The sequence below is a fragment of the Dickeya sp. CFBP 2040 genome (assembly GCF_012273755.1).
GTDB classification, from domain to species: Bacteria; Pseudomonadota; Gammaproteobacteria; order Enterobacterales; family Enterobacteriaceae; genus Dickeya; species Dickeya poaceiphila.
Genome location: NZ_JAAVXH010000113.1, coordinates 1 through 174,458 on the forward strand (window position 1 = coordinate 1; position 174,458 = coordinate 174,458).

155 protein-coding genes, 1 tRNA gene, 1 other RNA gene, 3 pseudogenes and 1 CRISPR repeat array are annotated in these 174,458 nt (G+C 54.5%); of the genes and pseudogenes, 79 read left to right on the plus strand and 81 right to left on the minus strand.

Features of this window, described 5'->3' with window-relative positions; genetic code table 11:
- Nucleotides 1–204: 204 nt before the first annotated feature.
- The 9 genes and pseudogenes from Dpoa2040_RS16840 to lptF form a co-directional block, all read right to left on the minus strand.
- Nucleotides 205–1,137 (minus strand): COG2958 family protein, encoded by a 933-nt coding sequence (locus tag Dpoa2040_RS16840; RefSeq protein WP_042868178.1) that lies wholly within the window; start codon nucleotides 1,135–1,137, stop codon nucleotides 205–207.
- Nucleotides 1,138–1,368: 231 nt separating this feature from the next.
- A pseudogene (locus Dpoa2040_RS16845) lies at nucleotides 1,369–2,636 on the minus strand (tyrosine-type recombinase/integrase).
- A gap of 52 nt (nucleotides 2,637–2,688) precedes the next feature.
- On the minus strand, nucleotides 2,689–4,023 hold the full coding sequence (locus Dpoa2040_RS16850; RefSeq protein WP_038915462.1) for a type II toxin-antitoxin system HipA family toxin: 1,335 nt from the start codon (nucleotides 4,021–4,023) through the stop codon (nucleotides 2,689–2,691).
- A gap of 4 nt (nucleotides 4,024–4,027) precedes the next feature.
- Nucleotides 4,028–4,333 (minus strand): helix-turn-helix transcriptional regulator, encoded by a 306-nt coding sequence (locus Dpoa2040_RS16855; RefSeq protein ID WP_015848020.1) that lies wholly within the window; start codon nucleotides 4,331–4,333, stop codon nucleotides 4,028–4,030.
- Between the two features lie 305 nt (nucleotides 4,334–4,638).
- Nucleotides 4,639–4,770 (minus strand): annotated as a pseudogene (locus tag Dpoa2040_RS18550) (CopG family transcriptional regulator); the annotation flags it as partial.
- Nucleotides 4,771–4,881: 111 nt separating this feature from the next.
- Nucleotides 4,882–6,072 (minus strand): annotated as a pseudogene (locus Dpoa2040_RS16860) (tyrosine-type recombinase/integrase); the annotation flags it as partial.
- A gap of 219 nt (nucleotides 6,073–6,291) precedes the next feature.
- Nucleotides 6,292–6,376: transfer RNA gene (locus Dpoa2040_RS16865), tRNA-Leu, on the minus strand.
- Nucleotides 6,377–6,595: 219 nt separating this feature from the next.
- Nucleotides 6,596–7,666, minus strand: coding sequence for an LPS export ABC transporter permease LptG (gene lptG / locus Dpoa2040_RS16870; protein WP_168641994.1), 1,071 nt, complete (start codon nucleotides 7,664–7,666; stop codon nucleotides 6,596–6,598).
- Nucleotide 7,667: 1 nt separating this feature from the next.
- On the minus strand, nucleotides 7,668–8,768 hold the full coding sequence (lptF, locus tag Dpoa2040_RS16875; protein WP_168641995.1) for an LPS export ABC transporter permease LptF: 1,101 nt from the start codon (nucleotides 8,766–8,768) through the stop codon (nucleotides 7,668–7,670).
- 282 nt (nucleotides 8,769–9,050) lie between these two features.
- Here lptF and pepA point away from each other — a divergent pair, with 282 nt between their 5' ends.
- The 3 genes from pepA to Dpoa2040_RS16890 all read left to right on the plus strand — a co-directional run bounded on the left by pepA (nucleotide 9,051) and on the right by Dpoa2040_RS16890 (nucleotide 13,989).
- Complete coding sequence (gene pepA, locus Dpoa2040_RS16880; RefSeq protein WP_042868149.1) at nucleotides 9,051–10,559, plus strand: leucyl aminopeptidase; 1,509 nt, start codon at nucleotides 9,051–9,053, stop codon at nucleotides 10,557–10,559.
- 111 nt (nucleotides 10,560–10,670) lie between these two features.
- A complete protein-coding gene (locus tag Dpoa2040_RS16885; protein ID WP_042868147.1) occupies nucleotides 10,671–11,120 on the plus strand; it encodes a DNA polymerase III subunit chi in 450 nt (149 codons plus the stop codon).
- A 13-nt stretch (nucleotides 11,121–11,133) separates the two neighbouring features.
- Nucleotides 11,134–13,989 carry a valine--tRNA ligase gene (locus tag Dpoa2040_RS16890; protein ID WP_042868144.1) on the plus strand — a complete coding sequence of 952 codons (2,856 nt, stop codon included), beginning with the start codon at nucleotides 11,134–11,136 and terminating at the stop codon, nucleotides 13,987–13,989.
- Nucleotides 13,990–14,124: 135 nt separating this feature from the next.
- Here Dpoa2040_RS16890 and Dpoa2040_RS16895 read toward each other — a convergent pair whose 3' ends face one another.
- The 3 genes from Dpoa2040_RS16895 to Dpoa2040_RS16905 form a co-directional block, all read right to left on the minus strand.
- On the minus strand, nucleotides 14,125–15,744 hold the full coding sequence (locus tag Dpoa2040_RS16895; protein ID WP_168641996.1) for a methyl-accepting chemotaxis protein: 1,620 nt from the start codon (nucleotides 15,742–15,744) through the stop codon (nucleotides 14,125–14,127).
- Between the two features lie 139 nt (nucleotides 15,745–15,883).
- Entirely contained in the window at nucleotides 15,884–16,951 is a 1,068-nt protein-coding gene (locus Dpoa2040_RS16900; RefSeq protein ID WP_042868141.1) for an alpha/beta fold hydrolase, read from the minus strand.
- Between the two features lie 277 nt (nucleotides 16,952–17,228).
- Nucleotides 17,229–17,711, minus strand: coding sequence for a GNAT family N-acetyltransferase (locus tag Dpoa2040_RS16905; protein WP_168641997.1), 483 nt, complete (start codon nucleotides 17,709–17,711; stop codon nucleotides 17,229–17,231).
- 329 nt (nucleotides 17,712–18,040) lie between these two features.
- Here Dpoa2040_RS16905 and Dpoa2040_RS16910 point away from each other — a divergent pair, with 329 nt between their 5' ends.
- Complete coding sequence (locus Dpoa2040_RS16910; RefSeq protein WP_042868137.1) at nucleotides 18,041–18,544, plus strand: GNAT family N-acetyltransferase; 504 nt, start codon at nucleotides 18,041–18,043, stop codon at nucleotides 18,542–18,544.
- A 74-nt stretch (nucleotides 18,545–18,618) separates the two neighbouring features.
- Here Dpoa2040_RS16910 and rraB read toward each other — a convergent pair whose 3' ends face one another.
- Nucleotides 18,619–19,047, minus strand: a complete 429-nt coding sequence (gene rraB, locus Dpoa2040_RS16915) for a ribonuclease E inhibitor RraB (RefSeq protein ID WP_042868135.1) — start codon at nucleotides 19,045–19,047, stop codon at nucleotides 18,619–18,621.
- Nucleotides 19,048–19,209: 162 nt separating this feature from the next.
- Between rraB and argF the strand changes: the two genes are divergently transcribed.
- Complete coding sequence (argF, locus tag Dpoa2040_RS16920) at nucleotides 19,210–20,226, plus strand: ornithine carbamoyltransferase (protein ID WP_168641998.1); 1,017 nt, start codon at nucleotides 19,210–19,212, stop codon at nucleotides 20,224–20,226.
- 121 nt (nucleotides 20,227–20,347) lie between these two features.
- Here the strand turns inward: argF and Dpoa2040_RS16925 are convergent, their stop codons facing one another.
- The 4 genes from Dpoa2040_RS16925 to Dpoa2040_RS16940 all read right to left on the minus strand — a co-directional run bounded on the left by Dpoa2040_RS16925 (nucleotide 20,348) and on the right by Dpoa2040_RS16940 (nucleotide 24,421).
- Nucleotides 20,348–21,784: a 6-phospho-beta-glucosidase gene (locus tag Dpoa2040_RS16925; RefSeq protein ID WP_168641999.1), complete on the minus strand. Its 1,437-nt coding sequence runs from the start codon at nucleotides 21,782–21,784 to the stop codon at nucleotides 20,348–20,350.
- A 65-nt stretch (nucleotides 21,785–21,849) separates the two neighbouring features.
- A complete protein-coding gene (locus Dpoa2040_RS16930) occupies nucleotides 21,850–23,280 on the minus strand; it encodes a PTS transporter subunit EIIC (protein ID WP_042868129.1) in 1,431 nt (476 codons plus the stop codon).
- A 387-nt stretch (nucleotides 23,281–23,667) separates the two neighbouring features.
- Entirely contained in the window at nucleotides 23,668–24,135 is a 468-nt protein-coding gene (locus Dpoa2040_RS16935; RefSeq protein ID WP_042868126.1) for a YhcH/YjgK/YiaL family protein, read from the minus strand.
- Entirely contained in the window at nucleotides 24,122–24,421 is a 300-nt protein-coding gene (locus Dpoa2040_RS16940; protein WP_146411618.1) for a hypothetical protein, read from the minus strand. The genes Dpoa2040_RS16935 and Dpoa2040_RS16940 overlap by 14 nt, the downstream gene beginning before the upstream one ends.
- 127 nt (nucleotides 24,422–24,548) lie before the next feature.
- Between Dpoa2040_RS16940 and pyrB the strand changes: the two genes are divergently transcribed.
- The 4 genes from pyrB (at nucleotide 24,549) to Dpoa2040_RS16960 (ending at nucleotide 27,396) form a co-directional block, all read left to right on the plus strand.
- Nucleotides 24,549–25,484 (plus strand): aspartate carbamoyltransferase, encoded by a 936-nt coding sequence (gene pyrB, locus Dpoa2040_RS16945; RefSeq protein WP_042868125.1) that lies wholly within the window; start codon nucleotides 24,549–24,551, stop codon nucleotides 25,482–25,484.
- A 16-nt stretch (nucleotides 25,485–25,500) separates the two neighbouring features.
- Nucleotides 25,501–25,965: an aspartate carbamoyltransferase regulatory subunit gene (gene pyrI, locus Dpoa2040_RS16950; RefSeq protein WP_042868124.1), complete on the plus strand. Its 465-nt coding sequence runs from the start codon at nucleotides 25,501–25,503 to the stop codon at nucleotides 25,963–25,965.
- 114 nt (nucleotides 25,966–26,079) lie between these two features.
- Nucleotides 26,080–26,466 (plus strand): 2-iminobutanoate/2-iminopropanoate deaminase, encoded by a 387-nt coding sequence (gene ridA, locus Dpoa2040_RS16955; RefSeq protein WP_042868122.1) that lies wholly within the window; start codon nucleotides 26,080–26,082, stop codon nucleotides 26,464–26,466.
- A gap of 429 nt (nucleotides 26,467–26,895) precedes the next feature.
- Nucleotides 26,896–27,396 carry a hypothetical protein gene (locus Dpoa2040_RS16960; RefSeq protein WP_042868120.1) on the plus strand — a complete coding sequence of 167 codons (501 nt, stop codon included), beginning with the start codon at nucleotides 26,896–26,898 and terminating at the stop codon, nucleotides 27,394–27,396.
- Here the strand turns inward: Dpoa2040_RS16960 and Dpoa2040_RS16965 are convergent.
- Nucleotides 27,393–27,578 carry a hypothetical protein gene (locus Dpoa2040_RS16965; protein ID WP_168642000.1) on the minus strand — a complete coding sequence of 62 codons (186 nt, stop codon included), beginning with the start codon at nucleotides 27,576–27,578 and terminating at the stop codon, nucleotides 27,393–27,395. The genes Dpoa2040_RS16960 and Dpoa2040_RS16965 overlap by 4 nt on opposite strands.
- Nucleotides 27,579–27,874: 296 nt before the next feature.
- Here Dpoa2040_RS16965 and Dpoa2040_RS16970 point away from each other — a divergent pair, with 296 nt between their 5' ends.
- The 5 genes from Dpoa2040_RS16970 (at nucleotide 27,875) to Dpoa2040_RS16990 (ending at nucleotide 32,759) form a co-directional block, all read left to right on the plus strand.
- On the plus strand, nucleotides 27,875–28,594 hold the full coding sequence (locus Dpoa2040_RS16970) for an isopentenyl transferase family protein (protein ID WP_042868118.1): 720 nt from the start codon (nucleotides 27,875–27,877) through the stop codon (nucleotides 28,592–28,594).
- A gap of 196 nt (nucleotides 28,595–28,790) precedes the next feature.
- On the plus strand, nucleotides 28,791–30,230 hold the full coding sequence (locus tag Dpoa2040_RS16975) for a circularly permuted type 2 ATP-grasp protein (protein ID WP_168642073.1): 1,440 nt from the start codon (nucleotides 28,791–28,793) through the stop codon (nucleotides 30,228–30,230).
- The gene (locus Dpoa2040_RS16980) at nucleotides 30,224–31,153 is read left to right on the plus strand and encodes an alpha-E domain-containing protein (RefSeq protein ID WP_042868114.1); all 930 of its coding nucleotides are present in this window, start codon (nucleotides 30,224–30,226) and stop codon (nucleotides 31,151–31,153) included. The genes Dpoa2040_RS16975 and Dpoa2040_RS16980 overlap by 7 nt, the downstream gene beginning before the upstream one ends.
- A complete protein-coding gene (locus Dpoa2040_RS16985; RefSeq protein WP_168642001.1) occupies nucleotides 31,150–31,968 on the plus strand; it encodes a transglutaminase family protein in 819 nt (272 codons plus the stop codon). Before Dpoa2040_RS16980 ends, Dpoa2040_RS16985 begins: the two co-directional genes overlap by 4 nt.
- A gap of 56 nt (nucleotides 31,969–32,024) precedes the next feature.
- On the plus strand, nucleotides 32,025–32,759 hold the full coding sequence (locus Dpoa2040_RS16990) for a proteasome-type protease (protein WP_168642002.1): 735 nt from the start codon (nucleotides 32,025–32,027) through the stop codon (nucleotides 32,757–32,759).
- 97 nt (nucleotides 32,760–32,856) lie between these two features.
- On the opposite strand, the gene Dpoa2040_RS16995 is transcribed toward Dpoa2040_RS16990, so the two are convergent.
- The 5 genes from Dpoa2040_RS16995 to Dpoa2040_RS17015 form a co-directional block, all read right to left on the minus strand.
- Nucleotides 32,857–34,464, minus strand: coding sequence for an ABC transporter ATP-binding protein (locus Dpoa2040_RS16995; protein ID WP_168642003.1), 1,608 nt, complete (start codon nucleotides 34,462–34,464; stop codon nucleotides 32,857–32,859).
- Nucleotides 34,457–35,278 carry an ABC transporter permease gene (locus Dpoa2040_RS17000; protein WP_168642004.1) on the minus strand — a complete coding sequence of 274 codons (822 nt, stop codon included), beginning with the start codon at nucleotides 35,276–35,278 and terminating at the stop codon, nucleotides 34,457–34,459. The genes Dpoa2040_RS16995 and Dpoa2040_RS17000 overlap by 8 nt, the downstream gene beginning before the upstream one ends.
- 27 nt (nucleotides 35,279–35,305) lie before the next feature.
- Nucleotides 35,306–36,304, minus strand: a complete 999-nt coding sequence (locus Dpoa2040_RS17005; RefSeq protein ID WP_168642005.1) for an ABC transporter permease — start codon at nucleotides 36,302–36,304, stop codon at nucleotides 35,306–35,308.
- A 16-nt stretch (nucleotides 36,305–36,320) separates the two neighbouring features.
- Complete coding sequence (locus tag Dpoa2040_RS17010) at nucleotides 36,321–37,862, minus strand: ABC transporter substrate-binding protein (RefSeq protein WP_042868098.1); 1,542 nt, start codon at nucleotides 37,860–37,862, stop codon at nucleotides 36,321–36,323.
- Between the two features lie 70 nt (nucleotides 37,863–37,932).
- On the minus strand, nucleotides 37,933–38,841 hold the full coding sequence (locus tag Dpoa2040_RS17015) for a homocysteine S-methyltransferase family protein (protein ID WP_168642006.1): 909 nt from the start codon (nucleotides 38,839–38,841) through the stop codon (nucleotides 37,933–37,935).
- Between the two features lie 387 nt (nucleotides 38,842–39,228).
- Between Dpoa2040_RS17015 and nrdD the strand changes: the two genes are divergently transcribed.
- Nucleotides 39,229–41,367, plus strand: a complete 2,139-nt coding sequence (gene nrdD, locus Dpoa2040_RS17020) for an anaerobic ribonucleoside-triphosphate reductase (protein ID WP_168642007.1) — start codon at nucleotides 39,229–39,231, stop codon at nucleotides 41,365–41,367.
- 95 nt (nucleotides 41,368–41,462) lie between these two features.
- Nucleotides 41,463–41,927, plus strand: coding sequence for an anaerobic ribonucleoside-triphosphate reductase-activating protein (nrdG, locus tag Dpoa2040_RS17025; RefSeq protein ID WP_168642008.1), 465 nt, complete (start codon nucleotides 41,463–41,465; stop codon nucleotides 41,925–41,927).
- 69 nt (nucleotides 41,928–41,996) lie between these two features.
- On the opposite strand, the gene Dpoa2040_RS17030 is transcribed toward nrdG, so the two are convergent.
- Complete coding sequence (locus Dpoa2040_RS17030) at nucleotides 41,997–42,449, minus strand: YhbP family protein (protein ID WP_168642009.1); 453 nt, start codon at nucleotides 42,447–42,449, stop codon at nucleotides 41,997–41,999.
- Nucleotides 42,450–43,342: 893 nt separating this feature from the next.
- Between Dpoa2040_RS17030 and Dpoa2040_RS17035 the strand changes: the two genes are divergently transcribed.
- Nucleotides 43,343–45,022, plus strand: coding sequence for a methyl-accepting chemotaxis protein (locus tag Dpoa2040_RS17035; protein WP_168642010.1), 1,680 nt, complete (start codon nucleotides 43,343–43,345; stop codon nucleotides 45,020–45,022).
- Nucleotides 45,023–45,118: 96 nt separating this feature from the next.
- Nucleotides 45,119–45,574: direct repeats of the CRISPR family, unit length 29 nt; unit sequence CGGTTTATCCCCGCTGGCGCGGGGAACAC.
- Between the two features lie 84 nt (nucleotides 45,575–45,658).
- Here Dpoa2040_RS17035 and cas2e read toward each other — a convergent pair.
- The 8 genes from cas2e to cas3 form a co-directional block, all read right to left on the minus strand.
- Nucleotides 45,659–45,952, minus strand: a complete 294-nt coding sequence (cas2e, locus tag Dpoa2040_RS17040; protein ID WP_042868086.1) for a type I-E CRISPR-associated endoribonuclease Cas2e — start codon at nucleotides 45,950–45,952, stop codon at nucleotides 45,659–45,661.
- On the minus strand, nucleotides 45,949–46,872 hold the full coding sequence (cas1e, locus tag Dpoa2040_RS17045; protein ID WP_042868084.1) for a type I-E CRISPR-associated endonuclease Cas1e: 924 nt from the start codon (nucleotides 46,870–46,872) through the stop codon (nucleotides 45,949–45,951). Before cas1e ends, cas2e begins: the two co-directional genes overlap by 4 nt.
- Nucleotides 46,873–46,885: 13 nt before the next feature.
- Nucleotides 46,886–47,533 carry a type I-E CRISPR-associated protein Cas6/Cse3/CasE gene (gene cas6e / locus Dpoa2040_RS17050; protein ID WP_168642011.1) on the minus strand — a complete coding sequence of 216 codons (648 nt, stop codon included), beginning with the start codon at nucleotides 47,531–47,533 and terminating at the stop codon, nucleotides 46,886–46,888.
- Nucleotides 47,533–48,270, minus strand: coding sequence for a type I-E CRISPR-associated protein Cas5/CasD (gene cas5e, locus Dpoa2040_RS17055; protein ID WP_168642012.1), 738 nt, complete (start codon nucleotides 48,268–48,270; stop codon nucleotides 47,533–47,535). The genes cas6e and cas5e overlap by 1 nt, the downstream gene beginning before the upstream one ends.
- Nucleotides 48,271–48,277: 7 nt before the next feature.
- Nucleotides 48,278–49,339: a type I-E CRISPR-associated protein Cas7/Cse4/CasC gene (gene cas7e / locus Dpoa2040_RS17060; protein ID WP_168642013.1), complete on the minus strand. Its 1,062-nt coding sequence runs from the start codon at nucleotides 49,337–49,339 to the stop codon at nucleotides 48,278–48,280.
- Nucleotides 49,336–50,019 (minus strand): type I-E CRISPR-associated protein Cse2/CasB, encoded by a 684-nt coding sequence (casB, locus tag Dpoa2040_RS17065; RefSeq protein WP_168642014.1) that lies wholly within the window; start codon nucleotides 50,017–50,019, stop codon nucleotides 49,336–49,338. The genes cas7e and casB overlap by 4 nt, the downstream gene beginning before the upstream one ends.
- Nucleotides 50,012–51,547, minus strand: coding sequence for a type I-E CRISPR-associated protein Cse1/CasA (casA, locus tag Dpoa2040_RS17070; RefSeq protein ID WP_168642015.1), 1,536 nt, complete (start codon nucleotides 51,545–51,547; stop codon nucleotides 50,012–50,014). The genes casB and casA overlap by 8 nt, the downstream gene beginning before the upstream one ends.
- A 210-nt stretch (nucleotides 51,548–51,757) precedes the next feature.
- Complete coding sequence (gene cas3, locus Dpoa2040_RS17075; RefSeq protein ID WP_168642016.1) at nucleotides 51,758–54,493, minus strand: CRISPR-associated helicase Cas3'; 2,736 nt, start codon at nucleotides 54,491–54,493, stop codon at nucleotides 51,758–51,760.
- 321 nt (nucleotides 54,494–54,814) lie between these two features.
- Between cas3 and Dpoa2040_RS17080 the strand changes: the two genes are divergently transcribed.
- The 5 genes from Dpoa2040_RS17080 (at nucleotide 54,815) to Dpoa2040_RS17100 (ending at nucleotide 61,500) form a co-directional block, all read left to right on the plus strand.
- Complete coding sequence (locus Dpoa2040_RS17080; RefSeq protein ID WP_042868068.1) at nucleotides 54,815–55,738, plus strand: aminoimidazole riboside kinase; 924 nt, start codon at nucleotides 54,815–54,817, stop codon at nucleotides 55,736–55,738.
- A gap of 194 nt (nucleotides 55,739–55,932) precedes the next feature.
- A complete protein-coding gene (locus tag Dpoa2040_RS17085) occupies nucleotides 55,933–57,549 on the plus strand; it encodes a carbohydrate porin (RefSeq protein ID WP_210423997.1) in 1,617 nt (538 codons plus the stop codon).
- 87 nt (nucleotides 57,550–57,636) lie between these two features.
- Entirely contained in the window at nucleotides 57,637–59,007 is a 1,371-nt protein-coding gene (locus Dpoa2040_RS17090) for a sucrose-specific PTS transporter subunit IIBC (RefSeq protein WP_168642017.1), read from the plus strand.
- A complete protein-coding gene (locus Dpoa2040_RS17095; RefSeq protein ID WP_168642018.1) occupies nucleotides 59,007–60,419 on the plus strand; it encodes a sucrose-6-phosphate hydrolase in 1,413 nt (470 codons plus the stop codon). The genes Dpoa2040_RS17090 and Dpoa2040_RS17095 overlap by 1 nt, the downstream gene beginning before the upstream one ends.
- 49 nt (nucleotides 60,420–60,468) lie before the next feature.
- Nucleotides 60,469–61,500 (plus strand): substrate-binding domain-containing protein, encoded by a 1,032-nt coding sequence (locus Dpoa2040_RS17100; protein ID WP_168642019.1) that lies wholly within the window; start codon nucleotides 60,469–60,471, stop codon nucleotides 61,498–61,500.
- A 48-nt stretch (nucleotides 61,501–61,548) separates the two neighbouring features.
- Here the strand turns inward: Dpoa2040_RS17100 and rhaD are convergent, their stop codons facing one another.
- The 3 genes from rhaD to Dpoa2040_RS17115 form a co-directional block, all read right to left on the minus strand.
- A complete protein-coding gene (gene rhaD / locus Dpoa2040_RS17105; protein WP_042868059.1) occupies nucleotides 61,549–62,376 on the minus strand; it encodes a rhamnulose-1-phosphate aldolase in 828 nt (275 codons plus the stop codon).
- Nucleotides 62,377–62,598: 222 nt separating this feature from the next.
- Nucleotides 62,599–63,750 (minus strand): iron-containing alcohol dehydrogenase, encoded by a 1,152-nt coding sequence (locus Dpoa2040_RS17110; protein ID WP_042868057.1) that lies wholly within the window; start codon nucleotides 63,748–63,750, stop codon nucleotides 62,599–62,601.
- A 201-nt stretch (nucleotides 63,751–63,951) separates the two neighbouring features.
- Entirely contained in the window at nucleotides 63,952–64,782 is an 831-nt protein-coding gene (locus Dpoa2040_RS17115) for a helix-turn-helix domain-containing protein (RefSeq protein ID WP_042868055.1), read from the minus strand.
- A 420-nt stretch (nucleotides 64,783–65,202) separates the two neighbouring features.
- Between Dpoa2040_RS17115 and rhaB the strand changes: the two genes are divergently transcribed.
- The 4 genes from rhaB to rhaM all read left to right on the plus strand — a co-directional run bounded on the left by rhaB (nucleotide 65,203) and on the right by rhaM (nucleotide 69,445).
- A complete protein-coding gene (gene rhaB, locus Dpoa2040_RS17120; protein WP_168642020.1) occupies nucleotides 65,203–66,675 on the plus strand; it encodes a rhamnulokinase in 1,473 nt (490 codons plus the stop codon).
- Nucleotides 66,676–66,684: 9 nt separating this feature from the next.
- On the plus strand, nucleotides 66,685–67,944 hold the full coding sequence (locus Dpoa2040_RS17125) for an L-rhamnose isomerase (protein ID WP_042868051.1): 1,260 nt from the start codon (nucleotides 66,685–66,687) through the stop codon (nucleotides 67,942–67,944).
- 132 nt (nucleotides 67,945–68,076) lie between these two features.
- Nucleotides 68,077–69,105: an L-rhamnose/proton symporter RhaT gene (gene rhaT, locus Dpoa2040_RS17130; protein WP_042868049.1), complete on the plus strand. Its 1,029-nt coding sequence runs from the start codon at nucleotides 68,077–68,079 to the stop codon at nucleotides 69,103–69,105.
- 25 nt (nucleotides 69,106–69,130) lie between these two features.
- Entirely contained in the window at nucleotides 69,131–69,445 is a 315-nt protein-coding gene (gene rhaM, locus Dpoa2040_RS17135; protein WP_042868048.1) for an L-rhamnose mutarotase, read from the plus strand.
- 178 nt (nucleotides 69,446–69,623) lie between these two features.
- Here rhaM and exbD read toward each other — a convergent pair whose 3' ends face one another.
- Nucleotides 69,624–70,043, minus strand: coding sequence for a TonB system transport protein ExbD (gene exbD, locus Dpoa2040_RS17140; RefSeq protein ID WP_042868046.1), 420 nt, complete (start codon nucleotides 70,041–70,043; stop codon nucleotides 69,624–69,626).
- A gap of 4 nt (nucleotides 70,044–70,047) precedes the next feature.
- A complete protein-coding gene (exbB, locus tag Dpoa2040_RS17145; protein WP_371810666.1) occupies nucleotides 70,048–70,992 on the minus strand; it encodes a tol-pal system-associated acyl-CoA thioesterase in 945 nt (314 codons plus the stop codon).
- Nucleotides 70,993–71,269: 277 nt separating this feature from the next.
- Here exbB and metC point away from each other — a divergent pair, with 277 nt between their 5' ends.
- Together metC and Dpoa2040_RS17155 are read left to right on the plus strand one after the other, a co-directional pair.
- On the plus strand, nucleotides 71,270–72,463 hold the full coding sequence (gene metC, locus Dpoa2040_RS17150; RefSeq protein WP_042868042.1) for a cystathionine beta-lyase: 1,194 nt from the start codon (nucleotides 71,270–71,272) through the stop codon (nucleotides 72,461–72,463).
- Between the two features lie 191 nt (nucleotides 72,464–72,654).
- Nucleotides 72,655–73,314, plus strand: coding sequence for a DedA family protein (locus tag Dpoa2040_RS17155; RefSeq protein WP_042868040.1), 660 nt, complete (start codon nucleotides 72,655–72,657; stop codon nucleotides 73,312–73,314).
- Between the two features lie 71 nt (nucleotides 73,315–73,385).
- Here Dpoa2040_RS17155 and Dpoa2040_RS17160 read toward each other — a convergent pair whose 3' ends face one another.
- Nucleotides 73,386–74,300, minus strand: a complete 915-nt coding sequence (locus Dpoa2040_RS17160) for an AraC family transcriptional regulator (protein WP_168642021.1) — start codon at nucleotides 74,298–74,300, stop codon at nucleotides 73,386–73,388.
- 205 nt (nucleotides 74,301–74,505) lie between these two features.
- Here Dpoa2040_RS17160 and Dpoa2040_RS17165 point away from each other — a divergent pair, with 205 nt between their 5' ends.
- The 3 genes from Dpoa2040_RS17165 to dkgA all read left to right on the plus strand — a co-directional run bounded on the left by Dpoa2040_RS17165 (nucleotide 74,506) and on the right by dkgA (nucleotide 77,500).
- Nucleotides 74,506–75,246, plus strand: a complete 741-nt coding sequence (locus Dpoa2040_RS17165) for an NADPH-dependent oxidoreductase (protein WP_042868037.1) — start codon at nucleotides 74,506–74,508, stop codon at nucleotides 75,244–75,246.
- Between the two features lie 36 nt (nucleotides 75,247–75,282).
- Nucleotides 75,283–76,446: an alcohol dehydrogenase gene (gene yqhD, locus Dpoa2040_RS17170; protein WP_168642022.1), complete on the plus strand. Its 1,164-nt coding sequence runs from the start codon at nucleotides 75,283–75,285 to the stop codon at nucleotides 76,444–76,446.
- 208 nt (nucleotides 76,447–76,654) lie between these two features.
- Nucleotides 76,655–77,500 (plus strand): 2,5-didehydrogluconate reductase DkgA, encoded by an 846-nt coding sequence (dkgA, locus tag Dpoa2040_RS17175; protein ID WP_168642023.1) that lies wholly within the window; start codon nucleotides 76,655–76,657, stop codon nucleotides 77,498–77,500.
- Nucleotides 77,501–77,561: 61 nt separating this feature from the next.
- Here the strand turns inward: dkgA and ftsP are convergent, their stop codons facing one another.
- From ftsP to nudF, 8 genes are all read right to left on the minus strand, one after another.
- On the minus strand, nucleotides 77,562–78,971 hold the full coding sequence (ftsP, locus tag Dpoa2040_RS17180; RefSeq protein ID WP_042868031.1) for a cell division protein FtsP: 1,410 nt from the start codon (nucleotides 78,969–78,971) through the stop codon (nucleotides 77,562–77,564).
- An 85-nt stretch (nucleotides 78,972–79,056) separates the two neighbouring features.
- The gene (locus tag Dpoa2040_RS17185) at nucleotides 79,057–79,794 is read right to left on the minus strand and encodes a 1-acylglycerol-3-phosphate O-acyltransferase (protein WP_042868029.1); all 738 of its coding nucleotides are present in this window, start codon (nucleotides 79,792–79,794) and stop codon (nucleotides 79,057–79,059) included.
- A gap of 240 nt (nucleotides 79,795–80,034) precedes the next feature.
- Nucleotides 80,035–82,311 carry a DNA topoisomerase IV subunit A gene (gene parC, locus Dpoa2040_RS17190; RefSeq protein ID WP_168642024.1) on the minus strand — a complete coding sequence of 759 codons (2,277 nt, stop codon included), beginning with the start codon at nucleotides 82,309–82,311 and terminating at the stop codon, nucleotides 80,035–80,037.
- A gap of 160 nt (nucleotides 82,312–82,471) precedes the next feature.
- Entirely contained in the window at nucleotides 82,472–84,367 is a 1,896-nt protein-coding gene (parE, locus tag Dpoa2040_RS17195) for a DNA topoisomerase IV subunit B (RefSeq protein ID WP_168642025.1), read from the minus strand.
- Between the two features lie 186 nt (nucleotides 84,368–84,553).
- Nucleotides 84,554–85,135: an esterase YqiA gene (yqiA, locus tag Dpoa2040_RS17200; protein WP_042868023.1), complete on the minus strand. Its 582-nt coding sequence runs from the start codon at nucleotides 85,133–85,135 to the stop codon at nucleotides 84,554–84,556.
- On the minus strand, nucleotides 85,135–85,962 hold the full coding sequence (cpdA, locus tag Dpoa2040_RS17205) for a 3',5'-cyclic-AMP phosphodiesterase (protein ID WP_168642026.1): 828 nt from the start codon (nucleotides 85,960–85,962) through the stop codon (nucleotides 85,135–85,137). Before cpdA ends, yqiA begins: the two co-directional genes overlap by 1 nt.
- A 190-nt stretch (nucleotides 85,963–86,152) precedes the next feature.
- Nucleotides 86,153–86,575: a DUF1249 family protein gene (locus Dpoa2040_RS17210; protein WP_210423999.1), complete on the minus strand. Its 423-nt coding sequence runs from the start codon at nucleotides 86,573–86,575 to the stop codon at nucleotides 86,153–86,155.
- The gene (nudF, locus tag Dpoa2040_RS17215; RefSeq protein WP_146411624.1) at nucleotides 86,575–87,210 is read right to left on the minus strand and encodes an ADP-ribose diphosphatase; all 636 of its coding nucleotides are present in this window, start codon (nucleotides 87,208–87,210) and stop codon (nucleotides 86,575–86,577) included. Before nudF ends, Dpoa2040_RS17210 begins: the two co-directional genes overlap by 1 nt.
- 403 nt (nucleotides 87,211–87,613) lie before the next feature.
- On the opposite strand from nudF, the gene tolC reads away from it, so the two are divergent.
- The 3 genes from tolC to Dpoa2040_RS17230 all read left to right on the plus strand — a co-directional run bounded on the left by tolC (nucleotide 87,614) and on the right by Dpoa2040_RS17230 (nucleotide 91,138).
- Nucleotides 87,614–89,026 carry an outer membrane channel protein TolC gene (gene tolC / locus Dpoa2040_RS17220; RefSeq protein ID WP_042868016.1) on the plus strand — a complete coding sequence of 471 codons (1,413 nt, stop codon included), beginning with the start codon at nucleotides 87,614–87,616 and terminating at the stop codon, nucleotides 89,024–89,026.
- A 202-nt stretch (nucleotides 89,027–89,228) separates the two neighbouring features.
- Nucleotides 89,229–89,966 carry a DUF1190 family protein gene (locus tag Dpoa2040_RS17225; protein ID WP_168642027.1) on the plus strand — a complete coding sequence of 246 codons (738 nt, stop codon included), beginning with the start codon at nucleotides 89,229–89,231 and terminating at the stop codon, nucleotides 89,964–89,966.
- A gap of 11 nt (nucleotides 89,967–89,977) precedes the next feature.
- A complete protein-coding gene (locus Dpoa2040_RS17230; protein ID WP_168642028.1) occupies nucleotides 89,978–91,138 on the plus strand; it encodes a glutathionylspermidine synthase family protein in 1,161 nt (386 codons plus the stop codon).
- 103 nt (nucleotides 91,139–91,241) lie between these two features.
- Here the strand turns inward: Dpoa2040_RS17230 and ygiD are convergent, their stop codons facing one another.
- The 3 genes from ygiD to rsmI all read right to left on the minus strand — a co-directional run bounded on the left by ygiD (nucleotide 91,242) and on the right by rsmI (nucleotide 93,496).
- The gene (ygiD, locus tag Dpoa2040_RS17235) at nucleotides 91,242–92,030 is read right to left on the minus strand and encodes a 4,5-DOPA dioxygenase extradiol (RefSeq protein ID WP_168642029.1); all 789 of its coding nucleotides are present in this window, start codon (nucleotides 92,028–92,030) and stop codon (nucleotides 91,242–91,244) included.
- Nucleotides 92,031–92,203: 173 nt separating this feature from the next.
- Nucleotides 92,204–92,584, minus strand: an RNA gene (gene rnpB / locus Dpoa2040_RS17240) — RNase P RNA component class A.
- A gap of 42 nt (nucleotides 92,585–92,626) precedes the next feature.
- On the minus strand, nucleotides 92,627–93,496 hold the full coding sequence (gene rsmI, locus Dpoa2040_RS17245; RefSeq protein ID WP_168642030.1) for a 16S rRNA (cytidine(1402)-2'-O)-methyltransferase: 870 nt from the start codon (nucleotides 93,494–93,496) through the stop codon (nucleotides 92,627–92,629).
- Between the two features lie 59 nt (nucleotides 93,497–93,555).
- Between rsmI and Dpoa2040_RS17250 the strand changes: the two genes are divergently transcribed.
- From Dpoa2040_RS17250 to dolP, 4 genes are read left to right on the plus strand one after another with little or no spacing between them, the layout of a single operon-like run.
- A complete protein-coding gene (locus Dpoa2040_RS17250) occupies nucleotides 93,556–95,610 on the plus strand; it encodes a penicillin-binding protein activator (protein ID WP_168642031.1) in 2,055 nt (684 codons plus the stop codon).
- Complete coding sequence (locus Dpoa2040_RS17255) at nucleotides 95,607–95,963, plus strand: YraN family protein (RefSeq protein WP_210424003.1); 357 nt, start codon at nucleotides 95,607–95,609, stop codon at nucleotides 95,961–95,963. The genes Dpoa2040_RS17250 and Dpoa2040_RS17255 overlap by 4 nt, the downstream gene beginning before the upstream one ends.
- Before the next feature lie 37 nt (nucleotides 95,964–96,000).
- On the plus strand, nucleotides 96,001–96,591 hold the full coding sequence (gene diaA / locus Dpoa2040_RS17260; RefSeq protein WP_042867999.1) for a DnaA initiator-associating protein DiaA: 591 nt from the start codon (nucleotides 96,001–96,003) through the stop codon (nucleotides 96,589–96,591).
- Between the two features lie 10 nt (nucleotides 96,592–96,601).
- Nucleotides 96,602–97,177, plus strand: a complete 576-nt coding sequence (gene dolP / locus Dpoa2040_RS17265; RefSeq protein WP_042867996.1) for a division/outer membrane stress-associated lipid-binding lipoprotein — start codon at nucleotides 96,602–96,604, stop codon at nucleotides 97,175–97,177.
- A gap of 98 nt (nucleotides 97,178–97,275) precedes the next feature.
- Here dolP and Dpoa2040_RS17270 read toward each other — a convergent pair whose 3' ends face one another.
- From Dpoa2040_RS17270 to Dpoa2040_RS17290, 5 genes are all read right to left on the minus strand, one after another.
- On the minus strand, nucleotides 97,276–98,586 hold the full coding sequence (locus tag Dpoa2040_RS17270; protein ID WP_168642032.1) for an alginate lyase family protein: 1,311 nt from the start codon (nucleotides 98,584–98,586) through the stop codon (nucleotides 97,276–97,278).
- Between the two features lie 91 nt (nucleotides 98,587–98,677).
- The gene (mtgA, locus tag Dpoa2040_RS17275) at nucleotides 98,678–99,427 is read right to left on the minus strand and encodes a monofunctional biosynthetic peptidoglycan transglycosylase (protein ID WP_168642033.1); all 750 of its coding nucleotides are present in this window, start codon (nucleotides 99,425–99,427) and stop codon (nucleotides 98,678–98,680) included.
- Nucleotides 99,424–100,077, minus strand: coding sequence for an isoprenoid biosynthesis glyoxalase ElbB (gene elbB / locus Dpoa2040_RS17280; RefSeq protein ID WP_168642078.1), 654 nt, complete (start codon nucleotides 100,075–100,077; stop codon nucleotides 99,424–99,426). The genes mtgA and elbB overlap by 4 nt, the downstream gene beginning before the upstream one ends.
- A gap of 237 nt (nucleotides 100,078–100,314) precedes the next feature.
- Nucleotides 100,315–102,654 carry an aerobic respiration two-component sensor histidine kinase ArcB gene (arcB, locus tag Dpoa2040_RS17285; protein ID WP_042867987.1) on the minus strand — a complete coding sequence of 780 codons (2,340 nt, stop codon included), beginning with the start codon at nucleotides 102,652–102,654 and terminating at the stop codon, nucleotides 100,315–100,317.
- 92 nt (nucleotides 102,655–102,746) lie between these two features.
- On the minus strand, nucleotides 102,747–103,676 hold the full coding sequence (locus Dpoa2040_RS17290) for a TIGR01212 family radical SAM protein (RefSeq protein ID WP_042873721.1): 930 nt from the start codon (nucleotides 103,674–103,676) through the stop codon (nucleotides 102,747–102,749).
- A 715-nt stretch (nucleotides 103,677–104,391) separates the two neighbouring features.
- Here Dpoa2040_RS17290 and gltB point away from each other — a divergent pair.
- Together gltB and Dpoa2040_RS17300 are read left to right on the plus strand one after the other, a co-directional pair.
- Nucleotides 104,392–108,852: a glutamate synthase large subunit gene (gene gltB, locus Dpoa2040_RS17295; RefSeq protein WP_168642034.1), complete on the plus strand. Its 4,461-nt coding sequence runs from the start codon at nucleotides 104,392–104,394 to the stop codon at nucleotides 108,850–108,852.
- Nucleotides 108,853–108,861: 9 nt separating this feature from the next.
- Nucleotides 108,862–110,280, plus strand: a complete 1,419-nt coding sequence (locus Dpoa2040_RS17300; RefSeq protein ID WP_168642035.1) for a glutamate synthase small subunit — start codon at nucleotides 108,862–108,864, stop codon at nucleotides 110,278–110,280.
- Between the two features lie 106 nt (nucleotides 110,281–110,386).
- Here Dpoa2040_RS17300 and sspB read toward each other — a convergent pair whose 3' ends face one another.
- Nucleotides 110,387–110,884, minus strand: a complete 498-nt coding sequence (gene sspB / locus Dpoa2040_RS17305) for a ClpXP protease specificity-enhancing factor (protein WP_168642036.1) — start codon at nucleotides 110,882–110,884, stop codon at nucleotides 110,387–110,389.
- Nucleotides 110,885–110,888: 4 nt separating this feature from the next.
- The gene (gene sspA, locus Dpoa2040_RS17310; RefSeq protein WP_168642037.1) at nucleotides 110,889–111,530 is read right to left on the minus strand and encodes a stringent starvation protein SspA; all 642 of its coding nucleotides are present in this window, start codon (nucleotides 111,528–111,530) and stop codon (nucleotides 110,889–110,891) included.
- On the opposite strand from sspA, the gene Dpoa2040_RS17315 reads away from it, so the two are divergent.
- The gene (locus Dpoa2040_RS17315) at nucleotides 111,529–111,753 is read left to right on the plus strand and encodes a hypothetical protein (RefSeq protein ID WP_146411632.1); all 225 of its coding nucleotides are present in this window, start codon (nucleotides 111,529–111,531) and stop codon (nucleotides 111,751–111,753) included. The genes sspA and Dpoa2040_RS17315 overlap by 2 nt on opposite strands.
- A 99-nt stretch (nucleotides 111,754–111,852) precedes the next feature.
- Here Dpoa2040_RS17315 and rpsI read toward each other — a convergent pair whose 3' ends face one another.
- The 3 genes from rpsI to zapE all read right to left on the minus strand — a co-directional run bounded on the left by rpsI (nucleotide 111,853) and on the right by zapE (nucleotide 114,071).
- Complete coding sequence (rpsI, locus tag Dpoa2040_RS17320; RefSeq protein ID WP_012883053.1) at nucleotides 111,853–112,245, minus strand: 30S ribosomal protein S9; 393 nt, start codon at nucleotides 112,243–112,245, stop codon at nucleotides 111,853–111,855.
- Nucleotides 112,246–112,260: 15 nt separating this feature from the next.
- Nucleotides 112,261–112,689, minus strand: a complete 429-nt coding sequence (gene rplM / locus Dpoa2040_RS17325; protein ID WP_012883052.1) for a 50S ribosomal protein L13 — start codon at nucleotides 112,687–112,689, stop codon at nucleotides 112,261–112,263.
- Nucleotides 112,690–112,940: 251 nt separating this feature from the next.
- Nucleotides 112,941–114,071, minus strand: coding sequence for a cell division protein ZapE (zapE, locus tag Dpoa2040_RS17330; protein WP_168642038.1), 1,131 nt, complete (start codon nucleotides 114,069–114,071; stop codon nucleotides 112,941–112,943).
- Nucleotides 114,072–114,283: 212 nt separating this feature from the next.
- On the opposite strand from zapE, the gene zapG reads away from it, so the two are divergent.
- The 3 genes from zapG to degS all read left to right on the plus strand — a co-directional run bounded on the left by zapG (nucleotide 114,284) and on the right by degS (nucleotide 117,444).
- Nucleotides 114,284–114,688: a Z-ring associated protein ZapG gene (gene zapG, locus Dpoa2040_RS17335; RefSeq protein ID WP_042867974.1), complete on the plus strand. Its 405-nt coding sequence runs from the start codon at nucleotides 114,284–114,286 to the stop codon at nucleotides 114,686–114,688.
- A 233-nt stretch (nucleotides 114,689–114,921) separates the two neighbouring features.
- A complete protein-coding gene (gene degQ, locus Dpoa2040_RS17340) occupies nucleotides 114,922–116,292 on the plus strand; it encodes a serine endoprotease DegQ (RefSeq protein ID WP_168642039.1) in 1,371 nt (456 codons plus the stop codon).
- Nucleotides 116,293–116,379: 87 nt separating this feature from the next.
- A complete protein-coding gene (gene degS, locus Dpoa2040_RS17345) occupies nucleotides 116,380–117,444 on the plus strand; it encodes an outer membrane-stress sensor serine endopeptidase DegS (RefSeq protein ID WP_168642040.1) in 1,065 nt (354 codons plus the stop codon).
- A gap of 52 nt (nucleotides 117,445–117,496) precedes the next feature.
- On the opposite strand, the gene murA is transcribed toward degS, so the two are convergent.
- The 7 genes from murA to mlaF form a co-directional block, all read right to left on the minus strand.
- Nucleotides 117,497–118,759, minus strand: coding sequence for a UDP-N-acetylglucosamine 1-carboxyvinyltransferase (gene murA / locus Dpoa2040_RS17350; protein ID WP_042867968.1), 1,263 nt, complete (start codon nucleotides 118,757–118,759; stop codon nucleotides 117,497–117,499).
- A 53-nt stretch (nucleotides 118,760–118,812) separates the two neighbouring features.
- Nucleotides 118,813–119,067 (minus strand): BolA family iron metabolism protein IbaG, encoded by a 255-nt coding sequence (gene ibaG / locus Dpoa2040_RS17355; RefSeq protein WP_042867966.1) that lies wholly within the window; start codon nucleotides 119,065–119,067, stop codon nucleotides 118,813–118,815.
- A gap of 132 nt (nucleotides 119,068–119,199) precedes the next feature.
- A complete protein-coding gene (gene mlaB, locus Dpoa2040_RS17360) occupies nucleotides 119,200–119,502 on the minus strand; it encodes a lipid asymmetry maintenance protein MlaB (protein WP_168642041.1) in 303 nt (100 codons plus the stop codon).
- Entirely contained in the window at nucleotides 119,495–120,127 is a 633-nt protein-coding gene (gene mlaC / locus Dpoa2040_RS17365) for a phospholipid-binding protein MlaC (RefSeq protein WP_042867961.1), read from the minus strand. The genes mlaB and mlaC overlap by 8 nt, the downstream gene beginning before the upstream one ends.
- A gap of 11 nt (nucleotides 120,128–120,138) precedes the next feature.
- Nucleotides 120,139–120,783, minus strand: coding sequence for an outer membrane lipid asymmetry maintenance protein MlaD (gene mlaD / locus Dpoa2040_RS17370; RefSeq protein ID WP_168642042.1), 645 nt, complete (start codon nucleotides 120,781–120,783; stop codon nucleotides 120,139–120,141).
- 4 nt (nucleotides 120,784–120,787) lie between these two features.
- Nucleotides 120,788–121,570, minus strand: coding sequence for a lipid asymmetry maintenance ABC transporter permease subunit MlaE (gene mlaE, locus Dpoa2040_RS17375; RefSeq protein ID WP_168642043.1), 783 nt, complete (start codon nucleotides 121,568–121,570; stop codon nucleotides 120,788–120,790).
- Between the two features lie 3 nt (nucleotides 121,571–121,573).
- On the minus strand, nucleotides 121,574–122,383 hold the full coding sequence (mlaF, locus tag Dpoa2040_RS17380; protein ID WP_168642044.1) for a phospholipid ABC transporter ATP-binding protein MlaF: 810 nt from the start codon (nucleotides 122,381–122,383) through the stop codon (nucleotides 121,574–121,576).
- A 280-nt stretch (nucleotides 122,384–122,663) separates the two neighbouring features.
- On the opposite strand from mlaF, the gene Dpoa2040_RS17385 reads away from it, so the two are divergent.
- From Dpoa2040_RS17385 to npr, 11 genes are all read left to right on the plus strand, one after another.
- Complete coding sequence (locus Dpoa2040_RS17385) at nucleotides 122,664–123,626, plus strand: calcium/sodium antiporter (RefSeq protein ID WP_042867954.1); 963 nt, start codon at nucleotides 122,664–122,666, stop codon at nucleotides 123,624–123,626.
- A gap of 29 nt (nucleotides 123,627–123,655) precedes the next feature.
- Nucleotides 123,656–124,642 carry an arabinose-5-phosphate isomerase KdsD gene (kdsD, locus tag Dpoa2040_RS17390; RefSeq protein ID WP_042867952.1) on the plus strand — a complete coding sequence of 329 codons (987 nt, stop codon included), beginning with the start codon at nucleotides 123,656–123,658 and terminating at the stop codon, nucleotides 124,640–124,642.
- 54 nt (nucleotides 124,643–124,696) lie between these two features.
- A complete protein-coding gene (gene kdsC / locus Dpoa2040_RS17395; protein ID WP_168642045.1) occupies nucleotides 124,697–125,263 on the plus strand; it encodes a 3-deoxy-manno-octulosonate-8-phosphatase KdsC in 567 nt (188 codons plus the stop codon).
- The gene (gene lptC / locus Dpoa2040_RS17400) at nucleotides 125,260–125,829 is read left to right on the plus strand and encodes an LPS export ABC transporter periplasmic protein LptC (protein ID WP_042867947.1); all 570 of its coding nucleotides are present in this window, start codon (nucleotides 125,260–125,262) and stop codon (nucleotides 125,827–125,829) included. Before kdsC ends, lptC begins: the two co-directional genes overlap by 4 nt.
- Entirely contained in the window at nucleotides 125,807–126,385 is a 579-nt protein-coding gene (lptA, locus tag Dpoa2040_RS17405) for a lipopolysaccharide ABC transporter substrate-binding protein LptA (protein WP_168642046.1), read from the plus strand. Before lptC ends, lptA begins: the two co-directional genes overlap by 23 nt.
- Nucleotides 126,386–126,400: 15 nt before the next feature.
- A complete protein-coding gene (gene lptB / locus Dpoa2040_RS17410; RefSeq protein WP_042867944.1) occupies nucleotides 126,401–127,126 on the plus strand; it encodes an LPS export ABC transporter ATP-binding protein in 726 nt (241 codons plus the stop codon).
- Nucleotides 127,127–127,171: 45 nt separating this feature from the next.
- Nucleotides 127,172–128,605: an RNA polymerase factor sigma-54 gene (rpoN, locus tag Dpoa2040_RS17415; protein ID WP_168642047.1), complete on the plus strand. Its 1,434-nt coding sequence runs from the start codon at nucleotides 127,172–127,174 to the stop codon at nucleotides 128,603–128,605.
- A 24-nt stretch (nucleotides 128,606–128,629) separates the two neighbouring features.
- The gene (gene hpf, locus Dpoa2040_RS17420; RefSeq protein WP_042867941.1) at nucleotides 128,630–128,917 is read left to right on the plus strand and encodes a ribosome hibernation promoting factor; all 288 of its coding nucleotides are present in this window, start codon (nucleotides 128,630–128,632) and stop codon (nucleotides 128,915–128,917) included.
- Between the two features lie 87 nt (nucleotides 128,918–129,004).
- Nucleotides 129,005–129,493, plus strand: a complete 489-nt coding sequence (gene ptsN, locus Dpoa2040_RS17425) for a PTS IIA-like nitrogen regulatory protein PtsN (RefSeq protein WP_042867939.1) — start codon at nucleotides 129,005–129,007, stop codon at nucleotides 129,491–129,493.
- A 189-nt stretch (nucleotides 129,494–129,682) separates the two neighbouring features.
- Nucleotides 129,683–130,537, plus strand: a complete 855-nt coding sequence (gene rapZ / locus Dpoa2040_RS17430) for an RNase adapter RapZ (RefSeq protein WP_042867937.1) — start codon at nucleotides 129,683–129,685, stop codon at nucleotides 130,535–130,537.
- Nucleotides 130,534–130,806, plus strand: coding sequence for a PTS phosphocarrier protein NPr (gene npr / locus Dpoa2040_RS17435; protein WP_015848125.1), 273 nt, complete (start codon nucleotides 130,534–130,536; stop codon nucleotides 130,804–130,806). The genes rapZ and npr overlap by 4 nt, the downstream gene beginning before the upstream one ends.
- Nucleotides 130,807–130,885: 79 nt before the next feature.
- Here npr and pmbA read toward each other — a convergent pair whose 3' ends face one another.
- Nucleotides 130,886–132,226 carry a metalloprotease PmbA gene (gene pmbA, locus Dpoa2040_RS17440; RefSeq protein ID WP_042867934.1) on the minus strand — a complete coding sequence of 447 codons (1,341 nt, stop codon included), beginning with the start codon at nucleotides 132,224–132,226 and terminating at the stop codon, nucleotides 130,886–130,888.
- 190 nt (nucleotides 132,227–132,416) lie between these two features.
- On the opposite strand from pmbA, the gene yjgA reads away from it, so the two are divergent.
- A complete protein-coding gene (yjgA, locus tag Dpoa2040_RS17445) occupies nucleotides 132,417–132,965 on the plus strand; it encodes a ribosome biogenesis factor YjgA (RefSeq protein WP_042867932.1) in 549 nt (182 codons plus the stop codon).
- A gap of 28 nt (nucleotides 132,966–132,993) precedes the next feature.
- Here yjgA and Dpoa2040_RS17450 read toward each other — a convergent pair whose 3' ends face one another.
- Nucleotides 132,994–133,620 (minus strand): LysE family translocator, encoded by a 627-nt coding sequence (locus Dpoa2040_RS17450; RefSeq protein ID WP_168642048.1) that lies wholly within the window; start codon nucleotides 133,618–133,620, stop codon nucleotides 132,994–132,996.
- Between the two features lie 115 nt (nucleotides 133,621–133,735).
- Between Dpoa2040_RS17450 and Dpoa2040_RS17455 the strand changes: the two genes are divergently transcribed.
- Nucleotides 133,736–134,236, plus strand: a complete 501-nt coding sequence (locus Dpoa2040_RS17455; RefSeq protein WP_168642049.1) for a DUF1543 domain-containing protein — start codon at nucleotides 133,736–133,738, stop codon at nucleotides 134,234–134,236.
- A 6-nt stretch (nucleotides 134,237–134,242) separates the two neighbouring features.
- On the opposite strand, the gene aaeB is transcribed toward Dpoa2040_RS17455, so the two are convergent.
- From aaeB to aaeX, 3 genes are read right to left on the minus strand one after another with little or no spacing between them, the layout of a single operon-like run.
- Nucleotides 134,243–136,192: a p-hydroxybenzoic acid efflux pump subunit AaeB gene (gene aaeB / locus Dpoa2040_RS17460; protein WP_168642050.1), complete on the minus strand. Its 1,950-nt coding sequence runs from the start codon at nucleotides 136,190–136,192 to the stop codon at nucleotides 134,243–134,245.
- Nucleotides 136,193–136,206: 14 nt separating this feature from the next.
- Nucleotides 136,207–137,130: a p-hydroxybenzoic acid efflux pump subunit AaeA gene (gene aaeA / locus Dpoa2040_RS17465; protein ID WP_210424005.1), complete on the minus strand. Its 924-nt coding sequence runs from the start codon at nucleotides 137,128–137,130 to the stop codon at nucleotides 136,207–136,209.
- 31 nt (nucleotides 137,131–137,161) lie between these two features.
- Nucleotides 137,162–137,365 carry a p-hydroxybenzoic acid efflux pump operon protein AaeX gene (aaeX, locus tag Dpoa2040_RS17470; protein WP_016943114.1) on the minus strand — a complete coding sequence of 68 codons (204 nt, stop codon included), beginning with the start codon at nucleotides 137,363–137,365 and terminating at the stop codon, nucleotides 137,162–137,164.
- A gap of 333 nt (nucleotides 137,366–137,698) precedes the next feature.
- On the opposite strand from aaeX, the gene aaeR reads away from it, so the two are divergent.
- Nucleotides 137,699–138,643 carry an HTH-type transcriptional activator AaeR gene (aaeR, locus tag Dpoa2040_RS17475; RefSeq protein WP_042867920.1) on the plus strand — a complete coding sequence of 315 codons (945 nt, stop codon included), beginning with the start codon at nucleotides 137,699–137,701 and terminating at the stop codon, nucleotides 138,641–138,643.
- A 45-nt stretch (nucleotides 138,644–138,688) separates the two neighbouring features.
- Here the strand turns inward: aaeR and tldD are convergent, their stop codons facing one another.
- From tldD to csrD, 8 genes are all read right to left on the minus strand, one after another.
- A complete protein-coding gene (tldD, locus tag Dpoa2040_RS17480) occupies nucleotides 138,689–140,134 on the minus strand; it encodes a metalloprotease TldD (protein ID WP_168642051.1) in 1,446 nt (481 codons plus the stop codon).
- A gap of 46 nt (nucleotides 140,135–140,180) precedes the next feature.
- A complete protein-coding gene (yhdP, locus tag Dpoa2040_RS17485; protein ID WP_168642080.1) occupies nucleotides 140,181–144,023 on the minus strand; it encodes an AsmA2 domain-containing protein YhdP in 3,843 nt (1,280 codons plus the stop codon).
- Nucleotides 144,024–144,130: 107 nt separating this feature from the next.
- Complete coding sequence (rng, locus tag Dpoa2040_RS17490) at nucleotides 144,131–145,600, minus strand: ribonuclease G (RefSeq protein WP_168642052.1); 1,470 nt, start codon at nucleotides 145,598–145,600, stop codon at nucleotides 144,131–144,133.
- The gene (locus tag Dpoa2040_RS17495; RefSeq protein WP_168642053.1) at nucleotides 145,590–146,183 is read right to left on the minus strand and encodes a nucleoside triphosphate pyrophosphatase; all 594 of its coding nucleotides are present in this window, start codon (nucleotides 146,181–146,183) and stop codon (nucleotides 145,590–145,592) included. The genes rng and Dpoa2040_RS17495 overlap by 11 nt, the downstream gene beginning before the upstream one ends.
- Before the next feature lie 24 nt (nucleotides 146,184–146,207).
- On the minus strand, nucleotides 146,208–146,696 hold the full coding sequence (gene mreD, locus Dpoa2040_RS17500; protein WP_168642054.1) for a rod shape-determining protein MreD: 489 nt from the start codon (nucleotides 146,694–146,696) through the stop codon (nucleotides 146,208–146,210).
- Nucleotides 146,693–147,829, minus strand: coding sequence for a rod shape-determining protein MreC (gene mreC, locus Dpoa2040_RS17505; protein ID WP_168642055.1), 1,137 nt, complete (start codon nucleotides 147,827–147,829; stop codon nucleotides 146,693–146,695). The genes mreD and mreC overlap by 4 nt, the downstream gene beginning before the upstream one ends.
- A 103-nt stretch (nucleotides 147,830–147,932) precedes the next feature.
- Nucleotides 147,933–148,976, minus strand: a complete 1,044-nt coding sequence (mreB, locus tag Dpoa2040_RS17510; RefSeq protein WP_012883014.1) for a rod shape-determining protein MreB — start codon at nucleotides 148,974–148,976, stop codon at nucleotides 147,933–147,935.
- A 314-nt stretch (nucleotides 148,977–149,290) separates the two neighbouring features.
- Complete coding sequence (gene csrD / locus Dpoa2040_RS17515) at nucleotides 149,291–151,237, minus strand: RNase E specificity factor CsrD (protein WP_168642056.1); 1,947 nt, start codon at nucleotides 151,235–151,237, stop codon at nucleotides 149,291–149,293.
- A 152-nt stretch (nucleotides 151,238–151,389) separates the two neighbouring features.
- Between csrD and Dpoa2040_RS17520 the strand changes: the two genes are divergently transcribed.
- The 11 genes from Dpoa2040_RS17520 to fis all read left to right on the plus strand — a co-directional run bounded on the left by Dpoa2040_RS17520 (nucleotide 151,390) and on the right by fis (nucleotide 161,174).
- The gene (locus tag Dpoa2040_RS17520; RefSeq protein ID WP_168642057.1) at nucleotides 151,390–152,376 is read left to right on the plus strand and encodes an MDR family oxidoreductase; all 987 of its coding nucleotides are present in this window, start codon (nucleotides 151,390–151,392) and stop codon (nucleotides 152,374–152,376) included.
- A 200-nt stretch (nucleotides 152,377–152,576) separates the two neighbouring features.
- Nucleotides 152,577–153,578 carry a protein-methionine-sulfoxide reductase catalytic subunit MsrP gene (gene msrP / locus Dpoa2040_RS17525; RefSeq protein WP_168642058.1) on the plus strand — a complete coding sequence of 334 codons (1,002 nt, stop codon included), beginning with the start codon at nucleotides 152,577–152,579 and terminating at the stop codon, nucleotides 153,576–153,578.
- A 63-nt stretch (nucleotides 153,579–153,641) separates the two neighbouring features.
- Entirely contained in the window at nucleotides 153,642–154,241 is a 600-nt protein-coding gene (gene msrQ, locus Dpoa2040_RS17530; protein ID WP_168642059.1) for a protein-methionine-sulfoxide reductase heme-binding subunit MsrQ, read from the plus strand.
- A 239-nt stretch (nucleotides 154,242–154,480) separates the two neighbouring features.
- A complete protein-coding gene (gene aroQ, locus Dpoa2040_RS17535) occupies nucleotides 154,481–154,933 on the plus strand; it encodes a type II 3-dehydroquinate dehydratase (protein WP_168642060.1) in 453 nt (150 codons plus the stop codon).
- Nucleotides 154,934–154,968: 35 nt separating this feature from the next.
- Nucleotides 154,969–155,433 carry an acetyl-CoA carboxylase biotin carboxyl carrier protein gene (gene accB, locus Dpoa2040_RS17540; protein WP_168642061.1) on the plus strand — a complete coding sequence of 155 codons (465 nt, stop codon included), beginning with the start codon at nucleotides 154,969–154,971 and terminating at the stop codon, nucleotides 155,431–155,433.
- A gap of 11 nt (nucleotides 155,434–155,444) precedes the next feature.
- Nucleotides 155,445–156,788, plus strand: a complete 1,344-nt coding sequence (accC, locus tag Dpoa2040_RS17545) for an acetyl-CoA carboxylase biotin carboxylase subunit (protein ID WP_042867883.1) — start codon at nucleotides 155,445–155,447, stop codon at nucleotides 156,786–156,788.
- Nucleotides 156,789–156,970: 182 nt separating this feature from the next.
- Complete coding sequence (locus Dpoa2040_RS17550; RefSeq protein ID WP_042867881.1) at nucleotides 156,971–157,213, plus strand: YhdT family protein; 243 nt, start codon at nucleotides 156,971–156,973, stop codon at nucleotides 157,211–157,213.
- Nucleotides 157,203–158,654, plus strand: a complete 1,452-nt coding sequence (panF, locus tag Dpoa2040_RS17555) for a sodium/pantothenate symporter (RefSeq protein ID WP_168642062.1) — start codon at nucleotides 157,203–157,205, stop codon at nucleotides 158,652–158,654. Before Dpoa2040_RS17550 ends, panF begins: the two co-directional genes overlap by 11 nt.
- 14 nt (nucleotides 158,655–158,668) lie before the next feature.
- Entirely contained in the window at nucleotides 158,669–159,556 is an 888-nt protein-coding gene (prmA, locus tag Dpoa2040_RS17560; protein WP_168642063.1) for a 50S ribosomal protein L11 methyltransferase, read from the plus strand.
- A 332-nt stretch (nucleotides 159,557–159,888) separates the two neighbouring features.
- Entirely contained in the window at nucleotides 159,889–160,854 is a 966-nt protein-coding gene (gene dusB, locus Dpoa2040_RS17565) for a tRNA dihydrouridine synthase DusB (RefSeq protein WP_168642064.1), read from the plus strand.
- 23 nt (nucleotides 160,855–160,877) lie between these two features.
- The gene (gene fis, locus Dpoa2040_RS17570) at nucleotides 160,878–161,174 is read left to right on the plus strand and encodes a DNA-binding transcriptional regulator Fis (protein ID WP_012883002.1); all 297 of its coding nucleotides are present in this window, start codon (nucleotides 160,878–160,880) and stop codon (nucleotides 161,172–161,174) included.
- A gap of 86 nt (nucleotides 161,175–161,260) precedes the next feature.
- On the opposite strand, the gene Dpoa2040_RS17575 is transcribed toward fis, so the two are convergent.
- Nucleotides 161,261–162,040 carry an SDR family NAD(P)-dependent oxidoreductase gene (locus tag Dpoa2040_RS17575; RefSeq protein WP_168642065.1) on the minus strand — a complete coding sequence of 260 codons (780 nt, stop codon included), beginning with the start codon at nucleotides 162,038–162,040 and terminating at the stop codon, nucleotides 161,261–161,263.
- A 247-nt stretch (nucleotides 162,041–162,287) separates the two neighbouring features.
- On the opposite strand from Dpoa2040_RS17575, the gene Dpoa2040_RS17580 reads away from it, so the two are divergent.
- Genes Dpoa2040_RS17580 through Dpoa2040_RS17595 form a run of 4 tightly spaced genes read left to right on the plus strand, consistent with a single transcriptional unit; the run spans nucleotide 162,288 to nucleotide 166,537 of the window.
- Nucleotides 162,288–162,920, plus strand: a complete 633-nt coding sequence (locus Dpoa2040_RS17580; RefSeq protein WP_246867326.1) for a molecular chaperone — start codon at nucleotides 162,288–162,290, stop codon at nucleotides 162,918–162,920.
- A complete protein-coding gene (locus Dpoa2040_RS17585; RefSeq protein ID WP_168642066.1) occupies nucleotides 162,913–165,210 on the plus strand; it encodes a molybdopterin-dependent oxidoreductase in 2,298 nt (765 codons plus the stop codon). The genes Dpoa2040_RS17580 and Dpoa2040_RS17585 overlap by 8 nt, the downstream gene beginning before the upstream one ends.
- On the plus strand, nucleotides 165,207–165,761 hold the full coding sequence (locus Dpoa2040_RS17590) for a 4Fe-4S dicluster domain-containing protein (protein WP_168642067.1): 555 nt from the start codon (nucleotides 165,207–165,209) through the stop codon (nucleotides 165,759–165,761). Before Dpoa2040_RS17585 ends, Dpoa2040_RS17590 begins: the two co-directional genes overlap by 4 nt.
- A 2-nt stretch (nucleotides 165,762–165,763) precedes the next feature.
- The gene (locus Dpoa2040_RS17595; protein WP_168642068.1) at nucleotides 165,764–166,537 is read left to right on the plus strand and encodes a DmsC/YnfH family molybdoenzyme membrane anchor subunit; all 774 of its coding nucleotides are present in this window, start codon (nucleotides 165,764–165,766) and stop codon (nucleotides 166,535–166,537) included.
- Nucleotides 166,538–166,632: 95 nt separating this feature from the next.
- Here Dpoa2040_RS17595 and Dpoa2040_RS17600 read toward each other — a convergent pair whose 3' ends face one another.
- Nucleotides 166,633–167,775, minus strand: coding sequence for an endonuclease/exonuclease/phosphatase family protein (locus Dpoa2040_RS17600; RefSeq protein WP_168642069.1), 1,143 nt, complete (start codon nucleotides 167,773–167,775; stop codon nucleotides 166,633–166,635).
- Nucleotides 167,776–168,020: 245 nt separating this feature from the next.
- On the opposite strand from Dpoa2040_RS17600, the gene Dpoa2040_RS17605 reads away from it, so the two are divergent.
- The 6 genes from Dpoa2040_RS17605 to Dpoa2040_RS17630 all read left to right on the plus strand — a co-directional run bounded on the left by Dpoa2040_RS17605 (nucleotide 168,021) and on the right by Dpoa2040_RS17630 (nucleotide 174,095).
- The gene (locus Dpoa2040_RS17605; RefSeq protein WP_168642070.1) at nucleotides 168,021–168,791 is read left to right on the plus strand and encodes an amino acid ABC transporter substrate-binding protein; all 771 of its coding nucleotides are present in this window, start codon (nucleotides 168,021–168,023) and stop codon (nucleotides 168,789–168,791) included.
- Nucleotides 168,792–168,818: 27 nt separating this feature from the next.
- Entirely contained in the window at nucleotides 168,819–169,484 is a 666-nt protein-coding gene (locus Dpoa2040_RS17610) for an amino acid ABC transporter permease (RefSeq protein ID WP_042867870.1), read from the plus strand.
- Nucleotides 169,485–169,944: 460 nt separating this feature from the next.
- A complete protein-coding gene (locus Dpoa2040_RS17615) occupies nucleotides 169,945–170,970 on the plus strand; it encodes an amino acid ABC transporter substrate-binding protein (protein ID WP_168642082.1) in 1,026 nt (341 codons plus the stop codon).
- 72 nt (nucleotides 170,971–171,042) lie between these two features.
- A complete protein-coding gene (locus Dpoa2040_RS17620) occupies nucleotides 171,043–172,221 on the plus strand; it encodes an amino acid ABC transporter permease (protein ID WP_168642071.1) in 1,179 nt (392 codons plus the stop codon).
- Between the two features lie 15 nt (nucleotides 172,222–172,236).
- Complete coding sequence (locus tag Dpoa2040_RS17625; protein WP_168642072.1) at nucleotides 172,237–173,325, plus strand: amino acid ABC transporter permease; 1,089 nt, start codon at nucleotides 172,237–172,239, stop codon at nucleotides 173,323–173,325.
- 8 nt (nucleotides 173,326–173,333) lie between these two features.
- The gene (locus tag Dpoa2040_RS17630) at nucleotides 173,334–174,095 is read left to right on the plus strand and encodes an amino acid ABC transporter ATP-binding protein (RefSeq protein WP_042867866.1); all 762 of its coding nucleotides are present in this window, start codon (nucleotides 173,334–173,336) and stop codon (nucleotides 174,093–174,095) included.
- Nucleotides 174,096–174,458 lie beyond the last annotated feature (363 nt).

Here is a 174,458-nt window from a genome sequence, read left to right on the forward strand (position 1 = left end):
TACAATTTAGATAAGTTAACCTATCTACATGGATTTATTTATTATAATAAGGTGAGCACCTCTTTGCCCAACTTTATTATATTCACTACTCCATCGATTCGCAGACAAAGTTTTTAAATATCACTAACTCTGAATACCCCGCCGTTCATTAATCCATATTTTTTTAATCCACTCTAATATATTATTAAAAAACATTAGAGCGAATTATCTATTCCAGAGCGCTTTGTGTACTTTTCCTGTCTGGTGATAATCAGAAACCAGATCGATAAACTCTTTAAAATCTTTGTTCTCTACTACCAAACGGTTGACGGATTGCCAATCAATACTTGTTCGCTCTCGTGCAGGAATCAGAGTTTGGCTATTACCGGGATCTTGCGGATTAAGAAGGATCACACCAATACCATGCAATGCACACAACATCTGCAGTTCTCTTTCTACGCCACGCTGCTTATCTTCATTTATTTCGGTCGCGACGAGATAACCAAAATTGGCCCAGCTTGAATTGCTCACAGCCTGGAAGAAACATTCTCGAACATTGCTACGGTTAAGCTGACGTTTTACTTCAAAAGACCACAGACGGGTTAAACGCCCTTCGCTATACCGTACACAGTTTTGCACGACGCTATCCCAACCTTTATCGAGAGGCTGCAATGCAACAATATCAGGATAAAGCCAATGGTTTGCCCCAAGGCCTTTGTTGTTGCTTGAACGCTTTTCATCGATACGGCGGCAAAGTAATTCTTCTTCTTCAGAAAGGTATTCGATCAAAAGCGGGTAAAGGGAATGCTCAGAAAAGCTTACCGTCTCAGCAGATGGAGTGGGAGCGATATCAAAAGATGACTCTTGCTGCATACCATTATCAATTTCCTTACCCCAGTAAAATAGTCTAGGCCGAGGCTTGTCACGCGTCATAACATGGGGACACATTGCTTTTGCCTGAACGGTTCTGCTCCCACCGACTTCAGCTGCTATTTGACTCAAGAAATCTTCATCGCTGGCAAAACGAGGGTTTTGACGCTTGTCGGCAAGTTCTGCACCATAGTGATCAATGATCTTTTGGGCAAGCTGGCGAGCTGTGAATTGTTCATCAGGATTAGCCTGAAGAACATTAATAATCATCTGCGGGCGACTAGTCATGGCTCCTGCCTTTGATGTAACAGTAAGAACGCTTCTATCTAAATGAATGGCTAAATCTCAGATGCTGCTTTTCTGATGAGACAGTGTAAAACTACCTATCACTTGAACCAAGCTTACAATATGAGTTTTTGGCATTAAACAACAGATTTCATTACCAAAACGGACACTCCATCAGAAGCCATGTTATAGAAAAAACAAGGTATGTCAGACACATACCTTAAATACACCTAATCATCCCGTGCTTAATTTAGCAAAATCAAACGGACTCACTGCCTTCTCACGATTCGCATCAAGAAAATCAGCCCACCACTGCAGCATCAGTCTGCGCTCATCCAGATGCTCGGCCTTATGAATATAAGCCGCACGCACAGAGTTACGCTCCATATGGCTCATCTGGCGTTCTACTGCGTCACGCGACCATAAGCCCGACTCGATCAGCGAGCTACAGGCCATCGTCCTGAAGCCATGCCCACAAACCTCTACCTTGGTGTCATACCCCATCACCCGCAGCGCTTTGTTCACCGTGTTCTCACTCATCGGTTTACGCGGGTCGTGGTCGCCAATAAAGATAAGCTCATGGTCGCCGCTAAATTGCTGGATTGCTGGATTTGCTTCAACGTCGCCAGTGCCTGTCGGGAAAGCGGCACCAGGTGCGGAGTACGCATTTTTGAGCCACGGTGAGAGTGTTTTACGCCGTCGATAGGTTCACGTTCCGGGGGAATCGTCCATATGGCGGTATCAAAATCTATCTCTGACCAGCGTGCAAAGCGCAGTTCGCTGGAGCGGATAAAAATCAATAACGTCAACTCGACCGCCAGACGGGTTAATGGCCTGCCGGTGTAGTTATCGATACGTCGGAGCAGTTCGGGCGTGCGCTTAAGATCCAGTGCCGGGCGATGCTGCCGATTACTGGACGCCACCGCCCCTGCCATTTCCTGCGCCGGGTTGTAGTCGATTAATCCGCTTTGTACGGCGTAGCGCATTATCGCGGTTGTGCGTTGCTGAAGTCGTGACGCCACTTCTAGACGACCTGACTGTTCCACTACCTTGATGGGCGCTAGCAGGTCACGGGTTTTAAGCTCGGCGATGTTGCGTTTGCCTATTGCCGGGAAAAGGTTATCTTCCAGGCTTTTCAGCACACGATGGCTGTGCTCTTGCGACCATTTTTTATTGGTGGCGTGCCATTCCCGGGCTACAAACTCAAAGGTGAATACTGCTTTCGCCTGTTCCTCTTGTACTGCACGTTTTTGCTCACGAGGATCAATACCGGCAGCAACCAGCTTTCTGGCCGCTTCACGCTTTTGCCTGGCATCAGCCAGCGAAACGTCAGGATAGACACCGAACGCCATCAGGTGCTGTTTACCGCCAAAGCGAAAACGAAAGCGCCAGTATTTTGAACCGTTAGGATGAACCAGCAAAAACATGCCGTCACCATCAACCAGCGAATACTCTTTTTTCTCAGGTTTAGCAGAACGTACTTTGGTATCTGTCAGGGCCATCATGGTTACCCCTGCCTGAAAGGTGAATTGCTTCAAGACGTTCTTCAATATCCTATTTACGGTGCAATTCTTGTAACCGACCACACTGTTGTCGCATACCGTCAAAAACACATTCCGCAAGCTCTGGTGAGAATGACTCAGGCAGCAACGAAGATACACGTTCAATAACCTCAGGTGTCCTGAAGATAATATCATCCATCATGGCTTCAACCTGTCGTCTACCCAGACCAGTTAATTCACCATGATTGACCCAATGCCGCCGTTGAATTCTGTACAGATGGTAATAATTACTACTACCCCGAACAGCCATTGCCAGCTTGCACTTCTGCCAGGAAATCTGGTTATTACGCGGACCAATGACCGGCCATGCCGATAAAACATCATAAAGAGGCGTAAGGTGATAGCGACCTTGTGGCTCAATAGCGATACTGAAATTTTTGGCATGCCCATCAGTAGCCGCTATCAGCCAGAAAATAATTTGCGCCCTGAAAAACTGCGCTTTGTCCTGCTCTGCCTGCTCTGAATGACTCAGTATGGTCATAATATCGGAAATCCCCGGCCCACCATCAGACTGGTATTTTCGTAGCGGGGAAACACCCAGAGCCTGACACATATCCTCTTGTGGCAAGCGAATGATCCATTGCTGATCGCTTGACCATCTTCTGTCAAAACGCTCAACAACCAATACTTTCTGATCTTCAAACTGCGCAATCTGTGTTTTTGCAACAGGAATTCCATATTCCTTAAGGATCAAAGAACACAGCCATTCATTTTCAACCGACGTACTCATATCCGCTTGCATATTACCCACTAGCCCGAGTGGTAACTTGAAAATATGCGTCGTAGGGGTACTCCCTTCTGGCAAACACCATTGCCTTTCATGCCAGAGTAAAGCCGTTTTTTCCTGCGCACCGGCAATCGATAAACGTAAATCGTCAGTATCATCCTGCCGACCTGGCAACAATGCCGCTGTTGTATTACGCAATATAGCGGCAATCTCTGCGTCACAAAGCGGGCGATACTTTACGGAAAAGAGATCTGTAGGCTCCTCATTACCATTCAGCAACTGTATCGCACCAACACAGTCTCTCCCCAGCTCAGCCAACAGATCAAAAGGCTCAAGGCTATCAGCGTGGTAACGCGTCGCTAAACGCCTGCGTATACCTTCGCTGTCAGGCAATAAATTATCAAAATAGTCGCGTACCACATTGCCCCGCCAAATCTGATTACCGGGGGTGAAAAGCAAAGAAAGCGATAAAGGTCTTCCTTGTTCATCAGCGATCCATTCGGGAAGATATTGCAACCTATCTTCGCCTCGGCTCTTTTCCCAGAATCCCACTTGAATTCCATTCATCCATATTGCTAAACGCTGTTGTGTTCGAGGCATAGTGTCACCATTTTTCCCGTCTGGCGGGTGAGTCTATTGGCTTTTCTGGCTCTTCCATTGTTGAGGACGACATCGAGAAATGTACTCTTGGTCCAGAAGACAGCACCACCTCAACCCCCAGAACGGTGAGCACTTTAAACAAGCGCTCAATACTGGCACTTCCGGGGTTTGCTTCCAAACGGGCATAGGTTTGTTGTGTTACACCTAACCTTTCAGACACGTCTTTTTGCGTCAGTCCTTTAGCTTTGCGAAAGCCAATCAGCAATGGGCGCAACTGATTCAAGGTTTTCAACGGATAGACTGTATTCATAAGGCACTTACCCTTATTTTAGATACTTATACATACTATAGGCTGTTTTTACATAATACACCCTATAAGCTGTAAAAACAAAATACATCAAATAGGCTGTAAAATAACAAAACAGCTTATATGCTGTAAAAAGGTAAACTTATAATGGTGGAAAACGATCTAGTGGAAATGATACTTGGGTATTATGAGTAGCGGGAAAATCAGCCACATAAGAACAATGAGCACCAGCCCCTCCCCAAAAAGGGGCTGGTGCGGCGTTTAATGCATAGGCTTTCGATACAGGATACGCCCTGTATTTCTATCGATTATGCTTGCTTCAGTCTGGCAATAAATGCCTGCATATCAGCGTGATTTACAGCACGGCCTGCATCAACATCGGCAAGTCCCTGTAAGACCCTCTGATGACGCTGTTCTGCCTCAATCAAAGAAGTAAGCGCCACCGTGGGTTTTTTCGTTTTTTTTATCGCTAACTCTCTAATGAATCAAATATTCTTAAACTCATACGGCACAACATGCTCTTCCCGGTTGGCATCCAGATAATCCGCTCACCATTGCAGCATCAGCTTGCGCTCTTCAAGATGTTCGGCTTTGTGGATATACGCAGCACGGACGCCATTGCGCTCCTGATGGCTCATTTGCCGCTCTACGGCATCCCGCGACCACTGACCAGACTCAACTAACGCGCTACAGGCCATAGTACGGAAGCCGTGTCCGCATACTTCGGTGGTGGTGTCATAGCCCATTGTTCGCAATGCACTGTTGATGGTGTTTTCACTCATCGGTTTGGTTGGTCGGTGGTCGCCGGGGAAGATCAGTTCGTGAGCGCCACTGATGGCCTTAATCTCTTCCAACAGTGCTAAAGCCTGTCGGGATAACGGCACCAGATGTTCGGAGCGCATCTTTGCGCCACGCTGTGAGTGTTTCACTCCGGGAATAGCTTCACGTTCGGGCGGTATCGTCCACATCGCGCGTTTAAAGTCGATTTCCGGCCAACGGGCAAAGCGTAGCTCACTGGAACGGATAAAAACGCACAGGGTAAGTTTTAAGGCCAGCCGGGTTAACGCTCTCCCTTTGTAGCGTTCAATCCGTGCCAGAAAGTCAGGCAGTTTATCGAGCTTCAAGGCTGGCCGATGCGTCGCCTTTGGCGCGGCTATCGCCCCGGTGAGATCCTGCGCCGGGTTGCGCTCGATCAGGTCATTTTGTACCGCGTAACGCATGATGTCGGTAACGCGCTGGCGTAGCCGCGACGCCAAGTCAAGATGGCCGTTTTGCTCCACGGCTTTAAGCGGTTCAAGCAGGTCTTTGGTTTTCAGGTCGGCGATGTGGCGCTGGCCGATGGCAGGCAGAATATTACGCTCCATGTCACGCCATACCCGTCCGGCGTGCGTTTGTGACCATCGGTTTTGGCTGATGTTTCGGTGCCAGTCCTTTGCCACCTTTTCAAAGGTGTTCAGCGCATCCTGTGCCTGTTCTTTCTCTTCTTCCCGCTTTTCCGTTGGGTGGATACCTTCTGACAGCAGTAATCGCACCTCGTCGCGTTTCTCTCTGGCCTTCGCCAGCGAGATCAGCGGGTAGGCACCGAAAGCAATCCGGCTTTCCTTACCGTCGAAACGGTACTTGAGATACCAGCGCTTAGAACCGTTAGGGCTCACCAGAAGGTACAGGCCATGTGCATCCGCAAGCTTGTAGGCTTTCTCGCGGGGCTTAGCGGTACGAGCAACAACGTCAGTCAGGGCCATAATTGGGGGTCAACTCATAATCGAAGCGAATTGACCCTTATCTTGACCCCCAAATAATCTGGATGTCAACGGATGCAAAAAGACCGTTGTGGAAAAAACGCACAATCAACACAGACAATAAAATTAGATTAAATCTTTATTTAACAATGATATATGGAAGTCAGCGGACGATAACGGACACAAAAAAAGCCACCCGAAGGTGGCTTGATTTTTGAATTTTGGTGCCGAAGGCCGGACTCGAACCGGCACGTATTTCTACGGTTGATTTTGAATCAACTGCGTCTACCGATTTCGCCACTTCGGCACGAAGTAGTACTTTGCGGAAAACGAGGTGGATTATACCTTGGTGTCGGCTCGGCGCAACCCTAATACGTCAACTGACGTTGCAAGCGCTGAAAAAATCGCCGTTACTGCAGTTTCAACGTGTTAATACGTTGCTGTGATGACATTTTTACCGGGCAGGCAAGCGTAACGCAGATAAAAAACAGGCGAGCCGCAGCCCGCCTGTTTTGGAAAAGATGAATCAGCGACGTTTCATCAGCAGCATGATGCTGATAAACAGGAACAACGCGCTTGGCAACAGAGCACCCAACACCGGCGGCATGTGATACACCAGACTGAGCGGCCCAAAAATCTGATCCAGTACGTAAAAAAGAAAACCAAAGCTGATGCCGATGACAATCCGCATCCCCGCAGGCACGCTACGCAGTGGGCCAAAAATGAACGACAACGCCATTAGCATCATTACGGCCACAGACAGCGGCGCAAATAGCTTACTCCACATGTGCAACTGATAACGGCTCGCTTCCTGACCGCTCTGGTGCAAATAGTTGATATAATCGAATAAACCACGGATCGATAACGTATCCGGATCCAGCGTCACTACGCCAAGCTTGTCTGGCGTCAGGTTAGTTTTCCACTCCCCGCTCACCGTCTGGCTGCCGCTAATTTGCTTGCTGTCGCGCAGGTCAGATTCTTCTACCTGAGACAGTTTCCAGGCACCATTCTCATACACTGCTGACGACGCATAGCGTATCGACAGCAGTTTGCTCTGTTTGTCGAAGTGGTAGATATTAATCCCAGCCAGTTCATTGTCCCCGACCACCCGCTGAATGTAGACAAAATCATTACCGTCTTTGGCCCATAATCCGCCCTGGGTTGATAACATCGAGCCGCCGTACATCATCTGTGAACGGTAATTGCGGGCCATCTGTTCCCCTGCGGGCGCGACCCATTCGCCGATCGCCATGGTCAACAATACTAGCGGAATAGCGGTTTTCATCACGGCGGACGCAATCTGCAAACGGGTAAAGCCGGAAGCCTGCATCACCACCAGTTCACTACGGGTAGCCAATGTGCCAAGCCCAAGCAACGCTCCCAGCAACGCCGCCATCGGGAAGAAAATCTCAATGTCTTTCGGCACGCTGAGCAAAGTGAACACCCCGGCACCCATCACCGAGTAACCGCCTTGTCCAACCTTGCGTAGCTGATCGACAAACTTAATGATGCCGGAGAGCGACACCAGCATGAACAACGTCATCATGATGGTGTTGAAAATGGTTTTACCGATATAGCGGTCCAGTACGCGAAACATATCAGGCCGCTCCTTTTACTTTCAGGTTGGCGCGCATTTTACGCGCCGGCACGCTATCCCACAGATTCAGGATGGCGGCAAGCGCAAGATAGGCAAAATTGGTTAACCACATCCATACCAGCGGGTCAAGCTTACCTTTGCCGGCGTTGGAGCGCAGCGAACTCTGCAACAGGAAGAACACCAGATACAACAGCATGGCAGGCAACATACTTAGCACACGCCCCTGACGCGGGTTAACCACACTCAGCGGCACTACCATCATCGCCATCACCAACACAGACAGAATCAGCGTCAACCGCCAGTGAAACTCAGCTCTGGCAGCAATATCCGACGAACGCCACAGTGTTTTCATATCCATCTGATCAACGTTGTTCGGATCGAGCGCAACCGGCTGGTAACCAATAATTGCCTGATAATCGATAAAATCAGTGATGCGGAAATCGCGCAGCATCGCCGTCCCTTCATAGCGCGTGCCTTTGTTCAGCGTCACCACCTGAGAGCCGTCGCTGCGTGCTGCAACCGTACCGCTCTCGGCCACCACCACCGATGGGCGTGAGTTCTCGCGCGGGTGCAATTGCGCCAGAAACACCCGTTCAAAATCACTGCCGTTCGCCTTGCCGACAAACAGCACCGAGTTACCGTCCTGCGTTTGCTGGAACTGGCCTTCCGCCAGCGACGCTATGCCGGGGTTGGCGCGTGCTTCCGCCAGCACTTCGTCCTGATGCCGCGACGACCAGGGGCTAAGCCACAACACATTGGCGGTGGCGAGTGAAGCAGTCAGCAGCGACAACAGCAATGCAGCCTTTAGCAATACCCCTCTACTCAAACCGCAGGCGTGCATCACGGTGATTTCACTTTCGGCGTAAAGGCGCCCAAAGGTCATCAGCAAGCCAAGAAACAGACTCAGCGGCAGAATCAACTGCGCCATCTGAGGCACTCCCAGCCCCAACAGGGACAACACCAGGTTCGTCGGGATATCGCCGTCCACGGCAGCCCCCAGTATCCTCACCAGTTTCTGAGAGAAAAAAATCAGCAACAGGATAAACAAGATGGCCACCTGGCTCTTGAAGGTTTCCCGTATCAGGTATCGAATGATAATCACGCTTAATTACGCCTGTGAAAACTTGTATTTTTGCAGGAAAGCCGATAGTTTTTTCGCTAACTCGCCATTTACACTCATTTATGGCAACCTTCGTAGCTAACGCGTTATTAAAGCATCCCTGTTTGTGGGATGTTTATCAGAACCTGCTGAGAATCCTCGCACAGATTCGCTACGTCGTTTAGATTAACACAGGTTATGTTAACGCAACGGCGGGTAAATATTACGGAATGTCTCATTCTAGCCGTAGATCCTACCGTTGTCTTTAAAGATTCAGGAGAGTACATGGAGTTCAGCGTAAAAAGCGGTAGCCCGGAAAAACAACGCAGTGCCTGCATTGTCGTCGGCGTATTTGAACCGCGTCGGCTGTCCCCTATCGCAGAACAACTCGATAAAATCAGCGACGGTTACATCAGCGCGCTACTTCGCCGTGGCGAACTGGAGGGCAAAGTCGGGCAATCCCTGCTTTTGCACCATGTACCCAATATCCTTTCCGAGCGCATTTTGCTGATTGGCTGCGGTAAAGAACGCGAGCTTGATGAGCGCCAGTACAAGCAGGTTGTCCAGAAAACCATCAACGCGCTCAATGAAACCGGCTCGATGGAAGCGGTCTGCTTTCTGACCGAATTGCATGTAAAAGGCCGCAACACCTACTGGAAAGTGCGTCAGGCGGTCGAAACCGCCAAAGAAACGCTGTATACCTTTGATCAGTTAAAGACTAACAAGGTCGAGCTGCGTCGCCCATTGCGTAAAATGGTGTTCAACGTGCCGACCCGCCGCGAACTGACGTCTGGCGAGCGCGCCATCCAGCACGGCCTGGCGATTGCATCCGGCATCAAAGCGGCCAAAGATCTGAGCAACATGCCGCCTAATATCTGCAACGCCGCCTATCTGGCCTCGCAGGCGCGCCAGCTGGCTGACGGCTACAGCCAGATAACTACCCGCGTCATCGGCGAACAGCAGATGAAAGAGCTGGGCATGAACGCCTATCTGGCGGTAGGGCAAGGCTCGCAGAATGAATCACTGATGTCGGTGATCGAATACAAAGGCAATACGGATAACAACAGCAAGCCGATTGTGCTGGTCGGCAAAGGGCTGACCTTTGACGCAGGCGGCATCTCCATCAAACCTGCCGACAGCATGGACGAAATGAAGTACGACATGTGCGGCGCCGCCGCGGTGTATGGCGTGATGCGCATGGCAGCCGAGCTGGCGTTGCCGCTCAACATCATCGGCGTGCTGGCGGGCTGCGAAAACATGGTGGATGGCCGTTCCTATCGCCCCGGAGACATTCTGACCACCATGTCCGGTCAAACGGTGGAAGTGCTGAATACCGACGCCGAAGGCCGTCTGGTGCTGTGCGACACCCTCACCTACGTTGAACGCTTCGAACCGGACGTGGTCATTGACGTCGCCACGCTGACCGGTGCCTGCGTTATCGCGCTAGGCCATCACCTGACCGGGTTGATGTCGAACCATAACCCGCTGGCGCACGAACTGCTGGGTGCCTCGGAACAAGCGGGAGACCGCGCCTGGCGTCTGCCGCTGGGCGATGAATATCAGGAACAACTGGACTCCAACTTCGCCGATATGGCCAACATCGGCGGTCGTCCGGGCGGGGCCATTACCGCGGCGTGCTTCCTGTCGCGCTTTACCCGCAAGTACAGTTGGGCGCATCTGGATATCGCCGGCACCGCCTGGCGTTCCGGCAAGGCGAAAGGCGCGACCGGTCGCCCGGTGGCGTTGCTGTCGCAGTTCCTGCTAAACCGCGCCGGGTTGAATGACGCCGAATAATCATCGGCAATCGCCGCCAGCCGGCGGCGTATTCATCCCCTTCCGGCCTGATCCCCGCGCTTGCGGGGATTTGTTATTCTGTCTGTGACCCTCATTGGTATGCGGAGCGCCATGAAAAACGCGACCTTTTATCTCATAGAGAGCGACCGCACCAGCGGCGAACTGAATGCCTGTGAAGCGCTGGCCTGCGACCTGGCAGCAGCGCGCTGGCGTGCTGGTCAGCGTGTGCTGATCGCCTGCGAGAACGAGCAACAGGCATTAAAGCTGGACGAAGCGCTGTGGCAACGCGAACCGCACGCATTCGTGCCGCACAATCTGGCGGGAGAAGGACCACGGCAAGGCGCGCCAGTGGAGCTGGCATGGCCGCAGAAACGCGGCAATGCACCGCGCGACCTGTTGATAAGCTTAATGCCGCAGTTCGCAGATTTTGCCACCGCTTTCCATGAAGTGATAGACTTCGTCCCTTACGACGAATCTCTGAAACAGTTGGCGCGCGACCGCTACAAAGCCTATCGCAGCGTCGGCTTCCAATTGACCACGGCGACGCCGCCAACTCACTGACTTTTTGAGCATAATGGAAAAGACATACAACCCACACGATATTGAGCAGCCGCTGTACGAGCACTGGGAAAAACAGGGCTACTTCAAGCCCAACGGCGACACCAGCAAAGAAAGCTTCAGCATCATGATCCCGCCGCCCAACGTGACCGGCAGCCTGCACATGGGCCATGCTTTCCAGCAAACCATTATGGACACTATGATCCGCTACCAGCGGATGCAGGGTAAAAACACCCTGTGGCAGGCGGGGACCGACCACGCCGGTATCGCCACCCAAATGGTTGTAGAGCGCAAGATCGCTGCCGAAGAGGGTAAAACCCGCCACGATTATGGTCGTGACGCGTTTATCGATAAAATCTGGCAGTGGAAGGCGGAATCCGGCGGTACCATTACCCGCCAAATGCGCCGACTGGGTAACTCGGTAGACTGGGAGCGCGAGCGTTTTACCATGGACGACGGCTTGTCCAACGCGGTGAAAGAAGTGTTCGTACGCTTGTATCAGGAAGACCTGATCTACCGTGGCAAACGCCTGGTGAACTGGGACCCGAAACTGCGTACCGCGATTTCCGATCTGGAAGTGGAAAACCGTGATGTCAAAGGCTCGATGTGGCATCTGCGCTACCCGCTGGCGGACGGCGCGAAAACCGCCGACGGCAAAGATTATCTGGTGGTGGCGACGACCCGTCCGGAAACCGTGCTGGGCGATACCGGCGTGGCGGTGAACCCGGAAGATCCGCGCTATAAAGATCTGATCGGTAAATACCTGATCCTGCCGCTGGTTGGCCGCCGCATTCCGATTGTCGGCGACGAACACGCCGATATGGAAAAAGGCACCGGCTGCGTGAAAATCACCCCGGCGCACGACTTCAACGACTACGAAGTCGGCAAACGTCACCAGTTGCCGATGATCAACATCCTGACGTTCGATGGCGATATCCGCCAGGAAGCGGAAGTCTTCAACACTAATGGTGAAGCCAGCACCGTCTACAGTAATGACATTCCCGACACGTTCCGCGGGCTGGAGCGTTTTGCTGCCCGTAAAGCGGTGGTCGCAGCGTTTGACGAGCTGGGCCTGCTGGAAGAAATTAAGGCGCACGACCTGACCGTACCGTACGGCGACCGCGGCGGCGTGGTTATTGAGCCGATGCTGACCGACCAGTGGTACGTACGTGCCGCAATACTGGCCAAACCGGCGGTAGAAGCGGTGGAAGACGGTCGCATTCAGTTCGTGCCGAAGCAATACGAAAACATGTACTTCAGTTGGATGCGCGACATTCAGGACTGGTGTATCTCCCGCCAGCTGTGGTGGGGCCATCGCATCCCGGCGTGGTATGACGATAACGGCAAGGTGTATGTTGGCCGCGATGAAGCCGAAGTGCGCCGCGACAACAATCTGGCCGCGGATGTAGCACTGCGCCAGGATGACGACGTGCTCGACACCTGGTTCTCATCCGCCTTGTGGACATTCTCCACACTCGGCTGGCCGGAACAAACCCCGGACCTGAAAGCGTTCCATCCCAGCAGTGTGATGGTCAGTGGCTTTGACATCATTTTCTTCTGGATCGCCCGCATGATCATGATGACCATGCACTTCATCAAAGATGAAGACGGCAAGCCGCAGGTGCCATTCCATACCGTGTACATGACTGGCCTGATCCGCGATGAAGAAGGCCAGAAGATGTCCAAATCCAAGGGCAACGTGATTGACCCGCTGGATATGGTGGACGGTATTTCACTGGAAGCGCTGCTGGAAAAACGCACCGGCAACATGATGCAGCCGCAACTGGCGGAGAAAATTCGCAAACGTACCGAAAAACAGTTCCCGAATGGTATCGAACCTCACGGCACCGACGCGTTGCGCTTTACGCTGGCGGCGCTGGCTTCCACGGGCCGCGACATCAACTGGGACATGAAACGTCTGGAAGGTTACCGCAACTTCTGCAACAAGCTGTGGAACGCCAGCCGCTTCGTGCTGATGAATACCGAAGGTCAAGACTGTGGCTTCAACGACAACGAAAAAGTGCTGTCACTGGCAGACCGCTGGATTCTGGCGGAATTCAACCGCACGGTGAAAGCCTACCGCGAGGCACTGGACAGCTATCGTTTCGATCTGGCCGCCAACGTGCTGTACGAGTTCACCTGGAACCAGTTCTGCGACTGGTATCTGGAGCTGACCAAGCCGGTAATGAACGGCGGCAGCGACGCTGAACTGCGCGGTACGCGTCATACGCTGGTCACCGTACTGGAAGCGCTGTTGCGTCTGGCGCACCCGATCATCCCGTTCATTACCGAAACCATCTGGCAACGGGTAAAAGTACTGAAAGGCGTGAACGCCGATACGATTATGCTGCAACCGTTCCCGGCCTTTGACGCCGCGCTGGAAGACGAGCAGGCGTTCAACGATCTGGAGTGGATCAAACAGGCGATCATCGCGGTACGTAACATTCGTGCTGAAATGAACATCGCGCCCAGCAAGCCGCTGGCGCTGTTGCTGCGCGAGGCTTCCGCCGATGCCGCTCGCCGCGTTCAGGACAACCTCGGCTTTATTCAGACGCTGGCGCGTCTGGAGAGCATCACGCTGTTGCCGGCTGGCGACAAAGGCCCGGTATCGGTCACCAAACTGGTGGACGGTGCCGAACTGCTGATCCCGATGGCAGGTCTTATCGACAAAGTGGCTGAGCTGGATCGTCTGGCAAAAGAAGTGGCGAAGCTTGAACTGGAAATTGGCCGTATTGACAGCAAGCTGTCCAACGAAGGCTTTGTCGCACGTGCGCCGGAAGCGGTGGTCGCCAAAGAACGCGAAAAACGCGACGGTTACGCCCTTGCCAAAGCCAAACTGCTGGAACAGCAAGCCACCATCGCCGCGCTGTAATCAGTCCACGGGCTGAAGCCGAGACACACGGCATTAGCCTGATTGATTACTGGCTGACCCAATAACAACACGCCCCGCTTATTATCGCGGGGCGTGTTTATTTGATGTGATTTTGACGGTCATCTCCGACGCGAGTTACCGAGCACCCACCAGTGCCACCTGCGGCTGCGCCCTGAATCCGTCAGTCAGCATCGGTTGTGCTTCGTTATCAAGGCGGAAGCTGGCAATCGACTGCTGCAAATGTGTTACCTGCGCCTGTAACGAACTGGCGGCGGTCGCCACCTCTGCCACCAGGCTGGCGTTCTGCTGGGTTACGCCGTCCATCTGAGTGATCGCGATATTGATCTGCGAAATCCCCCGACTTTGTTCGCCGGAAGACAGCATGATCTCGCCCATGATATCCACCACTTTGCGAACATCCGACAGGATCTCATCCATGGTCTTGCCAGCCACTTCCACCAGCCCAGCGCCTTTTTCAATACGGCTCAGCGAGTTATCGATCATGGTGCCGATCTCTTTAGCAGCCGTCGCACTACGCTGCGCCAGCGTACGCACTTCGGACGCGACTACCGCAAACCCTTTGCCCTGCTCGCCTGCCCGCGCCGCTTCCACCGCCGCGTTTAGCGCCAGCAGGTTGGTCTGAAAGGCAATGCCGTCGATTACACCGACGATGTCGGAAATACGGGCTGAACTCTGCTGGATAGAACGCATGGTATCCACCACTTCCGTCACCACATCACCACCGCGGGATGCAGAATCCGACGCTTTCTGCGCCAGATCGTTGGCTTTGCGGGTGTTGTCTTCATTGTTGCTTACCGTGGACAGAATCTGCTCCATACTGGAGGCGGTTTCATCCAGCGACGCCGCCTGCTGCTCAGTACGGCTGGATAAATCAATGTTGCCGGACGCAATTTCCTCAACGCCGACGCTGATAGCGTCGGTACCATTGCGCACCACCCGTACCATATTTTCCAGCCCGTCGCGCATATGCTGCACCGCACCAAACAACTGGGCGATTTCATTATTACCACGAATATCGATTTTGGCGCGCAGATCACCTTCAGCAATCTGACCAAACACGGCAATCGCCTGATTAAGCGGTTTCACTACCAGATTGGTCAGAATCGACCAGGCAAGCGTCGCCAATACCAGCGCACACACAATCACCACCGACAAAATGACCTGCATACGGCTAACGCGTGTATTCGAGTCACTGTAAGCCTCATCAATACTCTGACGTTTGTACTGCACCAGCTTTTTCGCCGCGTTGTCAAAATCGGCGTACAGCGTGGTGGATTTCCCGGCACGTTGGCGGTAGTCATCCAGATTACCGGCTTCCAGTGCAGTAAACGCCGGGGTGATGAACTCACGCATCAGGGTGTCGCGTTTGGCCGCCATGTCGGAAGAAATCGCTTTTTCCTGTTCGAATTGTGGATAAGTCAGGTATTCCTGCCACTTCTTGTCGGCATCATCAATCTTGCCTCTGGCGCGTTTAAGCGCCACGGTAGCGGCATCCTTATCCTCTTTTCCCATCAGGGATTCATACAGACGTAAATCCAGGCGCGCGCGCAATAATAATTCCGAGCTTTCATTCAGCGCCACCAACCCCGGCAGCACAGTGTTATCCACATACGCGAACGACTTATTACCCGACTGAACAGCCACCAGCCCCAGAACACCGACAATTAATGACAGCAAAGCCAAAGAAAACACCATAATACTGAGTGTCGTGCGGATCTTTATCTTACGAAACATAATGCTCCCTGTGGTTTAGTAATGAAAAGTCATGAGCTTCAACTCACACGTAAACCGCAACAAAAATGAAAAGGAAATATCATGAAAGGGAAAGGCCGACTTTATTATTTCATCGTCGGCCCGACACGGTTAATATCGATTATTTAGTATGGGCTGGAACCGCAGCCAAAAAATCACCCAATTTATTTTTGTAAAATTTCGCCGACATCATCGTGGCATGACCGCTGGTTTCTTTACTTGCCGGAATCAAAAACAGCTCAGCGTGCTTCACCTTTTTCAATTCACTTTCCAGTATTCCTGTTTCAATCGGATTACGCTCATCATCAGCGGAATTAATCACCAGTAACGGTGCCTTAATACGGCCTAATTCCGGCGAGGCGTTATAATCCGCAGAGGAATTCCAGATATAAATAAAGTCGTTGGCATCGGCAGTGACCGGAGCCGCCAGACGTTCATCCACCAGCTTGTCCGCCAGCGCGCGAGTCGGCGCTTTACTCTGATAGGCAAGAGTACCGCCGGTGGTGGCGATGCTGAACATGATGTTGGCCGTCTGCAACGACGGCGGCTGGGTGGTATAATCACCGTTTTTCCACGCCGGATCGCGCTTGATAGTCTCAATCAGCATTCGACGCAACATCCAGTTGCGACCCGACAGCTCGTTCGGCTGCGATGCCATCGGCACCAACGCATCCATCATGTCCGGGTATTTTTCACCCCACATCCAGGTCTGCATTCCCCCCATCGAATATCCCATTACCAGACGCAGATGCTTAATACCGAGACCTTCAGTCAACAAACGGTATTGCGCCAGCACCATGTCATCGTAATTATATTGCGGGAATGTCGTACGCAGGCCGTCAGACGGTTTGGCGGATTTTCCGGAACCAATGCTTTCAGGAATAATGATGAAATAGTTGCTGGCATCCAACGGCTGTCCGGGGCCAAATAACTCGCCGCCAAAACCCGCCGCCAATAAGGCGCTGATCGGTTGGTTAGTCCCGTGCAGTAATAACACGGCAGGCTTTTTACTGTCGCCCAACGTGTAATAATGAATACGAAGATTATTGACGGTTTCTCCGGTATGGAATCGAAATTCAGGTGCGACCCAATTCCCTTCTTGCGGTTGTAATGTTTGTGCAGTCGAAAACGGGGATACACCAAACAGAAAAACCAAGCCAGCCAGTCCAGACAACAAGCGATTAACCATAACACAACTCTTCCGTAATCATTGGCAGGAATCCTGATGTTAATGTTTTCTGTAAAATATCCCAATAACGTTCGCCGGCTAACCATTGAAAAAGTAATTATATGCCACTAATTTTAGTTAGTGCGGTATATAATTCACACCTAAACAATAACAATGAAATAATCCATGCCATAATTCTGCTCAGATATCCGACGTTAACTCAAAAAAGCACCCGTCGTTGCTCTTCGGTTGTCGATATTGTCGCCTGCATACAGCGATAACAACACACACCCCATCATCACAACGACAAGTGCAGGAACTGGTTGAATTCACTGGCCTTATACTCAGCAAACGCCTCGCCATTCACAAAACCGTGTTTACGGTACAACGCCAGTGCCGGTTTAAACGCCGAGCCGCAGCCCGTTTCCAGACTCAGGCGCGACAAACCACGTCGGCGAGCTTCATCTACAATATGTACCAGCAAATGAGCTGCAACCCCCTGACGTAAACACTGCGGATGAGTACGCATTGATTTCAGTTCACCACTGCCATCCGGCAACATTTTCAGCGCGCCGATACCGGCTATCTGCTCACCGCGCCAGACGCTCCAGCACGTCATTTCCGGTGCCTGCAAGCCGGATAAATCCAACGCGAATACCTGCTCAGGCGGTGAATTATCATGCATACCCGCCAGATGCAGGGCAACCAGCGCCCTGGTTGCCTCACCGGTCAGGTCATCAATGCGGATGGCCAATGGTTCCCGCAGGGATATGTTTGTCATTATCATCAGCTCCATTAGCAAAAAATTTCAGGGAGTACAGATAGCCATCAGATAGCGTACCGGACCCGGACCGGAATAATGACGTCGGCAGCTGGTGCCGATTTGACGTTTTTCGTTGCGGAATCAGCGGTATTGTCGTTCAATTACCGCCTCGCTAATCCATCCGTGAGCTTTTCGTTACACCCCGTTATCAATAACAGGGTGTTGAGCCAGTCTGCCGGTACGTATAATCGGCGGTACATATGATCAACCGTTCGTATCATCAGAACACGTCAGCCGGTTGCCGATGTGCTCGATCTGACTGAATTCTGCTGACAAAAGTGAGCAACATGACAACATCAGCGTCTACACCACTGCTGACCCGCCCGATTACGGCTGCCGATAATGCGGCGATTGCCAGCGTTATCCGCCGGGTTTCCGCTGAATTCGGCCTGACCGCCGACAAAGGGTATACCGTGTCCGACCCGGATCTGGACCAGTTGTTCGAACTCTACTGTCGCCCCGCCAGCGCCTACTGGGTGGTGGAGTGTAATGGTGAAGTGGTAGGCGGCGGCGGTCTGGCACCGCTGTCCGGCGGCGAACCGGATGTCTGCGAATTACAGAAAATGTATTTTCTGCCGCTGGCGCGTGGACAGGGCATCGCCCGGCAACTGGCGGAGCAGGCGCTGGCATTTGGCCGTGAACAAGGGTTCCGCCGCTGCTATCTGGAAACCACTGCGCACCTAACCAGTGCTATCCACCTGTATGAAAAGCTTGGCTTCCAACCTATCCCACATGCCATGGGCGATACCGGCCATGTAGATTGTGAAATCAGAATGCTAAAAACGCTGTAAGCGTGCGGGCACTTCACTGCGCCATGCAGAAAACACATCGCCCGGCGATTGCCGGGCGGTATGTCAACAAGGAATCAATGGCGCTTACCGTCATCATCCTCATCATAAAAGTCTTCATCTTCCCCGAACTCGTCTTCATCCTCACCGTTCGGGTCTTCAAAATAGGTGCCCCAGCCGTCATAGTTGACGCCATGACGTTCAGCCAGATCAAGCAGCTGTTCTACCTGCTGATCGATAAGCTCAGCGTTCAGCGCGACTTCACTGATAGCATCGCAGCACATCAGCACCGCGCCGTCTTCCATCTCCATCTCTTCAGCGTCCGTCACTTCGTAACCCAACTTGAACGCTTCTACCGCCACTTTCTCCAGTTCTTCAAACTTCTCGGCTGAGAAATGGTGTTCGATGGTATAGAGCGCATCGGGATCGCTGCCGTCCTCCAGCAGTTCTTCGATGATCAGGCGGGTCTCTTCACGTTGTTCTTCCAGCAGTTCGCGGTTTGCCATGTCTCAATCCTCATCAAAGCGGCAAAGATAGGGGCATTTTCCCACAGCATCGCCTCTCTCTCCACCATAAAGTTTGAACCCGGCACTTGAATTTGAATATTTACACATATAAAGTGAATTTTAATTCAACCTTCAGCGTTGAGTCACATGGAGAAGACAACGATGAACCCGTTTTACAAACGCCATTTTTTACGGCTGATGGATTTCACCCCAGCTGAAATCAGCAGCCTTCTGTCCCTCGCCGCCACCCTCAAAACCAATAAGAAAAACGGTACCGAGACCCGCCACCTGCAAGGTAAAAACATCGCACTCATCTTCGAAAAAGATTCGACCCGCACTCGTTGCTCTTTCGAAGTTGCTGCGTACGATCAGGGCGCTCAGGTCACCTATCTTGGTCCCAGCGGCAGCCAAATCGGCCATAAAGAATCGATGAAAGACACGGCCAGAGTGCTGGGCCGCCTATATGACGGCATCCAGTACCGCGGTTATGGTCAGGTGCTGGTGGAAACGCTGGCGGAATTTTCCGGCGTGCCGGTATGGAACGGTCTGACTAACGAATTCCACCCCACCCAGTTGCTGGCGGACCTGCTGACCATGCAGGAACACCTGCCGGGTAAACCGCTATCAGGCATGAAACTGGCCTACGTGGGCGACACCCGCAATAACATGGGCAACAGTATGCTGGAAGCCGCCGCCATCGTCGGGCTGGACCTGAGGTTGATCGCGCCCAAAGCCTGCTGGCCGGATGCTGGTCTGGTTGCGGAGTGTCAGGCGGCAGCAGTCAAAACCGGCGGTTCAATTACGCTGACAGAAGACGTGGCGACCGGGGTAAATGGCGTGGACTTTATCTATACCGATGTGTGGGTTTCAATGGGAGAACCGAAAGAGGTGTGGCAACAGCGCATCGATCTGCTGCGCCCCTATCAGGTCAACGCAGCGATGATCGCCGCTACCGGCAACCCACAGGTGAAATTCCTGCACTGCCTGCCGGCATTTCACGACGATCAAACCACCCTCGGCAAACAGATGGCCGAGCAGTACGGCCTGCACAACGGCATGGAAGTCACCAACGATGTGTTTGAATCCGCCCACAGCATTGTGTTTGATCAGGCGGAAAACCGTATGCACACTATCAAAGCGGTTATAGTGGCGACCTTGAGCCAGAGCGTCGAACTATAAACAGCCAGGATTATGAGCGACATCAGAAACGAGCTGCTCAGCAGTGGGCCGAATACGAATAGCCGAATAACCAGAGTTATCGGCCCACACGCTTATCCTCAAACAGTTTACAGTAACCGGTTTACAGCTCCTCGCCGTTTGAGGCAATCACCCGCTGATACCAGTGGAAGGATTTTTTCGGCGTGCGCACCAGCGTTCCGGTGCCATCGTCGTGTTTATCGACATGGATGAAACCGTAGCGCTTAGCCATCTCTCCGGTAGTGAACGACACCAGATCAATACAGCCCCACGGCGTATAACCGATTAAATCGACACCATCTTCCCATACCGCCGCCTTCATCGCTTCAATATGCGAGCGCAGGTAATCAATACGGTAGTCATCCTGACACACGCCGTTTGCATCCGGCTTATCGACGGCGCCCAATCCGTTTTCCACGATAAACAACGGCACTTCATAGCGTTCATACAACGTCACCAGCGCATAGCGCAGCCCGGTCGGGTCTATCTGCCAGCCCCAGTCGCTGGCTTTCAGATGCGGATTGGCAATCGAATGTTCGGAACTGCCGTCCATACTGGCGTCGATACGGTTCTGCACATCGTGCTTCACGACATTCGACATGTAGTAGCTAAAACCGATGTAGTCCGCCTTGCCTTCCCGAAGAATCTGCTCGTCTTCCGGCTCCATATGAATGTGGTAACCCTTGAGCGCCCACTCGCGCCGCGCATAGGCTGGATAGTGGCCGCGAACCTGCATATCAGTGAAGTAGAAACGGTCATGCATCGCTCGTGTTGCCAGCATCACGTCTTCCGGGTGGCAGGAATGCGGGTAGTACGGCACAAACGAGCACATGCAGCCCACGTTGATATCCGGATTGATCTCATGCGCTTTTTTCACGATCAACGCGCTGGCGACGAACTGATGATGCACCGCCTGATACATCGCTTCTTCCGGCTTCGCCTTCTGCGGGAACTTCACGCCGGAACACATCCAGCCGAAAATCTCCGCCGACACGTTCTTCTGGTTATTGATCTCGTTGAAAGTCATCCAGTATTTCACTTTGTGCTGATAGCGCTCAATCACCGTAGTGGCGAAATGCACGAAGCAGTCCAGCGTTTTGCGGCTCATCCAACCGTCGTAGTGCTGCACCAGATGCAACGGCATCTCGAAATGGCTGAGGGTCAGCACCGGTTCGATACCGTTCCTGAGCAATTCGTCGATCAGGTCATCATAAAATTTCAGCCCTGCCTCGCACGGCTGCGTTTCATCGCCATTGGGAAAAATGCGCGTCCAGGCGATGCTGGTGCGAAAACATTTGAAACCCATTTCCGCAAACAACGCGATATCGCTCTTATAACGGTGATAAAAGTCGATGGCTTCATGGTTCGGATACGACTCGCCGGGAACAACGCCATCGGTGATGCGCCGCAGTTTGCCGTGCGCACCGGCGGTCAGCACATCCACCACGCTCACACCTTTGCCGCCTTCATTCCAGCCGCCTTCCAACTGATGCGCCGCTACTGCGCCGCCCCATAAAAACCCTGCAGGTAACTGACTCATATTTTCCACCTCTCTTTCAGTACCGTCACACACTGACGGCAAAACATGCAATATTGACAGTTATATCAAACCGATGCGTTTGTTCGGGTCGCCGCCGGCGCATCCGCCGCGGACGCGGTGGCCGTTTCTTCCACTGGATCATCAAAGCCCACCACCATCACCAGCCCGACAGTCAACACGATAGCCACGCCGCAACCAGCCAGCTCACCAATAAACGACATTGGCGCAGACGGATTGATGGCGTTGATCACCGTCAGTACGCCCGGCAATGCAGCGTAGGCGTAATACAGCGAGCCGAACAGGCTGGCGACAACTGCGCCTACCGCGCCGCCGATGCAGCCGCAGATAAAAGGTTTCTTGTAGCGCAGCGTCACCCCGTAAATAGCCGGTTCAGTGATACCGAAAATCGCCGTGACCCCTGCGGACATCGAACGGGCTTTCAGTTCCCGATTGCGGGTTTTCAAAAAGCAGCCGAACGCCGCCGCCATTTGGGCAACCACGGCAACGGTCTGGAACGCCTGAAACGAGTCATGACCATTCAGATCAAAGTTAGCCATCACCACCGGCGTAATGCCCCAGTGCACGCCAAAGATCACGATGATCTGCCACACGCCGCCAATGATGGCTGCCGCCAGCGCCGGAAAGGCGTTAAACAACGCGTTGTAGCCAGCGGCGATCCCGGTGGCTACCCAGGTACTGGCCGGGCCTATCAACAGCAATGTCAGCGGCACCACAATCACAAAGCAGATCAACGGGGTAAACAGCGCGCTGACGATATCCGGCAAGCGCTTTTCCACCCAACGTTCCACCCATGCCAGCACCCATACCAGAAACAGCGGCGGCAACACCGACGCGGTATACACCGTTTTTGCCAGCGGCAGCCCCAGGAGGGTGATTGACTCGCCGGCGGCGATTTTCCCCGCCATTAAGGTCCATTCCGGGTTGATCAACGCGCAGCAACACAGCATCGCAATATAGGTGTTGCAGCGAAAATGGCGGGAAGCCGTCAGGGCGATAAACACCGGCAGAAAAGCAAACGGCGTCCAGGACATGAAATTGAGCACACGGTAGGTGCCGGTCAGCGCAAAACCGGTAGAGAGCTGCTGAATAACGATCAGTATGCCTTGCAGTATCCCTGCCGCGGCCAGAATATATACAATCGGCGCGAACACCGCCGACATGGTAGCGATTACCGTATCCAGCACACGTCGGCGGGGGGCTTCATCACGCTTTGCGCCCTCACCAAGTAACGCCGCCATCTGGTGGTACACATCCGATACATGTACGCCGATGACGACCTGAAACTGACCCGCGCTTTCCACTACCGCAATCACACCAGGCAGATGCTGAATTCGCGCTTTTGCGTTATCAGGCGTTTGCGCCAGTATCAAACGTAGTCGGGTCGCGCAACGGGAAAAATCGACAATATTCGCCTGACCGCCCACTTCCTGCAGAATGCTCTGCGCTAATTTCGCATAATCTCTGATCCCTGACATGACGCCACCTTATATGTTGGTATTCGGTAACCACGTTGTCGTTCGGCCACATTTGTCGTTCGACTAAAAATGAAACCGGTTTCAGACTGCATGAAAGCCGTGATTACTGCAACCGGTTTCATTACACCTCACGCTGGTTTTACGGGCGGGATCACATCCTATATAACGCGAATAGCAAGGGAGACAACAGGAAAAACGAAGGAGGTCAAAACTCCGCAGAAGGCTGTCGGCAAACCGGCATGGAATACGAGGCGATTATAGGCATATGCCGCATCCATGCGGCGCATCGGCAAAGTTGTTTGCCTCAGCTCGGCATTTTAAGCCGTAGTCCCTTTCAACTTGCACACAAGTGGTTTATCAGCAAGACAAAAAAATAAAAACAGTCACTTACAACACCAGTGACGCATCAATTTTCACCACGGCCTTGCGTACGTGAGCCGGCTCGCCGACAGCGCACAGCGGCTTGTGCACATCACCGGGGAAGAACACCACGAAATCGCCGGTATGTAACACAAACTGTTTTTCCTGCTCGCCAGCCGGCAGGAACGCGATGTCTTTATCGGCCAGCAAGTCCACGTCCGGTTTGCCTGCCGGCAGATTGCTGAAGGTCATGCCTTCGGTGCCGTTTAACACAATCTGGATATCCAGATATTTCGCGTGATACTCAGCGCGGCGTTTCTCGAACGGCTCCGTGCTGTCGTTCGATACCAGCACAAACATCTTATTGCCGTCGATATCATGTTTACCCAACGGGGTATCGGCGTTGATGTGCTGCTTCACGTACTCAATCGCCTCACGCAGTTTGGCAGGCAGATAGGGAACCAATTCCAGATGCTCGACATTACCGGTAATCATGATCGCTCCTTAAATAATTCAAATAAATTGAAACAATGTTTTGATTGTTTATACTCCTGTCAACATCGGCCCGCCAGTCAACGATAGTAAAAAAGTGATCCGAACGATGCGTTTTCTCTTTCGATGAAACACATCCCGCAACCGATTGCCCACCGCGAAAAGACAGCATTTTTCTGCTTGAATTCACCTCTTCGGCGCGTATAATTCCGAACAATTTGCCGGGAGGGAACATGTTTAACGCTGCCGTTTTTGTGGGTGCCGCACCGCAACTGCCTGTTGGCAGCATGACAGCGTTTTTCCTTCCGTTACCTGATCGATTTATAAAAAAAGCCCCTCGTTGAGGGGCTTTTTTTTGTCTGTCACCACAGCCATTCCGTTTGTTTACCGGCCATAACCGAGGGGAGCATAGCCACATGGTCAATCCGCTATATAAAAGACACATCATCTCAATCAACGATCTCAGCCGGGACGATTTGGAACTGACACTGAAGGTGGCGGCCAGCCTGAAGGCTCATCCGCAGCCGGAACTGCTGAAGCACAAAGTGATTGCCAGCTGTTTCTTTGAAGCATCCACCCGTACCCGTTTGTCGTTTGAAACCGCCATTCATCGGTTAGGGGCCTGCGTCGTTGGGTTTGCCGACAGCAGCAATACCTCGCTTGGCAAGAAAGGCGAGACGTTGTCAGATACCATTTCAGTCATCAGCAACTATGTGGACGCCATCGTAATGCGCCACCCGCAGGAAGGCGCTGCACGGCTGGCGACCGAGTTCTCCGGCGGTGTACCGGTGCTTAATGCCGGCGATGGCGCCAATCAACATCCATCCCAGACGCTGCTGGACCTGTTTACCATTCAGGAAACCCAGGGGCGCTTGAACAATATGAATATCGCCATGGTAGGCGACCTGAAGTATGGCCGCACCGTGCATTCGCTGACCCAGGCTCTGGCCAAGTTCGACGGCAACCGTTTCTACTTCATCTCCCCGGACGCGCTGGCGATGCCGGATTACATCCTCAATATGCTGCAAGAAAAAAACATCCCCTACAGTCTGCACACCAGCATCGAGGAAGTGGCGCCACAACTGGATATTCTGTATATGACCCGCGTACAGAAAGAACGGCTGGACCCGTCGGAGTACATCAACATCAAGTCGCAGTTTATTCTGCGCGCCGCTGACCTCGGTAACGCCCGCGACAATCTGAAAGTGCTGCACCCGCTGCCGCGCATTGATGAAATCACCACAGATGTGGACAGCACGCCCTACGCCTACTACTTCCAACAGGCAGGCAACGGCATTTACGCGCGTCAGGCTCTGCTGGCGTTGGTATTGAACAGCGAACTGGTTCTGTGAGAGAGGAACAGACAACATGACTCACGACAATAAATTACAGGTAGAAGCCATCAAACGCGGCACCGTGATCGACCATATTCCGGCACAGATTGGCTTCAAATTACTGACGCTATTCAAGCTGACCGCCACCGATCAGCGCATTACCATTGGACTCAACCTGCCCTCCAGGCATCTGGGCCGCAAAGATCTCATCAAGATTGAAAACATCTTTCTGACCGAAGAACAGGCCAACCAACTGGCGATGTACGCACCGCAAGCCACCGTCAATCAGATTGACAATTATGAAGTGGTGCGCAAGCTGCACCCGCAATTGCCGTCACACATCGAAGGCGTCCTGACTTGCCCCAACACCAACTGCATCAGCCGTAGCGAACCTGTCAGTTCATCCTTCGGCGTAAAACAGCGCGGCGATGATGTGCAACTGAAGTGTAAATACTGCGAGAAAGAGTTTGAGCGCCAGGCCGTGTTGAACAGCCATTGATACGCGGCGGCCATCAGTAAAACGCCGTCGATTGGCTTGCAGCATTGGCCTGACGGCGAGCTTTTTGGAATAATGCCGAAAGTCGCATCGTTTCAGACACAATCAGGAGAAAATATGTCACGCATTATCAGCACAGAACAGGCTCCAGCCGCCATCGGCCCTTATGTTCAGGGCGTTGACCTGGGCAGCATGATCATCACCTCCGGTCAGATCCCGGTAGACCCGAAAACCGGTCTGGTGCCGGACGACATCACCGCGCAGGCTCGCCAGTCGCTGGCAAACGTGAAAGCCATCGTGGAAGCGGCCGATCTGAAAGTAAGCAACATCGTCAAAACCACCGTGTTCGTAAAAGATCTGAACGACTTCGCCACAGTGAACGCCGCCTATGAAGCGTTCTTCACCGAGCATAACGCGCCGTTTCCGGCCCGCTCTTGTGTGGAAGTGGCGCGCCTGCCGAAAGACGTGAAGATCGAGATCGAAGCTATCGCGGTACGCAGCTAGTCCCCGTCAGCATTGCAGCAGCGACGACAGATTGCGAATATCCTCATTGCTTCATAGAAAACCCCGGTTTAATGCCGGGGTGATTTTTGATCTGACCCGCTGATTTTTTCTGCTGCCAAAAATCTTTTTCCTGAATTACTGCCAGACCAGATGCTGTTTTACCCCGTAAATAACAGCACAGTCAGTTATAATAAAAACAACGGTATTTATTTCGGCCCGCTGAATAGCTCAACTATTTATATCGTTACTCTATTAACTAACGAAGTTTTGCTCAGTAAACTCACATAAAAAAAATTTCTACGATACAAAACATCTGCTTTTAACGCTGCCATAAGATAAACCAATGTAGGAAAATTCCTATATATCAGCAGGGAAATATTAGCGTTAATCTCGTGCCAACATGAAATCAAACACGAGAGACGATATATCATGAGCGTGATAAAAACACAGGCAAAAAATATCAGAACCCTCCCAACCCATAAGTTCAAACCCAATTTAATTGAGCGTATCGCAATAGCCGAGGCGCTATCCTATGAATATTTATCTCTTTTACCTTTAGCCAACACACTCATTAGCAAAGAGATATCCATATCATGGAAGGAAGTTATTATTTTTATGGGTGATGATAATATTAATTTCACAATTAAAAATATTGGAAAATATAAAGTAGAAGGAGTGATAACCTCATCACATGGTTATTTTGATGAGATTTCATCATCTACAGAAAAAAGAAAAATAACTTTACATCGCCTGCCTCTAAACAAAAAAATTTCTTATAAAAAAAACAGTAACGTATGGTGTTTTTGTTTGCCAGGGAAAATGTACAACAGCAAGTTAGATATTTATGGAAAATGGCGAGATGGTTTATATGAACATTTAAACCGTATTATGACTGGTTTTTTGCACACAAGAAAAGCTACCGTATTCTAAATATTCGTGCTGCCGGGCAGATGGTCGGCATGTTGAACAACGCCACGCGTTGGTCCCTTTAGGGCAAGGCTGATTCGAGCCTTGTCACGCGGCAAGTGAGTGGCAAATTCGTTGGGCACGAATGTGACCAGCCAACGGCTGGCCTCCGGTGATAGTCCGGTAATAGACAGGATGTCTCTCATTTCATCCCGATGAGCTTATTACTCAGACCAGTGATTCTGGCGAGCGACAACGCTGCTGGCAGCAACCTCACAGAGGCAAGGCACAAGGATGTGCCGAGTAATACCTGCAATGTAAAGTATGGCGGGTATAACGCAGCGAATCTCCGCTGATTGACATAACAAGAACCTAATCGACTTACATCGTTTTAAACGTTACTGACAAAAAACAGCACCACAGGGCCGAGGAATCCAGCCAGCGCACTAGCGTGCCTGAAATATGGCGGATATATCAGATAGAATTGTCTAAAGGAGAGCATATGAATACGGTACTTTATCTTTTGTGGGGTGTGACATCCATGGGAAAAACATCCTATTCAGTCATGCTTGCAAAAAAATATGGTTTACCTGTGATTGCACTGGACAGGTTTCAAGGGTATCCAGAGATTATGACCGGGAGTGGCGCGCCTGACCATAGTGAATTACAGGGGACAGAAAGGATATATATTACCCCATCAAGAAATCTGATTGAAAAGGTTGTATCTCCGGAGGAGGCTCATCATATTCTTAAACAAAAAACATCCATATCATTAGCAAAACACCCAAGTATTATCATTGAAGGCGGCTCAGTATCATTACTGAAAAACATGATCTCTGATTATTACTGGACATCTTTCTCATGGCGAATAAAAAAATTCCTCATCCCATCCCAAAAAGATTTTATCGAAAGAGCAAAAAAAAGAGTATCCATGATGGTCTATCCTAAAAACGACAGACCCTCAATACTACAAGAAACCAGTATTTTCTTTAGGAAACATCATACCGTGGAACCATTAGCAGATATTGATGGCTATCGTATAATAATTCAGTACTGTAAGGAAAATAATATAAATTATGATTCTCTTGATAAACTCCCGGACCATGAAAAAGATAATATAACTAATCTGATTACACATGAGTATTATGAACATGCCTTATGGCAGGAAAAGAGCTTCCCTGGGTTCCCTCCTTCATGGTCATGGGTAATGTTACAGGATTAACCCTTCAAATATTCTGGTCATCATAATCTGGCAGCGCTTCGCTTCATCACCTCGCTATAGCGCAACCTTCAGGATAATTTGCACCACCATGGTGCGAATTATCCTTATTCTTAGCGATAAGTAGCTCATTTACCACGCTGGCACGCTTCCTGCATTTCCGTTGTATCCTCCCTCAAACGGAATGCAAAGGATGACAATGATAAAAATGACGCTTCCGACCGCGCCTTACTACGATGAAATGCTCAACGCAGAAGGCAGGCAACGCCAGCACTACGACGCTTACTGGCAATGGTTGCAGCAGACCGACCAGTACGCTATCCGCCAGAAGAAAGAGCAGGCGGAATTACTGTTTCACCGGGTGGGAATTACTTTTAATGTCTACGGCGAAGAAGGCGGCACCGAACGCCTGATCCCCTTTGACAGTGTGCCGCGCATTATTCCAGCTCATGAATGGAAAATGCTGGACCTCGGCATTCGCCAGCGGGTCAAGGCGCTCAACGCCTTCCTTTATGATATCTATCACCAGCAGCACATTCTCAACGCCGGCATCGTTCCCCGTGAACAGGTGCTGGCCAACGACCAATACCAGCCTTGTATGCAGGGTATTGATCTGCATAACAACATCTATGCGCACATCACCGGTATCGATATGGTGCGCAATAGCTACGGCCACTATTACGTGCTGGAAGACAACCTGCGCACACCATCCGGGGTTTCCTACATGCTGGAGAACCGCAAAATGATGATGCGCCTCTATCCGGACCTGTTCGCCAGCCAACACATTGCGCCGGTGGAGCGTTACCCCAGTTATTTGTTGCAGACGCTGCGGGAAAGCACCCACATTGACGACCCAACGGTGGTAGTGATGACGCCGGGCCGCTTCAACAGCGCCTACTTCGAGCACAGCTTCCTCGCCCAACAAATGGGGGTAGAACTGGTGGAAAGCGCGGATCTGTTTGTCAAAGAAGGCGCCGTGTATATGCGCACCACCGAAGGTCCGTGCCGGGTAGATGTCATCTATCGTCGCATTGACGATGCCTTTCTTGACCCGCTGGCGTTCCGTGCCGATTCGATGCTCGGCGTGCCAGGATTGCTGTCGGTATACCGCGCAGGCGGCGTGGTACTGGCGAATGCAATCGGTACCGGCGTGGCAGATGACAAATCCATCTACCCTTACGTACCGGAGATGATCCGTTTTTACCTGTCTGAGGAGCCTATTCTCGGCAATATCCCCACCTGGCAGTGCCGCAAACCGGACGATCTCAGCTACGTGCTGGCCCATCTCGACAGCATGGTGGTGAAAGAGGTCCACGGCGCAGGAGGCTACGGTATGTTGGTCGGTCCCAAATCCACCCGCCAGCAAATCGACGATTTCCGTCAACGGCTGCTGGCCAACCCCGGCAACTACATCGCTCAGGATACGCTGGCGCTCTCCACCTGCCCGACATTCGTCGAGGAAGGACTGGCCCCGCGTCATATCGACCTGCGCCCGTTTGTGCTGTATGGCGAGGAGATCCGGCTGGTACCCGGCGGTCTGACCCGCGTAGCACTGACGGAAGGCTCGCTGGTGGTGAATTCCTCGCAAGGCGGCGGCACTAAAGACACCTGGGTGATGGAGGAGGACGAATCATGCTAAGCCGTACTGCCAGCGAACTTTACTGGATGGCCCGTTATCTGGAACGGGCAGAGAGCGTCGCCCGCGTGCTGGACGTCACCTACAAACTGTCGATGATGCCGCGCCACAGCCAGCAGCAGCATGATCTGGCGCTGCCGCTCAACCTGACGTTCACCCATGATCTGTTTCAGCAGCGCTACGCCCGCTTCACCATGAACAATCTGCTGAACTTCTTCGCATTGGATAGCCATAACCCCAGCAGCATCTACAGTTGCATCGAAATGGCGTGGAACAATGCGCACGCGGTGCGTGGCAGCCTGTCATCCGAGGTGTGGGAGTGCATCAACACCACCCGCATCGACATCCGCAATCTGCGCCAGTCCGGTGTTGATAAGATAGGCATCGACGCCTTTTTCGACTGGGTGAAAGAGCGCGCGCATCTGTTTCGCGGCGCGATGTTCGGCACCCTGCTGCGTAACGACGCCCAATGTTTTATTCGTATCGGTACCTTGATCGAACGGTCGTTCGCTACCGCCCAGCTACTGACCATCAAGGATCAGCAACTCAATAACGACCTGGACCCGGTGCGCGAATACTACCGGCTCGATACCCTGCTGCGTGCGGTGAGCGCCCGCGAAGCCTACCACAGCATCTATCGCCAGCCCATCAGCCGGGAAACCGTCACCGAACTGCTGGTATTGCGCAATGACGTACCGCGTTCGCTACATGCCTGCGTGGGCGATCTGGTGCAACAACTGGAGATGATCGGCAGCGAAAGAGCACGCATCCCACAGCGGCTGGCGCATCTGCTGCACGTAGAACTGCGCTTCGGTTCGCTCGACGACATACTGGCCGATGACCTGCAACACTACCTCAACCGTTTCCTCACCAAAATCAACGAACTGGCTGACAGTATTCGTCATACCTATCTGGAGGCGCTATGAAACTGACCATCAATCACCTGACCCACTATCGTTACGATGAAGAGGTGAAATTCAGCACCCAGTACCTGCGACTGACGCCGCAAAGCTCTGCCCGCCAGCATATTCGGGAGTGGAAACTGACGCTGCCCACGCCCGCCGTCGCCACCACCGATGCTTACGGCAATCTGATGCATGTGTTGACGCTGGATAGCCCGCATCACGATATTCTGATCCACGCTCAGGGTGTGGTGGAAATCGCCGATAATGCAGAAGAGACATGGGAGGGGGAGGATGGACTGTCACCACTGGTGTTTTTACGCAGCACTGCGCTGACTGAAGCGGATGAGGCGATCCGGACCTTCGCCCAGCGCTATTATCAGGAAGCTGACCCCGTCGGCAGCCTGGAAACGTTGATGGCGGAATTACAGCTGAAAATGCCGTATACTCCCGGCGCAACGCAAGTGCAAGATACGGCCTGCGTCGCGTTTGCCAAAGGCAAAGGTGTTTGTCAGGATCACACCCATGTATTTCTGGCCTGCTGCCGCAGCCTGCGCATTCCAGCGCGTTACGTCAGCGGTTATGTCTATAGCCGGGATACCACGCATGTCGCTATGCACGCCTGGGCTGAGGTGTGGCTCAACGAGCGCTGGCACAGTTTTGACATCACCAACAACACCCGCAAGCTCAATCAGCATTTGCGCCTTGCGGTAGGGATGGATTATCTGGATGCCTGCCCGGTGCGCGGCAGCCGCCTTGGCGGCGGATGTGAAGAGATGTTCTCAGAGGCGGCGGTAAGCCTGTTCGTACGCCAGCAACAGGTGCAACAGCAGCAGTGACGAGAACGATGGTTCCTGTTTTCGTTTAGTCGGTAAAATCGCTAAAAAGGTACTGTATGACCTACTGTGTGGCCATGCGTCTGTCTGACGGGCTGGTTTTTGCTTCCGACTCCCGCACCAATGCGGGGGTTGATCACATTGCGACCTTCAGAAAGCTTCATGTATTCCATCAGGAAGGGGAACGGGTTTTGGTTATCCAGTCGGCGGGCAATCTTGCTACGACCCAAAGCATCATCAGCCTGCTCAAAGCGCGTATCCACGCCCAGCACACGCCCAACCTGATGCAAACCAGTACGTTGTATGAAGCCGCCACACTGGTGGGTGAAACCGTGCGCGAGGTTATCCACCGCGACAGTCTGGCCCAGCAAAGCGGCAGCACCACCAATTTTGGCTGCAACCTGTTGCTCGGCGGCCAGATTGGCGATGAAGCCCCCCGGCTATTCCATATCTACCCGGAAGGGAATTTCATTGAAGCCACTGCCGATACGCCCTATTTCCAGATAGGCGAAAGCAAATACGGCAAGCCGATTATCGACCGGGTGCTAACGGTAGATACCCCGCTGGAACAGGCGATGTGCTGTGCACTGATTTCGATTGACTCAACATTGCGCAGCAACCTGTCGGTCGGCCTGCCGCTGGACGTGATGATGTATCGGGCGGGCAGCTTTGATATCAGCGAACAGCGCCGCATCACCGAAAACGACCCTTACTTCATCGTCATTCGTAAAGCCTGGTCGGAAGGGCTGCTGAACACCTTCCGGCAGTTGCCGCCGTTTCCGGCACAAGAGTAAAGTACCGCCGAAACCGCGATCCTCAATATCTCTGGTGTCATACCGGGTACTTGCCCGGTATGAACGGATGATACGCTTATACCCACCACGTATTTGATTACGGCAATACCGCGCTTTGGTTAGCCATCACATCCCGCAGCCAGTCGCAGCGCATTTCCGGCACCGCCAGCAGCAGTTGCTGCGTGTAGTCGTCCAGTGGCGGCGACAGCGCTTGCATCACTGGTCCCTGCCGGACAATATGACCATGACGCAGCACCGCCACGGTGTCGGCCACTTCGCGCACCACATGCAAATCATGGGTGATGAACAGGTAGGCGACGCCGGTTTCCTGCTGAATATGGCGCAGCAGCGCGAGCACGTCACGGGCCACCAGCGGGTCAAGCGCGGAGGTTGGCTCGTCGCAGATGATAAGCGACGGCTGCGCCGCCAGCGCACGGGCAATACAGACCCGCTGTTTTTGACCGCCAGACAGCGCAGTGGGATAACGCTGCGCCATCTCCGCAGGCAATCCAACCTGATGCAGCAAGTCACTGACGCGTAAACGTCGTGCGGCGGCGTCAAGTTCGGTCAGGCACACCATCGACCGTTCAATCTGCACGCCGACTGGCAGACGCGGATTGAGCGCGGTGTCCGGGTGCTGGTGAATCATCTGGATCGATTGCAATTGAGCACGAGTGCGCTGCGCCAGTTTCGGCGGCAGCGCGTCGCCATTGAGCCGAATCTCGCCGCCTGCTGGCTCCAGCAGGCCACACAGGGTTCGCCCCAGCGTCGATTTGCCGGAACCGGATTCACCGATCACCGCCAGCGTACGCCCACGCGCCAGTTGTAGCGACACATCCTGCAACACCGGTTGCTGTTGGTAACGTGCGCCAAGATGGCGGACATCCAACAGCAGGTCGTCTGTTGCCGGTTGCGGCGCTTTGGGTTCACCGCGTGCCTGTAACAGTTCGCGGGTATACGTTTCAGTTGGGTTTGCCAACAGCGACGCCGTGTCGCCGATCTCTACCTGACGGCCATGGCGCAACACCATGATGCGGTGGCTGAGTTGCGCCACCACCGCCAGATCATGACTGATATACAACGCGGCCACGCCGGTCAGGCGGATAATCTCATCAATCGCATTGAGCACCCCCAATTGGGTGGTGACATCCAGCGCGGTGGTCGGTTCGTCAAAAATAATCAAATCGGGACCGGCACACATCGCCATCGCCATCATCGCGCGCTGCAACTGTCCGCCGGATACCTGATGCGGATAACGCTGGAAGAAGGTTTGCGGCTCCGGCAACGACAGTTGGGTAAACAGTTCGATTGCCCGTGCAATCGCCTGCCGGCGCGACAGCACGCCATGACACACCGCGGCTTCAATCACCTGTTCGCCGATACGCTGCGCCGGGTTGAACGAGGCGCTGGCGGACTGCGCCACATACGCGATGCGCGCACCGCGCACCCGCCGTAGCTGCCGCTCTGATAACGTCGCCAGATCGCTGCTGTTATCGCCGCACTGAAACCAGATGTGCCCACTTTCGATACGCATTCCATGGCGACAGTGACCGAGAATCGCCTGGCCGATAGTGGACTTACCGGCGCCGGATTCACCAATCAACCCCAGTACTTCCCCTTTATTGAGGGTAAAGTTGATGTCCTGCACCAGTGCCCGACCGCCCGCTGTTACGCACAACTGTTCAACCCGCAGCAACTCACTCATGATGGCCTCCGCGCCAGTTGCGCCCGTCACGGCTTAGCAGCCAGTCGGCCACCACATTGAGCGACACCGCCAGCAGAACAATGGCTGCCCCCGGTACCAGCGCCGCCCACACGCCAAACAGAATGCCGTCTTTGTTATCGCGCGCCAGCCCGCCCCAGTCGGCGGTCGGCGGCTGAATCCCTAATCCCAGAAACGACAGCGCCGACAGGAACAGCAAAATAAAGATGAAACGCAGTGCAAACTCCGCCACCAGCGTGTTGCGCGCATTCGGCAAAATCTCGCGCCACAGAATCCAGCCCATCGACTCGCCGCGCAGCCGCGCCACCTCAATGAACTCCTGGGTGGCGATATCCACCGACAGCGAACGCGCTACCCGCAGCACACGGGTGGCTTCCAGCACGCCCAGCACCAGAATGATGATAAAGGTACTTTTCGGCAGCATCGCCAACACCACCAACGCCAGAATCAGTGTCGGGATCGCCATCAGCACATCGTTGATGCGTGAAATCAGTTGATCGACCCAGCCGCCGCATACCCCAGCCAAAAAACCCAGCCCGGCTCCCAGCACAAATGCCAGTGCTGCAGCCAGCGCAGTCACCGCCAGCGAGGTACGCGTTCCCCAAATCAAACGGGAAAACAGGTCACGACCGATATTGTCGGTGCCGAGCCACGCCTGCGGCATCGGGCCCAACCAGGCGCCGCCAACCACCTTATCGACCGGGTAAGGCGCAATCCAGGGCGCCAACAGCGCCACGCCAATAAACAGGCCCAGCCCCAGCAAGCCGAGTACTACGGAAGGTTTCACAGCAGGCATGTACAGATATCCATTCAGTTGACGGCATTACTGCCGGGCATGGCGCAGACGTGGATTCGCCATCAGCGATACCACATCCGCCAGCAGATTAAGCAGGATGTAAATCGTCGCCAGCACCAGCGCGCAGCCCTGAATCACCGGCATGTCGCGTTTACTGATGCTATCGACCATGTACTGCCCAAGCCCAGGGTAAACAAACACGCTTTCGACGATCACCACGCCTACCATCAGGTAGGCGAGATTAAGCACAATCACATTGATGATCGGTCCCCAGGCATTAGGCAGTACGTGGCGCAGCAGAATAGCCGAAGGCGACACCCCTTTCAGCAATGCCGTATCGACATAGGCCGCGTTTTGAGCGCTGATTAACGCCGCACGGGTCATGTTGCTCATGTGCCCCAGCACCGCCAGCACCAGCGTCAGGCACGGCAGCGCGATGGCGGTCAAATGCGCGCCGAACGGCATAGCGTTGCTGATGCTGCTGTTGCTTGGCAGCCAGAACAGGGTGATGGAAAAAATCAGAATCAACAGGTAGCCGGAGAAAAACTCCGGCAACGCCACCGCGACACGGGCAAACAGATTGAGCAGCCGGTCCAGCCAACTGCCCTGATAACGCACCGACAAGAAGCCTATCAGCAGCGCCAGCGGCACTGCCACCGCCGCCGTGCACCCGGCCAGAAACAGCGTATTCTCCAGCCGCCAGGCCAGCACCGGCGCAATCGCCTGACGGCTGGTAAAGCTCTGACCGAAATCGCCGCCGATCACGCCCCACAGCCAGCCGATATAACGGGAAAACGCAGGTTGATCCAACCCCAGTTGGGCATTGAGCGCCCGCACTGCTTCCGGCGTCGCCGTCTGTCCCAGAATGGCGGTGGCGGCATTGCCCGGCAACAGTTGGATACCGGCGAAAATCAGCGCCGATACGACAGCTACCATCGCTACCCCCGCCAGCAAACGCCGCAGGATCAACGTCAACAGCGGGTAACGGTCAGCCCAGTGATAAAGCCCCGTCCATCGGTGAAACATCGTCACGTTACCTGCCTCAGGCCAGCCACACTTTTTCCGCTGCACGGTTGCCGCTCAGCGGGAAGCCCGGAATGGCATTCAATCCCTTCACGTTGGTACTGCAGGCGTCAAGCGCGTCGGCGTACAGCGGAATGATTTCGCTGCTGTTGTCCACCAGCATCACCTGAATATCGTGATAGATCTGACGGCGCTTATCTTCGTTGACTTCACCACGCGCCGCACGCACCAACTGATCGAAAGAATCGTTCTTCCAGGCTGATTCGTTCCACGGTGCCTGACTGGTGAACACCAGCGACAGCAACGCGTCGGCAGTCGGACGTACCGACCAGTTGGAGGAGACAAACGGTTTTTTCATCCAGACATTGTCCCAGAAAGCATCGTCTGGCTCGCGCTCCACATTGAGCGTAATACCGGCTTTCTGTGCTGACGCCTGATACAACTGACCGGCATCCACCGCGCCGGGGAAACCGGCATCAGCGACAGAGAGCGTCAGTGGGCCGCTGAAACCGGCTTTCTGCCAGTGCCATTTGGCTTTTTCCGGGTCGTACGGACGCTGGGGAATATCCTTGGCGAAGTAACGGTTAGACGGGAAAATCGGGTTATCGTTGGCAACGCTGGCGTAGCCGCCCAACACGGTATCGATAATCTGCTGGCGATCAATCGCGTATTTCAGCGCCAGTCGGCCATCTTCATTGTTGAACGGTGCGACATTGCTCAAACCGGGGAAGGTGAAAATCTGGCTGTCACGCGAGCGTAACAGTTGCAGGGTCGGCATGTTCTGAATGCGACCGACGATACGCGGATTGACGCGGTTGATGATATGCGCCGACCCACTCACCAGCGCCGCCACACGGGCGGTGGAGTCGTTCATTGCCAGCGTTTCGACTGAATCGACATGGCCGCGCTCGCTGTTCCAGTGATTCGGGTTGCGTTTCACCAGCGTGCGCACACCCGGCTGGAAGCTTTCCAGAATAAAAGCGCCGGTGCCGATGCCTTTGTCAAAGCTTTCGTTTTCCGGGGTAATGGCAAAGTGCACATCGCTCAGCAGCGCGATGAATTCCACGTTCGGTTCGCTCAGGCGGATGGTCACTTCATGGCTGCCGGTAGCGTCCATCGTCACCACCGGGTCGAGATAGCCTTTCACCGACGAGCTGGATTTCTCGCCACGGTGGTGATTGAGCGAGTAGATCACGTCTTTGGCGCTGAGCGTGCGGCCATCATGGAACTGCACGCCTTTGCGAATAGTCAACACCCAGGTGCGACCACCGTCTTTGCTGTCCCAGGATTCGGCCAGCGACGGCACCAGTTCGCCTTTTTCATCCAGCTCCAGCAGGTTATTAAACAGTTGGGAACCCACGAAATACATATAAGTTTCGAACCAAAATGCCGGGTCGAGACGGTCAGTGCTGGAGGCGTTATCCACCCCGACAATCAGGTGGCCACCTTTTTTCGGTTGTGCAACCGCGTCCGCTCCCCAGGCAGCGCTCAGCGGCCAGCCGGTAGTGGCCGCCGCGACGGACAGGGCGCAGGCGCTCTTAATAAAATGGCGACGATTCATATTGTGTTCCCTTCCTAGAATGCTTATCCGTTAAGGATGGTTATTATCGTTATAAAAATAACCGCCGGGATTACCCCTGACGGTTGAACGCCTGTGCCAGACGGGCGATGTGTTCCGGGCCAATGCCGCAGCAGCCGCCGACTATCGACGCCCCCTGCGCCACCCATTCCTGCGCCCATTGCAGGTAGCCTTCCGGGTGCGTATCAGTGCGCAAGCGGCTCAGTCCTTCGTTCGCGCCACGCTGGTTATCGTCAGGCTCGAAGGCATTGGCATACACGCCCACCCCCATCGCGGCAGGTTGTGCTTTCAGCGTCGCACTCGCCTGCGCCACCGCCGACGCCATCACTTCCGGGCGGCTACAGTTGAACAGCAGGTTAGCTGCCCCCAGGCGGGCGGCCTCCTGCGCGGCAGCGGCCACGGTTTCACCAGAGCGCAGGCGGGCGTGACCGTCGGCGTCCAGTTCATCCTGCAAGGTGAATGACAGCCACAGTTCACGCGGATCGTTCGCCAGTAGTTCGCGCACCAGCGCCACTTCCGCCAGCGAGCTTTGCGTTTCCGCCAGCCACACATCCACGTAGGGGTTCAGGGCATCGATCAGTGTTTTCAGAATCGGCGTCGCGGCAGCGACGTTGAACAAATCCGGACGATAAGACCCCAGCACCGGCGGCAGCGAACCGGCGACACGCACCGGGTGCGACGCGGCATCCGCCGCCTGACGCGCCAGTTGCCCGGCCAGCACCGCCAGCGCCTGACCACGAGCGTTAAACTCCGCATCGCCAATATGAAAAGGCACCACGGCATAGCTGTTGGCGGTAATCACCTGCGCGCCGGCAGCAATAAAGCTGTCATGTACCTGACGCACATACTGCGGCGACTCCATCAGCGCCAGCGCCGACCACTCCGGCTGACGAAAAGGAGCACCAATACGAGCCAGTTCACGACCCATTCCTCCGTCCAGAATCAGCACGTTGTTTGCCATCGTCTTTCCTTCATCACGTCATTACGTAAAAAAATCTTCTGCCACCATACAAAAACCCCATATAGATGTCTAGATGCCTTGATAGCCAAAAGCACAGACTGTCATCAGGCCAGTGGTGGCGGGGCTGGCAGCGCACTCAGTCATTTTTGTTTATTATTTGTTCAAGACTGATTTCTCTACGATGCTCAAATTTCCTTGAGCCAGGTCAATTTTAGCGCAATAAAACTGCCCCCCCTTACAGGCGAATTCAATATATAGTGTCTATCCTTTTACAGAAACCTACATATTGTGTTTATCCACAAAACCATCCACAGCCTCTACGTCCGTGGTCAGACGTGGTTTTTGCCTGTGGATAACCTCAACAAAGGAAACACACCGAGGAATAACATGAAACCAGTAGTGATTAAGCGGGACGGATGTCAGGTACCTTTTGACGAAAACCGAATCAATGACGCGGTCCTCAAAGCGGCCAAAGCCGCTGACGTGGATGATGCGGACTACTGTGCCACCGTCGCCGCTGCCGTCGCTCAGCAAATGCAAGGGAAAGCGCGCGTTGATATTCGTGAGATCCAAAACGCGGTGGAAAACCTGCTGATGTCCGGCAAATACAAGCAACTGGCGCGCACCTATATTGAATACCGCCATGATCGTGATGTGGCGCGCGAGCGTCAGGGCCGGTTAAATCAGGAAATCCGCGGATTGGTGGAACAGAGCAATATGGCCCTGCTCAACGAAAACGCCAATAAAGACAGCAAAGTCATCCCTACTCAACGCGACCTGCTGGCGGGCATTGTCGCCAAACATTACGCCAAACAGCACATTCTGCCGCGCGACGTGGTGCTGGCTCACGAACGCGGCGAGATTCACTACCACGACCTCGACTATTCGCCGTTCTTCCCGATGTTCAACTGTATGCTGATAGACCTCAACGGCATGTTGACGCAGGGCTTCAAGATGGGCAACGCGGAAATCGAGCCGCCGAAGTCTATCTCCACCGCCACGGCGGTCACCGCGCAGATCATCGCGCAGGTCGCCAGCCATATCTACGGCGGCACCACCATCAACCGTATTGATGAAATTCTGGCGCCGTTCGTTACCGCCAGCCATGAAAAACACAGTGCCGTCGCCCGCGAATGGCAGATTCCCAACGCCGAAGACTACGCGCGCAGCCGTACCGAAAAAGAGTGCTACGACGCCTTCCAGTCGCTGGAATATGAAGTCAACACCCTGCACACCGCCAACGGCCAGACGCCGTTCGTCACCTTCGGCTTCGGTCTAGGCACCAGTTGGCAGTCACGGTTGATTCAACAGTCCATCCTGCGTAATCGCATCGCCGGGCTTGGCAAAAACCACAAAACGGCGGTGTTCCCGAAACTGGTGTTCGCCATCCGCGACGGCGTCAACCACAAGCCGGGCGATGTGAATTACGACATCAAACAACTGGCGCTGGAATGCGCCAGCAAGCGCATGTATCCGGACATCCTCAATTACGATCAGGTGGTTAACGTCACCGGTTCGTTCAAAACGCCGATGGGCTGCCGTAGCTTCCTTGGCGTGTACGAAGAAAACGGCGAGCAGATCCACGATGGCCGCAATAACCTGGGCGTCATCAGCCTCAACCTGCCGCGTATCGCGCTGGAAGCCCAGGGTGATGAAGCGCGCTTCTGGCAATTGCTGGACAAGCGACTGCTGCTGGCGAAAAAAGCACTGATGACGCGTATCGCGCGGCTGGAAAATGTAAAAGCCCGTGTAGCGCCTATACTTTATATGGAAGGGGCCTGTGGCGTACGCCTGAAAGCAGACGACAATATCGCCGAGATTTTCAAGAATGGCCGCGCATCTATTTCGCTGGGCTATATCGGGGTTCACGAAACCATCAACGCGTTGTTCAGCAATCAGGCGCATGTGTTTGATGATGAAACTCTACGCCAGAAAGCGGTGGCGATTGTCGCGCACCTGAAGGCCGCCACCGAAAGCTGGAAGGAAGAAACCGGTTATGGTTTCAGCCTCTACAGTACGCCAAGCGAAAACCTGTGCGACCGCTTCTGTCGTCTGGATACGGCTGAATTCGGCGTAGTGGCTGGCGTCACCGACAAGGGCTACTACACCAACAGCTTCCATCTCGACGTGGAGAAAAAGGTCAATCCATATCAGAAGATCGACTTTGAGGCCCCTTATCCGCCGCTGGCAAATGGCGGTTTTATCTGTTACGGCGAGTATCCTAACCTGCAGCACAATCTCAAGGCGCTGGAGGACGTATGGGACTACAGCTACACCCGTGTCCCTTATTACGGCACCAATACGCCAATCGACGAGTGCTACGAGTGCGGTTTTACCGGCGAGTTCAACTGTACCAGCAAAGGCTTTACCTGCCCGCAGTGCGGTAATCACGACGCCTCGCGCGTCTCGGTAACACGGCGGGTGTGCGGCTATCTGGGCAGCCCGGATGCGCGTCCGTTTAATGCCGGCAAGCAGGAAGAGGTCAAACGCCGGGTAAAACACCTTGCCAGTGGGCAACTGGGCTGACAGTCTGCGCGGTGCGCTCGGTGGGCGCGGTCCGTGCACGATTGCAGCGTTAAGCTGATGCCGCCCGACGGGCGGCTTTTTGGACGGTCATCGCTATGAACTACCATCAATACTATCCGGTGGATGTGGTCAACGGTCCGGGAACACGCTGTACGCTGTTTGTGGCAGGCTGCGAACATCAGTGCCCCGGCTGCTATAACCAGAGCACCTGGCGACTGAACTCCGGGCACCCTTTCACACAGGAAATGGAAGATCGCATCATCGCCGATCTGCAAAATACCGACCTGCCTTTGCAAGGGCTGTCGCTGTCAGGCGGCGACCCGCTGCACCCGCAAAACGTGCCTGATGTGTTGCGGCTGGTGCAACGGGTGCATGACGAATGTCCCGGTAAAAACATCTGGATGTGGACCGGCTACCGGCTGGATGAACTGACGCCGGAACAGCGCAACGTGGTAGACCTGATCAATGTCCTGGTGGATGGTCGCTTCGTGCAGGAACAACGGGATTTGACGCTAATGTGGCGTGGCAGCCGTAATCAGGTGATTCATCACCTGCGCTAATACGTCTCAGCGCAGGCCAGCCGTGTGGCGCACACACCAACGGCAACAATCACTAACGCTGGGGATGGGTTACAGTGCCTCCACCACCGTGTTGCGCCGCCAAAGGTGCTTCTTTCCAAACCCCAGCGCGTTGTCCGTCATTTTCATTTCGGTAAGCAACAGCTTCCAGACCGGCGCACCGCTGCTGCGCGCAATCGGAAAGCGCACGTTATAGCGGCTGCGCGCCTGCGCTTCTTCCTCGCCCGTCAACCGACTGATCTCACCTAAAAACTGCACGCCTCTAATCAGCAGCACGCTCTTTGGCTGACCATTGACCGTGCCCGCCACCTTCGGACAGCGCCGCATGATCTCGCCGTGCCGGGTATCCGGCTCCGTCATCAGATAAAAAGCAATCTTTTCATCATCAAACACATAAAAACAGTTAGCGCACCATAACTCATCATCATCGCTGACACACAGCGTCAGCACATGCAACTTCTTCAGATAGCGGGAAATGACTCCCAAGGTATTCTCTGCTTCCACGGCCTCTCTCCGGGTGGAATGTCGTTAATCCTTGCCTGACCGGATAGCATCAGTCCCTGTCATCGTGAACTGCATAACATGCCACTTCCAGGGCAAAATACGGACCTATTACACGGCTATTCTACCCTTCATTGATAGAAAAAACGGATAACATCTTCACATAAAGGGAAATTTTAGTGCTATGCTCAAGCAGAGTCTCCCCCGGTCGGCATAATCATCGCCGCCAGAGTGCACACGGACCGCGCACCCAGTGGTGTAATACTGCGGGCACAGAAAGCATAACGGCAAAAACATACCGTTAATTGCAACTTATTCCGGTTATTCTGCCTTCGGTCTGATACCACCTTACCATTCAGCACGACCGACAGCAGATTATTGAAAAAAATGTGAAGCGAATAAAACATTACTCAATAAGGCTTTGATTTTCTCCACTATCTGTATCCTAAATAAAATCATACGACTGACCGTGGAGAAATAAGGGGATACAACCTGGTATTTAACATACCGGAAACCGATTATATAACAGCCCTTTACCACTACTAATAATAAGCATTACCGCATTAAAGGTGAAAAACTCAGCAAGTAGCTATAATTGGATTAAGAAACCGATTGGATTAAGAAAACCATTGGATAGAAGCAAAAATCGAATTAAAGCAACGCGTTTTACATCGTTCGGACTGCGAAAAGGCGGTACCGGGGAGAAACATATCGACCTAATCATCACGTCGTTATGACATAGGCAATCGGACATATCGCAAGGGGAAATAACACAAAACAAGTCAGCAGAACCGATTCACCTGAGAATATCTGCTTTTACAGTTTATTAAATATATCCGTTACGTTGTACATATTGGGAATCTGACAACCAGTTGCAGAAATACCCAGGAGAGAAAATGAAAAACTACAAAATTGGTATTCGGCTATCAGTGGGGTTTGGGATACTTATCGCGTTTTCGTTGATCATGCTTGCCAGCGGCATTTATCAGCTAAACCAAATTACCCAGAATGCTGAGCGCATCATGCAAGTCCCTCTGCGCAAAGAGCGGCTAGTGGCGGACTGGGCAGCGACGCTTTCCGCCGGTATACAGCGAACCACCGCCACCGCGCGCAGCAGTGACCCCTCGCTGGCGCAGGTTTTCGCAGCAGATAACGCCAAGGCCACCAAAGAGAACAATGAACGTGTAGAAAAATTTACCGAGCTGGTGTCATTGAATGAAGAAAAGGCGCTGCTGGATAAATTAAACGCTGACCGTCAGGCCTATATCAAAGCGCGAGATGAAATTTTCAGCGCTAAGGCCGCAGGGAACGCTGAACAGGCTAAACAAGCCTTTGAACAAAAGCTGCTGCCTATCTCTGTTGAATACCAAAAAAGCATGAACACCTTGCGCGACTATCAACGCAACGGCATTGACCGGATGCAGGTGGAGATTAGCGAACGCGCCAGGAGCAGCTATTTCTTTCTTGGCATACTTGGGGCGTTGATTACTATCATCGGCTCCGTGCTCGCCTGGGTACTGACCCGCAGCATTGTGCAGCCGTTGCAAAAAGCGGTACAGGTGACATATGCCGTCGCCAAGGGTGATCTGACCGAAATGATTTCCGCGCAAGGCCGCGATGAGCTGGCGCAGTTGCAACACGCGCTACATGAAATGACGTCTCAGTTACGCACCGTAGTCGGCGACGTGCGCGAAGGGTCTGAAGCCATTGCCGGTGCATCGTCTCAGCTTTCGGTGGGCAATCAGGATCTCTCCAACCGCACCGAAGAGCAGTCCGCAGCACTGCAGGAAACCGCAGCGTCTATCGAACAGCTCACTTCAACCGTTAAACAAAACGCCGATAACGCCAGACAAGCCAGCCAGTTGGCGCAAGACACCGCCAATCAGGCTCAATCCGGTGGGCAACTGGTGGGCGAAGTGGTGCAAACCATGGGCGCTATCGATAGTTCTTCGAAGAAAATCGTCGATATTATCGGCGTTATCGACAGCATCGCTTTCCAGACCAATATTCTGGCGCTCAATGCGGCGGTTGAAGCGGCTCGTGCCGGCGAACAGGGCCGTGGATTTGCAGTAGTAGCCAGCGAAGTACGCAGCCTGGCCCAACGCAGCGCTTCCGCCGCCAGAGAAATCAAAGAGCTGATTAGCCATTCCGTAGAAACCGTGGACGCGGGGAACCGACTGGTGGAAAAAGCCGGTGCATCCATTCAGGGGATTGTGGATGGGGTGCGCAAAGTGAGCGAACTGGTAGGTGAAATCAGCATCGCCAGCCAGGAGCAGTCACTTGGCATCGAACAGGTGAATATGGCCATCAATAAGATGGAACAGACCACATTGCAAAACGCCTCACTGGTGAGAGAAGGCAATAACGCGACACAAGCCTTGCAGCAGCAGGCAGAGCAGTTAAAACAGGTGGTTAGTATCTTCCATTTGGGCGGCACAAGGGCTGACGCTTATCACCAACCCAGCAGCAGACCAATGCTTTCAGCCTCCCCTGCTCCAACCAAAACGCTGGCCTTAAAACCGGCGGCGTCATCACGCAAAACGGCAGGCAGCGAGGATGACTGGCATTCCTTTTAAGCAGCGTTTTTAACGCACTTTGCCGTCAACAACAAACCAGAGGCACCCTTCCCCAAAGGGTGCCTCTGGCGCTTCAGCAGTCCCTTTTTGATAAAGCGTTTATTCCCCGCTGGCGCGGGGAACACGGCCCAGCACCATGCTAATTGTGGCGTCATATCGGTTTATCCCCGCTGGCGCGGGGAACACTCGATGAGAAAACCAGCAATTACAACATTGTTCGGTTTATCCCCGCTGGCGCGGGGAACACGCGTCCACGGCACCGGCATGAATTACTGACCACGGTTTATCCCCGCTGGCGCGGGGAACACAGTAAAGCATTGGTTCTATTTTTTATTATATGCGGTTTATCCCCGCTGGCGCGGGGAACACTTAATAAAACTCGGCTAAACCGCCCTCCTCTGCGGTTTATCCCCGCTGGCGCGGGGAACACCCTGCCAGCCCACAGGGCCGACGAAAAACGGGCGGTTTATCCCCGCTGGCGCGGGGAACACGCAAGTGTGGACGCTACGACAACAGAAAATTACGGTTTATCCCCGCTGGCGCGGGGAACACTCTAAAAATATATACCTGTTTTATAAGGTATTTTAAAGGCAGGAAAATTCCACCGATTTTTCCCGGTTGTTAAAGAACACTAACTCACTGATTTTCAACAGGGTGAAAAGAGACTAACCGCAGTCCATCGAGATCCACCGGCATCCGGCGATTTTCACCGACGGTCTGGAACTCAAAACCGGACTCAGTGTTAGTGGCCCAGGCCATTACCACATTGCCTTGTTCAGCCAGTTCCACCACCTGTTGCCAGATCATTTCCCGTACCCGGCGCGAGGTGTCGCCCACGTACACCCCGGCGCGCACCTCCAGCAACCAGACCGCCAGCCGACCGCGCAAGCGCGGCGGCACGTTTTCCGTCACCACCACCAGCATACTCATCCGCCATGCCCCCGATGCCCGGCGTCACCAAAGGGTGTCGGTTCGGGAATGGCCGGCGGTTGTGCATCTGGCGGTGCCTGTGGCGGCTCAATTTCGCCGGCAGCCAGCACGTCTTCAATCAAAGGAATCAGTTTGGCCAGCGTTTGCTGGCTGCGGAAAATATCGCGGCAGGCCACCCGTACCTCACGATCCGGCTCCAGCGGGTTGCGAGCGGCAATCTCGAACGCCTTGGGCACCACGCCGTCAAACTTGATGATGTCGGCAATGTCGTACACAAACGACAACGGCTTGCCGCTGTGGATAAAACCGATGGCGGGCGCATAACCTGCCGCCAGTACCGCCGCCTCGGTAATGCCGTAAAGGCAGGCGGTCGCGGCGCTGATGCACTGATTCACCTTATCGCCACGCGCCCAGTCTTTTGGGTCGTAGCGGCGGCCATCCCATTTCACGCCGTACTGTTTTGCCAGCAAACTGTAGGTCTGGCGCACCCGTGCGCCTTCAATGCCGCGCAGTTGCTCCACCGAACGGCGGCTCGGCGCCGGTTCGCCAAAACGCAGTTCAAACATACGCCGCACCACTTTCAGGCGCAATTCTTCATCCAGCGCCAGACGGGCCTGATACAACAACCGGTCGGAACGCGCGCCGCCCGGCTGTCCGGCAGCGTATAGCCTTACCCCGGCTTCCCCCACCCACACCAGCAGCGTGCCGACGGTAGCTGCCAGCCTGGCCGCCGCATGGGAGACGCGAGTGCCCGGCTCCAGCATGATGCAGGCCACCGAGCCAACCGGGATGTGGGTTCGTACACCGGTTTTGTCGATCAGCACAAACGCGCCATCCACCACGTCGATCTGCCCGTATTGCAGGAAGATCATCGAGGTGCGGTCTTTGAGCGGAATTGGGCTAAGCGGAACAAACGACATGACAACCTCCCGCTTACGCCCGGCGCAGCAACAGCAGTCCGCAACCCAGCGCCCGGCTTTTCCCTAGCCCCTGGCTGACCGCCTGCGCAAAACGTTCGGCGTCGGTAATACGTAGCAGGCCGTCAAAATCCACCGAGCTGAAGCTGACCGGCTCCGTCTGCTGCGGTTTATACCACCGCTGACGCTGATAACCGTCAACGCGACAGGCATTGACCTCAAACCCCCAGCGCTCGCCCTGATGCGCCAGCCAGTCGGCAGCGGCCTGCTGCTGACGCGGCCAGATCTCCGCCGGGTCTACCCCTTGTGCTTTAGCCTGATATTTAGCATCCATCAGCACATCGCTGCGCTTTTTCTGGCGCGTCACCACCGGGTTGGCGCGCAGGGAAAACGCCAGTTGCATCCCGGCGTTCAGTTGCGGTTGCCACGGCTTGGTTTCCACTACAAACAGGTTGTGATCCTGCCGGGGCGCACAGGCCGAGAGCAGGTAATAGCGGCTGGCATCGGTATGGCAGTCCTGCCGGAACAAAAAGCGGCGCTGCTGTTCCTGCGGGAACAGTTGCCACAACCACTGATGGCTGGCATAAACCGGCGACGTCAGCCATTTCTCCGCCATCGCCGACGGCAACGCCGCCGGTTGCAGCGTGACTCTGGAAAAGAACATTACTGACCTCCTTTCAGTACGCCGTAGTACTGCACCCGCGTGGTGAACTGCCAGCGCCGACGGCTGGCAGGCTGGTCGCCGCGCACCACTTCCATCATCGCGTCGCCCTCTGCAACATCCTCTCCTGGTTCCCAGTAGCAACTGCCATCCGGTTGGTTGATGGGCTCCAATGCCGGGTCATTGAGCAATGGCGTGTTCTTAACCTGTTGCCACACCTCGGCCAGCGAACCGCACAACAGATGTGGCGACAGCGGCAACGCCAGTGGGCAACTTTTACGACCAAGGTAGAGTGGGAAGACCGGGGTGCGTAGGGCCTGCGCCAGTTGTGAGAGCGTGACGGGCGCGCCCTCGGTAGCGCTCACCGCCACGTGGTAATAGGCATCGCAGCGGTATTCACGGGCAGTCAGCAGCGTTTCCAGCCCCTGCTCCGGGTCTGAACACAGCTCGTCACGCCGGGTGTAGCGCACCCGTTTGCGGTCTTCACGCGGCATCTGCACGGTATGGTAATCACGCAACCAGCCTTCACGGCGGGACAGCAGCCTGAACGCAAAACGGTAGTGCGCGTTAAACTGCGCCAGCCGCTCTTCTTCTTCGCGCCGAATGCCAAGCGCCGCCGCCAATAACCCCAGCAGCGCAGAACGGCTCGGCACCGGCGCAGAATGGCGCACCTCGCCCACCGCCGGTTCCCACCACGAAGCCAGCGGCGCGTAAAGCTGAAACACCAGATACTCTGTCATGCCGGCCTCACTGGCTGATGAAATCCAACAGTTGCGGCAGGCTGCCGACACCGGCTTCGACATTCAGCACATAGTCGCTCATGCCGTCAGCGCCGTAGGCGCGATTGAATTTCTCCTGCTGGTTTTTCAGCGCGCTGATAGCCGCCTCCAGCGGTTCCCCGCTACGCACCGGCGTAAAGAACGCCACCGACAGCGCACGCGGTTGCGCCGCTCCCCGCTCCGCCAGCACGTAAGAGGCATAAGCACGGGACGCGAAACTGTTCTGCTTGCCGGTGGGCGACACAGTGAGCGCAGTTTCACCCAGCGCCCGCAGCGTGCGCTGCACCAGCGCGTCGTCACCGTCGAGGTTTTCCAGCAACCGGTCACGGTCGATGCAGATATAGTGATAGAACAGCGCCGAAGCAAAACCCTGCTCGCCCATGTGGGCAGAGCCGCTGTTGTCATCGCCGGTGTTAAGGTCATCCACCGCGGTGAAGAAGTCGTCTTCCACCGTTACCGCGCTGACGCCCAGCGCGTGCGCCACCTGACAGGCCGCTTCCACGTTGAATTCCGGGCTGGAAGCCAACATACGGCCAAACAGCGCGATATCAACGCTTGCCACCTGTTTGCGCAGCAGTTTCAGCTCTTCGCTGTTGGGTTCGCGGGGTTCGGCAATCAGCGTCTTCACCAGTTGGTCTATCCGCGCTCGCTCCGGCACGCTGATGTGCGCCAGTTGCTCGATGTCGAATTTCTCCAGCGGGTCGGAACTGTTTTTCTCTTCTTTTTTCAGCTTGCCGAACTGCCCGGCAATCTTCTTCGCTGCGTCCTCGGCGGTTTTGGTCGCCACGCCGCCATCAAGCAGTTGCTGATAAACCTCGCGCCCCAGCCGCCGGGTGCGCTTACCGATATGTTCGCCCAATGCGTTTTCAAACACCGCCGAGGTACGCCAGGCGCGTTTGAGGCTCTGGGATGACACTCGCAGCCGCTCCACTCCGCCGACCAGAGCGGTTTTCGGGCGACCCGCATCGTCGCGGTTGAGGTTAGCAGGTGCGTAAGCCGTTAAAAAATGCAGTTGAATAAAGGTGGTCATGCCGGTTCCTTGTTGTCGGTCGGGTGGTTTCCGTTGGCGTCTTCCGGTGCAGATATGGCGGATGGCATCGCATCCGGTGCCGGTTGCTGGGTTTTCTGGTGGTATTCGCACGTCCAGCGTACTGCGTTACGTTTCAGCGGGTTGGGGTCAGCAGGCAGGTTTTGCTGCCGGGCCTGCCATTCATCCATCCACAGCAGGATGCCATCAGCCAGCGACGGCAGATTCACGCCTGCGCTACCGCGAATATTGACCGCCCGAATCAGCAGGCGGCACAGTTCTTCCGGCGTTTGCGCACGCAGCAGCCGCTCAAAACGCAGTTCGGACAGGTAACGCCGGTCGCTGCCAGCACTGACCTTTTCTCCCAATTGCGCGGCAAAACTTTTCCTGTCGTTGTTTCCATCGGCATGGGCCGCCACCGCAGCAAATATCGCCACACCGAGCAGACGATGTTGCTTATCGCCAATCACCCCGGCCAGCTCATGCGAAAGGCGCATAAACCCCTGGCAGGTCAGCGCGCCATAAGGGCCAGCGGCGCGCCGCAACGCCGCCCGATCCGCCCGTCCGTTGTGGTTTTCGTTATGCCGGTTTTGTAATTGCTTAAACCATATATCTATTTTCTCCGCGGCTGGCGGGTTTATCACCAGCCGCGTTGCGGTACTGTCCTTACTACCTCTATCCATTCGCCGGTTCCTCCTGAGGTTGCAATCCTTTGAGCTGTTTCATTGATTTCTGGCTGTAGAACTGTGTCACCATCTCGCTGCGCGCTTTTACCGCTCGCGTCAGGTCGCCCTGCTGGTCCGGGTTGCCGAATGTCAGCCGGTCGAAGGTGCCGATCAGGTACATATAGAGCTGATTCTGCCAGGCGTTCAACGACTTGACCGGGCAGTTGCCACCGGCAATAGAACGATAGAGCTGCCGGAAAAGCTGTTCGGTTTCCTGCCAGAACGACACCTCGATAATACTCAGATCACCGTTCACCTCTTTCGGGCGGCTGAACCAGGCCGCTTTCACCGACTGACGCAGCAGTTGCTGAGCATCGTGCGCCATCTGCAAGCCCAGCGGCAGATAGTCTTTTACCGCCGGAGTAATCTCTTTCCATACCGGTATACGGTGTTCGTACCAGCAGCGGGCTTTCATGCTGTCCATGTCGTAGCCAAAGCACCACAGCCCCACCTGTTTCCGCAATGGCTTATTCAGGAAGTTACGGCTTACCACGGAGGCCGGCAGCATTTCGTTTAGCGTATCTTTGGTGCCCAGCACCAGCCCCAGCCAGTCACGGTAGGAAAGCCCACCTGGCTGACCTTTGAGCGAGAGCAGCGTGCCATCTTTAAGCGACTGGCGATAAGGCGTCAGCGGGTGTTTCCAGTGTTCATACTGCACGCCGTAGTTTTTGCTGCGGTAGTGTGTCAGCAGTGCGTCGGAATGCTCCCCGCACAGGTCGCAATGCCCGGATTCGGTATGGCTGAAATCGAGTTCGATGCGGCGCGGCATCCCCCAGAACGCCTGCAACGGGTGCGCGTTTTCCGGCGTCACCTTGTCTTTGTCGCCTTCGCTGGTGCGGGTAGACGTAAGCCAGGGGAATACCGACGCATCGCAATGCCCACGCTCGCCGGGGGTGACGTTGGCCCACAATTTGCGCCACAGCGGCACCGGCCTGTGCGCGTCATGCGGCATCAACAGCGTGGTAATCGGGCCGCCGCCGCGCACGCCGACCCGATGGCCAACACCGCCGGACGGTGCATTGGTTTGCAGTGTGTACAGCGCCAGCGCGGCGCAGTGCGGGCAGATGGCGTTTACCGCACCGCGTTTGACAAAGTGATCTTTATTGAGCTTAAGGGTGTTGCCGCCCGGCGCATCGATCAGTAAGCCGGATATCGGGCTGTTGTCAGCCGCCAGCGGCGAGAAATCCTGCATAAACGCAGGTCTGCCGGCGCCAAACTGGAGCGCAGGCGCCAGGCTGTCCAGCGCCTGTATCCAGCCCTCGCCCAGCCCATCGCGCCAGATGTCCTCCCAGACTTCGACATCCGGTGGCGGATAAGCGGTTTGCAGCAAACCGATCAGCAACTGCCAGGCTGCGCCCTGAAAATCAGGCCGTGGACACGCCAGATCGATAATCCGGTCGTCGGCCAGTTGACGGGGAGAAATACGGGTGCGGCGCCCGTCCGCATCCACTACGGGTAACCAGAGTGTGTCAATCAGTGAAAACATGAACCTACCTCTTCAGCAAGGCCTCATCCGTAAGGTCGTCATGATTCCTGTTATTGTTTTTTGCCCCCGCGCGGCCAGAGTCCGCGCCAGTGGCACCGATGTTTCCCGGTGGATAAAAACTGCCGAAGCAGCAAAAAAACCATAGCTCGCAACCAGAAGGGTTCTCAGCCACCTGATTGCTTTTCTATCAAATTCGTCATGCACTTATGCTCATACAACCAATCCCACATCAGCACGGTAGTAATCCGCCACCTCACCCGGCGTCAACAGCAATACCTCGGCACCGGGGCGGTGCAGTTTCTGTCGAAAGCGTTCCAGCGCCTCACCCTGTAGCGTCGGCCACGATTTTTGGTGCTGCTGCCACCAGTTCCGGCGTACCGACAGGCGGCTTTTTTCCCAGCCAAACTCGCCTTCCCCGGCATAGGGCTGCGGCAACGCATCGTCATGGTCAGCGCGCCAGGCCAGATAGATATCCTGCGACTCCTCGCCGGCGCGGGTAAACAGTTCTGCGTCATCACTCCAGCCACGCTGAGCCGCCGCCATGCAATACCCTAATGAAAACGTCAGCGAGGATTGCGCCGCAACGGTGCGATCACCCAGCTGTTTTCCTTGCGCCTGATAATCCCCGTCTTCCAGCGCGGCGGGAGCGGCAATGCGCGGCTCATAAACACTGTCTATCAGCAAACGCGCCTCTTCCGGCATACGCAGCGCGCCGCGCTCACGCAATATCGCCTGAGTACGCCACAACACCGCCTGATGCGAATACACCGCGCCGGTACCGCGCAACTCGGTGCCCAGCCAGTCGCGCCCGGCCTCCGGCTGCCATTGCGGCGCCAGTATCCACAGTACTGGCGCGGCGCGATCATCCTGCTGTGGTGCAGCGTCATCCGGCTGTTTACCGCTACCGTCTGCCCGGCGAATATGCCGTTGCAAGCGCCCGGCCCGCTGGATCACGAGATCTACCGGCGCCAGGTCACTTATCATCACGTCCACATCAATATCCAGCGACTGCTCCACCACCTGCGTGGCAATCAGCACCTTGCCGCGCCGCGCTTGCCCGGTACTGTGTTTACCAAAGCGTTCAACCGCGGTGTCTTCAATCGCCATGCGGTCGCAAAACGCAAACCGGCTGTGAAACAGCAGCACATCGTCCGGCGCTATCTCATCGCACTGGCACAGTTGTTGCCAGGCGGCTATTGCGTCGTCCACCGTGTTGCGAATCCAGCACACGCACTGCCCGGCCACCACCGCCTGACGAATCAGCACAATGGCCTCGGCGCAGCAGGACAACCAGTCAACCTGCACGGTGCGCCGGACCTCGGCGCGGGTTTCCACCGGCCATTCGCGCAGCGCCTGCCTGTTCACCTGGGTAAACCACGGATACCCGGCCTGTTCCGACAGCGTACCGGGCGGTTGCTGCACGCCACGGTAAAACGACTGCACCAGCCGTTCCCGTTGGGATGCCGCCAGCGTGGCAGTCAGAATGATCACGCTACCGCCCTGACTGGCATGGAAGGCCAGCAGGTTTTCCAGCAGACGGCCAGTATAGGCGTCGTAAGCGTGCACTTCGTCCAACAGCAAAATTTTGCCGCTCAACCCCAACAGGCGCAGCGACTGATGCCGAAACGGCATCACCGCCATTAATGCCTGATCAAGCGTGCCGACGCCCACATCCGCCAGCAGCGCCTTTTTGCGCGAGTCGGCAAACCACTGGTTACAGGCCGCACTGGCGTTGGTTTCATCCGGACCGTACTGCATCGGCCCGGTCTGCGCTTCTTCCCATAGCGACAGTCGAAAATCCGTCACCATATCGCGCGCGCCGTGCGCCAGCATCAGCGATGGCAAGCCAGGTTCGTTGAACAATGCGCGATACGCTTTCGCCAGGCGCCGGTACATGGCGTTGGCGGTCGCCATGGTCGGCAGACCAACATACAGCCCGTCGCCATACCCGGCGCTCAGCAATCGGTGCGTCAGCACCAGCGCCGCCTCGGTTTTTCCCGCGCCGGTGACGTCTTCCAGCAAAAACAACTGTGGGCCGGGTGTGCTGATATCCACCGTCATCGCCTGCTGCTGCAATGGTGTCGGCTGGGTGATGAAAGGAAACAGGGCGCGCATCCCCTGAAACGGTGCGACGGCGCTGGCGACAGGCAGGCGCAACACCGCGTGTTCTGCCTGAGGTAAGGCGTATTCACGCCAGTAGTCCGCCAGTGCCATGGGCTGTGAGCAATACGGGAAATCCGCCTGCGACGAACCTATCCAGTCCGCCAGCACCACACAACCAGCCAGCGACCAGCTCCGCTGTTGCAGCAACGCTCGCCAGTTGCGATCGCTAAATACATCGGGAAACGCAGTTAATTGAGGAAAAACCGTGCGCAGGTCGGTCAGGTAAGCCTGGGCGGCCAGAATGTCGTCCGGATGAAACGCCAGCGCACCATTATCTTTTTCCTCCGGTGGTTGCCCATGATGGCCGCACACCAGCCGCAGCCACAGATCCATCACATAATGAAATTTGTCTGCATGGGAAACCGCCGGTAACCAGCTGGCGTCTTCCTCCCAACGGTCATAGAGTCTGAAGCACCATAGCCACAGCCCTAACGAGTCATGACGCATAGACGATGCCTGCCCCGCCGGGCGCACCAGCGGCGCATCCGGATGCTGGTACAACTGCTGGAAACTGCGCGCAAATTTACCGATATCGTGCCATGCCAAAAACCATGCCAGCCATAACGCAGTGCTCTCGTCATCCAACCCCAATACCTGCACATGATCACGCACATGAAAACGGTTGTGCTTCATTAGCCAATAACCGCAAGCCGCCACATCCAGACAGTGATAGGGCAATAAATGGTAAGGCACGCTGTTTTCATGTTTAGAAGACGAACGCGCTTTGCCCCAATAACGAAAATAGGGTGCGGATAACAGTTCCGAATGGACTGCTTCAGGCATGGCGTACCTTACCAACGGATGAGTGATTCACTCTTAAAGTATGGAAAATTAATATTCTGTGACAAGATAATTTTTATAAATAAAAAAGCGACTTAACAAAAAATATTATTTTAATTAGCGAGTGAATAATATTCGCCATTTATATTCTGAATAATTGACGGTGCAGAAATAATCCCAATGCGTCTGGTCTAATTATTTCGCTGTGCTTCAACAGCACTCCCCGACACTTTTACCCGCTTCTACCCATCATTAAGTTGATCAGCTAAACCGTTTCTTCTATGTTAGCTAACAATTTACTAATCCCCGATAACGAGTGTAACTATGTCTCACAAAGTATGGGTAATGGGCGATGCGGTAGTTGACCTGATTCCAGAAGGCGAAGAGCGCTATCTGAAATGTCCGGGCGGCGCCCCCGCCAATGTCGCCGTGGGCGTTGCCCGATTGGGTGGATGCAGCGGTTTTATTGGCCGTGTCGGCGAGGACACATTTGGTCACTTCCTGCGTGATGTATTAGCCCGTGAGCAGGTGGACATTCGCCATATGCAACCAGACGCAGAACACCGCACTTCCACTGTGGTAGTGAGCCTGGATGCGCAAGGCGAACGCACGTTCACCTTCATGGTGCGCCCCAGCGCCGACCTGTTCCTGCAACCGTCTGATCTGCCTGAATTTCAGTGCAGCGAATGGTTGCACCTGTGTTCCATCGCCCTGTCTCACGAACCCTCGCGCAGCACCGCACTGGAAGCGATACGGCGGATTCGTTCCGCGCAGGGGTGGGTAAGTTTTGACCCGAATATCCGTACCGACCTGTGGCACAGCGAGCAGGCGTTGAAAGACAATCTGGAGCAGGTGCTGGCGCTGGCAGACGTGGTGAAATTGTCGGAAGAGGAATTCCGGTTTCTCAGCGGTAGCGACGATATTCGCCAGGGCAGCGCCAGCCTGATGTCCCGCTACCCCATCAAACGGTTGCTGATGACTCAGGGCGGCAACGGTGTCTGGCTGCATGACGGCCAGCAGTTGCAACATTTTCCGGCGCCCCGCGTCACTCCGGTAGACACCACCGGTGCTGGCGATGCCTTTGTTGCCGGTATGCTCGCCGCGCTGGCTGACTACGATAGCCCGCATCAGGTTGATGACTGGCAGGCGGTGCTAACGCAGGCACAGCGCTGCGGCGCGCTGGCGACCACCGCTAAAGGTGCAATGACTGCCTTGCCGTTCGCTCATCAACTCACCGCCGCGCCATAACCCCCTCTCAAAACCTGTTCCCGCAACCGCGTTTCATCGCCGGGAACAGGTTTTGTTGGCACGATCACAGTTAGCACAGCAAGAAAAAAAAATTCCTTGTCAATTTGTGCCTCCCCCATTTAGCTTCTTTGCTAAACCGGTTTATCAATTTAGCAAAACAAGAAAAACATTTTACCATCTAAGGGAAACCCAACATGATAAAGTCAGGTTATCTCGCCGCCGCCGTGGGGCTGACACTCTGTACCTCGCCGGCGCTGGCCGCCTCCTCTGATAGCATTGAAGCACGTCTGAACGCACTGGAGCAGCGTCTGTTACAGGCAGAACAACGCGCCAGGCAAGCGGAAGCCCGCGCCGACGCCGCAGAAAAACAGGCTAAACAACTGGCGACCCGTACCGCACAGGTCGAGCAGAAAACCCAGCAGGTGGAACACACCACCCAACAGGTCGCCCAGCAAACCCAACAGGTGGCGGCACGCGCGACACAGAACGAACAGCAGACCCAGCAGGTGGCGCTGAAAACCGACGCACTGGCCAGCAAGCGTAACATTGCCGACGGCTTTGAATTCCATGGTTATGCCCGTTCCGGTCTGGCTATCCACGATTCCGCCACCAGTTCAAAAGCGGATATCGGCCCCGGCATGACGCCGGCGGGCGAAACCGGCGGTAACGTCGGGCGTCTGGGTAACGAAGACGACACCTATCTGGAACTGAAACTGGAGCACCGCACCAAACTGGACAACGGTGCCACCACCCGTTTCAAAGTGATGATGGCAGACGGCCAGCGCAGCTATAACGACTGGACCGCTTCCACCAGCCAGTTCAATGTGCGTGAAGCCTTTGTGGAGCTAGGCTCGCTGCCAACGTTCACCGGCGCGTTCAAGGACACCACCTTGTGGGCAGGCAAACGCTTTGACCGCGATAATTTCGACATCCACTGGATAGACTCCGACGTGGTGTTTCTGGCAGGAACCGGCGGCGGCATCTACGACGTGAAACCGGTAAACGGCTGGAAAACCAATCTCTCGCTGTATGGTCGCAGCCTTGGCGAGATCACCTCGCTGGATAACGACATCCAGAACTATATCGTCACCAGCAATAATTTCGTCGGCCCGTTCCAGTTCATGCTAAGTGGCCTGCACGCACGCAACAACGACGTGAAGGAAAACACCGGGCGCAACAACAGCAACAATGTGACCAACACCAACGCTGGCGACAGCGGCTACCATGCGCTGGTTGCCTGGCACGGCGACAGCTTCTACGGCCTGCGCGACGGGACGTCCAAAGTAGCGCTGCTGTACGGCCACGGCCTCGGCGGCGAAGTGAAATCCATCGGCTCCGACGGCAACCTGGCCCAGAACGCCAACACCTGGCGTTTGGCAACCTACGGCACCACCGCGCTGAATAAAACCTGGAGCTTCGCCCCAGCCATTCTGGCGCAAAGCAGTAAAGATCGTTACGTTCAGGGGGATGACTACCGTTGGGTGACGTTTAATGCGCGTTTTATTCAGGAAATCACCGAAAACTTCGCGCTGGCCTATGAAGGTAGCTATCAATATATGAATTTAGATCCTCAGGGATACTTATCGCGTAATCAGGTAAGCGGTGGGTTTTACAAGCTGACCTTCGCGCCGACATTCAAAGTAGGCGATATCGCTAACGTGCTCAGTCGCCCGGAACTGCGTGTATTCGCCAGTTACATGGACTGGGATAAACGACTGGATCGTTACAGTAGCGATGATGCGTTCGGCTCCACCGGTTTCAAAGCGGGTGGTGAATGGACCTTCGGCGTCCAGATGGAAACCTGGTTTTAACGGTTAAGGCAGCCGTTACCGCCATGACTGATGCCGCCAGTGACGGCTAAACGCACACCTGTTTGATAGATAAAGAGGAATTAAAAGATGGATATTCGAGCTATTGCGGCATCTCTGCTCCCGTTGCTGGGTGGCCGGGAAAATATCGCCAGCGCCGCCCACTGCGCCACCCGCCTGCGGCTGGTGCTCAACGATGACAGCCTGGCCGATAAAACCGCCATTGAGCGTGTCAAGGGCGTCAAAGGTTGTTTCCAGAACGCCGGCCAGATGCAAATTATTTTTGGTTCAGGGCTGGTGAACAAGGTCTTTGCCGAATTTATCAACGCCGCCGGTATCAGCGAAGCCAGCACCAGCGAAGCAGCCACGCTGGCAGCGCAAAAACTTAACCCGCTGCAACGTCTGGCCCGCTTGCTGTCGAACATTTTCGTGCCGATTATTCCGGCGATTGTGGCCTCCGGCCTGTTAATGGGCTTGCTTGGCATGATCAAGACCTACGGCTGGGTTGACGCCGGCAGCGCCATTTTCGTGATGCTGGATATGTTCAGCTCCGCCGCGTTCATCATTCTGCCGATCCTGATAGGCTTTACCGCCGCGCGTGAATTCGGCGGCAACCCCTATCTGGGCGCGACGCTGGGCGGCATTCTCACCCATCCGGCGCTGACCAATGCCTGGGGCGTAGCCGGCGGTTTCAAAACCATGCACCTGTTCGGTCTGGAATTCGCCATGATCGGCTATCAAGGCACCGTGTTCCCGGTGCTGCTGGCGGTGTGGTTCATGAGTCTGGTGGAAAAGCGCCTGCGCAAGGTGGTGCCAAACGCGCTGGATATTATTGTTACGCCGTTCCTGACGGTGATCATTTCCGGCTTCGTCGCCATGCTGGTGATAGGGCCGGCGGGCCGCATGTTGGGCGACGGTATTTCCTTCGTGCTGAGTACGCTGATTACTCATGCAGGCTGGCTGGCCGGGCTGCTGTTTGGCGGATTATATTCAGTCATCGTCATTACCGGCGTGCACCACAGCTTCCACGCCATTGAAGCCGGATTGCTCGGCAACCCGTCTATCGGCGTCAATTTCCTGTTGCCCATCTGGGCGATGGCAAACGTGGCGCAGGGCGGCGCTTGTCTGGCGGTTTATTTCAAAACCCGCGATGCCAAAATCAAGGCCATCGCCGTGCCGTCATCGCTCTCCTGCCTGCTCGGTATTACCGAAGCGGCAATCTTCGGGATTAACCTGCGCTTCATCAAGCCGTTTCTTGCCGGGCTTTCGGGCGGTGCGCTGGGCGGTGCCTGGGTTGTGGCTAATCATGTCAATATGATGGCAGTCGGGCTGACCGGCATTCCCGGCCTTGCTATAGTACAGGCTGGATCAATACTGAATTATCTGATTGGCATGGTGATCGCTTTTGGCGCAGCCTTCCTGATTTCCCTGTCGCTGAAATACAAAACGGATCATACATAATGAAGGAAATTCATCTGGTAAAACGCATGGCCTGTGCCCTGATGTCTGGCGCTTCACGACAGACATATGACCCACACCGGCCATTGTGGCATTTGTCGCCACAAGTCGGGCTGCTGAACGACCCCAACGGGTTCATTCAGCATAAAGGGCGTTACCATCTGTTTTATCAGTGGAACCCGCTGGCCTGTACCCACGGCGCCAAGTTCTGGGGGCACTGGAGTTCTGCCGATCTGGTGCACTGGCGCCATGAGCCGGTGGCGCTGGTGCCGGCAGAAAGCTACGAAAGCCACGGCTGCTACTCTGGTTCCGCCGTAGCAGACCGCGATACCCTAACGCTAATCTACACCGGCAACGTGAAATACGACGACGGCTCCCGCACCGCGTACCAGTGTCTGGCACGAGCTAATGAAGCGGGAGAATTCGACAAGCTCGGCCCGGTGCTGCCGGTGCCGGAAGGATACACCGGCCACGTGCGCGACCCGAAGGTCTGGCGTCATCAGAACGACTGGTACATGGTGCTGGGGGCTCAGGATGCGGATTTACAGGGCAAGGTGCTGTTATACCGGTCACCTGACCTGCTGCAATGGCATTCTCTGGGGGAAATCGCCGGCTCCCGCCTCAATGGACTGGGCGATTTCGGTTACATGTGGGAATGCCCGGATCTGTTTACGCTGAACGGCCATGAGGTATTGCTCTGCTGTCCGCAAGGCTTACCTGCCGAAGAAGAGCGCTACCTGAATACCCATCAGTCCGGTTATTTCATCGGCTCGCTCGACTACGATAATGGTCGCTTCACCCATCAGGCGTTCCATGAGCTGGATTTAGGCTTCGAATTCTACGCGCCGCAAACCACCCAAAGCGAGGATGGCCGCCGGTTACTGTTCGGCTGGATGGGAATGCCGGACCAGAACGAGTTCTTCCAACCGACCATCACCCACGGTTGGCTCCATACCATGACTTGCCCACGTGAACTGACACTACGCGATGGGCAGATTTACCAGCAACCGGCCCGTGAACTGCAAAGCCTGCGTCATCCGCCACATCTGTGGCAGGGTGTTGCCGACTACGCACCTGCCTTGCCCGCCAGCAACGCCGAACTGATGCTGGACACACAAGGTGAGTTTCAGATCAACTTCGACAGAGTTATGGTGCTGTGCTGGGACGGCGAGCGCCTGACCCTGAGCCGTCGCAATCACCGCACTAACGAACCGGAACACCGTTACTGGCATGATGGCCCGCTGCACCACCTGCACATTCTGTGCGACCGCTCCAGCGTGGAAATTTTTATCAATCACGGGCAGGCAGTGATGTCATCGCGTTATTTCCCCAACAACGACGCCATGGTCAGTTTCAGCGGCCCTGGCCGCATCACGCTGCAACACTGGTTGTTAACACCATGCGTGATAGAATAAGGCTCCTTTTCATGCCCTTAAAGGCGCATTGTTCTCTGAAGATACTACGGTGAAACCAACCAAGCGCGTCACAATCAGCGACATCGCCAGGCTGGCAGGTGTGTCTAAATCCACCGCCAGTCTGGTTCTCAATGGCCGCAGCAAAGAGTTCCGCGTTTCGGACGAAACCCGCGACCGGGTGCTGGCACTGGCACAACAGCAATGCTATCAGCCCAGCATTCACGCTCGCTCTCTGCGCTCCAACCGCAGCAATACGCTGGGGTTGGTGGTGCCGGAAATGACCAACTATGGTTTTGCGGTGATCTCCCGTGAGCTGGAGTGCCTGTGCCGGGAAGCCGGGTTGCAGTTGCTGATCGCCTGTACCGACGAAAATGCCAGTCAGGAGATGATGGCGGTCAACAGTTTGATTCAGCGTCAGGTAGATGGCTTGATCGTCGCCTCCAGTATGCTGAGCGACGCCGAATACCAGAAGATCAACCAGCAGTTGCCGGTATTACAGTTCGACCGGGCAATCGGCGACTCTGACCTGCCGATGGTGGTGTCTGAAGCGGTGGAATCTACCGCCGCGCTGGTGGAAAACATTGCCCGCCAGCATCAGGACGAATTCTACTTTATTGGCGGTCAGTCCCGCCTGTCGCCCACCCGCGACAGACTGTCCGGCTTTATGCTGGGGCTGGAGCGTGCTGGCATCGAGTGCCGCCCGGAGTGGATTATTCGCGGCAACTATCATTCCAGCGCTGGTTACGAGATGTTCGCCCAACTGTGCGCCAGACTGGGCCGGCCACCCAAAGCGTTATTTACCGCCGCCTGCGGACTGCTGGAAGGGGTGCTGCGTTACCTGAACCAACACAACCTGATGGACTGCGATATGCGGTTGTGCAGCTTTGACGATCACTATCTGTTCGACTGCCTGCCGATGAAAATCGACACCGTAGCGCAGGATTGCGAGACACTGGCGCGCAATAGCTTTGAGATGATCAACACGCTAATTGAAGGGCGTCCGCTGACAGAAAGCCGCATCTACGTCCCAACCCGTCTGCACTGGCGTCATCCGAATTTCCACACCGATCCCCACCGTTAACGGTGATATGGCCGCAGAATAAGGTTAACCGCGGCCATCATCCTGGTATTACAACTTGAATGTTTCTTTAAGCTCTTGCATATCCTGAGTACTCACGCCTTCAGGTTCGAAACCACTGGCCAGGCACATCAGATGCAGTTTGGCCCCTTTATTTGCAACATCTATAAAATCAAACGCCTGCAATGCATCCACACCGGTGGCAACCGCACCGTGTTTTTCCCAGATAGCCACATCATGCTGACGCAACTGCGCTGTGGTGCCGTCCGCCATTTGCTGGCTGCCGGGCATACAGTAAGGCACAATGCCAATCCCGCGTGGAACAAAGGCACGGACTTCCGGCAACATCTGCCAGCAGGCTTGCGTGTAGGAAGCGCTATCATGGGCATAACGTGGATGATGTGACAATGCGATCAATTCTATCGGATGAGTATGCACCACACAGCGATCCGCGAGATTGGCTCGCTGCTTGTCCATGATGATCTCGACGTGGGAGATAAATTCGCTGGTCGGTTTATAATCCGGCTGGCCACGACCACCCCACAGGATGTGATAGCCACGGGCCTGATCATCAATACGCAGTACACAGCCAGCCAGCTCCGGATCGCGCAGTTCGCGGATACGCTCGCCAGTGCCTTTGACAAAAAAAACATGACCGGCACTGTCGGTAGGGAAAGCGCTGCTGCCGCCCACCATTGACAGTGGGCAGTGAGGGAAATCGTCAAGGTTGACCGGTGCGGCACCGAAAATATCAGTCAAATCGACTGAGATGTTGCCGCCGTTGCGCTCAGCCCATTCGCGTTGCCACAGGTAGGTGGAGACTTCGACTACTTTTTCGATTTCAGCCAGTACGGCTGCATTGAGTTCTATGTTGCGCATTACTACCTCTGCTGAACCTGAAGGGACATTAACGTTTGTCATGGTTCTGACTGTACACATTTGCCGACAAACCGACCTCAAACCCTCAGCCAGCAATGACGGTGAGTTGGCAGAATTTTCAAGAGAACTCACAGCACCATCCCATATCATCCTACGGGATGGTGCTATCGCCATCTACACCACAGGACAACCTGTCGCTCCTGGCTAAACGCAGTCTGGTAGTTAAAATGCAGCCTGATACATCGCCAACAATTCAGCCTTGCTGGCCACTCGCGGGGCACAACCAGAACAAGGATCTGCCTGCGCGGCATCAACCCAGCCAGCCAGATCAGCCTCCTTGATGCCAAGCTCACGCAGGCCAGCCGGAATGCCGATAGCAGCAGACAAACTACGGATAGCCTCAATGGCGGCTTTGGCGGCGTCGGCCTGACTCATGCTGTGGGTATCCACGCCCATAGCGGCGGCGATGTCGGCAAAGCGAGCCTCCCGGACCTCCAGGCTGAACTCACACACGACCGGCAGCAAGATAGCGTTGCACACGCCATGCGGCAGGTTATGCGTTGCACCCGGCTGATGAGCCAGCGAATGCACATATCCAAGACCGGCACTGTTGAAAGCCATTCCAGCCAAAAACTGGCCGTGGGCCATCATTTCACGCGCCTTGATATCCTTGCCATTTGCAACGACCTGCGGCAAGAATTCAGCAATCACACGGATGGCAGCCAACGCGGAGTGGTCGGTCAGCGTGTGGGCACCGATGGAAACATAGGCTTCAATTGCGTGAGTCAACGCATCCATGCCGGTGGCCGCCGTCACCGATGCGGGCAAGCCAAGCATCATCGTCGGGTCATTGACTGCGATATCCGGAATCAGCGCCGGATCGATGATGACCATTTTGACCTTGCGGCGGGTATCAGTGATGACAGCATTGCTGGTCACTTCGGCTGCGGTGCCGGAGGTGGTGCTGATGCAAGCCATAAAAGGACCGATATGCACAACGTTGCCAATCCCCTCAAAGTCGTAAATCGTTTTGTCCGGGTTTGCGACCAGAGCACGCACCGCTTTGGCTGTATCAATAGCGCTGCCGCCTCCAAAGCCGATTAGCGTATCGCATTCTCCATCCTTCCAGGCATCCAGAGCAGCATTAGCCACATGGTCGGTCGGGTTGGCCAAAACGCCGTCAAACACCACCGGAGTAAACCCATTGTCACGCAAATCGCTGATTAACCCATCTAGCAGACCAATGGTAATCAGCGCCTTTTCGGTCACGATCAGCGGACGACGAGCCGGTTTGAGAGACATCTGTCGAACAAGTTCGTTCACCGCACCTTCACCAGAAAGGCTGACCTGAGGTAAGCACAGAGAGAAAGCCATAAAATACTCCTTATTATCAATACAATGCTAAAAACCTATCTCATCAGTGGCTTAGCGGTATTGCCGGTACGACATAAAAAGTAAAAGGCTCCTGATGAGATAGGCTCTCAGGATAAAGACAGGGTTATCTTATGCCTGTGGTGGAGGGAAACCTTGAAAACCATGCCAATGGTAAGGTTAATTTTGGCAAAGCATTCAAGATTATTTATAACGCTTGCGGTATTGCAATGGCGTCATATTAAATGCCTGATTAAATTTGCTGGAAAAATAATTGCCGTCGTTAAACCCACACTGAAAGGCAATATCAGTCACTGATTTTTGCGTGTGACTTAACAACCAGGAAGCCCGGCATAAACGAATACGGCCCAGGTAATTATTAGGCGTCAGCCCGGTATGTTCCTGAATACGGCGGTTCAGAGTGCGCATCGGAATGGAAAACCATGCTGATAATTCGTTCCAGTCGATATCTTCACGATAATTTTCATTAATGTAATTAATGAGCGCCATCAACCGTTCTCTGTCGTCCCGCTCCGCATCGCTCATCGTATGTTGCTGGTGCCGAGCCCGATATAACAGTACCGCCAATTGGGACAGCAGCGTCTCAATCATCAGCGATGAATAGGCGTCCTGTTTGTCATTTTCTTCACCAATTTGGGTCAGTAATAACTCACTCTGCTGCTGTATACGGTGACTCAGCAGCATCCCATTCCCCGTCGGGTGGCAGCTTTCCTTAAAAATCTTTTTCAAACCAGCGGCGTTATGGAATTCATCTGGACGAAATAACACGTTGGTAAGACACAAATTTTGCATCTTATCAAACATGTGGCTGTCATCTTCGCCAAGATAAAAAACACTACCGCGACTGATATGTACAGCACGGCCATCAGTAAGATGAATAGCGCAGCCCGATTTCACCAACACCAGTTCATGAAAAGAATGACAGTGCTCAGGAAACGGCTCCTGGGGTGAACGAGGCTGTATACTGATGGGCCGGTTAGTGTCGAAAAAATCGGTCTGTGATAAGCGGAACATGTTTCAATCTCTCATGACGGACACCTCGTGATTACCTGAGTCGCCAAGGTAAGGTCAAACAACAACATCAGGTTCCGTGAACATCTTCACAGAACTTCGTTTTTAACCATTCCGTCTAAAAAGAACACATTCTTGTTGATACAGCCTGGGCTTGTCAGTTAAACCTCCGCGCACTCGGAATGAGTGAAGGAGAGACATCTCCCACCGGTAACCGCCCACGGCAGTTCCGCGCCGAATCAGGCTTCACGAAGCACATTACATCATTCAAAAGTCTTTTATGACATCCATCACATAACTGCCATTAAATTTCATTTCTTGATTTTTATGCCAATCTACCAACCTCTCCTGGCAAGACAAATAAGGTGGCTTACCGGTTCATTTTTTTAAAGTGTCGACATCGTAGATAACGGAGTCGGCACAATGCCAGTGAATATTGCTGCTATAGATTTAGGGGCCTCCAGTGGCCGCGTAATATGGGCCACTTACGATGAGTCTGACGGCAAATTAACGATGCAGGAGATGCATCGATTTGCTAATGGCATGGTCCATCGTCATGGACAAGATTGTTGGGATATTGAAGACCTGCTGCAAAATATTTTGCAAGGCTTGGCCAATATTGATGCCAACGGCATTCGTTTGGATTCGATAGGCATCGATTCCTGGGGTGTGGATTTTGTGCTGCTCGACAAGCACGGCGAGCGCCTGGGCGAAGCGGTCGCTTACCGTGATGAACGGACCGACAGCGTACCTGAACAGATCATGCAGCGAATGTCGGCAGAGGCAATTTACCAGCGTACCGGCATTCAGTTCCTCAAGTTCAACAGCCTGTATCAAATTCAGGCTGTTCTCAATGCCCAACCAGAATGGTTGCCACGCGTCGAGCGCCTGTTACTGATCCCTGATTATCTGCACTACCGCCTGACGGGCAAATTCAGTTGCGAATACACCAACGCCAGCACCAGCCAACTGGTCAATGCCCATACTCGTGACTGGGACCCTGAGCTGGTCGCGTTGCTCGGCCAGGCGGGTGCCTGGTTGCAGCCGTTGACTCCCCCCGGCACCACGCTCGGCGAATGGACCAGCCCGTCAGGATATTCGACCAGAGTGATTCTGCCTGCCACCCACGACACCGGTTCAGCGATTGTCGCCACACCGCTGGAAGGGGCTGGGGCGGCTTACATCAGTTCCGGTACCTGGTCGCTGGTCGGCGTTGAACGCCGCACACCACTGACTGGCGCAGAAGCCCAAGCCATTAACCTAACCAATGAAGGGGGGGCGGATGGCACCTGCCGCGTGCTGAAAAACGTCATGGGTCTGTGGCTGGTGCAGGGTCTGCAAAAACAGTGGCCAGAGTTGGACTTTGTCACCCTGACCGCTATGGCGGATCAAGCGACTCCGTTCGGTTTTCTCATCCAGCCGAATGATGATCGCTTTCTTAATCCACCCTGTATGCACATGGCGATTCAGGATTATTGCAGCGAAACCGGACAGGGTATCCCGCAGACGCCGGCTGAACTGGTGCGCTGCGTCCTCGACAGCCTGGCACTCTGCTACGACGAGGTACTGCGCGAGATAGAGAGCGTCACCGGCGAGCGCATTCATACCCTTCATATCGTTGGCGGCGGTTCGAAAAACCGTGTGCTCAATCGCCTGTGTGCCGACATCTGCCAGCGCACTGTCGTTACCGGCCCTGTCGAGGCATCGGCGCTCGGCAATATCGGCTGGCAGCTTAAAGGACTCGGCATTCTTACGGATCTTGAAGATGTTCGGTGCATGGTACGTCGCAACACACCGTTGGAAACCCTGTTTCCCCGCGAAGTGCCGAACCTGTCCGAACAACGCAAACGCTTTGCGGCGCTGTGCACCGATTCACACATTGAACGTACTCACTGAGGAAGTTGTATGAACCCTAATATCGAAACTGCCTTTACCCTGGCTCGTCAGCAGTATGCCGCGCTCGGTGTGGATGTGGATCACGCTATCGCCACTCTGGCTACCATTCCAGTTTCCATGCATTGCTGGCAGGGAGATGACGTACAGGGCTTCGAAGCTAACGCCGGATCGCTGACCGGCGGCATTCAGGCGACGGGAAATTACCCAGGTAAAGCCCGCAATGCCACAGAACTGCGCCACGATCTGGAACTGGCCATGTCGTTGATCCCTGGCGCCAAACGTCTGAACCTACATGCTATCTATTTAGAATCCGATGTCCCGGTAGCCCGCGACAAGATAGAACCCCGCCATTTCGCCAATTGGGTAGAATGGGCCAGGAAGCAGGCCGTGGGCCTGGATTTCAATCCAAGCTGTTTTTCCCATCCCCTGAGCGCCGATGGCATGACACTCTCTCATCCAGACACCAGCATACGCCAGTTCTGGATTGACCATTGCAAAGCCAGCCGCCGTATTTCAGCTTACTTCGGCAAGGAACTGGGCACCCCGTCGGTAATGAATATCTGGATTCCGGATGGAATGAAGGATTTGCCTGCAGACCGCCTGGGACCGCGCCAGCGTCTGCTCTCCGCTCTTGATGAAGTGCTAACCGAAAAATTTGATGAAGCCCATCACATTGATGCAGTGGAAAGCAAGCTGTTCGGGATTGGCGCGGAGTCTTACACCGTTGGCTCTAACGAGTTCTATATGGGTTATGCCAGTTCACGCGACATCGCACTGTGTCTGGATGCCGGCCATTTCCACCCGACCGAAATCATCAGCGACAAGATCAGCGCCGCGTCGCTGTTTGTCCGCCATCTGCTGCTGCACGTCAGTCGCCCGGTACGCTGGGACAGCGACCATGTGGTGCTTCTGGATGACGAAACACAGGCTATTGCCAACGAAATCGTACGTAACGAACTACTAAATCGCGTACACATTGGCCTCGACTTCTTCGATGCCTCGATAAACCGCGTCGCCGCCTGGGTGATCGGCACCCGCAACATGAAAAAAGCGTTGCTGCGTGCCTTGCTTGAGCCGATCACCCGCTTACGCCGCGCTGAGCAAGAAGGCGATTACGCCACACGTCTGGGATTGATGGAAGAAACCCGCAGTCTTCCGTGGCAAGCGGTATGGGATTACGTCTGTGCCAGCGAAAACGTTCCGGTCGGCGCTGACTGGCTCAAGGTGGTTAAACAGTACGAACAAGACGTCCTGCACTTCCGCAGTTGACAACGTCAAGCAGAACAGGATGCCCAGCCTGCGTCGGGCATCCAAACATTCAAAAAAGCAATGCCATAACCAAACCCGTGCCCTCTCACGGGCAAAACAAACACAATAAAACCCTACGCAAAGGAACCTCTTATGTCCGCAATTGTTTCTGGAATCGGTTGGCACCTGGTCGGTGCCGCCTCAGCCGCATCCTTTTATGCACCCATCAGCAAAGTCCGTAAATGGTCCTGGGAAACCACATGGGCGTTTGCCGGTCTGTTTTCCTGGATTCTGGCACCCTGGCTTGTCACCTCCATGCTGATCCCGGATTTCGCCACGTTTTATAGTGTGGTAGATAACAAGGCTTTCTGGGGAATGTTCCTGTTCGGCGCGATGTGGGGAGTGGGTAACGTCAATTACGGTCTCACGATGCGTTACCTTGGTATGTCGCTTGGTATCGGCATTGCTATAGGTGTCACGTTGGTGGTCGGCACCCTGATGCCACCAATCTTGCGTGGCGAGTTTGGTCATTTGATTACCACATCCAGCGGCCAGATAACCATACTGGGCGTCTTCGTTGCGCTGATCGGTATCGGTATCGTGACCTGGGCAGGTCACCTGAAGGAAATGGTGCTCGGTACCACGACTCAGGAATTCAACCTGAAAAAAGGGTTATTCCTGGCTGTCATGTGCGGCATCTTCTCATCTGGTTTTGCTTTTGGCCTGGAAGCAGCGGCCCCTATCAAGCAAGCATCGCTGAATCTAGGTATCAATCCGCTGTACGCCATGCTGCCGAGCTACGGCATCATTATGGGCGGCGGCGCAATTGTGAACATGGCTTACTGCTTTGTTCGTCTGGCGACCCGTCCAGAGCTGTCGATGCGCAACGATCTGTCTCAACCGGTGCGGAGCTTGTTGATCAATGGATTGCTGGCGGCGACGGGTGGCATTATGTGGTATCTGCAATTCTTTTTTTATGCCTGGGGCGAGGCCAGCATTCCGGAACATCTGTCTTTCGTGAACTGGATGCTGCATATGAGCGGCTACGTGCTGTGCGGTGGAATTGTCGGCCTGCTACTAGCGGAATGGAAAGACGTGGGTTCTCGTCCGGTTCGCATCCTGAGTCTTGGCATGTTAGTGATAGTCGGAGCGGCTAATCTGGTCGGTATGGGTATGGCCTGAACAGCCAGAAAATAAGGAATAGATCATGATTCGAAAGGCATTTTTGATGTCGATTCAGCCCGGACAAGATGCGGAATACCGCCGCCGTCATGACGAGATCTGGCCGGAACTCGCCGCCACACTTAAAGCACATGGCGCTCACAACTACAGTATCTTCCTCTTCCCGCAAACATCGCAGTTGTTTGCCTATGTCGAGATTGAAAGTGAAGAACGCTGGAACGCCGTGGCTAGTACAGACATCTGCAAGGCATGGTGGGCTTATATGAAAGACATTATGCCTGCCAACCCGGATAACAGCCCGGTCAGTCATGAACTGTCCGAGATGTTTCATCTGGCATAAGTGGTCCATTCAGTATCAATAAGCGTAAGCGCGTATCAGGCTGTGTCACGTATTTATGTTGGGGCACAGCCTGTATACGTAAAACTGACAAAAACAGTAGTAAGCATCTCTGGCAGTTTATTGACAGGTTGCAGGCAACCTAACCTCATCTACTCGATTTCAGTAAGTAAAACGCGTCTTAGCGCACTTTCTCCGCTCCCATCAGACCGATTTTGAGATACCCCGCGTCACGCAGCGAATCCATCATCCGCATCAGGGTTTCATAGTCCACGCTTTTATCTGCCTGAAAGAAAATAGTGGTGTCTTTATTACCCTGCGTTTTGGCTTCCAGCACCTGAGCCAACGTGGCCTCGGTTACCGCATCGTCGCCCAGATAGAGCTGTTTATCCGCCTTCACCGTCAGGAACACCGGCTTTTGCGGGCGAGGCTGCGGCGTAGCGCTGGATGCAGGCAGGTTGACCCGCACGTCTACCGTCGCCAGCGGTGCTGCCACCATAAAGATGATTAACAACACCAGCATGACATCGATGAACGGCGTCACGTTGATGTCATGCATTTCACCGTTTTCACTCTGCCCGTCGTTCAGATGCATCGCCATCGGCTTACCCTACCCGTAACTGATGCGCCGGTGAAGGAGAAGGCTTGCCGACACTGGCGGCAATATCCAAATCGCGGTTTTGCAGCAGCAGAATCTGCGCAGCCACATCGCTGACCATCGCTTTGTAACTGGCCGTCCAGCGCGCAAACACGTTGTAAATGACCACGGCCGGAATCGCCGCCACCAGACCGATGGCCGTCGCCAGCAGGGCTTCGGCAATACCCGGCGCTACCACCGCCAGATTGGTCGTCTGAGACTGGGCGATGCCGATAAAACTATTCATAATGCCCCAAACCGTGCCGAACAGGCCGACAAACGGCGCGATGGCGCCCACCGTTGCCAGATAACCGGTTCCGCGGCCCATCTGACGCCCAACAGCCGCTACCCGACGCTCAAAGCGAAACGCAGTGCGCTCCTTGATGCCGTTATTGTCGTCGGAACGCTCGGACAAGGTCTGCTCATTACGGGCGTCAGCCAACAGTTGCAGCGACACGCTACCGGGCTTGAACACGGCGGCAATATCCGCCGCGTCATCCAGCGTACGAGCATCATCCAACGCCTGATATTCAAGACGAATACGATTTTTGGCACCCATCAGGCTGGCGCTTTTGCCAAAGAAAATCGCCCAGGTGACCACCGATGCCAGCAACAAGCCAATCATCACCACTTTTACTACTACGTCAGCGTGCTGATACATTCCCCATACGGAGAGATCAGTGCTCATCAGGCTACCGACGGCTCCTGTCGGCGGCAGCACAGAGGGTGCGCCTGCTGCGGCTACGGTCGTGCCGGTCGTTATCGGTGTCGATGCGGGTGCTGCCAGCGCATTACCGGTGATACCCAGTAAAACGAACGCCATCACGCGATGCATAACGCCACCGAACACCAGGCCGGGCTGACACCGGACTGAAGATCCCCGTTGGTTACTATTCTTATCAGCCGTATACACGCTGTGCCTCCACCCATCATTCTCATGCAACCGTTAATCCGGCGAAAATGATACCAAACCTGGAATTAATTGATAGTCGTTCTCATTATTATTTGCATATTTTACTGCGCGATTTTCCCTAACGCCGTCATCTTGCTCCATGCTTGACATCGCGTCAGTAACATTTTCATCTTAAAACATTTTCATCTTAACAATAAAAGCCGCCCCCTATGCTTACAGCCGTGATAACGTACAGAGATATGGACGCAAGGAATGTTTGAGCTACAGGTAACGCCGTATGACGAGTAAAAAAATCGCCACCGCGATGGTGGCCGCCGGGCGCAGCAAGCGCGTCACCCAAGGGGCAGTCAACCCGGTGATTCAACGTGCCTCTTCACTGGTATTCGACAGCGTACAGGATAAGAAACAGGCTGCTATCAACCGTGCCAAGGGTGCCTTGTTTTATGGCCGTCGCGGCACCCTGACCCATTTCGCCTTTCAGGACGCCATGACCGAACTGGAAGGCGGCGCGGGCTGCGCGCTGTACCCCTGCGGCGCAGCAGCGACTGCCAACGCCATCGTCTCATTTGTCTCGGCGGGCGATCACCTGCTGGTCACCGGTTCCGCTTACGAACCGACGCAGGATCTGTGTAACAACGTGCTGAGCAAAATGAACATCAGCACCACCTTTTTCGATCCCATGATTGGCGGGAACATCGCCAGCCTGATCCAACCCAATACCAGAGTGGTATTTCTGGAATCACCCGGTTCCATCACCATGGAAGTGCAGGATGTTCCGGCGATTGTTGCGGCGGTTCGTCGCGTTAACCCGGATATCGTGATTATCATCGATAACACCTGGGCTGCCGGCGTGTTGTTCCGCCCGCTTGACCTTGGCGTAGACATCTCAATTCAGTCCGGCACCAAATATATCTGCGGTCACTCCGACACCATGATTGGCACCGCCGTCGCCAACACGCGCTGTTGGGACCAACTACGCGAGCAGTCTTACCTGATGGGGCAAATGGCCGACGCCGACAGCGCTTACATGGCCAGCCGCGGACTGCGCACGCTCCAGGTCCGGTTGCAGCAGCATCAGGAAAACGGCCTGCGCATAGCGCGCTGGCTGGCGAATCGCCCGGAAGTGGCGACGGTGAATCATCCGGCGCTCCCCAGTTGCAAAGGGCATGAATTCTTCGTACGGGACTTTAGCGGCAGTAACGGTCTGTTCTCGTTTGTACTGAAAGAGCAACTGAGCAGAGCACAACTGGCTCATTATCTTGACCATTTCAACCACTTTCACATGGCCTATTCCTGGGGTGGCTTCGAATCGCTGATTCTGGCTAACCAGCCGCAAGAACTGGCGGCGATTCGCCCGGCTGGCGGTGTTGACTTTACCGGTACGCTGATACGGTTGCATATCGGCCTGGAAGATTGCGACGATCTGGAAGCCGACCTGGACGCAGGTTTCAGGAGATTGCAGGAAATGTGACGCCACTACCTCACCGGTCCCCTGATGCTACTGTGGTAAATCAGGCAAAACGTATATGATGAACAGCAACAACGATGAGAATGTGTTTACCTTTTTTACCCTATTTTACCCTATTCTGATGCTCGTTTTTCCGGCTCAGCGCGGCGTAGAGACGCGGCTTCAGGGGTTACAAAAACCAGACAGGATGAAATATGAGTGTTGTTCATGAAATAATCCAGGCGCTGTGGCAGCAAGACTTCAGCGTACTGTCCAATCCACAGGTGATATGGTGGGTTTATGGCGTGCTGTTTACCACCCTGTTTCTTGAAAATGGGTTATTGCCTGCTTCCTTCCTGCCGGGCGACAGCCTGTTATTGTTGAGCGGCGCGCTGATCGCCAAAGGCGTGATGAGCTTCATTCCCGCCACAATCATGCTGACCGTGGCTGCCAGTCTCGGTTGCTGGTTGAGCTACCTGCAAGGGCGCTGGCTGGGCGACACCCCGCTGGTGAAGAAATGGTTACACCAGTTGCCAGACCAGTATCACCAACGTACCCACAATCTGTTCCAGCAGCATGGGTTGGCTGCGCTGCTGGCAGGCCGTTTTCTGGCGTTTGTACGCACTCTGCTGCCAACCATCGCCGGCATTTCCGGACTCAACAGCACCCGCTTTCAGATTTTCAACTGGCTGAGCGGTTTTCTATGGGTCACCGGCATCATTACCATGGGTTACTCCCTCAGCCAGATTCCGCTGGTGAAGCGTTATGAAGACCAGTTCATGACCGTTTTGTGCATCCTGCCGCTGGTGCTGCTATTGAGCGGTCTGGTGGGGATGTTGCTGGTAGTCTGGCGTAAAAAACGCGCTATGGCCTGAGAAAAAACGGCGTAGCAAACGGTACGTACTGTGCGAGTTGGCGTGTGCTGATCACGCCAACGCCAGGCAATTTAGTTGCTCTCCACCATACCCGCTCCTGAACGTAGCCGGTTCACTTCATCACCCGGCGTAGCACCAAAGAAGCGCTTGAACTCGCGGCTGAACTGCGAAGGGCTTTCATAACCTACCTGCATTGACGCCGTATTCGCCTTCAACCCGTCATGCACCATCAATAAACGTGCCTTGTGCAACCGGTAAGACTTCAGGTACTGCACCGGTGATGTGTTGGTCACCGCCTTGAAGTTATGGTGAAACGCCGACACACTCATGTTCACCTCCAGTGCCAGACGCTCCACGTTCAGGTTCTCTGCGTAATGATTTTCGATATAGCGCAGCGCACGGGCAATCTGGCTGAAATGGCTGTAGCGGTTCATCAGCGCTTGCAGTGAATCGCCGCAAGGTCCGCACAACACATGATAAAGCACTTCACGCACAATCCACGGACCCAGCACTCTGGCGTCGCGGGGATGCGCCATCGCCTCAAGCAGCCGTTCCGTCGCACACAAGATTGCCTCGTTAAGCGGCACACTGCTGATACCAGCGGTGTCAGGCCGCCGTTTTTCGCTACAACCGTCATCACCCATCTCAATCAACAGGTCTTGTAGCATTGGGATATCCACCCGAATGGAAATACCGACCAGCGGATTTTCCGGGCTGGCAAAATTTTCACACTCGAACGGCAGCGGCACCGTCATCAGCAGGTAGTTATCCGGGTCATACTGGAAGACTTTGTCGCCCATATACCCCACTTTATGCCCCTGAAAAATGATCACGATGCAAGGGTCATACAGCACTGGCGCCCGCGCAATGTGGCGGTCGGCGTAAATCACCCTCACCTGTGGAATCGGTGTCTGGCTAACGCCATTCCCTCTGGTATGCAACATCGCCAGATTGACTACACGCTGGCGTGAACTCGGATTCTGCATAGTATTCATCTCTTACTGACAACCGAAATAAAGTGACATATCCCGGCAATAGAATCACCCTTTTCTACGGATTCTTGCAGAAACAGGCAATACATAGCGAGAAATGAGCATTGCTGGAATACCAGTAGCAGCCGAGAATAAAATCCATCGCCACACCATTGTGGTCAGCATGGTTTTACCTCTGCCATGTATACAAGGAATCCACATGAATCACACTATTGAGCTACTCACGCAGCACCGCAGCGAACGCAGTTATCTGGATAAACCCATTCCGGAAGAGGTGCTGTCCGCCATTATCGACAGCGCACATCTGGCGCCTACGTCGGTGAATTCACAGCAAGTTTCCATCGTAGTGGTCCGCGACCCGGCGCGGCGCGCCCGCATCGCAGAGCTGGCAGGGGGGCAGCCCTGGATTGCACAGGCTCCGGTATTCCTCACGCTGGTGCTGGACATGCATAAAACCGCAACCGGCATCGCCATGAGCGGCAACACGCAGCACGCGCATGAGAGTGTTGAAAGCATTATTTCTGGTGCAACCGATGTGGGTATCGCGCTGGGTACCTTGATCGCTGCTGCGCACTCCTTTGGTCTTGGCATCGTACCGATAGGCGGTGTGCGCCGTAATCCGCAAGCGATGATCGAACTGCTGGAACTGCCGTCGCTGACATTCCCGGTGGCAGGGCTGGTATTGGGCTACGTAGATAAACCTGCGCACCAGAAACCACGCCTGCCGCTGGAAACCTTTCGTCATGAAGAGGTTTACCGCACCGGGCCGCTGGCGGCAGCAATCGAACAATACAATCACACCCTGATTAATCACTGGAAGCAAACGGGACGCAGCGATGGCGATGCCTGGGGGAGTAATACCGCCGGTTACTATCAACACGTCTATTTCCCCCATGTCCTGCCTGCGTTGTTGCAGCAAGGCTTCAAACTGGACCAGTAGTACTGTGGACCAGTAATACTATTAAGGGAGTTAACCATGCAGAACTTTACGCTTCATACCCCAACCAAAATCCTGTTCGGCGAAGGACAAATCGCCGGGCTGGCTGACCAGATACCGGCAGATGCCCGTATTCTTGTCACCTACGGCGGCGGCAGCATCAAGAAAAACGGCGTGTTTGATCAGGTGACCAACGCGTTGAAAGGCCGTAACGTACTGGAGTTTTCCGGTATTGAACCCAACCCCACCTACGAAACGCTCATGAAAGCAGTGGAGATTGTCCGCAAGGAAAAAATCGACTTCCTGCTGGCCGTAGGCGGCGGTTCGGTGGCAGATGGCACTAAATTCATCGCAGCGGCGGCACACTACACCGCCGCTGACGACCCCTGGCACATCCTGCAAACCTGGGGCGCGCATATCGACACCGCCATTCCGCTGGGCGTGGTGCTGACCCTGCCGGCGACGGGTTCTGAATCCAACAGTGGCGCAGTGATCACCCGTAAGAGCAGCGGTGACAAACAGGCGTTCATGAATCCGCTGGTATGTCCGCGCTTTGCAGTGCTCGACCCGGTCGTCACCTATACCTTGCCTGAACGTCAGATAGCCAACGGCGTGGTGGATGCCTTCGTCCATACCGTCGAGCAGTACCTGACCTACCCGGTGAACGCCAAAGTACAGGACCGCTTCGCCGAAGGTCTGTTGCTGACGCTGATTGAAGAAGGTCCGCGTGCGCTGAAAGAGCAGCAAAACTACGATGTGCGCGCCAACGTAATGTGGAGTGCCACCATGGCGCTCAACGGCCTTATCGGTGCTGGCGTGCCGCAAGACTGGTCTACCCACATGCTGGGCCATGAGATCACCGCCATGCATGGGCTGGATCACGCTCAAACGCTGGCTATCGTACTACCGGCGATGCTCAATGAGCGCCGCGTCCAGAAACGTGAAAAGCTGCTGCAATACGCCGAGCGCGTCTGGAACCTGCGTGACGGCACGCAAGACCAGCGTATTGATGCGGCGATTGCGGCTACCCGCGCCTTCTTCGAGCAGATGGGCGTACCGACTCGCCTGTCAGACTACCAGTTAGACGGCAGTTCCATTCCGGCGATGGTGGCGAAGCTCAACGAGCACGGCATGACTACGTTGGGTGAGCGCCAGGACATCTCGCTGGATATCAGCAAACGCGTGTATGAGGCCGCCCGCTAACCCCGCCAGACTGACTTTTCGACTATACTTAAGACAGTGCCGCGACAGGCGTGCAGGCACTGTCTGAGGTGAAAGATCAATTTTGGTGTGAAAAACCGTCCCGATACGCCGCCGTTTTGGCGGCGTTGTTCTCTCATCGCTATCTTGCCGCCACGCCGCCAGACTCCTCCACGGCCAGGCGCTAAAGGCGCACAACAAGGAGAATGACATGACAATGCAACCTCTGGTCAAACTGGCTGACGGCAATATCATGCCCCAACTGGGGCTTGGCGTCTGGCAAGCCAGCAATGAACAAGCTACCGCCGCCGTTACCGAAGCCCTGAATATCGGTTATCGCGCCATTGATACCGCCGCCATTTATAAAAATGAAGTGGGCGTCGGCAAAGCGTTACAAGCAACGGCTATCCCGCGCAGCGATATTTTCATCACCACCAAACTATGGAACAGCGATCAGGCGCATCCGCGTCAGGCGCTGGAGGAAAGTCTGCGCAAACTGCAACTGGAGTACGTTGACCTGTATCTGATCCATTGGCCGCTGCCGGAGCAGAATACCTACGTTGAAGCCTGGCGCGGATTACTCAATCTCAAGGAGCAGGGCTTGACGAAAAGCGTCGGCGTCTGCAACTTCAACCCTCACCATCTGCAACGCCTGAAAGAGGAAACGGGTGTAATGCCGGTCATCAATCAGGTAGAACTGCATCCACTTTTCCAACAGCGCATGTTGCATACCTGGAACACCACACATTACATTCAGACCGAATCCTGGAGTCCGCTGGCGCAAGGCGGAGAAGGCCTATTTGACCACCCGGTGATCCACGCGCTGGCGAAAAAATACGACAAGACACCGGCGCAGATCGTGATTCGCTGGCACCTGGACAACGGTTTGGTGGTGATCCCTAAATCCGTTACACCGGCGCGTATTCGGGAAAATTTCGCGGTATTTGATTTCCGGCTGGAGAAAGAAGAGTTGAGCGACATGGCTGCGCTCGATTGCGGCAAGCGACTGGGACCGGACCCGGATCAACCACGTACCGATGCGCCGCGCAAAGACTGATACCAAATCGATTGTGTTCAAATCGATTGTGTTATGGTGCCCCGCGCCCTGAGCGCGGGCATCAGGGCTGAACCACCAGTTGGCCGGTAGAGCCGCGGTCCGCCATTTCCAGCGTATGGCTGTAATACAGAAACGGGAACTGCGACGTGGAGAACTGGCTGAAATACACCAGCAGTTCGACATCATTTTCCACCCACACCGTATCTTTCCAGCCGCTGTCTTCCGGTGGCGTCAGGCCGCCGTTCACGCTGCGTACCAAAAACGCCGCCCCTTGAATATGAAAAGGCTGCGGTTGATCGGCATGAACGATCCAACGCTCATAACGCCCGACCTGCGTTTGTACATCCACGCGGCTCATGTCCCACACCGCGCCATTGATGCCAGGCAGGCTATCACCGAGGCGGAATTCACGCGTCCGGCTGACTGCACCGTCAATCAAATTATCGGTTAGTAAGCGCATCGGCAGGGTGTTGGTCACCAGCGGCATCAGGCCGGTAGGCCGCAAAGTTAATACCGCTGAAGACACCAGAATAGTCGAAGGTTCGAACAAGCCACGCAGCCGCTGCATGATGCTGGCGGACTCGCCGGCGGTCAATGTCACCTCGTCGCCCTGAGACATATCGATCAACACTTCGCGGCGCTCGCCGGGCGCTAGCGAAAGCTGATTCAGCGCCATCGGCGCGGGCAGAAAACCTTGATCGTTGGCGATAAGGCTCATCGGTCGTCCGTCGCTCATACGCATCACATAGCGGCGAGCGTTGGAAGCATTGAGCAGGCGCAGACGTACCCAGCCGCGGGAGACCTCCACATACGGGTTCTGTGCGCCGTTCACCAGCAACGTATCCCCGATGAAGCCGCCGTTGGCTGGCGGGTTGTACAACGGCGCGCCGAAATTATCCAGGCGCTTATCCTGAATAATCAGCGGGAAATCATCCACGCCGTAATGATTGGGAATCGGCAGCGACTTGCTGAGGTTGTCCTCCACCAGCCACAGGCCAGCCAGGCCGTTATAGACGTGAGGCGCCATGCGATTGGGCGTATTGGCGTGATACCAGCAGGTGGCCGCCGCCTGACGAACCGGCAGCACTGGCGACCAGTCCATATTCGGCTGAATCATACGGCCCGCACCGCCCATCAACGACCCCGGAACCTGTAAACCGCTCACGGTCATCGCCACCGGCTCATTAAGACGGTTGCTGTAGACCAGCTTCGCATCATCATCACTGAACACGCGTACCGTCGGGCCAAGATAACGACCGTTAAATCCCCATACCGGATTTTTTCGCTCGCCGGAGAATGACCAGTGCGCCCGTTGCATAGTCAGAAAGACCGGCTGCCCTCGACGGGACTCCAGCAAAGGTGGAACGGGAAGAGGGTTTTTCCCGCCATCGGCTCTGGCGGTCAGCGGCATTGCACCCGCGCATAGCGCAATACCCGATGCCTGAATAAACTGACGCCGACTCAATGACATAATGACTCCCAAAACCTGTTCAACCCTTTATTCCATTTCAGGCCGTAATGCTTCCCGCACGCTTACCGTACCTGCTCGCGTTGGTTCAGCGTTTTTCCGCCGCTTCACGTTGCGCGACTTCAGCGTCCAACTGGGCAATTTTCGCCGCCATCAGGTCATGGCAATAAGCCGCCAGTTCACGTACTTGATCTTTTCCGTAGGCACTGCAATCCACCGGCGGCAATATCTCAACAATCACATGGCCGTTGTTCCAGCGGTTTAGTTTCACTTTGTTGTGAGTGCTGGACACACAGATAGGCACCACCGGCACCCCGGCGGCAATCGCGGCATGGAAAGCGCCGGTTTTGAATGGCATCAAGCCGCGCCCACGGCTTCGTGTGCCTTCCGGAAACATCCACACCGAAATATTGCGCTCTTTAATATGCTCCACCACCTGTGAGATGGTGCTATGCGCCTTGGCTTTATTATCCCGGTCAATCAACAAGTTGCCAGACAACCAGTACAACGGACCGAAAAACGGTATCCACACCAGACTCTTCTTGCCTACCGTTACGGTACGCGGCATCACCACATTCGCTGCCGTCACCATGTCGTAGTTGTTCTGATGATTGGCGATATAGATGCAGTTGCCGTCAAAGTCGGCAGCGTGCGGATAACGCAGCTCCACCTTAAGACCAAATACCACCGACAGATGTCCGAACAGACGACCAAACCGGGCAACATGACGGGGATCTCTCGGCGTAAACAGGCAATAGACAAACCCAGCCAGGCAAACCACTACGGAAAAAACCGTCACCACCAAAAAGCGGAAAATGAATAACATAACAACCTCATTAGCCAACAGCCGCCGCTAGTATAACGGCTTCGCGCTAAAACACACGGCGAACCTTGCCACAGCAGACCCTGTTCTCTACCCGAAAGCAGCCACCGGACGGACAGGGAATGACGAAAAGGAACCGCGACGGGAAATGCCATCTCCGCGTCGGTACCCACTGGAAAGAAGGTATGCCTCGATCACAGTCCGCCGCACGCAACGGCGGGCTGTGATCCTGCGCAAGAAAGATTATTCTTCGCTACTATCGACATTCACAATGCCAATTGGCACGTCAATCTCGATGCGATCAACTCGCTGCAAACCACGCGGCAGCGCCGTGCCTTTACAACCCCGGCTGGCCTGAAACTTCTGCAATTCTTCCGGACGCAACGAATATTTGCGCTTGCCAGCATACAGCGTAACGGAGGATTGCGGCGCAATCGCCATCAGCCACAATATCCGATCATCGCCGCTGGCAAGCTGCGCTGCGGGGATTGAGACGATCTTATTGCCCTTACCCTTAGACAGCTCCGGCAGGTCGGCGACCGGGAACAGCAGCATACGACCGGCAGCAGTGACGGTCAGCAACAGGTCATCGTCACGCTGCAGCTCCAACGGCGGCAACACCCGCGCGTTATCCGGCAGGGTCAGCACCGCTTTCCCTACCCGATTGCGCGCTACCAGATCGGCAAAGGTACAGATAAAGCCATAGCCCGCGTCGGATGCCAGCAACAACCGCTGGTTATCTGATGCCATCAATACCTGCTCAATAGCGGCACCCGGCGGCAACGTCAGTTTACCGGTCAGCGGTTCGCCCTGACCACGCGCCGATGGCAGCGTGAGCGGGTCCAGCGCATAACTGCGCCCGGTCGAATCCATGAACACCACCGGCTGGTTGCTCTTGCCGCGGGCAGCGGCACGATAAGCGTCGCCCGCTTTATAACTCAGACCGGACGGGTCGATGTCGTGCCCCTTAGCACTCCGCACCCAGCCCATTTCCGACAGCACGATAGTCACCGGTTCAGACGGCGACAAGTCATGCTCGCTCATAGCTTTGGCTTCGCCGCGCTCATGCAACGGCGAACGGCGCTCATCGCCGTAGGCTTTGGCGTCTTCCTGAATCTCTTTCTTCAGCAGGGTGTTCATCTTGCGCTCTGAGGCCAGCAACGCCTGAATTTGATCGCGCTCTTTAGCCAGATTGTCCTGCTCACCGCGAATCTTCACCTCCTCCAGCTTGGCCAGATGACGCAACTTCAGTTCCAGAATGGCTTCAGCCTGGGTGTCGCTCAGGCCGAACTTTGCCATCAGCACCGGCTTTGGTTCATCTTCGTTGCGGATGATATGGATAACGTCATCGATATTCAGGAACGCAATCAGCAAACCTTCCAGAATATGCAGACGCTTAAGGACCTTATCCAGCCGGAAGTTCAGACGACGACGCACGGTGTCGCGTCGGAACGCCAGCCACTCGATCAGGATTTCTCGCAGCCCTTTCACGCCGGGGCGACCATCCAGACCGATCATGTTCATGTTGATGCGGTAGCTTTTTTCCAGATCGGTAGTGGCGAACAGGTGATTCATTACCTGATCCAGATCGATGCGGTTGGAACGCGGCACCAGCACCAGCCGGGTCGGGTTCTCATGATCGGACTCATCGCGCAGATCGTCGATCATCGGCAGTTTCTTGGCGCGCATCTGGCTGGCGATCTGCTCCAGCACCCGTGCACCCGAAACCTGATGCGGCAACGCGGTGATCACCACACTGCCGTCCTCTTTTTTCCATACCGCCCGCATACGCACCGAACCACGGCCACTTTCGTACATTTTGCGAATTTCGTCGCGCGGGGTGATGATTTCCGCTTCGGTCGGGAAATCCGGTCCCTGCACGTGACGCAGCAGTGCCTCCAGCGGCGTGTCAGACTCGTCAATCAACGCCATTGCCGCTGCCGCCACCTCGCGCACGTTATGCGGTGGAATATCGGTCGCCATACCGACCGCGATGCCGGTGGTGCCATTGAGCAGAATGTTAGGCAGACGGGCAGGCAGCATCTTCGGCTCCTGCAACGTGCCGTCAAAGTTCGGCACATAATCCACCGTGCCCTGCCCCAGCTCGCCCAGCAGCACTTCGGCATACTTCGACAAACGAGACTCGGTATAACGCATGGCGGCGAACGATTTGGGGTCATCCGGCGCCCCCCAGTTACCCTGACCATCCACCAGCGGGTAGCGGTAGGAGAAGGGTTGCGCCATCAGCACCATCGCTTCGTAACAAGCGCTGTCCCCATGTGGATGATATTTACCCAGCACGTCGCCCACCGTACGGGCGGATTTTTTGAATTTGGCGCTGGCGCTCAGCCCCAGTTCGGACATCGCATACACGATACGACGCTGAACCGGCTTGAGTCCGTCGCCAATAAAAGGGAGCGCCCGATCCATGATGACGTACATGGAGTAGTTGAGGTAGGCATTCTCAGTAAATGTGTGCAGCGCAAGACGCTCTGCGCCGTCATGAGTCATGTCACTCATTGATAATCCTTAAACCGTGGCGTGTCGCCATGTTCAAAACTCTCTATTTTCATGCGTCAGTCTGTGCATCATCTACACACTGACTGGCTCGCCCGGACGCACCCCAGCCCTAGCTTCACCGCGCAGGTCTTCCCGCAAGACAGCACGTCATCTGCGGCGATCAGACGTCAAGCTCGGCCTTGTCGCCCTTCTCCTGGAGCCAGTTGCGGCGATCTTCAGAACGCTTTTTCGCCAACAGCATATCCATGGTCGCCAGCGTCTGCTCAATGTCCTGTTCATTGATGGTGAGCTGCACCAAACGGCGGGTGTTGGGGTCCAGCGTGGTCTCACGCAACTGCATCGGGTTCATTTCACCCAACCCTTTGAAACGCTGGACGTTAGGCTTGCCTTTCTTGCGTTTGAGCTGTTCCAGAATGCCGGCTTTCTCTTCTTCATCCAGCGCGTAATACACCTCTTTGCCGAGGTCGATACGATACAGCGGCGGCATGGCGACATAGACATGGCCGCCCTGCACCAGCGCGCGGAAGTGGCGCACGAACAGCGCACACAGCAGCGTGGCAATGTGTAACCCGTCGGAATCCGCATCCGCCAGAATACAGATCTTGCCGTAACGCAACTGGCTCAGGTCGTCACTGTCAGGATCGATGCCGATCGCCACCGAAATATCATGCACTTCCTGCGATGCCAGCACCTCGTCCGACGACACTTCCCAAGTGTTGAGGATCTTCCCCTTGAGCGGCATGATCGCCTGATATTCACGGTCACGTGCCTGCTTGGCGGAGCCGCCTGCTGAATCCCCTTCCACCAGAAACAGCTCGGTCTTGCTCAGATCCTGCGAGGTGCAATCCGCCAGTTTACCGGGCAGCGCCGGGCCACTGGTCAGTTTCTTACGCACCACTTTCTTGGCCGCACGCATACGACGCTGGGCGCTGGAGATAGCCATCTCCGCCAGTTGCTCCGCCGCCTGCACATTCTGGTTCAGCCACAGGCTGAACGCGTCTTTGACCACGCCGGAGACAAATGCCGCCGACTGGCGCGACGACAACCGCTCTTTGGTCTGCCCGGCAAACTGCGGGTCCTGCATCTTCAGCGATAACACATAAGCGCAGCGCTCCCAGATGTCTTCAGCACTGAGCTTGACGCCGCGCGGCAGTATATTGCGGAATTCGCAAAACTCACGCATCGCATCGAGCAACCCTTGTCGCAATCCGTTGACGTGGGTGCCGCCTTGCATGGTCGGGATCAAGTTAACGTAACTTTCGGTCAACAGCTCACCGCCTTCCGGCAACCACAGCAATGCCCACTCCACCGCTTCGGTATCACCGGGGATAGCGCCGACGAACGGTTTTTCCGGCAGCGTCGGCAGGCCGTTGACCGCTTCGCACAGGTAATCGCTCAACCCACCCTGATAACACCAACGCTGTTCGGTGTCGTTTACGCCGTCTTTGAAGACAATTTCAACGCCCGGACACAGCACCGCCTTGGCTTTCAGCAAATGCGTCAGGGACAACACGGAAAACCGTGGGCTGTCAAAGAAGGTCGCATCCGGCCAGAACCGCACCCTGGTGCCGGTGTTACGGCGTCCGCAGCTGCCGGTCACCGTCAAATCCTGTACTTTGTCGCCATTTTCAAAAGCGATGTCGTAAACCTGACCATCGCGGCGCACCGTGACTTCCACCCGGTTGGACAGCGCATTGACGACAGAAATCCCCACGCCGTGCAAGCCGCCGGAAAACTGGTAATTCTTGTTGGAGAATTTGCCCCCGGCATGTAGGCGGCACAGAATCAGTTCGACGGCAGGGACGCCCTCTTCCGGGTGGATATCCACCGGCATTCCGCGCCCGTCGTCAATCACTTCCAGCGATTGATCAGGATGCAGGATCACGTCAATGCGCCGGGCGTGACCGGCCAGCGCTTCGTCAACGCTGTTGTCAATCACCTCTTGTCCCAGATGGTTGGGACGGGTGGTATCGGTATACATCCCCGGACGGCGGCGCACTGGCTCCAGCCCGCTGAGGACTTCAATCGCATCAGCGTTATAACTTGATTGCGTCATGGTTAGAATGAATGTTGTCGTTGTTTGAAAGTAAGACGATATCCCGCGATTATACGTGGCGCAGGCACCACGCCAAGCGCCGATTATCAGGATGAAAACGCCATCAAAGCGCGTTGACCAGCCTGACATAACGGGATAAAGGTGATGAATGGCACCAACTGGTCATCGCAGCAGCGCCGAAATGAGTCAGTCCGCTGTCAATCCGAGGAAGTCGATAATCGGCGTAAAGTAGTGTTCAAACCCTACAAACGTGTGATTACCACCGGATTCCACCGTCTGACGACATGCTGTGTAATAAGCGACGGCCTGACGGTAATCCAGCACCTCATCCCCGGTCTGCAGCAGGCACCATAGTAAATCCGGAGATTCCAGCGGCTCGACCTGCATCACCTTGAGATCGTAAATGTGCCGTGACTCTAACACATATTGCTCGCCGGTATAGGGGTTCTGCTGCTGACCCAGGAAATCAAGCAACAGTTCATAAGGCCGCACCGCGGGGTTGACCACCACCGCCGGCAGGCGAAAACACTGAGACAACCAGGTGGCGTAATAACCGCCCAACGACGACCCGACCAGACCGAGCGGTCGCCCGGCTCGCTCCATGACCAGTTGCTCCATCAGTTCCGCCGCGTCCGCCGGGTAAGGCGGCAATTGCGGCACCAGCATCTCAATATGGGGATGCTGCTGCGCCAGCCACTGCTGCAACGCCGACGCTTTCGCCGACAACGGCGAGCTATTGAAACCGTGAAGATAAAGCAGAGTGGGCATCAGTAACCGTCCGCATCCATATCTGGTAGAAATTCATTCCCCTCAAGACGACATACCTGAGTTTCCACTCCGCCATCCGGTAACAATTCCAGATAGCGCCAGCCAGGCATAGAATTATCGATGGTAAAAGTCGTACAATGCGGCTTGAACTGCACACAGGTCGATGGCGTCGCCAGCAAGCGGCGACCGTTCCAGTCCAGATCCATTTCCTGATGAATATGACCGCACAGTACAGTTCGCACCCGCGTAAAACGGGCCAGCAACGCATCCAGACTGTGAGCATTGCGCAGGCTGTGCTGATCCAGCCAGGTACAGCCTGACGGCAATGGATGATGGTGCAGCATCAGCAAGGTATGACGCTCCGGCTGACTTTGCAGGCTGCGCTCCAGCCATTCCAGTTGGTATTCACTCAGTTCGCCGTGCGGCACGCCGAACACCTGACTATCCAGCAGGATCACCTGCCAATCCTCGCCCAATAGCACATGTTTGGAAGGTGTAATCCCCGACCGGGCCAACACATCCACCATGGCGGGCTGGAAGTCATGGTTTCCGGGTAACCAGACGCAAGGCGCATTAAAACGACGGATACCATTAGCAAAATGCGTGTAGGCATCCTGCGTATGATCCTGTGCCAAATCGCCTGTGGCGGTAATCAGATCGACGTCATATTGCTGGGCGGCGATGGCATTCAGCACCGCCTGATAGCTACGGTAAGTATTTACGCCCAGCAGAGTCCCCTGCTCGTCGGCAAAAAGGTGGGTATCTGTTATTTGTAAAATCCTGATTCTGGCCCCACGCGCCACAGGAAGTGTCAACAGGCTTTCCAAATAGTGTCCTTGGGTCTTTGCAATCTGCCGAACAAATCGGTCCATACCCTTAAATAACCCGCCTTGCCGCTAAAGCAGCGAGCGGGGATAATGATAAACCAGCGCTAACGCTGCTTACAGCGACCCCGATGGGTTAAGACCTAAAAAATGGGCCAGAAAACACGGCCAACGCCCCTGCAACCTCAACGTTCTAACACACAGGGACCGACATTGAACCACACGCCAGGCAATATCTTAGCCAGTCGGCAAGAAACTGATTAATCTGATGCTTTTCATCACGTTGATGTAACTTCTTATTCGGATAATCATAACGTGCCTTAAAGCGGAAGATCTGCTGACTGGAACACACTTCCGCAACCATCGCATCGTAATACAGCCGCACCACCATCGTCGGCAGGCTCCAGTAACTGACCGACGGCGCAATCTGCTGGATCTCCACCAGTGCGGTATATCGCGTCGATTCCAGAATGGTTAAACGGTAGCTGGCATTATGGACCTGATAAACCACTGTGGCCCCTACCTCTTCATTGCGGGGCAGCAAACGGCGTAGCTGCGCGAAGTTCAGCTCACTCAGCCGCATCATTTCCGGAAAATCAGGGGTATAACGTTTCATTATCCGTCCACCCAGGCTTTTTTTAATGCCTCATGGTGCAATGCCAACCATTGCAAGGCAATGACAGAGGCGGCGTTGTCAATAATCCCTTGCTCAACCCACTGATAACTCTGCTCGCGGCTGACCACATGCACGCGGATATCTTCGTTTTCTTCCGCCAGCCCATGAATACCGCTGGCAGTGCGCGCATCCACCTCACCGACCCAGATAGCCAGACGCTCACTGGTGCCGCCGGGGCTAGCCAGATAATTGATAGCCGGGTGACAACGCTGCACCACCAGCCCCGCTTCTTCCTGCGCTTCGCGGCGCGCAACCTCTTCGTGACTTTCGCCCGGCTCAATCATGCCGGCAACCAGCTCGAACAACCACGGCGACACGCTGGTGTCATAGGCGGCGATGCGAATCTGTTCTATCAATACCACTTCGTCACGCACCGGATCATAGGGCAACAGCACCACGGCATGACCACGTTCCAGAATTTCCCGGCTGACTTCGCCGCTCATGCCGCCGTTGAACAGACGGTGGCGAAATCGGTAACGTTGTAGTGAAAAAAAACCTTTATAGAGTGTTTCGCGTGCAATAATTTCTACATCATCTTTGGCAAAAGTACCGGGATGTGTATCTGAAGGCGCCATAAACTCAACTCCTGTGGACAACACGGCGGGCACGCCATTTTTATAGGCGAAAACGTGGACAGGCACTCACCGTTTTGTGCAATATTCATCGTGCACTCGTGCCAGCCCGATACGGATAATCAGATGCGGAAAACGTCCACCAGCAAGGATGAGGCGTTCCGGATATTAACGCAATGTCTTTGCGCGCTCTGGAACAGCACTCCTGCCGGTGCAGTCTCTGGCACGCTGCCGTATATCGTGCCTAATCCCAAATTGCTAAGTAAAATCGGCTTTTTGGATAACCGCAAGGAAAAGATGGCACATTCAGCCACCTAATTCGATTAGTCGATTCTGATAGAATCGGCAGGTATATCGTCTTCAGATGGCGCAACCACAAAACTTTGCTGCACAACAAGGAATGCAAATGAAGAAACTGCTACCACTTCTCATCAGTCTGGGTCTGGTTGGCTTTAGTGCCGCAAGCCAGGCCGAAGACCTGTTACAGGTTTACCAGCAGGCTAAAACGACTAATCCGGATTTACGCAGCGCTGCCGCCAACCGAGATGCGGCTTTCGAGAAAATTAATGAAGCCCGCTCCTCCTTGCTGCCTCAGTTAGGTTTGGGTGCGGATTACACTTACAATAGCGGATACCGCGACCGCAAAGACGTCAACAATAATGTCACCAGTGCCTCGTTGCAGTTAACCCAGTCTATCTTCAACATGTCGCTGTGGCGTTCTTTGACGCTTCAGGAAAAACAGGCTGGTATTCAGGATGTTAGCTACCAGACTTCTCAGCAGACATTGCTGCTCAATACCGCGACTGCCTACTTCAACGTGCTGCGCACGATTGATGCGCTGTCTTACGTCAGCGCTCAGAAAAAGGCTATCTACCGCGAACTCGACCAGACCACCCAGCGCTTCAATGTCGGCCTGGTCGCCATCACCGACGTACAGAACGCGCGTGCCCAGTATGACAGCGTACTGGCGAACGAAGTGACCGCACGCAACAACCTAGATAACGCGATGGAAAACCTGCGCCAGGTGACCGGTCAGTTCTATCCACAACTGGCAGCACTGAATATTGAGCACTTCAGCCAGCAGAAACCTGATGCCGTGAATGGTCTGCTCAAAGAGGCGGAAAATCGCAACCTTAGCCTGTTGTCCGCACGCCTGAGTCAGGATCTGGCACGCGAACAGATTCGCAGCGCGGAAAGCGGCCATCTGCCGACGCTGAATCTGACCGCGTCCACTGGCGTGACCAATACCAATTATTCCGGCTCTCGCGTAGCAGCAAGCAATCTTACCGATACCTATGTGGGCCAGAATCAGGTTGGTCTTAGCCTCTCTGTGCCTATCTACAGCGGCGGCGGCACCTCATCCAAAGTGAAACAGGCGCAATACAGTTTTGTGGCGTCCAGCGAAAATCTGGAAAGCGCGCACCGTTCAGTCATTCAGACGCTGCGTTCCGCACATAACAACATTTCCGCCTCCATCAGCAGCGTCAACGCTTACAAACAGGCGGTAGTGTCTGCACAAAGCTCACTGGATGCAATGGAAGCCGGTTATCAGGTGGGCACCCGTACTATCGTCGATGTGCTGGACGCCACTTCCACGCTGTACAACGCCAAGCAGCAGTTGTCCGGCGCACGCTATGACTACCTGATCAACCAGTTGAACCTTAAGCAGGCGCTCGGTACGTTAAATGAAGACGATCTGCGCACGCTGAACGCGATGCTGGGCAAACCTGTGCCTACGTCGGCAGCCATCGGCGACGATACCCCAGTCCCGGCAGCCACCCCCGTCTCAGTGACAACCACGACCAAGGCCAGACCTTAATCATAACCAACAGGGGAGCCTACAGGGGTTCCCCTGCTTCATAATACTGGCAACATCTACACATCGTCTCATACAAACACCGCCTCCGGCAGCGGCGCTTTACAAGCCGACAATCCTTCTCCTATGCTTAAGCGCACTTTATAAATGCATACTTATTATTAACATGATGGGCATGATGCCCTGTTCCCGCTGGGATTAACCGATGAAAAGAACATCAGACATTAATCACGCTCGTTTCCGTAAGCACTGGGGTTACCGTATCGCCCCTGTCGCGCTGGCCGTCAGTACCGTTTTCATCCTCACTGGTTGTGAGAAATCCGACGAAACTGTCACGCTCTACCAGAACGCGGATGACTGTTCCCGCGCTAACCCGTCGATGAAAGACCAGTGTACCGCCACCTATAACAAGGCCCAGAAAGAAGCGGAAAGAACCGCCCCCAAATACGCCACCCGTGAAGAGTGCGTGGCGGCATTCGGCGAAAACCAGTGCACCCAGTCAAGCAGCACCACCGGCGCTGCGCCACAACAAAGCGGCAGTTTTTGGATGCCGCTAATGGCAGGCTTTATGATGGGCAAGCTGATGGGCGGCAACAATGTTGCCCAGCAACCGGTCTTCCGCCCGAATACGCCTAATAATCCCGCCAGCGGCAGTTATGTTGACGCCAGCGGCAAAAATTATGGTTCCACTACCGGGCACACCATCACCGTTCCTAAAGACGCCATGACGCCTAAGCCGACCTCCAGCATTACCACGACTCGTGGCGGTTTTGGCGGCACCGTGAACAAACTTAACAGCACGCCGGCAGCCAACATGACTGACAATCGTGATAAAGATCGCGCTGCAGCCAGCTCAACTAGCAGTACTGGTGCCTATTCTACAGGCGGCAGCTCACGTCAAACCGACGGTGCTGCGCCGATCCGTCGTTCCTTCGGGGGATAAGGTCGCCTGATATGAAACGTATTGCAATTAACCAACGTCCGAACTGGCAGGAAAAAGCGGCTGAGTATGGCTTTCGCTTCCATACGATGTATGGCGAGCCCTACTGGTGTGAAGATGCCTGCTATCAGTTTACGCTGGCGCAAATTGAAGAACTGGAAGAGACAACCGCCGAGCTAAACCAGATGTGCCTGCAGGTGGTCGATAAGGTGGTTAACAGTGAAGCGTTGCTGACCAAATTCCGCATTCCCCGTCACACCTGGGACTTCGTGCGCAGTTCGTGGTTATCGCGCCAGCCAGCGCTTTATGCGCGACTGGATTTGGCCTATGACGGCAAAAACCCGGCCAAACTGTTGGAAAATAACGCCGATACCCCGACCTCTTTGTACGAGTCGGCTTTCTTTCAGTGGATCTGGCTGGAAGACCAGATCCACGCTGGCTTGCTGCCGCAGCACGCGGATCAATACAACAGCCTGCAAGAAAGGCTGATTGAACGTTTTGAATATCTGCGAACCCATCACGGTTTCAGCGCTATGCATTTCACCTGCTGTCGGGACACGGAGGAAGATCGCGGGACAGTCCAGTATTTACAGGATTGCGCGCAGGAAGCCGGCGTTCCGAGCCAGTTCCTGTACATTGATGAGATTGGTCTGGGAGACCGCGGGCAATTCACCGACCTACAGGACCACACCATCGGCAACCTGTTCAAACTCTACCCGTGGGAGTTCATGCTGCGCGAAACCTTCTCCACCAAGCTGGCGGACGCCGGGGTGCGTTGGCTGGAACCCGGCTGGAAAAGCGTGCTATCCAACAAGGCGCTGTTGCCGATGTTATGGCAGATGTTCCCCAACCATCCCAACCTGTTGCCGGCCTATTTCACCGAAGACAACCCGCCAGCAATGAGCGATTACGTGGTTAAGCCGCTGTTTTCCCGCGAAGGCGCCAACATACAGATTTACCGGCAGGGCAAACAGATTGCCGCGGTGGACGGTCCCTACGGTGAAGAAGGTTCCATCATGCAACAATTCCACCCTCTGCCCCGATTCAATGACAGCTATACGCTAATCGGTAGTTGGCTGGTGGGCGATACCCCTTGTGGTATCGGACTACGGGAAGACCGGGAACTGATTACTCAGGATTTGTCCCGCTTCTATCCGCATATCATTCTGGATTAATGTCAGAACGTTGCACACGACACATCTATCGCCCTTTCAGGCGATAGATGCTTTACCTAATGGGAGGTTTTCATTTGGTAGAGGTTTTCATTGCCAGAAGCCGTTATCCAACCTGCACCGACATCATGCTGAGCGACCCCATCACAATGCCATCCGTCGGTGTGGTAACCGGCTCCTGGCCATTCCAGCTACCCAGTACATACAACAGCGGCAAGAAATGATCCGGCGTCGGATTAGACAGGGCGGCATCATTGTGTTGCATAAAATTCACCAACGGATGTTCCGCCACATCACCCTGCCAGGCCAGATTGCTGCGCACAAAATCGTTGAATGACGTGGCCCAGCTATAGGGGTCGCCCTCGCCGTTCCACTTGATCATCCGCAGGTTGTGCACCACATTCCCGCTGGCAACAATCATAATGCCCTCGTCTCGCAACGCAGATAGTTTGCAGCCCAGATCATAGTGATAAGCAGGCGGTTTAGTACCATCGACGCTAAGTTGCACTATCGGTATATCCGCCTGTGGATATACCTTGATAAGTACGCCCCAGGTACCGTGATCTAATCCCCATTCCTTATGGTCTGCATATACCGGAACCGGCGCCAGCAACTCCTGAACCCGTTTAGCCACCTCTGGCGCCCCAGGCGCCGGGTATTGGGTTTCGAATAATGCCTGCGGGAAACCGCCAAAATCATGAATAGTGCGCGGCTTATCCATCGCCGTGACTGCTGTACCACGGGTATACCAGTGTGCAGATACCGCCACTATCGCCTTCGGACGAGGCAAAGTTTTTCCCAGTTTATGCCAGGCTTGTGTGTAGTGATTGTCTTCCAGCGCATTCATCGGGCTACCGTGGCCCAGAAAAAGTGCAGGCATCCGGGAAGTACTCATAACGATATCCTTAGTAACAGTGAGGTAATCAGTATCTATAAAAGATACTTTACCGTTACTGTTCCAACGATACAGTCGGATTACCATGATGATGATTGTCAATAAATTTGACGATTTGCAGCATCATCGGATAACGACATAAAAAAACCCCGCCGAATGGCGGGGTTATGAAGAAGTGAAGTTGACCGATAAGCCGGGTTCTGTCGTGGACAGCCATTCATCTAGGCCAGAACTCGCGCGCTGGCTCAAGCAGCCTACCCGGGTTCAGTACGGGCCGTACCATGTGAACCCCTATTTGGCCTTGCTCCGGGTGGAGTTTACCGTGCCACGGACTGTTGCCAGCCGCGCGGTGCGCTCTTACCGCACCCTTTCACCCTTACCTGATCCCGCTTGCGCAGGCCATCGGCGGTTTGCTCTCTGTTGCACTGGTCGTAGGCTTTCGCCCCCCAGGCGTTACCTGGCACCCTGCCCTATGGAGCCCGGACTTTCCTCCCCTCCATCTGTCTCCCCCTAACGGAGGATGGCAATGAAGCGGCGACTGTCTGGTCAACTTCGGCGCGGATAATAGGGCAAATCTGCCTGCTTGTCATCCCTGATTATGCATGACCTTCTTCCTGCTCCAGCCCGTAGCGGTAAAGCGCGTTCTTTTTCACACCATGGATTTCTGCCGCCAACGCCGCCGCTTTCTTCAGCGGCAATTCCGCCCGCAACAGTTGCAAGGTACGCAACGCCGCTGCAGATAATGCCTCTTCGTCAGGCTGATGCCCTTCCACAATCAACACCATCTCGCCTTTACGGCGGTTCTCGTCTTCCTGTACCCAGGCCAACAACTCCCCCACCGGCGCGCCGTACAGCGATTCCCAGGTTTTGGTCAGTTCCCGCGCCAGCACCACATAACGATCCGGCCCCCAGACCTCAACCATATCCTGCAGGCTATCCAGCAATCGGTGGGTTGATTCGTAAAAAATCAGGGTACGCGGCTCTTCCAACAGGTCGCGCAGCCTGTCCTTACGCGCCTTAGTCTTCGCAGGCAGGAACCCCTCATAACAAAAGCGATCCGACGGCAAACCAGCGGCGGATAACGCGGTAATCGCCGCACACGGCCCCGGCAACGGCACAACGCGCACGCCAGCCTCGCGGCATCGCCGAACCAGATGGTAACCGGGGTCGTTAATCAACGGTGTACCCGCATCCGACACCAACGCGATACTCATGCCTTGTTGCAAGCGCGCCAGCAATTGCTCCGCCTTTTGCTGTTCGTTGTGGTCATGGAGTGCGAACAGGCGCGCATTAATAGCGAAATGTTGTAACAATAAACCGGTATGACGGGTATCTTCTGCTGCAATAAGATCAACCTGTTGTAACACCGTCAGCGCCCGCTGCGTGATATCCGCCAGATTGCCGATAGGCGTGGGAACAATGTAAAGCGTGGAGGCGGAAATCTGAGCTTGTTGGTCTTGATTCATTGTTTCATCCGATTTACCGATTTAATATTGAACATCGTTAAAACATCACTGGATACAGTATGCTTCCGTTAAATTCTGTCCGTACCCATGCAGGCCGTTTGGTTCCTGTCCTGCTGGCGGCACTGTTTCTCGCTGGCTGCCCCAGCCAGGCACCACAAGGCACCGCAACCCAGCAACGTATAGAGGCCAAAGCTGGCGCATCCTCCGATTACTACCTGCAGCAGATGCAGCAAAGTGGTGATGATAGCAAGGCTGAATGGCAATTACTTGCGATTCATGCCCTGATTCAGGAAGGCAAACTCCCGCAAGCGGGTACTCAGTTAAGCGCACTGCCGCCGCAATTAAGCGATAAACAGCGTCAGGAACAGCGCCTGCTGACGGCTGAACTGGCTGCTGCACAAAACGATATGAACGCGGCCAACACCACGCTGGCGCAACTGGACGTGAAATCGCTGTCGCCTCAACAGCAGGAGCGCTATTACCAGACGCAAATTAAAGCGGCTCAGGATCACGCCTCGCTGACGTTGATCCGCGCTTATATCGGGCTGGAACCGCTGCTGCAAGGTGATGCTCACCAGCGCAATATGGATCAAACCTGGACTGCCCTGACTCGCCTCACCCAGCAGGATCTCGGTTCGATGGTGATCAACGTTGACGAAAATACCCTGCAAGGCTGGCTGGACCTGCTGAATCTCTGGCAGACCAAATCTCAGGTTCCGTCAGACCTGCAAGCTGCGATAGAAGACTGGAAGAAACGTTATCCTCGCCACCCCGCAGCCAAACAACTGCCGTCTCAACTGGGCGGCACACCGCCGGCTGCAACGGCACCCTCAGCGGAGAACGTCCCGGCTAGCGGTGGCAACGCCATTGCCTTGTTGCTGCCGTTAAATGGCCAGGCACAGGTATTCGCCAACGCTATTCAGCAAGGATTTAGCGCCGCCAGAAGCGGACAGGCTGTGTTGGCAATGCCTGTACAGCCGTCCCAGACAGCGCCATCGACCAGCACCGCTGCTGTCGCCACGCTGCCTACGAGCACGCCTGCCGCACCATCGCCGGGGGTAAACAACAGCGTGCCATCCGCAGCCTCGCCTGCGCCAACAGCGGCAGTGATTCCGGCACTCACCACTGCCGCAGCCAGCACGATTCCGGTGAAAGTCTACGACACCTCCAATCAGGCACTGGCCAATGTGATTGCTCAGGCACAGAAAGATGGTGCAACCACCATCGTCGGCCCGTTGCTCAAAAACGAAGTGGAACAGTTACCGGGGATCAAACCTTCCCTCAATGTGCTGGCGCTTAATCAGCCAGAACATATCCAGCCGAATCCGAATATCTGTTATTTCGCGCTGTCACCAGAAGATGAAGCCACCGACGCAGCACAATTCATCCACAAACAGGGCAAACAGCATCCGTTAATTCTGGCACCACGCGGTAATCTTGGAGATCGGGTGGTCGCCGCTTTCGCCAAATCCTGGCAACAACAATCCGGCGGAGTGGTATTGCAACAACGCACCGGCGGCGTGTATGACCTGAAACAGGCCCTCAACAGCGGCGCGGGAATTGCGCTCAACGGCCAACCCGTCATCACAGCCACTTCCGCACCACAGCCTTCCACTACGGTTGGCGGGCTGACGATACCCAATCAGGCGCCGCCGATAGCTAATGTCACCAGCGACGGCAACGTGGATGCGGTTTATATCATCGCCACGCCAGATGAGCTGACGCTGCTCAAACCGATGCTCGACATGCGCAACAAAGGCCCGTCGCACCCGGCGCTCTATGCCAGCTCACGCAGCTATCAGGCAGGTTTAGGACCAGATTTCCGGTTTGAAATGGAAGGCTTACAGTTCAGCGATATTCCATTATTGACTGGCGCCAGCCCGGCACTGATGCAACAACTCACCACCCAGTACCGTAACGATTACTCGCTGGTGCGGCTGTTCGCCATGGGGATGGACGCCTGGACGCTGGCCAGTAACTTTGCACAGTTGCACCAGCCGGGCAGTTCGATTTCCGGTGCCACCGGTGTACTAAGCACCTCGCCGGATTGTGTCGTCAACCGTAAGCTCACCTGGCTGCAGTTCCGTCAGGGACAACTGGTGCCCACCTCCTGAACCGGCGCATCACTGGCAGCTGCTATGAACAGTTAGCCCGACGCCATCTCGAACGCGCCGGGCTGACTTTTGTGGCATCCAATGTCACGGTACGTGGCGGTGAACTGGACTTGATTATGCGCGATGGCCGCATCTGGGTCTTCGTTGAGGTGCGTTATCGCCGTAATAACGACTTTGGCGGTGCGCTAGCCAGTATCACCCGGCAAAAGCAACGCACATTGCTGCACGCAGCGGCATTATGGCTAGCCCGCCAGGGCGCCAGTCTCGACTCCACCGATTGCCGTTTCGACGTATTGGCGGTAACGGGTTCGCAGGTGGAATGGTTGCCCAATGCGTTTGGGAAACTCGATTAACACCATGACTTTCAACATCAAAACAGGTTAACAGAACGTGCTGGAGAGAATTAAAGTCTGTTTCACGGAAAGCATCCAAACCCAGATTGCCGCAGCGGAAGCGCTACCAGATGCCATCTCGCGCGCCGCTCTGGCGATGGTGCAATCACTGCTCAATGGCAACAAAATCCTGTGCTGTGGTAACGGTACATCTGCCGCCAACGCACAGCATTTTGCCGCCAGTATGATTAATCGTTTTGAAACCGAACGGCCTGGTTTGCCAGCGATTGCACTTAATGCCGATAATGTGGTCTTAACCGCTATCGCCAATGATCGCTTGCATGAAGAAGTCTATGCTAAGCAGGTGCGGGCGCTGGGTCAGGCAGGCGACGTACTGTTGGCAATATCCACGCGCGGCAACAGCCGTGATATCGTCAAGGCAGTGGAGGCTGCGGTCACGCGGGACATGAACATTGTCGCCCTGACCGGTTACGATGGTGGTGAACTGGCGGGTTTACTGGGTCAGCAGGATGTGGAAATCCGCATTCCGTCGCACCGTAGCGCCCGTATTCAGGAAATGCATATGCTAACCGTCAACTGTTTGTGCGATTTGATTGATAACACGCTTTTTCCACACCAGAACGATTAAGGAGCACTCCATGAGGATCTACTCTTGCATTGCCGTGCTGTCTGCCTGTCTGATGCTGCAGGGCTGTATTGGCGCTGTCGCAATTGGTAGCGCGGCGGTTGCCACCAAATCTGCGACTGATCCACGGACTGTCGGCACCCAGGTCGATGACGGTACGCTGGAAGTCAGGGTATCCAACGCACTGAGTAAAGACGCACAATTAAGCAAAGAAGCGAGGATTTCCGCAACCGCCTATCAGGGTAAAGTATTGCTCACCGGTCAGGCCCCCACAACCGAACTCGCCAGCAGAGCCAAACAGATTGCCATGGGCGTTGAAGGCACCACCGAGGTGTATAACGAAATTCGCAAAGGTACGCCGATATCACTGGGCACCGCGTCCATGGATACCTGGATCACCACCAAAGTGCGTTCTCAACTGCTGGCTAGCGACCTGGTGAAATCCTCTAACGTGAAGGTCACCACCGAAAACGGCGAGGTCTTCCTGCTCGGCATGGTGACTCGCCGTGAAGCAACTTCAGCAGCGCAGATAGCCAGCAAAGTCAGCGGCGTCAAGCATGTGACGACAGCGTTCAGCTACCTGGATTAATCTCCCTGTTGTTCCTGGCGGCCAATCACTGGTCGCCAGACCAACGACAATCCTTTCACATGGCTACAACTGCCTGCCATATTCATTTTCCTTTATAATCATGGTATTGCCATAACTCCTGCGCTCGCTGGCGGAGATAGCAACCAGATGCTGCGCCGGGTATCAACGCTAATATTCACGCCGGTTTTTCCCTCTGACACACCGTTTAGCAACGGCGCAAACCCTGCCTGTCGGATAACGACCTGATAACGGGAAGCACCGATAGCGCGTTCAGCCTGCAACATCAGTGGGATAAGCGAGCTACTCTCCCGCCGTTCCCGCCCCATCGCTTTATAGGGCCAGGGTCTGGACTCATCAAGATACGAGGCCATGAAATCCAGTGCCGACAGCAGGCTGCTGCCCTGGGAGGTACGATACCGCCACAGATTATCGCCATACATCCCTGCAACCGTCGCCATCAGACTGACAGCCTGCAGATTAAAACCGCTGTAATGGAACGACCGGGTACGTGCCAGTTCCTCCGGTTGTGAACCATCCACCGCCAGTTGATGATCGAGCTTCTGGCGCTGCAATGCCACCATCGCCTTCACCGTTTCCAACTGGCCCAGATAAGCGGCGATACCCGCAACCTGCACCGCATACCAGCTGCCATGATTATTCTTCGCCGTCGCTTCTTGCCTGCCGTTAGGACTGGTCAGCAACCAGTGCAGATATTCCGTCATCCACTGTCGCATCTGTTGTTCATCACTCACGCCCCACCCTGGAGCCTGTCGCAACATGACCAGCGCATCCACGATGCGGGTAGCAAAGAAACGGCCATCAAGCACGCCAGCGCCCCGACCGTCATTTCTGCCTGGAATAGCCTGTGCATAATTCAGATTAGGGTTCATCCGTGTTTCAGGCGCGAGAAACCAGGTGCGGATCATGGAAATGGCTTTCCCGGCATATTCAGGTCTATCGGAGAAATACCATGCCAACGCCAGCACGCGCACCCGATCAGTAAACGTCGTCAGGCGGATAGCATCGGTCTGCTCGCCTTTGGTCGCAGGATTAACCTTGCCGTCATGCCGAACCCAGGGTAGCCCGTCTTTTTTCCGCGGATCAGGCCACCAGTACGCAGCCAGGCTCAAATAATCATGACGATTGCCGCCGGGTGGGATTGAAAGTTTTTGGGTCACCGCCAGATCCGCTTTTTTCATGGCATTATCCGCCGCCTGCAACAACTGCTGATAAGCAAGTTGCATCTGCGGTGGTGCAGTTTGGGTGCGCAATTGCTGTTTGACCTGGATAAGCTTATCCATCTGTAAAAATACATAAGCAAAATTGTCGCTTCTAACACTCGCCACACCAGCAGACACTACCAGCCCCCAGAGTGCAAACGTCATCAGAAAAGCAATGCCATAGCGCATATTCTACCCCATGTTGAGTTGCCATGATTTCCATACAGACGGTAGAAAGAGAAACCGCAGATGGAAAAACCCCACCGGCTAATCAGGTTTGCTAATAGAGTCGATTCGCTTCCAGAAAATTCTCTCCACCGATCTGGCGCATCTGACGCAAAATCCATTGCTGGCGTCGCATGATATACCCAGTTGGTTTACTGGCCCGATAATGGATAGGATTCGGCAACACAGCGGCCAACAGCGCGGCCTCCGCTGCCGTCAGCCGGCTCGCCGGTTTATTAAAGAACTGATGCGAGGCGGCCTCAATGCCAAAAATACCGGGTCCGAACTCGGCAATATTCAGGTAAACCGTCAGTATGCGACGTTTAGTCCACACCCGTTCTACCACCGCCGTTAAACCGGCCTCCAGGCCTTTACGCAACCAACTGCGCCCGTCCCACAACAAGAGATTTTTTACCGTCTGCTGAGACAGGGTCGATGCGCCACGAATACGATTTTCATGCTGCTCGTTATGTTTGAGTGCTGCCGAAATCGCATCAAAATCGAACCCCCAATGCTGGGAAAATTTCTGATCTTCCGCCGCGATCACCGCTAATGGTGCCACAGCGGCGATCTCATCCATCGAGACCCACTCTGAATGGGCCACATAGACAACATCGCCACTCAGCCAGGCGCTGAGTTGGCGATCAATCATCACAGCGGAAAAAGGGACAGGCAGAAAGGCAAATAACAGGATTGCCGCCAACCATATCGCTAACACACCACAAATGATGCGCAACACCCAGCGCCAAATAGAGGCGGCAATGTGCCTCAATCGACCTTTCCCTACATCCCCACCTGACCTCATTCAGCCAGTTCCAAAACACGCGCCACCAGTTTCTCAATTCCGCTAGCGGCTTCGCCAATCGAATTCGCCAGCATGTAGGCAGGCGTTGTCACCACCTTGTTTGCAACATCAACCACAATGTCATCCACAGGGCACGCTATGTGTACACCGCCCATTGCTTCTATCGCCTGAGCAGTTTCTGTATCGTTACCAATTGTAAGCTGTACAGCGGTATCAAGCATTTTCGGCAACATGGCTGGAGCGATGCAAATCAAGCCGATTGGTTTGTTTTTCTTATGAATTTCTTGAGTAAGTATTTTCAGCTCGTTATCAACCTCACAATCGACGCCGCGAATGGCGAAATCACTCAGATTTTTTGCAGCGCCGAATCCTCCAGGGACAATCAGCGCATCCAACTGCTGGGGATCGGCACTGGACAATGACTGAATTTTCCCTCGTGCAATACGTGCCGACTCCGCTAAAACATTACGTTTCTCATCAGTGACTTCACCATTGAGGTGATTAATGACATGTAACTGTTGTTTATCAGGGGCAAAGCAGACAGCCTCTGCACCAGCACGATCAATTGCAAGCAGAGTCAAGACAACTTCGTGAATCTCTGAACCGTCATAAACTCCGCATCCGCTGAGTACGACACCAACTTTTTTCATCACTTATGCCTCATTTCATTACATCAACTAATTGATTTTTTGATTGACAAACACTAATCTACATCACACATTTTAATGATTCTTGTAACAAACAGCGCCATATTTGCTATGGTGTGTGTTGCCAGATAGATGGAGTTTCAAAAACGCTTGCGTACCAATAACATCTGAAAGCGAACGCAGGTGTACAGCTTTCCCTGGTGTTGGCGCATAATTCGCGCACCCCGGCCTCGGTCGGTGTCATTTTTTTTCAGCCTCTGAAACCCAGTCTTTCAATGCCTGCACATCCTGCTGCCAGTCATGTTTCAACTCATCAATCCATTCCTGAACGTTGTCCCACCATGCCGGTAATGTCGTGGTCTGAATCTGTTGCGCAACCTGTTGCAGGTGTTTAAGCCCCACCGAACCTGCAGCGCCTTTGATTTTGTGTCCTTCTTCCGCGATGCCTTTCTGGTCACGGGCAGTCATGTTGGAATCAAGAATCGCCAGATAACCGGGCATCATCTGTTCAAACATCGCCAGGCTCTGGTGAATCAGTTTTGGCCCCACCAAGGTCAGGTACTGCTCCAGCATCGGTATGTCCAGCAAACGATCCTGTAACGACCCGGTATCCACTACCGTGTCTTCCTGGTCCGATTGCGTATGGTGATCCCAATATTGCTGGATTACCGCCGTCAGTGCCGTCACCGCCAGCGGTTTGCTCAGCACATCATCCATGCCAGCATCCAGATACTCTTTTTTATCTTTGAGAACATTTGCCGTCAGAGCGACCAACGGCGGCATTGACTGCCCGGCATAACGCTCACGCAAGCGACGCGCCACATCCAGACCGGTCATATCCGGCAACTGGATATCCAGCAATACCAGATCGAACTCATCCGGGTCGAACATATCCAGCGCCGCCTGTCCGGTCATCGCCACATCGACGCTGCTCCCCAATTTCTCCAATACTGAACGCGCCACCACCACATTCAGCTCAATATCTTCCACTAACAGCACATGCAGCGCTGGCAACGGCAGTTCATCCTGCTCGTCTTCGCCGGGTTCATCATTGGCGACGACTGGCGCTGTCACCGTCAACGCAAAACAGGAGCCTTTGCCCAGTTTGCTGGTCACCTGAATATCACCGCCCATGCTCTGCGCCAAACGCTTGGAAACCGCCAGTCCAATTCCCGTGCCGGTAGCTGGCTTACCACCGTGTTGATCTTTGACCTGATAGTACATGGAAAAGATTTTTTCCAACTCGTCAGCCGGTATGCCTATGCCGGAATCCTCCACCTCAAAACGCAGCCGCTCGCCTTGTTCATGCCATATCCGAACGGATACCCTGCCCTCACGGGTGAATTTCACGGCATTGCTAAGGAGGTTCCACAGAATCTGGCGCAGCCGGGTACCATCGGTGATGATGGTTTTTGGTAACGGTTGATGAAGCTCCATCTCAAGCTGTAGCCCTTTGGGCTGAACCAACAACCCGCCCAGATTCTCCAGGTCAACCACAAAACCGACAAAATCCACTGGCTGATTATCCAGTTGAACCTTACGTCGTTCCTGTTTATCCATTTCGATGATGTCGTTAAAAATATTGCCAAGCGTGATGGCACTGACGTGGATGGTTTTCAGATATTTCTGCTGCTCTGCGTCAAGGTGAGTGTCGAGCAAAATACGGCTCAGACCGACAATGCCATTAAGCGGCGTACGAAGCTCGTGGCTAATAGTAGAGATGAAGGTGGTCTTTTCCCTGCTCGCATTCTCCAACGCGTCCTGATAGCGCTTACGCTCGGTTATATCGCGTCCAAACCCCATCAGCCCATGTCGCTTGCCCATGCGGTCGTAAAACGGCACCTTGCGCAACTCGAAACAGGCTTTGCGACCGTCCGGATAGACCAGCCACTGCTCATAGGTCAATGAAACGTTGTGGCGAAATACTTTTTCATCGGTTTCCATGACTTTTTCGGCAATGTCCGGCGGATAAACATCTTTTGGCGTCAGACCGATCAACTGCTTCTGACTCTTGCCAAGCAGCAACTCCATTGCCCGGTTACAACTGGAAAATTCGTTGTTTTCATTGCGGTAGTAGACCAGATCTGGCGAGGCATCGAGAAAAGAACGCAGCAGCACTGATTGTTGTTCCAGTTCAACCTGTGCCTGTTCACGACGCGCCATTTCTTCACGCAGCTTGGAAACCATCAGCAATCGGGCCTCTTCCGCCTTGATGCGATCACTAATTTCCTGATTCAGCTGCGCGATGTTGCCCTGTAACTGTTCGTTCAGTTCCTGATCGCGCTGGCGCATCTCTTCCAATTTAGCCACCAGCCGCGACAAACGTTGGCGCGACTCTTCAAGTTGTTCCACCACCACGGACAGGAAATAAACCGCCCAGGGCGTGATCAACAAACCGAAGAAAATAGAACGTACTACGTCAATATTTTCCACTTTACCGGTGAGCAACAGCGTCACCGCCATCTGCACCACCAGCGCCAGCAAAACCAGCGCCGACGCCAGTAGCAGGGAAAACCGAACCAGCCCCAATTTAACCATTAAATCAACGTAGTACTGCGCCAACAGCCTGATTTGCCTCATAACAGTGTTCCTTAGTCATCAACCCGCAAATCATACCGTAAAAAAATCATGTGCGTGGTAATGAGCGGTCAATTTGCGAGCCGCCACGGGGGTTAGTTTGTCGAATACTGAAACGGCTGCCCCAACGCGGAACCCTGCGCGCCATGCTGTTGCAGGTAATCATGAATGCCGACCATGCCGGTCCAGCGATTTTCGCACCACAATGGCGCCAGCAACGTTGGCCGCCGGGCGCTGGCGGAGATACGGTGATAGACAATGTCAGGCGGGGTGTGGCGAATCATCTCACCGGCAATCGACACATAATGTGCCAGCGGCAACGCCGTCAATCGACCGGCTCCCCAGGCTTTCGCCATGACGCTACCGGTCACGATGTGCAGCGGATGCAGCTTGATGCCGTCCACGCCAGCTTCCACCACCCGTTGCAGCGTCAACAGGCAATGTTCGTCGCTCTCGCCGGGCAAACCGGCTATCAGATGGCTGCACACCTTGAGTCCTCTGGCGCGAGCCCGCTGAGCGGTCTGCCGGTAACAGGCAAAATCATGTCCGCGATTGATACGTCGCAACGTCCGGTCATGGGCGCTTTGCAACCCCAGTTCCAGCCAGACTTCGTACCCTTGCTCACGATAGTCGGCCAGCAGGTCCAACACGGTATCCGGTACGCAATCCGGCCTGGTACCCACACATAGCCCTACCATATCGGCCTGCGTCAACGCCTGCCGGTACATCGATGCCAACACCTGAACTTCGGCATAAGTGCTGGTATAAGCCTGAAAATAGGCCAGATAACGATGTGCGCGGTTGACCTTGCCTGCCTGTGCGGCCAGTTGCTCGGCGATGCTACGCTGCTGCATCTGTTCATCCGCAAACGACGCCACATTGCAGAAAGTACAACCACCCCGTCCCAGCGTACCGTCACGATTCGGACAGCTAAATCCGCCGTGTAACGTCAATTTATGGATTTTTTCTCCATAGCGACGCTGAAGATCACCACCAAACATATTGATTAATTTTTGCAATTGCATATTCTGATTCTTCATTTCACAAAAAATCAGCCTACCTTTAGCGCCTGTTAACGGCGATGACCCCGATCAAGACGCTCCGGTTTATGCAGCTGCATGTTTATTCGTTTTTCCTGAAAATAAAATCATATTCTTGCTGATTAATTTTTCTTATCTGCGAGGTTCATTCCATTAAAAGATGACCGTAGAATGAAAAACAGTGTCATGAATTAAAAAAATCACACCAAACAGAATAAGATGCCACGAAGTGGCATAATCACAGCATTCAGCAATAAAAACCCGCCATTGCTATAGTGATACAGCTCACAGTTCAGCCAATGACGCCACCTTGCCAACGTCTTATTTTTATTAATTAAATCCTTTTATTTCATAAGCATAAGTAAATTCTGTCCCTAAAGTGCCAGTCTACCATGGAAATTTGACCTGAACAGGGTTTCTCGCTAATTTGGAAATCCGCTGGAAGCTTTCCTGACGAGTTAATGTCTCGTCATATTTATGCAGTAAAGAAGAAGACTCCCTCATCAAGCAAATCACATCACTTGTGAGACCTTACGAGAGGCCAGATAAAAGAGAGCGGCGCACACCACTGATGCCAATCAGGCGCAGTGAAGGGGTCGCTCGCGGTTAGCACGCGGTTAACGCACATTACGCACCCGTATTCTGGTAGTGAGATAACGATTGAGGAAGTCATACAGAGCCTGGGGAGGTTCACTGAGATATGTTGTACGATGCATCCCATGAAAGAGACAACTGTGGTTTCGGATTGATCGCCCATATAGAAGGTGAACCGAGCCATAAAGTCGTGCGCACAGCGATTCACGCACTGGCACGAATGCAGCACCGTGGCGCGATTCTTGCCGACGGCAAGACCGGCGACGGTTGCGGGCTATTACTTCAAAAACCGGATCGTTTCTTCCGTCTGGTTGCCGCAGAACAAGGCTGGCGACTGGCTAACAATTACGCGGTCGGCATGTTGTTCCTCAGCCGGGATGAAGAGAAAGCCCACGCCACTCGCCAGATTGTCGAAGAAGAACTGCAAAATGAAACCCTGTCCGTACTCGGCTGGCGCGATGTGCCCACCAACCCGGACGTATTGGGTGAGATAGCGCTCTCTTCCCTGCCGCGCATCGAACAGATCTTCGTTAATGCCCCAGCTGGCTGGCGTCCGCGTGATATGGAGCGTCGCCTGTTTATGGCGCGTCGTCGTATTGAAAAACGCATACAGGATAAAGACTTCTACGTCTGCAGCCTCTCCAATCTGGTGAATATCTATAAAGGTCTGTGTATGCCGGCAGACCTGCCGCGGTTCTATCTTGATCTGGCAGACTTGCGCTTGGAATCGGCTATTTGCCTGTTCCACCAGCGCTTCTCCACCAACACCGTGCCGCGCTGGCGTCTGGCGCAACCGTTCCGCTATCTGGCGCATAACGGTGAAATCAACACCATTACCGGCAACCGCCAATGGGCACGCGCCCGCGCCTACAAATTCAAGACCCCGTTGATTCCTGACTTGCTGAACGCGGCGCCGTTTGTTGACGAAAGCGGTTCGGACTCTATGTCGCTGGACAACATGCTGGAACTGTTCCTGGCAGGCGGGATGGACATTGTGCGCGCCATGCGCCTGCTGGTGCCGCCAGCCTGGCAGAACAACCCGAATATGGACCCGGAGCTGCGCGCCTTCTTTGACTTTAACTCCATGCATATGGAGCCATGGGATGGCCCGGCCGGTCTGGTGCTGTCCGATGGGCGCTACGCTGCCTGTAACCTTGACCGTAACGGTCTGCGTCCGGCGCGCTATGTCATCACCAAGGATAAGCTGATCACCTGTGCATCCGAAGTAGGTATCTGGGATTACCAGCCTGACGAAGTGGTGGAAAAAGGCCGCGTCGGTCCGGGCGAACTGATGGTTATCGATACCCGTACTGGCCGTATTCTGCATTCAACCGAAACCGATGATGACCTGAAAAGCCGCCACCCGTACAAAGAGTGGATGGAGAAGAACGTTAAACGTCTGGTACCGTTCGAAGAACTGCCGGATGATCAGGTTGGCAGCCGGGAGCTGGATGACGCCCTGCTGGAAACCTACCAGAAGCAATTTGGCTACAGCTTTGAGGAGCTGGATCAGGTTATTCGCGTGCTGGGGGAAAACGGTCAGGAAGCGACCGGCTCCATGGGTGACGATACGCCATTTGCCGTGCTGTCGAGCCGCCCACGCATCATTTACGATTATTTCCGTCAACAGTTCGCACAGGTAACCAATCCGCCTATCGACCCGCTGCGCGAAGCGCACGTCATGTCGCTCGCTACCTGCATCGGTCGAGAAATGAACGTATTCTGCGAAGCAGAGGGACAGGCTCACCGCCTGAGCTTCAAATCGCCGATCCTGCTCTACTCTGACTTCATTCAGTTGATCAATCAGGATCCAGAGCACTATCGCGCTGAGAAGATCGATATCACCTTCGATCCTAAACAACGTTCGCTACAGGAAACCGTCGAAAAACTGTGTGACGAAGCGGAATACAAGGTACGTGCCGGCGCGGTGCTGCTGGTGCTGAGTGACCGTGGCATCACGCCTGATCGCCTGCCGGTGCCAGCGCCAATGATGGTGGGTGCGATTCAGACGCGGCTGGTGGAAAAAAGCCTGCGTTGCGACGCCAACATTATCGTGGAAACCGCAAGCGCCCGCGATCCGCACCACTTCGCAGTACTGCTCGGCTTCGGCGCTACCGCCGTTTACCCATACCTGGCCTATGAAACGCTGGCCCGTCTGGTAGATAACCACTCTATCGACAAACCGTACCGTACCGTGATGCTGAACTACCGCAACGGCATCAACAAAGGTCTGTACAAGATCATGTCCAAGATGGGGATCTCTACCATCGCCTCCTATCGCTGCTCGAAACTGTTCGAAGCGGTCGGCCTGCATCAGGACGTTGCGTCCCGTTGCTTCCAGGGCGTGGTGAGCCGTATTGGCGGCGCAAGCTTCAGCGACTTCGAGCAGGACCTGCAAAATCTGTCCAAACGCGCCTGGCTCAAGCGTCAGAAACTCGATCAGGGCGGCCTGCTCAAGTTTGTTTATGGCGGTGAATACCACGCCTACAATCCTGACGTGGTGAAAACACTGCAAACCGCAGTACACAGCGGCAACTATCAGGATTACCAACAGTACGCCAAACTGGTTAACGAGCGCCCGGCATCCATGCTGCGCGACCTGTTGGCGCTCAAGCCGCAGGAAGGCGCTGCTATCCCGCTGGAGAACGTCGAGCCGGATTCGGAGCTGTTCAAACGCTTCGACACCGCTGCCATGTCTATCGGCGCGTTAAGCCCCGAAGCGCATGAGTCGCTGGCGGAAGCCATGAACAGCCTTGGCGGCTTCTCCAACTCCGGCGAAGGAGGCGAAGATCCGGCTCGTTACGGTACCAATAAAGTATCCCGTATCAAGCAGGTGGCTTCCGGTCGCTTTGGCGTGACCCCGGCTTATCTGGTTAATGCCGACGTTATCCAAATCAAGGTGGCGCAGGGTGCCAAGCCGGGTGAAGGCGGTCAGTTGCCGGGCGATAAAGTGACGCCATATATCGCGCGCCTGCGTTATTCCGTACCGGGCGTGACCCTGATTTCTCCGCCGCCGCACCATGATATTTATTCAATCGAAGATCTGGCTCAGTTGATTTTCGACCTGAAGCAGGTTAACCCGAAAGCGATGATTTCGGTCAAGCTGGTTTCTGAACCGGGTGTCGGCACCATCGCCACCGGCGTGGCAAAAGCGTATGCCGACCTGATTACTATCGCCGGTTATGACGGCGGCACCGGCGCCAGTCCGCTGACATCGGTGAAATACGCCGGTTGCCCGTGGGAACTGGGTCTGGTGGAAACCCAGCAAGCGCTGGTAGCCAACGGACTGCGTCACAAGATTCGCTTGCAGGTGGATGGCGGTCTGAAAACCGGTCTGGATATCGTGAAAGCCGCGATTCTGGGTGCGGAAAGCTTTGGCTTCGGCACCGGCCCGATGGTGGCGCTGGGCTGTAAATATCTGCGTATCTGCCACCTGAACAACTGCGCTACCGGCGTGGCAACACAGGATGACAAGCTGCGCCGCGACCATTATCACGGCCTGCCGAAGCGCGTGGTCAACTACTTCACCTTCATCGCCCGCGAAACCCGCGAGCTGATGGCGGAACTGGGCGTCAGCCGTCTGGTAGACCTGATTGGCCGCACCGACCTGCTGGTCGAACTGGATGGCATCACCGCTAAACAGAACAAGCTGGACCTGTCGCCGCTGCTGCACACCGTCGCGCCGCAATCTGGCAAAGCGCTGTATTGCACCGAGGGCAACCCATCGTTTGATAAAGGGCTGCTGAACAAAGAGCTGATCGCACAGGCTCAGGCGCATGTCGATGCCAGACAGAGCAAAGCACTCTATTTTGACATCCGCAATACCGACCGTTCCGTCGGTGCGACCTTGTCCGGCGTGATTGCGGCGAAACACGGTGACCAAGGGCTGGCGAGCGACCCGATCAAAGTGCATTTCAATGGCACGGCTGGGCAGAGCTTCGGTGTATGGAACGCTGGCGGCGTTGAGCTGGCCCTGACCGGCGATGCTAACGACTACGTGGGAAAAGGCATGGCGGGCGGTGTTATCTCCGTACGTCCACCGGTTGGCTCAGCCTTCCGCAGCCATGAAGCCAGCATCATCGGTAACACCTGTCTGTACGGAGCAACCGGCGGCAAACTGTTCGCCGCAGGCCGTGCCGGAGAACGTTTCGCGGTGCGAAACTCCGGTGCCATCACCGTGGTGGAAGGCATTGGTGATAACGGCTGCGAATACATGACCGGCGGTATCGTCTGCATCCTGGGCCGTACCGGCGTTAACTTCGGTGCGGGCATGACCGGCGGCTTCGCCTACATACTGGATGACGACGGCGAATTCCGTAAGCGCGTCAATCCGGAACTGGTTGAAGTGCTGGATGTGGAAAACCTGGCGATTCACGAAGAACACCTGCGTGGGCTGATTACCGAGCACGTTCAGCAAACGGGTTCACAGCGTGGCGAAGAAATTCTTGCCAACTGGCCGGTCTGGGCATCGAAATTTGCGCTGGTCAAGCCGAAGTCAAGTGATGTGAAAGCGTTGTTGGGTCATCGTAGTCGTTCCGCAGCAGAGCTGCGGGTACAGGCGCAGTAAGAGGTCATCATGAGTCAAAATGTTTATCAGTTTATCGACTTACAGCGCGTTGATCCGCCCAAGAAGCCGCTGAAGATTCGTAAAATCGAGTTTGTTGAAATTTACGAGCCATTCTCGGAAAGCCAGTCCAAGGCGCAGGCAGATCGCTGCCTGGCCTGTGGCAACCCTTACTGCGAATGGAAATGTCCGGTCCACAACTACATCCCAAACTGGCTGAAACTGGCCAACGAGGGCCGGATTATTGAGGCGGCGGAACTGTCTCACCAGACCAATAGCCTGCCGGAAGTCTGTGGCCGTGTTTGTCCGCAGGATCGTCTGTGCGAAGGGTCTTGCACCCTGAACGACGAATTCGGTGCCGTAACCATCGGCAATATTGAGCGCTACATCAACGATAAAGCGATTGAGATGGGCTGGCGTCCGGATGTGTCGTCCGTGCAGCCAACCGGCAAGCGTGTAGCCATCATCGGTGCTGGCCCTGCCGGGCTTGCCTGTGCTGACGTGCTGACCCGTAACGGCGTGAAGGCGGTGGTCTATGACCGTCATCCGGAAATCGGCGGCTTGCTGACTTTCGGTATCCCGGCGTTCAAGCTGGAAAAAGAGGTGATGACCAAACGCCGCGAAATCTTCACGGAGATGGGAATCGAGTTTCAGCTAAACACCGAGATCGGCAAAGACATTCAGTTGAACGACCTGCTGGCAGAATATGACGCCGTCTTCCTGGGCGTCGGAACCTATCAGTCGATGAGTGGCGGGCTGGAAAACGAAGACGCGCCGGGCGTATACGACGCGCTACCGTTCCTGATTGCTAATACCAAGCACCTGATGGGTTTCAAAACCAGCGAACAGGAACCGTATATCTCGATGCAGGGCAAACGTGTGGTAGTGCTGGGTGGCGGCGATACCGCGATGGACTGCGTGCGGACTTCGATTCGTCAAGGTGCGACTCACGTCACCTGTGCCTACCGTCGTGATGAAGAGAACATGCCAGGCTCCAGGCGCGAAGTGAAAAATGCGCGCGAGGAAGGCGTAGAGTTCCGCTTCAACCTGCAGCCGCTCAGCATTGAAATCAACGGTGCTGGTAAAGTATGCGGCGTTCGCATGATTCGTACCGAACTGGGCGCGCCGGATGCCAATGGCCGCCGCCGTCCACAAGCGGTGGAAGGGTCAGAGCATGTGCTGGAAGCCGATGCGGTCATCATGGCGTTTGGCTTCCGTCCGCATAAGATGGCATGGCTGGCAGAGCATGGCGTGGAACTGGATACGCAGGGCCGCATCATCGCACCGGAACAAAGCAACAGTGCATTCCAGACATCAAACCCGAAAATCTTCGCTGGTGGTGATGCGGTACGTGGTTCTGATCTGGTGGTGACCGCGATAGCAGAAGGCCGTAAAGCCGCTGACGGCATCATGAACTATCTGGAAGTCTAATCCCTTCTGATACTCCAAAGGCGGCGCTGGCCGCCTTTAACTTTATCTTGCAGATATAAGCAAACAGTAAAAAGGCACTATGACGTGCCTTTTTTATCAATCGCGATTATTTGACTACTCGCAGGGAAGGTCTGCCGCCTCTCGGTGGCTGCGGCGGTTCATCATCTGGCTGCTCGTTTTGCAATGAGGAAGACTCATTGTCCACCACCGAAATCAGCGTCGGTTTGGATGCCTCTCCAGTTTGAGGTTGCTCACCAAATTCTTCGACGATTTCGTAGGCTGGCTCAGGCTCAAACATGGTGCCCGCACCATTTTCACGGGCATAGATCGCCATCACCGACGCCATTGGAGCGAACACCTGACGGGGAACACCACCAAAACGCGCATTGAAACGTACGCAGTCATCAGCCAGCTCAAGATTTCCCACCGCACGCGGCGCAATGTTCAGGACAATTTGTCCGTCACGGGCAAATTCCATCGGCACCTGCACGCCGGGAATGCTTACATCCACTACCAGATGCGGCGTCAGCTGGTTATCCAGCAACCAGTCATAAAAGGCCCGTAATAAATACGGGCGGCGCGGAGAGAGCTGAGACAACGTCATGCCATTACCCTCTGGACTGCAACCGGATTTCACGCTCAGCTTCAGTCAGTGAAGCGAGAAAGGCATCACGCTCAAACACGCGAGTCATATAACCTTTCAGTTCCTTCGCTCCAGAACCGATCAGTTCGATACCCAGCACCGGCAGACGCCACAGCAACGGAGCCAGGTAACAATCCACCAGGCTAAATTCTTCACTCATGAAATAAGGCGCTTCGTTGAACACCGGGGCAAGCGCCAGCAACTCTTCGCGCAGTTGCTTACGCGCAGCTTCCGCATCCGATGCATTACCATTCAGGATAGTTTTCATCAACGAATACCAATCCTGTTCGATGCGGTGCATCATCAAACGGCTATTACCACGCGCCACCGGATAAACCGGCATCAACGGCGGGTGCGGGAAGCGCTCATCAAGATATTCCATGATGATACGTGATTCATACAACGTCAGCTCACGGTCAACCAATGTCGGCACAGAACCGTAAGGATTGAGGTCGATAAGATCCTGCGGCAGATTATCCATGTCCACCTGCTCAATCTCGACACTCACCCCTTTTTCGGCCAGTACGATACGGACCTGATGGCTAAAAATGTCGGACGGACCAGAAAACAGCGTCATCACCGAACGTTTGTTGGCAGCGACAGCCATGAAAACCTCCAAGTTATCGAAAAAATACGGCGAACAACCGATCGAGAATATGATCCTGCTGGCCTTGCCGCGTTTAGGCTTCCCCAAGGGGGAGAAAGCGGACGACATCCGTCGTTCTGTTAAAATCACTTGCTGGCGAAAGGCACAAAACCGGGCAATAGTGTATCAGATTCTGTTTGTTTTGTGGGGGGATAAGCGTGTTTTCATAGTTAACCCACAGTAATCAAAGCAGATTTTTTCCATGAATAACGCTGAGCGAAAAAAAACCCGGTGATAAACACCGGGTTTTTCTGCGTTGATTTCGCTGCCAGGCAGCCAGAAATTAACGTTTGGAGTACTGCGGACGACGACGTGCTTTGCGCAGACCCACTTTTTTACGTTCAACCTGACGAGCGTCACGGGTAACGAAGCCAGCTTTACGCAGTTCAGAACGCAGAGATTCGTCGTATTCCATCAGAGCGCGGGTGATACCGTGACGGATAGCACCGGCCTGACCAGAAATACCACCACCTTTAACGGTGATGTACAGATCCAATTTACCAACCATATCGACCAGTTCCAGCGGCTGGCGAACGACCATGCGCGCGGTTTCACGGCCAAAGTACTGCTCCAGAGTACGCTGGTTGATGACGATGTTGCCACTGCCCGGTTTGATAAATACGCGAGCGGCGGAGCTTTTGCGGCGACCAGTGCCGTAGTATTGATTTTCAGCCATTGCCTGTAATCCCGATTAAATGTCCAGAACTTGCGGTTGCTGTGCCGCGTGATTGTGCTCGTTACCCGCGTAAACTTTCAGTTTACGGTACATAGCACGACCCAGCGGGCCCTTCGGCAGCATGCCTTTAACCGCGATTTCAATTACGCGCTCAGGACGGCGGGCAATCATCTCTTCAAAGGTCGCTTCTTTGATACCACCGATGTGGCCGGTGTGATGGTAGTACATTTTGTCAGAACGTTTGTTGCCGGTTACAGCAACTTTTTCTGCGTTCAGAACGATGATGTAGTCACCGGTATCAACGTGCGGAGTGTATTCCGCTTTGTGCTTACCGCGCAGACGACGAGCCAGTTCAGTAGCCAGACGGCCAAGAGTTTTGCCGCTCGCGTCAACAACGTACCAGTCGCGTTTTACGGTTTCTGGTTTAGCTGTAAAAGTTTTCATTAAAAGCTTACCCAATTTAAGTTACACGTTGGTGAACACCCAAACGCTTAAATAAATAGTGTTGAGGTTCACACGGCTATCTAGTCCAGCAAACCTACCCCTTCGAATAGCTATTGCCAGCGCGATTAAAGTTTCGGGAAAAAACTTTGTTGTAACGTGGGGTCGCAGGATTATAGAGAAGTCGATTTCAAAGATCGACTTTTTTCTCTAACAATTTCCTGCCCACCTACGTCGCCGGTTGCAGGAAACCATTACGGCAAATGCGGCTGGCGCAAGTACTCTTCGCTTTGCATCTCCTGTAAACGCGACAGACAGCGCTGATATTCAAATTTCAGGTGTTCGCCCTGATAAATGTCAAACATCGGTGCCTGTGCAGACATAATCAGCTTCACCCGGCGTTCATAGAACTCGTCCACCAGCGCCAGAAAACGACGGGCAGCATTTTCATCTTTAACTTCCATCACCGGAACATGATGCAACAACACCGTGTGATACAGCCGCGATAGCGCGATATAATCATTCTGGCTGCGCGCCTCAAGGCACAAGGTGGCGAAATCCACCGCCAGCACACCATCCCCTGCGCTCAGTGTTGCCAACGGGCGATGATTAATCTCCAGCACCGGGCCTGGCTGACTGACATCACGCCCGGACAGGCTACGAAACATTGCCTGCATCTGAGCATCGGTATCTGCATTGATTGGGGTAAGATACAAGTGTGCCTGAGTCAGGGTACGTAGCCGGTAATCAATGCCTGCATCCACATTGAGCACATCGCAGTAGCGCTTGATCAAATCAATGGCAGGCAGGAAACGCGCGCGCTGCAACCCATTGCGATACAACTCGTCTGGCGGAATGTTAGACGTCGCTACCAGCGCAATCCCCCGCGAGAACAATGCCCGCAACAGTTCCGCCAGCAACATGGCGTCGGTAATATCAGACACGAAGAATTCATCGAAACACAGAATATCGGTCTGAGCCTTAAAGCCATCCGCCACCTTTTCCAGTGGGTTTTCCTGCCCTTGTAGTTGGTTCAGCTCTTCATGCACCCGTAGCATAAATCGGTGGAAGTGCAGCCGGAGTTTGCGCTCCGAGGGCAAACTGTGGAAAAACAGATCCATCAGCCAGGTTTTACCTCGCCCCACTCCGCCCCACATATACAGCCCTTGCACCGGCGATGGTGATTTTTCCTTATTTCCCAGCCAATTGCGCCATTTCGACATCAGTCCCGGCGCGCGGTTTTCCGTTTGTCCCCATACCTGTTCCGTCAGCGTTTGATGAATGGCGTTTAGGCGGACTACAGTTTGATGCTGCACCTCATCGGGTTGATAGGTCTGGGCCATCAAAGCCTGCTGGTAAAGTGCCAAAGGGGTTGTTCTCTGCATAGCACAAAATCCCTGAGAAAAATTTCGTTATATTTTATCGTGCGTTAACGCCGGTTCAGCCCGTGATCGTGAGCGTTAGCGCTTCGCGGTGACCACATACCCGATCAGACCAGATCTACAAGGACTCCACTCCGGCGAGGTTAGCGGTTATAGTGACTATTATTAAGTGAAAAAACCCTACGGGACAACGAAGTCAAAATAGGAGTCGTTTTATGACCTGGGAGTCTGCGCTGATTGGATTTGTTATCGGTGTCATCATTGGCGCTGTCGTGATGCGGTTCGGCAACCGTAAATTGCGCCAGCAGCAGGTACTGCAAAACGAACTGGAGAAAAACAAAACCGAACTGGAAGAATATCGTCAGGAATTGGTCAGCCATTTTGCCCACAGCGCAGAACTGCTCGACAATATGGCACGCGATTACCGTCAGCTTTACCAACATATGGCGAAAAGCTCCAACAACCTGCTGCCGGATGTTCCGATGCAGGACAACCCGTTCCGCTATCGCCTGACCGAGGCCGAATCGGACAACGACCAAGCCCCGGTAGATATGCCGCCGCGCGACTACTCAGGCAGCGCATCTGGCCTGCTGCGTGGCGCACGACCAACAGGCAAGTGACCGCTAGCTTTGCTGACCTTGCCGTTCTTATTCACCCTGACGACACGCAATTTGTCGTCAGGGTGTGTTCTGTGATAGGCCATGCCTACCTTCCCGTAGCAACGGTTGTTACATTCTGCTGACGAAATATCAGCGAACTTTACACACCGCACTGTGTCTGAGTATTCACCGCAAGTTTAAGTTTATATATCATCGTTTTATTCATAGGCAGGTCGTGAGAGAGTTAATAATCAATGAAAAAAACATCGTTGTTATATAGCGCACTGGCACTCGGTATTGGACTGTCGTTGTCTTCATTGCCCCCGGCCAACGCCGCGTTGCCTGCCGTTGTAGAAGGTCAGGCGCTGCCCAGTTTGGCGCCGATGCTGGAAAAAGTGCTGCCTGCCGTCGTGAGCGTTCACGTGGAAGGTACACAGGTACAGCGCCAGCGTATCCCGGAAGAGTTCAAATTCTTCTTTGGCCCCAATACCCCGTCCGAAAAACAAAATGCGCGTCCGTTTGAAGGATTAGGTTCAGGCGTCATTATCAATGCCGAAAAAGGCTATGTGTTAACCAACAATCACGTCGTCAACAACGCAGATAAAATTCAGGTGCAGTTGAATGATGGTCGTGAATATGACGCCAAACTGATCGGGCGCGATGAACAAACCGATATCGCGCTGTTGCAGTTGAATGACGCCAGGAATCTCACCGAAATTAAAATGGCGGACTCTGATCAGTTGCGCGTCGGCGACTTCGCTGTTGCCGTCGGCAACCCATTTGGACTCGGTCAAACTGCAACATCTGGTATTGTTTCCGCGCTGGGTCGCAGCGGCCTGAATCTTGAAGGGCTGGAAAACTTTATCCAGACCGATGCTTCCATTAACCGTGGTAACTCCGGCGGAGCACTGGTCAACCTGCGGGGCGAGCTGATTGGCATTAACACCGCGATTCTGACGCCAAGCGGTGGCAACTCGGGTATCGGTTTCGCCATTCCGAGCAATATGGCGCAGAATATGGCGCAACAGTTGGTGGAATTCGGCGAGGTGAAACGCGGCCTGTTGGGTATCAAGGGCAGCGAGATGACCTCCGAGATAGCCAAAGCGTTCAAAGTGGATGCCCAGCGCGGTGCTTTCGTCAGCGAGGTCATTCCGAAATCTGCCGCAGCCAAGGCGGGTATTAAAGCGGGCGATGTGCTGATATCGCTGGATGGTAAACCCATCAGCAGCTTTGCCGAACTGCGAGCCAAAATTGGCACGACCGCGCCGGGTAAAACCGTCCGCATCGGCCTGCTGCGCGAAGGCAAGCAACAGGAAGTGGCCGTGGTACTGGATAACAGCACCAACGTCACCACTAATGCCGACACGCTGTCTCCGGCGTTGCAGGGCGCGACCCTCAACAACGGGCAGCTTAAAGACGGCAGCAAAGGCGTGGCGATTGATAACGTGGCCAAAGACAGTGCTGCCGCGAAGGTTGGCCTGCAGAAAGGCGATATTATCGTCGGCGTGAATCGTGAGCGCGTGGAAAACATCACTCAGTTGCGCAAAATTCTGGAAGCCAAACCCTCGGTGCTGGCCCTGAATATTGTGCGTGGGGATGAAACTATCTATCTGCTGCTGCGTTAAGCCATGAAAAAGTGGACGCCGCGCGATGCGGCGTCCATTCTTCTCTGATATTCTGCGATTAAACCTTCTTTTACACCCAAAACGCTCATGCTAACCAAACTGTTACGTTCGACGCTGTTCGGTGTCATCGTGGCCGGTATTCTGTTGCTGGCCATTCCGGCACTGCGTTCCAGCCAGGGATGGTTCAAATCCGACAGCGACAGCAGTCAGGAAACCCCGGTCAGTTATTACCAGGGAGTACGCCGCGCCGCGCCAGCTGTGGTGAACGTATACAATCAGGGCAACGATCCAGCGACCAAAAACGAGCTGAACATTCGCACCCTGGGTTCCGGCGTACTCATGAACAACAAAGGGTACATCCTGACCAACAAGCATGTGATCAGCAATGCCGAACAAATTGTGGTCACATTACAGGATGGTCGTATCTTTGAAGCGCTATTAGTGGGTTCAGACAGCCTGACCGATCTGGCTGTACTGAAAATCGAAGGCACTAATCTACCGGCGATCCCCATCAACCCGAAACGGGTGTTCCATGTCGGCGACGTCGTGATGGCTATCGGCAATCCCTACAATCTCGGCCAGACGGTGACCCAAGGGATCATCAGCGCTACTGGTCGGGTAGGACTCAGCGCCTCTGGTCGGCAGAATTTCCTGCAGACCGATGCTTCAATCAACCACGGCAACTCCGGCGGAGCGCTGGTCAACACACTCGGTGAACTGGTTGGCATCAATACCTTGTCATTTGATAAAAGTGATGATGGCGGCACGCCGGAAGGCATTGGTTTTGCTATTCCCGTTGCACTGGCGACCAAAATCATGAACAAATTGATCCGCGATGGACGGGTGATTCGTGGTTATTTCGGCATCCGTGGCGCACAGCGTGAGCGGCTGGGCAATCAGGTCACCGGCCTGGAACGATTGCAGGGTATCGTCGTCAGCGAGGTCGATTCCGGCGGCCCGGCAGATAAAGCAGGTATTAAGAAGGGCGATTTGCTGCTGGAAGTGAATAACAAGCCAGCACGTTCGGTGATAGAAACCATGGATCAGGTAGCAGAGATTCGGCCCGGTTCCGTCATTCCCGTGGTCATTTTACGTGATAATCAGGAAATAAAGCTCAATATGACCATCCAGGGATACCCTACCAGCGACTAAGTCGTGCCGGCAGTAACGCCGGGTGATGCAGTAGCTCACCCGGCAGTAACGGTTAGTCGTTAGCACTCACCCGTTCAATGTTGGCACCCAACGCACGCAACTTGTCTTCAATGCGCTCGTAGCCGCGATCAATATGATAAATACGATCCACTAGCGTAGTGCCTTGCGCAATACACCCCGCCAGTACCAGACTGGCCGACGCACGCAGGTCGGTTGCCATTACCTGTGCGCCAGACAAGCGCTCGACGCCATGGCAAATCACCGTGTTACTCTCGATTTCCGCCTGCGCTCCCATGCGAATCAGTTCAGGGATATGCATGAAGCGGTTTTCGAAAATGGTTTCCGTGATAACGCCAGTACCTTCCGCTACCAGATTCAGCAGACTGAACTGCGCCTGCATATCGGTTGGGAATCCTGGATGCGGAGCAGTACGCACATTGACTGCTTTAGGCCGGCAGCCATGCATATCCAGGCTGATCCAGTCTTCACCGGTTTCGATATCAGCGCCCGCTTCACGTAGTTTGGACAACACGGCGTCCAGCGTATCCGGACGGGTGTGACGGCACAGCACCTTACCACCAGACACCGCAGCCGCCACCAGGAAAGTCCCGGTTTCAATGCGATCCGGCAGCACGCGATACACCCCTCCGCCCAGACGCTCCACCCCTTCGATGACGATTTTGTCACTGCCAGCGCCGCTGATTCTGGCGCCCAGGGTATTGAGGAAATTCGCGGTATCGACAATTTCCGGCTCGCGCGCCGCATTCTCAATGATGGTTTTGCCTACCGCCAATGTTGCAGCGCTCATGATAGTGACCGTCGCGCCGACACTGACTTTGTCCATCACGATATGTGCGCCTTTCAACCGGCCATCGACCGAAGCCTTCACATACCCTTCTTCCAGCGTGATACTCGCTCCCAACTGTTCCAAGCCATTAATGTGCAAATCAACCGGACGAGCGCCGATGGCACAACCTCCCGGCAACGACACCTGCCCCTGACCAAAGCGCGCCACCAGCGGACCCAACGCCCAGATAGACGCACGCATGGTTTTCACCAACTCATAAGGGGCACAGAACACATTGACCGTGCTGGCATCAACATGAACGGAACCGTTACGCTCAACGCGCGCCCCCAGTTGGCTCAGCAACTTCATGGTGGTATCGATATCACGCAGTTTGGGAACATTCTGGATTTCTACCGGCTCTTCAGCCAGCAAGGCAGCAAACAGGATAGGCAGGGCGGCATTTTTAGCACCAGAAATAGTAACTTCACCAGCGAGCCGGGTTGGCCCCTGCACACGAAATTTATCCATAGTGACGATTTCTCAATATTCAGATTCAATAGCACGGCCTGGCGGCCACTGACTTACAGACCGCTCAATTTACGGTCGCGCTGCCACTCTTCAGGGGTATAAGCCTTGATCGACAACGCATGAATGCGATTATCCGCGATATATTCCATCAGAGGCGCATAGACCGCCTGTTGCTGTTTTACGCGGCTCATACCCTTGAACAACTCACCTATCACAATGACCTGAAAGTGGCTGCCGTCACCGGAAACATGCACTTCCGCAAGCGCCAACGCCTTCATCAGCACGTCTTTAATTTCGTCGTTTTCCATTGATCTCGATTCTACGTCAGGGGGGATGATAAACAGGGTGGTATCTTAGATGAATCTGCCGCCATCTTAAACAAAAGAAATCCCCCTTGCGCAATGCGACAAGGGGGAAGCTTAATCATAAAAACACAACGATCAGACCGCTAAGCGGATAGGAATAATTTCATTCAGGTTATACAACTGGATCAGCGTACGGAGCTTATCACTGGCACCAACAATCGCCAGCGACGATCCGTTCTGTTCCTGCTGGTGATAAAAGTGCACCAACAGAGCAAGACCCGCGGAATCCACCCTTTCAACCTGTTCCACATTCAGCACTCGGCTGGCAGCCAGCAGTGCGTCACGCTGCTGCCATAGTGGCAGTAACGTATCACGATCCAGGCTGCCTTCCAGATGCAGGGTGTCGTTTGCCTGCCGCCACCGCAGTGCATCAGCCATTTTTCTGATCCAGCGTAATCGGCTGCTGAGCCGCCGCCTGTAACTGTTTAGTCAGCCCATCCACCCCATTCTGGCGCAGCGTGGACGCCCATTCGTTCTGTTTGGTGGTAATCATGCTCACCCCTTCGGCGATCATGTCGTAAGCCTGCCAGTAACCGGTTTTGGTGTTCTTACGCCACTGAAAATCCAGGCGAATCGGCGGGCGACCACCGTTATCAATAATAGTCACGCGGATGGAAACAATCTCGGCATTACCCACCGGTTGCTCTGGCGCAATCTCGTAAGTCTGACCATGATAAGACGCCAACGCCTGACCGTACGCCTGCTCCAGATATGCCCCAAACGCCTTGAAGTAAGCCTCGCGCTGATCCGGTGTGGCATCCTTATAATACTGACCCAGCACCAACGCACCGGCGTATTTTATCTGCACATAAGGCAACAGTTCCTCGCGTACCACAGTACGCAGGTAGTTAGGGTCTTGTTTAATACGCGGCTGTTCATTTTTGAGACGATCAAAGGTCTTCTGCGCCGCATCATGCATCAGGCTATAAGGGTTCGTCTGGTCAGCCGCACTGACAAACGGGGCCACCACCAACAGTGCCACCATCAATAAACGTTTTAACATGCTGTGTCCTCTTAAGGCTGTTGGGCCGGTTTATTACCAGATTCAGGTTTTGCCGATTCACCGCTTTTATCCGCAGGTTTGGCTTCTGCCGGTTTGGCATGACTCTGATTCGTATTATTTGGGCTAGCCGCATCGGGGTTAACCGTATTTTGATCTGCCTTATTCTGGTTGGCATTGTCAGTATTGCTGCCACCGCTCTTATATAGGAATTGACCGATAAGGTCCTCCAGCACCATCGCTGACTTGGTATCCTGAATCGTCCCACCGTCTTTCAAAATCGAGGTTCCCATATCCTCGTCTTCAAACCCGATATTCAGCGCCAGATACTGTTCCCCCAACAGACCAGAGGTACGAATCGCCAGCGAACTGGTATCCGGAATCTGGTCGTAACGCTGATCAATATCCATCGCTACCCGCGGCAGATATGTCTTGGTATCCAGCGAAATATCCTTCACCCGACCAATCACCACCCCACCGATTTTCACCGGCGAACGCACCTTGAGGCCGCCAATATTGTCGAAGGTTGCGTACAAACGGTAGGTTTGCTGTGGCCCCAGTGATTTCAGGTCCGCCACCTTCAGGCATAAAAAGACTATGGCGCACAGCGCGATCAGCATGAACACGCCAACCCCTATTTCATGTTTCTTTGTTTGCATCGACTCATTTCCCAAACATCAGTGCTGTCAGCACAAAATCCAATCCCAGTACCGCCAACGACGAGTGCACCACTGTGCAGGTCGTCGCGCGGCTGATGCCTTCTGACGTCGGAATCGCGTCATAACCATTGAACAGCGCAATCCAGGTGACGGTAATGGCAAACACCAGGCTCTTGAGAACACAGTTAAGCAGGTCTTTCTGCCACTCCACCGCGTTTTGCATTGCCGACCAGAAAAAGCCGCTGTCGATACCTTTCCAGTCCACACCAACCAGCGCCCCACCCCAGATGCCGACAGCGACAAAAATCACTGCCAACAGCGGCATGGAAATCACCCCAGCCCAGAAACGCGGCGCCACTACACGGCGCAACGGGTCCACCGCCATCATCTCCATGCTGGATAACTGCTCGGTCGCCTTCATCAGGCCGATTTCCGCCGTCAGGGCAGAACCGGCACGCCCGGCGAACAGCAGCGCCGTCACCACCGGTCCCAGTTCACGCAGCAATGACAGCGCTACCATCATGCCCAAACTGGCTTCCGCGCTGTAGGTAGTCAGGACCAGATACCCCTGTAAACCCAACACCATGCCGATAAACATGCCGGATACCATAATGATCAGCAATGATTGCACGCCCACGCTATAGAGCTGTTTGCGCAGTAGCGGCCACTGCCTGGCCGGTTCCGGTTTGCCCACCAGCGCATTGAACAACATCAGCCCGGCCCGCCCGAAAGCGGCACACACCTGAATGCCAACACGTCCCAGCGACGCTAATGCCTGTACTAGCATGTATTACTTACTCCCCAAGCCTAACAACCCACGCTGATAATCGTCCGCCGGATAGCGGAACGGCACCGGGCCGTCGGCAATGCCATCAAGAAATTGCCTCACGCGCGGATCGCTATTGTGCTGCAATTCAGTCGGCGATCCCTCCGCCACCACACGCTGATCGGCAATGATATAAGCATGATCGGCAATACTCAGCACTTCCGGCACATCGTGAGACACCACGATGCAGGTCACGCCGAGCGCCTGGTTCAACTCGTCAATCAACTTCACCAGCACTCCCATGGTGATCGGGTCCTGACCGACGAACGGCTCATCGAACATGATCAGTTGCGGATCAAGCGCAATGGCGCGCGCCAGCGCCACACGCCGCGCCATGCCGCCCGAAAGCTCAGACGGCATCAGCTCCGCCGCCCCGCGCAACCCAACGGCTTCCAGCTTCATCATCACCGTGCTGTGCAGCAAGGGTTCGGGCAGTTGCGTATGTTCGCGTAGCGGCCAGGCAACATTGTCGAACACGTTCAGGTCGGTAAACAACGCCCCGGACTGAAACAACATGCTCATCTTCTTACGAGTCTCATACAAACGGGAACGGGAAAGCGTCGGAATATTTTCCCCGTCGAACCAGATTTCGCCGCTGTCCGGTTGCAATTGCCCACCAATTAACCGCAGCAGCGTGGTTTTACCGATGCCGGACGGCCCCATGATGGCCGTGATTTTTTGCTTTGGCACATTCAGCGAGACATCCGAAAAAATCGGCCTGTCGCCCCGCCGGAAGCTGAGCCCGCGAATTTCTACCAGATTTTCGTGGTTCATGGTTTCTTTCCTCAACGACCGCCGTTTGCGACCGCCTGTTTTCACATTTTTGCACCGCACTGCCCCGATAATCCTGTTTTGGGGTGCTACGCTGGCGCTCCACTGTTACAGAATCAGCACACTGGTTCGTGACCAAAATTGCCATTGGTTTTACTTTTTCGCCTTGCGCAGTCAGAATTAGCGCTAACGAGAAAAAATGGCGATTTTGCTTATTATTCGTCCAGAAATACTGGTTTGTTCGCCAATAAACCGGTGATTATACCTGAATAAAGGACGCTTCATGCTTTTTGCGACAGTACTGTTAATTGTTGGTTTAGTGTTACTGGTTTATGGCGCCGACCGTCTGGTGTACGGCGCTGCCGTACTGGCCCGCACATTTGGCGTACCGCCGATGGTTATCGGCATGACGATCGTAAGCATGGGGACATCGCTGCCCGAACTGATGGTATCGGCAACCGCCGCGCTCAACCATCAAACTGACATGGCCGTTGGCAACGTATTGGGTTCAAACATCGCCAATATCCTGCTGATCCTCGGCAGTGCTGTACTGATCCGCCCACTGACTTTTCATTCCACGCTACTGCGTCAGGAACTGCCGCCCATGCTGGTGGTGACGCTACTGTGCGGCGTTCTGCTGCACGACAACTTTCTAAGCCGTCTGGATAGCGTGTTGCTATTGCTGACGGCCATTGCCTGCATCGTGCTGATGCTACGCATGGCACACGCCGCCCAGAACCGCGGCGATGACAGCCTGACCCAAGAACGAATAGCAGAGTTGCCGCGAGAGAACAATCAGACTGTGGCGCTGTTATGGTTGCTGATAGGCTTGATTATTCTGCCGATGTCATCGCGGATTGTGATCGATAACGCCACGGTTATCGCCAATTACTTTAATATCAGCGAACTGACCATTGGGCTGACAGTGTTGGCTGTCGGTACCAGTCTGCCGGAATTAGCAACGGCGATAGTCGGTACGCTGAAGAAGGAAGACGACATCGCACTCGGCAACCTGATTGGCTCCAATATCTTTAATATCGTGATAGTGCTGGGCGTGTCCGCCCTTTTGTCCCCCGGCGCGGTAAACCCGCTCGCGTTTTCACGCGATTACTGGGTGATGCTTGGAGTCAGCGCGTTCCTGACGATTCTTTGTCTCCGCCAGAAACGGCGCATCGGTCAGGGCGCAGGCGCATTGCTGTTGTGTGCGTTTATCGCGTACCTTTCGGTGCTGTTCTTGTTCTCATAGCCAGCGCATGGCAACGCAGGATGTTTTACATGTCACATTTCGAGTTACAACCTGGTTTTGATTTCCAGGCCGCCGGTCGGCAAGTTCTGTCTATCGAGCGCGACAGTCTCGCGCAGTTGGACCAATATATTGACGACAATTTCTCCCGCGCCTGCGAGAAAATGTTTCACTGCCACGGCAAAGTCGTGGTGATGGGCATGGGCAAGTCGGGGCATATCGGCTGCAAGATGGCCGCTACTTTCGCCAGCACCGGTACGCCGGCTTTTTTTGTCCACCCCGGCGAAGCCAGCCACGGCGATTTGGGCATGATTACCGCACAGGATATCGTGATAGCCATTTCCAACTCCGGCGAGTCCCATGAAATCCTGGCGCTTATCCCGGTGCTAAAACGCCTGCAAGTGTGCCTGATCTGCGTGACCGGCAACCCGGAAAGCACTATGGCCAAAGCGGCGGATATCCACCTTTGCGTTCACGTGTCACAGGAAGCCTGCCCACTTGGTCTGGCGCCCACCTCCAGCACCACCGCGACATTGGTGATGGGCGATGCATTGGCCGTTGCACTATTGCAGGCACGTGGTTTTACTGCCGAAGATTTCGCATTGTCGCACCCCGGCGGCGCACTTGGTCGCAAACTGCTGTTGCGAATCAACGATATCATGCACACTGGCGACGAGATCCCTCGCGTCAACCGTGATGCATCGCTGCGTGACGCACTGCTGGAGATTACCCGCAAAAATCTGGGGATGACGGTCATTTGCGGCCCGGATGACCGTATCGAAGGCATCTTTACCGACGGTGACCTGCGCCGGGTGTTCGATATGAATATCGACCTCAATAGCGCTGGCATCGCTGATGTGATGACGCGCGGCGGCATCCGGGTGACGCCGCAAATACTGGCAGTCGACGCCCTGAATCTGATGCAATCCCGACACATCACCTCGCTGCTGGTAGCAGAAGATGATCGTCTGCTGGGGATAGTCCACATGCACGATATGCTGCGCGCGGGTGTGGTATGAGCCTGACGTGCGTGCGCCACTGGCCACTGAATGAAAAACCAAGGATACGAGTGAATGAGTGAAACCCGGCCGCAAACCGATACCTGTTACGGGCCTGTCGATACCCTGGTCATGCAGCGTGCCCGTGATATCCGTCTGTTAATCTGCGATGTTGACGGCGTACTCTCTGATGGCCTGATCTATATGGGCAATCAGGGCGAAGAGCTGAAAACCTTCAACGTACGCGACGGCTACGGTATTCGCTGCCTGCTGACATCGGATATCGACGTGGCGATTATCACTGGCCGCTCATCGCAGTTGCTCATCGATCGCTGCCAGACATTAGGGATACGCCACCTGTATCAGGGACAGTCCGATAAGCTTGTAGCCTTCCGCGAACTGCTGGATACACTGTCGCTCAATGCCAGCCAGGTTGCCTATATTGGCGATGACCTCATCGACTGGCCGGTGATGGCTGAAGTCGGGCTAAGCGTGGCCGTAGCTGATGCTCACCCGTTGCTGCAACCCAGAGCGCACTACGTCACGCGTATTGGCGGCGGTCGTGGCGCGGTGAGAGAGATTTGCGATCTTATTCTGCTGGCACAAGGTAAACTGGACTTCGCCAAAGGGCTGTCGATATGAGTAAAACGAAACGCTGGTTAACGCTGTTGTTAGCATTGATTGCGCTGGTGTTGATCGGGTTAAATCTGACCGCCCGGCGGGCGGGAAATGGGCCGTCGGAAGTGCAAAATAGTGATCCGGCCTATACCATGCAGCAAAACATTACCGTGGTGTATGACCCGACCGGGAAACTAAGTTACAAACTGGTGGCCGAAAAAGCGGAACACTACAACGCCGAGCAGGTAAGCTGGTTTACGCAACCGGTAGCAACCATGTTCAATGAGCAGGCGATTGCAACCTGGTCGGTACGGGCTGATCGCGCCAAATTGACGAAAGATCGCATGTTGTATCTGTACGGCCATGTTGAGGTCAATAGCCTGACCAACGACTCACAACTAGAGCGGATTAAAACGGATAATGCACAGATTAATCTGGTTACGCAGGATGTGACATCGGACGACGAAGTCACCCTGTACGGTGTCAACTTTACCTCTAACGGACTAAAAATGCGTGGAAATCTGCGCAGCAAAACCGCTGAGTTGATCGATAAGGTAAAATCCTATTATGAAATCCAACCAAAAAATTAATGTCTTACACAGCATCCTGATCGCCAGCTCGCTTTTTGCCGTCAGCATTCCGGCCCTGGCGTTAACCGGAGACACCGATCAACCCATTCACATTACTTCCGACCAGCAGGCGCTGGACATGCAAGGCAATGTGGTCACCTTCACCGGCCACGTTATCGTGACGCAAGGCTCGATAAAAGCGCAGGCTGACAAGGTAGTGGTCACCCGTCCTAACGGCCAGCAAGGTCATGAAGTGATCGAAGGTTACGGTAATCCGGCAACGTTCTATCAGATGCAGGACAACGGCAAACCGGTCAAAGGCCACGCTCAAAAGATGCGTTATGAGATGGACAAGCAACTGGTCATCCTGACCGGCGATGCTTACCTGGAACAGTTGGACAGCAATGTCAAAGGTGATCGCATCACTTATCTGGTTCAGCAGCAGCAGATGGAAGCATTCAGCGACAAAGGTAAACGAGTCACCACCGTCCTGGTCCCAACACAGTTGCAGGATAAAGGCGCGCAGAATAGCGCCAAGCCTGGCAGCAATACCAGCAAGCCCGCCAAACAACAGTGAGTAACGCGCTAATCCATGGCAACACTAATCGCCGAAAATCTGGCCAAGGCGTATAAAGGCCGCAAAGTGGTGGAAAACGTCAGCCTGAATGTACATTCAGGCGAAATCGTTGGACTGCTCGGACCTAATGGGGCCGGGAAAACCACCACCTTCTACATGGTTGTCGGTATCGTTCCGCGCGACGAAGGCCGCATCGTGATCGATGATGAAGACATCAGCCTGCTGCCGTTGCATGATCGCGCCCGTCGCGGTATTGGCTACCTGCCGCAGGAAGCCTCGATTTTCCGGCGACTAAGCGTTTACGACAACCTGATGGCGGTGCTGGAGATCAGAACAGATCTGACCCGCGAGCAGCAGCAGGATCGCGCCAACGAACTGATGGAAGAGTTTCATATTGTTCACCTGCGAGATAGTCTGGGACAATCGCTGTCCGGTGGTGAACGCCGCCGGGTGGAAATAGCCCGTGCGCTGGCCGCCAATCCCAAGTTCATCCTGCTGGACGAACCGTTTGCAGGGGTAGACCCGATTTCGGTTATCGATATTAAGAAAATCATTGAACATCTGCGCGATAGCGGGTTGGGCGTGTTGATTACCGACCATAACGTCCGTGAAACGCTTGATGTCTGTGAGCGCGCCTATATCGTGAGTCAAGGACAGCTTATTGCCCACGGCTCCCCGATGGATATACTGGCGAATGAGCAGGTAAAACGAGTCTATCTGGGCGAAGGCTTCCGACTCTGACGTCATGTTTTAGGTTGATAATTCAAAAGGAAGTTAACGCGCGTTATGAAGCAAGGTTTGCAACTCAGGCTCAGCCAGCAACTGGCTATGACACCGCAGTTACAGCAGGCTATCCGCCTGCTGCAGTTGTCCACGCTTGAACTACAGCAGGAGATCCAACTGGCGTTGGAAAGCAACCCGTTGCTGGAGCAGGCCGATATTCATGACGAAGTGGAAACCCAGGAAAACAGCGACAGCGAAACGCTGGACACCCGCGAGGCGCTGGAACAAAAAGAGATGCCCGACGAGTTGCCGCTCGACGCCGCCTGGGATGAAATCTACACCGCTGGCACCCCGTCCGGCACCAGCACTGACTACCGTGACGAAGAATTGCCGGTTTATCAGGGCGAAACCACACAAACACTTCAGGATTACCTGATGTGGCAGGTGGAACTGACGCCGTTTTCCGATACCGACTCGGCTATCGCCACATCGATTGTGGACGCAGTGGACAATACCGGTTACCTGACCGTGTCGCTGGACGATATTCGAGACAGCATCGGCAATGACGAGGTGACGCTGGAAGAAGTGGAAGCAGTGCTAAAGCGCGTACAGCGTTTTGACCCTGTCGGCGTGGCTGCCCGCGATTTGCGCGAATGCCTGCTGGTACAACTCTCGCAGTTCGATAGCACCACGCCTCGTTTAACAGAGGCTAAACTTATCGTCAGCGACTACCTCGATCTGCTCGCTAACCATGATTTTCGCACCCTAATCCGTACCAGTCGTCTCAAAGAAGAGGTGCTGAAAGAAGCGCTGGCGCTGATCCAATCGCTGGACCCACGCCCTGGGCAGTCTATCAATACCGGCGAATCCGAGTATGTGATTCCAGATGTGCTGGTGCGCAAGATTCAGGGTCATTGGGCGGTGGAGCTTAATACCGACAGCGTGCCACGACTGCAAATCAATCAGCAATATGCCGCTCTCGGCAGTACGGCGCGTAACGACAGCGACGGGCAGTTCATCCGCAGCCATCTGCAGGAAGCCCGCTGGCTTATCAAGAGCCTGGAAAGCCGTAACGAGACGCTGCTGAAAGTGACCCGTTGCATTGTGGAACAGCAGCAGGCGTTTTTTGAGCACGGCGAAGAATTTATGAAACCTATGGTGCTGGCGGATATCGCTCAGGCTGTAGATATGCACGAGTCCACTATTTCCCGCGTGACGACCCAGAAATTTCTGCACAGTCCGCGCGGTATTTTTGAGCTGAAGTATTTCTTTTCCAGCCACGTCAACACTGACAACGGCGGCGAGGCCTCATCCACCGCCATCCGTGCGCTGGTGAGAAAACTCATTGCAGCGGAAAATCCCGCTAAACCGCTGAGCGACAGCAAGCTGACCTCACTGCTTTCCGACCAGGGAATCATTGTAGCTCGCCGCACTGTCGCCAAGTATCGAGAGTCTTTATCTATCCCGCCGTCAAACCAGCGTAAACAGCTGGTGTGACCCCTACATGAGAAGGAAGACGATATGCAGCTTAACATTACCGGACACCACGTCGAAATTACGGATGCTTTGCGCGAATTCGTAACCTCAAAATTCGCCAAACTTGAGCAATACTTTGATCGTATCAATCAGGTGTACGTGGTACTCAAAGTGGAAAAGATCCTGCACATTGCGGATGCCACTATCCACGTCAATGGCGGTGAGCTGCATGCCACATCGGAAGCGAACGATATGTATGCCGCCATCGATTTGTTGATCGACAAACTGGCACGACAGTTAAACAAACATAAGGATAAACTGAAACAGCACTGATTTTGCGTTTCAGGTGCAGGGACAGCAACCAGCCTGCCCATGGCAGGCTGGTAACCGAAGGCAACAGTGTCGTTAAGTGAACGTATCATGAACAACGAGCCCGTTATGCAACTTAGCGCTGTCCTCCGTAAGGAGTGCACGCGTAGCGCCGTCCACTGCCAGAGCAAAAAGCGCGCACTGGAAATCATCAGTGAACTGGCCGCGAGACAGCTCAACCTGCCTCCTCAGATGGTATTTGAAGCCATTCTGACCCGTGAGCGCATGGGCAGTACCGGTATCGGCAACGGCATTGCCATTCCTCACGGCAAGCTGGAGGACGACAATACGCTCGGTGCAGTCGGCGTCTTTATCCAGTTGGAGCAGCCGATAGCGTTTGACGCCATCGACAACCAGCCGGTCGATCTGCTTTTTGCCTTGCTGGTTCCCACTGAACAATGTAAAACCCATTTACATACGCTATCGCTTGTTGCCAAACGGCTGGCGGATAAAACCGTGTGCAAGCGCCTGCGTGCGGCCCAAAGCGATGAAGAACTGTATCAAATCATGACGGAAGCGGATCTGCACGACCAGCCCTGACGGCTGGCAAAACGTGGTTAAGACGCTATCCACCACACGCATGACAACCATTCGTGTGATAACAAGACGTGTAAAACAACACGCGCGATAACAGGTAACAGCCAGACAAATGCTGACCTGATTGGGAAAACAACGTTAGCTAAGTGCGGCGGAGGACATCACCATCCCGCTGCACAGGGGAGTCGTCAGATGGTGCTGATGATTGTCAGTGGTCGTTCAGGTTCGGGGAAATCCGTAGCCTTACGTGCGCTGGAAGACATGGGTTTCTACTGTGTAGACAACCTGCCGGTGGTGCTGTTGCCTGAGCTGGCGCAGACGCTGGCGGAACGCAACATTTCTGCAGCGATCAGCATTGACGTGCGCAACCTGCCGGAAACGCCGGAAGTGCTGGAACATGCCTTGACCCGGCTGCCCCAGAGCTTTTCGCCCCAACTGCTGTTTTTAGATGCCGATCGCAATACATTGATTCGGCGCTACAGCGACACCCGCCGCCTGCATCCGCTCTCCAGCAAAAATCTGTCGCTGGAAAGCGCTATCGATGAAGAAAACGATCTACTGGAGCCGCTGCGTTCCCGCGCCGATCTGATCATCGATACCTCGGAAATGTCGGTGCACGAACTGGCGGAAATGCTGCGTACCCGTTTACTGGGCAAACGCGAACGCGAACTGACCATGGTGTTCGAATCATTCGGTTATAAACACGGCATCCCGATTGATGCAGACTACGTATTTGACGTGCGTTTCCTGCCTAACCCGCATTGGGACCCCAAACTGCGCCCGATGACCGGCCTGGATAAACCGGTAGCAGCGTTTCTTGACCGGCACACCGAAGTCCACAATTTTATTTATCAAACTCGCAGCTACCTGGAACTGTGGCTGCCGATGCTGGAAACCAACAATCGCAGCTATCTTACCGTCGCCATCGGTTGTACCGGCGGTAAACACCGCTCCGTCTACATCGCCGAGCAACTGGCAGACTACTTTCGCTCCCGTGGCAAAAACGTGCAATCGCGCCACCGTACGTTGGAAAAACGCAAATCATGACCGTCAGGCAAACTGTTGAAGTGAAAAACCGCTTAGGAATGCACGCGCGCCCCGCCATGAAACTGTTCGAACTGGTGCAAAGTTTTGATGCCGAAGTGTTACTGCGCAACGAAAGCGGCACCGAAGCCGATGCCAGCAGCGTGATAGCCATGCTGATGCTGGATTCGGCCAAAGGCCGCCACATCGAAGTGGAAGTCACCGGCCCGGATGAAGAACAGGCGTTAGCAGCAGTCATTCAGTTGTTTGAAGCGGGGTTTGACGAAGATTAAGCTGTCGCTTCCCCGCTGATGCTACGCGCCAGACGGCTGCGCTGACCTTCAGGGCAGCCGCTGTCGGAAAAACGGAGCGTTATACCCCGGCAATCTTCATCGACGGCAACAACACCGAACCGCACTGGATGTTGCTACGGGTTTCGATATCATCGCCGATGGTCACCATGTTGCGCAGCATATCCTTCAGGTTGCCGGCGATGGTGATTTCGCTCACCGGATACTGGATCTCGCCGTTTTCTACCCAGAAACCGGAAGCACCGCGGGAATAATCTCCGGTTACCGCGCTGACCCCTTGCCCCATCAGGCTGGTCACCAGCAGGCCGGTACCCATTTCCTTCAACATGCCGTTAAAATCCAGCCCGCGCCCGGCAATGCGCCAGTTATGAATGCCACCCGCGTGACCCGTGCTCTTCATGCCAAGCTTACGGCCAGCGTAGGTGGTCAACAGCCAGGTTTGCAGCACGCCGTCTTTGACGATATCGCGCTGCGCGGTGCGCACGCCTTCGCTGTCGAACGGGGTAGATGCCAGCCCTTTACGCAAATGCGGTAATTCCTGAACGGTCAGCCATTCCGGCAAAATCTGCTTGCCGAGACTATCCAGTAAGAAGGTGGATTTCCGGTAGACGCTACCGCCGCTGATAGCACCGACCAGATGGCCGAACAGCCCGGTCGCCACCTCAGCGGCAAACATCACCGGCGCTTCCATAGTAGCCAGTTTACGCGGCGACAAGCGCGCCAACGTACGGCGGGCACACTCTTCACCAACCCATGACGACGACTGCAAATCGTCCAGCGCACGACCGATGGTATAAGCATAATCGCGTTCCATCTCGCCGTTGTGTTCGGCAATTACGCTGACCGACATGGAATGACGGCTGGAACAATAGCTCTGCAGCATACCGTGACTGTTGCCGAACACCTTGATGCCATAGTGGCTATTAAAACTGCCGCCTTCGGTGTTAGTGATGCGTTTATCGGCTTTCAACGCCGCCTGTTCAGCCGCCGCGGCCAGTTCGATGCCGCGATCAGCGTCCAGCTCTGCCGGGTGGAACAAGTCCAGATCCGGCGCGTCAAACGCCAGCAGATCCTTATCCGCCGGGCCAGCACACGGGTCAACCGAGGTATAACGGGCAATATCCAGCGCTGCCTGCACCGTACGGGCAATCGCATCCGGACTCATATCCGTGGATGACGCACTGCCTTTGCGCTGCTGATAGTAAACGGTGATGCCAAGCGCACCGTCACTGTTGAATTCGACGTTTTCAACTTCACCATACCGGGAGCTGACGCTGATCCCGGTTGTTTTCGTAACGGCAACTTCCGCCGCATCAGAACCGGCACGGGCCAGTTCCAGCGCCTGCGATACCGCCTGTTCCAGCGCTTTGCGCTGTGCTGCAACCTGAGTGATTATTGTCATCGATTTGCCATAATGAGTAAGAAAACATTCAGATAATCCATGATGCAACGAATGCCATCCGCCTGCTATTCGTTACCTTACCTCAGCTTTACAATGAGGTAGCCTGTCATTGAGTCTAACAGGATCGGCGGACAATTTCGCACAAAGCCCATAACCTGATAGGATCAGCCTCTTTTATTGGGGAGCTACCATGAACAAACATCCCGAAGACTGGCAGGACGAGATTCCTGATGCCAGCCAGGACGATGAAGACGAAGAGATAATCTGGGTCAGCAAAAGCGAGATAAAACGCGATGCTGAAGCCCTGAAAGCGCTGGGCGCCGAGCTGGTTGAGCTAGGCAAGAACGCGCTGGAGCGCATTCCGCTCGATGACGATCTGCGCGCCGCGATTGAACTGGCGCAACGCATCACCAGAGAAGGCCGTCGCCGCCAGTTGCAGTTGATCGGCAAAATGCTGCGCGCCCGCGACCCGGAACCGATTCAGACCGCACTGGACAAACTGCGTAACCGCCACAACCAGCAAGTGTCGCTGTTCCACAAACTGGAGCAGCTACGTGACCGGCTGATCGCCGAAGGCGACGGCGCTATTCCGGACATTCTTGCGCTTTACCCACAGGCCGACCGTCAGCAACTGCGCTCGCTGGTTCGCAACGCCCAAAAAGAGAAAGCGGCCAACAAAGCGCCCAAATCAGCCCGGCTGATTTTCCAGTATCTGCGCGAACTGGCGGAAGCCGAATAATTCAGGCAGGCACCTTGCGGTGCCTGTTTTATTTGGTTGAAGCCACCAACGCGGAGCCAGCAAAAATAAACAGGGTACCGGTCGCGCGATTAAACAACCGCAAGCGGCGTGGATGGGCAAACAGCGCCGAGACTCGATTCCCCATACAGGCGTAAGTAAACATAATGCTGCAATCCAGCATTCCCCAGGTCAGCGCCAGCAGTGCAAACTGCATCGCCTGCGGCGCGCTGGTATCGATGAAATTGGGAAACAGTGCAGCAAAAAACAGAATGTCTTTGGGATTGCTGACGCCTACCATGAAACCACGTCGATACAGCCCCAACGCGCCCGGTGCCGATTCCTCTACGTCTGACGACGGCGTCAGAGTGTTTTCTCGCGTACGCCAGGCCGAAATACCGAGCCAAATCAGGTAGAGCGCACCTACGACTTTAAGCACCAAAAACGCCGTGGCCGATGCCGCCAGCACTGCACCCAGCCCCAGTGCGGACGCCGTCATCAACAGCAGCGAACCGGTCGCGCCGCCAAGTATGGTCGCCAGCGCACGTCGTTGCCCATAACGCAAGCCGTGCGTCATACTGAGCAAGGCTGACGGCCCCGGCACAGCAATCAACACGGTGATCACGCCGAGGTAAACCAGCCAAAGATGCAGTGTCATTATTCTATCTTCCGTTAGTATTAATTTATTTTACAACCGGTTAAGGCAACCACTTCGCTACGCAATCAGCCATGCAGCGAAATGACCGGCCACAACCAGCAAGGACCGTTCCCGCATGACAACGCTATTTATGTATTACGTGGGCGGGCGCGCTCAGGGTGCCAATATCGAATTGCATGACATCCAGTTCGCGGCGGTGGAACACCCGCAGGACGGCTTTCCCTTCCTGAAAGCCAACTGGTTCGGCGATAAAAGCCAGATCCATGTCGATAGCTACACCCCGTGTCATTGGGCGGACGGTTATGATATCACGCTTAGCCGTCAACCGTTTCAGGGTCGGGAAAAACTCTGGTTTATTAATATGGGTGGCTATCTGCCGTACAACCCAGCGGAAATACATCAGTTCGGGCTGTTCGTCGCAACAACGGCGGAACAAGCGAAACAGCGCGCCAAAGCGGAGCTGTTGACCGAGGTGCTTCAACAGCACAAGGATGACCTGCGCGATGTAGACGACTGCCTGCCGCTCACGCTGCTGGACCGCTGGTACATCCACCTCACCGCCAACCCCACCGGGCATGTCTCGCCGCCGCAATGGCAGGGCTATCACCCGCTATGATCAGGATTAGTCGCCCAACGCGTGTTTATGTCGATGCAGCAACACCGTCAGGCGACCGACCGCATCAATCGCGCTATCCGATACCTGATGATCGCGCAACAGGTGCTGGTATTCATCCATCTGCGTCAACAGCCGGGAGAAATGGTGGCTGCGGTCACGGGTAGCGGCAATCACCTGTTCCGCCGTTGCTCGCATCTGGCGATGAAACGCGGACAAGCTGGCGTTAACCGGCAGTTCCAGCGTGCGCAGACGCTGATGCATCATGATCAGCGACAGCGCCAGCCGATATTTGGCGATGTCGTCCGGAAACAGATTCAGCAATAAAAACAGATGCTGATACAACGCCGGCAGATGATTCTCCCGCCGACGCGCAGAACGCGTGGATAAAGCGGACACCGCACCATATACAAATCGGTTAAGCAACGTGCGACCGGTATGAAGCCGGGAGTTGTCTTTTATCAGCAACACAACCAACAGCGCCAGAACACAGCCGATGATTTGGCCAAGCGCATTATCCAGAAACGACGATAAATTGAACGACATCGGATTTGATAACCCCAGTATGTTAAGGGTGCTGACCAACGCACCCATGGTACCGATGCGTCGTTTCTGCAATTCAATGCCCAGCACAAACGCCATAATGCCAATGCTCAGGCACATCAATAGCGCACTCTGCTGTGTGGCGGGCAAAACCAGCATATACATCAAGGCGCCCAACGGTAATGCCAAAATCGCGCCAATCAGAAAGTCCTTCACCGCCATCACCGGATTAGGCATCCGGGCAACCAATGCAGTAACCACGGCGATCATCAACATACACACGCTGCCGGATGTCCACCCGGACATCAACCAGAACAAGCACCCCAACACGGTTGTCACACCGGTTCGCAATCCATTAATCATCGCATAATGCGTTTGCGCAGATTTCGGCTTGGCAAATACCTCGGCAGCCAACAGCCGCTGCTCCTTCCTGCCAATCCGCGCATTGGTTTTTATCCCGCTAGCTAGCAACTGATAGCGCGCGCACGCTGACAGCCAGCTCACCAATGCAGGAGGCAGGCTTCCACTGTGCGTGGCCGCCAGATGTCGCAGTTGTCGCAGCCGCCCACGCAGCTCAGCTGGCGTTGAAACGGGATTACCCAGCAGCATGACGATCCCGCCGTGTAACACGGTATCCCCTTCGCACAGAAGCAGCCAGATTTCGCAGCTCTGCGTAATCAGAGTCCAGGATTCAGATAACAGCGCGTTTAATCGATGCGGGCTCCCTTTCCAGCGGGAAGACTCCATCGCCAAAATACTGCCCATATCATTCAGCGCTTTGGTTTTTCTGATTAAGCTATGCCAGTCTGCATCCAGCTCATCGCCGCTAATGCCGTTGGCGCAACGCTGCAAGAATTGGTATTGCGCCAGCAATAACTCATCCACCGTGCGATCAAGGGCCGGTTTGACCGAGCGCGGGGCAAACAGCAAATCCGCCAAAATAGTGCAGACAATACCCAGCACAATTTCACTACAGCGCTCGACGGCCAACTGCGGTAATTGCTGCGGCATCCCTTGGCTGGCCAACAAAATGATCAGCGTGGTATAGCCAGACAGCGCAAAAATGTAGGAGTTCTCCATTTTCACCAGCGATGACATCCAGACGCAAAAGCCCGCCCAGACACAGCACAGCAACAGCATCACCACGGGCGCCCGAATAGTCGAAATGATGATCACCAACGCGCCGAAACAGCCGATAAACGTGCCGATAATTCGCAGGATACCGCGGTGCCGAATCGCTCCGGAAAACGGTTCCCCTCCGGCCACAAATGCGGGGGCGGAAATCACTAGCGCCGCGGTCATCGCCGCGGTACGGGGGGAGCCCATCTGAAAATAAAACCCAAGCATTAGCGACATCACTACCGCCAGACTGATTTTTAAAGCAAAACGCAGCCGCGCCAGAGAGGAATTATGCATGATACCCTTCCCGCTTAACCAAACTCACTCAGACGGTGCAGCAGTTGTAATAACGGCGACATCGGTCTGGTATTGCGGGTCTGTTCACCGGTCACCACCACCGTGGCGGTTGTCCCAGCCGGATACAGGTCGCCCCATTGTTGCTCAAGGCGAATTTTCACCGGCACCCGCTGTGCCAGCCGCACCCATTCAAGATTAGAATCTACCGTCGCCAGCCCTTTGGTATCGGCGGCGCTGCTACTGTTGGTTACCGCCGCGGCGATACTATCCACCGAGCCGAACAAAATCTGATTGCTGCCCAGCGGGGTGATTTCTACACGATAACCGGGGCGTACGCCCGACAGCTTGGTTTCTTCCATGTAGGCCAGCAGGTAGAACGAATCCTTTTTCACCAGCGCGACTACCGTGGCACCACGGGTAATGTATTCACCGGAATGCACATGCAGGTTGGTTATCCAGCCATCAGCCGGCGCTCGCACCACCGTATGCGCCAGATCAAGTTTTGCCAGTTCCAGCTCCGCCTGCGCCTTTGCCAGTTGATGCAGTGTGGTTTGCAGCGCATTACCGGACTGTTCAATCTCCTCCCGTGACATCGCCTGTACACCAAGACGCTGGCGGCGAGACGACTCCCGTTTTTTCTCATCGGCCAACGCCTGATAGTAGTCCACATCCGCTTGCGCCTGATCCAACGCCTGCTGGTAACGCGGCTGGTCAATCACGAACAGTACATCGCCTTGTTTCACCGGCTGGTTATCCTGTACTTTCACATCAGTCAGCAGGCCGCTGACATCAGAGGCTATCGCCACCACATCAGCGCTGAAACGGGCATCGCGCGTCCAGGGGGATTCAGTATAAAACGACCACACGCGCACTAACGCCACCGCCGCCAGCAACACCAGTAATAATGTTATGGCCAGGCGGCTGAATTTTTTGATCATCACTTTCACAACAGATGCTTTCACAACAACCTCAAAGACCGAAACGAAATAACAGATAGAACAGGCAGACAAACAACGCGGTATTAAACAGAGCCGGATGCCAGACCAGGTCGTAAATACCGGTGGGATGCAGCAAGCGAATGCAGACAAAAAATAGTGCCAGCGTCACCAGCAGTACAAAAAATACCGGCGGGAACGACAGGCCAAACAGCACCATAACCGGGAGTGAATTCATCCTCTTTTCCTTATTTTCCCCATCACGCCGCCTGTCGCTGGCACCAGCAGCCGTGTGTATCGGGTTCGGGGAGAACCCAATACCCATTCCTGCCAACATGGCTGCTGGCAGGAGAAAGACACAGCGTTAACTGAATAATCACAATGGCGGGTTCTGATTCAATGCATATCGCTTACGATATTAAATCAGCACTTTTAATCTATTGGAGCAACCACGGCAGGAAGAACAGGCAATCCGCTCCACTCTTCATGGTTAAACGCGTTATATTATGGGACGTTATTATTATGTTATCTACCTAGTGTGATCTAAATCACTTTTAAGCCAGGCTTAACAATGGAACGATTAAAGAGTATGTCGGTTTTTGCCAGAGTGGTGGAATTCGGTTCGTTCACCGCCGCTGCGCGTCAGCTGGCAATGAGCGTATCCGCCGTCAGCCAGACGGTGACCCGGCTGGAAGATGAACTACAGGTAAAATTGCTCAACCGCAGCACGCGTAGCATCGGGCTAACGGAAGCTGGCCGGATTTATTACCACGGTTGTCGCCGCATGTTGCACGAAGCCCAGGAAGTGCATGAGCAACTTTATGCGTTCAACAACACCCCTATCGGCACGCTACGCATCGGCAGTTCCTCCACCATGGCGCAAAACGTACTGGCTAACATGACCACCGACATGCTGAAGGAATACCCAGGGTTATCGGTCAATCTGGTATGCGGCATTCCAGCGCCAGACCTGATTGCCGACGGGCTGGACATTGTTATTCGGGTCGGTGCGTTGCAGGATTCCAGCCTGTACAGCACCCGCCTCGGTTCTATGCCGATGGTGGTGTGCGCCGCCAAAAGCTACCTTGCACAGCATAGCACGCCGGAAAAACCGGCTGACGTGAGCAACGCGTCCTGGCTGGAGTACAGCGTCCGCCCGGACAGCGAATTCGAGCTGATCGCCCCGGAAGGCATCACCACCCGGCTGACGCCGCAAGGGCGCTTCGTCACCAACGACCCGGTTACGCTGATTCGCTGGCTGAAAAACGGCGCTGGCATCGCCTACATGCCGCTAATGTGGGTGTTTGAAGAGATAAAACGCGGCGAAATAGAGATCCTGTTCTCGCGTTACCACTCGGACCCGCGCCCGGTATATGCACTCTACACCCGCCGCGACAATCTGCCGTTGAAAGTCCAGGTGTGCATCAACTACCTGACCGAATACTTCAACAAGGTGGCGCTGATTTATCAGGGATACCGGCAGGAACATCCGCAGAGCGAGCAACCACAGAAATAAATCAGGCCGCACAAGCGGCCTGATTTAACGATGACAGCGAACGGTTTAGGCGGTACCGCCCACGGTAATACTGTCCAGCTTCAGCGTCGGTTGACCGACGCCGACCGGCAGGCTTTGCCCTTCCTTGCCGCACACCCCGACGCCTCTGTCCAGCGCCAGATCATTGCCGACCATCGAAATCTGCTGCATGGCCTCAATACCAGAACCAATCAGCGTCGCGCCTTTCACTGGTTTGGTAACGCGCCCGTTCTCGATCAAATACGCCTCGGAAGTGGAGAACACGAACTTACCGGAGGTAATATCCACCTGACCGCCGCCAAAGTTCGGTGCGTACAAGCCATACTCCACGCTGGCAATAATCTCTTCGGGAGTGGATTTGCCCGCCAGCATGTAGGTGTTGGTCATGCGCGGCATCGGCAGGTGAGCATAAGATTCGCGGCGGCCATTACCAGTCGGCGCAACGCCCATCAGACGGGCATTCAGTTTATCCTGCATGTAGCCTTTAAGAACGCCGTTCTCGATCAACACGTTGTACTGACCGGGCACGCCTTCGTCATCCATCGCCAGCGAACCACGGCGATCTTCCAGCGTGCCGTCATCTACCACCGTGCACAACTCAGACGCCACCAGCTTGCCGACCTGGCCGCTGAACACCGAGGTGCCGCGGCGGTTGAAGTCGCCTTCCAGACCATGACCGACCGCTTCGTGCAGCAGCACGCCCGGCCACCCTGCCCCCAGCACCACCGGCATCGACCCGGCGGGTGCCGCGACCGCAGACAAATTCACCAGCGCCATGCGTACCGCCTCTTTGGCCCAGGCTTCCGCCCGCACTTCGCCATCCGCCTGCTGCCAGAAATAGTCATAGCCGGTACGCGCGCCGCCCCCGCTGGAACCACGCTCACGGCGGCCATTTTCTTCCACCAGCACACTGACGGATAACCGCACCAGTGGACGCACATCTGCCGCCAGCGTACCGTCAGTGGCGGCCACCAGCACCAGCTCATACACACCGGTCAGGCTGGCAGTCACTTCCTGCACGCGGACATCCGCCGCACGGGCGGTGGCATCAACCCGTTGCAACAGCGCGATCTTTTCTTCACGGGTCAGGCTATCCAACGGATTCGCCTGCGGGTACAGGCTGCGATGCGGCACTTCACCCAGCGTTCTGACCGCACCGTTACCTTGCTCACGCACAATGCTGCGCGCCGCCTGCGCACTTTGCTGCAACGCATTGAGCGTAATCTGGTCGGCGTAGGCAAAACCGGTCTTTTCACCGTTGATGGCGCGGATACCCACGCCCTGATCGATATGATAAGAACCGTCCTTGATGATGCGGTCTTCCAGCACCCACGACTCGTGGTAGCTTGATTGAAAATACAGGTCGGCATAGTCGATACGCCGTTCACTCAACGTGCCCAAAATGGACTGTAAATCCTGATGGCTCAGTTTATTAGCCGTGAGTAATTGCTCACTGACAAATGTCAGACTCATAGAATGTCACTCTTATTGTCAATGTCATCAGATAACCACACTGCCGTTACTGGCCCGCCGCTGCCGCGGCGTTGGCTTTTTGCGGCTCACGTACGACTTCCTGAATCCTGGGTTGATCCACACTACCGGAAATGTGGTAACGAATCAGGGAAATTTTACTCCACAACGGTGCCAGCACCTTGCTGGCGGCAAACACCGCCGCGCCGATCACCGGGTTGACCGCAAAAGCAGTCGCCACACCGACGGTGGCGGAAATCTCCGGCGCCACCACCGCCTCCATCGACAACTCACGTTTCACCAGATCGACATCACCCTTCATAGCGATATCCGCCTCCAGGCCGTCTACCAGCAAATTATCGGTGTGCAGCACGCCATCTTTTATCCATGCCGTGCTGCGAACCGAATCAAAGTAAAAGCCTTTGCCGAAAGTGTCGCTGAAATCAAACTGTAGCTTACGTAGCAACGCATCGAAACTCACCAGACGCAATAATTGCCCGGCCTGGCCAGTACCGACGTTAACAATCTCGCCCTTGCCGATATCGGTTTTCAGAATGCCGCTCAGGCTTGGAATATGCGGTGCCCATGGCGAACCGCGCCAGTACAGGTCATAGTCTATCTTAAACGCCCCGGCACGCAGCGGCGTTGCCAGACCCAGCCAGTCGGCGTTATCGCTCAGGCTATTGCCGGACAGCCGCCCTTTGATGGCCGTACGGGTGCCTTCGCCGCTTTCCTGCCAGCTGCCGTCCAGCGTCAGCTTCGCTTTGCCGTTATCGGCCAACCCGTTGGTCAGCACCAGCTTGTCAGGCTCTGGTTGCAGCGTACCTTTCACCTGACCGATGTTTTGTCCCAGCAACCAGCATTCGCGGCAGTCAAACTGCAACGCCGGCCAGTCTTCAAAGCGAATACTGGGATCGTTGAGCGGCGATTTTTTCTCTGCCAGCGCGATCGGATTGGTCGCATCATCTCCCTGCCACTGCGGGTTGTAATACAAATAACGCACATCGCTGCGCCACGGCCCGGCGGTAGGAATCAACAATCGACCGTCGATCTCCCTGCCGGTGGCGGTAATTTCGCTGCCGCCGCTTTGGGTACGACTGGTAAACATCAGATCATGCCATTGCTGACCCAGTATCTTCAGTTCCGGCGTTGTCAGCGTCACCCGTTCCGGCCATTGGAAACGACTGGCACCAGCCTGCGCCGACACGGCGCTACGAACGCCGGGCAACAACGCCAGCCAACGCTCGCCATCCAGCGGCGGCAACGCCAACGTCAGCGAGGAATCATCCGGCAGCGACGGGGGGTTCGCCCCTTCCTGCCAGGCGGCCCGCGTCAGCACAACGTTGTTGTCTTTGAGCAACCACTGGCTATTGAAAGACTGTTTTTTCCCCAACGTACCGGTTATAGAGAAGCCACAGAGGTCCCCTTTGGCGCTGGCCTGAAGCACCAGTGCCGTTCCCCCCGCTTTATTCAGCGGAGAAGGTAAGTGACTGCTTACTTCTTTCAGGTCCCCCTGAACCGTGACGTCATAGCTGGGTGAGCCACGAGGCGGCAACGTTACCTGTACCACACTCTGCCAGGCCGTGTTGCCATTTAACGCTGCGGCTACCGGTTTGGGCACCCCCGGCAGGCGGGACACGGCCCAGTTTCCCTGCAATCCGACATTAACCAGAAACGCGTTTGCGTTCGTCTGCTCCTGAGTCGAAAAGCTGAAGGTGACTGGCTGTTCAAGCCAGCGTGCCTGCATCATCTTGCTGGCAAGGTTGCCGTTATCGTAGTGGAACTGCCCACTGACTGACTGGAGCGACACATCCAGCGGTTTGATAAACACGTGGTTATTGTTAAGCGATACATCGCCGCTGGCTTTCACCAGACTACCATTGAGCGGAATATCGAGATGCAGATCGCCCCGTACCTCTCCACCAATCTGGATCTGCGTTAACGCACTGCCCAACGAATTTTTCAGCGGCGTCTGCTCGAAGTAATCACTCACTTCTTTACCGCTGCCGCTGATATCGCCATCGATCAGCAGCTTCTCTTTGCTATAGTCAGGGATGACAGCATGGATGTTGCGCCCGTCGGCATCGCCCAGCTTTATCTGCGGTGCCTGCATCCACAAGCCGTTGTTAAGGAAATTCAGTGTGATATTCAGGTTATCCAGCGCAGGCCAGCCGGGCTGGAACTCAAAACGTGATTTTTCCAGCGGCACCCAGACCTGGAACTGCCCTTCCTGATGCTCAAACGGGAATTGCGCCGGATTACCGGCAAACACCAGCGTAGCATTGTCCACCTGCCCCGACTTGATGGCGCCGGTCAGGTAATCCACCAGTTTTTTGCCCATGAAGGGTTCGGGATAGTAACGCCAGGCATCGGCAGCATCACCGAGCCGAATTCCGGCCAAAATATCCAGCCTTGGCTCCCCTTGAGCGGGATGACGATAGCGGAACTCGCCATTGGCCCACAACGAATGAGAGCGAACATCCAACCCTTGCCCCCACAGTTCCCAACCCTGAGGGTCATTACGCCAGTCCAGCGTAGCGTCCGCCTGCCGGATATCCAGCGGCGCACGAAACATGTCCTGATACGGCAACGTGCTCTGCGCCAGATTCACCCGCGTCCGTCCACGCGCCAGACTACCGTTCGCCTCGCCGGACACATGATTCGCGCCCGGCAGCCGTTGCCAGTTTTTCCAGCCGACATCCTGCCAGCTCACCTGAAAGCGGGTATGTTCCGGCTGCTGTAAGGGGATATCCAACGCCAGCGTGGTCAATTGCCCTTCCGGCTGCAATGCCTGCCAGCGGGTTTTCAGCTCCGGTGTGGCAGAGCTTAACAGTGGCAACATCGGCCCCAGCCGTTCCAGCGCCAGATGGCTACTGCGGATGCGTAACTCAGCCGAACGATCCGGCCCCAGCAGTTGGCTGTCCGCTGGTAGCCATAGAGCAGACACTTGTCCTTTCGGCCAGTTGACGCCATCGGTAGACACATTCAACGACGGCAGATCCAACTGCCAGCCATTCTGGTAGCGGCTGGCGTGCAACGTCATGCTGTTGACCCCCAGTCGGTGCAGCGTGGTGCCGTCACGCCAACTGGCATCCCCTTGACTGAGCAGCAGATCGCCGCCGTAGATATCGCCTTCCCGCACCTGCAACCAGGCGGCAAGGCTGAACCTGGCGCTCTCCAGTCCGGTATTGTTGCGAATCCACTGGCCCAGCCACGGCTTCATGTCGATGTTGTCGGCCTGCAAATACACCACGCCGTTATTCAGCCAGCCCTGCTCATCACGCAAATCCATGCGCAACTGCACCACCCCGTGCTGATCATTGAAGCTCGACAGGCTAATCTGCCCTTCCGCCCGGTGCCGGTTTCTACCGTTCAGCCAGGTCAACTGGGGAATTTGCAACTCAGCCCGGCTACCAGCCGGGGTCAGAAAGCGAATACGGCTATTACGCAGATCAAAGTGATCGAACTGACGCAGGAACAGCGAGCCGAGTTGATCCGGCTCCCAGGCGCGTGTGTGTTGTTGATCGGGAGTGATCGGTTTTTTGATGTCTACTTGCAGGTGATAAAACGTAAGATCGCGGAATTTCCACTTCAAATGCAGCAGCGACTGCCAGACATCCAGCGCCACCGAAATACGTTCTGATTGCCACTCCGCGTCCGGATGATGAACGCGCAGATTGGTGATATCCAGCGTAGGGCCAAACGTTTCCCAACTGCCGTTGAGGCTCTCCACCTCGATTGGCAAGCCAGTGACGGACTGCGCCCAGGCCACGATTTGTGGCCGGAAAGTATCCAGCGTTGGCAGCACCATTCTCAAACCGCTGACCAGCAGCGCGGCCAGCACAATCAGAGCGGCACACGTCGCTGCTGCTATTCCGGGCAATCGCTTTATGCCGGGCAGTCGCCTCACTCCTGTCTCCTCGTTGTTCGTCACCGGCGACGAGCGAAAACCTTAACAGATAGCCCGTCAGCCGAGAGCCAGCGACGGGCGGCATGATCTTACATCATGACCACATCAAACTGTTCCTGGCTGTACAGGGGTTCGATCTGAACCTTAACCTGCTTGCCGACGAAAATCTCCACTTCCGCCAACGCATGTGACTCGTCGCTTTTCAGCGCATCGCCCACCGCAGGGGAGGCGTAAACCAGGAAACGATCAGAGTCATAGGCATAGTGTACACGCACGATCTCACGCATGATTTCGTAACACACGGTTTCCACGGTTTTGACTGAGCCACGGCCATGACAGGCTGGACACTCGCTGCACAGCACATGTTCTATGCTCTCACGGGTGCGCTTACGCGTCATTTCCACCAGCCCAAGCTGAGAGAAGCCGCTGATGCCGGTTTTGACCCGATCCTTGCTCAAGGCTTGCTCCAGCGAATGCAGCACGCGACGTCGATGATCCTCATTCGCCATGTCGATAAAATCGATGATGATGATCCCACCCAGATTGCGCAGCCGGAGCTGCCGGGCAATGGCCTGTGTCGCTTCGATATTGGTATTAAAAATGGTTTCGTCCAGATTGCGGTGGCCGACAAACGCACCGGTGTTGATGTCGATGGTCGTCATCGCTTCTGTCTGGTCGATAATCAGGTAGCCGCCGGATTTCAGTTCTACCTTGCGATCCAAGGCCCGCTGAATCTCATTTTCCACGTCATACAGGTCGAAAATCGGCTGTTTACCGCTGTAATGCTCCAGTTTGCTGGTCATTTCCGGGATGTATTCGGCGGTAAATTCCAGCAAGGAGTCGTAAGTCAGCTTCGAATCAACACGAATACGGTCCAACGACGCGCCAGCAAAATCCCGTAAAATACGGTGCGCCAGCGCCAGTTCGCCATACAGCTTGCATTTGGTCTGGTTGCGCTTTTTGCGCTCCATCACCTTGGTCCACAAACGTTTGAGGAAAGCGGCATCCTGCGCCAGCTCCTCTTCGCCCACGCCTTCGGCAGCAGTACGGATGATAAAACCGCCCTGCTCGTCGCAATAATCGGCCACCGTCTTTTTCAGTCGTTCACGCTCGACTTCGCTTTCAATACGCTGAGATACCCCAACGTGCGATGCACCCGGCATAAATACCAGATAACGCGACGGCAAGGTGATATCGGTAGTCAGTCGTGCGCCCTTGGTGCCAAGCGGGTCTTTTACCACCTGGACCATCAGGTCCTGCCCCTGACGCACCAGCTCGGCGATGTCGCGCACATGAAAGTTTTTCTGCTCGTCACCAGCCACGCACTCTGTGTGCGGCATGATATCGGAAGCGTGCAAAAACGCCGCTTTATCCAGCCCGATATCGACAAATGCTGCCTGCATCCCCGGCAGCACACGGCTGACCCGACCTTTATAGATATTGCCTACAATTCCACGCCGAGCCTCACGCTCAATATGGATTTCCTGCAAAATACCGCCGTCAATATAGGCGACACGCGTCTCTGAAGGGGTAATATTTACCAGCAATTCAGCGGTCATGGGTTCCTCGTTCTTTACGCCGCGCAGAAAAATATTTCAACAATTCAAACGTTTCTACCAATGGCAACCCTACCACGGCGTGATAGCTCCCGAAAATCGATTTAACGAAACATCCGCCTTTTCCCTGAATGCCATAGGCACCGGCTTTATCCATCGGTTCGCCGCTGGCGATATAACGTGTAATTTCGTCATCGGAAAGCGCCCGGAACTGCACCTCGGTAATCACCCGCGCCGACACGTTTTCACAACGGTCCGCCAGCGTCAGCGCGGTCATTACCTGGTGACGCTGGCCGGATAAGGCACGCAGGATGCGAGCCGCATCCTCTGCATCGCAGGGTTTCTCCAACACCTGACCATTGAGCACCACAATGGTATCAGCGCCCAGCACCGGCAAATCCATCGGTGCCGCCGCCACACCGGCAGCAGCCTTATCACACGCCAGACGGCTGACATAATGCTCCGGCGTTTCATCAGGCTGGCGCTGTTCAGCAACATCGATCTTCAAAATATCGAACGACAATTCCAGCAAGGTCAGCAATTCACGGCGACGAGGCGATGCAGACGCCAGATACAAGTCGATCATCAGGTTTCTCTTATCATCTTCTGGTTATTGAACGGCAAACTGGCGACGAATCTTACGCATCAGCAGGAACAGCCACGGCCACAGCACACCGTCGACAACACTATTCCAGAAAATTTCGGGTCGTAAAGAGACATTGATCACCAGGAATTCGGCCCAGAACACCAGTAAATCCAGCAACAGCGATAGCAACATGACCATCAGTGCCTGCTGCCACAACGCCATGTTACGGAATAACTGGAATTTGAATGCCACCAGATAGGCGATAATGCTAAGCCCCAGCGCTCGCACCCCCAGCGTGGAACCGAGGATCAAGTCTGTTATCATTCCCAGTACGAATCCGGTGCCGACATTGACCCGGTGCGGCAACGCCATCACCCAATAAATCAGGATGAGCGCCAGCCAGGAAGGACGATACATGTAAAGCTCATCGGGCCAGGGCATGATCTGCAACACCATTGCCACCAGAAACGAGAGCCAGATAATCCAGTGTCCGTGTCGGCGATAGCTATTCATCGGCTACCTCCCGACGCACCGGGCACGGGCACCGCTCCCTGTTGCGGCGGTGTCGCCTGATTAGCGTCAGGCGCCGGGGTATTTCGGGACGAGGCCGCATGTGCCGGTTTCGCTTTTTTCGTGTTCGGCTTCGTACTGGTTTTGGCTGGCGGCGCAGGCGGACCGACAAAATCAGACGCTGACGTATTGGCCGACGGCGGTGCGGGCGGACCCATTTCCTCCGGCGACGGCACCACGTGGGGCATCATCTGCATCAGACGCTCATTTGCCACCCGGTGGACTTCGTCCTGCGGCAACGCCATGCGGGAATTACTGTCCACACCCCACATCAGCAACAGGTAACGTAAACGCTGCAATTCAGCAGTAGGATGTGCCTGAATCACCGTATAAGCACGCTGGGTGTCTACTTTTACGGACGACACCACGGCGACCGGATATCCTTCCGGAAAACGACCGCCCAGACCGGATGTGACCAGTACATCGCCCACCCGGATATCGGTATTATTGGGCAGGTGTTCCAGTTGTAAATCTTCGGTGCAACCGTTGCCGGCAGCGATAACACGGATGTCATTACGCAGCACCTGAATCGGCAGCGCATGGGACGCATCGCAAATCAACAGTACACGACTGGTAAATTGCCCCACCGCGACAACCTGACCGACCACACCTTTATCGCTGATGACCGGTTGCCCTTCATACACGCCATTGACGTTGCCTTTGTCGATCACCACTTGATCGCTGTAGGGATCGGAACCGGAGGACAGCACCTGCGTGACCATCTTCTGCTCTTCCTGACGCAACGGTGAACCCAACAGTTCGCGCAGGCGGGCATTCTCCTGACGAAATTGCCCCAGTAGCAACAGATCGCTGTTTTTCAACAACAATTCCTGACGCAGAGCGGTGTTTTCCCGATCCAGTTGCTCACGAGAGGCCAGATTGGCAGACAGATTATCCAGCATGGTACGCGGGCCGTTTGCCAGAAAATAAAATGGGCTAACAGCGGTATCCATGTACGTTCTGATTTTGACAAACGCACCGAGCCGACTGTCAGCAAAGATAATGACAATGGCGGTAATAACAGTAAGAAAAAGGCGTAGTTGCAGGGAGGGGCCCCGGCTAAAAATCGGCTTCATAAAATTGCGTATTCCTCGACAATAAAAAGGGGGCTACCACGCGGGATGAATACAATAGATTTTCATCCATGCGGTCAGTCCCCCCTTCTTTGTTCTGGCCGGATTATTCTTCGCTGAACAAATCGCCGCCATGCATGTCGATCATTTCCAACGCTTTACCGCCACCACGAGCTACACAGGTCAGTGGATCTTCCGCGACCACCACCGGAATACCGGTTTCTTCCATCAGCAGGCGGTCGAGGTTGCGCAACAGTGCACCACCACCGGTCAGCACCATGCCGCGCTCAGAAATATCGGACGCCAGTTCCGGCGGACACTGCTCCAGCGCGACCATCACCGCGCTGACAATACCGGTCAGCGGTTCCTGCAATGCTTCAAGAATCTCATTGGAATTGAGGTTGAAACCACGTGGTACGCCTTCAGCCAGATTACGACCGCGCACTTCGATTTCACGCACTTCGTCGCCCGGATAGGCAGAACCTATTTCATGTTTGATGCGCTCAGCAGTCGCTTCGCCGATCAATGAACCGTAGTTGCGGCGCACATAGTTAATGATAGCTTCATCAAAACGGTCACCGCCAATACGTACTGATGAGGAGTACACCACGCCGTTCAGCGAGATCACCGCCACTTCAGTCGTACCACCACCGATATCCACCACCATGGAACCCGTCGCTTCAGACACCGGCAGACCAGCACCGATTGCAGCGGCCATCGGCTCTTCAATCAGGAACACTTCACGCGCACCGGCACCCTGAGCGGATTCACGAATAGCGCGGCGCTCAACCTGAGTAGCGCCCACCGGCACGCACACCAGCACACGCGGACTCGGACGCATGAAACTGTTGCTATGCACTTGTTTGATAAAGTGCTGCAGCATTTTCTCAGTAACGAAAAAGTCGGCGATCACACCATCCTTCATCGGACGAATAGCGGCAATATTGCCCGGCGTACGACCCAACATCTGTTTGGCTTCATGACCAACAGCGGCCACGCTTTTCGGAGAACCGGCACGATCCTGGCGAATAGCCACCACGGAAGGCTCATTCAGTACAATGCCTTGTCCTTTTACGTAAATCAGGGTATTGGCGGTACCCAGGTCGATGGACAAGTCGTTGGAAAACATGCCACGAAATTTCTTAAACATAACTAAAGGATAATCCTGCAAGCTGGGGGCGGAAATGAAATCCGCTTACTGTACCAACCACACGCAGCAGCGACAAGGCGCTAACCGGTTCTGCTACGGTGAAAAAATGATGTTTGCGCAAATTGCCATAATCATGAATGCCTGCAGAACAGCGTTTCTTCTGGCAGTAACGGGGATTGTCGCAAGCAGATCCCGAAAATTGCGCGAACAACCGACATAAAATTTAACATTTTCGTGCGTGCCGCCGCGTTCAGCAAACCGGCCAGCTACGCCATGGCGCCGCTATTCTACGCTAGTTTGTTCAGATTTTTACATCAAACATACGTGCGCGGTGAATATTTTTTCAGCGTGTTACCTACCGGCTCTGAAGCAGCGAACAGATCGCCCTGACCGCCGCAAACCCCTTTATCCAGCAACGTCTGCCACTCCTCGCGCGTACGCACGCCCGAAGCGAAGACATGGGCATTCGTCCCCTTGCAGGCTTCGGTGAGACTGCTGACAAACAGTTGATTCTCTGGGCGCTTATTCAGACTACGCACCAATCCGGGATGCAATTTGATGACTTCCACCTGCAGCGACTTGATATAGGTGGTGCTGACCAGCGTCAGCCCGGCATGTGTCACCGCCAGTCGACAGCCCAGGCCGGTAATCATCTTCAATATCGGTCGCAAACGGCCAATATATTGACACACATCTGCCTCAGCAAGTTCAAACAATAATCGCTCTCGCTGTTTTTTGGGGCACTGAATCAGGGTTTCACGTAACCAGCGCAGGAATGGCCGTTGCAGCAGCGAATCCACCGTTATCGGGAAAGCCAGCACCGAATCCTGCCAACTGACGGTCAGAGCAATCACCCGATTGATCAGTTGCCTGTCATAACCGGAGGTCAAGCCAAGCTGACGCACCAACGGCATGTACTCCGCTTCCAGCAACTCCTGAGTGCCATCATAAATGCGGCTAAACATTTCCCGATGGTGCAACTCCCCGTCGCGGGTAATGGCCGGTTTCTGATACAGACGCGGCCCACCACGTAGCAGGGTATGTTCCAGTAAAGTACGCCATCTTACGCTGCCACGGCCTTTTTCCGGTACGCGTTGGTCATACACACACCAGCTGTTTCCCCCCTGCAATACGGCATTGCGGGTAGCATCCTCCACGCATTCCATCACCTGATCAGTCGTTTGCCCGCTGCGATAGGCACAAATGCCGATATGCAGAATATCCTCCCGATCAATCAGCGGCGTAACCGGCAGAATGTCTATCGCCTTCGCTAGTTGGCTGGCGATGCTGTCTGCCTCTTTCAGGGTACGATGCGGCAACAGCACCGTAAAATCGCTGTGGTAATAACGTGCCAGCAGTGCGGAAGGATAACGCAGGACAAACGTGGACAGCAGGTTGATCAGGGTATTGCGGTACTCTTCAAGCACACCGCCATAGCCGTGCGTCTCCTGTAGCGTGTCAAAATCAGGCAGGCGGATCATCATCACCACGCCATGCGTACCAACGTCTTCAGGATCTTCCAGTTGCGTAGCAAGCTGATTCTCAAAAAATAATCGATTATTCAGGCCAGTTTGCGCATCCTGCGCCGCAAAGGAACGAATCAGGGTATCCACCCGACTACGCGCCTCACGTGCCTCGGCCAGATCAAGCAGTAACTGGTCCAGCGCACCACTGGCCGCTGCTGGCCATTCATGCACAGAACCATGCATCACCGAGTCGCGCTCTCCCGCCAGAATGCGCCGCGCACGTCTATCAAGCTGTTCCTGTCCGGCCATCTGACGCCGTAGCCAGCGCACACCATGAAAAACGGCTAGCGCTATCGCCAGTATCACCAACACAATAGACAACGTAGCTTTGAGATAACGCGGTATACCGAATAGCGGATCGACATAGGTTACTTTCACCTTCACGTCTGTATGCTGCAACAAAGAGAGGCTGGTGTGATGATAGAACAGCGCCCGCTCTTCACCGTCAGGCAACATCTCCGGCAGACGAACTAAATAGATTCGTTCACGACCATCGCGGATCTCCAGTTCTACAATGCCAGCCGCCTTCATCACTGCCGGCAGCCAGAACTGGATAGTCGCGGGCGATTGAACCAGCAATGCCTGATCAATACTTGCCGCCACCGCCCTCAGTTGGTGCTCCATTCGTTGCTGGCTATAACACACAAAACTGAAAATGCTGCCGACCAACATCAGCACCACCGCTAATGCCGCTAGCATCGTCATTACTATTGATATTCTGGCAGTCAACCCCATCCCTGCGCTTAACTCCTTATCAAAGAATTGAAAAGTGCTTTCATGAGATACTTTGTGCGTTGTTTGCGATTTATCAGTTCGCATACTACCCGTTACAAATATAGTCCTTAAATGAGCTACCTCTATTTTTGTCCCCAATGAGGAGGATTTTTATGCGCGCTTTAGTGCTCGGACAACAAAATGGCCAGACTGTGGCCGACATCAGCAGCATCGAACCGTCACAATTACCCGATGGCGATATCATCGTCGATATCGACTGGTCCGGCATCAACTATAAAGATGCACTGGCGATCACAGGCAAAGGAAAGATCATTCGTCAGTTTCCGATGGTGCCGGGTATCGATTTTGCTGGAACCGTGTGCCATAGCGACCATCCTGATTTTCAGGCCGGGCAGCCTGTGGTGCTAACCGGGTGGGGCGTAGGCGAAAACCACTGGGGAGGTCTGGCGGAACAGGCACGAGTCCGTGCTGAATGGCTGGTGCCGCTTGCGCAGGGTCTGACGCCACGTCAGGCGATGATCATCGGCACCGCCGGATTGACCGCCATGTTGTGCGTCATGGCGCTGGAAGAAGGCGGAGTGACTCCGGAAAGCGGAGAAGTCGTAGTCAGCGGTGCCAGCGGCGGCGTCGGCAGCACAGCCATCGCACTGTTGCACGCGCTGGGTTATCAGGTGACGGCAATCAGTGGCCGGGCAGACAACAGCGCCTATCTGCAACAACTTGGCGCCTATCAGGTAGTGGATCGCGCAGAATTCGCCGCCGCCGGTCGCCCACTGGAAAAACAGCGCTGGGCAGGCGCCATCGACACGGTGGGCGATCAGGTACTGGCAACGCTACTGGCTCAAATGCATTACGGCGCAACCGTCGCCGCATGTGGCCTGGCGGGTGGCGTATCGCTTCCCACCTCGGTGATGCCATTCATTCTGCGCAACGTACGTCTGCAAGGCGTCGATTCGGTGATGACGCCGCGCGCACGGCGTCAGGAAGCCTGGCGTCGTCTGGCGACGCTGCTGCCTGCTTCCTTCTACGAGCAGGTTACGCAGGAAATTACGCTGGAGCAGGTTCCGGCCACCGCCGCCGCACTGCTGGAAAACCGGGTTACCGGTCGAACGCTGGTACGCATCAGCGCCGCAAACTGATTTGTGTTTCTGGACGGGCCGATAACGGCTCGTCTTATTCATTTTTTGTAAAAACCGGTAAAAATAGACCACCCGGTAAAAAAGAACGTTCCCCGGCATATTATTTCACCGCATACTGGCGCTATCGCCATCGTTATCAGGGCGAGCATGAAACACGAATCCCCCAGACCGACATCAATAATCAAAAGTGGGAGTTCACCATGTCCAGACATCGCAAACTGACCGACGCCGATGTGACGCCGGAATCACTGTTCCACCAGCGCCGTACCGTTCTCAAGGCGCTGGGCCTTACTGCCGCCACGCTAAGCCTGCCTTGTGGCGCACACGCTGATCTCCTCAACTGGTTTAAGGGAAAACCGGCGCCTGCCGCGCCGCCCGGCAAACCCCTGACCTTCAACCAGCCGCCGCAGTGGCATCCGGAACTGGCGTTAACGCCGGAAGACAAGGTCACCGGCTACAACAATTTCTACGAGTTTGGGCTGGACAAAGCCGACCCTGCCGCCAACGCAGGAGGGCTTAAGACCGAGAGTTGGAAAGTACGGATTGACGGCGAAGTCGCCAAACCTATAACGCTGGACATCGACGATATTCGCCGCCGTTTTGCACTGGAAGAGCGCATCTACCGTTTTCGCTGCGTCGAAGCCTGGTCGATGGTGATCCCATGGGTCGGATTCGAATTAGCACAATTGATAAAACTGGCCGAACCCACCAGTAACGCCCGTTATGTTGCGTTCCAGACGCTCTATGACCCGGCGCAAATGCCCGGTCAAAAAGACAGCTTTATGGGGGGTGGTCTCGACTATCCCTATGTCGAGGGGTTGCGTCTGGACGAAGCCATGCACCCGTTAACCTTGCTGGCGGTCGGCGTATACGGCAAGACCTTGCCGCCGCAAAACGGCGCGCCGATACGGCTGGTTACGCCATGGAAATACGGCTTCAAGAACATAAAATCCATCGTGCATATCCGTCTGACGCAACAACAACCCCCTTCAACCTGGAATCTGGCCGCACCTAATGAGTATGGGTTTTATGCCAACGTCAACCCGAATGTTGATCATCCTCGCTGGTCGCAGGCCAGCGAACGGGTCATCGGTGCTGGCGGATTGTTGGACGTTCAACGCCAGCCCACGCTACTGTTCAACGGTTATGCCGATCAGGTTGCCTCGCTGTATCAGGGGTTGGATTTACGGGCAAACTTCTGAGAAAAGTCAGGTATCCCATGATGACGGCTCTGGTTTTTTTTCCATCAACAGGAAAGCGACGATATGCGTCTAGCCTCCCGACACATCACGGCCCTGAAAGCGGTGCTCCATCTGGCGGCGTTCCTGCCGCTACTCTGGCTGGTGTTCGCCGTTAATCAGGGCGCGTTCAGCGCCGATCCGGCAAAAGATATCCAGCATTTTACCGGCACAATGGCGCTGAAATGGTTACTGGCGACGCTAATGGTGACGCCGCTGGCACGCTACGGTAAACAACCGCTGCTGATTCGCTGTCGCCGTCTGCTGGGGCTGTGGTGTTTTGCCTGGGCCAGCCTGCATCTGCTCAGTTATGCGTTGCTGGAGTTGGGGATTAATCACCTCGATTTGCTGGGAAAAGAAGTGCTTCTGCGCCCCTACCTGACGCTCGGCATGGCAAGCTGGCTGATACTGCTAGTATTGACGCTAACCTCCACCCAGTCAGCACAGCGAAAATTGGGGTCAGGCTGGCAAAAGCTGCACAATCTCATTTATCTGGCCGCGATCTTAGCCCCGGTTCATTATCTCTGGTCAGTAAAATCGCTTTCGCCATTGCCGATCATGTACGTTTCCGTTGCCGTCATTTTGCTGCTTTTTCGCTACAAGAAACTGCGTCGATGGCGTCATTAATCGGCAATATCAGCGCGAATCCGACGGTATTTTCAGCGCTATTTCGTAAAATTTTGTCAATAACGCCGTGGGTAACTCCGCAGATAAGACCAGTATTTTGCTGCCAACGGCTACGATATGGCTATAATGTTAAAACCCTGCGAATGAAAACGGATATTTTCACTCCGCAGAGGGTGACAAACGGATAGCTTCGCGTTATGTTGTGCGCCACTGAGCCAATCGAGGGAGATAGCAGCACAATGGCAGACAAGTTTCACATTTTGCTCCTTAACGGTCCAAACCTGAATCTGCTGGGAACACGTGAGCCGGATAAATACGGTCATGTGACACTGGCGGAGATAGTAAGCCGACTGGAGCAGAATGCGGCAGCGCTGAACGTGCGTCTTTCCCACCTGCAGTCGAATGCGGAACATGAGCTGATTGACCGTATCCATCAGGCCAGAGGAAACACCGATTTCATTCTGATTAACCCGGCAGCATTTACCCACACCAGTGTGGCGCTGCGGGATGCCCTGCTGGCGGTCGCCATCCCGTTTATCGAAATCCACCTGACCAACGTGTACGCACGTGAACCCTTCCGCCACCACTCCTACTTGTCAGATGTATCGGCTGGGGTGATCTGCGGCCTGGGCGCAGATGGATACCATTATGGTTTACAGACGGCAGTAAAACGCCTGTCAACACCCAACTAACCGTTTCCAATTAACAAGAGTACGGAACCACATTCATGGATATTCGTAAAATCAAGAAACTGATCGAACTGGTTGAAGAATCTGGCATCGCCGAACTGGAAATCTCCGAAGGCGAAGAGTCCGTGCGTATCAGCCGTGCCCCGGCACCGGGCAGCTACCCGGTGATGCAACAGGCCTACGCGCCGATGCCGCAGCAGTTCGCACCAGCCGCCGCTCCGGCAGCCGCGCCAGCCGCAGCAGAAGCCGCCGCACCGGCAGCCATCAGCGGCCACATGGTACGTTCGCCGATGGTCGGCACCTTCTATCGCACGCCAAGTCCGGACGCGAAACCCTTCGTGGAAGTCGGCCAGCAGGTGAAAGTAGGTGATACCCTGTGCATCGTTGAAGCTATGAAAATGATGAACCAGATCGAAGCGGACAAAGCGGGCGTGGTGAAAGCCATTCTGGTTGAAAGCGGCCAGCCGGTCGAGTTTGACGAGCCACTGGTTGTCATCGAATAACGAGGCTTACCATGCTAGATAAAATTGTCATCGCCAACCGTGGTGAGATTGCGTTGCGTATTTTGCGTGCCTGTAAAGAGCTAGGCATCAAAACTGTCGCAGTGCATTCCACGGCGGACCGCGATCTGAAACACGTATTGCTGGCGGACGAAACCGTGTGTATCGGCCCGGCTCCGTCGCCAAAAAGCTACCTGAATATTCCAGCTATCATTGCGGCGGCGGAAATTACCGGTGCGGTGGCTATCCACCCCGGTTACGGTTTCCTGTCTGAAAATGCCGATTTCGCTGAGCAGGTTGAGCGTTCCGGTTTCATTTTCATCGGTCCGCGTGCCGACACTATCCGCCTGATGGGCGACAAAGTGTCTGCTATCAGCGCGATGAAGAAAGCTGGCGTTCCCTGCGTACCGGGTTCTGACGGCCCGTTGGGCGACGACATGGATAAGAATCGCGCTATCGGCAAGCGCATTGGCTATCCGGTCATTATCAAAGCCTCTGGCGGCGGCGGCGGTCGCGGTATGCGCGTCGTGCGTAGCGAAAAAGATCTGGAGCAATCCATCGCTATGACCCGTGCGGAAGCCAAAGCGGCGTTCAACAACGACATGGTCTACATGGAAAAATTCCTGGAAAATCCACGTCACGTGGAAATCCAGGTACTGGCCGACGGCCAGGGCAACGCCATCTATCTGGCGGAGCGTGACTGTTCCATGCAGCGCCGTCACCAGAAAGTGGTCGAAGAGGCGCCAGCGCCGGGCATTACCGCCGATCTGCGTCGCTATATCGGCGAACGCTGCGCCAAGGCGTGTGTGGACATCAACTACCGCGGCGCCGGTACCTTCGAATTCCTGTTTGAGAACGGCGAGTTCTATTTCATCGAAATGAACACCCGTATTCAGGTCGAACACCCGGTAACCGAAATGATCACCGGTGTGGACCTGATCAAAGAACAGTTGCGCATTGCTGCGGGTCAGCCGCTGTCCATCAAGCAGGAAGAAGTGAAAGTACGTGGTCACGCGGTGGAATGCCGTATCAACGCCGAAGACCCGAATACCTTTATGCCGAGTCCGGGTAAAATCACCCGTTTCCACGCACCGGGCGGTTTTGGCGTACGTTGGGAATCGCATATTTACGCCGGTTACACCGTACCGCCGCATTACGATTCGATGATCGGCAAACTGATCACGTACGGTGAAAGCCGCGATATCGCCATTTCCCGTATGAAGAATGCGCTGGCTGAGCTGATCATTGATGGCATCAAGACCAATGTGGAATTGCAGATGCGCATCATGTCCGACGAAAACTTCCAGCATGGTGGCACCAACATCCACTATCTGGAGAAGAAACTCGGTCTGCAGTAATCCTCCGCACGGATAAAACGGGTCGGCCTGCGTCGGCCCGTTTTTGTTTACCCACAACTCACCGCGTTCTACACCACTACACCAATTTTTCGCTGGGCAATTGGCTGACATGCCGTAAAATCCCCTGTTTTGTGTCATCCATACACATGCGCTCGAATTCCTGCAGGACTTAAGGGGAAATCATGGATAAACGCTTTCTTCAGGCCCACCGCGAAGCCCGCTGGTCACTGATACTGACGCTGGCCTATCTGCTAGCCTGGGTACTTTTTGCCTATTTGCCCGACAACCGCCCTGGCCCGACCGGCTTGCCGCACTGGTTCGAACTGGCTTGTCTGGCGCTGCCGCTGTTGTTCATCGGTCTGTGCTGGCTGATGGTTCGCGTCATCTTTCGCGATATTTCACTGGAGAATCACGATGCAGAGTGATGTCATCCTGCCGCTGATTGCTTATCTGTTACTGGTGTTTGGTCTGTCGGTCTATGCCTGGCGGCGTCGCCAACAAGGTAATTTTCTCACCGAATACTTTATCGGCAATCGCTCGATGGGCGGTTTCGTGCTGGCGATGACGCTGATAGGCACCTATGTCAGCGCCAGCTCGTTTATTGGCGGTCCCGGCGCGGCCTACAAATACGGGCTGGGCTGGGTACTGTTATCGATGATTCAGGTACCAACCATGCTGTTGTCGCTGAGCATTCTCGGTAAGAAATTTGCGATTCTGGCCCGCCGCTACAACGCTATCACCCTTAATGACATGCTCTATGCCCGTTACGGCAGCCGCCTGCTGGTCTGGTTTGCCAGCCTGAGCCTGCTGGTGGCGTTTATCGGCGCGATGGCGGTGCAATTCATCGGCGGCGCTCGACTGCTGGAGACGGTAGCCCACGTGCCCTATAACGTCGGGCTGTTGATTTTCGGCATTACCATCCTGCTCTACACCGCGTTCGGCGGCTTTCGCGCCAGTGTGCTCAACGATGCTCTGCAGGGTATCGTGATGCTGGTAGGCACACTGTTGCTACTGGCTGGCGTGATCTACACAGCAGGCGGCTTGCCTGCTGCCGTCGGCAAACTGGCGCAGATCAACCCGGCGCTGGTCGATCCGCACGGCAGCAATCAGATCCTGTCCGCACCGTTCATGACGTCATTCTGGGTGTTGGTATGTTTCGGCGTGATCGGCCTGCCCAATACCGCCGTGCGCTGCATTTCTTACCGTGACAGCAAGGCGCTGCACCGTGGCATCATGATCGGGACGATTGTCATCAGCGTGCTGATGCTGGGTATGCATCTGGCTGGCGCATTGGGGCGCACTATTCTGCCGAACCTGACTATTCCGGATCAGGTGTTGCCAGAACTGATGCTCACCGTGCTGCCACCGCTGGCCGCCGGGATCTTCCTCGCTGCACCGACCGCCGCCATCATGTCGAACATTAATGCGCATTTGTTGCAGGCTTCCGCAACGATCGTGAAAGATCTCTACCTGAGCCTCTATCCTCAAAAGATAAACAACGAGCGCTATATCCGCCATCTGTCCAGTTTCACCACCCTGCTACTCGGCTTGCTGGTATTGCTGGCATCATGGCGGCCACCTGAAATGATCATCTGGCTGAACCTGCTGGCGTTTGGCGGGCTGGAAGCGGTGTTCCTGTGGCCATTGGTGCTGGGCCTCTACTGGGAACGCGCCAACGCCGCTGGCGCGCTGAGTTCGATGTTCGGCGGTGCCATTAGCTATACACTGCTCGCCAGCTTCAACATCCAGATGGCCGGTTTTCATCCGATTGTGCCATCGCTGCTATTAAGCCTGATGGCGTTTATTCTCGGTAACCGTATGGGTCGCCAGCCCACGCCTGCGGTTGCCGCATCTTCATCACTTTAAGGTCAGAGGCTGCTATGCCGTGGATTCAATTAAAAATCAATACATCCGGTGCACACGCGGAGCAATTAGGCGACGCACTGTCTGAAAGCGGCGCCGTCTCGGTTACGTTTCAGGACACCCATGACACGCCGGTGTTTGAACCCCTGCCGGGTGAAACCCGCCTGTGGGGCGATACCGATGTCATCGGCCTGTACGACGCCGAAACCGATATGGTTGAGGTGGTTGCCATGCTGGAACACGAACCGCTGCTCGGCACCGGTTTCCAGCACAAAATCGAGCAACTGGAAGATAAGGACTGGGAGCGGGAATGGATGGAAAACTTCCATCCGATGCAATTCGGCAACCGACTGTGGATTTGCCCAAGCTGGCGTGATGTGCCGGACCCAAACGCAGTTAACGTGATGCTTGACCCCGGTCTGGCGTTTGGCACCGGCACCCACCCCACCACTTCGCTGTGCCTGCAATGGCTCGACGGGTTGGACCTAAACGGCAAAACCGTCATCGATTTCGGCTGCGGCTCCGGCATTCTGGCGATTGCCGCGCTGAAACTCGGTGCTGCCCACGCTATCGGTATCGATATCGACCCACAAGCCATTCAGGCCAGCCGCGACAACGCGCAACGTAACGGCGTATCTGAACGTCTGGAACTGTTCCTGCCGAAGGATCAGCCCAAAGACTTGTCTGCTGATGTGGTGGTCGCCAACATTCTGGCTGGTCCGCTGCGCGAACTGGCGCCGCTTATCAGCGTGCTACCGAAGGCTGGCGGCCATCTCGGCCTGTCCGGTATTCTGGCCTCACAGGCACAGAGTGTGGCACAAGCCTATGAAGCGCAATTCCAGCTCGACCCGGTAGCGGAGAAGGAAGAGTGGTGCCGCATTACCGGCATCTGCAAACCAGTCTGACCTGTTACTTTCACCTGCCGGAACATCACGGTTTCGGCAGGTATCTCATATGGATATTTCGTTGGACAAACGTACTGTCATTGCCATCAATCACTATTTCTATGCGATGAAACAGCATATTCAGGCAGATGTTTAATTTCCCCGCCATGTTCATAAAATCAGCAATAAAAACATAACATCATGTAAATAAAGGAAAAATAAAATCATTGCAAAAGCAATGCAGCATTTCATTGATCTGTTCCGCTCAATTGCTCAAAGTTTGGCCTTTCCTATCGCGTAAAAAATGCGTAATATACGCGCCCTTGCAGGCACAGTATGGTCACTCTTTGTCTATGCGCATTGGACAATTTCAGCTTCCCAATCGTTTGATTGCTGCCCCGATGGCAGGCGTAAGTGATCGCCCTTTTCGGGCGCTCTGTCACGCGATGGGCGCTGGAATGACGGTCTCCGAGATGCTCTCTTCCAATCCGGAAGTGTGGCGTTCGGACAAGTCTCGGCTGCGTATGGTACATAGCGATGAGCCAGGTATTCGAGCGGTACAGATAGCCGGCGGCGATCCACACGAGATGGCGGACGCGGCCAGAATCAACGCTGAAAACGGTGCGCAGGTCATCGACATCAACATGGGATGTCCGGCCAAGAAGGTCAACCGCAAGATGGCCGGTTCGGCGCTGTTGCAGTATCCGGCGTTGGTCAAACAGATCCTGACGGCGGTGGTGAACGCCGTTGATGTACCGGTCACGCTGAAAATCCGTACCGGCTGGGCGCCAGAGCACCGTAACTGTGTAGAAATTGCCAAATTGGCTGAAGATTGTGGTATTCAGGCGCTGACCGTCCATGGACGTACGCGTGCGTGCCTGTTCAATGGCGCAGCGGAATACGACAGCATTCGGACAGTTAAGCAGAGTGTTTCCATTCCCATTATTGCGAATGGCGACATTACTGACCCGCGCAAAGCCAGAGCGGTTCTTGATTACACCGGGGCAGACGCCCTGATGATAGGACGAGCCGCTCAGGGAAGACCCTGGATCTTTCGGGAAATCCAGCATTATCTGGACACAGGGGAGTTGCTGCCGCCCCTGCCACTGGCAGAGGTCAAGCACTTGTTGATCGGGCATATACGGGAATTGCACGACTTTTATGGTCCAGGCAAGGGATTTCGTATAGCGCGTAAGCACGTGTCCTGGTATCTCCAGGAACATGCCCCAAACGACCAGTTTAGGCGCACATTCAACGCCATAGAGGACGCCGGCGAACAGCTGGAGGCGTTGAAGGCATATTTTGAAAATCTTGCGTAAACAGAAAAAGAGCTGACAGAACTATGTTCGAACAACGCGTGAATTCTGACGTACTGACCGTTTCCACTGTAAACTCTCAGGCTCAGGTAACCCAAAAACCCCTGCGCGACTCGGTTAAACAGGCACTGAAGAACTATTTCGCTCAACTGAATGGTCAGGACGTGAATGACCTGTATGAGCTGGTACTGGCTGAAGTAGAACAGCCGCTGTTGGACATGGTGATGCAGTACACCCGCGGCAACCAGACCCGCGCCGCCCTGATGATGGGCATCAACCGCGGCACGCTGCGTAAGAAACTGAAAAAATATGGCATGAACTGATACTCATCCGTTCATCTCTGAAGAAAGGCGCTTCCTTCACGGTAAGCGCCTTTTTTATTGACGGTATCACACCGTAAGCCTGCGGTTTACAGACACGAGCCTCCTGACGCATCCAACACCTGCCCCGTTATCCAACGGGCATCCGCCGAGGCGAGAAACACCGCCACCGCCGCGACGTCCTGCGGTTGACCAAGACGCGAGAAAACGGAATAACGCTCCGCTTTCTGGCGAATGGCCGCATCCTCCAGCATCGTTTTCACCATCTCGGTTTCCGTCACACCGGGTGCAATCGCATTAACAGTAATATGGCGTGTGCCGTATTCCGGTGCCAGCGAGAGGGTCAGGACATTAATGGCACCTTTTGACGCGGCATATACCGCCCGGTTGGCTGCCGCAATTCGGGTACGGGCAGAAGAGATGTTGATAATGCTCCCCCCGAAACGCAGATACGGCCCGGCCGACTGGATCAAGAAAAACGGGGCTGTCACGTTAATCGCCATGACCTTGTCGTACAGATCATCTGAGGTGTCTTCCACCGTCGCCAGAGGGGAAATACCAGCGTTATTAACCAGAATATCCAAGCCACCACCCCCAGCCTGCTCAAGCGCCTGGTGGAATCGCGCCCAGAGCGCCCGACTTTGTTGCTTCGGATCAACGGCGAAGTCAGCGGGTATCACCACCGCCTGCCCCCCCAGTTCTCTCACTCTTGCTGCTGTTTCCTGCGCTGCGTGTGAATCGTCAATATCATGAATACCAATAAAAGCGGCCCCCTCCGCCGCCAATCGTTCAACAATCGCTTTTCCAATGCCACGGGCACCACCCGTCACCAACGCGGTTTTACCTTCCACCCGATACTGATTTGTCATTCCCTTTTCTCCACTCTGCCGATTAGAAAACGCCCCTGTCGTCACACAGATAGCTTGTAATCGTGGTGGACTATTTAACGCACATCTTTTTTTCGCCCGCCAACGGCAAACTGTGATCACAATCGCATCAACAGATTATTATCGCGTCATCGATGAATATCAGTATAAACAATGTGGTTAATCAAAAAATGAACGATCCACATAGTTCTATAGTGTGATTATTCATCAGTACATGAGAACGCCCGTTATGAATACGCACACCCCCTCCTTTAGCGAAGAGAACCCTTCTGTGCCGTCTTCAATACCGGTTGCGCCTTTCTCCCGTGAGGAGTGGGTAACAATCGGCATATGCCTGCGTGATTATTTTGCGTTTCCGGTATCTGGCTCGCTGTCTTCGGTCTGTACCCGCCTTCACACCCTCTGTCAGCACCGGGTGAGGCTACCCGTTAACCTGACGCAGGATGACTGGCTGGAAATCGAGTATGACTTTAACCGCCTGTTCGTCGGCCCGATGGCGCTGCCAGCGCCACCTTATGCCGGTATTTATCTGCATGCAGAGCCGCAAATGATGGGGAAATGTACGCTGGAAGTCCGTCAGCTGTACCACCAACTCGGGTATGAGGTACCGCAGGAGAATTGTCTTCCTGACGACCATATCGCTTACGAGATTGACGCCTGTTTACTGCTCTTTTCCTGTCTCTCTCCCACACCAGCACAGCATGACGCCCTGTACTGGCTGGTCCATGACCATCTGGGACAGTGGTTACCGCGTTTTATCGATCGCATCAACAACCATGCGCCAACACCGGTAATTTCATCGGTGGTCGACGTGCTATCGCTTTGGTTTTTCGATTTGCAATGGAGAACATCACATGCGTGACACCCCCAATTCCCCCGACAGACGGCGATTTATAAAAACACTCGCCATTACTGGTGTTGCGGCCAGCTTACCCGGTGGCTTGTTACTGCCTCGTCAAGCTAGTGCACAAGCGCCTATTCCTTACAACCCGAACAGCTATACGATTTTCCGGAACTCATGTCCGCGAAACTGCTATGACACGTGTAGCCTGAAAACCTATGTGAAAGATGGCGTTATCGCCTACATTGACGGCGCAAAAGAGTCTACCTTCACCCACGGAATGCCTTGCCTTAAAGGGCTCACCTACCCTCGCCGCGTCTACAGCCCTGACCGGATCAAATACCCGATGATTCAGGATGGCCGCGGCTCAGGAAAATGGCGTCGCATCTCCTGGGACGAAGCGATGGAGCGTATCGCCAACAAGATCCTGGAAATCAAAAAGAAAGACGGCTCACTACTGGGTCTGGCGCTCACCAAATATTCAGGAAACCTCGGCATCCTCAACTATGGCGTTGAAGGCATGATGTCCTCGCTGGGCTACACCACCCGCTTTGTCGGTACGCCGTGCTGGCCCGCTGGTATTGATGCCCAGAGCTACGACATGGGCGATATGTGGTGCAACGACCCTGAAGATTTGGCCAAATCCAAATACATCATTGTCTGGGGTGCTAACCCAGCCTGGTGCTCCCTGCACAGTATGAAATACCTCTATCAGGCGCGGGAGCGCGGAGCCAAAGTGGTGGTCATCGACCCCATTTTGACCCAGACCGCCGCCAAAGCGGATCTGTACTTACGGATCCGCCCCGCTTCCGACGGCGCACTGGCGCTGGGTATGGCACGACATCTGCTGGATAACGGGCTGGTTGATAACGAATTTGTCACGCAATATTCGCTGGGGTTCCCAGAGTTTGCGCAATACCTGCGGGAAAATGTCACGGTTGAATGGGCATCTGAACAATGTGGCTTGCCCGCACAGACAATTCGTCAGCTTGCAGAAGAATTTACTGCCGTCAAACCCGCGACAATCTGGATAGGCTACGGTATGCAGCGGCACATCAATGGCGGTGCCAATGTGCGAGCCATTGACGCACTGGTCGCCATGAGCGGCAACATCGGTCTGGAGGGCGGTGGCGCTCGCTACGGCCACCTCTACACCTGGGGGTTCAACTACCACGCCATGATGCAGAAACAACCCGCCGGTTCTGTCGGTTTTACTGGCCAGAGCGGGCCTAAAGGGGAGTTCGACTTCGGCGCTAAAGAAGCATCCAGCTATACTGATCGCAGCCTGAATATCAATAAAACCGCACAATCGATACTGGATACCAACGATCCGCCGATTCGCATGCTATGGGTGTCTTGCAAAAACCCACTCTCCCAGGATTTCGACCATAACAAGATGTTGAAAGCCTTCAATAAACTGGAGATGGTGGTCTGCGTAGACCAATTCTTCAATCAGACTGTGGAACAGGCCGATATCGTGTTACCGGCTACCACACAGATGGAAGAATGGAATATCTCGGTATCGTATTGGCACTACTGGCTGACTATCAATCAGCCAGCGATTAAACCGATGTACGAGTGCAAATCCGACCTGGACATCGCCGCTGCGCTTTCGCGCACCATGAACCGATTATCTCCCGGCTCCTGCACCTTCCCACAGGATATTGACGGCAAAGAATGGGTGGCAAAAGAGTTTAACGACAGTATCTACAAGCTGTTTGGTATCTCGTCATGGGAAACGTTGTTGGATGGTCCGGTCAAAGCCAAACTTCCACACTCTGCAGCCTGGCATGATCGCAAGTTCAAGACGCCGTCCGGCAAATACGAATTTACATCGGCATTGTGTAAGGAGAATGGTCATACCCTGCTGCCCGAGTACCGGCCAGGAAGAGAGAAACATTTACCGTTCCAGCTCTTTACCCCCCACACGCTATACGGCCTGCATTCTCAGTTCATCAATCTGGACTGGATGCAGGTCTTCTACCCGGAACCTTTTGTCTACCTCCACCCGGTAGCGGCCCAACAAAAAGGTATCCGTGAACTCGATTGGGTACGCGTCTTTAATGGCATCGGCGACGTCACCGTCAGAGCCAGACTGACCACCAACGTACCGCAAGACATGCTGCTGATGTACGAGGCCTGGTTTAACAAACAAGCGTTTAACGTACAAAACGTCGTCGATGATACCTCATCAGATATGGGAAAAATGAAGACGGGTGCGCCGGGCTCCGCCATTCACTGTCAGTTCGCTGATATCACCTTAACGTCGGCACCGGCGCAAAGCAGAGTGATGGGAGGAACCAGAGCATGAGACGCGCATTCCTGGTCGATAGTGAAAAATGTATTGGGTGCCGTGGCTGCGCCATGGCCTGTAAAAGTTTTAATCAGTTAGAGCCGGACCTGTTCTGGCGCTATGTCTACCCACTGGGAAAATCCATCTACCCTCACGAAGAGAGGGCTTTTTATTCTCTGGCGTGCAATCACTGCGAGCATCCAGCCTGTCTGGATGCCTGCCCGGTCGAAGCCTATACCAAGCGTGAAGACGGCATTGTGGTGCACGACCCGGCGCGCTGCATCGGTTGCAAAAACTGCCTGCGCAGTTGCCCCTACGGTGCCCCTAAATTCAACGAAGTCACCCACAAAGCCGAAAAATGCAGCATGTGCTATGAGCGGTTGGATGTGGGGTTACAGACAGCCTGCATTGAAGCCTGTCCGGTGGGCGCATTAACCATGATAGACCTGGACAAACAGGCCGTTCCCGCCAACGCTGTACAATACCCACCGGGCTACCCGGTCATGTCATCGCTGAACCCTGGAACGCGTTTCATCATGCCTCGTACGCCAAAACAGGCTGGAGAATAATCATGGAACACTATGAGCTACCTTTGGTTTTCTTTACATCACTAAGCCAAACCGCTGTTGGCATGGCGCTGTTTCTGGCCTGGCGGCGTCTGTGCGATCACGCGGTGCCACAACGCAAAGCCTGGTTCATCACCGGCGTGGTGCTAGCCGTGTCATTGATTGGCGCGACCTTCCATCTGGCAGACCCGTTGCACGGTTATAACGCCTTTATCAATCTCAAGCATTCATGGCTTAGCCGGGAAATTCTGGCGGCAATACTCTTTGCTGCCACTATCGCACTGGCACTGTTGACCGATGGAAAACAGGTGACGGTGATAGCGACCGCCGTAATGGGGATCATGCTGGTGATTGTGCAGGGGCTGACCTACGCAGCACCTGCGATGATCGCTATCAACAATGGACTCCCCATGATTTTATATTTGCTGACGGCCTGGGTGATGGGCGCGGCGGCCCTCCCGCTACTGGATAAAACGTCGGCCATTTCGCCCCTGCGTCACGGATTAACGTTGCTGATTCTGGCACTGATCGCCGCACCGTTAATCTGGCGTAGTGGCGGAACCATCATGCGTATGACATCAGAGCAATGGGAGTCATCGCCATTTTTCTGGTGTGGGTTAGTCTGTTTTATCATTGCATTCGGCTTATCCTGCCAGCGGCAAAAAACAGTCGTCTCCGTCGCAACGGTCGTGATTGCGCTGCTGGGTATCTTACTGAGTCGACTGACATTCTTTGGCGATACCATCAGTACCATCATCAACATCGGACAGCCTTACTGACAGAGAAAACACAGCGAACACCTACAGACGACACTGACAAAAAACAACGGGCCTTCCAAAAAGCGGGCCCGTTGGTTTCTCAGTACTCATCCCGCTCAGTCCAGATCACATTCCACCCATATAGCGGCGTGATCCGAGGCGGCAGTATCCCAGGAGGTAACCGTCGGGAACGGCGTCACCGGCTCCGCCCCTTCTTTCGCGGCAATATTGTCGATGTTATAGATACCGCGCCGCTCAATGCCCCAGTCGACCTTTGCCTGATGTAACGGCGTGGAAATGAAAATATAGTCCAGTTGGTTCAAACGCTCGCCAGACTTACCGCCGGAGAAGTAATAGGTATAGCGTGCTGTTTCCGGCAAAGCAGGATCGACCACCGGGTGCAAATCCGGCACGGAAAACAGCGGCACCAGGCTGTGCCAAGGGTTGGCGCTATCCTCGTTTAAGTCCCCCATCACCACCACATACTCTTGCTGCAGGTTGTATCCGCGCACGATGTCAGCCACACGCTCCGCCTGAGCATGCCGCCGTCTGGCAGACCGCTCGCGTTCCTCATCGTTACGCCCATTCTGGCTTTTGAAGTGGTTACACAGCACATGCACCGGCTGCGTCAGGCCAACATCAACCGTCACTTCCAGACAATCACGGCTAAACAGCGGGGAAAACGACGCGCTGGTATCAAAAATGTGGGTGCGTAGTTGGGTAATGTGGTGGCGCGTCAGGCAGGCCACATCAATACCACGCGGATCATTCGGACTGTCGATCATGACATACTGGGCAAAGGCCTGGTCTGCCAGAATCTGCTGGTTGAAATCATGCAGCACCGCCATATTTTCCACTTCGGCCGCACACAGGATGTCAGCCTTCAGCGCGTTGATCACCATCCCGGTATTTTTTCGCTGCTGGTCGCTAAACGCCTCGGAACGAAAAACCAGCTCGCCTAACCAATCACCTCGCCCCCGGCAGCTTTTGTTAATCCGAAAGCCGGTCTTGCCAGCTTCACTTTTCCAGCTACCCAGCGAACCGCCATCAACACGCAGGTCGATATAAGGCTGGAGATTACTGGTCAGGGTAAAAACCCTCTCTTTCAAGGCATCGTCATATTTATCATTTTCCAGCAGCGTTTGTAGCTGGCGTACTTTTTCAAGCAGTTCACTGCTTTGCTGGGGGTCCGGTAGGTTAAGAATCGCGGTACGATGAAACAGGTTTTCGACGTTATAGCTGGCAAGTCTGAGCTTCATAGTTCCTCCTCAGGCAACAGACTGCGGCGGGAAAGCACAAGTCTGGCAACCGATTGTTACCACCGTATATCACGACCGCCCGTCACACCGACCTGTGACACGCTGTGGTAAAAAATACGGGTACTCACTATATTCATAGCAGATATAAGCCATGCCTTTATATACTTGGCAAATATCATGACATCACGTAAATTCGCAGAATTTCTGACTCAAAACGGCAACACTCATATCTGGCAGGAACAATGATGAAAAAATCTCGCTTAGCATTACTTACCGGCGCCTTACTGGTTACCAGCGTACTGGCTCAGGCTCAGGACGATCTCAGCGCCATCAAGGCCGCAGGTGTGATTAAATTCGGTACCGAAGGCACTTACGCGCCTTATACCTACCACGATGCTTCCGGCAAGCTGGTCGGCTTTGATGTGGATGTTGGCCGTGCGGTAGCGGAAAAACTGGGTGTAAAAGCGGAATTCGTCGAAGGTCGCTGGGATGGACTGATCGCGGGTGTGGACGCCAAACGTTATGACGCGGTTATCAACCAGGTGGGCGTAACCAAAGAACGTCAGGCGAAATATGACTTCTCCAAACCGTATATCGACTCCAAATCGGTACTGATCGTGCGTGGTGATAACACCAGCATCAAATCGTTCAACGATCTGAAAGGCCACAAATCCGCCCAAAGCCTGACCAGCAACTACTCCAAGTTGGCTACCAGCTACGGCGCAGAAATCGTACCGACCGACGGCTTCAACCAGTCGCTGGAACTGGTACTGAGCGGTCGTGCCGAAGCCACCCTGAACGATAACCTGTCATTCCTGGATTTCAAAAAACACAAGCCTGACGCCAATGTGAAAGTCATCGCCACCGCCGAAAGCGGCGACCCGTCTGCTATTCTGGTACGCAAGAACCAGCCGCAACTGGTGGACGCCCTGAACAAAGCGTTGGATCAAATCAAAGCAGACGGCACCTATAAGACGATTTCTGTGCGATACTTTGGACAAGATGTTTCCAAATAATGCATTGATATCGGAGCTATTATAGATATGCCATCATGGCTACAACTCATGGCAGACTCCTTCTGGAGTCTGCTTTCCGCTGGACTAACATTCACTGTTCCTCTCGCGATTCTTTCCTTTATTCTCGGTTTGATGCTCGGCGTATTGGTCGCACTGCTGCGCCTGTACGGTCCCAAACCGCTCAAAAAAATCTGCGACTTTTATGTGTGGGTGATTCGCGGCACACCGCTATTGGTGCAGCTATTTCTGATTTTCTATGGTTTGCCCAACGCCGGTATCACGCTGGATGCCTTCCCGGCAGCACTGATTGGCTTTAGCCTTAATGTCGGCGCATACAGTTCGGAAATCGTGCGCGGAGCCATTCTTTCCGTACCCAAAGGCCAGTGGAATGCCGCTTATTCGCTCGGTATGAGCGGTGCGCAAGCCATTCGCTGGGTAATCGTGCCGCAGTCGATATTTGTGTCACTGCCGCCGCTGGCTAACACCTTTATTTCGCTGGTCAAGGATACCTCGCTGGCTGCCGTGATCACGGTGCCTGAAATGTTTCTGGCCGCACAACGGATTGTATCGGTCACCTACGAGCCGCTGATTCTCTACATCGAAGCCGCGCTCATCTACCTGCTGTTTAGCACCGTACTGAGCAAGCTGCAGACCTGGCTGGAAAAATACTACCAGCGCCACATCGTACATTAATCATTCATTGCCAATAACCGATGGTAACCCGGTTTACGGGCCACTTTACTGTTCTATTCAACGCGGCCACGTGTCTGTGCGCCGCCATGAAGCACCCTGCACTAAAAAAGACAGCCTGACTGCCCATCATTGCTATCTCTGAGGCCATGGCAGCGCGTCAATCCCCTTGATTTACATGCAATGCACCGAATTGGTTCGAATAAATAACAATTACGCCATTTTGGTGCATTCCATGCCTTCGATTTATCTCTTCATACCCCACATTTGTCACTAACAGGCGCTGATACGATTTGGTTTCCTCCCCCAATAAGCATACTCACAAGCTGGCATCATTTTTGCTTTGTATCAGAGACGGCATGTTGTGTGCGCAACACAACACCGACAGACAGAGCAGGCGTAGCATGACTGCGCCAAACACAACAACAGCACACTACAATTACATTAGGCACATACGATGATTATGAAAAAAGTGATTATGTCCACGCTGGTTGCCAGCGCTTCACTGTTTGCCTTCATCAACCAGGCACATGCAGGCGCAACCCTTGATGCCATCCAGAAGAAAGGGTTCGTGCAGTGTGGTATCAGTGATGGGCTTCCTGGTTTCTCGTATGCCGATGCCAACGGCAAATACTCCGGTATCGACGTTGACGTCTGCCGTGGCGTCGCTGCTGCCATTTTTGGCGATGCCAATAAGGTCAAATTCACTCCGCTGACCGCCAAAGAGCGCTTCACCGCCCTGCAGTCTGGTGAGGTAGACTTGCTGTCCCGTAACACTACCTGGACCTCCTCCCGCGACGGCAGCATGGGCCTGCTGTTCACTGGTGTGACCTACTACGACGGTATCGGCTTCCTGGCCCATAACAAAGCCGGGCTGAAAAGCGCTAAAGAGCTGGACGGCGCCACTGTTTGTATTCAGGCAGGCACCGACACCGAACTGAACGTGGCCGACTACTTCAAGACCCACAACATGAAGTACACGCCGGTAACTTTTGACCGTTCTGACGAAAGCGCCAAAGCGCTGGATTCTGGTCGTTGCGATACGTTGGCTTCCGACCAGTCCCAGTTGTACGCCTTGCGTATCAAGCTGGGTAAACCGGCAGACTTCGTCGTACTGCCGGAAGTAATCTCCAAAGAACCGCTGGGACCGGTGGTACGCCGTGGCGATGAAGATTGGTTCGCCATCGTTCGCTGGACGCTGTTCGCCATGCTGAACGCAGAAGAAATGGGTATCACCTCGCAAAACGTTGACCAGATGACCGCCAAGCCGACTACTCCGGACATGGCACACCTGTTGGGCAAAGAGGGTAACTTCGGTAAAGACCTGAAACTGCCGGCTGACTGGGCGTATAAAATCGTTAAACAAGTCGGCAACTATGGCGAAGTGTTCGAACGTAACGTAGGTCAAGGCAGTGAGCTGAAAATCAAACGTGGCCTGAACGAGCTGTGGAACAAAGGCGGCATTCAGTACGCCCCTGCTGTTCGCTGATTCCTGACGAAAAACCGGGCACGTGCTGGAAACCAGACGTGCCCTTGCTTTATCCGTTACTGAGGCTCCAACATGCTGCAACGCCCAACCGTGAAAGGTGATTTATCACTGACTAATCCAGCGGTGCGCGCCTGGTTGTATCAAATCCTTGCTGTCGTCATCGTGGTGGTTGCCGCCGCTTATCTGCTGCACAATACCGTCACCAATCTTTCACAGCGCGGAATTACGTCAGGTTTTGCCTTTTTAAATAACAGCGCTGGCTTTGGCATTGTCCAGCACCTGATTGACTACGATCAGGATGACTCTTATGCCAGAGTCTTTGTCATTGGCCTGCTTAATACGTTGCTGGTTTCAGCGATTTGTATTATCTGCGCCTCACTACTGGGGTTTATCGTCGGTCTGGCACGGCTGTCTGATAACTGGCTGCTGCGTAAACTTTCAACAATTTACATCGAAACGTTTCGTAATATTCCGCCATTACTGCAAATTTTCTTTTGGTATTTTGCGGTATTACGCAATCTGCCAGGCCCACGTCAGGCAGTAAATGCTTTCGATACCTTTTTCCTTAGCAACCGTGGCCTGTATATTCCGGCTGCTGAGTTTGGCCCTGGAGCGCTCCCGTCGTTCCTCGTGCTGGTCGTCTCTATTGGCTATGGCATCGCCTTACATCGTCGCAACAATCGTTACCATGAACTAACCGGTCAACGACGTCGTTACTGGCCTATTCCTCTGACGATGCTGATTGTCTTGCTGGGCCTCTCTCACCTGATCTTTGGTCGGGCATTACACTGGGACTTTCCGGTTCTCAAAGGTTTTAACTTTAGCGGTGGTTTGGTGCTTATCCCTGAACTGGCAGCGTTGGCGCTGGCATTATCGGTGTATACCTCATCGTTTATCGCCGAAATCATTCGTTCAGGTATTCAATCAGTCTCTCGTGGGCAGCATGAAGCAGCCTTATCATTAGGGCTGCCTAAACCGGTGACATTACGCAAAGTCATTTTGCCTCAAGCGCTGCGCGTAATTATTCCACCATTGACCAGTCAGTATCTGAACGTGGTAAAAAACTCGTCGCTGGCTGCCGCCATCGGTTATCCGGATATGGTATCGCTGTTCGCAGGTACGGTGCTGAACCAGACTGGGCAAGCCATTGAAACCATTGCCATCACCATGTCGGTCTATCTGATTATCAGCCTGCTGATCTCATTACTGATGAACATCTATAACCGGAAAATCGCCTTAATTGAGCGCTAAAGGAACAGGATGACCATGACGACACACACACCATCCCATCCGACACGCATCAGCAGCGCTATCATCTGGGCGAAACAGAACCTGTTTTCCAATATCACCAATAGCCTACTGACCTTAGCTTGTCTCTGGTTGCTGTGGACCTTAATCCCACCGCTACTAAACTGGGCCATTCTCAAGGCTAACTGGATTGGCTCCAGTCGTGCAGATTGTACCAGCGACGGCGCGTGCTGGGTCTTCATTCATGCTCGATTCGAACAATTTATGTATGGGCTTTACCCACGTGAAGAACTCTGGCGCATCAATTTTGCACTGGTACTGGCGCTGCTGAGTATTCTGCCGATGTTCTGGCGCAACATGCCGCGTCGTGGACGTTACATCGCCATTTGGGGCGTTCTCTATCCGTTGATCGCCTGGTGGTTGCTATTCGGCGGTTTTGGCGGCCTGACACGTGTGGAAACCCGCCAATGGGGCGGCCTGACGCTGACCATCATTATCGCAGCAATCGGCATCGCGGGTGCGTTGCCGTTGGGGATCTTGCTGGCGCTGGGACGACGTTCCAACATGCCGGTGCTGCGTGCGCTATGCGTGATTTTCATCGAGTTCTGGCGCGGCGTACCGCTTATTACCGTGCTGTTCATGTCCTCCGTGATGCTGCCTTTGTTCCTGACGGAAGGCACCAACATCGACAAATTGCTGCGCGCGCTGGTTGGGGTCATTCTGTTCCAGTCAGCCTACGTGGCTGAAGTGGTACGTGGCGGCTTGCAGGCGCTGCCGAAAGGGCAATATGAAGCAGCGCAGTCTCTGGCTCTGGGGTACTGGCGTATGCAGGGGTTAGTGATCCTTCCTCAGGCACTAAAAATGGTGATCCCCGGCCTCGTCAACACCATTATCGCTCTGTTCAAGGACACTAGCCTGGTGATTATCATCGGCCTGTTCGACCTGTTTAGTAGTATCCAACAAGCAACGGTTGACCCGGCCTGGCTCGGCATGTCCACAGAAGGCTACGTCTTTGCTGCCATTATCTATTGGATCTTCTGCTTTAGCATGTCGCGCTATAGCCAGCATTTAGAAAAACGTTTTGATACTGGACATAAGTCCCATTGAGGTTATCCATGAACCAGGACACATTAACATCTTCTTCCGACTACATGATCACGCTGGAAAATGTGAATAAGTGGTATGGGCAGTTCCACGTACTGAAAGATATCAACCTGCAAGTAAAACAGGGTGAACGTATTGTGTTGTGCGGGCCATCAGGCTCCGGCAAATCAACCACGATCCGCTGTATCAACCATCTGGAAGAACATCAACAAGGTCGCATTACCGTAGATGGCATTGAGCTTAACCACGACAGCCGCAATATCGAAAAAATCAGAACCGAAGTGGGCATGGTATTCCAGCATTTCAACCTGTTCCCGCATCTGACCGTGCTGCAAAACTGCACATTAGCGCCGTGTTGGGTACGTAATACGCCCAAAAAAGAAGCCGAAGCGCTGGCCATGCATTATCTGGAACGTGTACGCATCGCCGCCCATGCTCATAAATATCCGGGCCAGCTTTCCGGCGGCCAGCAACAGCGTGTCGCCATCGCTCGCTCACTCTGCATGAAACCCAAGATCATGCTGTTTGACGAGCCAACATCAGCACTGGACCCTGAAATGGTAAAAGAGGTGCTGGATACCATGCTGGGACTGGCCGAAGATGGTATGACAATGCTGTGTGTGACGCACGAGATGGGCTTTGCCCGCACCGTAGCAGACCGGGTGATCTTCATGGATCAGGGTGAGATCGTCGAACAGGCTCCACCAGATGTTTTCTTCACGACGCCGAGATCGGAACGCACTCAAACTTTCCTGGCGCAAATTCTGCATTAATCCCCAGCCTTGTTCCTAAGCCCGCTCCATGCCGCGGGCTTTTTTACGCCCTAAACATCAGCAAATCGAAAGCGTTAAGTTTGGTATCGCTGTCTACACCAGCGTGCAGGCACCGATCAATCTTATGACACCAGGTTCATGGAAGAATTGTGTTTAAATCTCTTCCCTGCCGTGTCTGGATCTGAACCAGCCACCGCAGATTGCGGTATTTATCCGTGACTGGCTGTACCGGAAGGCGGCACGACCAGCAGATGACTGAATCACGCTTTCGCGCTTCTATTCATGCCAGGAGGATAAGCCCGGCAAAAGGGGATGAGCGGGGAAAAGAACGAGAACAGGAGAAGGAGAGACAGGCGCGGCCGG

Coding starts and splice junctions, on each gene's coding strand:
- Dpoa2040_RS16840 (WP_042868178.1), bottom strand. CDS start 1,137: ATGACTAGTCGCCCGCAGATGATTATTAATGTTCTTCAGGCTAATCCT.
- Dpoa2040_RS16850 (WP_038915462.1), bottom strand. CDS start 4,023: ATGCCTCGAACACAACAGCGTTTAGCAATATGGATGAATGGAATTCAA.
- Dpoa2040_RS16855 (WP_015848020.1), bottom strand. CDS start 4,333: ATGAATACAGTCTATCCGTTGAAAACCTTGAATCAGTTGCGCCCATTG.
- lptG (WP_168641994.1), bottom strand. CDS start 7,666: ATGTTTCGCGTACTGGACCGCTATATCGGTAAAACCATTTTCAACACC.
- pepA (WP_042868149.1), top strand. CDS start 9,051: ATGGAGTTCAGCGTAAAAAGCGGTAGCCCGGAAAAACAACGCAGTGCC.
- Dpoa2040_RS16885 (WP_042868147.1), top strand. CDS start 10,671: ATGAAAAACGCGACCTTTTATCTCATAGAGAGCGACCGCACCAGCGGC.
- Dpoa2040_RS16890 (WP_042868144.1), top strand. CDS start 11,134: ATGGAAAAGACATACAACCCACACGATATTGAGCAGCCGCTGTACGAG.
- Dpoa2040_RS16895 (WP_168641996.1), bottom strand. CDS start 15,744: ATGTTTCGTAAGATAAAGATCCGCACGACACTCAGTATTATGGTGTTT.
- Dpoa2040_RS16900 (WP_042868141.1), bottom strand. CDS start 16,951: ATGGTTAATCGCTTGTTGTCTGGACTGGCTGGCTTGGTTTTTCTGTTT.
- Dpoa2040_RS16905 (WP_168641997.1), bottom strand. CDS start 17,711: ATGACAAACATATCCCTGCGGGAACCATTGGCCATCCGCATTGATGAC.
- Dpoa2040_RS16910 (WP_042868137.1), top strand. CDS start 18,041: ATGACAACATCAGCGTCTACACCACTGCTGACCCGCCCGATTACGGCT.
- rraB (WP_042868135.1), bottom strand. CDS start 19,047: ATGGCAAACCGCGAACTGCTGGAAGAACAACGTGAAGAGACCCGCCTG.
- argF (WP_168641998.1), top strand. CDS start 19,210: ATGAACCCGTTTTACAAACGCCATTTTTTACGGCTGATGGATTTCACC.
- Dpoa2040_RS16925 (WP_168641999.1), bottom strand. CDS start 21,784: ATGAGTCAGTTACCTGCAGGGTTTTTATGGGGCGGCGCAGTAGCGGCG.
- Dpoa2040_RS16930 (WP_042868129.1), bottom strand. CDS start 23,280: ATGTCAGGGATCAGAGATTATGCGAAATTAGCGCAGAGCATTCTGCAG.
- Dpoa2040_RS16935 (WP_042868126.1), bottom strand. CDS start 24,135: ATGATTACCGGTAATGTCGAGCATCTGGAATTGGTTCCCTATCTGCCT.
- Dpoa2040_RS16940 (WP_146411618.1), bottom strand. CDS start 24,421: ATGCTGCCAACAGGCAGTTGCGGTGCGGCACCCACAAAAACGGCAGCG.
- pyrB (WP_042868125.1), top strand. CDS start 24,549: ATGGTCAATCCGCTATATAAAAGACACATCATCTCAATCAACGATCTC.
- pyrI (WP_042868124.1), top strand. CDS start 25,501: ATGACTCACGACAATAAATTACAGGTAGAAGCCATCAAACGCGGCACC.
- ridA (WP_042868122.1), top strand. CDS start 26,080: ATGTCACGCATTATCAGCACAGAACAGGCTCCAGCCGCCATCGGCCCT.
- Dpoa2040_RS16960 (WP_042868120.1), top strand. CDS start 26,896: ATGAGCGTGATAAAAACACAGGCAAAAAATATCAGAACCCTCCCAACC.
- Dpoa2040_RS16965 (WP_168642000.1), bottom strand. CDS start 27,578: ATGAGAGACATCCTGTCTATTACCGGACTATCACCGGAGGCCAGCCGT.
- Dpoa2040_RS16970 (WP_042868118.1), top strand. CDS start 27,875: ATGAATACGGTACTTTATCTTTTGTGGGGTGTGACATCCATGGGAAAA.
- Dpoa2040_RS16975 (WP_168642073.1), top strand. CDS start 28,791: ATGATAAAAATGACGCTTCCGACCGCGCCTTACTACGATGAAATGCTC.
- Dpoa2040_RS16980 (WP_042868114.1), top strand. CDS start 30,224: ATGCTAAGCCGTACTGCCAGCGAACTTTACTGGATGGCCCGTTATCTG.
- Dpoa2040_RS16985 (WP_168642001.1), top strand. CDS start 31,150: ATGAAACTGACCATCAATCACCTGACCCACTATCGTTACGATGAAGAG.
- Dpoa2040_RS16990 (WP_168642002.1), top strand. CDS start 32,025: ATGACCTACTGTGTGGCCATGCGTCTGTCTGACGGGCTGGTTTTTGCT.
- Dpoa2040_RS16995 (WP_168642003.1), bottom strand. CDS start 34,464: ATGAGTGAGTTGCTGCGGGTTGAACAGTTGTGCGTAACAGCGGGCGGT.
- Dpoa2040_RS17000 (WP_168642004.1), bottom strand. CDS start 35,278: ATGCCTGCTGTGAAACCTTCCGTAGTACTCGGCTTGCTGGGGCTGGGC.
- Dpoa2040_RS17005 (WP_168642005.1), bottom strand. CDS start 36,304: ATGTTTCACCGATGGACGGGGCTTTATCACTGGGCTGACCGTTACCCG.
- Dpoa2040_RS17010 (WP_042868098.1), bottom strand. CDS start 37,862: ATGAATCGTCGCCATTTTATTAAGAGCGCCTGCGCCCTGTCCGTCGCG.
- Dpoa2040_RS17015 (WP_168642006.1), bottom strand. CDS start 38,841: ATGGCAAACAACGTGCTGATTCTGGACGGAGGAATGGGTCGTGAACTG.
- nrdD (WP_168642007.1), top strand. CDS start 39,229: ATGAAACCAGTAGTGATTAAGCGGGACGGATGTCAGGTACCTTTTGAC.
- nrdG (WP_168642008.1), top strand. CDS start 41,463: ATGAACTACCATCAATACTATCCGGTGGATGTGGTCAACGGTCCGGGA.
- Dpoa2040_RS17035 (WP_168642010.1), top strand. CDS start 43,343: ATGAAAAACTACAAAATTGGTATTCGGCTATCAGTGGGGTTTGGGATA.
- cas2e (WP_042868086.1), bottom strand. CDS start 45,952: ATGAGTATGCTGGTGGTGGTGACGGAAAACGTGCCGCCGCGCTTGCGC.
- cas1e (WP_042868084.1), bottom strand. CDS start 46,872: ATGTCGTTTGTTCCGCTTAGCCCAATTCCGCTCAAAGACCGCACCTCG.
- cas6e (WP_168642011.1), bottom strand. CDS start 47,533: ATGTTCTTTTCCAGAGTCACGCTGCAACCGGCGGCGTTGCCGTCGGCG.
- cas5e (WP_168642012.1), bottom strand. CDS start 48,270: ATGACAGAGTATCTGGTGTTTCAGCTTTACGCGCCGCTGGCTTCGTGG.
- cas7e (WP_168642013.1), bottom strand. CDS start 49,339: ATGACCACCTTTATTCAACTGCATTTTTTAACGGCTTACGCACCTGCT.
- casB (WP_168642014.1), bottom strand. CDS start 50,019: ATGGATAGAGGTAGTAAGGACAGTACCGCAACGCGGCTGGTGATAAAC.
- casA (WP_168642015.1), bottom strand. CDS start 51,547: ATGTTTTCACTGATTGACACACTCTGGTTACCCGTAGTGGATGCGGAC.
- cas3 (WP_168642016.1), bottom strand. CDS start 54,493: ATGCCTGAAGCAGTCCATTCGGAACTGTTATCCGCACCCTATTTTCGT.
- Dpoa2040_RS17080 (WP_042868068.1), top strand. CDS start 54,815: ATGTCTCACAAAGTATGGGTAATGGGCGATGCGGTAGTTGACCTGATT.
- Dpoa2040_RS17085 (WP_210423997.1), top strand. CDS start 55,933: ATGATAAAGTCAGGTTATCTCGCCGCCGCCGTGGGGCTGACACTCTGT.
- Dpoa2040_RS17090 (WP_168642017.1), top strand. CDS start 57,637: ATGGATATTCGAGCTATTGCGGCATCTCTGCTCCCGTTGCTGGGTGGC.
- Dpoa2040_RS17095 (WP_168642018.1), top strand. CDS start 59,007: ATGAAGGAAATTCATCTGGTAAAACGCATGGCCTGTGCCCTGATGTCT.
- rhaD (WP_042868059.1), bottom strand. CDS start 62,376: ATGCGCAACATAGAACTCAATGCAGCCGTACTGGCTGAAATCGAAAAA.
- Dpoa2040_RS17110 (WP_042868057.1), bottom strand. CDS start 63,750: ATGGCTTTCTCTCTGTGCTTACCTCAGGTCAGCCTTTCTGGTGAAGGT.
- Dpoa2040_RS17115 (WP_042868055.1), bottom strand. CDS start 64,782: ATGTTCCGCTTATCACAGACCGATTTTTTCGACACTAACCGGCCCATC.
- rhaB (WP_168642020.1), top strand. CDS start 65,203: ATGCCAGTGAATATTGCTGCTATAGATTTAGGGGCCTCCAGTGGCCGC.
- Dpoa2040_RS17125 (WP_042868051.1), top strand. CDS start 66,685: ATGAACCCTAATATCGAAACTGCCTTTACCCTGGCTCGTCAGCAGTAT.
- rhaT (WP_042868049.1), top strand. CDS start 68,077: ATGTCCGCAATTGTTTCTGGAATCGGTTGGCACCTGGTCGGTGCCGCC.
- rhaM (WP_042868048.1), top strand. CDS start 69,131: ATGATTCGAAAGGCATTTTTGATGTCGATTCAGCCCGGACAAGATGCG.
- exbD (WP_042868046.1), bottom strand. CDS start 70,043: ATGGCGATGCATCTGAACGACGGGCAGAGTGAAAACGGTGAAATGCAT.
- metC (WP_042868042.1), top strand. CDS start 71,270: ATGACGAGTAAAAAAATCGCCACCGCGATGGTGGCCGCCGGGCGCAGC.
- Dpoa2040_RS17155 (WP_042868040.1), top strand. CDS start 72,655: ATGAGTGTTGTTCATGAAATAATCCAGGCGCTGTGGCAGCAAGACTTC.
- Dpoa2040_RS17160 (WP_168642021.1), bottom strand. CDS start 74,300: ATGCAGAATCCGAGTTCACGCCAGCGTGTAGTCAATCTGGCGATGTTG.
- Dpoa2040_RS17165 (WP_042868037.1), top strand. CDS start 74,506: ATGAATCACACTATTGAGCTACTCACGCAGCACCGCAGCGAACGCAGT.
- yqhD (WP_168642022.1), top strand. CDS start 75,283: ATGCAGAACTTTACGCTTCATACCCCAACCAAAATCCTGTTCGGCGAA.
- dkgA (WP_168642023.1), top strand. CDS start 76,655: ATGACAATGCAACCTCTGGTCAAACTGGCTGACGGCAATATCATGCCC.
- ftsP (WP_042868031.1), bottom strand. CDS start 78,971: ATGTCATTGAGTCGGCGTCAGTTTATTCAGGCATCGGGTATTGCGCTA.
- Dpoa2040_RS17185 (WP_042868029.1), bottom strand. CDS start 79,794: ATGTTATTCATTTTCCGCTTTTTGGTGGTGACGGTTTTTTCCGTAGTG.
- parC (WP_168642024.1), bottom strand. CDS start 82,311: ATGAGTGACATGACTCATGACGGCGCAGAGCGTCTTGCGCTGCACACA.
- parE (WP_168642025.1), bottom strand. CDS start 84,367: ATGACGCAATCAAGTTATAACGCTGATGCGATTGAAGTCCTCAGCGGG.
- yqiA (WP_042868023.1), bottom strand. CDS start 85,135: ATGCCCACTCTGCTTTATCTTCACGGTTTCAATAGCTCGCCGTTGTCG.
- Dpoa2040_RS17210 (WP_210423999.1), bottom strand. CDS start 86,575: ATGAAACGTTATACCCCTGATTTTCCGGAAATGATGCGGCTGAGTGAG.
- nudF (WP_146411624.1), bottom strand. CDS start 87,210: ATGGCGCCTTCAGATACACATCCCGGTACTTTTGCCAAAGATGATGTA.
- tolC (WP_042868016.1), top strand. CDS start 87,614: ATGAAGAAACTGCTACCACTTCTCATCAGTCTGGGTCTGGTTGGCTTT.
- Dpoa2040_RS17225 (WP_168642027.1), top strand. CDS start 89,229: ATGAAAAGAACATCAGACATTAATCACGCTCGTTTCCGTAAGCACTGG.
- Dpoa2040_RS17230 (WP_168642028.1), top strand. CDS start 89,978: ATGAAACGTATTGCAATTAACCAACGTCCGAACTGGCAGGAAAAAGCG.
- ygiD (WP_168642029.1), bottom strand. CDS start 92,030: ATGAGTACTTCCCGGATGCCTGCACTTTTTCTGGGCCACGGTAGCCCG.
- rsmI (WP_168642030.1), bottom strand. CDS start 93,496: ATGAATCAAGACCAACAAGCTCAGATTTCCGCCTCCACGCTTTACATT.
- Dpoa2040_RS17250 (WP_168642031.1), top strand. CDS start 93,556: ATGCTTCCGTTAAATTCTGTCCGTACCCATGCAGGCCGTTTGGTTCCT.
- dolP (WP_042867996.1), top strand. CDS start 96,602: ATGAGGATCTACTCTTGCATTGCCGTGCTGTCTGCCTGTCTGATGCTG.
- Dpoa2040_RS17270 (WP_168642032.1), bottom strand. CDS start 98,586: ATGCGCTATGGCATTGCTTTTCTGATGACGTTTGCACTCTGGGGGCTG.
- mtgA (WP_168642033.1), bottom strand. CDS start 99,427: ATGAGGTCAGGTGGGGATGTAGGGAAAGGTCGATTGAGGCACATTGCC.
- elbB (WP_168642078.1), bottom strand. CDS start 100,077: ATGAAAAAAGTTGGTGTCGTACTCAGCGGATGCGGAGTTTATGACGGT.
- arcB (WP_042867987.1), bottom strand. CDS start 102,654: ATGAGGCAAATCAGGCTGTTGGCGCAGTACTACGTTGATTTAATGGTT.
- Dpoa2040_RS17290 (WP_042873721.1), bottom strand. CDS start 103,676: ATGCAATTGCAAAAATTAATCAATATGTTTGGTGGTGATCTTCAGCGT.
- gltB (WP_168642034.1), top strand. CDS start 104,392: ATGTTGTACGATGCATCCCATGAAAGAGACAACTGTGGTTTCGGATTG.
- Dpoa2040_RS17300 (WP_168642035.1), top strand. CDS start 108,862: ATGAGTCAAAATGTTTATCAGTTTATCGACTTACAGCGCGTTGATCCG.
- sspB (WP_168642036.1), bottom strand. CDS start 110,884: ATGACGTTGTCTCAGCTCTCTCCGCGCCGCCCGTATTTATTACGGGCC.
- Dpoa2040_RS17315 (WP_146411632.1), top strand. CDS start 111,529: ATGAAAACCTCCAAGTTATCGAAAAAATACGGCGAACAACCGATCGAG.
- sspA (WP_168642037.1), bottom strand. CDS start 111,530: ATGGCTGTCGCTGCCAACAAACGTTCGGTGATGACGCTGTTTTCTGGT.
- rpsI (WP_012883053.1), bottom strand. CDS start 112,245: ATGGCTGAAAATCAATACTACGGCACTGGTCGCCGCAAAAGCTCCGCC.
- rplM (WP_012883052.1), bottom strand. CDS start 112,689: ATGAAAACTTTTACAGCTAAACCAGAAACCGTAAAACGCGACTGGTAC.
- zapE (WP_168642038.1), bottom strand. CDS start 114,071: ATGCAGAGAACAACCCCTTTGGCACTTTACCAGCAGGCTTTGATGGCC.
- zapG (WP_042867974.1), top strand. CDS start 114,284: ATGACCTGGGAGTCTGCGCTGATTGGATTTGTTATCGGTGTCATCATT.
- degQ (WP_168642039.1), top strand. CDS start 114,922: ATGAAAAAAACATCGTTGTTATATAGCGCACTGGCACTCGGTATTGGA.
- degS (WP_168642040.1), top strand. CDS start 116,380: ATGCTAACCAAACTGTTACGTTCGACGCTGTTCGGTGTCATCGTGGCC.
- murA (WP_042867968.1), bottom strand. CDS start 118,759: ATGGATAAATTTCGTGTGCAGGGGCCAACCCGGCTCGCTGGTGAAGTT.
- ibaG (WP_042867966.1), bottom strand. CDS start 119,067: ATGGAAAACGACGAAATTAAAGACGTGCTGATGAAGGCGTTGGCGCTT.
- mlaB (WP_168642041.1), bottom strand. CDS start 119,502: ATGGCTGATGCACTGCGGTGGCGGCAGGCAAACGACACCCTGCATCTG.
- mlaC (WP_042867961.1), bottom strand. CDS start 120,127: ATGTTAAAACGTTTATTGATGGTGGCACTGTTGGTGGTGGCCCCGTTT.
- mlaD (WP_168642042.1), bottom strand. CDS start 120,783: ATGCAAACAAAGAAACATGAAATAGGGGTTGGCGTGTTCATGCTGATC.
- mlaE (WP_168642043.1), bottom strand. CDS start 121,570: ATGCTAGTACAGGCATTAGCGTCGCTGGGACGTGTTGGCATTCAGGTG.
- mlaF (WP_168642044.1), bottom strand. CDS start 122,383: ATGAACCACGAAAATCTGGTAGAAATTCGCGGGCTCAGCTTCCGGCGG.
- Dpoa2040_RS17385 (WP_042867954.1), top strand. CDS start 122,664: ATGCTTTTTGCGACAGTACTGTTAATTGTTGGTTTAGTGTTACTGGTT.
- kdsD (WP_042867952.1), top strand. CDS start 123,656: ATGTCACATTTCGAGTTACAACCTGGTTTTGATTTCCAGGCCGCCGGT.
- kdsC (WP_168642045.1), top strand. CDS start 124,697: ATGAGTGAAACCCGGCCGCAAACCGATACCTGTTACGGGCCTGTCGAT.
- lptC (WP_042867947.1), top strand. CDS start 125,260: ATGAGTAAAACGAAACGCTGGTTAACGCTGTTGTTAGCATTGATTGCG.
- lptA (WP_168642046.1), top strand. CDS start 125,807: ATGAAATCCAACCAAAAAATTAATGTCTTACACAGCATCCTGATCGCC.
- lptB (WP_042867944.1), top strand. CDS start 126,401: ATGGCAACACTAATCGCCGAAAATCTGGCCAAGGCGTATAAAGGCCGC.
- rpoN (WP_168642047.1), top strand. CDS start 127,172: ATGAAGCAAGGTTTGCAACTCAGGCTCAGCCAGCAACTGGCTATGACA.
- hpf (WP_042867941.1), top strand. CDS start 128,630: ATGCAGCTTAACATTACCGGACACCACGTCGAAATTACGGATGCTTTG.
- ptsN (WP_042867939.1), top strand. CDS start 129,005: ATGAACAACGAGCCCGTTATGCAACTTAGCGCTGTCCTCCGTAAGGAG.
- rapZ (WP_042867937.1), top strand. CDS start 129,683: ATGGTGCTGATGATTGTCAGTGGTCGTTCAGGTTCGGGGAAATCCGTA.
- npr (WP_015848125.1), top strand. CDS start 130,534: ATGACCGTCAGGCAAACTGTTGAAGTGAAAAACCGCTTAGGAATGCAC.
- pmbA (WP_042867934.1), bottom strand. CDS start 132,226: ATGACAATAATCACTCAGGTTGCAGCACAGCGCAAAGCGCTGGAACAG.
- yjgA (WP_042867932.1), top strand. CDS start 132,417: ATGAACAAACATCCCGAAGACTGGCAGGACGAGATTCCTGATGCCAGC.
- Dpoa2040_RS17450 (WP_168642048.1), bottom strand. CDS start 133,620: ATGACACTGCATCTTTGGCTGGTTTACCTCGGCGTGATCACCGTGTTG.
- Dpoa2040_RS17455 (WP_168642049.1), top strand. CDS start 133,736: ATGACAACGCTATTTATGTATTACGTGGGCGGGCGCGCTCAGGGTGCC.
- aaeB (WP_168642050.1), bottom strand. CDS start 136,192: ATGCATAATTCCTCTCTGGCGCGGCTGCGTTTTGCTTTAAAAATCAGT.
- aaeA (WP_210424005.1), bottom strand. CDS start 137,130: ATGATCAAAAAATTCAGCCGCCTGGCCATAACATTATTACTGGTGTTG.
- aaeX (WP_016943114.1), bottom strand. CDS start 137,365: ATGAATTCACTCCCGGTTATGGTGCTGTTTGGCCTGTCGTTCCCGCCG.
- aaeR (WP_042867920.1), top strand. CDS start 137,699: ATGGAACGATTAAAGAGTATGTCGGTTTTTGCCAGAGTGGTGGAATTC.
- tldD (WP_168642051.1), bottom strand. CDS start 140,134: ATGAGTCTGACATTTGTCAGTGAGCAATTACTCACGGCTAATAAACTG.
- rng (WP_168642052.1), bottom strand. CDS start 145,600: ATGACCGCTGAATTGCTGGTAAATATTACCCCTTCAGAGACGCGTGTC.
- Dpoa2040_RS17495 (WP_168642053.1), bottom strand. CDS start 146,183: ATGATCGACTTGTATCTGGCGTCTGCATCGCCTCGTCGCCGTGAATTG.
- mreD (WP_168642054.1), bottom strand. CDS start 146,696: ATGAATAGCTATCGCCGACACGGACACTGGATTATCTGGCTCTCGTTT.
- mreC (WP_168642055.1), bottom strand. CDS start 147,829: ATGAAGCCGATTTTTAGCCGGGGCCCCTCCCTGCAACTACGCCTTTTT.
- mreB (WP_012883014.1), bottom strand. CDS start 148,976: ATGTTTAAGAAATTTCGTGGCATGTTTTCCAACGACTTGTCCATCGAC.
- csrD (WP_168642056.1), bottom strand. CDS start 151,237: ATGGGGTTGACTGCCAGAATATCAATAGTAATGACGATGCTAGCGGCA.
- Dpoa2040_RS17520 (WP_168642057.1), top strand. CDS start 151,390: ATGCGCGCTTTAGTGCTCGGACAACAAAATGGCCAGACTGTGGCCGAC.
- msrP (WP_168642058.1), top strand. CDS start 152,577: ATGTCCAGACATCGCAAACTGACCGACGCCGATGTGACGCCGGAATCA.
- msrQ (WP_168642059.1), top strand. CDS start 153,642: ATGCGTCTAGCCTCCCGACACATCACGGCCCTGAAAGCGGTGCTCCAT.
- aroQ (WP_168642060.1), top strand. CDS start 154,481: ATGGCAGACAAGTTTCACATTTTGCTCCTTAACGGTCCAAACCTGAAT.
- accB (WP_168642061.1), top strand. CDS start 154,969: ATGGATATTCGTAAAATCAAGAAACTGATCGAACTGGTTGAAGAATCT.
- accC (WP_042867883.1), top strand. CDS start 155,445: ATGCTAGATAAAATTGTCATCGCCAACCGTGGTGAGATTGCGTTGCGT.
- Dpoa2040_RS17550 (WP_042867881.1), top strand. CDS start 156,971: ATGGATAAACGCTTTCTTCAGGCCCACCGCGAAGCCCGCTGGTCACTG.
- panF (WP_168642062.1), top strand. CDS start 157,203: ATGCAGAGTGATGTCATCCTGCCGCTGATTGCTTATCTGTTACTGGTG.
- prmA (WP_168642063.1), top strand. CDS start 158,669: ATGCCGTGGATTCAATTAAAAATCAATACATCCGGTGCACACGCGGAG.
- dusB (WP_168642064.1), top strand. CDS start 159,889: ATGCGCATTGGACAATTTCAGCTTCCCAATCGTTTGATTGCTGCCCCG.
- fis (WP_012883002.1), top strand. CDS start 160,878: ATGTTCGAACAACGCGTGAATTCTGACGTACTGACCGTTTCCACTGTA.
- Dpoa2040_RS17575 (WP_168642065.1), bottom strand. CDS start 162,040: ATGACAAATCAGTATCGGGTGGAAGGTAAAACCGCGTTGGTGACGGGT.
- Dpoa2040_RS17580 (WP_246867326.1), top strand. CDS start 162,288: ATGAATACGCACACCCCCTCCTTTAGCGAAGAGAACCCTTCTGTGCCG.
- Dpoa2040_RS17585 (WP_168642066.1), top strand. CDS start 162,913: ATGCGTGACACCCCCAATTCCCCCGACAGACGGCGATTTATAAAAACA.
- Dpoa2040_RS17590 (WP_168642067.1), top strand. CDS start 165,207: ATGAGACGCGCATTCCTGGTCGATAGTGAAAAATGTATTGGGTGCCGT.
- Dpoa2040_RS17595 (WP_168642068.1), top strand. CDS start 165,764: ATGGAACACTATGAGCTACCTTTGGTTTTCTTTACATCACTAAGCCAA.
- Dpoa2040_RS17600 (WP_168642069.1), bottom strand. CDS start 167,775: ATGAAGCTCAGACTTGCCAGCTATAACGTCGAAAACCTGTTTCATCGT.
- Dpoa2040_RS17605 (WP_168642070.1), top strand. CDS start 168,021: ATGAAAAAATCTCGCTTAGCATTACTTACCGGCGCCTTACTGGTTACC.
- Dpoa2040_RS17610 (WP_042867870.1), top strand. CDS start 168,819: ATGCCATCATGGCTACAACTCATGGCAGACTCCTTCTGGAGTCTGCTT.
- Dpoa2040_RS17615 (WP_168642082.1), top strand. CDS start 169,945: ATGAAAAAAGTGATTATGTCCACGCTGGTTGCCAGCGCTTCACTGTTT.
- Dpoa2040_RS17620 (WP_168642071.1), top strand. CDS start 171,043: ATGCTGCAACGCCCAACCGTGAAAGGTGATTTATCACTGACTAATCCA.
- Dpoa2040_RS17625 (WP_168642072.1), top strand. CDS start 172,237: ATGACGACACACACACCATCCCATCCGACACGCATCAGCAGCGCTATC.
- Dpoa2040_RS17630 (WP_042867866.1), top strand. CDS start 173,334: ATGAACCAGGACACATTAACATCTTCTTCCGACTACATGATCACGCTG.